181 protein-coding genes, 5 tRNA genes, 1 other RNA gene and 1 pseudogene (2 of these 188 only partly in view) are annotated in these 230686 nt (G+C 60.5%); 80 read left to right on the top strand and 108 right to left on the bottom strand.

Annotated elements, in window-relative coordinates; translation table 11 throughout:
• The 7 genes from KSS91_RS09675 to leuC all read right to left on the bottom strand — a co-directional run.
• Positions 1-2291, bottom strand: the 5' portion of a protein-coding gene (locus KSS91_RS09675) for a FimV/HubP family polar landmark protein (RefSeq protein WP_217837746.1). 313 nt of this gene lie to the left of the window's left edge; only the first 2291 of its 2604 coding nucleotides appear in the window; it begins with the start codon at positions 2289-2291; its stop codon lies beyond the left edge, outside the window.
• Between the two features lie 205 nt (positions 2292-2496).
• Positions 2497-3507: an aspartate-semialdehyde dehydrogenase gene (locus tag KSS91_RS09670; protein WP_217837745.1), complete on the bottom strand. Its 1011-nt coding sequence runs from the start codon at positions 3505-3507 to the stop codon at positions 2497-2499.
• 255 nt (positions 3508-3762) lie between these two features.
• Positions 3763-4875, bottom strand: a complete 1113-nt coding sequence (asd, locus tag KSS91_RS09665; RefSeq protein ID WP_007975660.1) for an aspartate-semialdehyde dehydrogenase — start codon at positions 4873-4875, stop codon at positions 3763-3765.
• A 66-nt stretch (positions 4876-4941) separates the two neighbouring features.
• Entirely contained in the window at positions 4942-6024 is a 1083-nt protein-coding gene (gene leuB, locus KSS91_RS09660; RefSeq protein ID WP_007975659.1) for a 3-isopropylmalate dehydrogenase, read from the bottom strand.
• A gap of 66 nt (positions 6025-6090) precedes the next feature.
• Complete coding sequence (locus tag KSS91_RS09655) at positions 6091-6858, bottom strand: class I SAM-dependent methyltransferase (RefSeq protein ID WP_217837744.1); 768 nt, start codon at positions 6856-6858, stop codon at positions 6091-6093.
• Positions 6859-7002: 144 nt separating this feature from the next.
• Complete coding sequence (gene leuD / locus KSS91_RS09650; protein ID WP_217837743.1) at positions 7003-7647, bottom strand: 3-isopropylmalate dehydratase small subunit; 645 nt, start codon at positions 7645-7647, stop codon at positions 7003-7005.
• 10 nt (positions 7648-7657) lie between these two features.
• Positions 7658-9076 (bottom strand): 3-isopropylmalate dehydratase large subunit, encoded by a 1419-nt coding sequence (gene leuC / locus KSS91_RS09645; RefSeq protein ID WP_007975655.1) that lies wholly within the window; start codon positions 9074-9076, stop codon positions 7658-7660.
• A gap of 148 nt (positions 9077-9224) precedes the next feature.
• Between leuC and KSS91_RS09640 the strand changes: the two genes are divergently transcribed.
• Together KSS91_RS09640 and KSS91_RS09635 are read left to right on the top strand one after the other, a co-directional pair.
• Positions 9225-10115, top strand: coding sequence for a LysR family transcriptional regulator (locus KSS91_RS09640; RefSeq protein ID WP_217837742.1), 891 nt, complete (start codon positions 9225-9227; stop codon positions 10113-10115).
• 67 nt (positions 10116-10182) lie between these two features.
• Complete coding sequence (locus KSS91_RS09635; RefSeq protein WP_217837741.1) at positions 10183-13461, top strand: PAS domain S-box protein; 3279 nt, start codon at positions 10183-10185, stop codon at positions 13459-13461.
• Between the two features lie 141 nt (positions 13462-13602).
• Here KSS91_RS09635 and KSS91_RS09630 read toward each other — a convergent pair whose 3' ends face one another.
• The 10 genes from KSS91_RS09630 to gltX all read right to left on the bottom strand — a co-directional run bounded on the left by KSS91_RS09630 (position 13603) and on the right by gltX (position 19597).
• Complete coding sequence (locus tag KSS91_RS09630; RefSeq protein WP_095965286.1) at positions 13603-14049, bottom strand: Hsp20 family protein; 447 nt, start codon at positions 14047-14049, stop codon at positions 13603-13605.
• Between the two features lie 131 nt (positions 14050-14180).
• Positions 14181-15140, bottom strand: a complete 960-nt coding sequence (locus KSS91_RS09625) for a tRNA dihydrouridine synthase (RefSeq protein WP_217837740.1) — start codon at positions 15138-15140, stop codon at positions 14181-14183.
• Between the two features lie 170 nt (positions 15141-15310).
• A complete protein-coding gene (locus KSS91_RS09620) occupies positions 15311-15760 on the bottom strand; it encodes an acyl-CoA thioesterase (RefSeq protein ID WP_217837739.1) in 450 nt (149 codons plus the stop codon).
• Positions 15761-15808: 48 nt separating this feature from the next.
• Entirely contained in the window at positions 15809-16642 is an 834-nt protein-coding gene (locus KSS91_RS09615) for an alpha/beta fold hydrolase (RefSeq protein ID WP_217837738.1), read from the bottom strand.
• A 30-nt stretch (positions 16643-16672) separates the two neighbouring features.
• Complete coding sequence (locus tag KSS91_RS09610; protein ID WP_102701165.1) at positions 16673-17212, bottom strand: TetR/AcrR family transcriptional regulator; 540 nt, start codon at positions 17210-17212, stop codon at positions 16673-16675.
• Between the two features lie 185 nt (positions 17213-17397).
• Positions 17398-17473: transfer RNA gene (locus KSS91_RS09605), tRNA-Glu, on the bottom strand.
• Between the two features lie 80 nt (positions 17474-17553).
• Positions 17554-17629: transfer RNA gene (locus tag KSS91_RS09600), tRNA-Ala, on the bottom strand.
• 53 nt (positions 17630-17682) lie between these two features.
• A tRNA-Glu gene (locus tag KSS91_RS09595) sits at positions 17683-17758 on the bottom strand.
• Between the two features lie 79 nt (positions 17759-17837).
• Positions 17838-17913: transfer RNA gene (locus KSS91_RS09590), tRNA-Ala, on the bottom strand.
• Between the two features lie 202 nt (positions 17914-18115).
• A complete protein-coding gene (gene gltX, locus KSS91_RS09585; RefSeq protein ID WP_015095906.1) occupies positions 18116-19597 on the bottom strand; it encodes a glutamate--tRNA ligase in 1482 nt (493 codons plus the stop codon).
• Positions 19598-19827: 230 nt separating this feature from the next.
• On the opposite strand from gltX, the gene KSS91_RS09580 reads away from it, so the two are divergent.
• Complete coding sequence (locus KSS91_RS09580) at positions 19828-20916, top strand: HlyD family secretion protein (RefSeq protein ID WP_217837737.1); 1089 nt, start codon at positions 19828-19830, stop codon at positions 20914-20916.
• Positions 20906-22456 (top strand): MDR family MFS transporter, encoded by a 1551-nt coding sequence (locus KSS91_RS09575; RefSeq protein WP_007978668.1) that lies wholly within the window; start codon positions 20906-20908, stop codon positions 22454-22456. Before KSS91_RS09580 ends, KSS91_RS09575 begins: the two co-directional genes overlap by 11 nt.
• 117 nt (positions 22457-22573) lie before the next feature.
• Here KSS91_RS09575 and uvrB read toward each other — a convergent pair whose 3' ends face one another.
• Entirely contained in the window at positions 22574-24589 is a 2016-nt protein-coding gene (gene uvrB, locus KSS91_RS09570) for an excinuclease ABC subunit UvrB (RefSeq protein ID WP_217837736.1), read from the bottom strand.
• A gap of 335 nt (positions 24590-24924) precedes the next feature.
• Here uvrB and KSS91_RS09565 point away from each other — a divergent pair, with 335 nt between their 5' ends.
• Together KSS91_RS09565 and KSS91_RS09560 are read left to right on the top strand one after the other, a co-directional pair.
• Complete coding sequence (locus KSS91_RS09565; RefSeq protein ID WP_015095910.1) at positions 24925-26121, top strand: amino acid aminotransferase; 1197 nt, start codon at positions 24925-24927, stop codon at positions 26119-26121.
• A gap of 212 nt (positions 26122-26333) precedes the next feature.
• Positions 26334-26543, top strand: coding sequence for a hypothetical protein (locus KSS91_RS09560; RefSeq protein ID WP_007986927.1), 210 nt, complete (start codon positions 26334-26336; stop codon positions 26541-26543).
• On the opposite strand, the gene KSS91_RS09555 is transcribed toward KSS91_RS09560, so the two are convergent.
• Complete coding sequence (locus tag KSS91_RS09555; RefSeq protein WP_217837735.1) at positions 26540-26770, bottom strand: hypothetical protein; 231 nt, start codon at positions 26768-26770, stop codon at positions 26540-26542. The genes KSS91_RS09560 and KSS91_RS09555 overlap by 4 nt on opposite strands.
• 227 nt (positions 26771-26997) lie before the next feature.
• On the opposite strand from KSS91_RS09555, the gene KSS91_RS09550 reads away from it, so the two are divergent.
• Positions 26998-27073, top strand: a tRNA-Asn gene (locus KSS91_RS09550).
• 135 nt (positions 27074-27208) lie between these two features.
• Here KSS91_RS09550 and KSS91_RS09545 read toward each other — a convergent pair.
• Positions 27209-28726, bottom strand: a complete 1518-nt coding sequence (locus KSS91_RS09545; protein WP_217837734.1) for a nucleobase:cation symporter-2 family protein — start codon at positions 28724-28726, stop codon at positions 27209-27211.
• A gap of 256 nt (positions 28727-28982) precedes the next feature.
• Here KSS91_RS09545 and KSS91_RS09540 point away from each other — a divergent pair, with 256 nt between their 5' ends.
• Positions 28983-29264 carry a BrnT family toxin gene (locus KSS91_RS09540; protein WP_015095914.1) on the top strand — a complete coding sequence of 94 codons (282 nt, stop codon included), beginning with the start codon at positions 28983-28985 and terminating at the stop codon, positions 29262-29264.
• Between the two features lie 3 nt (positions 29265-29267).
• Positions 29268-29573, top strand: coding sequence for a BrnA antitoxin family protein (locus tag KSS91_RS09535; protein ID WP_217837733.1), 306 nt, complete (start codon positions 29268-29270; stop codon positions 29571-29573).
• Between the two features lie 55 nt (positions 29574-29628).
• On the opposite strand, the gene KSS91_RS09530 is transcribed toward KSS91_RS09535, so the two are convergent.
• Entirely contained in the window at positions 29629-30459 is an 831-nt protein-coding gene (locus KSS91_RS09530) for an arylamine N-acetyltransferase family protein (RefSeq protein WP_217837732.1), read from the bottom strand.
• A gap of 113 nt (positions 30460-30572) precedes the next feature.
• The gene (locus KSS91_RS09525) at positions 30573-31367 is read right to left on the bottom strand and encodes an exodeoxyribonuclease III (protein ID WP_217837731.1); all 795 of its coding nucleotides are present in this window, start codon (positions 31365-31367) and stop codon (positions 30573-30575) included.
• 360 nt (positions 31368-31727) lie between these two features.
• On the opposite strand from KSS91_RS09525, the gene KSS91_RS28735 reads away from it, so the two are divergent.
• Complete coding sequence (locus KSS91_RS28735; protein WP_437179733.1) at positions 31728-32054, top strand: hypothetical protein; 327 nt, start codon at positions 31728-31730, stop codon at positions 32052-32054.
• Positions 32055-32088: 34 nt separating this feature from the next.
• Here the strand turns inward: KSS91_RS28735 and KSS91_RS09515 are convergent, their stop codons facing one another.
• Together KSS91_RS09515 and KSS91_RS09510 are read right to left on the bottom strand one after the other, a co-directional pair.
• Complete coding sequence (locus KSS91_RS09515) at positions 32089-33495, bottom strand: DUF1254 domain-containing protein (RefSeq protein WP_217837729.1); 1407 nt, start codon at positions 33493-33495, stop codon at positions 32089-32091.
• Between the two features lie 112 nt (positions 33496-33607).
• Positions 33608-35176: a sensor domain-containing diguanylate cyclase gene (locus tag KSS91_RS09510; RefSeq protein ID WP_217837728.1), complete on the bottom strand. Its 1569-nt coding sequence runs from the start codon at positions 35174-35176 to the stop codon at positions 33608-33610.
• 191 nt (positions 35177-35367) lie between these two features.
• On the opposite strand from KSS91_RS09510, the gene KSS91_RS09505 reads away from it, so the two are divergent.
• Complete coding sequence (locus KSS91_RS09505; RefSeq protein ID WP_217837727.1) at positions 35368-35835, top strand: hypothetical protein; 468 nt, start codon at positions 35368-35370, stop codon at positions 35833-35835.
• Positions 35836-36454: 619 nt separating this feature from the next.
• Positions 36455-37540, top strand: a complete 1086-nt coding sequence (locus KSS91_RS09500; protein WP_083884580.1) for an IS110 family RNA-guided transposase — start codon at positions 36455-36457, stop codon at positions 37538-37540.
• A 423-nt stretch (positions 37541-37963) separates the two neighbouring features.
• Here KSS91_RS09500 and KSS91_RS09495 read toward each other — a convergent pair whose 3' ends face one another.
• Positions 37964-39718, bottom strand: a complete 1755-nt coding sequence (locus KSS91_RS09495) for a L,D-transpeptidase family protein (protein WP_217837726.1) — start codon at positions 39716-39718, stop codon at positions 37964-37966.
• Positions 39719-39800: 82 nt separating this feature from the next.
• Between KSS91_RS09495 and KSS91_RS09490 the strand changes: the two genes are divergently transcribed.
• The 6 genes from KSS91_RS09490 (at position 39801) to KSS91_RS09465 (ending at position 45452) form a co-directional block, all read left to right on the top strand.
• Entirely contained in the window at positions 39801-40526 is a 726-nt protein-coding gene (locus KSS91_RS09490) for a murein L,D-transpeptidase catalytic domain family protein (RefSeq protein ID WP_217837725.1), read from the top strand.
• Between the two features lie 80 nt (positions 40527-40606).
• Entirely contained in the window at positions 40607-42298 is a 1692-nt protein-coding gene (locus KSS91_RS09485) for a copper resistance system multicopper oxidase (RefSeq protein ID WP_217837724.1), read from the top strand.
• 10 nt (positions 42299-42308) lie between these two features.
• Positions 42309-43211: a copper resistance protein B gene (locus KSS91_RS09480; RefSeq protein WP_217837723.1), complete on the top strand. Its 903-nt coding sequence runs from the start codon at positions 42309-42311 to the stop codon at positions 43209-43211.
• A 52-nt stretch (positions 43212-43263) separates the two neighbouring features.
• The gene (gene copC, locus KSS91_RS09475; RefSeq protein ID WP_015095927.1) at positions 43264-43647 is read left to right on the top strand and encodes a copper homeostasis periplasmic binding protein CopC; all 384 of its coding nucleotides are present in this window, start codon (positions 43264-43266) and stop codon (positions 43645-43647) included.
• Positions 43648-43650: 3 nt separating this feature from the next.
• On the top strand, positions 43651-44574 hold the full coding sequence (gene copD, locus KSS91_RS09470; RefSeq protein ID WP_217837722.1) for a copper homeostasis membrane protein CopD: 924 nt from the start codon (positions 43651-43653) through the stop codon (positions 44572-44574).
• A gap of 92 nt (positions 44575-44666) precedes the next feature.
• Entirely contained in the window at positions 44667-45452 is a 786-nt protein-coding gene (locus tag KSS91_RS09465; RefSeq protein WP_217837721.1) for a transporter substrate-binding domain-containing protein, read from the top strand.
• A 153-nt stretch (positions 45453-45605) separates the two neighbouring features.
• Here the strand turns inward: KSS91_RS09465 and KSS91_RS09460 are convergent, their stop codons facing one another.
• The 4 genes and pseudogenes from KSS91_RS09460 to KSS91_RS09450 all read right to left on the bottom strand — a co-directional run bounded on the left by KSS91_RS09460 (position 45606) and on the right by KSS91_RS09450 (position 50450).
• On the bottom strand, positions 45606-45827 hold the full coding sequence (locus KSS91_RS09460; RefSeq protein ID WP_217837720.1) for a hypothetical protein: 222 nt from the start codon (positions 45825-45827) through the stop codon (positions 45606-45608).
• Between the two features lie 172 nt (positions 45828-45999).
• The gene (locus KSS91_RS28570) at positions 46000-49617 is read right to left on the bottom strand and encodes a beta strand repeat-containing protein (protein ID WP_217837719.1); all 3618 of its coding nucleotides are present in this window, start codon (positions 49615-49617) and stop codon (positions 46000-46002) included.
• Positions 49618-49887: 270 nt separating this feature from the next.
• Positions 49888-49995 (bottom strand): annotated as a pseudogene (locus KSS91_RS28730) (lysis protein); the annotation flags it as partial.
• A 104-nt stretch (positions 49996-50099) separates the two neighbouring features.
• Positions 50100-50450: a DUF6124 family protein gene (locus tag KSS91_RS09450; RefSeq protein WP_217837718.1), complete on the bottom strand. Its 351-nt coding sequence runs from the start codon at positions 50448-50450 to the stop codon at positions 50100-50102.
• A gap of 430 nt (positions 50451-50880) precedes the next feature.
• Between KSS91_RS09450 and dusA the strand changes: the two genes are divergently transcribed.
• Positions 50881-51876: a tRNA dihydrouridine(20/20a) synthase DusA gene (gene dusA, locus KSS91_RS09445; protein WP_217837717.1), complete on the top strand. Its 996-nt coding sequence runs from the start codon at positions 50881-50883 to the stop codon at positions 51874-51876.
• 54 nt (positions 51877-51930) lie between these two features.
• On the opposite strand, the gene KSS91_RS09440 is transcribed toward dusA, so the two are convergent.
• Positions 51931-52764, bottom strand: a complete 834-nt coding sequence (locus tag KSS91_RS09440; RefSeq protein WP_217837716.1) for an undecaprenyl-diphosphate phosphatase — start codon at positions 52762-52764, stop codon at positions 51931-51933.
• Between the two features lie 555 nt (positions 52765-53319).
• Between KSS91_RS09440 and KSS91_RS09435 the strand changes: the two genes are divergently transcribed.
• The 3 genes from KSS91_RS09435 to KSS91_RS09425 all read left to right on the top strand — a co-directional run bounded on the left by KSS91_RS09435 (position 53320) and on the right by KSS91_RS09425 (position 56802).
• Positions 53320-54060 (top strand): winged helix-turn-helix domain-containing protein, encoded by a 741-nt coding sequence (locus KSS91_RS09435; protein ID WP_217837715.1) that lies wholly within the window; start codon positions 53320-53322, stop codon positions 54058-54060.
• A gap of 296 nt (positions 54061-54356) precedes the next feature.
• Positions 54357-55016 carry a winged helix-turn-helix domain-containing protein gene (locus KSS91_RS09430; protein ID WP_217837714.1) on the top strand — a complete coding sequence of 220 codons (660 nt, stop codon included), beginning with the start codon at positions 54357-54359 and terminating at the stop codon, positions 55014-55016.
• Between the two features lie 391 nt (positions 55017-55407).
• A complete protein-coding gene (locus tag KSS91_RS09425) occupies positions 55408-56802 on the top strand; it encodes an undecaprenyl-phosphate glucose phosphotransferase (protein WP_217837713.1) in 1395 nt (464 codons plus the stop codon).
• Positions 56803-57006: 204 nt separating this feature from the next.
• Here the strand turns inward: KSS91_RS09425 and KSS91_RS09420 are convergent, their stop codons facing one another.
• The 6 genes from KSS91_RS09420 to galE all read right to left on the bottom strand — a co-directional run bounded on the left by KSS91_RS09420 (position 57007) and on the right by galE (position 63211).
• Positions 57007-59085, bottom strand: a complete 2079-nt coding sequence (locus KSS91_RS09420) for a YjbH domain-containing protein (RefSeq protein WP_217837712.1) — start codon at positions 59083-59085, stop codon at positions 57007-57009.
• Entirely contained in the window at positions 59082-59843 is a 762-nt protein-coding gene (locus tag KSS91_RS09415; RefSeq protein ID WP_217837711.1) for a capsule biosynthesis GfcC family protein, read from the bottom strand. The genes KSS91_RS09420 and KSS91_RS09415 overlap by 4 nt, the downstream gene beginning before the upstream one ends.
• Positions 59840-60505: a YjbF family lipoprotein gene (locus tag KSS91_RS09410; protein ID WP_217837710.1), complete on the bottom strand. Its 666-nt coding sequence runs from the start codon at positions 60503-60505 to the stop codon at positions 59840-59842. Before KSS91_RS09410 ends, KSS91_RS09415 begins: the two co-directional genes overlap by 4 nt.
• A 14-nt stretch (positions 60506-60519) precedes the next feature.
• Entirely contained in the window at positions 60520-61635 is a 1116-nt protein-coding gene (locus KSS91_RS09405) for a polysaccharide biosynthesis/export family protein (RefSeq protein WP_302470001.1), read from the bottom strand.
• Positions 61636-61725: 90 nt separating this feature from the next.
• A complete protein-coding gene (locus KSS91_RS09400; RefSeq protein WP_102698709.1) occupies positions 61726-61962 on the bottom strand; it encodes a hypothetical protein in 237 nt (78 codons plus the stop codon).
• 232 nt (positions 61963-62194) lie between these two features.
• Complete coding sequence (galE, locus tag KSS91_RS09395; protein ID WP_217837708.1) at positions 62195-63211, bottom strand: UDP-glucose 4-epimerase GalE; 1017 nt, start codon at positions 63209-63211, stop codon at positions 62195-62197.
• 390 nt (positions 63212-63601) lie between these two features.
• Here galE and galU point away from each other — a divergent pair, with 390 nt between their 5' ends.
• Entirely contained in the window at positions 63602-64435 is an 834-nt protein-coding gene (gene galU / locus KSS91_RS09390) for a UTP--glucose-1-phosphate uridylyltransferase GalU (RefSeq protein WP_217837707.1), read from the top strand.
• A gap of 47 nt (positions 64436-64482) precedes the next feature.
• Positions 64483-64893 (top strand): mannose-1-phosphate guanylyltransferase, encoded by a 411-nt coding sequence (locus KSS91_RS09385; RefSeq protein ID WP_217837706.1) that lies wholly within the window; start codon positions 64483-64485, stop codon positions 64891-64893.
• A gap of 150 nt (positions 64894-65043) precedes the next feature.
• On the opposite strand, the gene KSS91_RS09380 is transcribed toward KSS91_RS09385, so the two are convergent.
• Genes KSS91_RS09380 through KSS91_RS09345 form a run of 8 tightly spaced genes read right to left on the bottom strand, consistent with a single transcriptional unit; the run spans position 65044 to position 74531 of the window.
• The gene (locus KSS91_RS09380; protein WP_217837705.1) at positions 65044-66174 is read right to left on the bottom strand and encodes an SGNH/GDSL hydrolase family protein; all 1131 of its coding nucleotides are present in this window, start codon (positions 66172-66174) and stop codon (positions 65044-65046) included.
• A 27-nt stretch (positions 66175-66201) separates the two neighbouring features.
• Positions 66202-67239 (bottom strand): acyltransferase family protein, encoded by a 1038-nt coding sequence (locus KSS91_RS09375; protein WP_217837704.1) that lies wholly within the window; start codon positions 67237-67239, stop codon positions 66202-66204.
• Between the two features lie 12 nt (positions 67240-67251).
• A complete protein-coding gene (locus KSS91_RS09370) occupies positions 67252-68355 on the bottom strand; it encodes a hypothetical protein (RefSeq protein ID WP_217837703.1) in 1104 nt (367 codons plus the stop codon).
• Complete coding sequence (locus tag KSS91_RS09365; RefSeq protein ID WP_217837702.1) at positions 68346-69575, bottom strand: MATE family efflux transporter; 1230 nt, start codon at positions 69573-69575, stop codon at positions 68346-68348. Before KSS91_RS09365 ends, KSS91_RS09370 begins: the two co-directional genes overlap by 10 nt.
• Positions 69572-70684 (bottom strand): polysaccharide pyruvyl transferase family protein, encoded by a 1113-nt coding sequence (locus tag KSS91_RS09360; RefSeq protein ID WP_217837701.1) that lies wholly within the window; start codon positions 70682-70684, stop codon positions 69572-69574. The genes KSS91_RS09365 and KSS91_RS09360 overlap by 4 nt, the downstream gene beginning before the upstream one ends.
• A gap of 15 nt (positions 70685-70699) precedes the next feature.
• Positions 70700-71782 (bottom strand): glycosyltransferase, encoded by a 1083-nt coding sequence (locus KSS91_RS09355; protein ID WP_217837700.1) that lies wholly within the window; start codon positions 71780-71782, stop codon positions 70700-70702.
• A gap of 40 nt (positions 71783-71822) precedes the next feature.
• Positions 71823-74051 (bottom strand): polysaccharide biosynthesis tyrosine autokinase, encoded by a 2229-nt coding sequence (locus KSS91_RS09350; protein ID WP_217837699.1) that lies wholly within the window; start codon positions 74049-74051, stop codon positions 71823-71825.
• Positions 74052-74090: 39 nt separating this feature from the next.
• A complete protein-coding gene (locus KSS91_RS09345) occupies positions 74091-74531 on the bottom strand; it encodes a low molecular weight protein-tyrosine-phosphatase (protein ID WP_102698720.1) in 441 nt (146 codons plus the stop codon).
• 291 nt (positions 74532-74822) lie between these two features.
• On the opposite strand from KSS91_RS09345, the gene KSS91_RS09340 reads away from it, so the two are divergent.
• Complete coding sequence (locus tag KSS91_RS09340; RefSeq protein WP_217837698.1) at positions 74823-75788, top strand: glycosyl hydrolase family 5; 966 nt, start codon at positions 74823-74825, stop codon at positions 75786-75788.
• A gap of 201 nt (positions 75789-75989) precedes the next feature.
• Positions 75990-76916 (top strand): transaldolase, encoded by a 927-nt coding sequence (tal, locus tag KSS91_RS09335; RefSeq protein WP_217837697.1) that lies wholly within the window; start codon positions 75990-75992, stop codon positions 76914-76916.
• 216 nt (positions 76917-77132) lie between these two features.
• Here tal and rssC read toward each other — a convergent pair whose 3' ends face one another.
• The 3 genes from rssC to KSS91_RS09320 form a co-directional block, all read right to left on the bottom strand.
• A complete protein-coding gene (gene rssC / locus KSS91_RS09330) occupies positions 77133-77615 on the bottom strand; it encodes an anti-sigma factor antagonist RssC (protein ID WP_007978612.1) in 483 nt (160 codons plus the stop codon).
• Positions 77615-78796, bottom strand: a complete 1182-nt coding sequence (gene rssB / locus KSS91_RS09325) for a two-component system response regulator RssB (protein WP_032829882.1) — start codon at positions 78794-78796, stop codon at positions 77615-77617. Before rssB ends, rssC begins: the two co-directional genes overlap by 1 nt.
• A 394-nt stretch (positions 78797-79190) precedes the next feature.
• The gene (locus KSS91_RS09320; RefSeq protein ID WP_217837696.1) at positions 79191-79880 is read right to left on the bottom strand and encodes an MlaA family lipoprotein; all 690 of its coding nucleotides are present in this window, start codon (positions 79878-79880) and stop codon (positions 79191-79193) included.
• Positions 79881-80080: 200 nt separating this feature from the next.
• Here KSS91_RS09320 and pcrP point away from each other — a divergent pair, with 200 nt between their 5' ends.
• Positions 80081-80701: an HAD superfamily inactivated hydrolase PcrP gene (gene pcrP / locus KSS91_RS09315; RefSeq protein WP_217837695.1), complete on the top strand. Its 621-nt coding sequence runs from the start codon at positions 80081-80083 to the stop codon at positions 80699-80701.
• A 109-nt stretch (positions 80702-80810) separates the two neighbouring features.
• Positions 80811-81074: a DUF4404 family protein gene (locus tag KSS91_RS09310; RefSeq protein WP_217837694.1), complete on the top strand. Its 264-nt coding sequence runs from the start codon at positions 80811-80813 to the stop codon at positions 81072-81074.
• A gap of 169 nt (positions 81075-81243) precedes the next feature.
• Here KSS91_RS09310 and queF read toward each other — a convergent pair whose 3' ends face one another.
• Positions 81244-82074 carry an NADPH-dependent 7-cyano-7-deazaguanine reductase QueF gene (gene queF, locus KSS91_RS09305; protein WP_217837693.1) on the bottom strand — a complete coding sequence of 277 codons (831 nt, stop codon included), beginning with the start codon at positions 82072-82074 and terminating at the stop codon, positions 81244-81246.
• Between the two features lie 61 nt (positions 82075-82135).
• Positions 82136-82654 carry a copper-resistant cuproprotein CopI gene (copI, locus tag KSS91_RS09300; RefSeq protein WP_217837692.1) on the bottom strand — a complete coding sequence of 173 codons (519 nt, stop codon included), beginning with the start codon at positions 82652-82654 and terminating at the stop codon, positions 82136-82138.
• A 155-nt stretch (positions 82655-82809) separates the two neighbouring features.
• Between copI and KSS91_RS09295 the strand changes: the two genes are divergently transcribed.
• Both KSS91_RS09295 and KSS91_RS09290 read left to right on the top strand, forming a co-directional pair.
• Entirely contained in the window at positions 82810-83490 is a 681-nt protein-coding gene (locus KSS91_RS09295) for a heavy metal response regulator transcription factor (RefSeq protein WP_015095939.1), read from the top strand.
• On the top strand, positions 83490-84839 hold the full coding sequence (locus tag KSS91_RS09290) for a heavy metal sensor histidine kinase (protein ID WP_217837691.1): 1350 nt from the start codon (positions 83490-83492) through the stop codon (positions 84837-84839). The genes KSS91_RS09295 and KSS91_RS09290 overlap by 1 nt, the downstream gene beginning before the upstream one ends.
• Positions 84840-84936: 97 nt before the next feature.
• Here KSS91_RS09290 and KSS91_RS09285 read toward each other — a convergent pair whose 3' ends face one another.
• From KSS91_RS09285 to KSS91_RS09275, 3 genes are all read right to left on the bottom strand, one after another.
• Positions 84937-86181 (bottom strand): lipoprotein-releasing ABC transporter permease subunit, encoded by a 1245-nt coding sequence (locus KSS91_RS09285; protein ID WP_102675103.1) that lies wholly within the window; start codon positions 86179-86181, stop codon positions 84937-84939.
• Between the two features lie 63 nt (positions 86182-86244).
• On the bottom strand, positions 86245-86928 hold the full coding sequence (lolD, locus tag KSS91_RS09280; RefSeq protein WP_217837690.1) for a lipoprotein-releasing ABC transporter ATP-binding protein LolD: 684 nt from the start codon (positions 86926-86928) through the stop codon (positions 86245-86247).
• A 7-nt stretch (positions 86929-86935) separates the two neighbouring features.
• On the bottom strand, positions 86936-88186 hold the full coding sequence (locus KSS91_RS09275; RefSeq protein WP_217837689.1) for a lipoprotein-releasing ABC transporter permease subunit: 1251 nt from the start codon (positions 88184-88186) through the stop codon (positions 86936-86938).
• Positions 88187-88280: 94 nt separating this feature from the next.
• Here KSS91_RS09275 and KSS91_RS09270 point away from each other — a divergent pair, with 94 nt between their 5' ends.
• Positions 88281-88862, top strand: a complete 582-nt coding sequence (locus KSS91_RS09270) for a PilZ domain-containing protein (RefSeq protein WP_015095943.1) — start codon at positions 88281-88283, stop codon at positions 88860-88862.
• 14 nt (positions 88863-88876) lie between these two features.
• Complete coding sequence (locus tag KSS91_RS09265) at positions 88877-89599, top strand: glycerophosphodiester phosphodiesterase (protein WP_007972110.1); 723 nt, start codon at positions 88877-88879, stop codon at positions 89597-89599.
• 42 nt (positions 89600-89641) lie between these two features.
• Here the strand turns inward: KSS91_RS09265 and sthA are convergent, their stop codons facing one another.
• The 3 genes from sthA to KSS91_RS09250 all read right to left on the bottom strand — a co-directional run bounded on the left by sthA (position 89642) and on the right by KSS91_RS09250 (position 94042).
• Positions 89642-91036 carry a Si-specific NAD(P)(+) transhydrogenase gene (gene sthA / locus KSS91_RS09260; RefSeq protein WP_007972111.1) on the bottom strand — a complete coding sequence of 465 codons (1395 nt, stop codon included), beginning with the start codon at positions 91034-91036 and terminating at the stop codon, positions 89642-89644.
• A gap of 207 nt (positions 91037-91243) precedes the next feature.
• Positions 91244-92281 (bottom strand): FAD:protein FMN transferase, encoded by a 1038-nt coding sequence (locus KSS91_RS09255; protein ID WP_217837688.1) that lies wholly within the window; start codon positions 92279-92281, stop codon positions 91244-91246.
• Between the two features lie 297 nt (positions 92282-92578).
• The gene (locus KSS91_RS09250; RefSeq protein WP_015095946.1) at positions 92579-94042 is read right to left on the bottom strand and encodes a glyceraldehyde-3-phosphate dehydrogenase; all 1464 of its coding nucleotides are present in this window, start codon (positions 94040-94042) and stop codon (positions 92579-92581) included.
• Between the two features lie 363 nt (positions 94043-94405).
• On the opposite strand from KSS91_RS09250, the gene mfd reads away from it, so the two are divergent.
• From mfd to KSS91_RS09235, 3 genes are read left to right on the top strand one after another with little or no spacing between them, the layout of a single operon-like run.
• Positions 94406-97855: a transcription-repair coupling factor gene (gene mfd / locus KSS91_RS09245; protein ID WP_217837687.1), complete on the top strand. Its 3450-nt coding sequence runs from the start codon at positions 94406-94408 to the stop codon at positions 97853-97855.
• 10 nt (positions 97856-97865) lie between these two features.
• A complete protein-coding gene (locus tag KSS91_RS09240; RefSeq protein WP_015095948.1) occupies positions 97866-98444 on the top strand; it encodes a CsiV family protein in 579 nt (192 codons plus the stop codon).
• Between the two features lie 6 nt (positions 98445-98450).
• On the top strand, positions 98451-101144 hold the full coding sequence (locus KSS91_RS09235; protein ID WP_217837686.1) for a DEAD/DEAH box helicase: 2694 nt from the start codon (positions 98451-98453) through the stop codon (positions 101142-101144).
• Positions 101145-101284: 140 nt separating this feature from the next.
• On the opposite strand, the gene KSS91_RS09230 is transcribed toward KSS91_RS09235, so the two are convergent.
• The 3 genes from KSS91_RS09230 to KSS91_RS09220 form a co-directional block, all read right to left on the bottom strand.
• Positions 101285-102022 (bottom strand): S-methyl-5'-thioinosine phosphorylase, encoded by a 738-nt coding sequence (locus tag KSS91_RS09230; protein WP_217837685.1) that lies wholly within the window; start codon positions 102020-102022, stop codon positions 101285-101287.
• A gap of 12 nt (positions 102023-102034) precedes the next feature.
• Positions 102035-103045, bottom strand: coding sequence for a beta-N-acetylhexosaminidase (nagZ, locus tag KSS91_RS09225; RefSeq protein WP_217837684.1), 1011 nt, complete (start codon positions 103043-103045; stop codon positions 102035-102037).
• A gap of 158 nt (positions 103046-103203) precedes the next feature.
• Complete coding sequence (locus KSS91_RS09220; RefSeq protein ID WP_217837683.1) at positions 103204-103911, bottom strand: TetR/AcrR family transcriptional regulator; 708 nt, start codon at positions 103909-103911, stop codon at positions 103204-103206.
• A 229-nt stretch (positions 103912-104140) separates the two neighbouring features.
• Between KSS91_RS09220 and lexA the strand changes: the two genes are divergently transcribed.
• Both lexA and sulA read left to right on the top strand, forming a co-directional pair.
• Positions 104141-104749: a transcriptional repressor LexA gene (gene lexA, locus KSS91_RS09215; RefSeq protein ID WP_007974043.1), complete on the top strand. Its 609-nt coding sequence runs from the start codon at positions 104141-104143 to the stop codon at positions 104747-104749.
• 10 nt (positions 104750-104759) lie between these two features.
• Positions 104760-105236, top strand: coding sequence for an SOS-induced cell division inhibitor SulA (gene sulA, locus KSS91_RS09210; RefSeq protein ID WP_095965240.1), 477 nt, complete (start codon positions 104760-104762; stop codon positions 105234-105236).
• Between the two features lie 93 nt (positions 105237-105329).
• Here sulA and KSS91_RS09205 read toward each other — a convergent pair whose 3' ends face one another.
• The 7 genes from KSS91_RS09205 to KSS91_RS09175 form a co-directional block, all read right to left on the bottom strand.
• Positions 105330-105563, bottom strand: coding sequence for a hypothetical protein (locus tag KSS91_RS09205; protein ID WP_007991404.1), 234 nt, complete (start codon positions 105561-105563; stop codon positions 105330-105332).
• Positions 105564-105657: 94 nt separating this feature from the next.
• Positions 105658-106182 (bottom strand): DUF6586 family protein, encoded by a 525-nt coding sequence (locus tag KSS91_RS09200; protein WP_217837682.1) that lies wholly within the window; start codon positions 106180-106182, stop codon positions 105658-105660.
• Between the two features lie 302 nt (positions 106183-106484).
• Positions 106485-109118, bottom strand: a complete 2634-nt coding sequence (gene topA / locus KSS91_RS09195) for a type I DNA topoisomerase (protein WP_217837681.1) — start codon at positions 109116-109118, stop codon at positions 106485-106487.
• A 114-nt stretch (positions 109119-109232) separates the two neighbouring features.
• Positions 109233-109469 carry a DUF1653 domain-containing protein gene (locus KSS91_RS09190; RefSeq protein WP_007986363.1) on the bottom strand — a complete coding sequence of 79 codons (237 nt, stop codon included), beginning with the start codon at positions 109467-109469 and terminating at the stop codon, positions 109233-109235.
• A 99-nt stretch (positions 109470-109568) separates the two neighbouring features.
• Positions 109569-110744 (bottom strand): acetyl-CoA C-acyltransferase FadA, encoded by a 1176-nt coding sequence (gene fadA / locus KSS91_RS09185; protein ID WP_007986361.1) that lies wholly within the window; start codon positions 110742-110744, stop codon positions 109569-109571.
• 29 nt (positions 110745-110773) lie between these two features.
• On the bottom strand, positions 110774-112921 hold the full coding sequence (gene fadB, locus KSS91_RS09180) for a fatty acid oxidation complex subunit alpha FadB (RefSeq protein WP_217837680.1): 2148 nt from the start codon (positions 112919-112921) through the stop codon (positions 110774-110776).
• A gap of 614 nt (positions 112922-113535) precedes the next feature.
• Positions 113536-113973 carry a hypothetical protein gene (locus KSS91_RS09175; RefSeq protein ID WP_217837679.1) on the bottom strand — a complete coding sequence of 146 codons (438 nt, stop codon included), beginning with the start codon at positions 113971-113973 and terminating at the stop codon, positions 113536-113538.
• A gap of 104 nt (positions 113974-114077) precedes the next feature.
• On the opposite strand from KSS91_RS09175, the gene KSS91_RS09170 reads away from it, so the two are divergent.
• Entirely contained in the window at positions 114078-114518 is a 441-nt protein-coding gene (locus KSS91_RS09170; protein ID WP_007974054.1) for a universal stress protein, read from the top strand.
• Positions 114519-114701: 183 nt separating this feature from the next.
• On the opposite strand, the gene KSS91_RS09165 is transcribed toward KSS91_RS09170, so the two are convergent.
• Complete coding sequence (locus KSS91_RS09165; protein WP_007974055.1) at positions 114702-116621, bottom strand: ATP-binding cassette domain-containing protein; 1920 nt, start codon at positions 116619-116621, stop codon at positions 114702-114704.
• A gap of 213 nt (positions 116622-116834) precedes the next feature.
• On the opposite strand from KSS91_RS09165, the gene KSS91_RS09160 reads away from it, so the two are divergent.
• On the top strand, positions 116835-118763 hold the full coding sequence (locus KSS91_RS09160; RefSeq protein WP_217837678.1) for a transglycosylase SLT domain-containing protein: 1929 nt from the start codon (positions 116835-116837) through the stop codon (positions 118761-118763).
• Between the two features lie 138 nt (positions 118764-118901).
• Here KSS91_RS09160 and KSS91_RS09155 read toward each other — a convergent pair whose 3' ends face one another.
• Complete coding sequence (locus tag KSS91_RS09155; RefSeq protein WP_217838380.1) at positions 118902-120683, bottom strand: ABC transporter transmembrane domain-containing protein; 1782 nt, start codon at positions 120681-120683, stop codon at positions 118902-118904.
• Between the two features lie 251 nt (positions 120684-120934).
• Here KSS91_RS09155 and KSS91_RS09150 point away from each other — a divergent pair, with 251 nt between their 5' ends.
• Entirely contained in the window at positions 120935-121114 is a 180-nt protein-coding gene (locus KSS91_RS09150) for a PA1571 family protein (RefSeq protein ID WP_007974065.1), read from the top strand.
• Between the two features lie 171 nt (positions 121115-121285).
• Here the strand turns inward: KSS91_RS09150 and pdxB are convergent, their stop codons facing one another.
• Entirely contained in the window at positions 121286-122428 is a 1143-nt protein-coding gene (gene pdxB, locus KSS91_RS09145; RefSeq protein WP_217837677.1) for a 4-phosphoerythronate dehydrogenase PdxB, read from the bottom strand.
• Between the two features lie 318 nt (positions 122429-122746).
• On the opposite strand from pdxB, the gene KSS91_RS09140 reads away from it, so the two are divergent.
• Complete coding sequence (locus KSS91_RS09140; RefSeq protein ID WP_217837676.1) at positions 122747-124156, top strand: MATE family efflux transporter; 1410 nt, start codon at positions 122747-122749, stop codon at positions 124154-124156.
• 143 nt (positions 124157-124299) lie between these two features.
• Here KSS91_RS09140 and tusA read toward each other — a convergent pair whose 3' ends face one another.
• Both tusA and rlmM read right to left on the bottom strand, forming a co-directional pair.
• Positions 124300-124551: a sulfurtransferase TusA gene (tusA, locus tag KSS91_RS09135; protein ID WP_015095965.1), complete on the bottom strand. Its 252-nt coding sequence runs from the start codon at positions 124549-124551 to the stop codon at positions 124300-124302.
• 196 nt (positions 124552-124747) lie between these two features.
• On the bottom strand, positions 124748-125821 hold the full coding sequence (rlmM, locus tag KSS91_RS09130) for a 23S rRNA (cytidine(2498)-2'-O)-methyltransferase RlmM (RefSeq protein WP_104449731.1): 1074 nt from the start codon (positions 125819-125821) through the stop codon (positions 124748-124750).
• Between the two features lie 225 nt (positions 125822-126046).
• Here rlmM and acnA point away from each other — a divergent pair, with 225 nt between their 5' ends.
• The 3 genes from acnA (at position 126047) to KSS91_RS09115 (ending at position 131498) form a co-directional block, all read left to right on the top strand.
• Positions 126047-128788: an aconitate hydratase AcnA gene (gene acnA / locus KSS91_RS09125; protein WP_217837675.1), complete on the top strand. Its 2742-nt coding sequence runs from the start codon at positions 126047-126049 to the stop codon at positions 128786-128788.
• Positions 128789-129035: 247 nt separating this feature from the next.
• A complete protein-coding gene (locus KSS91_RS09120; protein WP_217837674.1) occupies positions 129036-129827 on the top strand; it encodes a CPBP family intramembrane glutamic endopeptidase in 792 nt (263 codons plus the stop codon).
• 105 nt (positions 129828-129932) lie between these two features.
• Positions 129933-131498 (top strand): methyl-accepting chemotaxis protein, encoded by a 1566-nt coding sequence (locus tag KSS91_RS09115; RefSeq protein ID WP_217837673.1) that lies wholly within the window; start codon positions 129933-129935, stop codon positions 131496-131498.
• A 204-nt stretch (positions 131499-131702) separates the two neighbouring features.
• Here KSS91_RS09115 and KSS91_RS09110 read toward each other — a convergent pair whose 3' ends face one another.
• The gene (locus KSS91_RS09110; protein WP_225923729.1) at positions 131703-132380 is read right to left on the bottom strand and encodes an alpha/beta family hydrolase; all 678 of its coding nucleotides are present in this window, start codon (positions 132378-132380) and stop codon (positions 131703-131705) included.
• A gap of 95 nt (positions 132381-132475) precedes the next feature.
• Between KSS91_RS09110 and ccoN (KSS91_RS09105) the strand changes: the two genes are divergently transcribed.
• The 16 genes from ccoN (KSS91_RS09105) to KSS91_RS09030 all read left to right on the top strand — a co-directional run bounded on the left by ccoN (KSS91_RS09105) (position 132476) and on the right by KSS91_RS09030 (position 148277).
• On the top strand, positions 132476-133900 hold the full coding sequence (gene ccoN, locus KSS91_RS09105; protein ID WP_104449736.1) for a cytochrome-c oxidase, cbb3-type subunit I: 1425 nt from the start codon (positions 132476-132478) through the stop codon (positions 133898-133900).
• A gap of 12 nt (positions 133901-133912) precedes the next feature.
• Complete coding sequence (gene ccoO, locus KSS91_RS09100; RefSeq protein ID WP_007974128.1) at positions 133913-134521, top strand: cytochrome-c oxidase, cbb3-type subunit II; 609 nt, start codon at positions 133913-133915, stop codon at positions 134519-134521.
• A gap of 3 nt (positions 134522-134524) precedes the next feature.
• Entirely contained in the window at positions 134525-134719 is a 195-nt protein-coding gene (locus KSS91_RS09095; protein ID WP_095965202.1) for a cbb3-type cytochrome oxidase subunit 3, read from the top strand.
• On the top strand, positions 134716-135669 hold the full coding sequence (gene ccoP / locus KSS91_RS09090; protein ID WP_217837672.1) for a cytochrome-c oxidase, cbb3-type subunit III: 954 nt from the start codon (positions 134716-134718) through the stop codon (positions 135667-135669). Before KSS91_RS09095 ends, ccoP (KSS91_RS09090) begins: the two co-directional genes overlap by 4 nt.
• A gap of 482 nt (positions 135670-136151) precedes the next feature.
• Complete coding sequence (gene ccoN / locus KSS91_RS09085) at positions 136152-137594, top strand: cytochrome-c oxidase, cbb3-type subunit I (protein WP_008050393.1); 1443 nt, start codon at positions 136152-136154, stop codon at positions 137592-137594.
• On the top strand, positions 137594-138202 hold the full coding sequence (gene ccoO, locus KSS91_RS09080) for a cytochrome-c oxidase, cbb3-type subunit II (RefSeq protein ID WP_007905434.1): 609 nt from the start codon (positions 137594-137596) through the stop codon (positions 138200-138202). The genes ccoN (KSS91_RS09085) and ccoO (KSS91_RS09080) overlap by 1 nt, the downstream gene beginning before the upstream one ends.
• A gap of 5 nt (positions 138203-138207) precedes the next feature.
• On the top strand, positions 138208-138393 hold the full coding sequence (locus tag KSS91_RS09075) for a CcoQ/FixQ family Cbb3-type cytochrome c oxidase assembly chaperone (RefSeq protein WP_003175465.1): 186 nt from the start codon (positions 138208-138210) through the stop codon (positions 138391-138393).
• Positions 138390-139367, top strand: coding sequence for a cytochrome-c oxidase, cbb3-type subunit III (gene ccoP, locus KSS91_RS09070; RefSeq protein WP_015095991.1), 978 nt, complete (start codon positions 138390-138392; stop codon positions 139365-139367). Before KSS91_RS09075 ends, ccoP (KSS91_RS09070) begins: the two co-directional genes overlap by 4 nt.
• 414 nt (positions 139368-139781) lie before the next feature.
• Positions 139782-141197, top strand: a complete 1416-nt coding sequence (gene ccoG, locus KSS91_RS09065; RefSeq protein ID WP_217837671.1) for a cytochrome c oxidase accessory protein CcoG — start codon at positions 139782-139784, stop codon at positions 141195-141197.
• A gap of 11 nt (positions 141198-141208) precedes the next feature.
• Positions 141209-141742, top strand: coding sequence for a FixH family protein (locus KSS91_RS09060; protein WP_217837670.1), 534 nt, complete (start codon positions 141209-141211; stop codon positions 141740-141742).
• A 130-nt stretch (positions 141743-141872) separates the two neighbouring features.
• Complete coding sequence (locus KSS91_RS09055; protein WP_217837669.1) at positions 141873-144323, top strand: heavy metal translocating P-type ATPase; 2451 nt, start codon at positions 141873-141875, stop codon at positions 144321-144323.
• A gap of 22 nt (positions 144324-144345) precedes the next feature.
• Positions 144346-144564: a cbb3-type cytochrome oxidase assembly protein CcoS gene (gene ccoS, locus KSS91_RS09050; protein ID WP_007971444.1), complete on the top strand. Its 219-nt coding sequence runs from the start codon at positions 144346-144348 to the stop codon at positions 144562-144564.
• Complete coding sequence (locus KSS91_RS09045; protein WP_217837668.1) at positions 144557-145240, top strand: sulfite exporter TauE/SafE family protein; 684 nt, start codon at positions 144557-144559, stop codon at positions 145238-145240. The genes ccoS and KSS91_RS09045 overlap by 8 nt, the downstream gene beginning before the upstream one ends.
• Positions 145241-145440: 200 nt before the next feature.
• Positions 145441-146823 carry an oxygen-independent coproporphyrinogen III oxidase gene (gene hemN / locus KSS91_RS09040; RefSeq protein WP_217838378.1) on the top strand — a complete coding sequence of 461 codons (1383 nt, stop codon included), beginning with the start codon at positions 145441-145443 and terminating at the stop codon, positions 146821-146823.
• Between the two features lie 90 nt (positions 146824-146913).
• Positions 146914-147648 (top strand): fumarate/nitrate reduction transcriptional regulator Fnr, encoded by a 735-nt coding sequence (gene fnr / locus KSS91_RS09035; protein ID WP_015095997.1) that lies wholly within the window; start codon positions 146914-146916, stop codon positions 147646-147648.
• Between the two features lie 80 nt (positions 147649-147728).
• Complete coding sequence (locus tag KSS91_RS09030) at positions 147729-148277, top strand: adenine phosphoribosyltransferase (RefSeq protein WP_096512696.1); 549 nt, start codon at positions 147729-147731, stop codon at positions 148275-148277.
• Positions 148278-148425: 148 nt separating this feature from the next.
• Here the strand turns inward: KSS91_RS09030 and KSS91_RS09025 are convergent, their stop codons facing one another.
• From KSS91_RS09025 to dnaX, 5 genes are all read right to left on the bottom strand, one after another.
• Complete coding sequence (locus KSS91_RS09025) at positions 148426-149574, bottom strand: acyl-CoA dehydrogenase family protein (protein ID WP_217837667.1); 1149 nt, start codon at positions 149572-149574, stop codon at positions 148426-148428.
• Positions 149575-149757: 183 nt separating this feature from the next.
• Positions 149758-150360: a recombination mediator RecR gene (gene recR / locus KSS91_RS09020; RefSeq protein WP_008050204.1), complete on the bottom strand. Its 603-nt coding sequence runs from the start codon at positions 150358-150360 to the stop codon at positions 149758-149760.
• A gap of 79 nt (positions 150361-150439) precedes the next feature.
• A complete protein-coding gene (gene curA, locus KSS91_RS09015) occupies positions 150440-151474 on the bottom strand; it encodes an NADPH-dependent curcumin/dihydrocurcumin reductase (RefSeq protein ID WP_217837666.1) in 1035 nt (344 codons plus the stop codon).
• Between the two features lie 267 nt (positions 151475-151741).
• Complete coding sequence (locus KSS91_RS09010; protein ID WP_007971455.1) at positions 151742-152080, bottom strand: YbaB/EbfC family nucleoid-associated protein; 339 nt, start codon at positions 152078-152080, stop codon at positions 151742-151744.
• A 65-nt stretch (positions 152081-152145) separates the two neighbouring features.
• On the bottom strand, positions 152146-154230 hold the full coding sequence (gene dnaX / locus KSS91_RS09005) for a DNA polymerase III subunit gamma/tau (RefSeq protein ID WP_217837665.1): 2085 nt from the start codon (positions 154228-154230) through the stop codon (positions 152146-152148).
• 123 nt (positions 154231-154353) lie between these two features.
• On the opposite strand from dnaX, the gene KSS91_RS09000 reads away from it, so the two are divergent.
• Complete coding sequence (locus KSS91_RS09000; RefSeq protein WP_217837664.1) at positions 154354-155151, top strand: substrate-binding periplasmic protein; 798 nt, start codon at positions 154354-154356, stop codon at positions 155149-155151.
• Between the two features lie 60 nt (positions 155152-155211).
• On the opposite strand, the gene ffs is transcribed toward KSS91_RS09000, so the two are convergent.
• The 6 genes from ffs to KSS91_RS08970 form a co-directional block, all read right to left on the bottom strand.
• An RNA gene (ffs, locus tag KSS91_RS08995) (signal recognition particle sRNA small type) lies at positions 155212-155308 on the bottom strand.
• Between the two features lie 111 nt (positions 155309-155419).
• Positions 155420-156586 (bottom strand): zinc-binding metallopeptidase family protein, encoded by a 1167-nt coding sequence (locus tag KSS91_RS08990; RefSeq protein WP_217837663.1) that lies wholly within the window; start codon positions 156584-156586, stop codon positions 155420-155422.
• A gap of 173 nt (positions 156587-156759) precedes the next feature.
• Positions 156760-159117 carry an NAD-dependent DNA ligase LigA gene (gene ligA, locus KSS91_RS08985; protein ID WP_217837662.1) on the bottom strand — a complete coding sequence of 786 codons (2358 nt, stop codon included), beginning with the start codon at positions 159115-159117 and terminating at the stop codon, positions 156760-156762.
• Positions 159118-159359: 242 nt separating this feature from the next.
• A complete protein-coding gene (gene zipA / locus KSS91_RS08980; RefSeq protein ID WP_007971469.1) occupies positions 159360-160214 on the bottom strand; it encodes a cell division protein ZipA in 855 nt (284 codons plus the stop codon).
• A 258-nt stretch (positions 160215-160472) separates the two neighbouring features.
• The gene (smc, locus tag KSS91_RS08975; RefSeq protein WP_217837661.1) at positions 160473-163961 is read right to left on the bottom strand and encodes a chromosome segregation protein SMC; all 3489 of its coding nucleotides are present in this window, start codon (positions 163959-163961) and stop codon (positions 160473-160475) included.
• A gap of 2 nt (positions 163962-163963) precedes the next feature.
• Positions 163964-164623 (bottom strand): GntR family transcriptional regulator, encoded by a 660-nt coding sequence (locus KSS91_RS08970; RefSeq protein ID WP_217837660.1) that lies wholly within the window; start codon positions 164621-164623, stop codon positions 163964-163966.
• Positions 164624-164890: 267 nt separating this feature from the next.
• Here KSS91_RS08970 and xdhA point away from each other — a divergent pair, with 267 nt between their 5' ends.
• The 4 genes from xdhA (at position 164891) to guaD (ending at position 171024) form a co-directional block, all read left to right on the top strand.
• The gene (gene xdhA / locus KSS91_RS08965; RefSeq protein ID WP_217837659.1) at positions 164891-166345 is read left to right on the top strand and encodes a xanthine dehydrogenase small subunit; all 1455 of its coding nucleotides are present in this window, start codon (positions 164891-164893) and stop codon (positions 166343-166345) included.
• Positions 166338-168737, top strand: a complete 2400-nt coding sequence (gene xdhB / locus KSS91_RS08960; RefSeq protein ID WP_217837658.1) for a xanthine dehydrogenase molybdopterin binding subunit — start codon at positions 166338-166340, stop codon at positions 168735-168737. The genes xdhA and xdhB overlap by 8 nt, the downstream gene beginning before the upstream one ends.
• Before the next feature lie 117 nt (positions 168738-168854).
• The gene (gene xdhC, locus KSS91_RS08955) at positions 168855-169712 is read left to right on the top strand and encodes a xanthine dehydrogenase accessory protein XdhC (RefSeq protein ID WP_217837657.1); all 858 of its coding nucleotides are present in this window, start codon (positions 168855-168857) and stop codon (positions 169710-169712) included.
• Positions 169713-169719: 7 nt separating this feature from the next.
• Complete coding sequence (gene guaD / locus KSS91_RS08950) at positions 169720-171024, top strand: guanine deaminase (RefSeq protein ID WP_217837656.1); 1305 nt, start codon at positions 169720-169722, stop codon at positions 171022-171024.
• Between the two features lie 162 nt (positions 171025-171186).
• On the opposite strand, the gene KSS91_RS08945 is transcribed toward guaD, so the two are convergent.
• Complete coding sequence (locus KSS91_RS08945; protein WP_007971481.1) at positions 171187-171951, bottom strand: GntR family transcriptional regulator; 765 nt, start codon at positions 171949-171951, stop codon at positions 171187-171189.
• 355 nt (positions 171952-172306) lie between these two features.
• Here KSS91_RS08945 and KSS91_RS08940 point away from each other — a divergent pair, with 355 nt between their 5' ends.
• Positions 172307-173497: a benzoate/H(+) symporter BenE family transporter gene (locus tag KSS91_RS08940; RefSeq protein WP_116582862.1), complete on the top strand. Its 1191-nt coding sequence runs from the start codon at positions 172307-172309 to the stop codon at positions 173495-173497.
• A gap of 141 nt (positions 173498-173638) precedes the next feature.
• Here the strand turns inward: KSS91_RS08940 and KSS91_RS08935 are convergent, their stop codons facing one another.
• On the bottom strand, positions 173639-173983 hold the full coding sequence (locus KSS91_RS08935; protein ID WP_007971486.1) for a YggL family protein: 345 nt from the start codon (positions 173981-173983) through the stop codon (positions 173639-173641).
• A gap of 235 nt (positions 173984-174218) precedes the next feature.
• Between KSS91_RS08935 and dacB the strand changes: the two genes are divergently transcribed.
• Positions 174219-175679 (top strand): D-alanyl-D-alanine carboxypeptidase/D-alanyl-D-alanine endopeptidase, encoded by a 1461-nt coding sequence (dacB, locus tag KSS91_RS08930; protein ID WP_217837655.1) that lies wholly within the window; start codon positions 174219-174221, stop codon positions 175677-175679.
• Positions 175680-175816: 137 nt separating this feature from the next.
• Here dacB and KSS91_RS08925 read toward each other — a convergent pair whose 3' ends face one another.
• Together KSS91_RS08925 and rlmKL are read right to left on the bottom strand one after the other, a co-directional pair.
• Positions 175817-178216, bottom strand: coding sequence for a sensor domain-containing diguanylate cyclase (locus KSS91_RS08925; RefSeq protein WP_217837654.1), 2400 nt, complete (start codon positions 178214-178216; stop codon positions 175817-175819).
• Positions 178217-178412: 196 nt separating this feature from the next.
• A complete protein-coding gene (gene rlmKL / locus KSS91_RS08920; protein WP_217837653.1) occupies positions 178413-180683 on the bottom strand; it encodes a bifunctional 23S rRNA (guanine(2069)-N(7))-methyltransferase RlmK/23S rRNA (guanine(2445)-N(2))-methyltransferase RlmL in 2271 nt (756 codons plus the stop codon).
• A 530-nt stretch (positions 180684-181213) separates the two neighbouring features.
• Here rlmKL and rmf point away from each other — a divergent pair.
• Positions 181214-181429, top strand: coding sequence for a ribosome modulation factor (gene rmf, locus KSS91_RS08915; RefSeq protein WP_003223300.1), 216 nt, complete (start codon positions 181214-181216; stop codon positions 181427-181429).
• Positions 181430-181673: 244 nt separating this feature from the next.
• On the opposite strand, the gene KSS91_RS08910 is transcribed toward rmf, so the two are convergent.
• From KSS91_RS08910 to KSS91_RS08875, 7 genes are all read right to left on the bottom strand, one after another.
• A complete protein-coding gene (locus tag KSS91_RS08910) occupies positions 181674-182693 on the bottom strand; it encodes a quinone-dependent dihydroorotate dehydrogenase (RefSeq protein WP_095965179.1) in 1020 nt (339 codons plus the stop codon).
• A 121-nt stretch (positions 182694-182814) separates the two neighbouring features.
• Positions 182815-183339, bottom strand: coding sequence for a hypothetical protein (locus KSS91_RS08905; RefSeq protein ID WP_217837652.1), 525 nt, complete (start codon positions 183337-183339; stop codon positions 182815-182817).
• 20 nt (positions 183340-183359) lie between these two features.
• On the bottom strand, positions 183360-183893 hold the full coding sequence (locus tag KSS91_RS08900) for a hypothetical protein (protein WP_225923728.1): 534 nt from the start codon (positions 183891-183893) through the stop codon (positions 183360-183362).
• A 14-nt stretch (positions 183894-183907) separates the two neighbouring features.
• Positions 183908-185008, bottom strand: coding sequence for an IpaC/SipC family type III secretion system effector (locus KSS91_RS08895; protein ID WP_217837651.1), 1101 nt, complete (start codon positions 185006-185008; stop codon positions 183908-183910).
• A 26-nt stretch (positions 185009-185034) separates the two neighbouring features.
• Complete coding sequence (sctE, locus tag KSS91_RS08890; RefSeq protein ID WP_217837650.1) at positions 185035-186801, bottom strand: type III secretion system translocon subunit SseC family protein; 1767 nt, start codon at positions 186799-186801, stop codon at positions 185035-185037.
• 33 nt (positions 186802-186834) lie between these two features.
• Positions 186835-188400, bottom strand: a complete 1566-nt coding sequence (locus tag KSS91_RS28565) for an EscU/YscU/HrcU family type III secretion system export apparatus switch protein (protein WP_225923727.1) — start codon at positions 188398-188400, stop codon at positions 186835-186837.
• A 4-nt stretch (positions 188401-188404) separates the two neighbouring features.
• Positions 188405-189187: a helix-turn-helix domain-containing protein gene (locus tag KSS91_RS08875; protein WP_217837649.1), complete on the bottom strand. Its 783-nt coding sequence runs from the start codon at positions 189185-189187 to the stop codon at positions 188405-188407.
• Positions 189188-189360: 173 nt separating this feature from the next.
• On the opposite strand from KSS91_RS08875, the gene KSS91_RS08870 reads away from it, so the two are divergent.
• The 8 genes from KSS91_RS08870 (at position 189361) to cobA (ending at position 200903) form a co-directional block, all read left to right on the top strand.
• Positions 189361-190572 (top strand): CmpA/NrtA family ABC transporter substrate-binding protein, encoded by a 1212-nt coding sequence (locus KSS91_RS08870; protein WP_217837648.1) that lies wholly within the window; start codon positions 189361-189363, stop codon positions 190570-190572.
• Between the two features lie 15 nt (positions 190573-190587).
• Positions 190588-191163 (top strand): ANTAR domain-containing response regulator, encoded by a 576-nt coding sequence (locus tag KSS91_RS08865; RefSeq protein WP_217837647.1) that lies wholly within the window; start codon positions 190588-190590, stop codon positions 191161-191163.
• Positions 191164-191463: 300 nt separating this feature from the next.
• Complete coding sequence (locus KSS91_RS08860; protein WP_015096058.1) at positions 191464-192675, top strand: nitrate/nitrite transporter; 1212 nt, start codon at positions 191464-191466, stop codon at positions 192673-192675.
• A gap of 7 nt (positions 192676-192682) precedes the next feature.
• Positions 192683-194350 carry a bifunctional protein-serine/threonine kinase/phosphatase gene (locus KSS91_RS08855; protein WP_217837646.1) on the top strand — a complete coding sequence of 556 codons (1668 nt, stop codon included), beginning with the start codon at positions 192683-192685 and terminating at the stop codon, positions 194348-194350.
• Between the two features lie 290 nt (positions 194351-194640).
• Complete coding sequence (gene nirB, locus KSS91_RS08850; RefSeq protein WP_015096060.1) at positions 194641-197094, top strand: nitrite reductase large subunit NirB; 2454 nt, start codon at positions 194641-194643, stop codon at positions 197092-197094.
• The gene (gene nirD, locus KSS91_RS08845) at positions 197091-197408 is read left to right on the top strand and encodes a nitrite reductase small subunit NirD (protein ID WP_007971500.1); all 318 of its coding nucleotides are present in this window, start codon (positions 197091-197093) and stop codon (positions 197406-197408) included. Before nirB ends, nirD begins: the two co-directional genes overlap by 4 nt.
• A complete protein-coding gene (locus KSS91_RS08840; protein ID WP_217837645.1) occupies positions 197408-200125 on the top strand; it encodes a nitrate reductase in 2718 nt (905 codons plus the stop codon). Before nirD ends, KSS91_RS08840 begins: the two co-directional genes overlap by 1 nt.
• Positions 200126-200135: 10 nt before the next feature.
• Positions 200136-200903 carry a uroporphyrinogen-III C-methyltransferase gene (gene cobA / locus KSS91_RS08835; protein ID WP_217837644.1) on the top strand — a complete coding sequence of 256 codons (768 nt, stop codon included), beginning with the start codon at positions 200136-200138 and terminating at the stop codon, positions 200901-200903.
• 114 nt (positions 200904-201017) lie between these two features.
• Here the strand turns inward: cobA and KSS91_RS08830 are convergent, their stop codons facing one another.
• The 8 genes from KSS91_RS08830 to ppsA all read right to left on the bottom strand — a co-directional run bounded on the left by KSS91_RS08830 (position 201018) and on the right by ppsA (position 209211).
• The gene (locus KSS91_RS08830; protein WP_126046536.1) at positions 201018-202049 is read right to left on the bottom strand and encodes an OmpA family protein; all 1032 of its coding nucleotides are present in this window, start codon (positions 202047-202049) and stop codon (positions 201018-201020) included.
• Between the two features lie 107 nt (positions 202050-202156).
• A complete protein-coding gene (gene sigX, locus KSS91_RS08825; RefSeq protein WP_015096065.1) occupies positions 202157-202747 on the bottom strand; it encodes an RNA polymerase sigma factor SigX in 591 nt (196 codons plus the stop codon).
• Positions 202748-202837: 90 nt separating this feature from the next.
• Positions 202838-203662 (bottom strand): mechanosensitive ion channel family protein, encoded by an 825-nt coding sequence (locus KSS91_RS08820; protein ID WP_007916401.1) that lies wholly within the window; start codon positions 203660-203662, stop codon positions 202838-202840.
• Positions 203663-203664: 2 nt separating this feature from the next.
• Positions 203665-203913 (bottom strand): hypothetical protein, encoded by a 249-nt coding sequence (locus KSS91_RS08815; RefSeq protein WP_007971509.1) that lies wholly within the window; start codon positions 203911-203913, stop codon positions 203665-203667.
• A 62-nt stretch (positions 203914-203975) separates the two neighbouring features.
• Positions 203976-204971: a divalent cation transporter CmaX gene (cmaX, locus tag KSS91_RS08810; protein ID WP_126046538.1), complete on the bottom strand. Its 996-nt coding sequence runs from the start codon at positions 204969-204971 to the stop codon at positions 203976-203978.
• Between the two features lie 27 nt (positions 204972-204998).
• Positions 204999-205490, bottom strand: coding sequence for a ribonuclease E activity regulator RraA (gene rraA / locus KSS91_RS08805; protein ID WP_027922555.1), 492 nt, complete (start codon positions 205488-205490; stop codon positions 204999-205001).
• Positions 205491-205628: 138 nt separating this feature from the next.
• Complete coding sequence (locus tag KSS91_RS08800) at positions 205629-206618, bottom strand: alpha/beta fold hydrolase (RefSeq protein ID WP_217837643.1); 990 nt, start codon at positions 206616-206618, stop codon at positions 205629-205631.
• Positions 206619-206835: 217 nt separating this feature from the next.
• Complete coding sequence (gene ppsA, locus KSS91_RS08795) at positions 206836-209211, bottom strand: phosphoenolpyruvate synthase (protein ID WP_095965145.1); 2376 nt, start codon at positions 209209-209211, stop codon at positions 206836-206838.
• Positions 209212-209385: 174 nt separating this feature from the next.
• On the opposite strand from ppsA, the gene ppsR reads away from it, so the two are divergent.
• A complete protein-coding gene (gene ppsR / locus KSS91_RS08790) occupies positions 209386-210204 on the top strand; it encodes a posphoenolpyruvate synthetase regulatory kinase/phosphorylase PpsR (protein WP_007971527.1) in 819 nt (272 codons plus the stop codon).
• Between the two features lie 180 nt (positions 210205-210384).
• On the opposite strand, the gene prpF is transcribed toward ppsR, so the two are convergent.
• The 5 genes from prpF to KSS91_RS08765 all read right to left on the bottom strand — a co-directional run bounded on the left by prpF (position 210385) and on the right by KSS91_RS08765 (position 217353).
• Complete coding sequence (gene prpF, locus KSS91_RS08785) at positions 210385-211587, bottom strand: 2-methylaconitate cis-trans isomerase PrpF (RefSeq protein ID WP_015096070.1); 1203 nt, start codon at positions 211585-211587, stop codon at positions 210385-210387.
• A gap of 66 nt (positions 211588-211653) precedes the next feature.
• The gene (gene acnD / locus KSS91_RS08780; protein ID WP_102698814.1) at positions 211654-214248 is read right to left on the bottom strand and encodes a Fe/S-dependent 2-methylisocitrate dehydratase AcnD; all 2595 of its coding nucleotides are present in this window, start codon (positions 214246-214248) and stop codon (positions 211654-211656) included.
• A gap of 206 nt (positions 214249-214454) precedes the next feature.
• On the bottom strand, positions 214455-215582 hold the full coding sequence (prpC, locus tag KSS91_RS08775; RefSeq protein ID WP_007971533.1) for a bifunctional 2-methylcitrate synthase/citrate synthase: 1128 nt from the start codon (positions 215580-215582) through the stop codon (positions 214455-214457).
• Positions 215583-215746: 164 nt separating this feature from the next.
• The gene (prpB, locus tag KSS91_RS08770) at positions 215747-216637 is read right to left on the bottom strand and encodes a methylisocitrate lyase (protein WP_015096071.1); all 891 of its coding nucleotides are present in this window, start codon (positions 216635-216637) and stop codon (positions 215747-215749) included.
• Positions 216634-217353 (bottom strand): GntR family transcriptional regulator, encoded by a 720-nt coding sequence (locus KSS91_RS08765; protein ID WP_007971537.1) that lies wholly within the window; start codon positions 217351-217353, stop codon positions 216634-216636. Before KSS91_RS08765 ends, prpB begins: the two co-directional genes overlap by 4 nt.
• Positions 217354-217649: 296 nt before the next feature.
• Here KSS91_RS08765 and rloA point away from each other — a divergent pair, with 296 nt between their 5' ends.
• From rloA to KSS91_RS08750, 3 genes are read left to right on the top strand one after another with little or no spacing between them, the layout of a single operon-like run.
• A complete protein-coding gene (rloA, locus tag KSS91_RS08760) occupies positions 217650-218186 on the top strand; it encodes a retropepsin-like aspartic peptidase RloA (protein WP_217837642.1) in 537 nt (178 codons plus the stop codon).
• Positions 218187-218191: 5 nt separating this feature from the next.
• Positions 218192-219727, top strand: a complete 1536-nt coding sequence (gene rloB / locus KSS91_RS08755; RefSeq protein WP_015096073.1) for an osmotic stress tolerance membrane protein RloB — start codon at positions 218192-218194, stop codon at positions 219725-219727.
• Positions 219727-220713 (top strand): alpha-L-glutamate ligase-like protein, encoded by a 987-nt coding sequence (locus KSS91_RS08750; protein ID WP_015096074.1) that lies wholly within the window; start codon positions 219727-219729, stop codon positions 220711-220713. Before rloB ends, KSS91_RS08750 begins: the two co-directional genes overlap by 1 nt.
• Positions 220714-220899: 186 nt before the next feature.
• On the opposite strand, the gene KSS91_RS08745 is transcribed toward KSS91_RS08750, so the two are convergent.
• On the bottom strand, positions 220900-221865 hold the full coding sequence (locus KSS91_RS08745) for an alpha/beta hydrolase (protein WP_217837641.1): 966 nt from the start codon (positions 221863-221865) through the stop codon (positions 220900-220902).
• Positions 221866-222182: 317 nt separating this feature from the next.
• Positions 222183-230686, bottom strand: partial view of a non-ribosomal peptide synthetase gene (locus tag KSS91_RS08740; RefSeq protein ID WP_217837640.1) — the 3' portion only. The gene runs 3304 nt beyond the window's last position; the window shows 8504 of its 11808 coding nt (coding positions 3305-11808); its start codon lies beyond the right edge, outside the window; its stop codon occupies positions 222183-222185.

The raw sequence follows: 230686 nt of genomic DNA, 5'->3' as shown, positions 1-230686 counted from the left end.
AGGTCGAAGTCGGCAGGCAAGTCCAGATCATCCAGCGCAACTTCAGGAACAGCCGGGGTTTCGGCGGCTGGAAAATCCTTCACGCCTTCATCCAGATCCAGCAGGAAGTCATCTTCAGCCAGCATCGCCGGCGACGGTTGCGCACCGAGATCCAGGTCAAGGTCGAAGTCCGACAGATCGTCGAGGTTTTCCTTGATTTCGGTCTGTTGCTGCAACACCGACTCAAAACTCAGATCGTCATCCAGCGGGAATTCGTCCAGATCCGCCAAAGCCGCCACTTCAGGCTCCGGTACAGGTGCCGGTGCAGGCGCCACTGGCTGGATCGTGTCCAGATCATCCAGGCTCAGGTCGAAGGCGCTGTCGAGGTCATCCTCGAACGGCGTCGGTTCCGGCGCGGGTGCTTGCGGCTCATCGAGCAACAGGTCCTTGACGTACTGCGCGTCCAGCTCGGCAGCAACGGCGGCTGCGGCGATGCCACCGGCAGCCACCAGCGCCATGGCCGGGAAGCGGCTTTTGAGCTTTTCAACCTGGGCGAAGTTGTCGCCATTGGCCACCAGCTTGCGCTCCTGGCTGACGAACGCATCGCGGTCGCCTTGCTGGCCATAGACTTCCATCAGCTTCAAGCGCAAATCGCTGCGCTGAGGCTCTCGCTTGACGCCGTCCTCCAGTAACGCGGCAGCCTGGTTCAGGCGACCGGCACTGATGTGCGACTGAGCCTGGCCCAGTACATCGTCGGAACGCTCGGCAGCCGGCGACACCAATGGCGCGGCGATCGGCGTGGTCATCACAACCGGGGCAATGACCGGCGCAGGCGCGGGAGCTGGCGTCGGTGCAGTCGCCAGCTTCACGCTTGGCGACGGAACTTCCAGGCCTTCGAAGCTGCTTTCCGGCAGGTCGAGATCGGCCGAGAACGGCTGCTCTTCGGCCAGGGCACGCGCCATGCGCTGATGCTTCTCGGCTGCTTGCTGGGCTTTGCGACGGCGCGCCAGCAACAGCAGCAAGAGCAGCAGAACGACAGCACCGCCACCCACCAGGCCCAGCAGCACCGGATTGCTCAGCAACTCATTGAATTTCTGATCGTCGGATGCGGCCGGCGTCGGAGCTGCCTCGGGTGCCGTGACCACTGGCGCAGGTGCAACCGGTGCAGTGTCTGCCGGAGCAGGTGCAGTCGGATTGGGCGCCAGCTCGGCCGACATTGCCGGAGCCGTTGCGGTGCCTGGTGCGCCAGTCGCGCCCTCGGCCTGCAACTTGGCCAGTTGATTATTCTTCAACTCAATCAGGCGCTGCAGCTTGTCCACCTGGCTTTGCAGGTCGGCCATGCGGCTTTTCAGTTCGGCGTTATCACGACGACTGCTGTCGAGGCTCTCCTGAGTCACCGCCAGCTTGTTGCTAAGGGCCGCAGCATCGCCGGCAGGTCCTTTGCCACGATTCTTGCCGGACTCGGCAGACACCAGGCTCAGTTTGTCGCCGGCCGCTTGAGTCGGAGCAACATCGGTGCGAGCGCGATTGGTGGCGTCCAGTTGCTGCTGCCCTGCCCCGGGCTTGGCGACATAACGGCGACCCTGACGCCAGGCCTTGTTCTGCGCGGCCACTTCGGCGATGGCCTTGGGTTGCGGCAGGTTCGTACTCTGCGCCTGATCCGGCATACGCAGCACCTGGCCGGTTTTCAGGCGGTTGATGTTGCCGTCAATGAAGGCGTCCGGGTTCAGCGCCTGAATGGCCAGCATGGTTTGCTGGATCGAACCGCCATTACGCGCCTTCGCGGCGATTTCCCACAGGGTATCGCGCGGCGTGGTGGTGTATTGCGACGGTTTGGTCGCACCGGTGACCGGCGCAGCGACGGTTGAAGTCGGTGCGGGCTGCGCAGCCGCCTCGGCGGCTTGCGGCGAGAATTTCGATGGATCGAGCAGCACACTGTAGTCGCGCAGCAAACGGCCATTCGGCCACATCACCTGAACCAGGAACTTCACCATCGGCTCGGAGAGAGGCTTGCTGGAGGTCACGCGCAGGATGCTTTTGCCGCTGGCGTTAAGCACCGGGGTGAAGGTCAAGTCATTCAGAAACGCCTGGCGGTCAACACCGGCCTTGGCGAAATCTTCCGGCGAAGCCAGGCTCGGCACCAATTCGGCAGCGGTGAGGTCCTTGACATCGAGCAGCTCGATTTCCGCCACCAGCGGCTGGTTGAGCGTTGATTTCAGGGTCAGTTCCCCGAGCCCGAGGGCATGCGCCATACCGGAGGACAGCGCCGAGGCGGCCGCTATTGCTAACACCAGTTTGCGAACTTGAACCATTAGCTCATCCTTAGTTTGAACATTCCTCGGCCAGCGAGAAGATATTGATAGCCGCAGCCGCAAGGCATTGCGTGCAACGACGAAGGTCGTCGCGCGCGATCATTTGATTGATGCCCCGCCAAGCCCCGCAGAGTGGCTCGCCTTCAGCACTCCGGCAAGCATAGGCTCGTGCGGAATCAATCGACAAATTGTTGCAAAGTATCTTTTACAGCAGGTCTTTAATCAACAACTCAGCCAGCTGCACTGCGTTGAGCGCGGCGCCTTTGCGTACGTTATCTGACGTCAGCCACAAATTAAGTTCCGACAGGTCGTCGATACCCTGGCGAACCCGCCCCACGTAGACCACATCCTGGCCTACCGCGTCACCTACCGGCGTCGGGTAATCGCCCGCCTCGACCAGCTCGATACCGGGCGCGTCTTCCAACGCAGCATTGACTTTGGCCAAATCAATGTCGTTTGCGCACTGCAGGGTCACGCTATAGCTATCGCCAAAAAACACCGGGGCTTGAATGCAAGTGACGGAAATCTTCAATGAAGGCAGCGCCATGACCTGACGCAGCTCACGCACCAGGCGTTTTTCCAGCAGCGTATGACCTTGTTCATCCGGCTTGCCGACCTGAGCCAACAGGTTGAAGGCCATTTGCCGGTCAAAGAATTTCGGCTCGAGCGGCCGCACATTCAGCAGTTCGGCGGTTTGCCGGGCGAGCTCACTCACGGCTTCACGGCCCTGGGCCGATACCGCCAGGCTGGCGGTCAGGCTGACGCGCTGCAAATCGAGTACATCCATCAGCGGCGCGAGCACCACCGCCAGCGTGGTAGCCGAAGGACTTGGACTGCTGACCAGAAATGGCTTTTTCAAGCCCGCCAGCACCTGAGCGTTGGCCTCAGGCACGACCTGCGGCGCCTTATCCGCCGACAAGGCACCGGACAGATCGATCACCGAGCAACCGGCATCGTTCGCACGGGAAGCAAAACTCAAGGAAACCGCCGGGCCGGCGGCAAAAAATGCCAACTGCACCTTGCTGAAGTCGAACTCATCGACTTCCCGCACCCGCACGTTCTTGCCGCGAAAGGGTACGGAACTGCCGGCCGACTCGCTGCTGGCCAACAGGTGAAGGGTGCCGATCGGGAAATCGCGCTCCTCGAGAATCTGCACCAGTGTTTCGCCGACAGTACCGGTGGCGCCGATCACGGCAATATCAATGGTCTGGCTCATGGTTCTACCTCTGGCGAAACGGGGGGAGCGGCACTTTACCGGGTGACTGGCATGCAGGCAATTCTGCCGGGCCTTGTGGTGCCTGTGATGGCCCCTTCGCGAGCAGGCTCGCTCCCACAAGGATCGCGCTAAACCCTGTGGGAGCGGGCTTGCCCGCGAAGAGGCCGGTACGGGCCACCCATAAACGTCAGACAGTCAGGGATAAAAAAACCCGCACCTCTTTCAAGGCGCGGGTTCTTTCATTGCATCAGTCGATCAACGCTCGAGCAGGATCCGCAGCATGCGACGCAGCGGTTCGGCCGCACCCCACAGCAACTGGTCGCCGACGGTGAACGCGCCGACGAACTGCGAACCCATGTTCAGCTTGCGCAGACGACCAACCGGGATGTTCAGGGTGCCGGTGACCTTGTTCGGGCTCAGCTCCTGAATGCTGGTCTCACGGCTGTTCGGCACCAGCTTGACCCAAGGGTTGTGCTGGCTGATCAACCCCTCGATATCGGCGATCGGCACGTCTTTGTTCAGTTTGATGGTCAGCGCCTGGCTGTGGCAGCGCATGGCGCCGATGCGCACGCAGATGCCATCGACCGGGATCGGGCTCTTGAAGCGACCGAGGATCTTGTTGGTCTCGGCCTGGGCCTTCCACTCTTCACGGCTTTGACCGTTCGGCAGTTCCTTGTCGATCCACGGGATCAGGCTGCCGGCCAGCGGTACGCCGAAGTTTTCGGTCGGGTACGCGTCGCTGCGCATGGCTTCGGCCACGCGACGGTCGATGTCGAGGATCGCGCTGGCCGGATCGGCCAGTTGATCGGCGACAGCGGCGTGGGTCGCGCCCATCTGCTTGATCAGTTCACGCATGTTCTGCGCGCCGGCACCGGAGGCCGCCTGATAGGTCATGGCGCTCATCCACTCGACCAAACCGGCTTCGAACAGGCCACCGAGACCCATCAGCATCAGGCTGACGGTGCAGTTGCCGCCGATGTAGTTCTTGGTGCCAGCATCGAGCTGCTGGTCGATGACCTTGCGGTTCACCGGGTCCAGCACGATCACCGCGTCATCCTGCATGCGCAGGCTGGAGGCGGCGTCGATCCAGTAACCCTGCCAGCCGGCTTCGCGCAGCTTGGGGAAGACTTCGCTGGTGTAGTCGCCACCCTGGCAGGTCAGAATCACGTCGAGGGTTTTCAGCTCTTCAATGCTGTAAGCGTCCTTGAGCGGAGCAATGTCCTTGCCCACGGACGGGCCTTGGCCACCGACATTGGAAGTGGTGAAAAACACCGGCTCGATAAGATCGAAATCCTGCTCTTCCAGCATCCGCTGCATGAGCACGGAACCGACCATACCGCGCCAACCGATCAGACCTACACGTTTCATCGCAACTACACCTTCTTGAAATGTGGGCCGCTGCCTTGTCTTGAATTTGGCAGCGGGCCCGAGAGATTACAGATTCCGCAGCGCGGCGACTACTGCGTCACCCATTTCCTGCGTACCGACTTTAGTGCAACCGGCCGACCAGATGTCACCCGTGCGCAAGCCCTGATCGAGCACCAGGCTCACGGCTTTCTCGATGGCGTCGGCGGCAGCCTGCTGATTGAAGCTGTAACGCAGCATCATCGACACCGACAAAATGGTCGCCAGCGGGTTGGCAATGCCCTTGCCCGCAATGTCCGGCGCCGAACCGTGGCACGGCTCGTACATGCCCTTGTTGTTGGTGTCCAGGGACGCCGACGGCAGCATGCCGATGGAACCGGTGAGCATCGAGGCCTGGTCGGACAGGATGTCGCCGAACATGTTGTCGGTAACGATCACGTCGAACTGCTTCGGTGCACGCACCAGTTGCATGGCGGCGTTGTCGACGTACATGTGGCTCAGTTCGACTTCAGGATAATCCTTGGCCACCTGCTCAACCACTTCACGCCACAACTGGCTGGACGCCAGTACGTTGGCCTTGTCCACCGAGCACAGCTTCTTGCCGCGCACCATGGCCATGTCGAAGCCGACACGGGCGATGCGGCGGATTTCGCTTTCGCTGTACGGCAGGGTGTCGTAGGACTGACGCTCGCCGTTTTCCAGGGTACGGGTACCACGCGGTGCACCGAAGTAGATGCCGCCGGTCAGTTCGCGAACGATCAGGATGTCCAGCCCGGAGACGATTTCCGGCTTCAGGCTGGAAGCCTCGGCCAGTTGCGGGTACAGGATCGCCGGACGCAGGTTGCCGAACAGGCCCAGTTGTGCGCGGATTTTCAACAGGCCGCGCTCAGGGCGGATGTCACGCTCGATGGTGTCCCATTTCGGGCCGCCGACCGCACCCAGCAATACGGCATCGGCCGCGCGGGCACGCTCCAGGGTTTCATCGGCCAAAGGCACGCCGTGTTTGTCGATGGCCGCGCCACCGATCACGTCGTGGCTCAGCTCGAAGCCCAGAGAGAACTTGTCACTGGCCAGTTCCAGCACCTTGACCGCTTCGGCCATGATTTCCGGACCAATACCGTCACCTGGGAGAATCAGAATCTGCTTGCTCATGCTTTCCTCATGTCATCAGTCGGTGCACCCACGGGGCGCTCCCGGAAAAACTCTATCGATCGCTACCTATCTTTCTACAAACAGTACCAGCACATCGGTACTGAACGAACCATCGGCCTCAATCTCAAAATATTCGCGTACTTCATGACCTATCGACTGCTGCAACTGGCGGATCGCCGCGCGCATCACTTCAGGGGTGCGCATGCGCTCGACCCAGCTGTTGTACTCCAGGCGCAAGCGCTGACGGGTGGTACTGCGGGTGTGCAACCCCGCCTCACTGACCTGGCGCAGCCACTCACCGGCGGAATAATCGCGCACATGGCTGGTGTCACGCAGCACTTCGACGCTTTGCAGGTAAGTGTCGAACAACGGACTGCCCGGTGACAACACGTCGACAAATGCCGCCACGCCACCGGGCTTCAACACCCGGCGCACTTCCCGCAGAGCCACGCCCAGATCGCTCCAATGGTGCGCCGAATAGCGGCTGAAGACGAAATCGAATTCGCCATCGGCGAACGGCAGGCGCTCGGCGGCACCGTTGACCGTGGACACATTGCCCAAACCCCGGTCAGCAGCGGCAGCCGTCACCACATCGAGCATCTGTTGCGACAGGTCGTAGGCCACGACCTCCCTGACCAGCGGCGCTACGTGGAAACTCACGTGACCGGCGCCGCAACCCAGGTCCAGGACCCGGGCATCGCCCTGCCCCGCCAGTTCAGCCTGTAGCAGCGCGAATTCGGTGCCTTGAGCGTGGACGGCGCTGCTCAGGTAGGCGGCTGCCTGTTCACCGAATTGCTTTTGGACTACCTGGCTGTGCTGGGCGGTGCTGGTCATGGGGACTTCCTTTTTGGGGTGAGTCTTGGGGTGTCTGTTCTGGCCTCATCGCGAGCAAGCTCGCTCCCACAGGTTTTGTGAACGCCGCAAATCCAATGTGGGAGCGAGCTTGCTCGCGATGGCGTCATTACGCCTTACGCAAAATCACGCGTCGCGAAACAACCAGGGCTGGCTCGCACGGTGCTTGGCCTCAAACGCTGCAATCGCATCACCGTCCTGCAAGGTCAGGCCGATATCGTCCAGGCCGTTGAGCAGGCAATGCTTGCGGAACGCGTCGATTTCAAAGCTCAACACCTTGCCGTCAGGGCGGGTCACGGTCTGGGCTTGCAGATCGACCTGCAACTGATAACCCGGATTGGCCTCGACCTGCTGGAACAGTTCGTCGACTTCCGCATCGCTCAGGATGATCGGCAGCAAGCCATTCTTGAAGCTGTTGTTGAAGAAGATGTCGGCATAGCTCGGCGCGATGATGCTGCGGAAACCGTACTCTTCCAGCGCCCACGGCGCGTGTTCACGACTGGAGCCGCAACCGAAGTTCTCACGGGCCAGCAACACGCTGGCGCCCTTGTAACGCTCGGCATTGAGGACGAAGTCCTTGTTCAGCGGACGCTTGGAGTTGTCCTGGTACGGCTGCCCCACATCCAGGTAGCGCCATTCATCGAACAGGTTCGGGCCAAAACCGGTGCGTTTGATCGACTTCAAGAACTGCTTCGGAATGATCTGGTCGGTGTCGACGTTGGCACGATCCAAAGGCGCGACAAGTCCAGTGTGCTGGGTAAAAGCTTTCATGCTGCGCTCCTTAAATCAATTCACGGACGTCGACGAAACGACCGTTTACGGCAGCGGCCGCGGCCATGGCCGGGCTGACGAGGTGGGTACGGCCACCGGCGCCCTGACGGCCTTCGAAGTTACGGTTGGAGGTCGAGGCGCAATGCTCGCCACTTTCCAAACGGTCCGGGTTCATCGCCAGGCACATCGAGCAACCCGGCTCACGCCATTCGAAACCGGCTTCGAGGAAAATCTTGTCCAGGCCTTCCGATTCAGCCTGAGCCTTCACCAGGCCCGAACCTGGAACGACGATGGCCTGCTTGATGGTCGAGGCCACTTTGCGGCCCTTGGCGATCACCGCTGCGGCGCGCAGGTCTTCGATCCGCGAGTTGGTGCAGGAACCGATGAACACGCGGTCGAGCTGGATGTCGGTGATCGCCTGATTGGCGGTCAAACCCATGTACTTCAAGGCACGGACGATGGAATCACGCTTGACCAGGTCCATTTCCTTCGCAGGATCCGGCACGTTCTGGTCGACCGCCAATACCATTTCCGGCGAGGTGCCCCAACTGACCTGCGGCTTGATTTGCGTTGCGTCGAGCTCGACCACGGTGTCGAATCTGGCGTCGGCGTCGGACACCAGGTCTTTCCAGGCTTCGACGGCCAGGTCCCACTCCGCGCCTTTCGGAGCGAACGGACGACCCTTGACGTATTCCACAGTCTTTTCGTCTGCAGCCACCAGGCCCACGCGAGCGCCGGCTTCGATGGCCATGTTGCAGATGGTCATGCGGCCTTCCACGGACAGGTCGCGAATCGCGCTGCCGGCGAATTCGATGGCGTGGCCGTTACCGCCGGCGGTGCCGATCTTGCCGATCACGGCGAGCACGATGTCCTTGGCGGTCACGCCGAACGGCAATTGGCCTTCGACGCGCACCAGCATGTTCTTCATTTTCTTGGCGACCAGGCACTGGGTGGCGAGCACATGCTCGACCTCGGAAGTGCCGATACCGTGCGCCAATGCGCCGAATGCGCCGTGGGTCGAGGTGTGGGAGTCGCCGCAGACCACGGTCATGCCCGGCAAGGTGGCGCCCTGCTCCGGGCCGATGACGTGGACGATGCCCTGGCGAACGTCGTTCATCTTGAATTCGACAATGCCGTATTCATCGCAGTTGTCATCGAGGGTCTGGACTTGCAGGCGCGAGACCTGGTCAACGATGGCGTCGATGCCACCCTTGCGCTCCGGGGTGGTCGGTACGTTGTGGTCCGGGGTCGCGATGTTGGCATCGATGCGCCATGGCTTGCGCCCGGCCAGACGCAGGCCTTCAAAGGCTTGCGGCGAAGTCACTTCGTGGATGATGTGACGGTCGATGTAGATCAGCGCAGAGCCATCGTCGCGCTGCTTGACCAAATGCGAATCCCAGAGCTTGTCGTAGAGCGTTTTGCCGGCCATCAGACGGTTTCCTCATCAGCTTGTTTCTATGCCCCGGGCCCTGAAGTGCTCAATAACCCTTTGGCTTGTGAGGCTGATCCTATGGGGTTACATTAAATAACTCAAATTCATATTTTTTATACTTTGGATAACCAACTGGAATACGAACATGGACCTGGCCAACCTCAATGCTTTTATTGCCATTGCCGAGACCGGAAGTTTCTCCGGTGCAGGTGAACGGCTGCACCTGACCCAGCCGGCCGTCAGCAAGCGCATCGCCGGACTGGAGCAGCAATTGAAGGTGCGGCTGTTCGATCGCCTGGGCCGTGAAGTGGGTTTGACCGAGGCCGGGCGCGCCCTGCTGCCACGGGCCTATCAGATTCTCAATGTGCTGGATGATACGCGCCGCGCCCTGACCAACCTCACCGGCGAAGTGACCGGCCGCCTGACCCTGGCCACCAGTCACCACATCGGCCTGCACCGCCTGCCACCCTTATTAAGGGAATTCACCCGACGCTACCCGCAAGTGGCGCTGGATATTCAGTTCCTCGATTCGGAAGTGGCCTACGAGGAAATTCTCCATGGCCGCGCCGAACTGGCAGTCATCACCCTCGCACCGGAGCCCCACACACTGGTCAAGGCCACGCCTGTGTGGGACGACCCGCTGGATTTCGTGGTCGCCCCGGAGCATTCACTGCTCGACAACGGCAAGGTCAGCCTGGCAGACATCGCCCGACACCCGGCGGTATTCCCCGGCGGCAACACCTTTACCCACCACATCGTGCAACGGCTGTTTGAAGCCCAGGGCCTGACGCCAAACATCGCCATGAGTACCAACTACCTGGAAACCATCAAGATGATGGTCTCGATCGGCCTGGCCTGGAGTGTCTTGCCGCGCACCATGCTCGATGACCAGGTGGCACGCATACCTTTGCCGGGCATACAGCTCACTCGCCAGCTAGGCTATATCCTGCACACGGAAAGGACGCTGTCGAATGCTGCGCGGGCCTTCATGGCCTTACTGGACGCTCAACTCGATCTGCCAGGGACTCAAGGCTAAGTTGTGCTACTCCTATAGAGCCGCGAATGCCTGCAACAAACGCCCAACACCAGCCCAAGGCTTGCCAATGCCGAAATCTGTAGACCGTATTCCGCCGATGCCGCGTATCCAGGCAATTGATCCGAAAAGCTCCGAACAGAGCTGGGAAAGCGCCTCGCAATTGCTGGCCGCGCTCAACGGTGCGCGCCTGGGCGCCTGGTATTGGGACATCGAACGCGGGAAGATCAGTTGGTCCCGGGGCACGCAGGCGCTGTTCGGCTTCGATCCACGGCAACCGCTGCCCCATGACCTGGAATACCTCGACCTTCTACCCCCAGAGGATCGCGCCAAAACCGTTCGTGCCTTTCATGCGGTCATTGGCGGCGCGCCACTGGAGCAGGCCATGCACCACCGCATCCGCTGGCCCGACGGCAGCCTGCACTGGCTGGAAATCAGCGGCAGCCTGTTGCCGGACAAGCATGGCCGGCCGCGGATGATTGGCGTGATCCGCGAGATCACTCACCAGCGCCAGCGTGAGCAGGCCTTGAGCAGCTCGGAAAAACGCTTCGCCACCCTGTTTCACCTGTGCCCGAACATGGTTCTGCTGACCCGCCAGGAAGACGGCCTGATTACCGAAGCCAACCAGTATTTCGAAAGCCTGTTCGGTTGGCCTGTGCAAAACGCGATCGGCCGCACCACCCTGGAACTGGGGCTGTGGGTGCACCCCGAGCAACGGGCCGAACTGGTCAAGGCCACTAAAGCCAAGGGCGACGTGGTGAGCATGGAAGTGCAGTTTCGCGCCAGCAACGGCCAGATCCATGACGGCATCCTCAGTGCGCAAAAAGTCGAGCTCGAAGGCCAGCCCTATCTACTGAGCACCTTCCTCGACACCACCGAACGCAAAGTCGCCGAACATGCCCTCAAAGACAGCCAGGAACGCCTCGACCTGGCCCTGGATTCGGCGCAACTCGGGACCTGGGACTGGCACATTCCCAGCGGCATGCTCTACGGATCGGCACGGGCCGCCCAACTGCACGGTCTGGAAGCCAAACCCTTTCACGAATCCTTCGACGCGTTTTTCGAAGGCGTACCCGGCGAAGAGCGCGACACCATGCGCGACGCCTACCGCAGCCTGCGCGAAGGCCCGGCCGGCAACTATCAATTGACCTACCGCGTGCAATTGCCCGACGGCAGCTCACGCTACCTGGAAAGCCGCGCCCGCCTCTACCGCGATGACAACGGCGTGCCGGTGCGCATGGCCGGCACCTTGCTCGACATCACTGACCAGGTGGAGCGCGAACAACGGCTGGTGGCCTCCGAAGAAAAATTCGCCACGCTGTTCCAGGTCAGCCCCGATCCGATCTGCGTCACCCACCAGGACAGCGGCCAGTTCATAGAAATCAACTCCAGCTTCACCCAGACCTTCGGCTGGAGCGCCGCCGATGTGATCGGCCGCAGCGCCGACGAAATCGGTCTGTGGGACGCGTCAGCGAAAAGCCTGCGACGGATCGAACAAGTGATCCGCGAACAAGGCCTGAACAACGTCGCCATCCTCGTCCAGCACAAGGACGGACAGGCCCTGACCTGCGTGATTTCCAGCCGCCAGATCAGCGTCGGCGACCAGGCCTGCATCGTCACCACGCTGCGAGATATCACCCAGCAACAACGCTCGGAAGCGGCGCTCAAGGCCAGCGAAGAGAAATTCGCCAAGGCCTTCCACTCCAGCCCCGACGCCATCACCATCACCGAGCGCGACACCGGCCGCTATCTGGAGGTCAACGACGGTTTCTGCCGCCTGACCGGCTACCGCGCCGAAGAAGTGGTGGGGCGCACGGTGTACCAGGTCGGGATATGGGCGGAAGAAAAACAACGCTCGGCGCTGCTGGCCGAATTGCAGATCAAGGGCCGGGTTCATCACCAGGAAATGCTCGGGCGCAACAAGCGCGGCGAACTGCTCACCGTCGAAGTCTCGGTGGAACCGATCACCCTCAACGAAACTGCCTGCCTGCTGTTGACCGCGCGGGACGTGAGCCTGCTGAAAAACGCCGAAGCGCAGATTCGCCATCTGGCCTACCACGACCCACTGACCAACCTGCCCAACCGTGCCTTGCTGATGGACCGCCTGAGCCAGCAGATCGCCCTGCTCAAACGGCATAACCTGCGCGGCGCGCTGATGTTCCTCGACCTCGACCATTTCAAGCACATCAACGACTCCCTCGGGCACCCGGTGGGCGATACCGTGCTGAAAATCATCACCGCGCGCCTGGAGGCCAGCGTGCGCATGGAGGACACCGTTGCACGCCTGGGTGGCGACGAATTCGTGGTGCTGCTCAGCGGTCTCGAAGGCTCGCGCAGCGAAGTCAGCGATCAGGTTCGGGAACTGGCCGACACCATCCGCGAACTGCTGTCCGAACCGATGTTCCTCGACGGCCAGCGCCTGCAAGTGACGCCCAGTATCGGCATTGCGCTGATCCCCGATCACGGCTCGACCCCGACCGACCTGCTCAAGCGCGCCGACATCGCGCTCTATCGCGCCAAGGACTCGGGGCGCAATACTGCGCAGATGTACCACAACACCATGCAGAAGGCCGCGAGCGAACGCCTGCGCATGGAAACCGACCTGCGCCTGGCTCTGTCCCGGGGCGAGTTTCGCGTGCATTACCAACCCCAGGTCGACGCCCGGGGCGACCGCATCGTCGGCGCCGAGGCTCTGGTACGCTGGAATCACCCGGAACTCGGCGCGCAGTCACCCACCGAGTTCATCAAGGTGCTGGAAGACAGCGGACTGATCCTGGAGGTCGGCACCTGGATCCTCGACGAAGCCTGCCAGGCCTTCAAGAAACTGATCGACCGAGGCTTGGTGAACCCGTACAAATTCAGCCTGTGCGTGAATATCAGCCCGCGCCAGTTCCGCCAGAACGATTTCGTCGAACGCGTTGAAAACAGCCTCGCCACCTATGGGCTGCCCTGCACGTTGCTGAAGCTGGAAATCACCGAAGGCATCGTGATCCAGAACCTGGAAGACACCATCAGCAAAATGCGCCGCCTGAAAAAACTCGGCGTGAGCTTCGCCATGGACGACTTCGGCACCGGCTATTCCTCGCTGACCTACCTCAAGCGCCTGCCGGTCGACACCCTGAAAATCGACAAGTCATTCATCCGCGACGCCACCAGCGACCCGAACGACGCCGAGATCATCCGCGCCATCGTCGCCATGGCCCGCAGCCTGGATTTGAAAGTGATTGCCGAAGGGGTGGAAACAGCGGAGCAGCTTGAGTTCCTGCAGGGGCTGGAGTGTCACTTCTACCAAGGGTATTTGCACAGCCCGCCGTTGCCGGTGGAAGAGTTCCAAAAACTCCTGAAGTGACGCGAACCCTGTAGGAGCTGCCGAAGGCTGCGATCTTTTGATCTTAAAATTCAAAATCAAAAGATCGCAGCCTGCGGCAGCTCCTACAAATGGCACAGGCACAAAAAAGGGCGCCAAAGGCGCCCTTCTTCCTGCCCGGACTCAGTGTTGCAGAGCCGGTTTTTGCGCCCCGTTGATCGGGATGCGCTTGGCTTTCGCCTCTTCCGGAATCACCCGCAGCAGGTCGATGCTCAACAGACCGTTGCTCAGGCCGGCCGCCTTGATCTCGATGTGATCCGCCAGACGGAAGGACAGCTTGAACGCACGCTGGGCAATACCCTGATACAGATAAGTGACGTCTTCGTTTGCGTCGCGTTTACCGCCACTGATGGTCAGCACACCCTTCTCGACTTCGAGCTCCAGGTCTTCTTCCTGGAAACCAGCCGCTGCGATGACAATACGGTACTGGTCGTCGCCATGTTTTTCCACGTTATAGGGTGGATAGCTGCTGCCTGGTTCGTTGCGCAGGGCGGTCTCGAACAAGTCGTTGAAACGGTCGAAACCTACCGAGGACCGAAACAGTGGGGCCAGGGAAAATGTAGTAGCCATGATTCAAATCTCCTGAAAACAATCAGCAAGGTTTTTTGTCTCCGCGACCCGAATTCGGCATCGCGTAACCCTTAGATAGGGACCGCTGATTGCATTTCAAGAGCTTATTTTCTACTTTTTTTAAAACAGCCTCAGGCGGCTTCAGCCACCGGCAGCCCCAACAAACGCGAGACATTATCCAGTTCGATCTCACGACGCAGGACGGTGAACAGCTCTACCGCCTCGGGATAATTGCGGGTCAGCATCGCCAGCCATTGCTTCAGGCGACCCGGCGATTGGCGTGGCGTCATCTGCGCCTTGGCTTGCAGCCAGAAGTCCTGGATCAGCGGCAGCAGCTCGTTCCAGGTCATCTCCACGACCTCTTCACCGGCCCGGGCAGCGGCGATCTGCCTGGCCAGATCGGGGCGCGAAACCAGGCCGCGACCGAGCATGATGTCTTCCACGCCACTGATCTCGCGGCAACGGCGCCAGTCTTCGACGCTCCAGATATCACCATTGGCGAACACCGGCACCTTGACCACGTCCTGCACCCGCGGGATCCACTCCCAGTGAGCCGGCGGCTTGTAGCCATCGACCTTGGTCCGCGCGTGCACCACGATGTGTTCCGCACCGCCTTCGGCCAGGGCCGTGGCACACACCAGCGAACCGTCCGGGCTGTCGAAGCCCAGGCGCATCTTGGCGGTGACCGGAATGTGCGCGGGGACGGCACGACGGACGTGCTCGACGATCTGGTTGAGCAGCTCGGGCTCCTTGAGCAGGACCGCACCACCACGGGATTTGTTGACGGTCTTGGCCGGGCAGCCGAAGTTCAGGTCGATCACTTCGGAACCCAGCTCGCAAGCCAGCGCGGCATTTTCCGCCAGGCACACCGGATCGGAACCGAGCAGTTGCACACGCAGCGGCACGCCGGAGGCGGTCCGGGCACCGTTGAGCAGCTCCGGGCCGAACTTGTGGAAATAGGCAGGCGTCAGCAACTGGTCGTTGACCCGAATGAACTCGGTCACGCACCAGTCAATACCACCCACGCGGGTCAGCACATCGCGCAGGATGTCGTCGACCAACCCCTCCATGGGCGCCAAAGCAATTTGCATGAAAAACACACTCGAGGAAAAACGTGCGGCAGTTTACTGGGTTTCAGAGAAAATCTGCAGAACATCGCAAATCCAATGTGGGAGCGGGCTTGCTCGCGAAAGCGTCGTGTCAGCCAACATTTAATTTGCTGACACACTGCATTCGCGAGCAAGCCCGCTCCCACAGGAAATCAGGGTTGTACCAACTCCTGCGCTTTAATCGCCGGGCCATAGCCTTCGATGAACTCCGTCGGCATGCGCTTGGGTTTGCCGGTGGACAGCTCGATGCAGACGAACGTGGTTTGCGCGCGCAGCAACGTTGCATTGTCGCTGGGGCGGATCAGCTGGAAGTGTCGGGTCATTTTCAGGCGCTGATCCCAATCGACGATCCAGGTCGCCAATTGCAACTCATCGCCTTCGTAGGCCGCTGCCAGGTAATCGATCTCGTGGCGCACCACCGCCATCGCCCGGTCCAGCCGCCGGTATTCGACCAGATCCAGGCCAAGGCGTTGGGAGTGGCGCCAGGCGCAGCGCTCGAGCCAGGTCACGTAGACTGCGTTGTTCGCGTGTCCCAACCCGTCGATGTCCTCGGCGTCCACTTGCAGATCAATGATAAATGGCGTTTCCCGATCCCAGCCCATGCCCCACTCCCGGTCAGATGATTTCGACCGGCGCAGTGTAACGGAAGCTCAAGCGGATTGGCGTGATTGCAGACTGCGACCGGCCAGCAGTGATAACACGCCATCAATCACTCGGGGGTCGGCCAATACGCGCTGATGACCACCCTCTTTCAAACGCAGCAAGCGACTGTCGAACCACGCTTCGTGGATCAATTGCGACTCGCTGACCGGGACGAAGGTGTCATCTTCGGCGTGAACGATCAGGCCGGGCATATCGAGTTGATAGTGCGCGACATCCAGCATCGCGGCGCGCATGCCGACATCATTCTCCACCTGGCGAATGAACGCCGAGCGAGCCTTCGGCGGCAGCCCCACATAACGGGCGAAACCACGCAGCACGCCGAGAATCCGAGCCGGGGCGGCAATACTCACCAGGGTTTCGGTACGCAGGCCCAACTGGATCGCAAGCATGGCACTGGCGCCGCCCATGGAGTGGCCGATGACCGCTTGCAACGGAGGCAGTTCGGAAGCGGCTTCAAGCATGGCGCGAGCGAACAGCACCACATTCGCTTCTCTGCCCGGTGAGCGACCGTGGGCCGGACCATCCAGGGCGACGACCGAGTAACCGGCATCGACCAGCGCGGTGATGAGGCTGGCAAACTGCGTCGGCCGACCTTCCCAGCCGTGCATCAGCAGCACGGCCGGCCCCTGCCCCCAACGCAGCGCCGAAAGACCAAACCGCAGGGTAATGCGCTCGGATCGCGCCAACAGCGGCAGTTCCCAGTCACGGGGCGGCAGGTCCCGCGGTGTCATGAAGGCCAATCGCATTTTGCTAGCGACCAGTTTCGGGGCAAACCAGCCCAAGGTGCCATTAACGCCACGAACCCACTTTAACGCGCTCATCGCATTCTCCTCAGGCCGCAGCCTTCAGGGTCAACGCACTGCCGATTTGGCGGCGCGCAGTAATCGATCTGACAACTCTCCCGGCCCCAGCGCCCGCGCCAGAGCCAGCCCACCCACCATCAAGGCCATATCGGCCAGGGCTTTTTCGGTTTCTTCAGGACTGGCCGCCAACTGCGCGACCATCAATTCCACATGTTCATTCAGGGCGACACGAAACGCTTCCGGCAGCCGCCCCAACTCGCCGACCGATGCCGGGATCGGACAGGCCGATTCGGAGGAGTCACGGTGCTTGCGCGACAGATAGAACGCAGCCACCAGCGCGCGACGCTCTTCACCGGTCAACTCCGCGTCCATGTCGGCAATCAGGTCGCGGCGGTGACCGAGCAATTGCTTGAACGCCTCGAGCATCATCGCGTCCTTGCTTTCGAAGTGTGCGTAGAAGCCGCCGACCGTCAGGCCCGCCGCCCCCATCACTTCGCCCACGCTTGGCTCGGCCGGGCCGCGCTGAATCAGCGCTGCGCTGGCAGCCTTGAGGATGCGTTCGCGGGTCTGAGCTTTTTTATCGTTCATCGTTGCCTCCGAATATTACGATTGAAATATTATTCTCATAATAAATTTTAGCAAGTCATGGGTGTGACCGCTGGTCTGAAGAACAGTTTTTTTGGAAATGGAGGAATTTGGCCAAACGCCAGACAAACAAAAGGGCCATTCAATAATTGAATGACCCTTATAAAATCCCGCAGAGCGGGTAATCGTGGCGTCCCCTAGGGGACTCGAACCCCTGTTACCGCCGTGAAAGGGCGGTGTCCTAGGCCACTAGACGAAGGGGACACAAACCCTTCTATACAATTGATCAGTGCTGAGAGCTGATCGATTCAAGGCCGGTGTGGCCAGACCTTGAACTGTAAAATTGGTGGAGCTAAGCGGGATCGAACCGCTGACCTCCTGCATGCCATGCAGGCGCTCTCCCAGCTGAGCTATAGCCCCGGATTTTTCGCCTCGCGGCGGAGCGACATCTTGCAACATCGCTTCTGTAAAACTGGCGTCCCCTAGGGGACTCGAACCCCTGTTACCGCCGTGAAAGGGCGGTGTCCTAGGCCACTAGACGAAGGGGACGCAAACCCTTCTATACAACTGATCAACGCTGAGTGTTGATCGCTTCAAGGCCGGTGTGGCCAGACCTTGAAGTGTAAATTGGTGGAGCTAGACGGGATCGAACCGTCGACCTCTTGCATGCCATGCAAGCGCTCTCCCAGCTGAGCTATAGCCCCTCATCGTTGATGTCATCGCTGAGGACGGGGCGAATCTTAAGGGCGTATCGAAAGCCTGTCAAACTTATTTTTCAAAAAATTTAAAATTTTTTGTCGGCATAACAACCACTTACCGCCCTCCCCCCGGAAATTCGGGAGGTTTACACGCAACGCAGACCTGCAGGAGCTGCCGACGGCTGCTCCTGCAGGGAATCAGGAGCGCTTAGGCGATAGCGCCCAACAGCTTTTCCCACTCTTTGTTTTCTTTCTTCGACACACCGCCCAGCAGGTCGATGGCCTGGCGCAGACGGAATCGGGTCAGGTCCGGCCCGAGGATTTCCATCGCATCGAGCACCGACACCGAACTGGCCTGGCCGGTGATCGCGGCAAACATCAGCGGCATGGCATCTCGCAGCTTCAGCTCCAGGGATTCGACTACGGCCTGAATGGTCGCGGTGATGCTGTCCTTCTCCCACTGACGCAGGCTTTCGAGCTTCCACAGGATCAACTGCATCAACTGACGGACCTGATCACCCGACAGTTTCTTGGATTCGAACAGCTTGGCATCCGGATTCACGCCACCGGCAAAGAAGAACCCGGCCAGTGGTGCCACCTGGCTGAAGGTTTCGACCCGGCCCTGTACGTGCGGCGCGATCTTCATCATGTATTCGGCGTTGAACGCCCACTTCTGCACGCGCGCGGCGAACTCTTCCACCGGCAGGTCACGCAGCCATTGGCCGTTGAGCCAGGACAGCTTCTCGATGTCGAAGATCGGACCGCCGAGGGACACGCGCTTGAGATCGAAGTGGTCGACCATTTCCTGCAACGAGAACTTCTCGCGCTCGTCCGGCATCGACCAGCCCATGCGCCCCAGGTAGTTGAGCATCGCTTCCGGCATGAAGCCCATGCGCTCGTAGAACGTCACCGAGGTCGGGTTCTTGCGCTTGGACAGCTTGCTCTTGTCCGGGTTACGCAGCAGCGGCATGTAGCACAGCTCCGGTTGTTCCCAGCCGAAGTACTCGTAAAGCAGGATCAGCTTCGGTGCCGATGGCAGCCACTCTTCGCCACGCAATACATGGGTGATGCCCATCAGGTGATCGTCGACCACGTTGGCCAGGAAGTACGTCGGCAGGCCGTCGGTCTTCATCAGGACTTGCATGTCCATGCGGTCCCACGGGATTTCAACGTCGCCACGCAGCATGTCCGGCACCACGCAGACGCCTTCGCTCGGCACCTTCATGCGGATCACATGGGGTTCGCCAGCGGCCAGGCGGCGGGCGACTTCTTCCTTGGACAGCAGCAGCGCGCGGCCGTCGTAACGCGGGGTTTCACCGCGAGCCATTTGCTCGGCGCGCATCTGGTCCAGCTCTTCGGCGGTGCAGAAGCACGGGAAGGCATGCCCCATGTCGACCAGTTGCTGGCAATACTTCTGATAGATATCGCCACGCTCGCTCTGCCGATACGGACCGTGCGGGCCGCCGACGTCCGGGCCTTCGCTCCAGTCGATCCCCAGCCAGCGCAAGGCGTCGAAAATCTGCTGCTCGGACTCACGGGTCGAACGCAATTGGTCGGTGTCTTCGATCCGCAGGATGAACTCACCGCCGTGCTGCTTGGCAAAGCAGTAGTTGAACAAGGCGATGTAGGCGGTACCTACGTGGGGATCCCCGGTAGGCGATGGCGCGATGCGAGTGCGGACGGTGGTCATGGCATGTCTCGAAAAGAAAAAAAGCGAAGTTCAAACTAGGCGCGAATGGTAACAGGCGACACCCGCCCGGCTCCAGCGAACAGGGCATTTAAGCCAAGGTTGCGTCTGTAACCCCCCTATGACGCGGTGAATGGCCGAATATCCACCGACGGCATTTACCACTTATCGGCTGTATGCCAGATTTGCCTGCTGATAACTTCCCTTACAATTTCTCGACTACAGTTTGCCTCATGCCTGCCCAACTCAAGCGTCGCCTCTTTATATTCCTGCTGATGGTCTTGTTGACTGCCGGGGGCCTGTTTGCCCAGTGGTTCTTCAAGGGGCGCTTTTATGAAAGCACCGACAACGCTTATGTCCAGGGCGAGATCACCCGTGTGTCGAGCCAGTTGGGCGCGCGCATCGACCAGGTGCTGGTGCAGGACAACCAGCATGTCGAGAAAGGCCAGTTGCTGATCAAACTCGAAGGCGACGACTTCCGCCTCGCTGTCGACCGCGCCAATGCCGTCCTGGCCACCCGCCAGGCCGAGCGCCTGCAAGCCCAGAGCAAGCTGACCCAGCAGGCCAGCCTGATTGCCGCCAGCGAAGCGCAAGTCGCGTCCAGCCAAGCCAGCCTGGGCCGCTCGCAGATCGACCTGACCCGCGCCGAGACCTTGCGCAAACCCGGTTATGTCTCCGAAGAGCGGGTGACCACCCTCTCTGCCGAATCCCACATTGCCCGCTCGCAAGTGGCCAAGGCCCAGGCCGATGCGCAAAGTCAGCGCCAGCAGGTCAACGCGCTGACCGCCGAGATCAAACGCCTCGATGCGCAGATCGCCAACGCAAAAACCGACCTGGCCCAGGCCGAACTGAACCTGACCCGCAGCGAAATCCACGCCCCCATCAGCGGCCTGATCGGCCAGCGTGCCGCCCGCGAAGGCCAATACGTGCAGGCCGGCGCTTACTTGCTGTCGATCGTGCCTGACGAAGACATCTGGATTCAGGCCAACTTCAAGGAAACCCAGATCGGCCACATGCAACCCGGCCAGGAAGCCGAACTGACCTTCGACGCCTACAGCGACACGCCGATCAAAGCCCGTGTCGACAGCCTGTTCGCCGCCTCGGGCGCGCAGTTCAGCCTGCTGCCGCCGGACAATGCCACGGGCAACTTCACCAAAGTCGTGCAACGGATTCCGGTAAAACTGACCTTCGCCGCCGACAACCCGCTGCGCGGCAAGATCCGTCCGGGCATGTCGGTGACCGCCAAGGTGAACATCAAGGACGCCCCTGAAGATGTCACCCCCAAAGTGAGCCACAAAGCCGCCGCCGACGATGGCCGGTGATCAACTGATCCGCCCGGTCGGCGAACCGACCCGGCGGGACTGGATCGCGGTGATGAGCGTGATGCTCGGCGCCTTCATGGCGGTGCTGGACATTCAGATCACCAACTCCTCGCTCAAGGATATCCAGGGCGCGCTGTCGGCGACCCTGGAGGAAGGCTCGTGGATTTCCACCTCCTACCTGGTGGCGGAGATCATCATGATCCCGCTCACCGCCTGGCTCGTGCAGTTGCTGTCGGCGCGACGCCTGGCGGTGTGGGTGTCCCTCGGATTTCTCGCGGCCTCCCTGCTCTGCTCCATGGCCTGGAGCCTGGAGAGCATGATCGTGTTCCGCGCCCTACAAGGGTTTACCGGCGGTGCGCTGATTCCACTGGCGTTCACCCTGACCCTGATCAAGCTCCCGGAACACCACCGCGCCAAAGGCATGGCCATGTTCGCCATGACCGCCACGTTCGCGCCCTCCATCGGCCCGACCCTCGGCGGCTGGCTGACGGAGAACTGGGGCTGGGAGTACATCTTCTACATCAACATCCCGCCCGGCCTGATCATGATCGCCGGCCTGATGTACGGCCTGGAGAAGAAAGAAGCGCACTGGGAATTGCTGAAAAGCACCGACTACGCCGGCATTCTCACCCTCGGCGTCGGGCTCGGTTGCCTGCAGGTATTCCTGGAGGAAGGCCATCGCAAGGACTGGCTGGAATCCAGCCTGATCGTCACCCTGGGCAGCATCGCGCTGGTCAGCCTGATCACCTTTGTGATCGTGCAGTTTTCCAAACCCAATCCGCTGATCAACCTCGGTATCCTCGGCAACCGCAACTTCGGCTTGTCCAGCATTTCCAGCGTCGGCATGGGGGTCGGGTTGTACGGCTCGATCTACCTGCTGCCGCTGTACCTGGCGCAAATCCAGAACTACAACGCCCTGCAGATTGGCGAAGTGATCATGTGGATGGGGGTGCCGCAGCTGTTTCTGATCCCGCTGGTGCCCAAGCTGATGAAGTTCGTCTCGCCAAAATGGCTGTGCACATTGGGCTTCGGGCTGTTCGGGTTGGCGAGCTTCTCTTCAGGCGTGCTCAACCCGGACTTTGCCGGGCCGCAGTTCAATCAGATCCAGATCATCCGCGCCCTGGGCCAGCCGCTGATCATGGTCACCATCTCGCTGATCGCGACGTCCTACATCCTGCCCCAGGATGCAGGATCGGCATCGAGCCTGTTCAACATCCTGCGCAACCTCGGCGGAGCCATCGGCATCGCCCTGCTCGCCACGCTGCTGGATGCGCGGACCAAGGTTTATTTCGATTACCTGCGTGAATCCATCGTACCGAGCAATCCGCAGGTGGCCGAGCGCATTGCCTCACTGACCGACCGGCTGGGCAGTGAAACGGCGGCATTGGGCAAACTCAGCGAGATCGCGCATCAGCAGGCATCGATCATGGCCTACAACGATGCGTTTCATTTTGTCGGGATTGCGCTGGGGATCAGCATGCTGGCGGTGTTGCTGACCCGGAAATTGCCGGCGGGGTTGAAGGCTGGGGAAGCGCACTAATTGATATTTGCAGTACCCTGACCGGCCTCATCGCGAGCAAGCTCGCTCCCACAGGGATCACCTTGAACCTTGTGGGAGCGAGCTTGCTCGCGATGAGGCCAGTTCAGGCACTAAAGATCAAACAGTGATCAACCGCTCGCGCAACTTGCCAATCTCGTCGCGCATCTGCGCCGCTGCTTCAAACTCTAGATCACGCGCCAATGCATACATCTTCTCTTCCAGGGCCTTGATACGCTTGGCGATCTCGCCCGGCGAACGCAATTCGGCTTCGTACCTGGCGTTTTCTTCGGCGGCCTTGGCCATGCCCTTGCGCTTCTTGCTGCGCGAGCCGGGCACTGTGGCGCCTTCCATGATGTCGGCGACATCCTTGAACACGCCTTTGGGCGTGATGCCATTGGCCAGGTTAAAAGCAATCTGCTTGTCTCGACGACGCTCGGTTTCGCCGATCGCCCGCTCCATGGAGCCCGTGATCCGGTCGGCATACAGAATCGCCCGGCCATTGAGGTTACGCGCCGCCCGCCCGATGGTCTGGATCAGCGAGCGCTCGGAACGCAGGAAGCCTTCCTTGTCGGCATCGAGGATCGCCACCAGCGACACTTCCGGCATGTCCAGGCCTTCGCGCAACAAGTTGATGCCCACCAGCACATCGAAGGTGCCAAGACGCAAGTCGCGGATGATTTCGACCCGCTCCACGGTGTCGATGTCCGAGTGCAGGTAGCGCACGCGCACGCCGTGGTCGGCCAGATAGTCGGTCAAGTCTTCGGCCATGCGCTTGGTCAGCGTCGTGACCAGCACCCGCTCTTCCAGAGCGACACGCTTGGTGATTTCCGACAGCAAGTCGTCGACCTGGGTCAGTGCCGGGCGGATCTCGATTTGCGGGTCCACCAGCCCGGTCGGGCGCACCACCATGTCAATCACGCGCCCGGCGTGCTCGGCTTCATAATTGCCCGGCGTCGCCGAAACGAAAATCGTCTGCGGGCTGATGCTTTCCCATTCATCGAAACGCATCGGCCGGTTGTCCAGGGCCGAGGGCAGGCGGAAACCGTATTCGACCAGGGTTTCCTTGCGCGAGCGGTCGCCCTTGTACATGGCGCCCACCTGCGGAACGCTGACGTGGGATTCGTCGATCACCAGCAAGGCGTCGGCCGGCAGGTAATCGTAAAGGGTTGGTGGCGGCGCGCCGGCTTCGCGACCAGACAGGTAACGGGAGTAGTTTTCGATGCCGTTGCAGTAACCCAGTTCGAGGATCATCTCCAGATCGAAACGAGTGCGCTGCTCCAGGCGCTGAGCTTCCACCAGCTTGTTGTTGGAGCGCAGGTATTCCAGACGCTCCTGCAACTCGACCTTGATGCCTTCGACCGCGCCCAACAGGGTTTCCCGGGGCGTGACGTAGTGGCTTTTCGGGTAGAAGGTGAAGCGCGGCAGCTTGCGGATCACTTCGCCGGTCAATGGATCGAAGGCCGACAGGCTTTCCACTTCATCGTCGAAGAGTTCGATGCGGATTGCTTCGAAATCCGATTCCGCCGGGTGGATATCGATCACATCGCCGCGCACGCGGAAGGTCGCCCGGGCGAATTCCATGTCGTTGCGGGTGTATTGCAGGTCAGCCAGGCGGCGCAGCAACTCACGCTGGTCGAGCTTGTCGCCGCGATCCACGTGCAACACCATCTTCAGATAGGTTTCCGGGCTGCCCAGGCCGTAGATGCACGACACCGTGGTAACGATGATCGCGTCCTTGCGCTCGAGCAATGCCTTGGTCGCCGACAGCCGCATCTGCTCGATGTGGTCGTTGATCGAGGCATCTTTCTCGATGAAGGTGTCCGAGGACGGCACGTAGGCTTCGGGTTGGTAGTAGTCGTAGTAGGAAACGAAATACTCCACCGCGTTGTTCGGGAAAAACGCCTTGAACTCGCCGTACAACTGCGCCGCCAGGGTCTTGTTGGGCGCCAGCACCAGCGTCGGGCGCTGCACCTGGGCGATCACATTGGCGATGCTGAAGGTCTTGCCCGAGCCGGTCACACCGAGCAGCGTCTGGTGCGCCAGCCCGGCCTCGATGCCCTCGACCATCAGGCGGATGGCTTCCGGCTGATCGCCGGCGGGCTCGAAACGGGTGACTAGCTGGAATTCAGACATGAAATACCTCTGGATCACTCTTGCCGGTCAAACCGGCACGAACGAGAAAGACCGCAAACGACCGATGTCGCCCGAGGAAAAAACTGGATTGTGCTCAATGTGGAGCCGATTGCCAGCGCTTTCAAGGCAAACGTCCTGCATCACGCAAAACCTTTGCCGACACCATTCGACTGACGGTCGATAAATAATCGGAAAAACTTGCCTTAAAAGGTAAATCGCCTGTCGCCAGCAATCGCCGATGGCCTCTATACTAGCTCCCCGTTTGTGCACCGCTCTAGTGCATTCGGCTGGAGCGCGACACGTCCCTCCACTCTCCATTCAGAGCCGCCGCAATAATGAGCCTGTTCTCCGCTGTCGAAATGGCACCACGCGATCCAATCCTGGGCCTCAACGAAGCATTCAACGCCGATACCCGCACCAGCAAGGTCAACCTGGGGGTCGGTGTTTACTGCAACGAGGAGGGGCGAATTCCACTCCTGCGCGCCGTTGTCGAAGCCGAAACGATTCGCGCCGCTCAACACGTTTCCCGTGGCTACCTGCCAATCGACGGCATCGCCGCCTACGACCAGGCTGTGCAAAAGCTGCTGTTCGGCAATGATTCGCCACTGCTCGCTGCTGGCCGCGTCATCACCACCCAGGCCGTTGGCGGTACTGGCGCTCTGAAAATCGGTGCCGACTTCCTCAAGCAACTGCTGCCGAACGCCGTCGTGGCGATCAGCGACCCGAGCTGGGAAAACCACCGCGCGCTGTTCGAAACCGCCGGTTTCCCGGTGCAGAACTACCGCTACTACGATGCCGCGACCCACGACGTGAACCGTACCGGCATGCTGGAAGACCTGAACGCGCTGCCAAACGGCTCGATCATTGTGCTGCACGCCTGCTGCCACAACCCGACCGGCGTGGACCTGAGCCCGGCCGACTGGAAAAACGTCCTGGAAGTCGTCAAAGCCAAAGGCCACGTGCCGTTCCTCGACATGGCATATCAAGGTTTCGGCGATGGCATCGACGAAGACGCCGCTGCCGTGCGCCTGTTTGCCGAGTCGGGCCTGACTTTCTTCGCTTCCAGCTCGTTCTCCAAGTCGTTCTCGCTGTACGGCGAGCGCGTAGGTGCCCTGTCGATCGTCAGCGAATCGAAAGAAGAAAGCGCGCGCGTACTGTCGCAAGTCAAACGCGTGATCCGTACCAACTACTCCAACCCGCCGACTCACGGTGCCAGCGTTGTCGCTGCAGTGCTGAACAGCCCGGAACTGCGCGCCCAGTGGGAAGCCGAACTGGCCGAAATGCGCCTGCGCATTCGTGGCATGCGCACCCAGATGGTCGACCTGCTGGCAAAAAAAGCGCCTCAGCGCGATTTCAGCTTCGTCGGTCGTCAGTGCGGCATGTTCTCCTACTCCGGCTTGAGCGTTGAGCAGGTTCATCGCCTGCGCAACGAGTTCGGCATCTACGCCCTGGACACCGGCCGCATCTGCGTGGCTGCGCTGAACCAGAGCAACATCGAGGTGGTGACGGACGCGATTGTACAGGTCATCTGATTCAGCCTTGAAATGAAAAACGGGAAGCCTGTGGCTTCCCGTTTTTTATGGACCATCGATATTCCCCTAGACTGAGTCAGATCAAGGTGTGGGAGCGGGCTTGCTCGCGAAAGGGCCAGCAGCTCCAACACCGATGTCTCAGTCAGATCGCATTCGCGAGCAAGCCCGCTCCCACAGGTTTGCGTACACCTGAATGACCTATGAGATCCCACATGAAAAACGATGACCTGCGCGCCGACCGCGATGACCTGGATGATCTGGATCACTTCATCCCCCGCGCCCCGGCCAAACGCGGCAACAACCTGGTAATGCAAGTCGCTGCGGGTGTATTCCTCGGCGGCCTGGCCCTGTGGCTGGTGCAATTGGGTGCCACAGCGCTCTACGCCAAACTGATGGTTGCCACCATTACCTTCGGCGGTTAAGCCAGTTCGGTCGCACGCTGGCTGGCAGCGTCGTCGTAGGCGACATACAGCGATTCGGCGATCTGGCTCTTGATCGCCTTGGCGCTTTCCAGCCCCAGGACGAAACCTTCGGCCTTGCCACCCGCGCGGTTCAATGCTTCAGCGGTGCCAGCCTGAGTGATGGCGTCGAACAACTTTTCGGCATGGGGGCCGACACCCTTGGGCAGGCTGATCTGAGAGATGCTCATGGGTGCACCCCGTGGTGTCGAGGTGTGAGGGTCAAATGATTCATGGCGCGTACCTTTTCGGCGAATGGCCGGCAGCGCGTGTCACCACTTCCGGGCGACCATGGTAGACCTCCGTGGCGATCCTGGTAACCGCCAATCGCCGCCAAACCACCGCCCGTCCCGATAATTTGCTCCCGTTGTTATTCGATGCTTGACTTCTCTTTTTGAATCAGTAAGATACGCGCCATTCCGCGATAGCTCAGTTGGTAGAGCAAGTGACTGTTAATCACTGGGTCCCTGGTTCGAGTCCAGGTCGTGGAGCCAGACAGCAACATTGAAAAGCCCCTGAATCGAAAGATCCAGGGGCTTTTTTGTGGCCGATGAAAAGCCATCTCTTGAAAAGAAAAAAGGGCCGATCTGTCTATTCGACAGATCGGCCCTTTTCAGTCGCCGTGAACGTCAGACATGTTCACTGCTTTTCGCGTGCACCGCCCGTGGTTCTGCCCCACCGTGTTCCGATTCCAGCACCGGAATCTCCTTGCCATCGCAATCGTGCAGCTTACCGTCGCTGAAGTAGTCCCCTTCGCGCAACGCCGCAAGATCCTGATAACGCAGCACCCGCTCGGTACCGGCCGCAAACACCGATTGCTGATCGGAGTTACCGGCGGTGAGGTGGTTGAAGGTCAGGTTCAGCACGATGGCCATGATCGCCGACGAGCTGATGCCCGAATGGAAAATGGTCGCGAACCAGCTCGGGAATTGATCGTAGAAGCTCGGTGCCGCGATCGGGATCATGCCGAAGCCGATGGAGGTGGCGACGATGATCAGGTTGACGTTGTTGCGGTAGTCGACCTTGGACAAGGTCCGAATGCCGCTGGCCGCGACGGTGCCGAACAGCACGATGCCGGCGCCGCCCAATACCGAGGTCGGCACGGCGGCGATGACCCGGCCCATGAAGGGCAGCAGGCCGAGGAGCACCAGGAACAAACCGCCAGTGGCCACCACGTAGCGGCTCTTGATGCCGGTGACCGCCACCAGCCCGACGTTCTGGGCAAAGGCGCTCTGGGTGAAGGACCCGAAGATCGGCGCGAACATGCTCGACAGCATGTCGGCGCGCAGGCCGTTGCCCAGGCGCTTGGAGTCAACCTTGGTGTCGATGATCTCACCGACCGCCAGAATGTCGGCCGAGGTTTCCACCAGCGTCACCATCACCACGATGCACATCGACAGGATCGCCGCGAAGTGGAAGGTCGGCATGCCGAAGTGGAAGGGTGTCGGGAAGCCGAACATCGGCCCCTGGGTCACGGACGAGAAATCCGCCATGCCAAGGAACACCGCGATCACCGTACCGACGACCATGGCCAGCAGGATCGACAGGCGGGAGATGGTCGCACTGCCGATTTTGCTCAGCAGCAGCACCAGCACCAGCGTCACCGCCGCCAGACCGATATTCGCCATGCTGCCGAAATCCGGTGCGTGACTGTTGCCGCCCATGGCCCAGCGCGCGGCTACCGGCATCAGCGTCAGGCCGATGGTGGTAATCACGATGCCGGTCACCAGCGGCGGGAAGAACTTGGTGATACGCGAGAACACCGGGGTAATCAGCAATCCGATCAGGGACGCCGCGATCACCGCCCCCAACACCGACTGGAACCCGCCCTCCCCGCCACTGCTGACAATCGCCACCATGGTCGCGACGCCAGAGAAGGATACGCCCTGCACCAGCGGCAACTGACAACCAAAAAACGGTAGACCCAGGGTTTGCAGCAGCGTTGCCAGCCCCCCCGCAAACAATGAAGCAGCAATCAACAAACCGATGTCCGCTGGCGAGAGCCCGGCCGCCTGGCCGATGATCAATGGCACCGCAACGATACCGCCATACATGGTCAGAACATGTTGCAGGCCATAAGCCATATTCGCGCCGATCCCTAGGTTTTCGTCCTCGGGCCGTTGGTGTGAAACATGGGGCGTTTTCATGGAGGGGGTTCCCTGGTTTTTGTTATGCGCACACTGTATGCAAGACACAGGACAAATGTCTATAGAGTTGTATACAACTTGTCGATCACAAAATGGATACTTGTCCATTTCCGCCTGATAGCCCCCCTCCTGATCCCGCCAAAAACCTTGAAATACTTCCCTCGCTGCCCCCCCCCCTGGGTGCTGACTAGTCTTTTGAATTCCTGGCGACCATCGGTATGACTCGCCTCTTTTTTATACATATAAAGTATGCATAATGAAGCCATTCGACATTCAGTTCCACAGGGCAAAGAACGCAGCCAACAAACTCAAGCACCAAGGCATCAGCCTCGCAGAGACTGAACCGGTATTCCATGACGAACGAGCGCTGACCATCGAGGACAACCACCACGACGAACAACGCTGGATCACCCTGGGGCTGGATGCCAAAGGCCGTTTGCTGGTCGTCGTGTACACCTACCGCGATCCGAATTTCGTTCGAATCATTTCCGCGCGCATCGCCACCAAAAGCGAGCGCCGTCAGTACCTGGAGACATGACCGATGAAAGACGAATACGACTTCAGTGACGCCAGGCGCGGGGCCGTGGCGCCCGCCAAAGGCAAGACCCGCATTACCATCATGCTCGATGACGCCGTCATCGAAGCCGCCCGGGCCCTGGCAGAACACGAGGGGTACGGCTACCAGACGGCAATCAACAATACGTTGCGCCGGGCCCTGCTCAACGAAGGCAAAAGCGCAAAACTGAAACCAACCCTCACCCCTGCCGAACTCAAGGGCCTGGAGCAGAAACTGGCAGAGGCCTTGCGCGAAATTCAACGGGTGATGGCGTCGGGTGTTCGGCCCTGAAACGCAAAGGGCCGATCAATCTGACCAGCCCTTTGTGATGCCTGCGATCAGCCCGCTATTGCGGCGGTGCGATCAATCGCTCCAGCGTCCGCGCCAATTGCGCCTGTTCCGGTACGCGGATGCCGAACTCGCTGCCCAGCAGGCCAATCAGTTCCCGCACATCCGTCACCTCCCGCCGCTCGCTGTCATGGCCGATCCGGTGAATGGCGAAACTGCCGTTGTTGAGCGTACGGCGCCAGCCCTCCCCGGTGCGCGCCACCATCAACTGCCTGACGAAAGTCGACTCGGGGTGGGTCGAGACGTACCAGTTGCCCACAGCAAAATCGATATCTTCCTGGCGTTGCAGGTCGAAGATGTACATCGATCGCCATTCACCGGCTACGTTGGCGCGCAGGGTAAAGCCGTCGACGTGCAGGTCGATGCGATACGATTCGTGCGGGGTGAGTTGTTCGGCGCGGGAATCGAGCAACAGTGGCGCGGTCGGTACCATGCCGCCGAAGCCGACGTCGGTGATGTAGCGTACGTCATCAATGATGACCAGGCTCAGGCGATGGGTCCGGGCCGTCCAGGCGCCCTCCGGCTGCCCCATCACTACCCGACCGCTGATGGCGCGGGCGTCGAAACCCAATTCCTGAAGCAAGGCCAGAAACAGCTTGTTGAGTTCGTAGCAATAACCGCCACGGCCCGCGTGCAAGACCTTCCGCTCGATGGACGGCAGGTCGATCAGCACCGGTTCGCCGGATAACGTGGTGAGGTTTTCAAACGGGAAAACCCCGGTATGGCGCCCTTGCAGTTGGCGCAAGGTTTCCAGGGTCGGTGCCGGGGGTGCATCGAAGCCCAGGCGTTGCAGATACAGAGCACGGTCAGTCAGGCGTGGATCGCTCATCGTTCAATCCTTTTGCACGCAAGCGGCGGATTGCTCCGCCAGTGGTCGCTATGTATACGGGATCAGGCACGGCCACCGACAATTGATTTAGCCAATCATTCGTCATGAAAAACTCAACGCTGCTTGCGCGAACCCAATTGAATCCAGGTCGGTGCATGGTCGCTGGCATGGGGTTCATTGCGCACCCAGGCATCCACCCCGGCGTCTTGCAGATACGGGCTCAGGGCAGGGTTGAGCAGCAAATGATCAATGCGCAGACCTGAGTTTTTCTGCCAGTGCTGACGGAAGTAATCCCAGAATGTGTAGAGCCGATCCTGCGGATGCAGGTGCCGCAATGAATCGGTCCAGCCCTGGTCCAGCAACCGCTGGTAGCACTCGCGACTCTCCGGTTGCAGCAAGGCGTCCTTGAGCCATGAGCGCGGGTTATAGATGTCCAGGTCGGTGGGTACCACGTTGTAGTCACCCGCCAGCACCACCGGATGTTCACTGCCTTGAAGCGCCTGCGCATGACGGATCAGTCGTTCGAACCATGCCAGCTTGTACTCGAATTTCGGCCCCGGCTGCGGGTTGCCGTTAGGTAAATACAGGCAACCCACCAGAACCCCGTGGACCGCGGCTTCCAGATAACGACTGTGGTTGTCGCTGTCATCGCCGGGCAACCCGCGTCGGCTCTCCAGCGGCTGCGCATCCCGCGCCAGGATTGCCACGCCGTTCCATGACGCCTGCCCCTGCCAGATGGCGCCGTAGCCGAGCGCTTCAAGCTCCGCAGCCGGGAATGCACTGTCCACTGCCTTCAACTCCTGCAAGCAGGCGATGTCCGGTTTTTCCCGTTCAAGCCAGGCCAGCAGGTTGGGCAGCCGGGCGCGCAGGCCATTGACGTTGAACGTGGCAATCCGCAGTTTCTTCATGATCGGACACTCCTGAGGACGAGGTGCCTGAACTGTGACACCTACCCTTTTCGGTGGTTGCATCCGTGGTCCCGGGGGCGGCAGCACCTTGAGCGCAAGCTGGTCGATTCGAGGGTGTCCGCAAATTTCCCGTCCGACATATCTCAAGTGTGGGAGCGGGCTTGCTCGCGAATGCGCTGTGTCAGCCAACATCAATGCTGATTGGGCCGACGTCTTCGCGAGCAAGCCCGCTCCCACAGGGTTCTCGCTGGCCATGGATCGGCGGCCCACCAGTCCCCCGCGCCACTCGTCAAGCAGATCGGCACCTACCACGCGCCCTGTCACACTAACCTCAGGTAACGACTCATCCTGGAGACGACCATGATGAACATAAAAATGGCTTCGCTGCTCATGGCCACATGGATGTCGGCTACGTCCCTGGCCACCTTTGCGGCGTCCGGCGAGAGTCCTGGTACGACCGGTACGGCACCCGGCGCAACCCGCAGTTCAACCATGCTGCCAGACAGCAACAGGTCCAGCGACCCCTCGGGTAACAACGGGCGCGCAAAGAGCCCCGGCTCGTCAATGGGCAGCACCGGCGTCAATGGTCCGGGCAGTGGCGCGGGCGGCGGCACCGGCGCCCCCGGAGGTGGAACAGGCGGCGCTGGCGGCGGGACGGGCAGTTGGACAAACAAAAGCAGCCAATGACATGACGTCGTTGGCTGCTTTTTTCGTCCTGGGCTTACAGCTGCTTGATCGCCGGCGGGTTCCACTTGCCGTTCAACGCCTCGGCCTTCGGGCCATACAAACGCATGGTCAGATTGAATGAGCCTTTGGGCGCCGGCAGCCAGTTGGCCTCCAGATCCTTGCCGGGGCTTTCGTTCTGGAAATAGAGGTCCAGCGAGCCATCGGCGTTGTGCTTGAACGGCATCCAGCTACTGACTGCAAAACGGTTGAGTGAGTTGCCGACCTGGAAACCTTGCGGGTCATACAGGGTGATCGACCAGAAGGCGTTAACCGGCGGTGTCTCGCCCTTGCTGAAATGCAACACGTATTTATTCGCGCCATCGAGTGGCTTGCCGTTGCTGTCGCCGATATTCAACGGATAAATCGCGTCCTCGGGCAGGTTAGCGCCGAGCCCCACCTGCGTAACGATGGCACGCTTGAGGTAGTAGTTGCCGTAGACGCCCATGGTGTCGGTGTTCATCGACCAGCCATTGACCTCCCGCGCCAGGGTCGGCACTTTCCAGGTCATCAAGGCCTGCGCATCCTTAGGCACCTTTTGCAGTGCGGCCTGGATTTGCGGGTCCAGCGCGTCCATGTTGAACGACTTGCCGACTTCGATTCCAAGACGCTTGATCTGCGCCAGCATTGGCTGGTCGGTGCTGTGCGGCGGGTTCACCTTCAGCAACTCGGCAGCGTAAGTGAAGTAATCGGCAGCCGACATGGAGTCGACCTGAATCTTCGGTGGCGTTTTCATGTCCACCGCTGGGTCGACTTTCACGGTGACGGCTTCAGGCTCCTTACCTAAACGCGACAACGGCGTCACCGTGTAGCCGGCCTGGATCTTGTGCACCGCCGCGTAATCCTCTGCGCCGTCAGTCTTGGTCCTGCCGATGACCCAGACAAAGGGCGTTGGCGCCGGCAGATGGCTCATCCCGGCAGGCACCGCGCCCGTCCAGCCCGGTGGCGTCACGAGGAATTGTCCGGCCTCGGTGCCCGTGGTGCGCCAGCCCGGCGACGCAAACACGTCGGTCCACATATCGAGCATTGGCAGCAGGTAGAAGCGTCCATCGGTATTCGGCGCGGCGATCACCAGCGGCTCCTTGCTCAAGTCCAGCCAGGCAATCGAATACAAAGTGTCGAAGTTGGAGCGCACCACCCCTTTGAAATCGGCTGGTGGGTACTGCGGCACACTGACAAACATGTTCATCGGGCCCTTGCCGAATTCCTTGCCTGGCTCGATGTTGGTGAATTGCTTGCGGGTGATGTCCATGCTCAGCAGCGGGTAAAAATAGATGTAGGCATCCACGCCGATGGCATGCGCTTCTTCGGCGGTGATTTTCGGTTGCGCCTGGCTGACCAGCGGAAAAATGGCAGCGGCTGCGACGGTCAGAGCAACGGCTGTCAACGTTTGAGGTAGCAACATGTTGGCGATCGTCCTTACGTGGGGGAGCCTGCCGGGTTCGACAGCGCTAACGGAACTCTAGACGATCAATTCTGACTGGCCAGCAAGACGGTCCACCGGCAACAAAAGCACTTCAACGATCGGAGCGCATCAATGCCTCGCCACCGGCCATCGACAATGTGGCCACGCGGTTGCGACCCGAATGCTTGGCTTGATACAACGCCGCATCGGCCCGCTGGACAAACACGTCCATGCTGTCACGCCCCGAGGGCACGAACGAATAGCAGCCCAGGCTGACCGTCACGTAGCCATTGGGTGAGCCGGTGTGAGTGATGTTCTTGTCGATGACACTGCGACGGATCTGCTCGGCAATCGTCATGGCGCCGTGAATGTCGGTGTCGGGCAGCAGCACCGCAAACTCTTCACCGCCGTAACGCACCGCCAGATCGGCCTTGCGCTGGCAGCAACTCTTCAGCGCACGCGCCACTTCGGCCAGGCAGTGATCCCCCACCACGTGGCCGTAGGTGTCGTTGTAGCGCTTGAAGTAATCGATATCGAGCATGATCAGGCTCAAGGAGCTTGCCTGCCGGGCACCGCGCCCGAACTCGATGTCCATCGCCCGCTCGAACAACCGGCGGTTGGCCAGGCCGGTCAGGCTGTCATGCGTGGCGATCAGCTCCAGTGCTTGCTGGGCCCTGCGCAAATCCTTCTCGACCCGCTCGCCCACGCGCACCTGACGAATGAACACCCAACCGAACAACCCCACGCCCAGCAGCACCAGGGCAACGATGAGGCTGGAGCGGAACGCCGTGTCGTACCAGTCCGCGAGAATGGTCTGCGTGGACGACGCAGCGGCGACCACCAGCGGATACGCCTCCAGCTGGCGGTAACCGTACAGGCGTGTCACGCCATCGATGATGGACGTGAACATCACATTGCCAGAGTTGGCCTGTGGCAGGAACTTCTGGAAGATCTCGCCCTGGGCCAGCGACACGCCGATCTGCGCTTCTACAAAGGGTCGACGCGCCAACAAAGTGCCATCGGTCAGGCCGAGAAACATCGAGCCGTTGTCGTCGAGGCTGAAGCTTTTGAAGAACTGGTCGAAGTACGACATCTTGATGCCGGCCAGCAATACGCCCTGGAAATGGCCGTTCCTGTCGTTGACCCGCTTGGAAACAGGGATGATCCACTCGCCGTTTTCCCGGCTGCGGATGGCCGGGCCGATATGCGCCACCGACGATACGTTCTGCTGGTGATACTTGAAGTACTCGCGATCCGCGACCCCGGCACCCCGGGGCAGGTTTTCAAACGAGGTCACCACCCACTGGCCCTTCTGGTCGAACAACAGGATGCCGTGCAATTGATCCAGTGCCAGCACCCGCCGGGCAAAGGTCTGCTGCAAGCGAGGTCGCATGTCCTGGTCGAAACCGTCGACCTGAATCCAGTCCACCAGGCTGGTCAGCACCAGGTCAGCCTTCATGAAGGTGTCTTCGGCTTGCTGCGCCATGGCCCGCGTCAGGTTCGAAGACGCCACTTGCGCCAGGCTCAGATCATGGCGACGGGATTGCTCCAGTTGCAGGTAGAGCAAACCGCACAGGCACAGACACACCGTGGCAATGAACAACACCGCGGCCTTGCGCAGCGGTATGCGTTTCAATGCAACGTCAGGGGCGTGGTCCGGGTTGTTAAAGCGCGTGGGCAAAAGTTCATCCTGTCAGGGACAAGGCATGGGCAACGGCCCAAAGCCCTCAGTTTTTGTGGGCCGTAGTTTACGGGGTTATCCACGACAAAGGGGCAACCACTTGCCCGGTGGCGCTGCAAACATGACCCAGGGCAGTACTGTCTGCGCGTCAACGAGCTACGATTAGACTGACCTCCATACAGGGAATCGACATGAGCAAGGCAGACGAGCTCGCTGCAAAAATGAAACGGACAGGGCTGACCAGCGCAGATCAGGCAATTGATGGCTGGCCGGGCCAGGTCTACGAACTGTATCAACGGATAGAGCACTGGCTGCTGCCCTTGACCGAAGCGGGCCTGGCCCTGCGGCGCAACGCCACCCATGTGTTCGAAAGTCATCCCGAGGATGGCTCCTACGATTACGCCATTGACCAGTTGGTGATCACCGGCAACAAGCACAGCATTACCTTTGACCCGGTTGCACGCTTCACCGCCGATGGCGAGGGGCGCGTCGAGATTCACTCCCCGGGCAACGAGTTCGCCCTGTTGCGCACCGTGGACGAACACGGCGAAACACACTGGTGGCTACAAACGATCGAGCAAGCCACGGCACAACAGGATGCGGTGGCGCTGACAGAAAGCGATCTGCTTGTAGTGGTGCAACAAGGGTTGGCGCTTTAGGAAGGTTGCTAAAGGGCATGGGAAACTGTAGGAGCCAGCCTGCTGGCGATGGACTCAAATGCGCCGCGTTCATCCGGCTCACACGCGTTATCGTTAACGACCATCGCAGGCAAGCCAGCTCCCACAAGGGACCGCGCCCACGCTGAAACTGTAGGAGCCAGCTTGCTGGCGATGGACTCGAATGCGCCGCGTTCATCCAGATCAAACGCGTTATCGTTAACGACCATCGCAGGCAAGCCAGCTCCCACAAAAGACCCTGCCCACGCTGATACTGTAGGAGCCAGCCTGCTGGCGATGTACTCAAATGCGCCGCGTTCATCCGGCTCACACGCGTTATCGTTAACGACCATCGCTGGCAAGCCGGCTCCCACAAAAGACCCTGCCCACGCTGATACTGTAGGAGCCAGCCTGCTGGCGATGGACTCGAATGCGCCGCGTTCATCCAGATCAAACGCGTTATCGTTAACGACCATCGCAGGCAAGCCAGCTCCCACAAGGGGTCATGCCCACGCTGAAACTGTAATTAAATGGACTCGCCCAAGCCGAGGCGTCTGTGCGCCGCGGTGGCATTCTTATAGAAGCCAACGACAGCGAGGGCGAGGCCATGAAAAAGCATACGATGTTCAATCAGTCTTTGTCAGCCGACGAGTCGGCGTGCACGACCGTTGCGGTAGATCTTGCAAAAAAGGTCTTTCAGGTCGCCGGGGAGGATGCTCTCGGCCAGGTAAAATTCGAGGATCGAATCAAGTCCCGCGAGGCCTTCCAGGTATTTCTGCACAAGCTTCCCGAGAGTGTGACGGTCTTGGTGGAAACCGGGCCAGGCGCTCAGGCGTGGGCGCGGTTACTGCAAATACAGGGCAATCCGGTCCGCATCCTGCCGGCCCAGCTTGTTGCCAAACATCGCTGTGGCCCGAAAAATGATCACAACGATGCGTTCGCTATCCTACGTGCAGGCCGCGATAGCACGATTTCAGCCGTTCCGGTCAAGAGCCCGGCGGCGCTCGCGATGCAGGCACTGCACCGAGCTCGACAGGGATATATACGGCGACGCACGGCGGTGGGCAATCAGATGCGCGGTTTGCTGCTGGAACATGGCGTGGCTCTGGCGCAGGGCGAAATGGCGATCAGCCAGCTCGTGCCTCGGATATTGGAAGATGTTACCCAGCCATTGCCCGATCTACTGCGCGAGCTGATCGCCGAACTGCTGGGTGAATGGAGTCAACTGGGTGAACGCGTCAACGTACTGACCGGCCGACTGGAAACGGCGGCGAAAGAGAGTGAGATAGCGAGGCGGCTGATGACTGTGCGCGGTGTTGGTCCAATCATCGCCACGGCGCTGCTGGCCAAGCAGACCGAGCCTGAACGCTTCGCCAACGCCCGGCAGTTTGCCGCGTACTTCGGGTTGGTGCCCAACCAGCACAGCAGCGGCGATAAAATCCGACTGGGCAAGATGTGCAAACATGGCGATGCCTACTTGCGCAGTCTGACGATCCAAGGAGCCCATGCTGTTTTAAGGCAGATACGATCTGACTCACAGCAGCCGGACGACCAACGTCTACAGCGTTGGATCTCCCGCCTGGGGCGCAAGGAGGCGGCAGTGCGATTGGCCAACCGCAACCTGCGCATTCTCTGGGTACTACTACAAAACGATCAGACTTATCATCGCCGGCCGGGAAATGGCCCCGAGGTGGCGATGAGTCACTGATCAATAGCGTTCTGCCACCGGGGCGTTAAGCCGCTCCAACCCATGCTAAAAAACATTGACCCCAGGTCAGACCGTCGCGGATTGATGCCTGGGCTCCTACCGGCCCTTGAGGCCTCACTGTAATCGGCATACCGCGCGCTTATCCAATGTTGGCCAGAAGCCGTTCAAGGCTTCCTCAAACAGGCCTGATACATAGATGCAACCGGGCAGCAGTGTTTAGAAGCAGGTTGAAAGTGGGGGCGAGTCCATACATAGGAGCCAGCCTGCTGGCGATGGACTCAAGTGCGCCGCGTTCATCCAGTCCACACGCGTTATCGTTAACGACCATCGCTGGCAAGCCGGCTCCTACAGGGGACCGTGCCCACGCTCCAAACCAGTACCCCCCCAAAAATGGCGCTCCCGAGGCGTCTTTTCAGTCTTTGGTTACTGTTGGCCCTGCCCCGTCACCACCAGTGGGATCTCTGCCTGACGCAAGTCCAGGGGAGGCAATTTCGTTGGCTGACTCAAGCCCTGCAACACCCGGGCATCGTAATCATAAATGTCCGGTTTGAACGTCACCCGCCCGTCATTGCTCAGGTCCACGGTCCAATAGGCCAGCAGCACCGGCACCTTCACCGGCAGCTGGATATTCTCGGTCCTGCCATTGGCCAACTGTTTTTGAATCCCGGCACTGTTCCAGCGCACCGGGTCGTTGAACAACAACTCGACCAGTTGCAGCGGGTTTTCCACGCGGATGCAGCCCGAGCTGGTGGCCCGGACCGTCTTGGCAAACAGCTCGCGGTGCGGCGTGTCATGCAGGTAAATCGCATAGTCGTTGGGGAAGCGGATCACCACCTGCCCCAACGAACTGTCGGGGCCGGCATCCTGACGCAGGCGGATGCCTCGCGGGTTGCTCCAGTCAACGTCCGAGGGGTCGAGCACATTGCCTTCGCGATCAAGCACGCGAATCCGGTTGGCCGCCAGATAGCCAGGATCGTTCTGGATTTTTGGAATCACGTCCTGCTTGAGGATGGTCGGTGGCACGGTCCAGGTCGGATTGAACGTAATGTAGGTGATTTCGGCCTGGAACACCGGCGTACTGCGCACCGGCTTGCCGACCTGCACCCGCGAACGCCAGATCGGCAGACCGTCGCGGTACATCGCCACCTTGTAGCCGGCGATATCGACGATCACGAACGTGCCCTGAAGTTTGTACAACAGCCAGCGGGCGCGCTCCATGTTGACCCGCACCTGATCGATCCGCGCCTCGACCGGCACGTTCAGCGCCGCCAGCGTCGCCGCCCCCGCCACGCCGTCGGCCCCCAGGTATTGCTCGGTCTGATACTTCTTCACCGCGGCGATGACCTTGTCGTCGTAACCGGCTTTTTTCGCCAGGTGCGGCTCCAGGTACCCGCCCGCCACCAGGCGCGCACGCAATTGTCCGACCGCCACCCCGTCCATGCCGGGCTTGAGCGATTGGCCTTCGGTGACTTTCGGCCAGCCGCCCGCATCACGCACCTGGCGCAACCGGGCCAGGCCTTCACGCAAATTGCGGTAAATCTCTTCCTGAGGAGGCGCATCGGCGAATGCACGTGCCACGTCATGAGCATCGAGGGCGCTGAACAGGTTGTTCATGTCCTCGCGGGCATTGCCGCCGGCAGGATCGAAATTCCAGTGAATGTCCAGCCGCGACGGATCGACCTTGCCCCGGCGCAGTTGCAGCAACGCGGTGATGAAGGTGCGGGTGGCCGCCATGTCGAACATCGCCCGCTGCGCCGTGGAAGGCATGGCGGCCATCAGCGATTCATGGGCCCGGGCCAGTTCGGTGATACGAAAATCCGCCGGGGTCAGGCCGTCGACCCGGGTGTCTTCGAGGCTCTTGAGTAACTGCACCACATCACGATCATCCGTCCACGCGGCGCGATAGTTGCGATGCATATAGAAATCCAGCACCACCCGACTGACGTCCACACGCTGATTGCGCCTTGATGTGAGCAACGGCGGAAAGGCCGAGCGCAGCGGTTCCAGCGTTGCCTGAATCGCCTGGCCGACCGCATCGTCAGGCGCCGCGGCATCGCTTGTGCTGCTCGCTGCAGATACCGTCTCAATCGGCGAAGATTGCGCAAAGGCCGCACCGCTGATCAGAAAGCCCATAAAAAACATGCGGCTTATGACGAATGACCTTGTTAATTGCACCATGGATAATCCTTAATCCCCTGATTCAACGGCGCCAGCTTTGCGCTCGCTGCTAGACTCGAAATTATCATGATGAGACCCGACTATGGCGCTAAACCGCTTTGGCCTTTTATTTGCCATTTTACTGACGTGCCTTTCAGTAACGTCAGCCTACGCCGAATCGCTTGAAAACGCGCTGGTCAAAGCAGCACCAGGCGCCGACGCCAAAGTGATTGCCCTGGCCGTTCGCGCCACCCAATGCAGCCGTGCCCAAGGCGTCGCCCCAGCCCAAAGACTGGCGGTGATCGATTACTCCCTGCCTTCGACCGAACAACGCCTGTGGGTCTTCGACCTTAAACGGCGCAAGTTGCTGTTTCACGAACTGGTCGCCCATGGCCGCAACAGCGGCGAAAACATGGCCACGCTGTTCTCCAACCGCAACGAAAGCCACGCCACCAGCCTCGGCCTGTTCCGTACCCAGCAAAGCTATCTCGGCCAGAACGGATACTCGCTGCGCATGGAAGGCCTGGAGCCCGGTTTCAACGACAACGCCTTTGACCGGGCCATCGTCATTCACGGCGCGCCCTACGTCAGCCCGGTGCTGGCCCGCGCCAATGGCCGCATCGGCCGCAGCCTGGGTTGCCCGGCCGTCAGACCGGCAATTGCCCATCGGCTGATTGATTCGATGAAGGACGGCCAGTTGTTGTTTTCCTACTACCCGGACCAGCGTTGGCTGAAGTCGTCCTCCTACATCAACTGCGGCGACACCGTGGCCTCAAGGGAAAAGTCCACTTCAAGCCAGAAAGCGACGTCCAACCTGTCAAAACTGTAATCTTCGCCTCAGCCTGCTGAAAGGCACCGCCTGCTAGCCTTATCGACAAGTTCAACAGGCTGACGGGCGGAACACACGGCATGCACTCCCACACTTCAAGACGCACCTTCGTCAAAGGGCTGGCCATCGGCGGGCTCTTCGGCGGCCTCGGGTTATGGCGCACGCCGGTCTGGGCGATCAGCAGCCCCGGCGAACCTCAGGTGTTGGCCGGTAATGATTTCGACCTGTTCATCGGCGAATCCCCGGTCAACTTCACCGGTAGCCCGCGCACAGCACAGACCATCAACGGTGGCATTCCCGGCCCGCTGCTGCGCTGGCGTGAAGGCGATACGGTAACGCTGCGGGTGCGCAACCGGCTCAAGGACAGCACTTCCATTCACTGGCACGGCATCTTGCTGCCGGCCAACATGGACGGCGTGCCAGGCCTGAGTTTCAAGGGCATCGAGCCGGGCGGTGTGTACGTCTACCAATTCACCGTGCGGCAGAACGGCACCTACTGGTATCACAGCCATTCGGGGTTGCAGGAACAATCCGGCGTCTACGGCCCGCTGGTGATCGACGCCAAGGACCCGGAACCGTTCCAGTACGACCGCGACTACGTGGTGATGCTCAGCGACTGGACCGACGAAGACCCGGTCGACCTGATGAAGACGCTGAAAAAACAGTCCGATTACTACAACTTCAACAAGCGCACCGTGGGCGACTTCATCCACGACGTCAGCGAAAAAGGCTGGGGGCCGACCGCCGCCGATCGCAAGATGTGGGCCGAGATGAAGATGAACCCCACTGACCTCGCGGACGTCGGAGGCGCCACTTACACCTACCTGTTGAACGGCCAGGCGCCTGACATGAACTGGACCGGGGTGTTCCGCCCGGGGGAAAAGCTGCGGCTGCGCTTCATCAACGGCTCGGCCATGAGTTACTTCGACGTGCGCATCCCAGGCCTGAAAATGACCGTGGTCGCTGCCGATGGCCTCCATGTCAAACCGGTGAGCGTCGACGAGTTTCGCATTGCCGTGGCGGAAACCTTCGACGTTATCGTCGAACCGACCGAAGCGGCCTACACCCTGTTCGCCCAGGCGATGGATCGCACCGGCTACGCACGCGGCACCCTGGCGGTGCAGGCGGGACGGGTAGCGCCACTGCCGGCACTGGACCCACGCCCTCTGGTGACCATGGATGACATGGGCATGGCCGGCATGGACCACGGCAGCATGGCGGGCATGGATCACAGCAACATGCCCGGCATGCAGTCCCACCCCGCCTCGGAAACCGACAACCCGCTGGTGGACATGCAAGCCATGTCCACCTCAGCGAAACTCGACGACCCCGGCATGGGCCTGCGCAACAACGGGCGCCGCGTGCTCACCTACTCCGACCTGCGCAGCACCTTCGAAGACCCGGACGGCCGCGAGCCTGGCCGCACCCTTGAGCTGCACCTGACCGGGCACATGGAAAAATTCGCCTGGTCGTTCAATGGCGTGAAGTTTTCTGATGCAGAACCGCTGCACCTCAAGTACGGCGAACGGCTGCGGATCGTACTGGTCAACGACACGATGATGATGCACCCCATCCACCTGCACGGCATGTGGAGCGACCTCGAAGACGAGAACGGCGAGTTCATGGTGCGCAAGCACACCATCGACATGCCACCGGGCTCCCGGCGCAGCTATCGGGTCACTGCCGACGCACTCGGCCGCTGGGCCTATCACTGCCATCTCCTGTACCACATGGAAATGGGCATGTTCCGTGAAGTTCGCGTGGAAGAATGAGGTGCACCCCATGATTCGATTCACCCCGGTTTTTCTCGCACTCGTGACCTCGACGGCGATGGCCGCCAGCGACGGCATGCAAGGCATGGATCACAGCCAGATGGACCACAGCCAGATGCAAGGCATGGATCATAGCCAGATGGACCACAGTCAGATGCAAAGCATGGACGAGGGCCAGATGCAGCCCGCCGCCCCCAGCGAAAGCCGTACGCCGATCCCGGTGCTGACCGATGCCGATCGCGCGGCGGTGTATGTCGATCCCGCCGGCCACCATGTGCACGACAACACACTCAATTCGTTTTTCCTCGCCGACAAACTGGAATGGCAGGACGCCGATGACGGCAGCACCCTGGCCTGGGATTTGTCCGGCTGGGTCGGCGGCGACATCGATCGCCTGTGGCTGCGCTCCGAAGGCGAGCGCACCAACGGCGTGACCGAGGACGCGGAAATCCAGGCCCTGTGGGGCCACGCCATTTCCCCGTGGTGGGACGTCGTCAGCGGCGTGCGCCAGGACTTCAAACCCGGCGCCCCGCAAACCTGGGCCGCCTTCGGCGTGCAAGGCATGGCGCTGTACAACTTCGAGGCCCAAGCCACGGCCTTCATCGGCGAAGGCGGCCAGAGCGCCGTGCGGCTGGAAGGCGACTACGACATTCTGCTGACCAACCGGCTGATCCTGCAGCCGACCGTCGAACTCAACGCCTACGGCAAAAACGATCCGCAACGGGGCATCGGCGCGGGGCTGTCCAACACCGAAGCCGGCCTGCGCCTGCGCTACGAAATCCGCCGGGAATTCGCGCCTTACCTCGGCGTGACCTGGAACCGCACCTACGGCAACACCGCCGACTACGCCAACGACGAAGGCGAGGATCGCAGCGAAGCCCGCCTCGTGCTCGGTGTTCGGATGTGGTTCTGAACAGACTCACCCAAAACCAACAACAACCGCTTCGAGCGGTAAAGGACCTTGCATGCGCCTCATCAAACCCACCGCCGTCGTTATCGCGTTACTCAGCGGTCTGCTCATGAGCACCCTCGCTCAAGCGCACCCCAAACTGCTCGCCTCCACCCCTGTGGAAGGTGCAGAAGGTGCGCCGCCCGACAAGATCGAACTGCACTTCTCCGAAAACCTTGTCACCCAGTTTTCCGGCGCAAAACTGCTGATGACCGAAATGGCCGGCATGGCCCACGCCCCGATGCCGGTCAAGGCCAAGGTCAGCGGCGGCAGTGATCCGAAAACCATGCTCATTACCCCGACAGCCCCTCTGGTTGCCGGCACCTACAAGGTCGAATGGCGCGCGGTGTCGTCGGATACCCACCCGATCACCGGCAGCGTCACGTTCAAAGTGAAATGATCGATGAGCGACTCGGCCAACGTCGTTCTGCGGTTTGTGTTGTATGTGGATTTGATGCTGTTGTTTGGCGTGGCGCTGTTCGGGCTCTACAGCTTCAAAGGACAGGAACGGCGATCCGGGACGGTGCTGCCCTTTCGCCGATTGCTGACGGGAACTGCCGGGCTCGGTGCGCTGCTGTCCATCGTCGGCATGGTGCTGATGGTCCGCGCCATGAGCGGCGAGTCAGACGTTGCCGAGCTACGCCCTCACCTCGAGATGATGCTGTTCGAGACAGACGTCGGGATGGCCTGGGCCGTGCGGATGATTGCGTTGGCGGTCGCAGGCCTGGCGGTGATGCTCAACCCACGCGCCCCCGGTCTCAGCCTGGTGATCGCCAGCACTGCCGGCGGCATCGCCCTCGCCAGCCTTGCCTGGAGCGGGCATGGCGCCATGGACGAAGGCAGCCGTCGTTACTGGCACTTCACCACAGACATCCTGCACCTGCTGGTAGCGGGCGCGTGGCTCGGCGCGTTGCTCGCGTTTGCGTTGATGGCGCAACCCCGGATCCTGCAAACCGAAGCACGCATTCGTTTGCTGGCTCACGCCGTCAGCCGATTCGAGCTTGTCGGTGCGCTGATCGTCGTGATCATCACCGTGACGGGCGTGGTGAACTACCTGTTCATCGTCGGGCCGAGACTCGATGAGGTTTTACTCAGCCATTACGGAATTCTGCTGGCGATCAAAGTGCTGCTGTTTGCCGGGATGCTGGCTTTGGCGGCGCTGAACCGTTTTCATCTTGGCCCCTTGCTGCAGCGGTCATTGCGGGAGGGCCAGTATCGCGTGGCAGCCCATGTACTTCGGCGCAGTGTGGCAGCGGAAATGGCCGCGGCGGTTTTGATCGTGGGCTTGGTGGCGTGGTTGGGGACGTTGAGCCCGGAAATGGAATGAGCCATCTACAGGGGGGCGTTGATTTTTCACACCGGTGAAAGTTTCACTACACTCCCCTTTCAAAACCACTCCAGCACAAAAGCCCGATAACAATGACGAAAATCAAAAGAGCAATGATGCTCGGCGGCTTGCTCGCATTCACCCTTGGCGTCCAGGCAGAACCTTCGCATCTGGACAGCGTCATGCAACGGGGACAACTGCGCGTTTGCACCACCGGCGACTACAAGCCCTACACCCTTAAAGCCGAGGACGGCGCGTATTCCGGCATCGACATCGCCATGGCCCACGCCCTGGCCGACAGCCTGGGCGTCAAGGTCGAGTGGGTGCCCACCACCTGGAAAACCTTGATGCCCGACATGCTCGCCAGCAAGTGCGACATCGCCATGGGCGGCATTTCGGTCACCCTGGAACGGCAGAAAAAAGCCTACTTCAGCAACATCCTGGACGTCGACGGCAAAATCCCGCTGGTGCGTTGCGAAGACCAGGCGCTGTACCAGACTGTCGAACAGATCAACCGGCCCTCGGTTCGCCTGGTCGAACCCGCCGGCGGCACCAACGAAGCGTTCGTCCACGCCTACCTGCCCCAGGCGCAATTGCAGCTGCGCGATAACCTGAGCATCTTCCAGGAACTGCTGGATAAAAAGGCTGACGTGATGATCACCGATGCGTCGGAGGCGCTGTATCAGCAGAAGCTCAAACCGGGCCTGTGCGCCGTCAACCCGACGCACTACATGCAATACGGCGAAAAAGCCTACCTGCTGCCCCGTGACGACATTACCTGGAAGCTGTACGTCGATCAGTGGCTGCACCTGGCCAAGGCAACGGGCATCTATCAGAAGATTCGACGGCAGTGGCTGGCGGTGCCTGAGGGCAAATAACGGCATGGACAATGAGCAGCACGGATGAATTGCAAACCTACAATGCCAGCCCGAAATGGCAGGAACGTTTCGCTTTTTTTGATCAGTACGGCGGCTCCAAAAGCCCCCGGATAGCAAAACGGTGGAAATCACTCCACCGTTTTGCGTCATCGGTCAATCGCGGTGCAACAACCCCGCACCATACTCGCCGAAGCTATTGCCCAGCGCACTGCCATGGAAATTCATCTGGTTGGCGTTACTGTGGGTGGGTCCCGGACCAAAGCCGGCTGGCTGCACCGAGTCGGCCGAATAATCACGATGAGTACTCACACCCGAACAGGCGCTCAATAGCACGGCACCTGCGATTAGCGAGACCTTGACCAGGTTTGCGATCATTTTTTTATTCCTGTGGGTTGAGGCGTGGGGACATGACCTTTGGCGGTCATCCTATGCCTCGTCTGTGCCGGGCATCATGAAACAATGCGCAGCGACAGCGTCGGTTCAGGAACCCTGTGCACCGGGCGATATCTTGCCAGGCACACAGGCATAGAGCCCCAGCGACACACCATCAGGCAATGATGTCTGCGCTAGCGAGTGTCGCAACACCAATCAGGGAAATCTCGAACTCCGCAGCCGTGTCGGCATCGGTGCTGCCGGACAGGATGCCGCCAGCGAAGCGCAGCTGCCCCGTCGCGTTACTGCTGAAGGCGTTCGCCCCGATAAAACTGAAAGCATCATTGACCGCGGTGGCCACGTTGGCGTCCAGGGTCGACAGGTCGATTTTGTCGCCTTCACTGGTTTTGAAATCCCCAATCACATCCCGCAAGGTGCCCAGGCCCATTTCGCTCAAGGCATCGAAGTCGAAGCGATCGGCTCCGAGATTGCCATTGAGCCGGTCAACACCCGCCCCGCCTGTCAGCAGGTCGTTACCCGCGCCGCCATTGAGCACATCATTGCCCGCGCCCCCGTTGAGGGTATTGGCAGCCGTATTGCCGGTCAGGGTGTCGTTGAAGTTACTGCCGCTCAGGTTTTCGAAAGCCAGCAGCGTATCGCTGCCTGAACCACCGGTTGACTGAACGGTCGTCAGGGCCAGATTGACAGTCACCGCACTGGCAGCAAAGGCAAAGGACGCGGTATCGACACCATTGCCGCCATTGAGAATGTTGTTGCCGGCCCCGGCAAACAGCGTGTTGTTCAATGCATTGCCGGTACCGTTGGCGGCCGTGGTTGCCAACAGGCGCAGGTTTTCCACGTTGGCGCCCAGGGTATAACCCGCCAGGGAGCTGTAGACAGAATCCGTGCCACCGGTGGCGGCGACCGCATTGGTTTCACTGACCACGTCACCCACGTTATCGACAATGTAAATGTCCGAACCGTCGCCACCCACCAGTGTGTCGACGCCGGCACCCCCATCGAGGGTGTCATTGCCGGCGCCGCCATTGAGCCCATCATTGCCCGCGCCGCCACTGAGGGTGTTGGCACCGGCATTGCCGGTCAGGGTGTCGTTGAAATTACTGCCCGCCAGGTTTTCGAAGGCCAGCAGCGTATCGCTGCCCGAGCCGCCCGTGGCCTGGGCGGTGGTGACAGCCAGACTGGCGACCACCGCACTGGCGGCAAAGGCATAGGACGCGGTATCGACCCCGTCGCCGCCATTGAGGATGTTGTTACCGGCACCGGCAAACAGCGTGTTGTTCAATGCATTGCCGGTACCGTTGGCGGCCGTGGTTGCCAACAAGCGCAGATTTTCCACGTTGGCGCCCAGGGCATAACCCGCCAGGGAGCTGTAGACAGAGTCCGTGCCGCCAGTGGCGGCGACCGCATTGGTTTCACTGACCACATCACCGACGTTATCGACAACATAAGAGTCCGAACCGTCGCCACCCACCAGTGTGTCGACGCCGGCACCCCCATCGAGGGTGTCATTGCCGGCGCCGCCATTGAGCCCATCATTGCCCGCGCCGCCACTGAGGGTGTTGGCACCGGCATTGCCGGTCAGGGTGTCGTTGAAATTACTGCCCGCCAGGTTTTCGAAGGCCAGCAGCGTATCGCTGCCCGAGCCGCCCGTGGCCTGGGCGGTGGTGACAGCCAGACTGGCAATCACCGCACTGGCGGCAAAGGCATAGGAAGCGGTATCGACCCCATCGCCGCCATTGAGAATGTTGTTACCGGCCCCGGCAAACAGCGTGTTGTTCAATGCATTGCCGGTACCGTTGGCAGCCGTGGTTGCCAGCAGGCGCAGGTTTTCCACGTTGGCGCCCAGGGTATAGCCGGCCAGGGTGCTACTGACCGTATCCGTGCCACCGGTAGCCGCGACGGCATTGGTTTCACTGACCACATCACCGACGTTATCGACAACGTAAGAGTCCGAACCGTCGCCCCCAACCAGAGTGTCTGCACCGGCACCGCCATTGAGGGTGTCATTGCCCGCGCCGCCACTGAGGGTGTTGGCACCGGCATTGCCGGTCAGGGTGTCGTTGAAGTTACTGCCGGTCAGGTTTTCGAAGGCCAGCAGCGTATCGCTGCCCGAGCCACCGGTGGCCTGCGCGGTCGTCAGGGCCAGGCTGACCGTCACCGCACTGGTGGCAAAGGCGTAGGACGCGGTATCGACCCCGTCGCCGCCATTGAGAATGTTGTTGCCGGCACCGGCAAACAGCGTGTTGTTCAATGCATTGCCGGTACCGTTGGCGGCCGTGGTTGCCAGCAGGCGCAGGTTTTCCACGTTGGCGCCGAGGACGTGGTTCGCCAGGGTACTGTTGACCGTATCGATGCCACCGGTAGCCGCAACGGCATTGGTTTCGCTGACGACATCGAACAGGTTATCAACGAAGTAGATGTCGGAGCCGTCGCCGCCAGTCATCCTGTCTATGCCGGCACCACCGTTGAGCGTGTCGTTGCCGGCATCGCCGTTGAGATGGTCGTTTGCACTGCCGCCCGTGAGGGTGTCGTTACCCGCCCCGGCATCGATGACTACGCTGCCGACACCCGCCCAGGTCAGCACGTTGGCCGCAGCATCGCCCGCCAGGCCGGTCAGCTTGTTGCCGCTGGCATCGAAACGCTGGAAGTAAGTGCCTGAACCTGCGCCATCCTGGCCGATGGACTCCCACACCACCACATAACCGCCATCAGTCAGCGTAGTCACCCGCGTGATGATCTGATCGCCCGCTACCGTCGTGTTGACACGGGTCTCCGCACCGATCAGAGCGCCACTGGCATTAATACGCTGGGTGAAAACGCCATCGACATCACCCGGGCCATTGCCCACCCAAGTGACCAGGTAACCACCATCGAACATTACCGAGACGTGAGCCTCTCCCTGAGCACCAGTGGTCGTGGTGTTGACCCGGGTCTGCGGGCCAATCTTGCCACCGGCGGAGTTATAGAGCTGGGAAAATACGTCTCTTTGTTCCACTCCGGTAACAGTATCAGGGTAAGACTCCCAGACGAGCAGGTAATTGCCGTTGGCCTGCACAGCGACCATATGCTCGGACTGGATATCCACAGAGGGTGTGTTGACCAGGGTTTCCACACCGACCTTGGCGCCAGCCGAGTTAAAGCGCTGGGTGAAGATGCCGTAGTCATCTCCCGGGCCACTCCCCTCCCACACCGCCAGGTAACCACCGTCGGGAACACCAAAAATCTGTGGAAAATCCTGAGGCCCCGCAGTGGTAGTGTTGATGTGAACTTCCCCACCGACCTTGACCCCGCTGGCATTGAAGCGCTGCAGAAAAGACCCGAAGTCGCCAGCGGTCTCCTCTGCCCCCCATGTCACCACATAACCACCGTCGGCCAGGGCGGTAATTTCAGGGGAATCGCGCAAACCTGCCGTGGTTGTATTGACCACAGTTTCGCCACCGACCTTTGCCCCGCTGGCACTGTACTGTTGGGTAAAGAGGCACTGTAGCCCCCCGGTATTGAGGCCGGACCAGGTCACAACGTAACCGCCGTTAAGCAACCCGACCACCGAAGGCTGACTCTGCTCGCCCGCCAGCGTGGTATTGACCAGCGTCTCGCCCCCCACCTTGGCACCGCTGGCGTTATAGCGCTGGGTAAAGAGGCCGGTGGCGTCACCCACACCATTGCCTTGCCAGGCAATGACAAAACCACCATCGATCAACCCGTAGATATTGGGATCTCCCTGGTCCCCTGCAGTCGTGGTGTTGATCAGAGTTTCACCAAAATTTGGCATGGCATACACCTTCTGCGGGATGACGAGTCGGGGAGATTTGAGAGTTTGAGGATAGATGGGTGCCATCAAAACGCTAGCTCGTCTGTCGGGTATGGATCCGATTTATGGGGGGTTGGGGGAAGGGGTCGTTGAAAGGAGTGTTTGAGCCAACTGGTGATTTGATTGGTTCGATGTTTAAAACTGTATGGAAACGAACACCGGTGAGGCGGTCGCGCAAGTTGCAAGGTAACGTCGTTTCCGTTTGCGACGCATCCAGACCGGTCGCTCTTTTCACTTCGGTGTTAAGACTTCTTTGGCGTAGGCCTGACAGGCCACCAAGGCGATCAGTCCATGGTGGCCTGCATCAGAGATGCCGATAATTCGCCGAGCATGCGCCGGTCAAATTGGGCACTTGTGACATGAACTACGGCGCCAGCCTCGATAGCGCTAGCTAACACCGTAAAATCCAGGCTCCTCTACCAACGCTCTTGCTCGACTGGTCTTCACACCCCACCAACCGGATCAACATTATCCAACGCCCGATTCACCAACAACTCCCCCACCACCGCCAACTGCTGAATCGACAGCGCCAGACTGCGTGGCGAGCCTTCGAGCTTGCAGGCCAGATCGGTTGTCAGGACGTTCAGCGACGCGAGGGTTTCGCAGGCGTGGCACAGCAAGGTTTCGGTGTCGACGTCGGGAAGGATGGTAAAGACGTGGCAGACGGGGTCGGCGTGATTGGGGTTGCGCAGGCGTTTACTGACGATGCGATGGCTGGCTTCGGATAGCTGGTCGAGATCAAGTGAGTCGCAAGCTGCTGAAGCAACAGGAGGATCAGGCGTGATTTTTTTCATTGTTGTCGTTCCTAGAATTGAATGAAGGAACTGCCAGCATCACTTCCACATGATGGGTGGCAGCTGTGCGCAGGTGTGGAAGACCGGGGATCTAGGAACCCGGCGCACCCGAAGATGCCCCGCGCACAGCCGCCATAATTTAACAGCAGACATGAAAAAAGCGCCTGCCTAAATTCAGGTGGCGCCTGTGCGCCTAGATCTTCTGAAGGGCTTCCACACCCTTGTCGCTGAATTTGCAGCGACTCAAAAAGGCTATCCGGGTGGCTGAGGCAGTGCAATGTGGGCGATGGGGACGTGTGTTGCGGGAAATCTCCGACATTTTCGCGCTGAATTAAACAGACCTGATTGCCGGTATTCGGACTCCTGAGCCCCGTCATCCCATTCCTGATAAACTCCCCCTCCTCCCAGCCTCACCGATTCCAGATTGCCAATGTCCGCAGCCAACGCTTCACCCGCCCCGCTCTCCCGCCGTTTCTCCGTCGCACCTATGATGGACTGGACCGACCGCCACTGCCGCTTCTTCCTGCGCCTGCTGTCGAAAAACGCCCTGCTCTACACCGAAATGGTCACCACCGGTGCCTTGCTCAATGGCGATCACGAGCGTTTCCTGCGTCACAACGAGGCCGAGCATCCGTTGGCCCTGCAGCTTGGCGGCAGTGTGCCGCTGGACCTGGCGGCGTGTGCGCGCATGGCGCAGGAGCATGGTTACGACGAGGTGAACCTGAATGTCGGCTGCCCGAGTGATCGGGTGCAGAACAATATGATCGGCGCGTGCCTGATGGGGCATCCGCAGTTGGTGGCCGATTGTGTGAAGGCGATGCGGGATGCGGTGTCGATTCCGGTGACGGTCAAGCACCGTATCGGGATCAATGGCCGGGACAGTTACGAGGAGTTGTGTGATTTCGTCGGCACGGTGCGGGATGCCGGGTGCACCAGTTTTACCGTGCATGCGCGGATTGCGATTCTGGAGGGGTTGTCGCCGAAGGAGAACCGTGACGTTCCGCCCCTGCGTTATGACGTGGCGGCGCGGTTGAAGGCGGATTTTCCTGAACTTGAGATCATTCTCAACGGTGGCATCAAGTCGCTGGAGGCCTGCCACGAGCACTTGCAGACGTTCGACGGCGTGATGCTGGGCCGCGAGGCGTATCACAACCCTTATTTGATGGCCGAGGTGGATCAGCAGCTGTTCGGCAGTACGGCGCCGGTGATCACGCGTGCCGAAGCGCTGGCGCAGTTGCGGCCGTATATCGCGGCACACATCGATGCCGGCGGTTCGATGCACCACATCACGCGGCATGTGTTGGGGCTGGGCACCGGGTTCCCGGGGGCGCGCAAGTTTCGGCAATTGTTGTCGGTGGATATCCACAAGGCCAAGGAGCCCCTGGCCTTGCTGGATCAAGCGGCCGGGTTGCTTGAAGGGCGTTGATGCGCGGTTGTTCTCGCCATTAAGCCAGGCGGTTTGATCCGCCTGGTTCGCCTGTCAGCTGGCGGCCGCTGCCGTCCAGTTCACCCAACCGAATACCCAGGTCGCCAGGATCAACAATCCGAAAACAATCCGGTACCACGCGAAGGCGGCATAGCTGTGGTTCGCAATGAACTTGAGCAAGCCGCGTACGGCGATCATGGCGAAAAAGAACGCTGTGACGAAGCCCAGGGCGAAAACCGCCAGGTCGCCGGCCTGGAACAGCTCCCGGTACTTGTAGCCTGAATACACCGCCGCACCGACCATGGTGGGCATCGCCAGGAAGAACGAGTACTCGGTGGCTGCCTTGCGCGACAGGCCAAACAGCAACCCGCCGATAATGGTCGATCCGGAACGGGAAGTGCCCGGTATCATCGCCAGGCATTGCGCGAAGCCTACCTTCAGCGCATCCGGCCAGCGCATGTCGTCGACATGGTCGACGTGCACCACGTGGTCCCTCTGCTCCGCCCACAACATGACAATGCCGCCCACGACCAATGCAACTGCCACGGTAATCGGGTTGAACAGGTAGTGATGAATCTGGTCGGCGAACAAGACACCCAGAACGACGGCCGGAAGAAAGCCGATCAGCAAGTTCAGCGTGAAGCGCTGTGCATTGCGTTGGGTCGGCAGTCCTTTGACGATCTCTGAAATCTTGCGGCGAAACTCCCAGACAACGGCAAGAATGGCGCCCAGCTGAATAATGATATTGAACGCCATGGCGCGTTCACCGCCAAACTCCAGTAAGTCCGCAACAATAATCTGGTGGCCCGTACTGGAGATGGGCAAGAACTCGGTCAGGCCCTCTACCGCGCCCAGTACCACCACTTTGAAAAGGGTCCAGAAATCCATCAATCCTCCGTCAGACCGTTCTTTGGGAACGATCCGTCAACTGTACTCAGATATTGAGTAGCTCAAGCAAAACAATCGAGACATCCACACCCATTACCTGATGTAGCGAGGGAGAATATGTCTTATCAAAAGACACACTCAAGCCATGTTAATAATCGTCCGGGTACGAACAGCCCGGAAAATATTTAGGTAATTAGTAGAAAAAAGTCTCGCCACTCAATAAAGTGTGATCGCTCTCACAGTATTTGGGTTCTTACTGGATTCATCACCTTGGCCTGAATAGTGGCACGTAGTGGGCCAAACAGTGGCAAAAGGACATAAAAACAAATCGCCATCGTTTCAAAATAGTGGCACAATTCCATATTGCCACCATCTAAGGACGATATTTCACTAGTTCAGCCTGCCGAGAAAATCAACTAAAAGCTTGAAAAGCTTAACTATTGTTAGAAAACTCGAGAGCCACGTCTAAAATTGGCGTAAATGTTACCAATTGTCAGTCACAGATGAGAACCGGTGCTTTAACATCCCGATGTCAGCACCTATTCGAGTCAATGCATGATGCTTACAGGGAACTTAGCGACTAGAAGCCAGCGCCCGACTAACGATGAACCCGGAGTTCTCACTCTGGGTCGTACCCGTGGCGTGGCTGAACATTTTAGAGCGCTAGTCGCAAGGCATGTGCGGACCGATATGGCACTAGATGCCAATTCCTACACTAGTTCATTCAAGAAGAATGAACGCTCTGGTTCGTACCGCGCCATCTTCATCATCATCGACAGCCCCCAGGCCCTCGAGGAAAGCCTCGCGCTAGTGGAAAACCTGCGCACCAGCAACTTGAAACCCATCATTTGCGCGGTGATCACGGGCCGAGGCAGCTACAACAAGATCAAGTATTATCTTGCGGGGGCCGACTACTGCATCAAGTTCAATACCCTTTCCGATGAAAGCTCCGAGTTGCTCGCCGAGTTCTTCAACAGTGAAGAATGGCAAAGAGATATCAATTTGATATTGGACCCCACCCGTATCTGTCTACTGGGCACCAGCAAGAAGCTGGACATTTCCTTTGCAGAAATGAAGATTCTGGAAGCCTTTGCGCAAACCAGTAACCACATACTAAGCCACGATGAAATCGCCAACATCATGGGGCTCAACACCAACTTTTATGACCCCAGGGCGCTGGAAAAATCAATCAGTCGCCTTCGTGGAAAAATCAAGGACATGTATGGCACAAACGCCATCCAGAGCATCCGGGGGCATGGGTACCGGTTGATGAGGGGGCTGATCTCGACTCCCTGACACACAGCGTGGCTGGCGTTTTAATATCAATTCAACAGGCGATTTTCCTCAACGATACAAAGGTCTCGACTTCATCGTTTTTTTTGTATTTCATACTGACGGCACCTATCGATTCCATCACCGAGGCAACATCGGACCATAACAATAAGAGTTTATTCTGTAGCTGTAGATCGAGTGGAACCTATCGAGGGCCAAATTTGGGCCCAGACCCTGCCTTTCGATTACTTCCGAGGGAGTCTTTACTCCCCTGCCGATCATCTTTTCGCCAAATTTGGTGTGTACTTCAGGAGAGAGACATGGAAACTAGTACAACCCTCCCAAGGAAATACTTTGTCGTCGTGACCCACAGCACTACGTCGCAGCGTGAACTTGAGACCATCCTGTCCAGTGAGCGCTTCAACTCGTTTGGCACCTCCCAGGCACAAATGTTTGTTGAAGGTGTTGCTTCGCCCTCTTCCGCTCCCGTGCTGATGGAGTTCAGCTACCCCAACGTTTCAAGGAAAAACGTTGCGCGCAGTATCGAACACGACACACAGCGACTATTGGCCACCCTGGAATCCGAATGGCTGGCAGCGCAATCGACGAATCCATTCCACAGCATGCCGGCAACTGCCGGGGCAGCCAACGATATCTCGCGAACAATCGAGGGCGACACTCCTTACAGCGAAGCCTGGCAACTCGACAAGGATCAAAGCGTATTGGCAAAAGAGGGCGTCGAAATCAGCCTGACCGGATTGGAAGCCGCGCTGGTAAAGAAAATGTTGCACCATGAAGAGCGTGTCGTCAGTCGCGACGAACTGATCCTCAGCATCGGCAGGGAGCCGGAGCAATATCGCGGCCTGGAAATGTGCCTGAGTCGGCTGCAAGACAAATTCAAATTGGCCAGTAACGGTGAGCGCCTGTTTCGCGCAGTCAGAAATCGCGGCTATTGCCTGATCCAGGAAGTCGTGGCGTAAACACCCCAACCTTTAGCAATTAAAACAAACAGAAACAGTGCGATTACAACAATAAAAAAAGCACTCTGTTTGGTTTCAACCTCCGCGCTGGCACAACCCTCTTATCCCCACCCCTCCTACAATACCAAAGACCACTCTAATTATTCACCCACTTCCCTTCGACCTTTTCTAACGCTCGACTTTTTCTAAAATCCTGATAGTTGGCACTTTGCCATCTTGTTAGAACTCGTCAGACAGTATCTTCGCCAATAACTTAGTCTATTGACTGACGACAGTTCGGCATATCGACGTTGTTACCTCAGGACACTCGCTCCAACAACAATAACAAGTCTGCTTAACAACTCGGATTTCAACTGTCGAAACCTGAATGGACGTCTTTTGGGGATATTGTATGGATCTTACTCTTAGTATCAATCGAAACACTGGCCTCAAGGGACTTACCTTTTGGGGACAATGGGCACTGGCACAGGGCTTTGTAGTTTCTCTGTTGTTCATACTTGCTGAACGGCACACCGGATCGGTCGAGTTCTATTACCGAATGTGCGCAACGCTCGCCGTCCTGGCCTCGGTTCCGGCTTATACGTTCAGCGGTGTGTACCGCAAAAGAGACAATTATCTGTCAGGGCTGGGACGCCTGTTCATGGGCTGGTCCATGACGATGGCGGCGCTGGCCTGCATCGCGTTTATCTGCAAGGCCGATGAGCTGTTTTCCCGCCAAGTCATCCTGGGTTGGGCGGTGTACGGTTTCCTTGGACAGGCATTGCTGTATGCGCCGCTGCATGCGTTCTCGAAGTTCTACCAGCGGTCACGTAAAAGCGAGCATAAAACCCTGATCGTCGGCACCGGTGAACTGGCACTGGGATTGGCGAACAAGCTGAGCGACCTCGAGAACCTGCCATTGGTGGGCCTGGTCAGCAACGGCGCCCTTGCGTCCCTGGAACCCGGCGCACCCCGCATCGTCGGCGCCCAGGAAGACCTGCTGGATCTGATCAAGACCCATGACATCCGTCGTTTGTACATCACGCTGCCCCTCTCGGAAGCGGCACAAATCGAAGCCATGTACGTCGATTTGCTGGATGCCAACGTTGACGTGGTCTGGGTGCCGGACTTGAATAGCCTGACGCTGCTCAATCACTCGGTGAAAGTCGTGGACGGCTTGCCGGCGATCTACCTGAACGAAAGTCCGCTGACCAGTCGGCCCACTGCGGCGCTGAGTAAAAGCCTGGCGGAAAAAAGCGTGGCCCTGCTGGCCATTATCCTGCTGAGCCCGGTGTTGCTGCTCATTGCACTGGCCGTAAAACTCAATTCGCCCGGCCCGGTGTTCTTCAAGCAGGACCGGCATGGCTGGAATGGCAAAGTGATCCAGGTGTGGAAGTTCCGCTCCATGCGGGTGCACGACGATCATGAGGTCAAGCAGGCCAGCCGTAACGACTCGCGCATCACCGCCGTCGGACGCTTTATCCGTCGCACGTCGCTGGACGAGTTACCGCAACTGTTCAACGTGCTGCAAGGACACATGGCACTGGTCGGCCCGCGCCCTCACGCCATCGCGCACAACAACTACTACTCCGGGAAAATTCTCGCCTACATGGCCCGCCATCGAATCAAACCGGGCATTACGGGCCTGGCGCAAATCAATGGTTGCCGCGGCGAGACGGACACCATCGACAAGATGCAGAAGCGTGTCGAGATCGACCTCAAGTACATCAACAACTGGTCGTTGTGGCTGGACCTGAAGATTCTGGTGAAGACGCCGTTCACCTTGTTGTCGAAAGACATCTACTGATGTTCTAGGGCTGCACCAGGCAACATCGCAAGGGGACGCAAGTCCCCTTTTTTGTGGCTGTGATTCGGGAGTTGGGCGGCTACCCGAATCTCCGGTCCACCAATATCTCCCTGTGGGAGCGTGGCTTGCCCGCGAAAGCGTCGGGTCAGCCAACATCAATGCTGGATATGCCGACGCCTTCGCGAGCAAGCTCGCTCCCACAGGTTACTCGGTGATCTTCTCGAAGTTGCGGTAGAACATGTCGTCGTCACGACTGTCGGTCATGGAGTGCAACTGGTAGCTGCGATTGAGCCGTGCACCGCCGTCCCGGGTCAGTGGCGACCAGACGAGGTTGGCGCGGCGCATGGTCGACATACTCATCAGTTCGTCGAACGGAATGGACAGGTAGATGCCTTTGTCGAAACTACCTTCGCCGTATTCAGCGCCGGTGGCGGTGGTGATCGTTGCCCAGGCGCCAAACCGTACGCCGTTGGAAAACTCCCGCGAGATATCCAGGGTGCCGCCCCAGTCACCCGCCAGGTAGCGCCCGACGCTAACGGCTGCCAGCGTATCGTAGGGCAAGTCGGTGTAGCCGGTGATGTGGCCGGTCACCACGGAATAATCACGCAAGCCAAACCCTTGGTCGAACTCCCGCTGGCGGACGTAGTTCAGGTCCGCGCCCACCGACCAGCGCTCGCCGGTCGGACGGAACAGCACCTCGCCCCCGACGCCGGCAAACATCGACTCCAGGTAGCCACCGTACACCATGCCATACAGGTCCTTGTCCAATTGCTCGGCATGGCTGAACTGGAACAACGGCATGGTGACATCGGACGTGGTCATGTACTGGCGCAAGTCCGTGCGCACGCGGGGCAAGCCGCTGGGTGCGTCATAGGTGAACTTGTCGAAGTTGTTGATCAGGTTGGCACTGAGCAAGCCACTCCACCAGGTGTTTCGGTTGAAGCGGTACTCGGCGTCCGCGTCGGCGCTGAACTGATAGAGCAAGCCATCAGGGCCACCCACGTTCTGCTTGAAGCCCAGCCCGACGCCATAGGAGAACGGCTGCATCGCTTCGGTGTAGAGGGTTTTCTCGTTGTGCGGCATCGCCGGATTGACCTCGGTGGTGCGGTGCAGCGATTGCAGAGGCTCCTCGTTGTTGATCACCTCGCGGAAGGTTTGCCGAGGCACGCTGGTTTCTTCAAGCGGCAGGCCGTAGCGCTTGTTCACCACGGTGAACCAGTCGATATCGTCGTTGACGCTGTTGTCCAGAATCCGGCTCGCGCGGCCTACGGCCTTGGCCGAATGGAAGTAACGCTGCTGCTCGCCATACACGATCAATTCGGAATCGCGCTGACTGATGCGCTCGACCTTGTACCCGGCATTTTGCTGCAGGCGCCGGGACACATCGGCCCAGTTGACCTGATCCATCCCGGTGCTCGGCGCCTTCGCCGGCAAGGGTTCAGCCGGCGGGTCGAATGTCTTGGCCGGTGCCTTGCGGCTGGCGAAGTTGGTGTGAAAGGTGACGCCGAACATCGCCGTGTTGCCGCGCTCCCAGGCCGCGCTGACGTCGATCGAGTCAGTCAGCTTGAACACCGCGCCAAGGTTGATCGGCGAATCCTGCTTGATCTGGTTGTCCTTCGGCTCGTGCTTGTAATCGTTGCCTTCGTATTCGAGTTTCAGGCTGAGTCGATCCCAGGGCGTCTGGTAGCTCACGCCGCCGAACAATGAAGGCTTGCCGCGAAAATAGGCACCGGTGTTGACATCACCGGTGCCTTCGCTGTCGGGCCGGGTCTTGAAGCGATCGTCGATATAGCCCAGCGGGTTTTCGAAGTCGCCGCGGTTGCCCAGGTAGCCCCAGGCAATGCCGGCGCTGAAATCAAAATTATCGTAGCGCTTGTTGGCCACCACGAACTCACTGGAGAACAGGCCTGTACCACCGATGTCCCGGAAACCCAAGGCCACCTCGGGCGCCCAATGGGTTTCTTCCCACAGGCGGGCCTTGAGGTCGACCGCCTTGTCCTTATAGCTCTGGTTGCCGCTCAACGATTCGGGGCCATAGGGACGGTTGGTGATCGCGGTGTAGCGAAACGAACCTTCCAGCCACTCAAGCGGCTGAAGTGAAACGCTGTAGCGACTGTAGGGGTCGGTGCGGTTGGCATTCAGGCTCAACTCACCGGCCGGCGCCATCCGCGCCGTCGGCGTTTGCAACAAGCCCGCGCCACCGAAATCATTCTGGGTAATGCGTGGTTCTGCATAAGCCAGACCACACGGCAATAACAATACGGCTGCAAAACGTAAATTCAACGAACCACCTCAGCCAGCTGCGTGGCAATAAATTCGGCCAACTGCTGATTCAGTTCAGTGACAGGCGGATCAAGGTCATCGGTTTTGACCGGGACCAGAATCCTGCTGCCGGCGACAGGTATCTGCCCGCTCTCGCGATTCCAGTGCGCAATGCCGACGCGCCGGGTGACGCCGTTGGGCTGGATCAACCACAGGTAATCGGCGTCCGCATCGACCAGCGGCGTGCAACCCTGCAGGTAATCGCGGGCCTCCTGCAGTGGTTGATAGGTCAACCTGCACGACTCGGCGACAGCGCCGAGCACCTCGACTTCGTCGACCCGCAACGGGTAGATGAGGCGATCGCCGTCGTCCAGGCGGATGTTGCGGGCAAACCCGACTTCCACGGCGACCGGGTCCAGAACGGCCACCTGGCGCCCGGTGACCGGCATGCGCCGGACTTGCCCGGCCAATCGCACCGCCAGGGCAGCCCGGCTCGGCCTGTCGAAAAGCACGGCCATGCGCTGCAACACGTCCAGATCGAACAGCACCCCGGCCTTGAGCCGGGTCTGTTGCTCGAGCAGGGACTGACGAAGCAATACGCCCGCCAACCAGTAACTTTCGGCATTGGGCTGGGCCACGTTGATCACATCCAGCAACCGCCCGCCCGCCGGCAGGTCGACCGGCCCCGGGTTGGCCACGTCACCGGTGACAGTGACCGCTGCATGGCTGACGCTGGCGATCAACAGCAGGCACGCCGATAGAGCCCTGACCCGCTTCACCGGGCATGCCTGCGGTCAGGGGTCAGTTGCACGATCTTGACCCGCAGTTGCGAGGTCAGTTGCTGCTCACTCTGCACAATGAAACCGTCAACGGGATCGACCCAGTAACGATTGGTCGCACGCAGGCCGATGGCCGGCGCGTCAATCTGCTCATCGACCCGTAGCACGGCGTATTCCTTGTTGAGGATTTCCAGGGTTTCCATGGATTTGCGCGAGAAACGACTGTTCAAGGTCACCCCGACTTCCTGGCCCTGGTAGAGATCGATCCAGCGCTGGCTGGTGTAGCCATCGGGCACTTGATGAAGGCCTTGCTTGAAGGGCGAGACGTCGGCAAGGCGCGTCCCGTCCAGATCGCCGCCCAGGCCCAGGCCGATGCTGCGCACCGCCAGGCCATCGCGCATGAGCAGAACCTGTTTGCCGGACGCGACCCAGAACTGCAGGTCGTCGCGCTCACGCACCAGTGCCAGCACGCCGGAACCGGACGGTGTGGTCAGCTTGAGCTGGGGATAGCGGACATCCGCCACCTGGGCCGCTGTCACGTCCAGCTCATCCGGCCCTGACACCGCCGATTTGAGGTTGGTCAACGAAGCGACCATCAGCGGGTTACAGCCACACAACATCAAGGCCGCTATCAAGCAGACGCCAACTTTCAACGTTCTCACGATCGGACCCGGCCTTAATTGCTGTTGTTGCTGACTTCACTCATGTTCTTCGCCGCGGAAGCGCCCGTACCGACAATCGATGCCGACGGCACCAACTGGCTGATGAAGCGATTCCAGCGAGTCACGTTGGCAGGACCTACATAGACGACGTCCTGGGGACGTACTTCAAAGTGCGTGGCCAGCGCCATGGCGGTGGGTGATTCGGCTTGCAACTGGTAGACCTTCGCCGGCTCCAGATCGAGGTTTTCAACCCCCCTGATCACGTACACGGCATTACCGTTGGAGGTGGTCTGACTCAATCCGCCGACCGAGCCCAGCACATCGGACAGGTTCATGGTGGCGGTCTTGAAGCTCAGTGCACGCGGCTGGTTGACCTCACCCATGACGTAGATGCGCTTTTTGTCGTTGTATGGCAGGTACAACTGGTCTCCACCCTTGAGGTAGACGTTCTGCAACTCGGAATCCGACTGATTGAGCGTGTCGAGATTGAGCGTATAGACCCGCCCGTTTCGCGTCAGCAACAGACCGGACAAGTCGGCGCTCGCCGTATCGATACCGGCCGAACCGAGGGCCTCGACCACACTGAGCGGGTTGGTGGAAATCGGTTGTGGACCGGCCTTCGAAACGGCGCCCGTCACCACGACTTTCTGGCTGGAAAAGCGCAACACGGCGACATCCACTTGCGGCTCCGCGATGAAGGCCGACAGCCTGGCTTCGATGTCCGCCCGCAGTTGCTGGACGGTTTTACCGGCCGCCTGGACCTCTTTGATAAACGGGTAGTAGAGCGTGCCATCGGCCCGCACCAGGCGACCGTTGGCGTCAATCTGCTGTTGCGCGCCGGAGGGCGCCGTCAACTCCGGGTGATCCCAGACCGTGATGTACAGGACATCGTTGCTGCCGATGCGGTACTCGGCCGGCGCCGCCAGCAACTCCGCCGGCACGGACTCACGCTTTTGCGTGGCCCTGTTCATGGAGATGAGCTTGGGTGTGATCGGAATGAGCTCGACCCGGCTGCTCTCACTGGCGCCCTGACGCGTGATATCACTGGTGCTCAGGTATTGGCCGGGGGAAAACATGCAACCTTGTAAAGCGATGCTTGCCAACATTAAAAGAGAAAAACTACGAGTCATAATGGCACTACGCTATTCAAGGGCGAATCTAAAAACAAAGTCACCCGATTTGCATCGGGCGACCTTGTACTGCACCAACAGGTGTTTCAGTTAGTTGTGCGTGCCGGTTGTACCCGTGGTACCTGTCGTACCCGTCGTACCGCCGTTTGCACTTCCACCACTGTTGGACGCCGCTACAGCACTGGCGACCATTGCAGTACTGGCTGCAGTGGCTTGAGTCGCCGCCACGTTACCCAATACATTGGTCGCAGTTGTAAGCGGCGCTTCTACCGCGGACGCCCAGTTGCTCAACATCGTCAACAGGGCAATTGCCATCGCTTTCTTCATATCAACTCCTTTCTAACATTCAACCTGATAGAAATCGGGCATTACGTTAGAGGTGGTAGAGTTCAAGTCCGCGAAAAGTGCGAACAAGATCCGTTGTTCTTTCACAGTCTTACCCAACTGATAAAAGTCGAACGGCAGGTTTATATCTACGGGCTTGCAAAAGGCATGGCCAGTGTATTTTCCCGACGTTATCTAACAACCTGACCGGAAATAACATTGGGCTAAAACGCCATCATCCCAGGTAGCCTTTGGGGTGATTCGATTGCCAGCGCCAGGTATCAACGACCATGTCCTGCAAGTTGCGCGTAGCCTTCCAGCCCAGCTCTTTCTGCGCCTTGGAAGGGTCGGCCCAACTCTCGGCGATATCACCCGAGCGACGCGGCATCATCCGATAGGGCACCGGCTGGCCGCACGCCTGCTCGAATGCCCGCAGGACTTGCAACACGCTGTAGCCATCGCCCGTACCCAGGTTCCAGGTATGGATGCCGGTGCGTCCGGCGATGGACTGCAAGGCCTTGAGATGCCCGTCCGCCAAGTCCACGACGTGGATGTAGTCGCGTACGCCGGTACCGTCGACCGTGGGGTAATCGTTGCCGAAGATCGACAACTCCTGCAGGCTGCCCACCGCCACCTGGCTGATGTAGGGCACCAGGTTATTCGGAATGCCGCTCGGGTCCTCGCCCAGATGACCGCTGTCATGCGCGCCGATCGGGTTGAAGTAACGCAACAGCGCGATGCTCCAGCGCGGTTCGGCCAGGCTCAGGTCGCGCAGCACATTTTCGACGATCAGCTTGGATTGACCGTAGGGATTGGTCGGGTTGCCCGTGGGGAAATCCTCGCGGATCGGCATCTGCTCCGGCTCGCCGTATACCGTGGCCGATGAACTGAACACCAGGCGAAACACCCCGGCAGCGGCCATCGCCTGACACAGCGTGATGCTGCCGCTGACATTGGTCTCGTAATACTCAAGCGGCTTGCGCACGCTCTCGCCCACGGCTTTGAGACCGGCAAAATGCAGGACGGCATCGATGGCGTGCTGCTGGAAAATCCGGTCCAGCAAAGCCCGGTCGCACACATCACCGCGAATCATCAGCGCGCTCTTGCCGCAAATGGCTTCCACCGCGTGCAATGCCGCGTCGCTGCTGTTGCAAAGATTATCCAGCACAACGACTTCATAGCCTGCCTCAAGCAGCGCGAGCGTAGTGTGCGAACCGATATATCCAGCTCCACCCGTTACCAGAATTTTCATAGCGCGGTCCATAGTGGGAAAAGTGCGAAGTTGCGTGTCAAGCCCCTCTTGTTAAAGCTGTGTGCTGAACCACACAAATAAGAGCGACAACAACCCAAAACAAAATTAGTTCAACGACTGGCAATAAATATTTTTTCAGGCCAAACTGTATTGCGGAATACTTATTAGCATTCCGACGCACTCACCACTATCAACAGATACCGACTAAAAATAACTAACAACTATCAACCCGACATCTCATAACATTGTCGCGTTATCCGCACATTGCTATTTGCCACTAGTGGCCAGACTCAGGTATTAAAGTAAGCCTTCAATAATCATTGAAACTTGCAATCACCCGTTATTGCGCGCACCCGTTGGCTGTGTTCCATGACTGTCCAGGATACTTTTATGATTCGTAAATGTTTGTTCCCCGCTGCCGGCTATGGCACTCGTTTCTTGCCGGCGACCAAAGCCATGCCCAAGGAAATGCTGCCGATCGTCAACAAGCCATTGATCGAGTACGCCGTCGAAGAAGCACGGGACGCCGGCCTGCAACACATGGCGATCGTCACCGGGCGGGGCAAGCGCGCGCTGGAAGACCACTTCGACATCAGCTATGAGCTGGAGCACCAGATTCGCGGCACCGAGAAAGAGAAGTTCCTGGCCGGGACCCGCGAGCTCATCGACACCTGCACCTTCTCCTACACCCGCCAGGTGGAAATGAAGGGCCTGGGCCACGCGATTCTCAGTGGCCGTCCGTTGATCGGCGACGAACCTTTCGCCGTGGTACTGGCCGATGACCTGTGCCTGAACCTGGACGGTGATGGCGTCCTCACGCAAATGATCGAGCTCTACAAGAAATTCCGCTGCTCGATCGTGGCGATCCAGGAAGTCCCCCGCGACCAGACCCACAAGTACGGCGTGATTGCCGGCGAGCCGATCTCCGACGGGATCTACCGGGTCAACAACATGGTGGAAAAACCGGCCCCGCAGGACGCCCCCTCGAACCTGGCGATCATCGGCCGCTACATTCTGACGCCGGATATCTTCGACCTGATCGCCGACACCGAACCGGGTAAAGGCGGGGAAATCCAGATCACCGACGCGCTGATGAAACAGGCGCAGAACGGCTGTGTGCTGGCCTACAAGTTCAAGGGTTTGCGCTTCGATTGCGGCGACGCCGAGGGTTACCTGCAGGCGACCAACTTCTGCTACGAAAACGTTTACTTGAAGGGCCGCTAAGACGGCTCCATCCCCCGACGCCCACTTTTCATTCAGGCAGGCCAACCATGAACATTGCACAACTCTCGGCATACATTGAAATGGAGGTGGGCAACCTCGGGGTGATGTCCTCGTTATCGCGCCATCAGCGGTTGCCGAGCGCCAACGAATCCTGGCTCGGCCCAACCCTGCTGGTGGAACGAATCGGTATGTTTCCCTCTTCCGGAGACATCCGCCGGCCGATGCTCGACCCCTATCCCCTCCTCGCTCACCTGAAAAGGCTTTACCGCGGGCAGGCGCTGGAAATCGATGACCGCGATGGACTGAAAGTGATTTTCAGCGACTGGCGGTTCAGGGTACGCATTTGCTGCAACGACCCGGCCATCATCATCAACGTGGAGACCCGTTGTGCTACGCAACTGATGCCGCTTAAAACCGCAGAGTTGCTGAGCCACCTGGAGCCCTTCGAGAAAGGTTGAACGGCTACTCGAAAATTGTCGCTACTTCCGTAGGAGCTGCCGCAGGCTGCGATCTTTTGATCTTGATCTTAAAAATCAAAAGATCGCAGCCTTCGGCAGCTCCTACATCAAGCCGCAGACATTCGAAAAATCCGAAAACAGTCGCAGCTCCTACATCACGCCGGCATCGCAGCTGTCCTGTCCGCCAGCAATCCAGCGATAAAAGAAATCGGCAATCACTCGCCCACCCGTGGCCGGAACCGGATGAATCTTGTCCGGGCCGATCATGGTGGCAGCATAGCGCTTGAAGTCGGTACCGAACGCGCACTGCAGATTGGCGTAACCGAGGTGTTCCTTGCGTGCCCAGGGTTCCAGGACTTGTGCATAGGCCGACATCGGGTAAGCGCTGGAACGTGTGGTGTCCTGACGCAGGATCAGGTTGATGCTCGCCGCCGGTTGAATCTCGCGGACCATCCCCACCAGCCCCTGAATGTTCTTCAGGTACTGCTCGGGTTTCACGCCAAAACCCTGGTCGTTACCACCCAGCATGATCAGGTAGATGTCGGCGGGAATCTTCGACACCACCGTCTTCCATTGCGCCTGCCAACGGCCATCGCTGTGGTAGAAGTCAGCGGACGCCGCACCGGACGCCGCCAGCTTGGACACCCTGACGCCGTCCTGTTGGTTGCTCATCCATAGCCCGAAGAGTGTTGGCGCGCCTTTCACCACTTCCAGCCGAAACGCCCAGTCTTTCGCTACCGATGTGCCTGGCAGTGACACTTCCTGAACCCCTGAGCCTGCGAGCGTCAATGGCTGCCAGGATTGCGACGGTGCCCAGCGGTAGCGAACCTCATTGGGTTCGCCATTGCCGAGGTAGAGCAATTTCGCCTGGGTGACAGCCGTGTCGATGGCCGGTGTCGGATCGGCATCGATCTCCAGCCAGGCGCCGGTCCGACCGGTAAGGGTACGACTGTCGGGGCTGGCCTGGCCGAGGGCGGACACCTGCCAGTCACCGCCGAAGTATTTTTCGCTGCTGCGGGTGTATTTGAAGTGCGTGCCGCCAAGTGCCGCGCCGTGGTTGAAGCCGACATAGCCGGGACCGGCGAAACCCGCCTCCCCGGCCAGCCGCTGCACCAGTTTGTTCAGATAGAAATCCTGCCCGGCACTGTAGCTGTCGCCGATCACCGAGATGGACAGGACCTTCCCACCCTTCCCTTCGCGCCACTGGCCGAACCGTTCGCGTGCGTCGCCGACCTCGACCACTGACGCCGCAACAGGCTGGACGTCATCAACTGCCAACATGCATCGCTTCCTTCACTCGGACACTCATCAGGTCTGGGGCACCGGGGCGACGTTTGCCGGCGGTTTTTTCGCCGTCGCACGCTCACCCAGGAACAGTACGGAAGTGAAGTTGAATCGACTGAAAACCATCGACAGCACCACCGGCCCCAGCAAGCCACTCGCCAGGCCACCGAGCACCAGAAGGCTTTCGTCCTTCACGCCCAAACGCCCCAGGACAAACCGCGAAGTGGCGGCAAACAACACATGGAACAGGAAAATCCCATAGGAGTACCCGCCGAGCCAGGTCAGCCATTTCGAGCGCATGTCACTCGACAGCAACGCAATGCAGGACACGCAACCCACGGTCAAACCGATCAGGCTGCGGCGGTCGACGATCAACTCGCGATCCACCGCCGCCACGTACAGCAGCGTCAGCGAGATCAACACAAACACCAACGGCCCGATCACCTTGAACCGGTGCTTCAACCCATCGACATTTTCCTGACCAATCATCCCCGCCACAAAAAACGGTAGCAGGTAGATCGCGCCGTTGATGCCGAACGCATCGAACTTGAACGGCGGTAGCAAAAACAGCACCGCCGCAAAGGCAAACAGCAGATACAAGCGCGTCGCCGAACGCAGCAAACCACGCCACTCCAACAGGCCGACGAACATGAAAATGATGAACACCGCCTGCAAGAACCAGAAGTGGTTGATCGGCACCCAGAACGACAACAACGCGTCGATCACGCTGACGTCCTTGTTCACGCCCGGGCCAACCGCCTGCAATACGGAGAACGGCACGCCCACGCAGAACAGCGGCACGATCAGACGCCGGACCTTGCCGCTGAAAAACGCCGAAAAGTCATTCCCACGGATTTTGTAGATGGAATAGATGTAGCCGGAAATGAAGGTGAACAGCGGCATGCGCACATACACCATCGAGTCGGCAATCACCCGGAACGGCGAGCCCAGGTCTATTTTCAAGCCACCGCCCAACGGGCCGATGACGTGATAGAGCACCAGCAGCAGGCACGCCAGGCCGCGCAGGGTTTCGATCTCCAGGGACTTTTTCTTGCTCGACATAAAGCACCTGCCTCAATTCAGAATTCTTGATTCAACTTGCACCGGCTTGTTCGCCCGCAACATCAACCCCAGGCCCACGAACAACACCGGTACCACCATCGAGAAGTGCCGGGCAAAGGAGCCGAAGTCCGGTTCGAACAGGCCTTGAACCAGCAAAAATGCCAGCGGAATCGCGATCAGTTCCTTGGGTTTGGTCTGGATCGGCGCGCCTTTGTAATCGGTCGAGGTGATGACTTTGAACAGCAGCAGCGCGGTCATGATCATCAACGCCACGAAGATCACCTGGCCTGGCCCCGACAGCAGAATCAACTCCACCGGGAACGACAACCGGAAGAAGATGATCATCGAGTCCAGTGCCTGCGAGACAAAGTCGCTGCCGCTGAGCCACGAGACGATCAACGACTTGGAACCCTCCTCGCCCGCCGTGCGCAGTTCGTTGTTACTGGCGCGAATCGACGACACCGGAAACCCGAGCGCTACCTGGATCGCCATGGCGACCGCCAGGTAGAACAGGAACAGCATCAGGAAGAAGGTGAAGCGCGAGACATACTTCTTCATCACGCAGACGCCGACCCAGGACAGTGAAAACAGAATCCAGTAGGGCCGGATCAGCACGCCGTAGATCACCGCCGAGAGAAAGAATCCGCCGCGATATTTGCGCGTCAAGGCGCTGAGCAAAATGCTCAACACTGCCACCGACACAATGATTTCCTTGGTCAGGTTTTCCAGGAAAAACGAGCGAACGATGCCCCACAGACACAGCGTGCCGAAAATCGTCAGGGGCATGCGCCGGAAGACCACCACCGGAATCGCCGTGAGGAAAAAATTGCAGAACATGCCGTAGGCCCAGGCATTGGTCAGATTGATCCCGGTGGGCCGCAGCAGAAACGCCGAACACTCATAGGAAGAGCGATCCGGCGAGAACGGGTTCCAGAAATTGCAGTTGTCGGCACGGGCGTAGGACGACCACAGGGTCATGGCATCCGGGCCAGGATCGCGGGGGACCAACAGCGGCATGGCCACCGACAGAAACAACCCGGTGAAGAGGATCAGGAACGAAATCGAGGAATCGAGTCTCTTGCCGCGAAACTCGATGCACGGCAGCTTCAACCCCATGCCAAAGCCCCTTTCGGCCGTGTCACACGGGTTAACACGGCAATCACGCCAAGCTGCACGATGATCGCAAAGACATTGCCCCAGGCAGCGCCGTAGATCGAGTAGTGCTTGATCAGCACGTAGCTGACCGGCACCGAAACCGACAAGCAGATCGCCGCACTGGCCAGTGACACCCGGCTGTTCTTCGAGGCAATCAAACCGCCCCAGACGATGTCGCCAATCGCGCGCAAGGCAAAGGAAAAAATCAGCACGCCAAGAATCGCATTGTCCGGACGCGGAACACTCGTGGCGACGTAATCGAGCACAACGTTGAAGAACAGATAAATCAGCACCGCCACCGCAGCGGACACCAGCAACGAGCGCATGACCCATTTGTTCACGAACAGTTGCCGGACCGTGAACGACTGTTGATCCGCCTGAAAACGCTTGGCGAGCACTGGAATGCCGACCACCGCCACCACCGCATAGGACAGCGCCTGCAAGGTATTGGCCGCCGACCAGGCGTACACGTATTTACCCAGGCTGGCGTAGGGCTCCAGATCGACGATCAGAAAGCGTTCGGCGTACTGACTCAACGCGATCAAGCCTGTGCCGAGATAGAACGGCAGCCCGGCCTTCCACACGGTTGCCGTGGCCAGCGTCCCGCTCACCCGGCCTTTGTGCACCTTCACCACGATCAGGTAGCCGGCCACGATCACCAGCACGTTGGCCGCCACCCACAACCACAGCACACTGGCGATCCCGGACACCCAGCCGAGCATCATCCCGCCAACGGCCAACAGCGCCCAAAGGCCGGTCTTGATGAAAAACAGCAGCGCGCCGGCCGTGGCTTTCTGCGCCGAAAACACGAAGGAGTTGATTTCGAACGACAGGTGTTCGGTGAGCAAAACCAGGGTCACGCAGAGGATCAGCGCCGTCGCCGCCTCGACTGCCTGGAACAGCGAATACACCATCACCGTCGCCACCGACAACAGCAGCCCCACGGCCAGGTACAGCAGCAGGACCTTGTCGACGACCCGTCGCGAACTGCCGCCGACGCTGATCAGCCGATTGATTTCGGAACTGAAACCGACGCTGTAGAACTTCGACGCAATCAACGAGGCGGCGACCACCACGCCGTAAAAACCCAGTGCCTCATAACCGAGGAAATGGGTGATCGCCAGCACCAGCAAAAACTTCGCGCCCAATGCCCCGCCGCGAAGCAGTAGCCGAAATATCATCGAACGATACCTTTGATGATGTCGTCCATGGCCACGGTTTTCGCCTCGATCTCGCGGCAGGTATCGGTCAGGCGCTGGCCAAAATTCGACAGCGCATTCGGTGCGTAGACCGTGTCGATGATGGTGTCGACATTGATGTCGCCGCCGTTGATCACCCAGTCCTCCACACCCATGTCCTGATAGGCGCCGAAACCTTTGCGCTCATAGCTGATGTGGTACGCCGGGACGCCGGACAGCAGCGATTCGATGGCGCCGTGCAAGCGCACCGAAATCACCAGGTCCGGCTGATATTTGGCCAAGGTCGCTTTCAATGGCAGCAGGTCTTCGGTAATGCCCAGTTCGCGATAGAACGCACCGTCATCGTTGCCGCGAACGGCGCTCTGCACCGCGCAAACCACTTTGCTCTTGTTCTTCAAGCGCTGCAGCAGCACCTTCAGATTGGCCACGTAGGCGACCTTCTTCTCCTTGCTCCACTGCGGCGGCTTGCGCAGCACGACGCACACCGTTGCCGGCGATGAGGCGCAACGGGTGAACTTGGGCTGCATGAGGATTTTGCTGGCCAATGACTGGACCGCCAGATCCGGCGCGCGGTAGACATTTTCACAGGCATCGAAAATCGCCGATGAGCGATTGTCGCGCACGAACACCGCATCGGCGCTGGCGTAATGCTCGACGATCTTGCTGCTCTCGCCGTGGAACGGCCCGATGCTTTGCGGCAGGTACACCGACGGCACTTTGCTGAGAATCGCCGTTTCCAGTTGCTTGGCGTGGCCCAGTTTCAACTTGATGTGTTCGAAGGCACTTTTGGAACGCATGTAGCCGCCACCGACGCCGACGATCAAATCGGTTTTCTTCAACAGATCCGCGAGACCGGCGTAGGACTGGTTGAGGAACACTGCTTGCTTGACCCGCCCCAGCCCCTTGGCCGCCATGACCGGCGCGTCAAAGCGCGGATGCGGCAAGTAACTGAAGGACTCTGGATCGGAAGCCACGACACTGATCGAGGTGTCCTCACCAAAGTTTCTCTGCACCAGGGCGATGGCCAGATCGACGAGCAGACCGTCACCGGAGTTGGACGCACTGTAGCCATGCAAAATCGTTACGTTCATATGCTTGAGTTCTACTTAAAAAGTGGGGGCGCGATACAGGTCATAGGTCTGGCGGATCATCAACGCGGCGCTGAAGCGCTCGCGGACGATGCTGCGCCCTTCGCTGCCAAGGTCGAGCAACCGCGGCTTCTGGATTTTCGTCAGCACATCGGCCAGCGCCTGGTGGTCGCCGCTGGGGAAGACGTAGCCGGACACCTCGTTGGTGACCAGTTCGGGCAGCGACGTGCAGTTGCTGGCAATCACCGGCAAACCCATGGCCATGCCTTCGAGCGGCACCATGGCAAAGCCTTCCCAGCGACTCGGGACGATCAACGCGTCGGCTTTGCGGTACAGCGCCTGGACTTCGCTCGGCGTCACCCAGGGCAGGTATTCAACCCCGTCCATCGGCGGGCACTCGACCGAATCCTCGTTCACGGCACTGCCGACCACCGTCAGTTTCAGGTCGCTGCGTTGGACGTTGGCGAAAGCCTTGAGCAACACGTCGAAGCCTTTCTGATAGTCGAGACGACCGACGAAGAGCAGATGAATCGGCTCGGGGCTGCTGGCTTTCGGCGCGTCATCCTTGTGATGAATGCCGTTGTAGATCAGCTTCATGCGCTTGCGCTCAATGCCGAACCGCGCGGCTTTGTCGAGCTCGTACTGGCTGACGCAGATGATCACGTCGGTGACCTTCTGCAATACCCGCTCGATCCACGCGTAGGCTTTCTGCTTGGTCGGCGAGCTTTCCATCAGGAACGAAAAGGCATGGGGGCAGTAGACGACTTTCGGCTTGCGCCAAGGTCGCAACATCACGCACACGCAACGCCCGATAACCCCGGAAAAGGTGCTGTGCAAATGCACGACATCGGGTTTTTCCTTGAGCATCACCTGGGTCAGTCGCCAGGCGAAGCGCAGCAACGACGGCACATTGCGTCCGGTCCGGGCGAAGGTGCGGATCTGTTGTCCGGCAATCCCGTGCAGTTCCTTTTCCTGATCCTGCGGGACCAGATAGACCAGTTCATAGCTTGCCGCGTCGCCTTCGGGCGAATCCGAAATCGTGCGGATCACCGTCGCGACGCCACCTTTGATCGTCTCTGCCACGTGCAGTATTTTTTTCACAACTCACCCACTTCAAACATGAAAGGACAACCGCTGACACTCAGGATTTGTCGGACGCGTATTCGTAGTTGTAATAGCCGTAGCCGCCGTTGCCGTAGTAGCTGGCCGCGCGTTTCTCAACGCCGTTGAACACCGCGCCCTTCAACTCGATGCCGTTCTGCGCGAAGCGCCGAATCGTCAGTTCGATCTCTTTGGCCGGGTTCACCCCGAAGCGCGTGACAATCAGGCTGATCCCCGCTTCGCGACCGACAATCGCCGCATCCGTCACCGCCAGCAGCGGTGGTGTGTCGATGATCACCACGTCATACAGCTCGCTGAGTTGCGCCAGCAGCTCACGAAAGTTGGCGTGCATCAGCAGCTCGGAAGGGTTGGGCGGGACCTGCCCGCGGCTGATGAAATGCAGGTTGTCGACTTCGACTTTATTGATCGCCTGCTCAAGGCTGCAGCGCTTGACCAACAGGTCCGACAAGCCATTGGCAATCGGTGTGTTCAGGGTCTTGTGCAGATGGCCTTTGCGCATGTCGGCATCGATCAGCACCACTCGCTGCCCGCTCTGCGCCATGACTGCCGCCAGGTTGGAGGAGACGAAGGTCTTGCCGACCTGGGGGCTCGGGCCGGAAATCATGATCCGGTTGCTGGTCGAATCCAGCCCGGCAAAGTGCAGGCAGGTGCGCAAACTGCGGATCGACTCGATGGACAGGTCCGTCGGGTTACGCAGGGCCAACAAGTACGCCGACTTGTCCGCCCCGTCCTTGGCGCGAACTTTTTTACTGTCTTCTTCCTGTTGCAGTGCGCTGTATGGAATGGACGCGTACACCGGCAAGCCGAGTTGCTCGATGGCCTCCGGACCTTCCAGGCCCCGGCTCAGGGACTTGCGCAGCAATACCAGCGCTACCCCGAAAAAGGCACCGAGGAAGGTTGCAATCAGAACGATCAAGGCTTTTTTCGGTTTGATCGGGCTGGTCAGGTCGACATCCGCGGAGTCGACCAAGCGCACATTGCCCACCGCCCCTGCCCGGACGATGTCCAGCTCCTGGGATTTGTTCAGCAGTTGCGTGTAGATCTGCGACGCCACTTCCACATCGCGAGTCAGGTTCAGCAGTTCCTGTTGCGTCGCAGGCAGGTCCTGGGCCTTGCTCTCCAGCGACTTCTGCTGCTGGGTCAATTCGCCGATCTGGGTCATCAGCGCGCGATACGCCGGATGCTGCCTGGTGAACTTGCGATCCATCTCCGCCTGTTGCATTTTCAGCTCGGAGATACGGGTGTCCAGACTGACGACCTGTTCCAGCACCGATTGGGTTTCGAGGGATATGTTGACCGTTTTGCCGCGGGTCTGATAACCGTTGAGCGCTTCGCTGGCCTTGGCCAGGTCGCGTTTGACCTGCGGTAACTGGCCTTGCAGGAACGCCAGGCTCTGCGCCGCTTCCGCCGACGTGCGTTGCACGTTCTGCTGCACATACAACGAAGCGATTTTATTGAGGATTTTCACCGCCTCGGCGGCGTCGGTGCTGGCCAGGGCCAAACGAATAATCCCCGACTCCTTGCCTTGCTCGGCAATATCCAGCGCATCCTGGTAGCTCTGGATGGTGACGATCCGTGGATTGCGCACCACTTCGAAGCGGGTGCCAGGGTTCGCCGACAACTGAGCGATCTGCCCCTCTATACCGTCTTTCGCGAACGCCTCGCCAGCGACTCCTTCGACCAGCAAGTTGTCGTTTTCATCGAACAGCTGGAATCGATGCTGCTCACCGGCAATCAGCGTGAGTTTCTTGCCCAGCCGTTCTTTCGGCAGATTGAGCCGGTTGATCTCCAGGCGCTCACCGCCCCAGGCGTAGCTGTTCAGGCCGAAACGCGGCGCCGCGACACTGAACTCGGTCTCGCCGCGATAACGTCGGGCGAGAAAGCCGCCGATGACCGGGAAGGTGTTGGGGGTGACGTCAATATCAAGGCGCAGATCATCGACCGTTTTGCCGATCACCGCGCGGGACTTGATGATGCCGATTTCGGTCACCGACGGCGATTGCCCGCCGAGCATGCTGTTGAGATCGGAGAACCCGAGCATGTCGTTCTTCTTCGGTTCGACCTGCACCAACGCGTTCGCCAGGTACACGGGAGTTGCCAAAACCGCATAGGCAACGCCGGTCGCCATGAAGGCACCGGTGAGCGCGCCGATCAACCATTTCTGGTCGATCAAACTGCCGAATATGCCGAGAAGATCAATGCTGTCTTGATCGTTGTCACGGGTGCCGATTACTGACGGTAACTGCATAAGTCTGTTCTTACCATTCACTGATCTGAAGAATATTCATCAATGTCCGAGGCGCTGCGCCCATGAGCTAACAGCATCTTCAATCAATGCATGGGCATGAATAAAAGCGGCCTTTCCTTGACGATACGGATCCTGTATTTCTCGTTCGCTCTGCCACTTTCCGAGCAGAAACACTTTGCCCCTGGCATGAGAGGCAATCTTCAGTACTTGTTTTACATGCTCTTTTTCCATGACCAGAATCAGGTCTGATTCATTAACGATATCCGGTGTAATTTGCCGCGCCTTAAAACCCTGGGCACTGTGCCCATGGTCTTCCAGAACCTGGAGGGCCGACGGCTCCATGGCCTCGCCAACCCGTGCGGCAAGGCCCGCCGAGGTGACAGTGATCGTTGAAGGGGCCAGCGCGTTACGCAGCAAAGTTTCTGCTGTCGGACTTCGGCAGATGTTGCCCACGCAAACGACAAGGATCTTTCTGAACAAGGTTACTTTCCCGTGTAATATCAATAGGCCAACATACCAGTGGGCTTTAGTGAACCCACAAGACCTCGCGGAACTGAGAAATAGATTCGCCCTGTTAATACAAGTGCATTAAGTACCACAGCCCCCAAAAGCCACCCAACCAGAATTACCGGACCAAAAATAACTGTGATTTTCCGGAACTGACTACCTGACAAAAAATAACATTCGCGCACTTCGCACCCTCGCGAGTATCGAAATGAAAGTAACGCGTCAACCATTGGAAAATCGTTATTACCCGCCAGGAGTGCAGGCATGAAAGCAGCACGTTTCAAACGGCTCACCGCCTCAACCCTGTTAATGCTGGGTGCAGCCAGTCAGGTTTATGCCAGTGACTTGTTCCCCTTGCTTGCCGCCAACAAGACCATCGGTGTCCAGGTGAAGATCCAGACCTTCTCCCCCACCGACGCCGAGCAGATCAAAGCCGCCGGCTTCGGATTCGTGCGCTTTGGCGTGTGGACCAACAGCCTGGGCGGCCCGGCCTATCAAAAGCAGATCAGCGACGCCTTTGCCGCAGCCAGGTCCGCCGATCTGCCGGTACTGATGACCGTACGCTCGACCAAGGCGCTGACCTCCGCGCCCGACAACACCAGCGAACTCGTTGCGGCGGGCGAATCGTTCGCCAGTTCGGTGAAGGGGCTGGAAAAATCATACGGCGCGCAGCTCGTCGCAATTGAAATATGGAACGAACCGGACCTGGCGAAGTACTGGCCAACCCGAAATCTCGACACGACCTTTGTGCCGTTCATGAGTGCCCTGTGCAAGTCGATGCAGGACCAACCGCCATCGACGCCGCTTATCGGCTTTGGCTTCGCCCGGCCACCGAGTGCCGGCACGACATCAGCCTTGGCGCTGAAAAAAATCGTCGGTGAATACCCCCGATGCCTGAGTGCGATCTCCTATCACCCCTATGGCATGTCCGGCGAGCAGATCAGCAAGGCCCAGGCGTTCATTCAGCAGAACTACCGTCTGCCGGGCGTCATCAGTGAATGGGGCGTGCCCTCCCTCAGCTCAAACGGCGGAATTGAAGCCCAGGCCAGCAAAATCAGCACCTTCATCGCCGACGTCAAGAAGCTCGACATCCCGCTGACATCGATTTACGAGTGGAAAAACAGTGAAACGGGCAGCAACGACCGGGAGCGGAATTTCGGTTTCCTGACCTCCGACGGCCAAGCGAAACCGGCGAAAATGGCCGTCTCTACCCAGTTGAATCCGCAGTAGGACGTACGTCGACGGGGCGCTGACGGTCAGTTGCTTTGAACCTGTGCCGCGTTTGGGCATCGTATTAATCGATACCACGCCCCGCCTTTCAAACAATTGTTTTCAGGTTGTTGCCGCAGGGGCCGTCTATACACGTACACGCCCTTGAGTGGCTGTCAGCGCTCGGGTAATGTCATCAGACCCATAGGACAGAGCACGCCCATGACTTCCAAGCTGGAACAACTCAAACAAATGACCACCGTGGTTGCCGACACCGGCGACTTCGAAGCGATCGCTCGCGTTAAACCGGTGGACGCCACCACCAATCCTTCCCTGCTGCTCAAGGCCGCGGCCATTCCTGCGTACGCCGAGCTGCTGAACGCCAGCGTCAACGACTGCAAGGGCGATGTGGGCTTGGCCAGCGACCGTTTTGGCGTGGCCGTGGGCCTGGAAATCCTGAAAGTGATCCCGGGCCGCATTTCCACCGAAGTGGATGCGCGCCTGTCGTTCGATTCCGATGCCATGCTCAAGCGCGCCCATCGCCTGATCGAGCTGTACGACAAGGCCGGCATTGGCCGCGACCGCGTACTGATCAAGATCGCCTCCACCTGGGAAGGCATCCGCGCCGCCGAGATCCTGGAAAAGGAAGGCATCCAGACCAACCTGACCCTGCTGTTCTCCTTCGCCCAGGCCGCCGCCTGCGCCGATGCCGGGGTGTTCCTGATTTCGCCGTTCGTGGGCCGTATCTACGACTGGTACAAGAAAGCCAACGGCAACGATTACACCGGTGCGGATGATCCGGGCGTGCAGTCGGTCACGCGCATCTACAACTACTACAAGGCCAATGACTACAAGACAGTGGTCATGGGGGCGAGCTTCCGCAATCTGGGCCAGATCGAACAACTGGCCGGCTGCGACCGCCTGACCATCAGCCCGGACCTGATCGACAAGCTGGCAGCGGATACCGGCAAGCTGGAACGCAAACTGGCGCCAGGCCATGCCGGTGAAGCGCGCCTGAGCCTCAACGAATCGCAGTTCCGCTGGTTGTCCAACGAAGATGCGATGGCGACCGAGAAGCTGGCCGAAGGTATTCGTCAGTTCGCGCGGGATCAGGAGAAGCTTGAGGCGCTGTTGCAGGCCAAGCTGTGATCTGAGCGGGTGTCATGCAAAAAGGGCGAACCCTCACGGGTTCGCCCTTTTTTGTCAGCAAGCTCGCACTCACAGGGATTGTGGATTGAAATCGAATCGTGCGCCAAGTGCAAAACCAATGTGGGAGCGGGCAAGTCGGATCGCCGCACCGCCGCTCCCACAGTGGATTGTGGTGAATCTGTGTTTAGCCAGACCAGACAGCATCACCTCAAGGGATCAATGCCGCTCCAGCGCATTCACCAGGTCATGGAAGGCTTCACGATTGGTGTCGTTCAGGCCCATGAGGATCTTGTGCGCTTCGAGCACCTTGATCCGCACCACTTCTTCGGACTGATCCTGATCTGGCAGGTCATCCAGGCATTCCGGGCAGGGCACCGGCTTGTCGACGATGTTGAAGACCTGCTCGAAGCCCATGGACTGCAACAGTCGCGTGATGTCTTCGTGGGTGGTGACGACGGTCGGCAGCAGGCCGACTTTCTGCCGCGACAGGATCGACAGCTTGGCCAGCAGGCCAAGCGTGGTGCTGTCGATGCTGCGGGTTTCGGTCAGATCGATCACGATCGCGTTGAAATTCAATGCGCTGAAGATCCGCTCAATAGTCGCATCCAACGCCGAACACAGGGTCAGGCGAACTTCACCGACGAACTTCAGGACGAAGGTGCCGTCCTGCTCGGCGAACTGGATTCTACCGGTACTCATCAAAGATTCCTGCTCAACACCAACAGGGCGATATCATCCGGCATCTCCCCTAGCGTGGCCAATCCAAAAACCTGCCGCAGCCCATCCAGGGTGCCGCCCGCAGCCTTGACCCTTTGGGGCAATGCCGCTTCTTTTTCTTTGAGTGTGGGTTCTGGCAAAAGGTCCAGAATGCCATCAGACATCAGCGTCAGGCTGAACGTCGGTGGCAATTCCAGCACGTGGTCTTCATAGGTGGCTTCGTTGAAGAGGCCCACCGGCAGGCCACGCCCTTCCAGATAACGAACACTGTCTGGCGTGTACAACACTGGCAACGGCAAATGACCGCCGATGCTATAGGTCAACAAACCGGTCTCCTCGTCGATGACTCCACCGACCATTGTGACGTGTTTACCCAGCTTACAACTGATCAGGCCCCGGTTGATATGACCAAGCACCTCTGAAGGCTTGAATTCCGGCAAGGTGCCGCTGCGCTTGGACTCGAACAGCAGGCGCGTGGTCATGAACTTCAACAGCACGGTGACGAAGGCTGAAGAGGCGCCATGCCCGGAAACGTCCGCCAGGTAAAACGCTACCCGACGCTCGTCGACGCGAAAGTAGTCGACGAAATCACCCGACAGGTACAGCGACGGGATGATCTGGTGAGCAAATTTGAACTCGTCGATGGTCCATGGGCTGACCGGCAGCATGTTCATCTGCACCTGTCGACCGGCGTTCTGGTCTTCCTGGAGCAGGTTCAGGCTGGCTTCGAGCTCGCGGTTGGCCTTCTCCAGCTTCTCGCGGTAGCGCTGGTTTTCCAGCAGCAGGCGCGCGCGATCCAGGGCCCGGCGCACAGAGTGCTCGAGCACCGCCAGATCTTCGAGAGGCTTGATCAGGTAGTCCGCCGCGCCCAGGCGCAGGGCCTCGACCGCGTCGTTCATCACGCCGGCACCCGACACCACGATCACCGGTGTTTGCGGCGACAGCTCGGTGACCTGGCGGATGAGTTCGAGTCCGCCCATCTGCGGCATGCGCAGATCGCAGATGACCAAGTCGGGCTTGTCTTGCTCGAATACCTGAAGACCCTGCTGGCCATTGCTGGCCTGCAAGACGCTGAAACCACTGTCTTCCAAATAGGCGGCGAGGCTCGCGCGCACTACTTCGTCATCATCGATTATCAGCAGCGTGGCACTGGTTTTTGGCATGTGGGCAAACGGCGCCAGAATTAGGTTGGCGTAGCAGGCGGGGAATTTGACCCGGCACTCACTACTGGATTCGCTTTCTAGCCTCTCTGTCGCACCGCTTTCGGGCATTTGCCCTACACACGTGTACACCAGAGGTGCCCTTCTAAGGCGCAGACGGTACTCCCATCCGCGGGGCGTTTCAAGCTCACGCCGATGGTCGCTTGACGTCTTTGTTTGTCAAATCACCGAGAGTTATAAGAACAGTCAAATCCGTAACCCAATGGAAGGTTCGAACCCGCGAGTCAAACCGGTCGGCACTACAGTAAAAAGCCCGATTTCACCCGCTGGCGGGTCTTCGCAAACAAAAAAGGCGACCTTGATTAACGGCCGCCTTTTTTCAGTTTACCGGTCGAGATCAGAAATCGTCTTCGACCTGACCGTCTTTTACCTTGAATTCCCGGTTCTGCAGGTACGCATTGCGGATGAAGGTGTACTTGTCGCCAGTGATCAGCTTCTCGCTCGACAGCAGGTTGGCACGCGTATCGATGATGTCCAGGGCGAAGAACGAGTTACGCACAGGAACGTCGTTCACGTAGCGATAGGCGCCCGTGTAGCTGTCGACGTACTTGGACGGTGCATCGCGCAAGGTGCTTGGGCCCAGCAGTGGCAGCATCACGTAAGGGCCGCTGCCGACACCCCAGTAACCCAGCGTCTGGCCGAAATCTTCGTCATTGCGTTGCAGGCCCATTTTGGTGCCGACATCAATCACGCCCAGCAAGCCGAAGGTGGTGTTGAAAATGATGCGTGCGGTATCAACGCCCGCGGCATGAGGCTTGGCCTGCAGGATATCGTTGGCGAGGTTGCGCACATCGCCGATGTTGCGGAAGAAGTTGTGAACGCCGTCCTCGACAAACTGCGGTGTTATGTACTGGTAGCCCTGGGCCAAGGGCTTCAGCGCATAGGTGTCGACCACGTCGTTGAACTGGTAGATCGGGCGGTTGACGCTTTCCCAAGGATCATCTTCCGAGGCTGCCTGGGCAACGAACGGAACCAGCATCACGCTGGCGCATACACAAATCCTGGCTAGATGATTGCTCCAGCGCATAGAAAAAAAACTCCTTGGTTTGTACCGGCTCGGGCGCCTGGCCCGGGCAATAAGTGGGCAAGTATAAGACGTAAACGCCGTTTAAGGCACTTTGCACGCATCTTGCCGTAGGAATCGTGCGAACTGTGAGCGATTCACATCCATGTCACTCAACTGTCACCGTCGCCCGCTAGCCTTCAGGCTATTTCAGGGACGTCCATATGCCGCTCGCCGAAGCCTTGCCCCAAACCGCACCCCGTCTGACCGCCGTACTGTTCGGCCTCAGTGGCTGCCTTGTGGATTTCGGCGCGCACACCCATCGCCACGCCAGCCACTCGGCCGAGCACGCAGAGTCCACACCCGGCGCACTGGACAGCCTGCTCAGTTTGCAGCGCCAGCAAATTCCCTGTGCCTGGCTTGATGAACTGCCCCCGGACCTGAGCCAGTCCCTGGCGGCTGCGCTGCCGGAATGGATCAAACCATCGCAACATCCAGCAACAATTAGCCCATGGCCTGCCCCGGATGCCTGCTGGCAAGCCTTGATGAGCCTGAACGTCGACCGACTCGACGGCTGTGTACTGGTGAGCGGTGAACCCCGCCTGCTGCAAGCGGGCCTTAATGCCGGGCTGTGGACCATCGGCCTGGCGTCCTGCGGTTCGCTGTGCGGGTTGGCGCCCCGGCAATGGCAAGCGTTGACCCAGCAGGAGCGCGACATCAAACGCGGCAAGGCCACGATGCAACTGTTCGGCCTGGGTGTGCATTCGGTGATCGATCACCTCGGTGAACTCGACACCTGCCTGGCAGACATCCAGTTGCGCCGGTTCAAAGGCGAAAAGCCCTGATCGAGATCATGCAGGTTAGACAGGAGTGGATTAATCTAAAGGTCAGCCATAGACCTTTGGCGGACCGCTGCGGTCTATGCCAGTGCCAATCGAGAGAAGGAAGAACGCCATGCCTGCCCGCGAACTGCAAGAACAGCTCAATACCCTGCGCGAGCAATTGGAACAGAATCCTCCACTGTCCGATATTGAACGGGAAGATCTGCGCGCACTGATGCAACAGATCGAACTTGAGCTTGAGCTCGAAACCAAGACCCAGGATTCCAGTATCGCCGACAACGTCAACCTCGCCGTCGAACGCTTCGAACTCGAACACCCTACCCTTGCCGGCACCCTGCGCAACATCGGGCAGGCCTTGGCCAACATGGGGATCTGAACCCTCCTGATGCAAAAACCCCGCTGGCGATGGCGGGGTTTTTTAATTTCCATGATCTGAACGCAATCCCCTGAGGGAGCAGGCTTGCTCGCGAAAGCGGTGGGTCAGTCAACATCATCGTTGAATGTGAAGCAGCCTTCGCGAGCAAGCCCGCTCCCACATTAAAGCGTTACTGGCGGACCAGGCGATGGTTCGGCAACTGCACCTCTTCAGTGCTGCGATACGGGTTGATATCCAGCCCGCCACGACGCACATAACGCGCGTACACCGTCAGTTTCTCCGGTTTCAACAACCGCTGCAGGTCGAGGAAGATCCGCTCCACGCACTGCTCATGGAAGTCCGAATGCTGACGGAAGCTGACGATGTACTCGAGCAGACTCGCGTGATCCAGCGCCGCACCCCGGTACTCCACTGCCACGCTGCCCCAGTCCGGCTGGCTGGTGACCGGGCAGTTGGACTTGAGCAAATGGCTGTGCACGCTCTCCTCGACGATGCGCGAATCATCGCAACGCAGCAGTTCCGGCCGTGGATGCTCGTAGTTGCTGACGCTGATATCCAGTTCGTCGATGCACACGCCCGGCAAGGCCACGACGCCTTCGCGCTCGACATCCTTGAGACTGCGAATGCGCACCCCCACCGGCTTGCCGGCAGCCGCCGACAAGTCCTTGGTCAGCGTCGCCTCGAGGCTCGCGGTGTCGGTAAACGGCGTCTGGTTCAGGGAGTTGAGGTAGAGCTTGAACGATTTCGACTCGATGATGTTCGGCGAATCCGCCGGAATGCTGAATTCGCCGATCGCCACCACCGGCTTGCCCGAAGGCAGCAGCCAGGACAGTTCGAAGCAGTTCCAGAAGTCCACGCCTTTATACGGCAGGGTTTCAGCCGTCAGGCCCAGCTCCGCCCACTTCGCGGTGCGCGGGATCGGGAACAGCAGGGACGGCGTGTAGGTGGCGATGTATTCGCTGGACTTGCCCAGCGGCGAGTGTTCGGCTGCGGGATGCATGGCGGAAACCTGACTGAAGAATCAGCGGATTCTATCAGCCTTTGCTCCCGCCTTTGAGTGCTTACTGACTGACAGTCAGTTTGCCGACCATGCCGGCCTGGTAATGACCGGGGATGTTGCAGGCAAACTCAAGGTTGGTGGCCTTGTTGAAGGCCCAGGTCAGCTCGGCGGTCTTGCCCGGCTCCACCAGCACGCTGTTGGGGTCGTCATGCTTCATGCCGTGATCCATTTTGCCGTGATCCATGCCGGCCATTTTGCCGTGGTCCATGGCCTTCATGCCGCTCTGTTGCATCTGCAACATTTCCTGCTGGTGCCTGGCGTGCATCGCCGCATCCCCCAGGTTGAACTCATGCAGCAACCGGCCTGTATTGAGCAGCACGAAGCGCACGGTTTCCCCGGCCTTGATGTCGATGGCCTTCGGCGCGAAGGACATGTCCCCCATGACCACTTCGACACTGCGGGTCGCCTTGGCCGCCGGGGCCGGCTGGCCGAAATCGTAGGCATGCCCGCCGTCCGCCCACACCGGTGAGCTCAGCGCCAGCAAACACAGGATTTGCGCCAGGGATTTGCGTAAAAACATCGTCATACTCCAACAAGATAAGGCTCAGCATGAGGAAAACTCTAAACTGCTGCCACTGCCCACAACCTGACAGCCAGATTACAACTTTGTCAGGTTGACCTGTATGAACGCTGCCCACGGTATAAAGCGTTCGTTCCACTTGCCATGAGTCGCCCATGAAACTGCTGATTGTCGAAGACCAACCGAAGACCGGCCACTACCTGCGTCAGGGTCTGGCCGAGGCCGGGTTCAACACGGAACTGGTGGCCGACGGCAGCACCGGCCAGCAACTGGCCCTCAGCGGCGAGTATGCCCTGCTGATTCTCGATGTGATGCTGCCCGGTCGCGATGGCTGGCAGATTCTGCAAGCCGTGCGCGGCGCCGGCCTGGACACGCCGGTACTTTTTCTGACAGCGCGCGACGCCGTGGAGGACAGGGTTCACGGCCTCGAACTGGGCGCCGACGACTATCTGGTCAAGCCGTTTGCGTTCTCCGAACTGCTGGCCCGGGTCCGCAGTCTGTTGCGTCGCGGTAGCGCCACGCCTCAGGAGACCAGCCTGCAACTGGCCGATTTGCGCCTGGACCTGATCCGTCGCCGGGTCGAACGCAGCGGCCAGCGGATCGACCTGACCGCCAAGGAGTTCGCCCTGCTGGAAATGCTCCTGCGCCGTCAGGGCGAAGTCCTGCCCAAGTCGCTGATTGCGTCCCAGGTCTGGGACATGAATTTCGACAGCGACACCAATGTCATCGAGGTGGCGATCCGCCGACTGCGCCTGAAGATCGATGATGAGTTCCCCAACAAGCTGATCCACACCGTGCGCGGCATGGGTTACGTGCTTGAAGAGCGCCCTGCCTGATGCGCCGTCTCTCCTTGAGCAGCCGCCTGGCGCTGTTGTTTGCCGCCTGCACCGCCGTGGTATCGCTGTTCGCCGGGGTGCTGTTCAGCCGCGCCAGTGAGGCGCACTTTGTTGAGCTCGACCAGCAATTGCTGGGCGCCAAGCTGACGGGCCTGCGTCGGGCCCTGCACGACTTTCAATCGAGTAACAGCGAAGTGAAGCTGACGGAGGAACTGAGCCGACAGGCTGATCTGTCACTGCGTATCACCGGCAGCGACGGTCAGCGCTGGTATGACAGCTCGACAAACCTTCCGCTGCTGTTGCCGCGCCAGCCCGGATTGTCGACGGTGAGCCATGAAGGCATGGATTACCGCGTGCTGAATGCGCCGCTTGATGCGAACAAACCCGATTCACCGCAACTGACCCTGATGCTGGACATCACCCACCACCAGCACTTTCTGCAACGCATGCAGCATCTGATCTGGCTGACCGTCGGCCTGTCAGCCCTGGCCACCGCACTGCTGGGGGCATGGGCGGCGCGCAGCGGCTTGCGCCCGTTGCGGCGCATCAGTGCGGTCGCCAGCGGTGTTTCCGCGCAATCGCTGAACATGCGGTTGCCTGAAGAAAACATGCCACCGGAACTGGCGGAAATGGCCCACAACTTCAATGCCATGCTCGGACGCCTCGACGACTCTTTTCAGCGCCTGTCCGCGTTCTCTGCCGACATTGCCCATGAACTGCGCACCCCATTGTCGAACCTGCTGACCCACACCCAGGTCACCCTCACCCGCCCCCGCCCCATCGAGGACTACCGCGAAGCCCTGCACAGCAACCTCGAAGAACTGCAGTGGATGGCGCAACTGGTCAACGACATGCTGTATCTGGCCAAGGCTGACCATGGCCTGTTGATGCCCAAACGCGAGCCCTTGGAGCTGGGACACGAAGCGGATCTGCTGCTGGAGTTTTTTGCGCCGCTGGCAGAGGACGCTCAGGTGAAGTTGAGCCGTGACGGTAATGCGCGCATGGAAGGTGATCGCAGCATGTTGCGTCGGGCGCTTTCCAATTTGCTGGACAATGCGTTGCGGTTTACACCGATTGAGGGCGAGGTTCGGGTGCGGATTGTCGAGCAGCCGAAAGAATTGTGCCTGACCGTTGAAAATACGGGCCAACAGATTTCCGAAGATCTATTGCCACGCCTGTTTGACCGGTTTTATCGGGCCGATCCTGCACGTCGCGAAGGCAGCAGTGAACATGCGGGGTTGGGGTTGGCGATTACGCAGTCAATCATTCGCGCCCACGGCGGGCAGATTCGTTGCGAATCGGAGAATGGATGGACGCGGTTTGTGATCGAGTTGCCAAGGGGGGATTGAGGCCGGCAGTTCCGACCTCTTCGCGAGCAAGCCCGCTCCCACAGGGGGACGCATTCCAATGTGGGAGCGGGCTTGCTCGCGAAAGCGGTGTAACGGCTTACGAATAGCGCAATGCGTGAGCCGGTTCGATCTTCGCCGCACGCCACGCCGGGTAAACGGTGGCGAGGAAGCTCAAGACAAACCCTGCCGAGCAGATCAGCACCACATCGCCGCCTTGCAGCTCGGACGGCAGGTTGCTGACGAAATACACGTCGGAACTGAAGATGTGCTGCCCGCTGACCCGCTCGATCCAGCCCACGATCTGGCTGACGTTCAGCGCGGCAATCACGCCCAACACACCGCCAATCAGGGTGCCGACAATACCGATCACCGTGCCCTGCACCATGAAGATCGCCATGATCTGTCGCGGCGTGGCACCGATGGTGCGCAGGATCGCGATGTCCGCGCCCTTGTCGTTCACCACCATGATCAGGGTCGCGATGATGTTGAACGCCGCCACCGCGACGATCATCAGCAAGAGCAGGCCGATCATGGTTTTTTCCATCTTCATCGCACTGAACAGGCTGCCCTGGGTGTGGGTCCAGTCGTCAGCCTTGTAGGCGGCACCCAGCCCCGTGGCGATGTCGCTCGACACTTGCGGTGCGGCGTACAGGTCCTTCACCGCCAGGCGCACGCTCTGCACCTGATCCGGCTCCCAGTGCTGCATCTGCGCGGCATCGGCCATGTGGATCAGGGCCATGGTGCCATCGAGCTCGGCACCGACCTTGAACACGCCGACCACATTCAGCCGTTGCATGCGCGGGGTAATGCCGCCCGGCGCATTGCTGACTTCCGGCACGATGAGGGTGATCCTGTCGCCGACGTTCAAGCGGAAGCGCCGGGCCGTGATCTCGCCGATCACCACGCCGAATTCGCCCGGCTTCAGGGCTTCGAGACTGCCCTGGACGATGTGCTTGGCGACGATCGACACCTGGCCTTCCAGCGCCGGGTCGACACCGCTGACCTGGATGGGCTGCATCGTGCCCTTGTAGGACAGCATGCCTTCCATCTCGGTGAACGGCACCGCCGCCGTCACTTCCGGGTTTTTCATGGCGGCCGCTGCCACGGGCCTCCAGTCGTCAATCGGGTTGACACCGACGATGGTGGCATGCGGCACCATGCCGAGGATGCGCGAGCTCATTTCGCGCTGGAAGCCGTTCATCACCGACAACACCACGATCATGGCGAGCACGCCCAGGGCGAGGCCGATCATCGAGGTCATCGAGATGAAGGAAACAAAGCGATTACGACGCTTGGCGCGGGTATAGCGCGTGCCGATAAAGATCGATAACGGTCTGAACATTCGCTGGGGCACCGTATAAATATTAAAGACCCGATGCCTTTCCGGGCATCGGGTTGCAGCCAATCAGATGGGCGTGAGGCAACCTTCCTGCAGGTGCAGGACGCGGTCCATCTGGCGGGCCAGGTTCATGTCGTGGGTCACCACCAGGAACGCCGTGCGCATCGAGGTGCTGAGTTCCAGCATCAAGTCCTGAATGCCCTGGGCGGTGTGGGAGTCGAGGTTGCCGGTCGGCTCGTCGAGCATCACCAGGCCCGGTGTGTTGACCAGGGCGCGGGCGATGGCCACGCGCTGACGCTCACCACCAGACAATTCGGCCGGTTTGTGTTCCAGCCGGTGGCCCAGCCCTACCCGTTCCAGCAACGCCGTGGCACGCTGGCGCGCTTCGGGGATCGCGGTCTTGCCGATCAGCAGCGGCATGCAGACGTTTTCCAGCGCCGTGAATTCCGGCAGCAGGTGGTGGAACTGGTACACGAAGCCCAGGGCTCGGTTACGCAGCAGGCCGCGCTTCTTCTCGCTCAGCGCCGACAGTTCTTCGCCATCGAGCCACACGCTCCCCTTGGTCGGCGTATCGAGGCCGCCCAACAGGTTGAGCAAGGTGCTTTTGCCCGAGCCCGACTTGCCGACAATCGCCACACGCTCGCCCGGATGCATTTCCAGTTGCAGCCCGGCCAGAACCTCTACCGACTCCGGACCTTCCTCGTAGGATTTGCCCAGGTTGCGGCAGCTCAAGATTGCTTTATCACTCATGCCCGACTCACTCATAACGTAGCGCCTCCGCAGGCTGGGTGCGCGCGGCACGCCAGGCTGGATACAGGGTGGCGAGGAAACTCAGGATCAACGCGGCGGCGCAGACCATGACAACGTCCTGGCTCTGCACTTGCGACGGCAGGTAATCGATGAAGTACACGTCGGCGTTGAGGAATTTGTGGCCGATCAGGCCTTCGAGGGCCGAGATCGCGGCACTGACATTCAGCGCGGCGAAGATCCCGACCACGGCGCCGATCGCGGTACCGACCACGCCGATCACCGTGCCCTGCACCATGAAGGTGCGCATGATCGTGCCCGGCGTGGCGCCCAGTGTGCGCAGGATCGCGATGTCACCCTTCTTGTCGTTCACCACCATCACCAGTGTGGAAATGATGTTGAACGCCGCGACGGCAACGATCAGCAGCAGCAACAGGCCGATCATGGCTTTTTCCATGCGGATCGCCTGGTACAGGTTGCCGTGGGTGCGGGTCCAGTCGCGGGCGTAGAAGCGGTCTTCGCCGAGGTCGCGGGCGATGCTCCACGCGGTGCGCGGCGCCTGGAACAGGTCGTCGAACTTCAGGCGCAGGCCCTGGACCTGATCCGGTTTCCAGCGATGCAGCCGGGCCAGGTCCTGCAGGTTGGTGACGCCCAGGTAGCCATCGAGCTCACCGGCGCCGACATGGAAAATGCCGACCACGGTAAAGCGCTTCATGCGCGGGAACATCCCGGCCGGGGTCACGGTGACCTCCGGCGCGACGAAAGTCAGCTTGTCGCCGATTGCCGCACCGAGCTTGGCCGCGGCCTTGTCGCCGATAACGATGCCGAACTCGCCCGGCACCAGGTCGTCGAGTTTGCCCTGGGTCATGAAGTGATCGATGATCGACACCTGGCGCTCTTGCGCCGGGTCGATGGCATTGAGCAGGACCTTCGAGACCTTGCCGTTATTGGTCAGCAACCCCTGCATTTGCGTAAACGGCGCCACGGCCGTCACTTGCGGGTTCTGCCTGACTTTGGCGGCCAGGCTTTGCCAATCGCTGATCGCTTCGCCGGACTCGATGGTCGCGTGGGGCACCATGCCCAGCACGCGGGTGCGCATCTCATGATCGAAGCCGTTCATCACCGATAGCACCACGATCATCACGACCACGCCAAGGGCGAGCCCGATCATCGAAGTCAGGGAAATGAATGACACAAAATGATTGCGACGCTTTGCACGGGTGTAACGCGTGCCAATAAATACGAAGAGAGGTCTGAACATGTCGGGGCTTGTTCGGAGGGAAAAGGAACGTCCTTGTGGCGGGGGTCGATAACCAGCTTTACACTCAGACCACCGCCGCTACCATGGGTTCGCCATGTCGACATTAGATGAAGAAGATCGCCGCGAATACTACCGTATCGAGGATACGATCGCACTGGAAATTCGGCCCCTGTCCGCTTCTGAAGCCGCAGACCAGGAAGTGTTGCAGGATGCTTCCCCCCTCTTCAACCTGCTCAGCGAACTGCACCTCAGTGAATTCGAGTCGCAGCACCTGTTGCGCCAGATCAATGAGCGCGACCGCAACATTGCGGCATTCTTGAAATCACAGAACAAACGCATCGATCTGCTGAGCCAGGTGATCGCCATCACCGTGCTCGGGCAGATCGGCGAACCACAGCCGGTGATCATCTCCGAAGGCGGCATCGACTTTCAGCATCCATCGCCCATTGCCGCCGGCGCACACCTGTCGGTCAAGCTGGTGTTGATGCCTCAAGCCCTGGGCCTGCTGCTGCGCGCCCGCGTCACCCATTGCGACCGCAAGGGCGATGGCTATGACGTTGGCACCGAGTTCGAACACCTGACCGACGCCCAGCGCCAACTGTTAGCCCGCCACATCTTGCAGAAGCAGGCCCAGGTACGACGCCTGGCCCGCGAACAACTCGAATCAGGCAATTAATTTAAGGAAGAACCGTGACCCTCATCTACGGCCATCGCGGCGCCAAGGGCGAAGCACCGGAAAACACCCTGACCAGCTTTCAGGAATGTCTCAAGCACGGCGTGCGCCGCTGCGAACTGGACCTGCACCTGTCCAGGGACGGCGAGTTGATGGTCATCCACGACCCGACCCTCAAGCGCACCACGGACCGTCGCGGCAAGGTCGTCGAACACACGGCGGCAGAGCTTGTGACCTATGACGCGCGCAAGGGTGGCCCGGGCTGGATCAAGCCGTGCCCGATTCCGACGCTGGAAGAACTGTTCGAGAAGTGCGACTTCGATCACTGGCAGCTGGAAGTCAAAAGCGCATCACGGATGCGTGCCGCGACCACCGTGCTGGCGATTCGCGAAATGGTCCAGCGTCATGGCCTGATGGACAAGGTGACCATCACCTCGAGCTCCCGTGAAGTGCTCAAGGCTGCGCTGGAACTGGTGCCGGACGTGTCCCGCGGACTGGTGGCGGAATACGCCTGGCTCGACCCGCTGAAGGTCGCGGCCAGTTATGGCTGTGAGATTCTGGCGCTGAACTGGACCCTGTGTACGCCGGAACGCCTGCAAAAGGCGCAGCGTCAGGGGTTGCATGTGTCGGTGTGGACCGTCAACGAGCCAGCGCTGATGCGCAGACTCGCCGACTTCGGCGTTGACAGCCTGATTACAGACTTTCCCGGTTTGGCCACCGCCACGCTCGAGAATTGCTGAAATCGGTCTCCCCGGCCGGCTCAGGCCACCGGCCGGAGCCGCTCAAAAAAGCCGGTTGAGGCCGTCGTACGCCGCGACCCGATAGGCTTCGGCCATGGTCGGGTAGTTGAACGTGGTGTTGACGAAATACTTCAGCGTGTTCTGTTCGCCCGGCTGGTTCATGATCGCCTGACCGATGTGCACGATCTCCGATGCCTGATAACCGAAGCAGTGAACGCCCAGCACTTCCAGGGTTTCACGATGGAACAGAATCTTCAGCATGCCTTGCGGCTCGCCGGCAATCTGCGCCCGCGCCATGCTCTTGAAGAACGCCTTGCCGACTTCGTACGGCACCTTGGCCTGGGTCAGTTCCTGCTCGTTCTTGCCGATCGAACTGATCTCCGGAATGGTGTAGATGCCGGTCGGCACGTCATTCACGAAACGCCAGCTGCCGTTATCAACGATGCTGCCGGCGGCCGAGCGACCCTGGTCGTGGGCGGCACTGGCCAGGCTCGGCCAGCCGATCACGTCACCGGCGCCATAGATGTTCGGCACGCAGGTGCGATACGCCTCGTCGACTTCGATCTGGCCACGGCTGTTGACCTTCACGCCGATGTTTTCCAGACCCAACTGATCGGTGTTGCCGGTACGGCCGTTGCACCAGAGCAAGGCGTCGGCCTTGATCTTCTTTCCGGACTTGAGGTGCAGGATCACGCCATTGTCCACGCCTTCGACGCGGTCATACTCTTCGTTGTGGCGAACGGTGATGTTGTTGTTGCTGAAGTGATAGCTCAGGGCCTGGGAAATTTCCGAGTCCAGGAAGCTCAGCAACTGACCACGGTTGTCCACCAGTTCGACCAACACACCCAGCCCGCTGAAGATCGAGGCGTATTCGCAACCGATCACGCCTGCGCCGTAAACGATGAGTTTGCGCGGGGTGTGGCCGAGGCTCAGGATGGTGTCGCTATCGTAGATACGCGGGTGGTGGAAATCGATGTCCGCCGGGCGATACGGACGCGAACCGGTGGCGATGATGATGTGCTTGGCCACCAGTTTCTCGACCACGCCGTTGGCGCATACCACTTCGATGGTTTGCTCGTCGGCGAAACTGCCGGTGCCGAAGAACACGTCGACGCGGTTGCGGGCGTAGTAGCCGGTACGCGAAGCGACTTGCTTGGAGATGACTTTCTCGGCGCTTTTCAACACGTCCGGGAACGAGAACCAGCGCGGCTCACCAATGGCCCGGAACATCGGGTTGGTGTTGAACTGCATGATCTGCCGCACCGAGTGACGTAGTGCCTTGGAAGGGATGGTGCCCAAGTGAGTGCAGTTGCCGCCGACCTGGCGACGGCTATCGACCATCGCCACCTTGCGCCCTGCCTTGGCGGCGTTCATTGCCGCGCCTTCCCCCGCCGGGCCGGAACCCAACACCACCACGTCGTAGTTGTAGACAGCCATGCGTACTCCTCAGAACAGGCCGCGGCACCCTCGGCACCTGCGGCTAAATCACGCCAATCTGTGGCATGAAGGAACAATTTGGGGCCAGTGCAGAACCCGGACACAGTCTATAGAAGCGTCAACGCCGGGCACATTAACCCTTGGTCGCGTCGTAGGCTACTTTTGCCTGCACTACAACGCCAGTTTTCAATGCTCAAATCGCCACAATCACTCGGTTTTCTTGCCACTGAGGCGCTCAAAAGCGTGACTGCTGCGTGTGACGAAACCTGTATCGGCACGAATCACAAAAAATGCGCCGATATCGTGTTTTTCCGCGTAGTCCCAACCGCGTTCCGGGCCGAGAATCAGCAACAGCGTCGATAAGCCATCGGCCATCAACGCTGAAGGATGAATGACCGTGACGGACGCCAGAGCGTGTGAGACCGGCGCACCGGTGCGGGCATCGAAGGTGTGGGAAAAACGCTGGCCGCCCTGCGCGAAATAATTCCGGTAGTCGCCGGAAGTTGAAAGGCCATAACCGTCGACCACAATGACGCGCTCGGCCACCTGCCGATCATCCCGCGGCTCTTCCAGTGCAATGCGCCATGGCGAACCGTCGGGTTTCCTGCCGGCCGCCTTGAGCTCGCCTGTCGCCTCGGCGAGGTAGTCGTGGATGCCCAACGCCTCGAGTTTTGCGGCAATCGTGTCCACCGCATAACCGGCGGCGATGCTGTTGAAATCGACCTCGACGGCGGCGTCCTTGCACAAATTGTCGCCATCGATGCGCAAGTGCTGGTGGCCGACGCGCTGGCGGGCTTCAGCGAGCGCTTCGGCGACCGGGACCTTCTCCTCCCGTGCCTGCGGACCAAATCCCCAGAGGTTCAGCAACGGCTCCACCGTGAGGTCGTAGGAACCCTCGCTTTGCACGGACAGTTGCTCGCCCACGCGGACCAACTCGAGGATCGACGCCGGCATTGCCTGACAGCGGTTGGCCGGCAACGCGTTGAAGCGCTCGATGTCCGAGTCGCTGCGGTAGGTCGACATTTGCAGGTCCACGTCAGCGAGGATTTGCTCGACCTGGACACGGACTTCGCCAGGTGCCGGAAGGCCGGCATGGCGTACGTACTTGATCGAATAAGTGCTGCCCATGGTCGGGCCGCCGAAGCTTTCGAGGGCGTCGTTGTTGCCACAGCCTGATAGTGCGCCGAGTAGCAAACATGCCACCCCCTGCCACCTGATCAACAATTCCCGAGCTCCCCAATACATCCCCTGACACGCCGCCAAGGCCAGCCATTATGCGATAGAACTGTGGGAGCGGGCTTGCTCGCGAAGAGGCTGGCACACTCAACAGAGATGTCGACTGATCCACCGCTTTCGCGAGCAAGCCCGCTCCCACAATTTTGATCTTCAGTGACCGCCAATCCCACGGCCGGCCACAATCCCTGTGGGCGCGGGCTTGCCTGCGAAGTGGCCAGGCCGAACAACACACCCATCAACAGCCAAAAGCAGCACAAACAAAAACGCCCCGACCAAGGCCGGGGCGTTTTCATGTGCGGCTAAGGCTTAGCGCGGGAATGCTGGCGGGTTTACACCGGCCATGTCTTCCATCACGCGAACCACCTGGCAGCTATAACCGAACTCGTTGTCGTACCAAACGTACAGCACAACGCGGTTATCCTGGGTGATGGTCGCTTCAGCGTCCACTACGCCTGCGTGGCGCGAGCCAACGAAGTCGGTGGAAACCACTTCCTGGGAGCTCACGTAGTCGATCTGCTTGTGCAGATCCGAGTGCATGGCCATCTGGCGCAGGTACTCGTTGATCTCTTCGCGAGTGGTGGCCTTTTCCAGGTTCAGGTTCAGGATGGCCATCGACACGTTCGGCGTAGGAACGCGAATCGCGTTGCCGGTCAGCTTGCCCTTGAGCACTGGCAGCGCCTTGGCGGCCGCGGTGGCGGCACCGGTCTCGGTGATAACCATGTTCAGCGGCGCGGCGCGGCCACGACGGCTGCCCTTGTGGAAGTTGTCGATCAGGTTCTGGTCGTTGGTGAACGAGTGAACGGTTTCGACGTGGCCATTGACGATGCCGTACTTGTCGTTGACTGCCTTGAGCACCGGCACGATGGCGTTGGTGGTGCAGGAAGCCGCCGAGATGATCTTGTCGTCAGGGGTGATGTCGCCGTGGTTGATGCCGTGCACGATGTTCTTCAGCGCGCCCTTGCCAGGTGCGGTGAGGATCACACGGGCAGCGCCCGGGCAGGCCAGGTGCTGGCCCAGGCCGTCGGCGTCACGCCATACACCGGTGTTGTCGACGATCAGAGCGTTTTCGATGCCGTACTGGGTGTAGTCGACTTCGGTCGGGCTCTTGGCGTAGATAACCTGGATCAGGTTGCCGTTGGCGGTGATGGTGTTGTTGGCTTCATCGATGGTGATGGTGCCATCGAACGGACCATGCACCGAGTCACGACGCAGCAGGCTGGCGCGCTTGACCAGGTCGTTCTCGGCGCCCTTGCGGACAACGATGGCACGCAGGCGCAGGCCGTCGCCGCCACCGGTTTTCTCGATCAGGATGCGCGCCAGCAGACGGCCGATACGACCGAAGCCGTAGAGGACAACGTCGGTGCCTTTGCGGGCCGATGCGTTTTGCTGGCCAACCACGTCGGCCAGTTCTTCACGGACGAACTGCTCTGCAGTGCGGCCATTGCCTTCGGCCTTGAATTTGGCCGCCAGCTTGCCCAGGTCCACCGAGGCGGCGCCGAGCTTGAGTTCGCTCATTGCCTTGATCAGCGGGAATGTTTCGTGGACGGACAGCTCGCTTTCGTCGGACTGACGGTGACGAGCAAAGCGGTGAGCTTTGAGAATCGCAATGACTGAACGATTGATCAGGCTGCGGCCATAGATCGAGCTCACCACGTTGTTATTGCGGTAGAGCTGACCGATAAGCGGAATCATCGCTTCTGCGAGTGCTTCACGGTCGATCCATTCACCAAGACACTGGTCGGGCTTCTGAGTCACGGGAACCTTCCACATGTAGGGGCAGAAAAAAGGGGCTACATTATGCCGCCGAGTGACAGCGGTAGCAATGCGCGCCCGTCGTGCTTTACGTAACAATTCGTCGTTCAAAAAAATTGCGCCTCGCGCAAACCCAATAAAACCGGGGCTTTCAGCGCAGTCAATTTTTTGGAGGTCGCGCTACCTTATCCGTAACCCTCCGTAACACTCGTTGTATTTGCCACTACATATTCAATAATTTCGGGTAAAAAACCCGCGAATTTTGTCTTTACCACTACATTTCGCCAAACCCGTGCTTTAGACGCAGTCAGCAACTGACAGGCGGCATCCTGGACCGCTACAATTACCGACTTTGTCGCAACGCTTGGAGCTCAACCTTCCGTGCCCGTTCTGCGTCTACCGCTTCTCCCTGCCGCGGCAGGTAAACAGCACTGGGGCAACCTGCCCGGTGCCGCCCTGAGCCTGGCCATTGCCGAGGCCGCCAGCGCTGCCAAGCGCTTTACCCTGCTGCTGACCGCCGACAGCCAAAGTGCCGAACGGCTGGAACAGGAGCTGGGTTTCTTCGCCCCGGATTTGCCCGTACTGCACTTTCCCGACTGGGAAACCCTGCCCTACGACCTGTTCTCGCCGCACCAGGACATCATTTCCCAGCGCATCGCCAGCCTGTACCGGTTGCCGGAGCTGAGTCATGGCGTACTGGTGGTGCCGATCACGACCGCCCTGCATCGCCTGGCACCGACCAAATTCCTGCTCGGCAGCAGCCTGGTGCTGGACATCGGCCAGAAACTCGACGTCGAGCAAATGCGCGCCCGGCTTGAAGCCACGGGTTATCGCTACGTCGATACGGTGTATGAACACGGCGAGTTCACCGTTCGCGGCTCGCTGATCGATCTGTTCCCGATGGGCAGCAAGTTGCCGTATCGCATCGACCTGTTCGACGACGAAATCGAAACCCTGCGCACCTTCGACCCGGAGAACCAGCGTTCGATCGACAAAGTCGACTCGGTCAAGCTGTTGCCGGCCAGGGAGTTCCCGCTGCAGAAAGAAGCGGTCACCCGTTTCAAGGCGCGCTTCCGTGAGCGTTTTGACGTCGACTTCCGCCGTTGCCCGATTTTCCAGGATTTGAGCAGCGGGATTACCCCGGCCGGCATCGAGTACTACCTGCCGCTGTTCTTCGAGGAAACCTCGACGCTGTTCGATTACCTGCCCCAGGACACGCAAGTGTTTTCCCTGCCGGGCATCGAGCAAGCCGCGGAAAACTTCTGGAACGACGTGCGCAATCGCTATGAAGAACGCCGTGTCGACCCGTCCCGTCCTTTATTGCCGCCTGCCGAACTGTTCCTGCCGGTGGAAGACTGCTTCGCACGCCTGAAGAACTGGCCGCGCGTGGTGGCCAGTCAACAGGATGTGGAAAGTGGTGGCGGTCGCGAGCGCTTCCCGGCTCGCGAGTTGCCGAACCTGGCCATCGAAGCCAAGGCTACCCAGCCGTTGGCGGCATTGGCGGACTTCCTCGACCAGTTCCCCGGTCGCGTGCTGTTCACCGCAGAATCCGCAGGCCGCCGCGAGGTGCTGCTGGAGCTGCTGGAGCGTCTGAAGCTGCGACCGAAAACCGTCGACAGCTGGCCGGACTTCGTCGCTGGCAAAGACCGCCTGGCGATCACCATCGCGCCGCTGGATGAAGGCCTGGTGCTGGACGACCCAGCCCTGGCCCTGGTCGCCGAAAGCCCGTTGTTCGGCCAGCGCGTGATGCAGCGCCGTCGCCGCGAAAAGCGCGCCGATGCCAACAACGACGCCGTCATCAAGAACCTCACCGAGCTGCGCGAAGGGGCGCCGGTGGTGCACATCGACCATGGTGTCGGCCGTTACCTGGGCCTGGCAACCCTGGAAATCGACAACCAGACCGCCGAATTCCTTGCCCTGGAATATGCCGAAGGCGCCAAGCTCTACGTGCCGGTGGCCAACCTGCACCTGATCGCCCGCTACACCGGCAGCGATGACGCCCTGGCCCCGCTGCACCGCCTCGGTTCCGAGACCTGGCAGAAAGCCAAGCGCAAAGCCGCCGAACAGGTGCGCGACGTGGCCGCCGAGTTGCTCGACATCTATGCACGCCGCGCCGCCCGTGAAGGCTACGCCTTCGCCGACCCGAAAGCCGACTACGCCACCTTCAGCGCCGGTTTCCCGTTCGAAGAAACCCCGGACCAGCAAACCACCATCGAAGCGGTTCGCGAAGACATGCTCGCGCCCAAGCCAATGGATCGCCTGGTGTGCGGCGACGTCGGCTTCGGCAAGACTGAAGTGGCGATGCGCGCCGCGTTCATCGCGGTGCATGGCGGCAAGCAAGTGGCGATCCTGGTGCCGACTACCCTGCTCGCCCAGCAGCATTACAACAGTTTCCGCGACCGCTTCGCCGACTGGCCGGTGACCGTGGAAGTGATGAGCCGCTTCAAGTCGGCCAAGGAAGTGAATGCCGCCGTAGCCGATCTGGCCGAAGGCAAGATCGACATCGTCATCGGCACGCACAAGCTGCTGCAGGACGACGTGAAGATCAAAAACCTGGGCCTGGTGATCATCGACGAGGAACACCGTTTCGGCGTGCGCCAGAAAGAACAGCTCAAGGCCCTGCGCAGCGAAGTCGACATCCTCACCCTGACCGCCACGCCGATTCCGCGCACGCTGAACATGGCGGTGTCGGGCATGCGCGACCTGTCGATCATCGCCACCCCGCCGGCCCGCCGCCTGTCGGTACGCACCTTCGTCATGGAGCAGAACAAGAGCACGGTCAAAGAGGCCTTGCTGCGTGAGCTGCTGCGTGGCGGCCAGGTCTATTACCTGCACAACGACGTGAAGACCATCGAGAAATGCGCCGCCGACCTCGCCGAGCTGGTACCGGAAGCACGGATCGGCATCGGTCACGGGCAGATGCGCGAACGCGAACTCGAGCAGGTAATGAGCGACTTCTACCACAAGCGCTTCAACGTGCTGATCGCCTCGACCATCATCGAGACCGGCATCGACGTACCGAGCGCCAACACCATCATCATCGAGCGTGCCGACAAGTTCGGCCTGGCCCAGTTGCACCAGCTGCGCGGCCGGGTCGGACGCAGTCACCACCAGGCCTACGCCTACCTGCTGACGCCACCGCGCCAGCAAATCACGCCGGACGCGGAAAAGCGCCTGGAAGCGATCGCCAACACCCAGGACCTCGGCGCGGGCTTCGTGCTCGCCACCAACGACCTGGAAATCCGTGGTGCCGGCGAACTGCTCGGTGACGGTCAGAGCGGGCAGATCCAGGCGGTCGGCTTTACGCTGTACATGGAAATGCTCGAGCGCGCGGTGAAGTCGATCCGCAAGGGCGAGCAGCCGAACCTCGATCAACCGCTCGGCGGTGGGCCTGAAGTCAACCTGCGAGTGCCGGCACTGATTCCGGAAGACTACCTGCCGGATGTCCACGCCCGCCTGATTCTCTACAAGCGCATTGCCTCGGCCACCGATGAGGACGGCCTCAAGGATTTGCAGGTGGAGATGATCGATCGATTCGGCCTGTTGCCGGAACCGACCAAGAACCTGATCCGCATCACTGCATTGAAGTTGCAGGCCGAGCAACTGGGCATCAAGAAAGTCGACGGCGGCCCGCAAGGCGGACGCGTCGAGTTCGCTGCGCAGACGCCGGTCGACCCGCTGACCCTGATCAAGCTGATCCAGAGCCAGCCAAAACGCTATAAATTCGAAGGGGCCACGATGTTCAAGTTCATGGTTCCGATGGAGCGCCCGGAAGAGCGCTTTAATACTGTAGAGGCGCTGTTCGAGCGCCTCGTTCCGAAAACTGCTTGAAGGACGCCGCATGCGCCTGTTCCGCTCACTGACCCTGCTGACCCTTTTGATGCCAGCGCTGGCCGCCCCCACGGCATCTGCCGATGACCTGTATCAGGTCGAAATGATTCTGGTCCGGCAAAACGCCGTGCCGGCGATTGTCAGCCGCGCCGCACCGGAAGACTGGGCTGCTGGCGCCCAACCCGTCAGCCCCGACAGCCTGCGTACGCCAAGCCTCAATGGCGAGGTGGAAAAACTCACCAGCAGCGCCGACTACACGGTATTGCTGCACAAGGCCTGGCAACAGACGCTCGGCGAAAACGCCAGCAAAGTGGCGATCAGCGACGGCAAGGAACAATATGGTCAGTTCCCGATCGAGGGCACACTGAGCATGAAACTGGGACGTTTTACCGACGTCGACGCCGACTTCTGGGTCAATCAGATCGATGCCAATGGCATGGTGACTGCCAGCGAGCGCTTGAAACAGGAAAGCCACACCAAGAACGGCCAGTTGAACTTCCTCGACAACGGCCACCTCGGCCTGCTGATCAAGATCACTTCGCTGACCGCCCCCGCACCCCGAGCAGCTCCCGAAGAAATTCCGGACTGATTCCCTATGTCCGCGACCCTGAGCAAACCCCTGGCACCATCCTGGGTCAGCCGATTCAAGGAGCAGAGCCTGGAGCGTGGTCGCCGTTACGCGCTGGAGAATCGTGTCAGGATCGTCGAGGCCGGCGACGCAACCATCGTCGCCGCCTGCGAAGGCTCGGGCGGTAACGTTTACCGTCAGACCATTCGCCTGCGCGAGTCAGCCAAAGGCACGCTGCTGATGGTCGACGCCATCTGCTCCTGCCCGGTCCACAACAACTGCAAACATTGCGCAGCGGTGCTCCTGCAAGTGCAGGAAACCCTCGACTACCCCGCTGCCGCCAAAGACGCCGAACTCCTGGAAAAACTCCAGGCCGTCCTGGAAAACCGCAGCCCGAAAGCCCCGCCGCAAGTGCTGGTGGACAATGTGCAGCCGGTTCCGCGCCTGTGGCTGGCCAGCATCGAGTTCAGCGCCTTCGAACCGCGCAACGGCCGGATGCAGCGTTACATCCAGCATCGCGCGGCGCTGTCCTTCAGCTATCTGGACGAGTACGTCTCCGGACAGAAAAACACCGATATCCTGATTCGCCAGGAAACCCAGACGCTGCGGATAAAACGCCACCCGGAAGTGGAACAGTCCTACCGGGAACAGTTGCGAATCCTCGGCTTCAAAGTCGCTACCCGGCAAAGCAAGGCCTTGCCGGAAAGTGCCGGCGAGCTGTTCGAAATGGTCAATGACAGCGCCTGGCTGACCTTTACCCTCAATGAACTGCCGAAGTTGCGCACCCAGGGCTGGGAATTGCAGATCGACGAGGACTTCGGGTTCGACCTGACGGCGGTAGATGACTGGTACGCCACAGTCGAACAGGCTCCGGAGCGCGACTGGTTCGACCTGGAACTGGGGATCATCGTCAACGGCGAGCGCTTGAGCCTGCTGCCGATCCTGCTCAACCTGATGCGCTCCCACACCGAAATCCTCAACCCGGAGCGCCTTGCCCGACGCCGCGACGACGAGTTGATCCTGGTCAACATCCCCCATCGCCCGAACTCCGAGCACGGCCCGCTGCAAGTCGCCCTGCCCTTCGGCCGCCTGAAACCGGTGCTGGCCACCCTCGGCGAGTTCTACCTGCAGGAACCCGGCGACACCACGCTGCGCCTGAGCAAGGCCGATGCCACGCGCCTGAACCCACTGGAAGACATGCCACTGCTCTGGGAGGGCGGCGAACAGATCCGCACCTTTGCCCAGCGCCTGCGTGACATCAAGGACCACACGGCCGCCGCCCCGCAAGGCTTGAATGCGACCCTGCGCCCGTATCAGCTTGAGGGCTTGAGCTGGATGCAATCGCTGCGACAGCTGGAAGTGGGTGGCATTCTCGCCGACGACATGGGCCTGGGCAAAACCCTGCAGACACTGGCGCACGTGCTGAGCGAGAAAAACGCCGGCCGTCTCGATCGGCCGTGCATGGTGGTGATGCCGACCAGCCTGATTCCCAACTGGCTCGACGAAGCAGCGCACTTTACGCCGCAGCTCAAGGTACTGGCGCTGTACGGTGCCAGCCGCAAAAAACACTTCGACAAGCTGGCTGACTACGACCTGATCCTGACCACCTATGCGCTGCTGCCCAAGGATGTCGAGCGTCTGGCGGCGCAGCCCTTGCACATACTGGTGCTGGATGAAGCGCAGTACATCAAGAATCCGACCAGCAAGGCCGCCCAGGCTGCCCGCGAGCTCAATGCCCGGCAGCGCCTGTGCCTGAGCGGCACGCCACTGGAAAACCATCTCGGCGAACTCTGGTCACTGTTTCACTTCCTCTTGCCCGGCTGGCTCGGTGACGTCAAAAGCTTCAACCGCGATTACCGCGTACCGATTGAAAAACGCACCAGCGAGGTCCGGCTTCAGCACCTCAACGGCCGGATCAAGCCCTTCCTGCTGCGCCGCACCAAGGAACAGGTGGCCACCGAGTTGCCGCCGAAAACCGAGATCATCCACTGGGTCGAACTCAACGAGGCCCAGCGTGACGTTTACGAAACCATGCGCCTGGCCATGGACAAGAAAGTCCGCGACGAGATCACCCGCAAAGGCGTAGCCCGCAGCCAGATCATCATTCTCGAAGCGCTGCTGAAACTGCGTCAGGTGTGCTGCGATTTGCGCCTGGTCAACGAGGCGACCCTGCCAAGCCGTGGCAGCACCTCAGGCAAACTCGACAGCCTGATGGAAATGCTCGAGGAATTGTTCGAAGAAGGTCGGCGGATCCTGCTGTTCTCGCAGTTCACTTCAATGTTGTCGCTGATTGAGGATGAGCTGAACAAGCGTGGAATCGCCTACGCCCTGCTGACCGGCCAGACCCGCGACCGCCGCACTCCGGTGAAGGAATTCCAGAGTGGCAAGCGTCAGATATTTCTGATCAGCCTGAAGGCTGGTGGCGTTGGCCTGAACCTGACTGAAGCGGACACGGTGATTCATTACGACCCGTGGTGGAACCCGGCGACTGAAAACCAGGCGACCGACCGGGCGTATCGCATTGGCCAGGAGAAGCCCGTGTTCGTTTACAAACTGATTGCGCGCGGCACGGTGGAAGAGAAGATCCAGCACCTGCAGAAGGAAAAATCCGAACTCGCGGCCGGCGTGCTGGATGGGCGCAAGGCCGGAGACTGGAAACTGCAGAATGATGATATCGAGGCGCTGTTTGCGCCGTTGCCGGAAAATCTCGGAAAGCGCTGAGATTTGCGGCGCTTGAACCGGCCCCTTCGCTGGCAAGCCAGCTCCCACAGTGACCGCGTCGAACACAAACTCTACGAACGCCACTAAACCTGTGGGAGCGAGCTTGCTCGCGATGAAGTCAACTCGATATCAAGCGGAGCTCAGCCCTTGAGCACCCGCGCCAACGTCGATTTCACCTTGCCCATGCCGTCATGCAACGCCTGCTCGATCTCGGCCATGGTGATCACCGCCGTCGACTTGCCCGCCGCCGGGTTCACCACCAGCGCCAGACAGGCGTAATCCAGTTCCAGCTCGCGGGCCAGGGCCGCTTCCGGCATACCGGTCATGCCGACGATGTCGCAACCATCACGCTCCAGCCGGGCGATTTCAGCCACCGTCTCCAGGCGCGGCCCTTGAGTGCAGGCATACACGCCATGACTGCTGTAGCCCACACCTTCCGCCGCCAGCGCCGCGATCAATTGCTGGCGCAACGGCTCGCTATAGGGGTAGCTGAAGTCGATATGGGTGACGTGTTCCAGGTCATCGGCAAAGTAGGTGTGCTCGCGACCACTGGTGTAGTCGATCAACTGATGCGGCACGCAGAAATGCCCGGTGCCCATGGCCGCATGGATGCCGCCCACGGCATTGACCGCCAGAATGGATTCGGCACCTGCCTGCTTCAGCGCCCAGAGATTGGCGCGGTAATTGACCTGATGCGGCGGAAAACGATGGGGATGGCCGTGACGCGCGAGGAACAGCACTTCCTTGCCGGCATACTCGCCGATTTGCACGTCGGCCGAAGGTGCACCATAAGGCGTGTCCACTGCCAGTGACTGGCGAATGCTCAGGCCTTCGAGTTGAGTCAGGCCAGTGCCACCGATAATCGCGTAAACCGTCATAACGAACAGTCCTTAATCAATCAATTGAGCTTCTTTGAGCGCGCCGACAGCGGCCAGCCAGCGCGGGTCTTGACGGTATTCGGTGCTGGCAAACGACTGGCCGCGCATCCGCGCAATGCGCTCGGAAGGCTTGACCTTCAGGCGTTGCGCAGCGCTCAGGGCCAATTCGGCGGCAGCGCGATCGTTGCACACCAGGCCCATGTCGCAACCGGCCGTCAGCGCCGCTTCGATACGGCTGGCGGCATCGCCTACCACGTGGGCGCCAGCCATGGACAGGTCATCGCTGAAGATCACGCCATCGAACTGCAACTCGCCGCGCAGGATGTCCTGCAACCAGCGACGGGAGAAACCTGCGGGCTGGGAATCGACCTGTGGATAAATAACGTGGGCCGGCATCATCGCGGCCAGTTGCTTGCTCAATTTGGCAAACGGCACCAGGTCGTTGGCGCGGATCTCATCGAGACTGCGCTCATCATTCGGGATCGCGACGTGGGAATCAGCCTCGGCCCAGCCGTGACCCGGGAAATGCTTGCCGGTAGCGGCCATCCCGGCGCTGTTCATGCCACGGATGAATGCACCCGCGAGCAAGGCAGCGCGCTCGGGATCACCTTCGAACGAACGGGTGCCGACAACGGCGCTGCGCTGGTAATCGAGGTCGAGCACCGGGGCGAAGCTCAGGTCCAGGCCAACGGCCAGCACTTCGGTCGCCATGATCCAGCCGCACTGCTCGGCCAGGTATTCGGCGTTCGGGTTGTCGGCAATGGCGCGCATGGCGGGCAGGCGCACGAAACCCTGGCGCAGGCGCTGCACGCGGCCGCCCTCTTGATCCACCGCCAACAGCAGATCGGGGCGAATGGCGCGAATCGCTGCACTCAGCTCGCGCACTTGACGCGGATGCTCAATGTTACGGGCAAAAATGATCAGGCCGCCCACTTCGGGCTGGCGCAACAATTGGCGATCTTCAGCCGTCAGCCAGGTACCGGCGACGTCCACCATCAACGAGCCTTGCAAGCCAGCAGTCATAAAAATTCCTTGATAACAGAAAACCCTGCCCACACGAATTCGCCACCAGGGGCAAGGCCTGGCAGATTGGCGAGTTCGATGGAAAACGGGTTCAGAACGAGAGTCGGCATGGGCGGCTAGCTTAGCGGATGTCAGCTGCCGCGCCCACCCGTGCGCGGTTAAACCTTGGCGGCAACCGGTGTCGATTTGCTGCGCGGACGCAACTGGGCAGTGGCCATGGCCGTATCGGTCACACCGGATTCGGCACGCATGCCGGCGGCCAGGAATGGCACCATCAGGCGCATGACCTGCTCGATCGAGGTGTTCACACCGAAGTCGGTTTCGGCAATCGCGCGCAAGGCCTTGATACCGGACATGCTGAACGCTGCCGCACCCAGCATGAAGTGCACCCGCCAGAACAGTTCGATGGGCGGAATACGCGGCGCCGCTTCGTTGACCAGCGTCATGTAGCGGCGGAACACCTTGCCGTACATGTCTTCCAGATAACGACGCAAGTGCCCCTGGCTCTGACTGAACGCCAGCCCCAGCAAACGCATGAAGATGGACAGGTCGTTGCCGCTGCGCGGTTGCACCACCAGGGCCTGCTCGACGAGAATTTCCAGCAACTCTTCGAGGGTCGGCTTGATTTCAGGCTTGGCCTGACGCCGCTCCAGCTCTTTATCGAGGCTGATGCAGAACGGCCCGAGGAACCGCGAGAAAACCGCCTGGATCAACGCCTTCTTTGAACCGAAGTGATAGTTCACCGCCGCCAGGTTGACACCGGCCTTGCTGGTGATCAGGCGCAACGAGGTTTCAGCGAAACCTTTTTCCGCGAACAACTGCTCGGCTGCATCAAGAATGCGTTCAACGGTTTCCGACTGGGCCATGGCTACTCCGCCTGACAAACACTTGTTTGAAACATACGTTTCAGCCTGTGCCTTGTCAAGTCTGGCAGTTCGTTTCGGGAATGGTCGGTCAGATATTTAACCACACAACGGCGAAGCTTGAATCCACTGACTGATTGACCGTCTGGCGGCGACTGAAAAATGGAGCATTGCCAAGATCGCCTTACTGTATATAATCCCAGTCACTGTATAAAAAAACAGAGCGATCAATATGCTAAAGCTGACGCCACGACAAGCAGAGATTCTGGCTTTCATCAAACGCTGCCTGGAAGACAACGGATACCCCCCCACCCGTGCGGAAATCGCTCAGGAACTGGGTTTCAAGTCACCCAATGCGGCGGAAGAGCACCTCAAGGCGCTGGCCCGCAAGGGTGCCATCGAGATGACGCCTGGCGCCTCCCGTGGCATTCGCATCCCCGGCTTCGAAGCCAAGGCCGACGATTCCACCCTGCCGATCATTGGCCGGGTCGCAGCCGGTGCCCCGATTCTAGCGCAGCAACACATCGAAGAGTCCTGCAACATCAATCCTGCCTTCTTCCATCCGCGCGCCGACTACCTGCTGCGCGTCCACGGGATGAGCATGAAGGATGTCGGCATTTTCGACGGCGACCTGCTGGCCGTCCACACCACCCGCGAAGCCCGTAACGGCCAGATCGTGGTTGCACGAATCGGCGACGAAGTGACCGTCAAGCGCTTCAAGCGTGACGGCAGCAAAGTCTGGCTGATCGCCGAGAACCCCGAGTTCGCCCCTATCGAAGTGAACCTTCAAGATCAGGAACTGGTGATCGAAGGCTTGAGTGTCGGCGTGATTCGCCGCTAAAGGAGGCTCCATGCAGTTCCCACAGCCATCACCACAGCAAACCCAACTGCCGTTGTTCGAAGCGTTCATGGCACAGCCATTGGCGCCGATCCTGAAAGACGTAGTCGAGTCCCCCTGGAGCGCCGAACCTGACGTTTTCAGCGAGCTGTCACTGCGTGGTGCAGCCGGGAACTGCCTGAGCCTTCTGGCACCTATCCTCAGGGAGTTGAGCCAGGACCAGGACGCACGCTGGCTGACACTGATCGCGCCGCCCGCCAGCCTGACTCAAGCCTGGCTGCGAGATGCCGGCCTCAACCGCGAGCGCATTCTGTTGCTGCACCCCCGAGGCACCCAAAGTGCTCAGCAACTGACCTGCGAAGCCCTGCGTCTTGGGCGCAGCCATACGGTTGTCAGCTGGCTCAACCCGTTGAGCAGCCAATCCCGGCAACAGCTGATCAGCGCCGCCCGGACCGGGGACGCTCAGAGCCTGAATATTCGTTTGGGATAACTGACAGCCGGGGCGCGAACTTCACCGCGCGAGGCTTCTCCAGGGAGAGAGAAGCCGATGTGTAGCGACATCAAAAAAACCGACGGACGGGGATCAATGAAGAACCCGCGGCCCCTCGTCCTTGTCGAATTCGCCTTCAACCAGGCGACCTGCCATCTGGACTCCCACGCTCAACATCGCCTTGGCGACTTCCACGTGTTGCCCTTGCAGGAACGCTTTGGCGTCCTCGGAGAAATCCAAAGTAACCAGAGAACCCTCGTCCTCAGCCCTGCGCAGCTCGATACGGCCGTCTGGTAACTCGACAATTTCTAGAAAGGACGTTGGCATAAAGGACTGTTCTCCACGAAAGGCGGGGATTATATAGGCATCGGCCAGGCTTCGCTCGGGATCTTGACCAGATGCCATCCCAAAACTGTTTCTGTCAGCACTCGTTCAGGCCTTCGCGAAAGCGGATCGCCAATCCTTTCAGATTCTGGCGCCAGCTCTCCAGCTCTTCCCGACTCAGTTCCTCTGGCTCATCCACTTCATCCAGATTGACAGCCTGAATCAGTGGCTGGGTCACGTCCCCTTTTGGCTTGTGGGGCGCGCGCGGCGGCTGAAACAATGCAGCATGGGCAGCCAACAACTTGGCCAACCAGGTCTCCGGGTTACTGGCCAGCTCGACCAGCTCGGCCATTTCCGGAATGGCGATGGTTTCCAGCACTTCGCGGGTCAGCAACAGCTCCACACGGGGTGCATTGGCCTGAGGCAGGCGATAGAAGCCGGCGATTTCGTGGCACAGGCCCAACAGCGCGCCGTACAAGTGAAACAGCGCAGATTCGCGTCCGGCCTGGATCAGCGCCAGCGAATTCATCGCCCGACCCTCTTCAGTGCGCGCCAGTGCTTCCAGCGACAAGCCGGCGAAATAAATCTTCTGATTGGTGCGGGTATAAAGTTCGTGGGCCATGACGGCAGCCTCCACAACGAAATAATTGCTTCACGCAGGTCCTGTAGGAGCGAGCCTGCTCGCGATGGACTTGAGAGCAACGCGGGCATCCTGAAAGCCCGCGTTATCGTTGACGACCATCGCGAGCAGGCTCGCTCCTACAGGGGTCTTGCGATTCTACGCCTTCGCAGTTCCCATGCGCCTTTTGTAGGAGCGAGCTTGCTCCGGGCGGCGTTCCGACGATGGACCTGAGAGCAACGCGGGCATCCTGAAGGCCCGCGTCATCGTTGACGACCATCGCGAGCAAGCTCGCTCCTACAGTTTCAAGCCTTGGCGGTCTTCGCCGGGCGCTTGTCTTCAACCGTCCACTTGCCGCCGTCGTAGAACGCTTTCCAGCCAGTCGGCTTACCGTCAACTTCGGTCTGCACGTACTGCTCCTTGGTCTTGCGGCTGTAACGAATCACAGCCGGGAGGCCATCGGGATCTTTCTTCGGCGCTTCGCAGAGGAAGTGATACTTCGGATCGATCTCATCCTTGTGCGGGATGATTTCCATCACCAGCGGAGCACGAGTCTCACGGTTTTTCGGGAACTGGCTGGCCGCCAGGAACAGGCCGGATGCACCGTCGCGCAGGATATAGGTGTCGTTGACCTTTTCGCATTTCAGCTCAGGCATCTTCACCGGGTCCATCTTCGGCGGCGCCGCATCACCGCTCTTCAGCAGTTTGCGGGTGTTCTTGCAGGTCGCGTTGGTGCAGCCGAAGAACTTGCCGAAACGGCCGGTCTTGAGCTGCATCTCGCTGCCGCACTTGTCGCATTCCAGGCTCGGACCTTCATAGCCCTTGATGCGATAGGTGCCCTCTTCGATTTCGTAGCCATCGCAATCCGGGTTGTTACCGCAGATGTGCAGCTTGCGCTTCTCGTCCAGCAGGTAGGCATCCATCGCCGTGCTGCAGATCGGGCAGCGATGCTTGCCACGCAATACCAGCGACTCCGACTCACCCTCGTCGTCCGCGGCGATTTCGTCGCCCGGTACCAGGTTGACGGTGGCCTTGCAGCGCTCTTTCGGCGGCAGGCTGTAGCCCGAGCATCCGAGGAACACGCCGGTCGACGCGGTGCGGATCTGCATCGGACGACCGCAGGTGGTGCACGGAATGTCTGTCATCACCGGCTGGTTGGCACGCATGCCGTTTTCCGGGCTTTCGGCTACTTCGAGCTTTTTCTTGAAGTCGCCGTAGAACTCGTCGAGCACGTTTTTCCAGTCGCGTTCGCCCTGGGCCACGTCATCGAGATGCTCTTCCATGCCGGCGGTGAAACCGTAGTCCATCAGGTTCGAGAAGCTCTCGGCCAGGCGTTCGGTGACGATGTCGCCCATCTTTTCCGAGTAGAAGCGACGGTTGTGCAACGCCACGTAACCACGGTCCTGAATGGTCGAAATGATCGCTGCGTAGGTCGAAGGACGACCGATGCCGCGTTTTTCCATTTCTTTTACCAGGCTGGCTTCCGAGTAACGCGCCGGCGGCTTGGTGAAGTGCTGGGTCGGATCAAGCTTGATCAGCTTCATCGCGTCGCCCTGGGCCATGTCCGGCAGCACATCATCGTCGCCTGGCTTGGCGATTTGCGGCATGACACGGGTGTAACCGTCGAACTTCAGGATGCGGCCCTTGGCGCGCAGCTCGAAGTCGCCGGCGCCCACAGTGACGGTCGTCGACAGGTATTGCGCCGGCAGCATCTGGCAAGCCAGGAACTGGCGCCAGATCAGCTCGTAGAGGCGCTCAGCGTCACGCTCCATGCCCGACAGCTTGCTTGGCTCGGTGTTGGCGTCGGAGGGACGAATCGCTTCGTGAGCCTCTTGTGCGCCTTCCTTGCTGCTGTAGACGTTCGGGGTTTCCGGCAGGTACTTCTTGCCGAACTCGCCTTCAATATAAGTACGCGCCATCGCCACGGCATCAACCGAGAGGTTGGTCGAGTCGGTACGCATGTAAGTGATGTAGCCGGCTTCGTACAGACGCTGGGCCATCATCATGGTTTTCTTCACCCCGAAGCCCAGGCGGTTGCTCGCGGCCTGCTGCAGGGTGGAGGTGATGAACGGCGCCGAGGGCTTGCTGCTGGTCGGTTTGTCTTCGCGCTTGACGATGCTGTAGCTGGAAGCCTTGAGCTTCTCCAGCGCGGCCATGGCCTGGGCTTCGTTGAGCGGCTTGAAGGCTTCGCCTTTTTCGCGGGCCACATCGAAACGCACGGTCGCGCCTTTTGCGGTGCCGAGGTCGGCGTGCACTTCCCAGTACTCTTCCGGGATGAACGCACGGATTTCACGTTCGCGCTCAACCACCAGCTTCACGGCAACCGATTGCACGCGACCGGCGGACAGACCACGAGCGATCTTGGCCCACAGCAGTGGCGAAACCATGTAGCCCACGACGCGGTCGAGGAAACGACGGGCCTGCTGGGCGTTGACGCGGTCGATATCCAGCTCGCCCGGCTGGGAGAAGGCTTCCTGGATCGCCTTCTTGGTGATTTCGTTGAACACCACGCGCTTGTAGCGGCTGTCGTCACCACCGATGGCTTCGCGCAGGTGCCAGGCAATGGCTTCCCCCTCGCGGTCCAAGTCGGTTGCGAGATAGATGGTGTCAGCATCCTTGGCGAGCCGGCGCAGCTCTTCGATGACTTTTTCCTTGCCCGGGAGGATCTCGTACTTGGCTTTCCAGCCATGATCCGGATCGACCCCCATGCGCGCGACCAGCTGCTTGCGCGCTTTTTCTTTAGGCGACAGTGCCGGCGCTTCACCCGCAGCAGCCTTGCCGCGCTTGGCGGCCGGCTCTTTGCTGGCGCTAGCCGAACCGCTGGTGGGCAGGTCTCGGATATGGCCGATACTCGACTTCACCACGTATTCGTTGCCCAAATACTTGTTGATGGTCTTGGCCTTAGCCGGGGATTCCACAATGACCAGCGATTTGCCCATGGATCAGAAAATTCCTGAATTCGAGAAGTGAAAGGCGGTTGGCGCCTGACGCGGCACCGCTATATATAGTGGCTACAAGGTGAGGTCAAGCGCAGGGTATTGCGCGCACTCAGCTTATGGCTTGGTAAAAAGGCTTTCTTCGGCCTGCACCAAAGCAAAGCGTGGCACCTGTTCGCCGTCAACTTCGACCGACTCAAGGAACATGCTCAAGGGACGCACCCAAAAGCCGTAATCGCCATACAGGGCTTGATAGAAGACCACTTCTTCTTCGGTTTCCGAATGCCGCGCAACACTGAATACGCGGTACTGCGGACCTTTGTAATGTTGGTAGAGCCCAGGTTGTATCGGCATGCTTTGGCCCTCACTCAAATTTTTTCAAAATAAAAACAAAAATAAATCCGGAAAAACAAAAACCGGGGCACTTGGCCCCGGCTTCCTTCAACGAAACGCTTAAACGCGTTCGAAGACGGTGGAGATGCCTTGGCCGAGACCAATGCACATGGTGGCTACCCCGAAGGTACCGCCATTCTGCTTCATCACGTTGAGCAAAGTGCCGGAGATACGCGCACCGGAGCAACCGAACGGGTGGCCCAGGGCGATCGCGCCGCCGTGCAGGTTAACCTTCTCGTTCATCTTGTCGAGCACTTTCAGATCTTTCAGCACTGGCAGGGCCTGTGCGGCGAAAGCTTCGTTGAGCTCGAAGAAGTCGATGTCGGAGATGCCAAGACCCGCGCGCTTCAGTGCTTTTTGTGTGGCCGGTACTGGACCATAGCCCATGATTGCCGGATCCACACCTGCCACCGCCATCGAGCGAATCACCGCCATAGGCTGGATGCCCAGGTCCTGTGCGCGCTGCGCCGACATCACGATCATGCACGAAGCACCATCGGTGATCTGCGACGAAGTACCTGCTGTCACGGTGCCGCCCTTCGGATTGAACGCTGGCTTGAGAGCCGCCAGGCTTTCCAGGGTGGTTTCCGGACGAATGGTTTCGTCGTAGTCGAAGGTTTTCAGGAAACCGTTCTCGTCGTAGCCCTGCATCGGGATGATTTCGTCTTTGAACTTGCCTTCCACGGTCGCCTTGTGGGCGAGTTGGTGGGAGCGCACGCCGAAAGCATCTTGCTGCTCGCGGGTAATGCCGTGCATTTTGCCCAGCATTTCCGCGGTCAGGCCCATCATGCCCGAAGCTTTTGCCGCGTACAGCGACATGTGCGGGTTCGGATCGACACCGTGCATCATGCTCACGTGACCCATATGCTCGACGCCACCAACGACGAACACGTCACCATTGCCGGTCATGATCGCTTGCGCAGCAGTGTGCAAAGCGCTCATGGACGAGCCACACAGACGGCTGACGGTCTGGCCGGCCGAGGTGTGCGGGATCTGGGTCATCAGCGACGCCATGCGCGCAATGTTCCAGCCCTGCTCCAGGGTCTGGTTCACACAGCCCCAGATCACGTCTTCGACTTCGTTCGGGTCGACCTTGACGTTGCGTTCCAGCAATTTGCTGATCAGGTGCGCCGACATGTCTTCGGCGCGGGTGTTGCGGTGCATGCCGCCCTTGGAGCGGCCCATCGGAGTACGACCGAAGTCGACAATCACGACGTCTCTAGGATTCAAGCTCATAAGTTCACTCTCACTCTAGTTGGGGGCGCTTAACCGAAGAAGCTCTGGCCGTTCTTGGCCATTTCGCGCAGCTTCGCGGTCGGGTGGTACAGCGCGCCCAAATCAGCGTACTGGTCAGCCAGGGCAACGAACTCTGCCACACCGATCGAATCGATGTAACGCAGCGCACCGCCACGGAATGGAGGGAAACCAATGCCGTAGACCAGACCCATGTCGGCTTCGGCAGCGGTTTCGACGATGCCGTCTTCCAGGCAACGCACGGTTTCCAGGCACAGCGGGATCATCATCCAGTTGATGATGTCTTCGTCAGTGACTTCGCGCTGTTCAAAGACGATTGGCTTGAGCACTTCCAGTACCGACGGGTCGGCGACTTTCTTCTGCTTGCCGCGCTTGTCGGTCTCGTAGGCGTAGAAGCCCTTGCCGTTCTTCTGGCCCAGGCGTTTGGCTTCGTAGAGCACGTCGACAGCCGAGCGACGATCGTCCTTCATGCGGTCCGGGAAGCCTTCAGCCATCACGTCACGGCCGTGGTGGCCGGTGTCGATGCCGACCACGTCCATCAGGTAGGCCGGGCCCATAGGCCAGCCGAACTTTTCCATGATCTTGTCGATACGGACGAAGTCCACACCAGCGCTGACCAGCTTGGCGAAACCGCCGAAGTACGGGAACAGTACGCGGTTGACCAGGAAGCCCGGGCAGTCGTTGACGACGATCGGGTTCTTGCCCATTTTCTTGGCGTAGGCAACGGTGGTGGCAACGGCCAGCTCACTGGACTTCTCGCCACGAATCACTTCCACCAGCGGCATCATGTGCACCGGGTTGAAGAAGTGCATGCCGACGAAGTTTTCCGGACGCTTGAGGGCTTTGGCCAGCATGGTGATGGAAATGGTCGAGGTGTTGGACGCGAGGATGGTGTCCTCTTTGACCTGGTCTTCGACTTCAGCCAGAACGGCCTGCTTGACCTTCGGGTTCTCGACGACTGCTTCCACCACCAGGTCCACGTGACCGAAATCACCGTAGGACAAGGTCGGACGAATGCCGTTGAGCACTTCAGCCATTTTCGCGGCGGTCATGCGGCCTTTATCAACGCGGCCAACCAGCAGTTTGGCGGCTTCGGCCAGACCCTGCTCGATGCCGTGCTCGTTGATGTCCTTCATCAGGATCGGCGTACCTTTGGAAGCCGACTGATAGGCGATACCGCCACCCATGATGCCGGCGCCCAGTACGGCGGCCTGCTTCACGTCCTTGGCGATTTCGTCGTAGGCCTTGGCCTTTTTCTTCAGTTCCTGGTCATTCAGGAACAGACCGATCAGGCTCTGCGCGGCAGAGGTCTTGGCCAGCTTGACGAAACCTGCGGCTTCAATTTCCAGCGCCTTGTCGCGACCGAAGTTCGCGGCTTTCTGGATGGTCTTGATCGCTTCAACCGGCGCCGGGTAGTTCGGGCCAGCTTGACCGGCCACGAAACCCTTGGCGGTTTCGAAAGCCATCATTTGCTCGATAGCGTTCAGCTTCAGCTTTTCCAGCTTCGGCTGGCGCTTGGCCTTGTAGTCGAACTCGCCGCAGATGGCGCGCTTGATCAGTTCCAGCGCGGCCTCTTGCAGCTTCTCTGGAGCAACCACTGCGTCGACAGCGCCAACTTTGAGCGCGTCTTCAGGACGGTTTTCCTTGCCGGCGGCAATCCACTCGATGGCGTTGTCGGCACCGATCAGACGCGGCAGACGAACGGTACCGCCGAAGCCCGGGTAGATGCCCAGCTTGACTTCCGGCAGGCCGATCTTGGCCTTGGTGGACATGACGCGGTAGTCCGCCGCCAGGCACATTTCCAGACCGCCGCCCAGCGCGATGCCATTGATCGCGACAACGGTCGGAACGTTGAGGTCTTCGAAATCGCTGAAAATCTTGTTGGCTTCGAGGTTGCCAGCAACAAGCTCTGCATCCGGCAGCTTGAAGTTGTCGACAAATTCGGTGATGTCGGCGCCGACGATGAACACGTCCTTGCCACTGCTGACGATCACGCCCTTGATCGAAGCATCTGCCTTGATGGTGTCTACGGCCTGACGCAGTTCGTTCAGGGTTAGACGGTTGAACTTGTTGACGGACTCACCCTTGAGGTCGAACTTCAGTTCGACGATGCCACTTTCAAGAGCCTTAACCGTGATGGCTTTACCTTCGTAAATCATCAACTGATCTCCACGATATGGAAGCTGAACAGTACACGTCGGACGCAGGCGAATGGCTTGGCAGGGACGTCGATCGTCAATGCTACGCCCATTCCCCCGGCACACCCGCCAACGCGATAGTCGGGATTCTGTAGGAGCGGTCTGAAATACAAACGCTCAATTCATACGCCCGTTTGATTTGGGTACGTCACCTTCACGGAATTTCCGACAATTGTCAATCGCCCGAAACACGGGTTGAAACGCGACTTTCCGGTCATATCCGTACTGTGAAGACCTTAAACACGCCGAAGCATGCAGGGTCATTCATAGAATCAATTGTTAGAAAATGCGCCCTAATTCGCTGCAACCCGTGTTTAACAAGCTACGCTGGCGGAACCAGGGGGAAATTGTGAACGCTTTTGGCGAATGCCCAGCGTAAGATCAGCCAACACCGTTTTACCGGCCTGCCTGGCCAACTCCAGCCCGATGATGAATGTCGGGCTTTTTATTGCCTGATGATTCCTGTAGGAGCGAGCTTGCTCGCGATGGACGTCAACGATGGCGCGGGAAGCCTGGCACCCCGCGGCGCTATCAGGTTCATCGCGAGCAGGCTCGCTCCCACAGAGGGACGGGGTTCAGGCAAGGGCTTTCAGCGTGGCATCGATCTGTTGCAAAACGTCGGCCTCGCCCTTCTCGCCCCAATACAAGGCAATCATTTGCTTGTCGGCCTCGACCTTGTAGACATTACCCGGCAATTTTTCGAAATAATTGAGCAGCGCTCGATCTTCACAGGTTTCCTGCCACTGATTGACCCAGACACCCGGTGATTTTTGCCAGTAACTCCAGCACGCCGCCTGACTGCCACGTCGCGGACGATGGTACTGGGCGCACGGGCTCGGCGGCTCCTGGCTCAGCCAGTGTGGCCACTCCTGGGGCGCCAGCTGCATGGCCAGCCCAATGCGCCGGGCCTCCATGCGCAGGGCGATGCGCCCACTCTGGGCACGCGACGGGCGCAACCATGCCAGTGGGCTGAGTACCACCAACAGGATTGACACCACTATCCACACCGTCATATCTGTACTCCCGATTCTTGATGAGCCCATTGTGTCACTTTGGAACCAATGCGCTTGAAACCAGCCATACTTACCAATATTGCAATCCTCAGGAGGAGCACCTCATGCCCTACAACCATATTCTGGTCGCTGTAGATCTGACCGAAGAGTGCGACCCTGTGATCCACCGCGCTCGCGAGCTGTCGGTGAGCAACGGCGCGAAATTGTCACTGGTGCACATTGTCGAGCCGATGGCGATGGCCTTCGGCGGCGACGTGCCGATGGACCTGTCACAACTGCAACAGCAGCAGTTCGATCAGGCCAAGGAGCGCCTTGACCGCTTGATCCTCAAATATCCGGAGCTCTCCCGGGAATACAGCCACCTGACCTATGGCCAGCCACGCCAGGAAATCCACCACCTGGCCAAGGAGCAAACCTGCGACCTGATCGTGGTGGGCAGCCATGGCCGGCACGGCCTGGCACTGCTGCTCGGTTCCACCGCCAACGACGTGTTGCATGGCGCGCCTTGTGATGTGCTTGCGGTGCGCCTGCAAACCAAAAGCTGACAACACCCGTCCTGTAGGAGCGAGCTCGCTCGCGATGAACCTGAGAACGCCGCGGGGCATCAGGTTTCCAGCGTCATCGTTGACGACCATCGCGAGCGGGCTCGTTCCTACAGGGAACTGCAGTTCATATGAAAAGCCCGGCGTTCACGTGTGTGAAGCCGGGCTTTTTTATTGCAGGATCAATCAGGCATCCAGTTCGGCCCAGCGCTCGACCATCACGTCGAGTTCAGCCTGCAACTGCGCCAGCTGAGCGATCACTGCAGCCGTCTCGGCAGCCGGGCGCAGGTAGAAACCCGCGTCGGCCATCTGCGCTTCAACGGCAGCGATCTGCTGCTCCATGGCTTCGATCTCGCCGGGCAACGCTTCAAGCTCACGCTGCAATTTGTAGCTGAGCTTCTTCTTCGCCACTGGCGCTTCGACTGCCGCCGCAACCGGTGCCGGCTCGGCCTTCACCACTGCAGAGTTCAGGTCAGCCTTGCCGGACTTGCTTTCGGTTACGCCGAGCAGGCGCGGCGAGCCGCCCTGACGCAGCCAGTCCTGATAACCGCCAACGTATTCGCGCACCTTGCCCTCACCTTCGAAGACCAGGGTGCTGGTCACCACGTTGTCGAGAAATGCCCGGTCGTGACTGACCATCAGTACGGTGCCGTTGAAGGTCAGCAGGACCTCTTCGAGCAATTCGAGGGTTTCGACGTCGAGGTCGTTGGTCGGTTCGTCGAGTACCAGCAGGTTGGCCGGCTTGCTGAACAGCTTGGCCAGCAACAGACGGGCACGTTCACCGCCGGACAGCGCCTTGACCGGCGTGCGCGCACGCTGCGGGCTGAACAGGAAGTCGCCGAGGTAGCTCAGCACGTGGCGACTCTGGCCGTCGATATCGATGAAGTCGCGACCTTCGGCGACGTTGTCGATCACGGTTTTTTCCAGATCCAGCTGGTGGCGCAACTGGTCGAAGTAGGCAACATCGATCCTGGTGCCCTCCTCCACCTTGCCGCTGGTTGGCTGCAAGCCGCTGAGCATCAGCTTCAGCAGCGTGGTCTTGCCGGTACCGTTGGCGCCGAGCAGACCGATACGGTCGCCGCGCTGCAGCACCATGGAGAAGTCCTTGATCAGGAACGGACCGTCCGGGTGAGCAAAGCTCACGTTATCGAGGACCATGACCTGTTTGCCGGACTTGTCGGCGGTTTCCAGCTGAATGTTGGCCTTGCCGGTCCGCTCGCGACGTTCGCTGCGCTCGACGCGCAAGGCTTTGAGCGCGCGTACGCGGCCTTCGTTACGGGTGCGGCGGGCCTTGATGCCCTGGCGAATCCACACTTCTTCCTGGGCCAGGCGCTTGTCGAACAGCGCGTTGGCGGTTTCTTCGGCCGCCAGCGCGGCTTCCTTGTGTACGAGGAAACTGGCGTAGTCGCCATTCCAGTCGATCAGGCCACCACGATCCAGTTCGAGGATGCGGGTTGCCAGGTTCTGCAGGAAAGAACGGTCGTGCGTGATGAACAGCACGGCGCCCTGGAAATCCTTCAGCGCCTCTTCAAGCCAGGCGATGGCACCGATGTCCAGGTGGTTGGTCGGTTCGTCGAGCAGCAGCAGGTCCGGCTCGGACACCAGGGCCTGGGCCAGCAGGACGCGACGACGCCAGCCGCCGGACAACTCGGCGAGGGTCTTGTCGGCCGGCAGTTGCAGGCGACTCAGAGTGCTGTCGACCAGAGTCTGCAAGCGCCAGCCATCGCGGGCTTCGAGGTCGTGCTGGACGTGCATCAGCTTGTCCAGATCGGCATCGGTGACGATGTTCTGGCTCAGGTGGTGATATTCGGCGAGCAACGCACCGACGCCGTCCAGGCCTTCGGCCACCACGTCGAACACTGTCCGCTCGTCGGCCACCGGCAATTCTTGCGGCAATTCGCCGATCTTGAGACCGGGTGCGCGCCAAACGGAGCCGTCATCGGGCTTCTGGTCGCCCTTGACGAGCTTCATCATGCTGGACTTGCCAGTGCCGTTGCGGCCGATGATGCACACCCGCTCACCACGGGCGATCTGCCAGGACACCTTGTCCAACAACGGCATAGCGCCGAAAGCAAGGGACACATCGCTGAATTTGAGCAGGGTCATGAGCTTCTCCAAAAACCGGGCGCGCATTCTACCTGACTTGAGGCTTCAGAAGGCCGGCAATTTCACTCTCGTAGCACTCTGAACGACAAATGTTGCGAACTGATGCGGGAAGACCCGCAAAGCTTTCGCCGGCTGCTGGCAAAAGGCTAAGCTACAGACAATTCAGTACGGGCCTGACCCGCACTTGTCATGTTTTCTCTGCCTGGACGTCTCATGCGCAGTCGCCTTTTCAATCTTTTGTCGTGTTTTTTACTTTCAGCCGCAGCGCTTCAATCCGCCCAGGCGGTGGACCTGTCCACCCAACGCCAATATTACGATGAAGCCAAGCGCGCCCTGGCCAAGGGTGATACCGGCCCGTATTTCCGTTACAGCCAGGCCCTCGCCGATTATCCGCTGGAGCCGTATCTGGCCTATGACGAACTGACCGCGCGCCTGAAAACCGCGAGCAACGCCGAAATCGAGAAATTCCTCGCCGAACACGGCGACCTGCCCCAGGCCAACTGGATGAAACTGCGCTGGTTGCGCTGGCTGGCGGACCGGGGCGACTGGGCGACTTTCGTCAAGTATTACGACCCGAAAATGAACTTCACCGAACTGGACTGCCTGAATGCGCAGTACCAGATCAGCCACAACCTCAAGGCCGAAGGTTACGCCAACACCGAAAAGCTCTGGCTGACTGGCAAATCCCAGCCCGAAGCCTGCGATGCCCTGTTCGGCATGTGGGCCGCCGATGGCCAGCTGACCGAGCAAAAACGCTGGGAACGCGCCAAACTCGCCGCCCAGGCGCGCAACTACCCGCTGGCCAACAGCCTGGTCAACGGCTTGACCACCCTCGCCCCGCGCGGTCGCTTGCTGGTGGACGTCGCGCAGAAACCGGAACTGCTCAATCAGCCCTCACGCTTCACCCCGGCCGATGAAGCCATGTCCGACGTGGTCAGCCTCGGCCTGCGCCGCCTGGCTCGCCAGGACCCGGACAGGGCCATGAACCTGCTCGACGGCTACGCCAGCAGCATGCACTTCTCCCGGGATGAAAAAGTCGCAATCGCCCGGGAAATCGGCTTGACCCTCGCCAAACGTTTCGACGGCCGAGCCCTGGACGTCATGACCAAATACGATCCGGAACTGCGCGACAACACCGTTTCCGAATGGCGCCTGCGTCTGCTCCTGCGCCTGGCGCGCTGGGACGATGCCTACCAGTTGACCCGCCGCCTGCCCCAGGACCTGGCCACCACCAACCGCTGGCGCTACTGGCAGGCCCGCAGCCTGGAACTGGCGCAACCGCAGAATCCGGAAGTGCAGACGCTCTATAAAAACCTGGCCCGCGAACGCGACTTCTATGGTTTCCTCGCCGCCGATCGCTCGCAGTCACCCTACTCGCTGAACAACAAGCCGCTGGTGATGAGCCAGGCGCTGATCAACAAAGTGCGCAACACCCCCGGCATACGTCGCGCCCTGGAGTTCCACGCTCGCGGGCAAATCGTCGACGGTCGCCGCGAGTGGTACCACGTCAGCCGCCACTTCAGCCGTGACGAGATGGTTGCCCAGGCCAAACTGGCCTACGACCTGAAATGGTACTTCCCGGCCATTCGCACCATCAGCCAGGCGCAGTATTGGGACGATCTGGATATCCGCTTCCCGATGGCCCACCGCAACACGCTGGTGCGTGAAGCGAAGAATCGCGGCCTGCATCCGAGCTGGGCATTCGCCATCACTCGCCAGGAAAGCGCCTTCATGGAAGATGCCCGCTCCGGGGTCGGCGCCTCGGGCCTGATGCAACTGATGCCCGCCACCGCCAAGGAAACCGCACGCAAGTTCAGCATTCCCTATAGCTCGCCACAGCAACTGTTCAACCCGGACAAGAACATCCAGCTCGGCGCCGCTTACCTGAGCCAGGTGCACAGCCAGTTCAACGGCAACCGCGTCCTTGCCTCCGCCGCCTACAACGCCGGCCCGGGTCGCGTGCGCCAATGGCTGCGCGGTGCCGACCACCTGAGTTTCGATGTGTGGGTAGAAAGCATCCCGTTCGACGAAACCCGCCAGTACGTGCAAAACGTGTTGTCGTACTCGGTGATCTACGGCCAGAAGCTCAACTCGCCACAGCCGATCGTGGATTGGCATGAGCGGTTTTTCGACGATCAATGACCGGTAATGCCGGTTATGTAGGAGCTGCCGAAGGCTGCGATCTTTTGATCCTGCTCTAAAAAATGCCCGCATCAAACGATGCGGGCATTTTTTTGTCAGGGGTCTTTAAGATCAAAAGATCGCAGCCTGCGGCAGCTCCTACAGTTCGGCGGCAATCTTGCCGTCACTGAACTGCAACGCCGCCAGCCGTGCATACAAGGCATTGCTGGCAATCAGTTCCTGGTGCGTCCCTACCGCCACCAGCTTCCCCTGATCCATCACCGCGATCCGGTCGGCGTTTTTAACCGTGGCCAGGCGATGGGCGATCACCAGAGTGGTTCGGTTCTTCATCAGGCTCGGCAGCGCCTGCTGGATCAGGTGCTCACTCTGGGCATCGAGGGCGCTGGTGGCTTCGTCGAGGAGCAGGATCGGGGCGTCCACCAGCAACGCGCGGGCGATAGCCAGGCGTTGGCGCTGGCCGCCGGACAAGCCGAGACCGCCATCCCCCAGATGAGTCTGGTAACCGCTGGGCATGGCTTCGATAAAGTCATGGGCGTAAGCGATCTTTGCCGCTTCCTGTACCTCGGCCAGCGTCGCCTGCGGATTGCCGTAGCGAATGTTGTCTTCAATGCTGCCGAAAAACAGCGCCGGGGTCTGTGACACCAGGGCGAAGCAGCGGCGCAAATCCAGCGGATCGAGCTGAGTCAACGGCACGCCATCGAGCAGGATGCGCCCCTCGGCCGGGTCGTAGAAACGCAGCAGCAAGTCATACACCGTCGACTTGCCGGCCCCGGAGGGCCCAACCAGCGCCAGCGTCTCACCGGCATTGACTGTCAGGCTCAAGCCGTCGACAGCGTAACTTTCCGGCCGCGACGGGTAGGAAAAACGCACATTTTGCAGCTGCAGGTGGCCGTCGACCCGTTCCGGCAGCGTCACCGCGCCTGCGACCGGTGGCAGGATGATGTTTTCCGAACGCAGCAACTCGGCAATCCGTTCGGCTGCGCCGGCCGCCCGCTGCAATTCCCCGATCACCTCGCTCAAGGTGCCGAACGCACTGCCGACGATCAGGCTGTAGAACACGAACGCCGCCAGCTCGCCGGCGGAAATTCGCCCGGCGATGACGTCCATCCCGCCGACCCAGAGCATCACCCCGACCGCGCCCAGGACCAGCACGATCACCAGGGTAATCAGCCACGCCCGCTGGAAAATGCGCTTGCGTGCGGTGTTGAACGCCTCCTCCACGGTCAGGGCAAACCGTTGCTCGTCCTGGACCTGATGGTTGTAGGCTTGCACGGTCTTGATCTGCCCCAGGGTTTCGGAAACATAACTGCCGATATCGGCAATCCGGTCCTGACTAAGGCGCGAGAGGTTACGCACCCGGCGACCGAAAATCAGGATCGGCGCGATCACCAGGGGCAAGGCCACCACTACGATACTGGTGAGCTTGGGGTTGGTGATGAACAACAGGACGATCCCGCCGATCACCATCAACAGATTGCGCAGGAACAACGACAGCGAAGACCCGATGACCGATTGCAGCAACGTGGTGTCGGCGGTCAGGCGAGACTGGATTTCGGAGCTGCGATTGTCTTCGTAAAAACCCGGGTGCAGGTAAATCAGGTGATTGAACACGTCACGCCGAATATCGGCGACGCAGCGCTCGCCGATCCACGACACCAGGTAAAACCGTACAAAGGTGCCGATCGCCAGCCCCACGACCAGCAACATGAACAGGCCAATGGACTGATTGAGCAGGTGTGGCGACTGGGTCATGAACCCCTTGTCCACCAGCATGCGGATGCCCTGCCCCATGGACAAGGTGATGCCGGCAGTGACGATCAACGCCAGCAAGGCGCCGAAGGCCTGCCAGCGATACGGCGCAATGAAACGACAGGCCAGGCGAACAGCACGGCGGTGACGGGCAGAGAGCATCGCAAACATCCGGGACAAGACAATCATTAGGGTCAGCCTACACCGCTCAATGGGGTGGCTCGCTGCAAATCACAATGAGTCAGGTTAATTATGTCCACCAACACTAGAGGCTAGACGCTATTGGTCTAAAGTTCGGCTAGCCACGCGAAGGCATTTCTGCTGCACTGATTCTGTTCCCCCGGAAAGATCGCAGGGAGTTGTCATAGCCCGGTCACCTGGCGGTTCTACAGTAAGCGCACAACCTGATGAGGAGACAGGCCATGTCCTTGCAACACAGCAGCGATGACAAGATTCAAGTGATCCGCACGCAACCAGACCAGTCTCTGGGCTGCTCGATTATCGACGAGCAAGGCCGCGAAGTACCGATCACTGAAGAAATGATCCAGAAAGCTTGCAGCGAACTGGAAAAGCGATTGGTCAAGCCTGCCGAACAAGAGTGATATAGCCACCGTCTTCTTGACCCGGCCCATAGTTGGCCGGGTTTTTTATGGGCGCCTGTCCGGACATTGTGGGGTGCCCTTCGCGAGCAAGCCCGCTCCCACAGGGGATTTGTGGTGCATATAGATCCAGTGTGGGAGCGGGCTTGCTCGCGAAGGGGCCGCCATGGCCCATCAGATTGCCATCGCTCCCAACGCCGCCACAATCCTCTGCAACTCAGGCGCATCCCCCTCGATCCGCACCTGCAACCCGTCGATCTCACGGCGCGACGGGTATTGCTTGCGCAGCACATCGAACGCCGCGCGCTGCTCGCTGACACTGCCGACAAGGCTGCGACGGAAATCCGCATCGTCACGACGCGGGTCATACACGCCACGGCACAGCATCGCCAAAGCCCAGGCCGGGTCGCTTTGCACATTCAGTGTCACGTGCGACAACCAGGGTGCCGGCAGCAAATCGCTCAGACTGACGCGGGGCGGTTGCCCGAGGAAATCGCAATAGGCCTGATAGATCTGCGCGGTCCCCCGCTGCTTGCCGTCGAGGCTGTAACCGGCAATGTGCGGCGTGGCCAGCACGCACAGCTCGGCCAGCGCCACGTCGACTTCAGGCTCGCCTTCCCAGACATCGAGCACTGCTTGCAGGTCTTCACGCGCCAGCAGCACATCGCGCAGTGCCGCGTTGTTGACCACAGGTCCACGACTGGCATTGATCAGCCAGGTACCGGACCTGAGCTGGTTGAGGCGTTTTTCATCGAACAGATGCCAGGTCGATTGAGGCCCCTGCTTGGTCAGCGGCGTGTGCAGGCTGATGACGTCGCACTCGTCGATGATCTGCTCGAGGCTGACGTAGTCACCGCCTTCATTCGCCTGCCGTGGTGGATCGCACACCAGCACCTTCCAGCCCAGACCCTGCAGGACCTTGACCAGTCGGCCGCCCACCTCGCCGGCGCCGACCACGCCGTAGGTACGCCGGGTCAGGTCGGCCCCTTCGATTTCAGCCAGGGTCAACAAGCTGCCGAGCACATAGTCGACCACGCCGCGGGCATTGCAGCCCGGTGCACTGGACCAGGTGATGCCGGCCTGCTGAAAGTAATCCAGGTCCAGATGATCGGTGCCGATGGTGCACGTACCGACAAAGCGCACCTTGCTGCCTTCGAGCAGCGCGCGGTTGACGTTGGTCACCGAACGCACCAACAGCACATCGGCCTGCTCGACCGTGGCACGGTCGATGGCGCGACCCGGCACCCGGCGAATTTCACCGAAGCCTTCAAAGAAGGCCTCGAGCAGGGGGATATTTTCGTCGGCAACAATCAGCATGGCAGGCTCCTTTTGGCGGATCGGCAGTGTAGGCGTAGATGACCATTGTGAGCCAGTAAGCATTGCGCGCCCCTTGTGGCGAGGGGGCTTGCCCCCGTTCGGCTGCGAAGCAGTCGCGAATTCAGTCTGCATGGTGTACCTGAAAGAATACTGAAGATGATTTGGGGCCGCTTCGCAGCCCAACGGGGGCAAGCCCCCTCACCACAGAGATCGGGTTCCTGTTTTGATTACAAATCGGTAACACGAGCCTTTTCCTGACTGCCGCGTCAACGCGTAGAATGCGCGGCTGTGCATCAAAACCTCCTGGACGTTTCGCTATTGAATCCTGTTATTGAAAGTACCGTCGCCACGGCTCCCGCGCGAACGACCCCCGTTCGCCTGGAACTCAAGGGCCTGCTCGGCCTGGCCCTGCCCATCATGATCGCGCAACTGGCTACCACGGCCATGGGCTTCGTCGATGCGGTGATGGCCGGCCGTGTCAGCCCGAGGGACCTGGCCTCGGTGGCCCTGGGCAACTCGATCTGGATTCCGGTCTACCTGTTGATGTCCGGCGTTCTGCTGGCAACCACACCCAAGGTCGCGCAACGCTTTGGCGCCGCACAGTTCGACGAGATCGGCCCGCTGGTACGCCAGGCGCTGTGGCTGGCATTGTGTGTCGGCTTGATCGGCAGCGGCCTGCTGCTCAGCGCCGAGCCGATCCTGCACTGGATGAAAGTCGATCCGCAATTGATCGAGCCGAGCATGGGTTACCTGCACGGGATCGCCTTCGGGTTTCCCGGCATGGCGTTCTACTACGTATTGCGCTGCTACAGCGATGGCATGGGGCGTACCCGCCCGAGCATGGTCATCGGCTTGTGCGGCCTGCTGCTGAACATCCCGCTGAACTATGCGTTGATCTACGGCCATTTCGGCGCACCGGCCCTGGGCGGCGTCGGTTGCGGCTGGGCCAGCGGCATCGTGATGTGGTTCATGGCGTTGAGCATGGCCGGCTGGACCTTCTGGGCCCCCTTCTATGCCCGCACCCGGGTACTGGTGCGCTTCGACCGCCCGCAATGGGCCGTGATCAAGCGCCTGGTCGGCATTGGCCTGCCGATTGGCATCGCCGTGTTCGCCGAGTCCAGCATCTTCGCAGTTATCGCGCTATTGATCGGCAGTCTCGGCTCTACCGTGGTGGCCGGGCATCAGATCGCCCTCAATATCAGCTCGTTGCTGTTCATGATTCCTTATTCGCTGGGCATGGCGGTGACCGTGCGCGTCGGTCAGGCACTGGGGGCCGGCAATCCCTGGCAGGCGCGCTTCGCGGCGAAGGTCGGGCTCGGCGCGGCACTGGTGTTCGCGGCGTTCTCGGCGAGCCTGATCCTGCTCCTGCGCGAACCGATCGCCTCGATCTACACGCCTGACAAGGCCGTGATCCAGATTGCGTCGATGTTGATTGTCTATGCTGCGCTGTACCAGTTTTCCGATGCCATCCAGGTGATTTGCGCGGGCGCGTTGCGTGGCTACCAGGACACCCGGGTGACCATGATCCTGACCTTGTTCGCCTATTGGGGCATCGGCCTGCCAGTCGGCTACGTGCTGGGACTGACCGACTGGTTCGGTCCGGCCAGCGGCCCGAGCGGGCTGTGGGAAGGGTTGATTGCCGGCTTGAGTTGTGCGGCGCTGATGTTGTCGATCCGCCTGACGCTCAGTGCGCGCAAACGGATTCGTAACAGCCGCTCGGCCGGCTGATTGCACAAATTGCAGGAGCGAGCTTGTTCCGGGCGGCGTTCCGACGAAGGTCGTGAACGGTAACGCGTAAAACCAGATGCCCAACGGCGCCTTCGTTTTTTTCGCGAGCAAGCTCGCTCCTACAGTTGCGTCATGATGCGAACTTAAACGGACTTCTTGCGAATCCAGTAGAGGTAGGTGCCCTCCTCCTCGTGCTGCGCCACCAGTTCGTGGTCAAGAAACACACAGAACTTGGGAATGTCACGACGGGTCGACGGGTCGGTGGCGATGACCTTGAGCAGGCCGCCGGGCACCAGGTCGCGGATGTGCTGGTGCAGCATCATCACCGGCTCGGGGCAGTTGAGGCCGGTGGCATCGAGGGTGCCGTCTACCGGCGTATCAAGCATTTCACTCATGATTCACTCCTGAAACTGGCCGGCATTGTCGCGCATTGCCGGGTGTTCGGTCACCTGTGGCATTACGCCGCCCTTGTGGGATGACCACTGACCTGTGGGAGCGGGCTTGCTCGCGAAAGCGGTGTGTCAGCAGCATTGACGTCGACTGACACGACGCCTTCGCGAGCAAGCCCGCTCCCACATTGCTCCGTCGGTATCAGCGGGACTTGGGTTTCTTCACGTCCAGCCGGCGCAAATGGCAAGTCACCTCCTCGCGGTCGTGGTACAGCTGCTTGCAGCCGATCTCGACCTTGATACCCCGTGCCTTGAAACCATCGGCAATGCGCTCGAGCAGCCGCTTCACTTCGGCATAGCGCTGCTTCATCGGCAGCTTGAGGTTGACCACCGCCTCACGGCAATGGCCGTCACCGATCCACTCTTCCAGCATCGCCGCATTGCGCGCCGGCTTCTCGACGATGTCGCAGACCATCCAGTCCACCGGCTGCTTGGGTTTGAAGGTGAAACCGTCGGCCATCAGGTGTTGCACCAGCCCCGTGTCCATCAGGCTTTCGGCCATCGGGCCGTTGTCGATGGCGGTCACCAGCATGCCGCGGTTGACCAGTTGCCAGGTCCAGCCACCGGGAGCGGCCCCGAGGTCGACCCCGGTCATGTCACTGTGCAGGCGCTCGTCCCACTGGTCGCGCGGGATGAAGTGGTGCCAGGCCTCCTCCAGCTTCAGGGTCGAGCGGCTCGGCGCCTCCCGAGGAAACTTCAAGCGGGGAATGCCCATCGGCCACATCGCCGAGTTGTTCGACTCGGCCAGCCCCATGAACACCTCACGGCCGCTTTTGAAGGTCAGCAACAGCCGCGGCTTGTGAGCGTCTTCCACCAGTTTGCCGGCGGCCATCAGCGCCTTGCGCAGGTGCACTTCGAACTTTTTGCAGAAGTTCGACAGTTCCTTGCCATCATTGGTGTCGACCATTTCCAGCCACAGGCTGCCGCACAGCGGAAAGTCCGCCATATGGGCGAGGATCACGCTGATGCGGTCGGTTTCCGGCAGATCGATGAAAATCCCCCGGGCCCATTGGCGCGGGAAGATCAGCTCGGCGAAACGCTGCCCGCGCATCAGGCGCTCGGCGCCGTCTTCTTCGGTGCAGACGAATTCGGCGCAAGCGGTGGCGGCTTTGGCCTTGGCGTAGCCGGCCACGTTCAAGCGCGCGGCGAGGTCGGAAATCTCGGAACAGACTTCACCTTCGAAGCCCGGCCGGCAATGCATGAATAGGGTGTTCATTCTTACTCCTGGACCCTGTAGGAGCGAGCTTGCTCGCTCCTACAAAGAGAGACCGCTTGCGTTGAAGCAAAGCCTGTCACGAAAACCGGCGCATGATAGCCGAGATCGGAACCTGGGTCTGTCCATAGAGTCCAGTTATTAGCCAGCTACCGAAAACAGGGCTAGGTTTAAGGCTCTGTCCGTCCCCTCAGTCCGTAGCCGTGCGGACTTCAAGGAGTGATCGCAATGCCGTCCCTCGATAGCCTGAAAACGTTGAAAACCCTGCAGGTCGGCAACAAGACCTACCACTACTTCAGCCTGCCCGACGCCGCCAGGAGCCTGGGCGAGCTGGACAAGTTGCCGATGTCGTTGAAAGTCCTGCTGGAAAACCTGCTGCGCTGGGAGGACGAGAAAACCGTCACCGGCGCCGACCTCAAGGCACTGGCCGCGTGGCTCAAGGAGCGCCGCTCCGACCGCGAAATCCAGTACCGCCCGGCGCGGGTGCTGATGCAAGACTTCACCGGCGTTCCCGCCGTGGTCGACCTGGCCGCCATGCGCGCGGCGATGGCCAGGGTCGGCGGCGATCCACAGCGCATCAACCCGCTGTCGCCGGTGGACCTGGTGATCGACCACTCGGTGATGGTCGACAAGTTCGCCAGCAGCAGCGCCTTCGAGCAGAACGTCGACATTGAAATGCAGCGCAATGGCGAGCGTTATGCGTTTCTGCGCTGGGGCCAGAGTGCCTTCGACAACTTCAGTGTGGTGCCGCCGGGTACCGGGATCTGCCACCAGGTGAATCTTGAATACCTCGGTCGCACGGTCTGGACCAAGGACGAGGACGGCCGCACCTATGCCTTTCCCGACACCCTGGTCGGCACCGACTCCCACACCACCATGATCAACGGCCTCGGCGTGCTCGGCTGGGGTGTCGGTGGCATCGAGGCGGAAGCGGCGATGCTCGGGCAACCGGTGTCGATGCTGATTCCCGAAGTCATCGGTTTCAAACTCACCGGCAAGCTCAGGGAAGGCATCACCGCCACCGACCTGGTGCTGACCGTCACCCAGATGCTGCGCAAGAAAGGCGTGGTGGGCAAATTCGTCGAATTCTACGGCGACGGCCTTGCCGACCTGCCGCTGGCCGACCGGGCGACCATCGCCAACATGGCGCCGGAATACGGCGCCACCTGCGGTTTCTTCCCGGTGGACGACGTCACGCTGGAGTACCTGCGCCTGTCCGGCCGCCCACTTGAAACAGTGCAATTGGTCGAGGCCTACAGCAAGGCCCAGGGTCTGTGGCGCCTGCCCGGCCAGGAGCCGGTGTTCACCGACACCCTGGCGCTGGACATGGGCAGCGTCGAAGCCAGCCTCGCGGGACCAAAACGTCCGCAGGACCGGGTGTCGCTGCCGAATGTCGCGCAAGCCTTCAGCGACTTCGTCGACCTGCAATTCAAACCCACCAGCAAGGAAGAAGGTCGCCTCGAAAGTGAAGGTGGTGGTGGCGTCGCCGTCGGCAATGCCGATATGGCCGGTGAAGCGGACTACGATTACGAAGGCCAGACCTATCGCCTGAAAAACGGCGCCGTGGTCATTGCCGCCATCACCTCCTGCACCAACACCTCCAACCCGAGCGTGATGATGGCGGCCGGGCTGGTGGCGAAGAAGGCCGTGGAAAAAGGCCTGAAACGCAAACCCTGGGTGAAGAGCTCGCTGGCCCCCGGCTCGAAGGTGGTCACCGACTACTACAAGGCGGCCGGCCTGACCCGCTACCTCGATGAATTGGGCTTTGCCCTGGTCGGCTACGGCTGCACCACCTGCATCGGCAACTCCGGACCGCTGCCGGAACCCATCGAGAAAGCCATCCAGCAAGCCGACCTCACCGTGGCATCGGTACTCTCGGGCAATCGCAACTTCGAAGGCCGGGTGCATCCCCTGGTGAAAACCAACTGGCTGGCTTCCCCGCCACTGGTGGTCGCCTATGCGTTGGCAGGTACGGTACGCACCGACCTCAGCCGCGAACCGCTGGGCGAAGACAAGGACGGTAAACCGGTATACCTGCGGGACATCTGGCCCAGCAGCAAAGAAATCGCCGATGCGGTGAGCCAGGTCAACACCGCCATGTTCCACAAGGAATACGCCGAAGTGTTTGCCGGAGACGAACAATGGCAGGCGATCGAAGTGCCGCAAGCGGCGACCTATGTCTGGCAGGACGACTCGACCTACATCCAGCACCCGCCCTTCTTCGACGACATCGGCGGCCCGCCGCCCGTGGTCAAGGATGTCAGCGCAGCGAACATTCTCGCCCTGCTCGGCGACTCGGTGACCACTGATCACATCTCCCCCGCCGGCAACATCAAGGCGGACAGCCCGGCAGGGCAATACCTGCGCGACAAAGGCGTGGAACCGCGGGACTTCAACTCCTACGGTTCGAGGCGTGGCAACCATGAGGTGATGATGCGCGGTACCTTCGCCAACATCCGCATACGCAACGAAATGCTCTGCGGCGAGGAAGGCGGCAACACCCGCTACATTCCCACCGGGGAAAAAATGCCGATCTACGACGCCGCCATGCGCTATCAGGCGTCGGGCACCCCGCTGGTGGTGATTGCCGGCCAGGAATACGGCACCGGATCGAGCCGCGACTGGGCGGCCAAAGGCACCAATCTGCTAGGCGTCAAAGCGGTCATAGCCGAAAGCTTCGAACGCATCCACCGCTCCAACCTGGTGGGCATGGGCGTATTGCCGTTGCAGTTCAAGCTGGATCAGAACCGCAAGAGCCTGAACCTCAACGGCAGTGAAACCCTGGACATCCTCGGCTTGACGGGTGTCGAGTTGACACCACGGATGAACCTGACACTGGTCATCACCCGCGAAGACGGCAGCCGCGAGAAAATCGAGGTGCTGTGCCGCATCGATACGCTCAATGAGGTGGAGTACTTCAAGTCCGGAGGGATTCTGCATTACGTGTTGCGGCAGTTGATTGCGTCGTAACTGACGAGCAATACACAGACACACACCGCCTTCGGGCGGTGTTTTTTGTCTGGGAGCCCGCCAGTACAATCGCTCGCCTTATGCTCACCCTTTCATGCCTGACACATGAGCAAATGTGGGAGCGGGCTTGCTCGCGAATACGGTGTATCAGTCGACATAACTGTTGAATGTTATGGCCTCTTCGCGAGCAAGCCCGCTCCCACAGAACATCAGGGGCGTTCGCAAGACTTCGACACAAGGACTTTCAATGTTTGCTCTGCCAAGGACTTTTCTGGCCCTCCTCTCCCTCGGCTACTACTTAGCACTGGACTTCAGCAGTATGAGTTGGCCGGCGGCGACTTCTGTTGCTTTGCTGTTGGTTTCCGGTTTTGCCGCTAGCCAGCAAACACTTCAGTTCGGTCGGTACCTCGGCCATGGCCTGTTCATCATTCTCGCGCTGGCCCTTGCCACGCATTGGTGGCCCGGTTTCTACAACGGCCCAATCATCGCCACGCAGCGTTTCACCGACGACGCGGTGCCGTTTTCCATGTACGCGAACCTTGACAAGCCCCTGATCGGTTTTTGGCTGTTACTGGTCTGCCCATGGCTTGTCGGTCGGCGCTCGTTTCGATCGATCCTGTTTGCCACCGCACTGGCGTTGCCCCTGAGTGCCGTGCTGGCCTTGGGCGGCGCACTGTTGCTGGGTGTCGTCACTTGGGCACCGAAGTGGCCGGATTCTGCCTGGTTGTGGCTGCTCAACAATCTGCTGCTGGTGACGCTGGTCGAGGAAGCGCTGTTCCGCGGCTATATCCAGGGTGGCCTTAACCGATGCCTGAAAAACCTGCGCCATGGCGAAAACCTTGCCCTGCTCCTGGCTTCGTTGATCTTCGGCCTGGCCCATGCCGGGGCAGGCTGGCAATGGGTCCTGTTGGCCGGCCTGGCCGGGATCGGCTATGGCCTGGCCTACCGCTTCGGCGGGCTGGCGGCCGCCATCGCCACCCACTTCGGCTTGAACCTGCTGCACTTCGGCCTGTTCACGTATCCGATGCTCGCCGGCTGACGCAAGGGTCATTTTGCGACGCATCGCTAATTATCGAAAAATAATCTCAACAATCCGCCGGTATTGCCGATACAGCACTTGAAAGCCTTGCGGATTAAAAAAGCCATGCGTAACAACCAGCCAATTACACAACGCGAGCGGACCTTCCCGGCCCAGCAACGGTTGATTTCCACCACCGATGCCAAGGGCATGATCACCTACTGCAACGACGATTTCGTCGATATCAGCGGGTTCTCCCGGGAGGAGCTGATCCGTGCACCGCACAATCTGGTCCGTCACCCCGACGTCCCGGCCGCGGTGTTCGCCCACATGTGGGGCACGCTGAAACAAGGCTTGCCATGGATGGGCATTGTGAAGAATCGCTGCAAGAGCGGTGATCACTACTGGGTTAACGCCTATGTGACACCGATCTTCGAAGGCAATCAGGTGACCGGTTACGAGTCGGTGCGGGTCAAGCCCACCGCCGAACAGATCCGCCGTGCCGAAGCGCTCTACCAACGCATCAACCAGGGCAAGTCAGCCATTCCCTCTTCGGATAAATGGTTGCCGATCCTGCAGGACTGGCTGCCGTTCATCCTGGTCAGCCAGTTGAGCTTCATGATCGGTGCATCGCTTAACTCCCATTGGGGTTTTGCCCTGGCCGCCGGTCTTTCGGTGCCGCTGGGCCTGATGGGCCTGCAGTGGCAACAGCGCGGTCTCAAGCGTTTGCTGCGCCTGGCCGAGCAGACCACCTCCGATCCGTTGATCGCACAGATGTACACCGACAGTCGCGGCGCCCAGGCGCGGCTGGAGATGTCTATCCTCAGCCAGGAAGCACGCTTGAAAACCTGCCTGACGCGACTGCAGGATACGGCCGAGCACTTGACCGATCAGGCCAGGCAGTCCGATGCCCTGGCGCACAACAGCTCCAGCGGCCTGGAACGTCAACGGGTCGAGACCGAGCAAGTGGCCACGGCGGTCAACCAGATGGCCGCGACCACCCAGGAAGTCGCCAGCCACGTGCAACGCACGGCCGACGCCACCCAGGAAGCCAATCGGCTGACCGGTCGCGGTCGTGACATCGCCGGGGAAACCCGCGAAGCCATCCAGCGCCTGTCGGTGGTGGTGGGTGAAACCGGCGTCACCGTGACCCAACTGGCCAAGGACAGCAACGAAATCGGTGGCGTGGTCGACGTGATCAAAGGCATCGCCGACCAGACCAACCTGCTGGCCCTGAACGCCGCCATCGAAGCGGCCCGTGCCGGTGAGATGGGTCGTGGTTTTGCGGTGGTGGCCGACGAAGTCCGTCAGCTGGCGCAACGCACCAGCGAGTCCACCGGGCAGATTCATGCGCTGATCGCCAAGCTCCAGCAAACCGCCGGTACTGCGGTGCAAACCATGGAAGCCGGGCATCGTCAGGCGGAAGAAGGCGTGGCGCGGGTGCTGGAAGCGGACCAGGCACTGGTGGGGATCAGTGAAGCGGTGGCCAACATCACCGACATGACCACCCAGATCGCCGCCGCGACCGAAGAGCAAAGTGCCGTGGCCGAAGAAATCAGCCGCAACATCAGCAACATCTCGGAGCTGGCGGACCAGACCTCGGAACAGGCGCAGAACTCGGCGTTGTTGAGTGAAGAGCTGACCAAGACTGCGAACACCCAGTATTCGTTGGTGGAGCGGTTCAACCGCTGATTGCTGCTGGAATGACAAGAACCCGGACAGTGAGAGCTTCCGGGTTTTTTATTATCAATTTGAAAAGTATGTTGTCTGTGCGGCCGCCTTCGCGGGCAAGCCCGCTCCCACAGGGTTTTGCATTGATCACACGATCAAGCCACACCACAGATCACTGTGGGAGCGGGCTTGCCCGCGAAGAGGCCATTTGCAACACCACACCTTTCACTGAAGGAATGAAGCCACCCTCTCAGCCGCAGCCGCCAAATGCTGCTCATGGCTAAAGCCCGAAGCTTTCAACGGCTTCAAGTCATGATCCCCCGCCACCAGCCAGAACACCTCGATAACCGGCGATAGCGAATACCCTTCGACCGCCTCCCGGTTGCCCAACGCATCGCGCTCGCCTTGCACGATCAAGGTTCTAGTCTTCAGCCCCGCCAGATGCTCGACCCGTGGCTTCTCCGGTTTGCCCACCGCATAAAACGGGTAGCCCAGGCACACCAGCGCATCCGCCCCCAACTCATCGGCCAGCAAACTGGCCATGCGCCCACCCATGGACTTGCCGCCGATGGCCAGCGGCCCAGTGACATGGCGTCGCACCTGGGCATATACCTCGCGCCAGCATTCGAGCAGTTTCGGCGCCGGATTCGGTGGGCGCTTGCCGCCGTCGAGGCGCCGCTGCGCCATGTAGGGAAACTCGAAGCGCAACACGTTGACGCCTTGTGCTGCGAGGCGTGCAGCCATGTCGCTCATCCAGTCGCTGTCCATCGGTGCGCCGGCGCCGTGGGCGAGGATAAGCGTCGCCGCTGCCTTGCCGGCAGCGGCATTCCACAACCATCCATGATCCCGCACACACTGCGCCCATTGATCCCCGTCAATACCGGCCTTGTGCCCTTTGTCCATGCTTGCCTCGCTTTTAGTCTGCCTATAACTCCGGCCGAAGGGTGCGCTGCCTTGCGCGAGTGCGCTCACTTCGGCTGAACCGTGGATGGGGAACCATGAACACTTCTATCAGTACCGCCTACAACTACAAGGTGGTCCGCCAATTCGCCATTATGACGGTGGTGTGGGGCATCGTCGGCATGGGGCTCGGGGTTTTTCTCGCTGCCCAGTTGGTCTGGCCCGAACTCAACTTCAATTTGCCCTGGACCAGCTTCGGCCGCTTGCGCCCGCTGCACACCAACGCGGTGATCTTCGCCTTCGGCGGCTGCGCGCTGTTCGCCAGTTCCTTCTATTCGGTGCAACGCACCTGCCAGACGCAACTGTTTGCACCGAAAATCGCCGCGTTCTGCTTCTGGGGCTGGCAGCTTGTGATTCTCCTGGCGGCCATCAGCCTGCCGCTGGGCTACACCAGTTCCAAGGAATACGCCGAGCTGGAATGGCCGATCGACATCCTGATCACCATTGTCTGGGTCGCCTACGCCATCGTGTTCTTCGGCACGATCATGCAGCGCAAGACCAAACACATCTATGTCGGCAACTGGTTCTTCGGTGCGTTCATCATCACCGTGGCGATCCTGCACATCGTCAACAACATGGAGTTGCCGGTCAGTTTCACCAAGTCCTATTCGCTGTACTCCGGTGCCACCGACGCGATGGTGCAATGGTGGTACGGACACAACGCCGTGGGCTTTTTCCTCACCGCCGGTTTCCTCGGCATGATGTATTACTTCGTGCCGAAACAGGCCGAGCGCCCGGTGTATTCCTATCGCTTGTCGATCGTGCACTTCTGGGCGCTGATCACCCTGTACATCTGGGCAGGCCCCCACCACTTGCACTACACCGCGCTGCCGGACTGGGCGCAGTCGCTGGGCATGGTGATGTCGCTGATCCTGCTCGCGCCGAGCTGGGGCGGCATGATCAACGGCATGATGACCCTGTCGGGCGCCTGGCATAAGTTGCGCAGCGACCCGATCCTGCGCTTCCTCGTGGTGTCGCTGGCGTTCTACGGCATGTCGACCTTCGAAGGGCCGATGATGGCGATCAAGACGGTCAACGCCCTCTCCCACTACACCGACTGGACCATCGGCCATGTACACGCCGGCGCGCTCGGCTGGGTGGCGATGATTTCCATCGGCGCGCTGTACCACATGATCCCGAAAGTCTTCGGACGCGAGCAGATGCACAGCATCGGCCTGATCAACGCGCACTTCTGGCTCGCCACCATCGGCACCGTGCTGTACATCGCCTCGATGTGGGTCAACGGCATCGCCCAGGGCCTGATGTGGCGTGCGGTGAACGAGGACGGCACGCTGACCTACTCCTTCGTCGAGACCCTGGTGGCCAGCCACCCTGGCTTCGTCGTGCGGCTGGTGGGCGGCGCGATCTTCCTCAGCGGCATGTTCCTGATGGCCTACAACACCTGGCGCACCGTGCGGGCCTCGCAGCCTGCCGAAGTCGCCGCTGCCGCGCAGATGGCCTGAGAGGAGTCCGCCATGAAACACGAAACTATCGAGAAAAACGTCGGCCTGTTGCTGCTGTTGATGATCCTGGCCGTGAGCATCGGTGGCCTGACCCAGATTGTCCCGCTGTTCTTCCAGGACGTGACCAATAAGCCGGTCGAAGGCATGAAGCCCTACACCGCGCTGCAACTGGAAGGCCGCGACATCTACATCCGCGAAGGCTGTGTCGGCTGTCACTCACAGATGATCCGTCCGTTCCGCGCCGAGACCGAACGCTACGGGCACTACTCGGTGGCCGGCGAAAGCGTTTGGGACCACCCGTTCCTGTGGGGATCGAAACGTACCGGGCCGGACCTGGCACGGGTCGGTGCGCGCTACTCGGATGACTGGCACCGCGCGCACTTGTACAACCCGCGCAACGTCGTGCCTGAGTCGAAGATGCCCGCCTACCCGTGGCTGGTGGCCAATCAACTCGACAGCAGCCACACCGAAACCAAGATCAAGGCCATGCGCACCCTGGGCGTGCCGTACACCGACGAAGACATCAGCGGCGCCGTCGCTTCGCTCAAGGGCAAGAGCGAGATGGATGCGCTGGTCGCCTACCTGCAAGTGCTCGGCACTGCCATCAAGAGCAAGAGGTGAGCAATGTTTGAATTGAGCACTGGAATGATCCGCGGCCTGGGCACCGTCGTCGTGTTCGTGGCCTTCGTCGGCCTGACGCTGTGGGTATTCAACAGCAAGCGCGGCCCGGAATTCGCCGAAGCGCGCCTGCTGCCGTTCGCCGACGAACCACAACCCGACCTCACCGAAGATTCAGCAACAAGGAGTACCCGGCCATGACCACCTTCTGGAGTACGTGGATCTGCGTACTGACCATCGGCAGCCTGATCGGCCTGACCTGGCTGCTGATTGGCACCCGCAAGGGCGAGACCAAGGGCAGCGTCGACCAGACCATGGGCCACAGCTTCGATGGCATCGAGGAGTACGACAACCCGCTGCCGCAATGGTGGTTCATGCTGTTCGCCGGCACGCTGGTGTTCGCCGTCGGCTACCTGATCCTTTATCCCGGCCTGGGCAACTGGAAAGGCGTCCTCCCCGGCTATGAAAACGGCTGGACCGGGGCTCATGAGTGGGAAAAGGAAATGGCCAGGGCGGACGCGAAGTTCGGACCGATCTTCGCCAAATTTTCGGCGATGCCACTGGAAGAAGTCGCCAAAGACCCGCAAGCGCTGAAAATGGGCGGCCGCCTGTTTGCTTCCAACTGCTCGGTGTGCCACGGCTCGGATGCCAAGGGTGCATTCGGTTTCCCCAACCTGACCGACAGCGACTGGCGCTGGGGTGCCAGCGCAGAAACCATCAAGACCACCATCATGGGTGGCCGGATGGCGATGATGCCGGCCTGGGGTGAAGTGCTGGGGGAGGAAGGAGTGAAAAACGTCGCCGCTTATGTGCGCCATGATCTGGCCGGCCTGCCGTTGCCGGAAGGCAGCAAGGCGGACCTGCAAGCCGGACAGCAAGCCTTCAGCACCACCTGCGTCGCCTGCCATGGAGCAAATGGCCAGGGCACCGAAGCCATGGGCGCGCCGAACCTGACGCACCCGGCCGGCTTCATTTACGGCACCAGCCTGACGCAGCTTGAACAGACGATTCGGCATGGCCGCCAGGGCCATATGCCGGCGCAGAACGAACTGCTCGGCAATGACAAGGTGCAATTGCTGGCCGCGTATGTGTACAGCCTGTCCCACGGTTTGAATACCGAGCGCCTGCAGGCTGAAGACAACCGCGAATAAATCCCGACCGCTCTGCTGCCGCATTCTCCCGGATGCGGCAGTTCCCTGCCCCTTTGCGACGCATTGTCGCACCCTCTCTGACTCTTCCTTTCGGTTCCCCGGATTCAGGTCTAAGCTTCCCCCGATGCGGACTGGCCGGTGCCGGTTCCAGGTCGACCCTGAACGATGTGTTCGACGAATCTGCCCGATGACAGGCCGCAAAGGCTGGTAGATACCGGCTGTCGCGCCAATCTCCTTCGGTCAGCCAAACGTTGCGTTTGAACACACCCCGTTACATCCGACCTGACCCCCTCGCCTGATCATTCCGCCAGGACGTTTTGCCCGCGGGCAATTTTGTCCCTACGCGGCGCATGGAAAGGCCGCAGAATCAGCATTTGAAAGCATTGACCCAGGTCATGGCGCGTTGCAATGACCCCCTGCTTTCTCCATACTTGCGGCCGATTTTTAATCCTAATAAAACACCCAAACCGTGGAACCTTAGAATGAGCACAGCAATCAGTCCGACTGCTTATAACTATAAGGTAGTCCGCCAGTTCGCCATCATGACGGTGGTCTGGGGGATCCTTGGCATGGGGCTCGGTGTCTTCATCGCCTCGCAACTGGTCTGGCCGGAGTTGAACTTCGGTCTGGCATGGACGAGCTTTGGACGCCTGCGCCCGCTGCACACCAACCTGGTGATTTTCGCCTTCGGTGGATGTGCACTGTTTGCCACTTCCTATTACGTCGTGCAGCGAACCTGCCAAACGCGACTGATTTCCGACAGCCTCGCCGCCTTCACCTTCTGGGGATGGCAAGCGGTGATCGTCGGCGCGATCATTACCTTGCCGATGGGTTTCACCACCACCAAGGAATACGCGGAACTGGAATGGCCCCTGGCTATTCTGCTGGCCATTGTCTGGGTCACCTACGGTCTGGTGTTCTTCGGCACCATCGTCAAGCGCAAGACCAAGCACATCTATGTGGGTAACTGGTTCTACGGCGCCTTCATTGTCGTGACCGCGATGCTGCACATCGTCAACCACATGTCGCTGCCGGTCAGCCTGTTCAAGTCCTACTCGGCCTACTCGGGTGCGACGGACGCAATGATCCAGTGGTGGTACGGCCACAACGCCGTGGGCTTCTTCCTGACCACCGGCTTCCTGGGCATGATGTACTACTTCGTGCCGAAACAGGCCGAGCGCCCGATCTACTCCTATCGCCTGTCGATCGTGCACTTCTGGGCGCTGATCACCCTGTACATCTGGGCAGGTCCCCACCACCTGCACTACACCGCACTGCCGGACTGGGCGCAGTCGCTGGGCATGGCAATGTCGATCATCCTGCTGGCACCGAGCTGGGGCGGCATGATCAACGGCATGATGACCCTGTCGGGCGCCTGGCATAAGCTGCGCACCGACCCGATCCTGCGTTTCCTGGTGGTGTCGCTGGCGTTCTACGGCATGTCGACCTTCGAAGGCCCGATGATGGCCATCAAGACCGTCAACTCGCTGTCGCACTACACCGACTGGACCATCGGCCACGTACACGCCGGCGCTCTGGGCTGGGTAGCGATGATCTCGATCGGCGCCATCTACCACATGATTCCGAAACTGTTCGGTCGTGCGCAGATGCACAGCACCGGCCTGATCAACACGCACTTCTGGCTCGCGACCATCGGTACCGTGCTCTACATCGCTTCGATGTGGGTCAACGGCATCACCCAGGGCCTGATGTGGCGTGCAATCAACGACGACGGCACCCTCACCTACTCGTTCGTCGAAGCGCTGCAAGCCAGCCACCCGGGTTTCATCGTTCGCGCCCTGGGCGGTGCGTTCTTCGCCACCGGCATGCTGTTCATGGCCTACAACGTATTCCGTACCGTACGCGCCTCGAACCCGGCTGAAGCCAAAGCCGCCGAACAGATTGCCGTAGTTGGAGCTCACTGATGAAGCATGAAGCAGTCGAGAAGAACATTGGCCTGCTGGCCTTCTTCATGGTCATCGCCGTCAGCGTCGGCGGCCTGACCCAGATCGTTCCGCTGTTTTTCCAGGACGTCACCAACAAGCCGGTCGAGGGCATGAAGCCCCGCACCGCCCTTGAACTGGAAGGCCGGGACGTTTATATCGCCAACGGTTGTGTCGGCTGCCACTCGCAGATGATCCGTCCGTTCCGTGCTGAAACCGAACGTTATGGCCACTACTCGGTCGCCGGTGAAAGCGTCTGGGACCACCCGTTCCTGTGGGGTTCCAAGCGTACCGGTCCGGACCTGGCCCGTGTCGGCGGTCGTTACTCCGATGACTGGCAGCGTGCGCACTTGTACAACCCGCGCAACGTCGTGCCCGAATCGAAAATGCCGGCCTACCCGTTCCTCGTGGAAAACAAGCTCGACGGCAAAGACACCGCCAAGAAAATGGAAGTGTTGCGCACGCTCGGCGTCCCTTACACCGACGAAGACATCGCCGGTGCCAAGGATGCCGTGAAGGGCAAAACCGAAATGGACGCGCTGGTGGCCTATCTGCAAGGCCTGGGCACCATCATCAAAAGCAAACGGTGAATTAGATGGATATCGGGATGATTCGTGGCCTGGGCACCGTTGTCGTGATGGTGGCCTTCATCGGACTGGCACTGTGGGTGTTCAGTCCCAAGCGCAAGTCGGAGTTTGAAGACGCGACCTTGCTGCCTTTCGCGGATGATCCCGAAGCCATCAAGCACGTCGAGCAAGCTTCTAGGAGTAACAAAGAATGACTACATTCTGGAGTCTGTACGTCACAGTCCTCAGTCTCGGTACGATCTTTTCCCTGACCTGGCTGCTGCTGTCGACCCGCAAGGGCCAGCGCACCGAGCAGACAGACGAGACGGTCGGGCACTCCTTCGACGGGATCGAGGAGTACGACAACCCGCTGCCGAAATGGTGGTTCATGCTGTTCGTGGGCACCATCATCTTCGCACTGGGCTACCTGGCGCTGTATCCGGGCCTGGGTAACTGGAAAGGCCTGCTGCCGGGTTACGGCTACCTCGACAACGAGAAGCAGACCCCCTTCGCCAACGGCCAGACCGGCTGGACCGGCGTCCACGAGTGGGAAAAGGAAATGGCCAAGTCGGACGCCAAGTTCGGTCCGATCTTCGCCAAATTCGCGGCCATGCCAATCGAAGAAGTGGCCAAGGACCCGCAAGCCCTGAAGATGGGTGGCCGACTGTTCGCCTCCAACTGCTCGGTCTGCCACGGTTCCGACGCCAAGGGCGCCTATGGCTTCCCTAACCTGACCGACGCCGACTGGCGCTGGGGCGGCGAGCCGCAAACCATCAAGACCAGCATCATGGGCGGCCGTCATGCGGTGATGCCGGCGTGGGCTGAAGTGATCGGCGAGCAAGGCGTGGCCGACGTGGCAGCGTTTGTCCTGACCAACCTCGATGGTCGCAAGCTGCCGGAAGGCGCCAAGGCCGACCCGGTTGCCGGACAGAAGCTGTTCGCCGCCAACTGCGTGGCGTGCCACGGTCCGGAAGGCAAAGGTACGCCAGCGATGGGCGCACCCGACCTGACTCACCCGGCAGCGTTCATCTACGGTTCGAGCTTCGCTCAACTGCAGCAGACCATCCGTTACGGCCGCCAGGGCCAGATGCCTGCGCAAGAGCAACTGCAAGGTAACGACAAGGTTCACCTGCTGGCCGCTTACGTCTACAGCCTGTCTCACGGTGAGAAGGCAGCGGACGCCGAGTAAGGCAAACGCTTGATGCAATAAAAAACGGCCCCGCCAATGAGAATTGGCGGGGCCTTTTTTATGGTTCTTTACGCATTCCCGGGAAACTGTAGGAGCCAGCCTGCTGGCGATGGTCGTTTACGACAACGCGTGCTCCCTGGTTCAACGCGGCGCCCTTGACTCCATCGCCAGCAGGCTGGCTCCTACAGGTTGTTGCGTTGAGAAATGACTCCGCCCACACCCAAAAACCGTCCATAATTCCCAAGTCAATTGATTCAAGTCATTACACCATCAATTGATTTTGCCAAACGTGACCAAAGGTCGCACCCTTGAGCTAGAGCGACAGGCGTATCATTGCGCCACTGCAACACTCCTTTTTGACCGCGGTCGGCACGTACTGACCGAGGCACTTTTCCACTGCCGTGGGATGCAATGATGAGCAACCAGATTCCGGTACACGACGTCACTCCACCCACCAAGAACGCGAACAACAGCGTCGACCTCTACGCCGCCAGGGAAAAAATCTACACCCGCGCCTTCACCGGCCTGTTCCGCAATCTGCGGATGACCGGCGGTGCCGTGTTGTTCCTGCTGTATTTCGGTACGGTGTGGCTGGACTGGGGCGGTCATCAGGCGGTCTGGTGGAACCTGCCGGAGCGCAAGTTTTTCATTTTCGGCGCCACCTTCTGGCCCCAGGACTTCATCCTGCTGTCCGGCATGCTGATCATCGCCGCGTTCGGCCTGTTCTTCATCACGGTGTACGCCGGCCGGGTCTGGTGCGGTTATACCTGCCCGCAAAGCGTCTGGACCTGGATCTTCATGTGGTGCGAAAAAGTCACTGAAGGTGATCGCAACCAGCGCATCAAGCTCGACAAGGCGCCGATGAGCGCCAACAAGTTCTTGCGCAAGTTCAGCAAGCACAGCCTGTGGCTATTGATCGGTTTCGTCACCGGCATGACCTTCGTCGGTTACTTCTCGCCAATCCGCGAACTGGTGTTCGACTTCTTCACAGGTCACGCCGATGGCTGGTCTTACTTCTGGGTCGGTTTCTTCACCCTCGCCACTTACGGCAACGCTGGCTGGTTGCGCGAACAGGTGTGCATCTACATGTGCCCGTACGCGCGCTTCCAGAGCGTGATGTTCGACAAGGACACCCTGATCGTTTCCTACGACCCGCGCCGCGGCGAAGGCCGTGGCCCGCGCAAGAAAGGCATCGATTACAAGGCCCAGGGCCTGGGTGACTGCATCGACTGCACCATGTGCGTCCAGGTCTGCCCGACCGGTATCGACATCCGCGACGGCCTGCAAATCGAATGCATCGGCTGCGCCGCCTGCATCGACGCCTGCGACGCCATCATGGACAAGATGGATTACCCGCGCGGGCTGATCAGCTACACCACCGAGCACAACTTGTCCGGGCAGAAAACCCATAAACTGCGTCCACGCCTGATCGGCTATGCCGTGGTACTGCTGGCGATGATCAGCTTGCTGGTGACCGCGTTTTTCATGCGTGCGCTGGTGGGTTTCGATGTCAGCAAGGACCGCGTGCTGTACCGCGAGAACGCCGAAGGCCGGATCGAAAACGTCTACAGCCTGAAAATCATGAACAAGGACCAGCGCGACCATACCTACCTGCTCGAAGCCTCCGGCCTGCCGGATCTCAAATTGCAGGGCCGGCGCGAGATCAAGGTCGCGGCCGGCGAGATCGTCAGCCAGCCTGCCGAACTGTCGGTCGCGCCGGAAAAACTGCCGTCGAGCACCAACGAGGTGAAATTCATCCTCAAGGATGCCGATGACGACAGCGTCCACATTGAAGCCAAGAGCCGGTTCATCGGCCCACAAATTCGTTGAGAGAACTGAACATGCCCGCAGCAACTGCCGCAAGCCCCTGGTACAAGCACCTCTGGCCGTGGATCATCATCGGGATCCTGGCCTGCTCGGTTGCCCTGACCTTGTCCATGGTGACCATCGCGGTGAAGAACCCGGACAACCTGGTCAACGACAACTACTACGAGGCCGGCAAAGGCATCAACCGCTCCCTCGACCGTGAGCTGCTGGCCCAGAACCTGAAAATGCGCGCCAGTATTCATCTCGATGACGTGACCGGCGAAGTTGACCTGCGCCTGAGCGGCGACAGCCATCCGAAAACCCTGGAGCTGAACCTGATCTCGCCGACCCAGCCCGAGAAGGATCGCAAGATCACCCTGACCCGCAGCGAAACCGAACAGGGTCGCTACATTGGCCAACTGAGCGACAAGATCGAAGGCCGGCGTTTTGTCGAATTGCTTGGCACCCAGGACGAGCACATCTGGCGCATGTTCGAAGAAGAACTGGTCAACCATGACAAGGATCTGCAGCTCGGTGATGAACCTCTGCAAGGCGCCGAAGACCTGTAGGAGCTGCCGCAGGCTGCGATCTTTTGATCTTGCTTTTGCAAAAAGATCGCAGCCTCGTTTCACTCGTCAGCTCCTACAGTGGTCAGGCCCTCCCTGACGACAGAGATCCCGCAGCATTAGTGAAAAACCCATGACCACCCCACTCCCCTGCTACCACTGCGCCCTGCCCGTCCCGGCCGGCAGTCGCTTCACCGCCGTCGTACTCGGGGAGTCCCGCGAGTTCTGCTGCCCGGGATGCCAGGCCGTGGCCGAGGCCATCGTCGCCGGCGGCCTGGATAGCTATTACCGGCACCGCAGCGAAGCCTCGGCCAACCCCGAGGCGCTACCGGTACAACTGGCCGACGAACTGGCGCTGTACGACCGCGCCGATGTGCAGCAGCCCTTTGTCCGCCACGAAGGCGAAATGGCCGAAACCACGCTGCTGATGGAGGGCATCAGTTGCGCCGCCTGTGGCTGGCTGATCGAAAAACACCTGCGCACCTTGCCGGCGGTGGCCGAAGCGCGCCTGAACCTGTCCAACCACCGCCTGCACGTGCGCTGGAGCGACGCGCAATTACCCCTGAGCCAGGTCCTCAGCGAACTGCGCCACATCGGGTACGCCGCACACCCCTATCAGGCCGATCGCGCCAGCGAGCAACTGGCCAGCGAAAACCGCCTGGCCCTGCGCCAGCTTGGCGTGGCCGGATTGCTGTGGTTCCAGGCAATGATGGCAACCATGGCCACCTGGCCTGAATTCAACATCGACCTCAGTCCCGAACTGCATACCATCCTGCGCTGGGTCGCGCTGTTCCTCACCACCCCGATCGTGTTCTACAGCTGCGCGCCGTTTTTCAAAGGTGCCATGCGCGATCTGCGCACCCGCCACCTGACCATGGACGTTTCCGTGTCGCTGGCCATCGGCAGCGCCTACGTTGCCGGGATCTGGACCTCGATCACCGGGGTGGGCGAGCTGTATTTCGACGCCGTCGGCATGTTTGCCCTGTTCCTGCTGGCCGGGCGCTATCTGGAGCGGCGCGCCCGCGAGCGCACGGCCGCCGCCACCGCGCAGCTGGTGAATCTGTTGCCCGCCTCGTGCCTGCGCTTGACGCCTGAAGGCCAGAGCGAACGCATTCTGCTCAGCGAACTGCGAATCGGTGATCAGGTACTGGTTCATCCAGGCGCCATTCTCCCGGCTGACGGCAAGATCCTCGACGGCCAATCGAGTATCGACGAATCGCTGCTGACCGGCGAATACCTGCCGCACCCTCGCACCCTCGGCGATGCGGTCACCGCTGGCACCCTGAACGTCGAAGGCGCACTGACCGTCGAGGTCCAGGCCCTGGGCCAGGACACGCGCCTCTCGGCCATCGTTCGCCTGCTCGATCGTGCCCAGGCCGAAAAACCGCGCCTGGCGGAAATCGCCGACCGCGCCGCACAATGGTTCCTGCTGTTGTCGCTGATCGCGGCTGCGGCCATTGGCCTGTTGTGGTGGGAACTGGACTCATCGCGAGCCTTCTGGATCGTGCTGGCGATGCTCGTGGCGACCTGCCCGTGCGCCTTGTCGCTGGCGACGCCGACCGCCCTCACCGCGGCCACCGGCACCTTGCACAAACTCGGCCTGCTGCTGACCCGCGGTCATGTGCTGGAAGGCCTGAACCAGATCGATACGGTGATTTTCGACAAGACCGGCACCCTCACCGAAGGCCGGCTGGCGTTGCGCTCGATCCGCCCCCTCGGCGCCCTCGATAGCGACCAATGCCTAGGCCTGGCCGCCGCCCTGGAAAACCGCTCCGAACACCCCATCGCCCGTGCTTTCGGTCGTGCGCCGATGGCGGCCGAAGAGGTCCACAGCACACCGGGTCTTGGCCTGGAGGGGCTGGTTGAAGGGCGGCGCCTGCGCATCGGTCAACCGGGATTCGTCTGCGAACTCAGTGGCGCCCTGGTGCCGTCGATGCCCGAAGAAGCCGGCCAATGGCTGCTGCTCGGCGACAGCGAAGGGCCGCTGGCCTGGCTCGTCCTCGATGATCGCTTGCGCGCCGATGCGCCGGCCTTGCTGGCCGCGTGCAAGGCGCGGGGCTGGCGCACGCTGTTGTTGTCCGGCGACAGCTCGCCGATGGTCGCCAGCGTGGCAGCGGAACTGGGCATCGATGAAGCGCGCGGCGGCTTGCGCCCGGACGACAAACTGCAAGTCCTGCAACAACTGCACAAGGAAGGTCGCAAGGTGTTGATGCTGGGGGACGGCGTCAATGACGTGCCGGTGCTGGCGGCTGCGGATATCAGCGTCGCCATGGGCTCGGCCACTGACCTGGCGAAAACCAGTGCCGATGCGGTGCTGCTGTCCAACCGCCTCGACGCGCTGGTGCAAGCCTTCAGCCTGGCGCGGCGCACCCGTCGAGTCATTATCGAGAACCTGTTGTGGGCCGGGTTGTACAATGGCCTCATGTTGCCCTTCGCTGCCCTCGGCTGGATCACTCCAGTCTGGGCGGCGGTAGGCATGTCGATCAGTTCGTTGACCGTGGTGCTGAACGCGCTGCGCCTGACTCGAATGCCGAGCGAGCGCGCCCTCGACACCCCGCCAGAAACCCGCCCGCTGCCGGCCTGAGCCGCGCGGGCATGGAGTCCAGATGCCAGCTCTCTACGTGATGATTCCCGCTGCGCTGCTGATCGTGGCCATCGCCGTCTATATCTTCTTCTGGGCGGTCGACAGCGGGCAGTACGACGACCTCGACGGCCCGGCCCACAGCATCCTGTTCGACGACCAGGACCCGAACCACACCGCCGCCGTCGACGAAGCCAGCGGCCAACCGGCCAAACCGCAAGACAAGGCCCCGCCCCATGCTTGAACTGGCGCCACTGCTGGTATCGGCGGTGATCCTCGGCTTGCTCGGCGGCGGTCATTGCCTGGGCATGTGCGGCGGCTTGATGGGCGCGCTGACCCTGGCGATTCCCAAGGAGCAACGCAGCCGCCGCTTTCGCCTGCTGCTGGCCTACAACCTGGGGCGGATTCTGAGCTACGCCTGCGCCGGACTGTTGATCGGCCTAGCCGGATGGGCCGTGGCCAGCAGCCCGGCGGCGATGTTCCTGCGAGTCCTCGCCGGCTTGCTGTTGATTGCCATGGGCCTGTACCTGGCCGGCTGGTGGAGCGGCCTGACCCGTATCGAAAGCCTCGGCCGAGGCTTGTGGCGGCACATCCAGCCAGTCGCCAACCGGTTGCTGCCAGTATCGAACGTTCCGCGTGCGCTGCTGCTGGGCGCGCTCTGGGGCTGGCTGCCGTGCGGCCTGGTTTACAGCACCTTGCTGTGGTCGGCCAGCCAGGGCAACGCGCTGGACAGTGCATTGTTGATGCTCGCGTTCGGGCTTGGCACTTGGCCGGTGCTGCTTGCGACCGGCCTGGCCGCCGAGCGCGTCACCGCAGTGTTGCGCAAGCGCAGCGTGCGGATGGCGGGTGGGGTGCTGGTGATGTTGTTCGGCATCTGGACCTTGCCGGGACCGCATCAGCATTGGCTCATGGGTCATTAAACCGGCGGCGCGCCCATCGCGAGCAAGCTCGCTCCCACAGGTTTTGTGTACACAGCGACACCCCCTGTGGGAGCGAGCTTGCTCGCGATGAGGCCCTCACAAACGACAAAGATTCTGACCTTGATGCAAATCAAGATGCCCAATCCCGCCCTCGCATAAAGTGGCCGACACTGCCAGCCTATCCGGGGAATGCCCGCATGATGCTCGACGCCATTCGTTGGGACACTGATCTGATCCGCCGTTATGACCTGGCGGGACCCCGCTACACCTCGTACCCGACCGCCGTGCAATTCAACAGCCAGGTCGGCACCTTCGACCTGTTTCATGCCCTGCGCGACAGCCGCAAGGCCCAACGCCCACTGTCCCTGTACGTGCACGTGCCGTTCTGCGCGAACATTTGCTACTACTGCGCCTGCAACAAGGTCATCACCAAGGATCGCGGCCGGGCGCAGCCGTATTTGCAGCGCCTGGAACAGGAAATCCAGCTGATCGCCTGCCACCTCGACCCCACGCAGAAAGTCGAGCAACTGCACTTCGGTGGCGGCACGCCGACCTTTCTCAGTCACGTCGAACTGCGCCAGTTGATGGCGCACTTGCGCAAACACTTCAATTTGCTGAACGACGATTCCGGCGACTACGGCATCGAGATCGACCCCCGCGAGGCCGATTGGTCGACCATGGGGCTGTTGCGCGAACTGGGCTTCAATCGGGTCAGCATCGGCCTGCAAGACCTCGACCCGGCGGTGCAGCGAGCGGTCAATCGCCTGCAAAGCCTGGAAGAAACCCGCGCGGTGATCGACGCTGCCCGCACCTTGCAGTTTCGCTCGATCAATATCGACCTGATCTACGGCCTGCCGAGGCAGACGCCGGAGAACTTCGCCCGCACCGTCGAAGAGGTCATCAACCTGCAACCAGACAGGTTATCGGTATTCAACTACGCCCACCTGCCGGAACGCTTCATGCCCCAGCGGCGCATCAACAGCAATGAGCTGCCGACACCCGCGCAGAAACTGGAAATGCTGCAGCGCACCATTGAGCAACTGATCAGCGCCGGTTACCGCTACATCGGCATGGACCACTTCGCCCTGCCTGACGACGAGCTGGCGATCGCCCAGGAAGAATCGACCCTGCAACGCAACTTCCAGGGCTACACCACCCACGGTCATTGCGATCTGATCGGCCTCGGCGTCTCGGCAATCAGCCAGATCGGCGACCTCTACTGCCAGAACAGCAGCGACCTGAACCACTATCAGAACACCCTGGCTTCTATGCAACTGGCCACCAGCCGCGGCCTGCTGTGCAATGCCGATGACCGGCTGCGGCGCGCGGTCATTCAGCAATTGATCTGCAACTTCAGCCTGGAATTCTGCGACATCGAACAGGCCTTCAACATCGACTTCCAGGGCTACTTCGGCGAACTCTGGCCCCAACTGCAAGACATGGCCAAAGACGGGCTGATCGAACTCGACCGCGACAGGATCACCATCCTGCCCGCCGGGCGATTGTTGGTGCGTTCGGTGTGCATGGTGTTCGACGCGTACCTGGAACAACACAGTCGCCAGCGATTTTCGCGGGTGATCTAATTCTGCAAGCTAGCGCCCCAGACTGGCCTCGATCTCCTATGGTGAGTTACCCTTACGTCTTATGTGTGATTTCCCACAAGGATTGCAGAAATGTCCGAGCCAGTAAAACAGCGCGCTCATAATCAAGCCCATTGCAAGGATTGCAGCCTGGCTCCTCTTTGCCTGCCTCTTTCGCTGAATCTGGAAGACATGGATGCGCTGGACGAAATCGTCAAGCGCGGCCGGCCGCTGAAAAAAGGCGAGTTTCTGTTTCGCCAGGGCGATACCTTCGATTCTGTCTACGCCGTCCGTTCCGGCGCCCTCAAGACCTTCAGCCTGAGCGACAGCGGTGAAGAACAGCTCACCGGCTTCCACCTGCCCAGCGAACTGGTCGGCCTGTCGGGCATGGACACCGAAAAGCACCCGGTGTCGGCGCAAGCCCTGGAAACCACCTCGGTGTGTGAAATTCCTTTCGAACGCCTCGACGAACTGGCCCTGCAACTGCCGCAGTTGCGCCGTCAGTTGATGCGGGTGATGAGCCGCGAAATCCGTGACGACCAACAGATGATGCTGCTGTTGTCGAAAAAGACCGCCGACGAACGCATCGCCACCTTCCTGGTCAACCTTTCGGCACGTTTCCGCGCCCGGGGTTTTTCCGCCAATCAGTTCCGCCTGAGCATGTCGCGCAACGAAATCGGCAACTACCTGGGCCTGGCGGTGGAAACCGTGTCCCGGGTCTTTACCCGCTTCCAGCAAAACGAGCTGATTGCGGCAGAAGGCAAGGAAATCCGGATTATCGACCCGATCCAGCTGTGCGCCCTGGCCGGTGGCTCACTGGAAGGCTGAAACAAAACGTTACGGCTGAGCGCAACGGTTCAGCCGCCGTTATACTGCGTCGTTTGCAGCCCTGCCAGGACACCTAGACGATGGTCTTCGACTCCTTCGACATCAAATCCCTCATCCGCCCTGTCATCGACTTCCCGAAACCGGGTGTGATCTTTCGCGACATCACCCCGCTCTTCCAGTCGCCCACGGCCCTGCGCCTGGTGATGGACAGCTTTGCCCACCGTTACGTCGAGGCTGACTTCACCCACATCGGCGCGATGGACGCCCGTGGCTTCCTGATTGGTTCGGTACTGGCCTATCAGTTGAACAAGCCGCTGGTGCTGTTCCGCAAGCAAGGCAAGCTGCCGGCTGACGTGTTGGCCGAGGGCTATGCGACCGAATACGGCGAAGCCTTCCTGGAAGTGCACGCCGACAGCCTGTGCGAAGGTGACTCGGTGGTGATGTTCGATGACCTGATCGCGACCGGCGGTACCCTGATTGCCGCCGCCAACCTGATCCGCCGCATGGGCGCGCGAGTGCATGAAGCGGCGGCGATCATCGACCTGCCGGAGCTGGGTGGCTCGCAGCGCCTGGAAGACATGGGCATTCCTACGTTTTGCCTGACGCAGTTTGCGTTGACTGACATGTAAGCGGCGCCTGTCCCGGCGCCATCGCGGGCAAGCCCGCTCCCACAGTGATCTCTGTAGCAAACACAATTTGTGTCTACCCATGATCCCCTGTGGGAGCGGGCTTGCCCGCGATGGCGTCAGCGGCAACACCACTGAATTCAAGCTCGGCTCAGAGCCCCATCTGCTTGCTGATGATCTCGTTCATCACTTCCCGCGTCCCGCCGCCAATCGACAAAATCCGGTTGTCGCGGTACAGCCGCTCCACCAGGCTCTCGCGCATGTATCCCAGCCCACCGAGTATCTGCACCGCATCGGTCACGATCCGGTCTGCGGTATCCGTCGCAAAATTCTTGGCCATGGAAATTTCCTTGATCACGCTCTGCCCCGCCGCCATCTTTGCGGCCTGGCGGTAAGTGAACTCCCGGGACACTTCCAGCCCGGTCGCCATCTCGGCGAGGCGATGCTTGATCACCTGAAACTTGCCGATCGGTTTGCCAAAGGCTTCACGCTGGCGCGCCCACTTCAGGCTTTCCTCCAGCGCCAGCTGTGCGGTCATGTTGGCCATCAGTGCCAGGGCCAGGCGTTCGCTCTGGAAATTGCCCATGATGCAGGCAAAGCCCATGTTCTCGGCGCCGATCAGGTTTCCCACGGGCACCGGGCAATCATCGAAGAACAGTTCGGCCGTGTCTGACGCCCACCAGCCCATTTTCTTCAGTTGCCGTCCTACGGTGAAACCGGGCGTACCCTTTTCGATCAGCAACAGGCTGATGCCGGAGAACCCCGGCTCACCCGTACGCACCGCGACGGTATAAAAGTCCGCACGCACACCACTGGTGATAAAGGTTTTGCTGCCATTGACCCGGTAAAAATCGCCGTCGCGCACAGCGCGGGTTTGCAGGTTGGCGACGTCGGAGCCGCCGCCGGGCTCGGTGACGGCCAGGGCGCTGATTTTTTCGCCGGTCAGTACTTGCGGAACCACACGATCACGGACTTCAGGCCGGGCCCATTTGAGAATGGGCGGCAAGCCGATATCCAGCGACCCCAGGCCGGCAACCAGCCCGCCTGAGCCGCAGCGCATCAACTCCTCACTGGCGGCAACCTTGGCGAACAGATCCCCTTCATGGCTGCCTCCGTAAGATTCCGGATAACCGATGCCGAGAATCCCCGCTGCGCCGGCCTTGAGGTAGAGCTCGCGAGGGAAGCTTTCGGCTTCTTCCCACTGCTCGATATCAGGAAGTATCTCGCGTTCGACGAATCGTCTGACGCTGTCACGGACCAATTGGTGGCTGGGGTCGAAGTATTCCTGAAAGGCAGACATCGGCGAGCTCCACTGAAGGGGTCAGTGAAGTTAACCGAGCGCTTGCTTGGTTTTCAACAGGATTGTGTGAATCAGCGACACCGAGGTGCGCCCTTCGCGAGCAAGCCCGCTCCCACATTTGGAATGCAATCCCCTGTGGGAGCGGGCTTGCTCGCGAAGGCGTCAGTAAAGACACCGCACAACTCAGAGCGAAATCGGCTTACGCCCGGCAAACGAATGCGCCAGCGTGCCGCCATCCACCAGCTCCAGCTCACCACCGAGCGGCACGCCATGGGCGATACGCGAGGCGATCAGGCCTTTGCTGCTGAGCAACTGGGCGATGTAATGCGCTGTGGCTTCACCTTCCACGGTCGGGTTGGTCGCCAGGATGACTTCGGCGAACGTGCCGGCCTCTTCGATCCGCGCCATCAATTGCGGAATGCCGATGGCTTCCGGCCCCAGACCGTCGAGCGGCGACAGATGCCCCTTGAGCACGAAGTAGCGCCCGCGGAAACCGGTCTGCTCCACCGCGTAGACATCCATCGGACCTTCCACCACGCAGAGCAAGGTGTCGTCGCGACGGGTATCGGCGCATTGCGGGCAGAGATCATCTTCGGTCAGCGTACGGCACAAGCGACAGTGACCGACCCCTTCCATGGCCTGGCTCAAGGCCAGCGCCAGGCGCGAGCCGCCGCTGCGGTCACGCTCGAGCAACTGCAACGCCATGCGCTGGGCGGTTTTCTGACCCACGCCAGGCAAAATTCGCAGGGCGTCGATCAGTTGGCGAATCAAAGGGCTGAAGCTCATGGTGGAAAAGTCCGACAAAACAACGAGACGCGGTTTATACCCGCGCCTCGGTTAAGCGTCAAATTGCAGCGTCGATTACTCAGTCCCGGGAAACCCGAACCACCAGTTTGCCGAAGTTGCGCCCTTCCAGCATGCCGATGAACGCGTCGGGAGCCTGTTCCAGGCCATCGACCACGTCTTCGAGGAATTTCACCTTGCCATCACGTACCCAGGGCGCCATGGCACTGAGGAATTCCGGCTGGCGATCACCATAGTCATCGAACACGATGAAGCCCTGGATGCGCACCCGCTTGGTCAACAGGGTGCGTTGCAACAGGGGCAGGCGATCCGGCCCGCTCGGCGCTTCATGGGCGTTATAGGAGGCAATCAGGCCGCACAGTGGAATCCGCGCCTTGGGATTGAGCAATGGCACCACGGCGTCGAAGACCTTGCCGCCGACGTTTTCGTAGTAGATGTCGATGCCCTTGCCGCAGGCCTTGGCCAGTTCATCGGCAAAATCCGGGCTCTTGTGGTCGATGCAGGCGTCGAAACCCAGCTCGTCGACCACATAACGGCACTTGTCCGCCCCGCCAGCCACGCCGACCACGCGCAGCCCCTTGATCTTCGCCACCTGACCGACCACCGAACCCACAGCGCCTGAGGCCGCTGCAACCACCAGGGTTTCGCCGGCCTGGGGCTGGCCGATGTCCATCAGGCCCATGTACGCGGTCATGCCCGGCATTCCCAGCACCCCAAGGGCCATCGATGCACTGGGCAATCCCGACGGCACCGGGATGATGCTGCGCCCGTCATTGATGCTGTGGCTTTGCCGACCGGTGGCACCGACCACCAGGTCTCCTTCCTGAAACTTCGGATTGAGCGAGCGTTCGACCCGACTGACCGCACCGCCGGTCATCACTTCGCCGATTTCCACCGGTGCGGCGTAGGACGGCGCGTCGCTCATGCGTCCGCGCATGTAGGGATCCAGCGACAGGAAAACGGTCTTGAGCAGCACCTGACCGTCGGCGAGCTCCGGCAACGCCACCCGCTCCATGCGGAAGTTTTCCGGCGTTGGCGCGCCGACCGGGCGTGAAGCCAGGACAATGCGTTGATTGAGGGTCATGGGGTCGGACATGGCAGCGTCTCCTGTGATCGATGGGGGTCGGTGATATAGGGAGCAGACCTTTTTGGCGGTATGGCGTTCGATGTTTATTAAGTTACACCGGGGTGAATTTTTCGCGAGCAAGCCCGCTCCCACACTGGATGTGTGTACACCCCCCTGTGGGAGCGGGCTTGCTCGCGAAGGCGCCATCACGGACGACACATACCCAACAGACAGAAACAAAAATGCCAGGCGCAATACCTGGCATTTTTTGTAGCTCATCTGCCGCCTGAAGGCGAATCAGAATGGCAGTTTCATGCCCGGCGGCAGTTGCATGCCGGCAGTCATGCTGCCCATCTTGTCCTGGCTGTTGGCTTCGATCTTGCGCACGGCATCGTTGACCGCGGATGCGATAACCGCCTCCAGCATTTCCTTGTCGTCTTCGCTCATGCCTTCGACCAGGCTCGGGTCGATGGTCACGCTCTTGACGTCATGGCGACCGGTCATCACCACGGTGACCATATCGCCACCGGCCTTACCGGTGACTTCGGCGTTGGCCAGTTCTTCCTGCATCTTGGCCATTTTTTCCTGCATCTGCTGCGCCTGCTTCATCAGGCCGGCCATGCCACCTTTCATCATGGTAATCACCTCAAAAGTACTTGGATCAAAACAGCGCCCGGCGGAGTGTAGCCGAGCGCCTTCAGTTATGAGCCCTGAGTGACCAGGGCGTCGACAGGTTCAATAGTATCGTTACGGACCACCGCACCGAACTGCTGCATCATTTGCTGGATGAACGGATCGCCGTGGATCGATTCCTCCGCCTCGCGCTGACGGTTGGCGCGGCGGCGCGAAGCCGCTTGTGCCGGGGTTTCCTGCTCGGGCTTGATCAGCTCGATGCTCAGGGTCAGCGTGCGCTGGTGATACTGGTTCAGCGCATCGTTGAGGCGACGCTGCTGAGTGGCGTTGAACAAGGCACTGTGGGCCGGGTCCAGGTGCATCAGCCAATTGTCGCCATCCACCGCGATCAGCGTGCAGTTGGCGGCGATGCTGCCGGTCATGCCGGAAATCGGCAATTTCGGGAACAGCTCCAGCCATTGCAGGGCCAGACCGGTGGCCGGCATTGCCGCGGGCTCAGGCTCGGGCTCCGGAGCCGGGTCGGCGGCATGCTCGCTGGCCAGTTCGTCGAGGTAACTGTAGGCCGAATCCATGTCCGGTTCGATGTAATCCTCGTCCAGCGGCGGCTCGTCATCCAGGTCCATGCCCGGCGTTGCGGCATCGACGTCGGCCACCGAAGGCTCCGGAATTGGCGCGGCGGCCCACTCCGGGGCGTCCGGCACCACGCTGTCCGGCGTCGGCAACGGCATCGGCGGTAATTCGGGTTGTTCGCTGGCGGTTTCCAGCACCGGCTCCACCGCCGGTTGCTGAACAGGGGCAGGCTCGACCGGGTCATTCCACGGCAGGTCGACCACCTCTTCGACCACGGCCGCTTCAACCACAGGCACAGGCGCAGGTTCTGGCACAACGACCGGCGCCACCGGTTCCGGTGCTGGCGCAGGAGCTGCCACTGGCGCAGCCGCAATCGGTGCAACGGCCGCAGCGGCTACCGGCGCAACAACCTGCGCGGCAGCCACTGAGTTTGCGGAATCAACTGTGGCCTGGCTGATCCCCACTGGCTTTAGCGGTTGCCTCGGGGCATCCGCGGTGTCTGCGGGCCGGAACGCCAGCATCCGCAGCAACACCATTTCAAAACCGCCCCGGGGATCCGGCGCCAGCGGCAAGTCGCGGCGGCCGATCAGGCCCATCTGGTAGTAGAACTGCACGTCTTCGGCCGGCAAGGCCTGGGCCAGTGCCAGCACGCGATCGCGGTCGCCGTGACCGTTATCGACACCTTCCGGCAAGGCCTGGGCGATGGCAACGCGGTGCAGCACATTGAGAATTTCCGAGAGCACGCCATTCCAGTCCGGGCCTTGTTCGGCCAGGTGGCGGACGGCTTCGAGCAACGCCCTGGCATCGCCTTCGATCAGCGCATGCAGGACGTCGTAGACCTGCCCGTGATCGAGGGTTCCGAGCATCGCCCGCACATCGGCGGCCAGCACCTTGCCTTCACCGAAGGCAATCGCCTGGTCGGTCAGGCTCATGGCATCACGCATCGAACCGTCGGCAGCACGGCCCAGCAACCACAGTGCATCGTCTTCGAACGGCACGTTCTCGACACCCAGCACGTGGGTCAAGTGCTCGACAACCCGTTCCGGCGTCATGTTCTTCAGGGAGAACTGCAGGCACCGCGACAGAATCGTTGCCGGAAGTTTCTGCGGATCGGTGGTCGCCAGGATGAACTTGACGTAGGGTGGCGGCTCCTCGAGGGTTTTGAGCAGCGCGTTGAAGGAATGGCTGGAGAGCATGTGCACTTCGTCGATCAGGTAGACCTTGAAGCGCCCACGGCTCGGGGCGTACTGCACGTTGTCGAGCAATTCACGGGTATCTTCGACCTTGGTGCGGCTCGCGGCGTCGATCTCGATCAGGTCGACAAAGCGGCCTTCGTCGATTTCGCGACACACCGAACACTCGCCACAGGGGGTCGACGTGATACCTGTCTCACAGTTAAGGCATTTGGCAATGATCCGCGCGATGGTGGTCTTGCCGACCCCACGGGTACCGGTGAAGAGGTAGGCGTGGTGCAGCCGCTGGCTGTCCAAGGCATTGATCAGAGCCTTGAGCACATGGGTCTGGCCGACCATTTCGCGGAACGAGCGCGGACGCCATTTACGTGCAAGAACCTGATAACTCATCGAAAACCGTCGCAGCGAAGGAAGCAGAAGCGGCTAATGCTAGCGGAGCAAGGCACAAATTGCATCCGGTGCGCTCGTGTATTGTGGCTAAGCTGCACATCACAGGCATTTAACGGAGTGTTTATGCGGCTGGCCTTGGGGGCATTGCTGTTGATCAGCCTGGACGTCGCGGCGGCGCCAGCACCGCTGCGCTTCGTGATAACCGACAGCTGGAGCATGCCCATGGTGCAGCTTGAGCGGGGCAAACCGACCCAGGGCATCCTCTATGACATGATGCTCAGCCTCGCGACCCAGGTCGGCGTACCGGCCGAATTCCACGTATTGCCTCGCAGGCGCATACAAGGCGCCATGGAGCAAGGCGAGGTCGATGTCCGCTGTTATGCCGCGCAATCGTGGCTGCCCGAGCAGCCTGGCGATTATCTCTGGAGCATCCCGCTCTTCACTCAACCTGACGTGTTGATCACCCGGGATGCAACGCCCGACGCAGTCAAACCCGCCGACTTGCCGCAACAGCCCATAGGCACCGTGCTGGGCTACAGCTACCCGACCCTGCAACCGCTGTTCGAAAGCGGCCAACTGCAGCGCGACGATGCGCGCAATCAGGAACAAGTGCTGGAAAAACTCCTGGCCGGCCGCAATCGCTATGCCGTCAGCAATCAATGGAGCCTGGACTGGTTCAATCACCGCCTGCTGCCGCAGCAGCAACTGCAAAGCGTGGCAGTGCTGCAGGAAAACCGTCTCGGTTGCTACGTTCGCAACGACCCACAGGTCCCGGTGCAGAGCATTCTGCGCACCCTGGCGCGGATGAAGATGTCCGGGGAGATCGATGAAATTGTTCGGTTGTATATCGGTGGCGAGCCTGCGGCTGTGGATAAACCGCAAACGACGAAAAACCGCCCCGGAGAAGATCCTGGCAGCTAGCGAAAGTCTGTATTCAAGAAGATGACGCGAGAGAACACTCGCGTGGCGTTAAGGTGGTAACCCTACCAGCCACACCCCGGCACACAATGTCACCGCTGCGGCTGCTCCCTTCCAGGCCTGACCGGGTTCACGGCTGATCGTTGCGGGGGGACCGATAGGGTCACCATAACGACGCTCACCTGTCGGCGAGCCGCGCCATTGTACCTATCTGAGGCGAAGTTACAACCGTTGGTTTCGGATTAAAAACATGAGGGGCTTCAAGCACTTGCTATTGCGCCTCAAGCACCGCGTCCGCCCTGCCGCCCGCCTGTTGAATCACCAGGTGAATGAAATGCAGCTTGGCAACGACAGCAGGTGGCAGGACGAAGGGGTAGAAATCCGGCTGCCCCATGCTGCGTGACAGCTCGTTGAGCATGCCGGCCAGTTCGATCCAGGCGTTGACGAACGACAAAAAAGCCGCGCCGCCGGGATGCTGCGGATCGTAGAGGGTTTGGGGTGGAAACGGCTGATAGTCGAAGTCCATTTCCCGGGCGCTCATGCCAAAACCCAGCGCGGTGTCCACGGCGTCCATCATGTGCAGGTAATGCGCCCAGGTTTCCGCCCAGTCTTCCCACGGGTGCATAGTCGCGTAGGCGCTGACGCAGCGCTGCGGCCAGTCGAGCGGCGCGCCCTGCTGATAATGCCGTTCGAGGGCATCGGCGTAGCTCGCGCGCTCATCGCCAAACAAGCCGCGAAAAGGCTCAAGCCAATGGCTGTGGGCGATCAATCGGTCCCAGTAGTAATGCCCGACTTCGTGACGAAAATGCCCGAGCAACGTGCGATAGGGTTCGTGCATTTGCACCCGCACCTGCTCGCGGTGCGCGTCGTCGGCCTCCTTGATATCGAGAGTGATCAGGCCGTTGGCGTGACCCGTGGTCGGCGGCTTGCCTTCAAGGTCGACACCGATGAAATCGAAGGCAAGGCCAGTCTCTTCATCGACTGTCCTGGGAATCACCTGCAACCCCAGACTGACCAGTTGCGCGACCAGACGCCGCTTGGCGGTTTCCACCTTGCGCCAGCGCTCGTGATTTTCGGTGATCGACAGGTCGGGAATCGTGCGATTCAAGCTACAGGCCATGCACAAGGTTTCGTGGTGATTGGCCGCAAGCAGCCAGTTGCACGCAGCCGGTGAATCGAGGTTGGCGCAGCGGCGGAACGCGCCCGCCTGCGGATCGGCGTCGAGCCACCAGGTGTCGGGGCGCTCGCCCGGTTGCAGGGAAGATAAACGACTTTGCTCAGGCTGATACCCAAGGGCTGCTGAACACGCCAGGCACTGGCTGTTGCGGAAAAACAGCGATTGCCCGCAACGACAGGACCAGACCTTGCTGTTGCGCGAGCTTTCGGCCACGAACGGTGCGGCGATGCGCGAGCTGAGCTGCTCGAAGAACGGGTGCATGGCGATCTCTCCCTGGGGCTTGCCAAGACTAGATCATTTCCGAGAGTTGATTGTTCCGGCTTTCTGCCAAGGTGCTGAAATCGCCTTCGCGAGCAAGCCCGCTCCCACATTCGATCGGATTCTTTCAGGAAGAACTCGGCTAAATGTGGGAGCGGGCTTGCTCGCGAATGGCTTCACACCGAAATATCGTGCTCGCGCAGAAACTCGACAAACGCCTCTTCATCCAGCACCTTCAACCCCAGCTCATTGGCCTTGGTCAACTTCGAACCGGCGCCCGGTCCTGCGACCACGCAATGGGTCTTGGCCGACACGGAGCCGGCGACCTTGGCCCCCAGGCTTTCGAGTTTGTCCTTGGCCACATCGCGGCTCATCAGCTCCAGCGAGCCGGTCAGCACCCAGGTCTGCCCGGCCAGCGGTAAGCCTTCGACGACCTTTTTCTCGCTCTGCCAGTGCATGCCGAATTCGGCCAGTTGCTTCTCGGCCGCTTCGGCCAATTGGCGATTCTCTTCGAGCGCAAAAAATTCACGCACCGAATTGGCCTGTTTCTCCGGCAGCGCCTGACGCATATCCAGCCAGTCAGCACCGATCACCGCCTGCAGCGAACCGAATTTGTCCGCCAGTTTCTGCGCCCCGCCCGGACCGACCGATGGAATATGCAGTTTGTCGAGAAAACCGCCCAGCGTGGTGCTCGCCGAAAACTCGGCACCCAACTCGCCCTGGTCCTGAATCTGCAAGCCATGCTTGAGCAGTTCAGCGATCACCTGCTGGTTATGTGCGTCTTCAAAGAAGCTGTGGATCTCGTGCGCGACTTCCAGCCCGACATCCGGCAAGTACGTCAGCACCTGCGGCAAGGCCTGCTGCACCCGCTCCAGCGAACCCAGGGAGCGGGCCAGCACCTTGGCCGTCTCTTCGCCGACATCGGGAATCCCGAGGGCGTAGATGAACCGCGCCAGGCCCGGCTTCTTGCTGTCTTCAATGGCGCCGAGCAGGTTCTTGCTCGACAGCTCGGCAAAGCCTTCCAGATCGACGATCTGTTCGAACGTCAGGGCGTACAGATCGGCCGGCGAGCTCACCAGGCCTTCGTCGACCAGTTGCTCGACGCTTTTCTCGCCCAGGCCTTCGATGTCCATGGCTCGACGGGAAACAAAGTGAATGATGGCCTGCTTGAGTTGCGCGCCACAGGCCAGGCGACCGACGCAGCGGTACACCGCGCCTTCGCTGACCGTCTCGCGCCCCTTGCTGCGCTTGATCAATTGCGTGCGCTCGACATGGGAGCCACACACCGGGCACTGCTCCGGGATCTGCACCGGCCGGGCGTTTTCCGGACGACGCTCCAGGACCACCTGCACCACTTGCGGAATCACGTCACCGGCACGGCGAATGATCACCGTATCGCCGATCATCAGGCCCAGGCGCGCCACTTCGTCCATGTTATGCAGCGTGGCATTGGCCACCGTGACGCCCGCGACCTTGACCGGCTTCAGACGCGCCACCGGCGTCACCGCCCCGGTGCGGCCGACCTGGAATTCCACATCGAGCAGTTCGGTGAGCTCTTCCATCGCCGGGAATTTGTGGGCGATGGCCCAGCGCGGCTCACGGGCGCGAAAACCCAGTTCGCGCTGCGAAGCGATGCTGTTGACCTTGAACACCACGCCGTCGATTTCATAGGGCAGCGCATTGCGCCGCTCACCGATGTCGCGATAGTAATCCAGGCACTCGGCGATACCCTGCGCCAGCTTCAACTCATGGCTGATCGGCATGCCCCAAGCCTTGAGTTGCTGCAAATTGCCGATGTGCGTATCGGCAATGTCCGCCGACACCTGGCCGATGCCGTAGCAGCAGAATTCCAGTGGACGGTTGGCGGTGATCTTCGAATCCAGCTGGCGCAAGCTGCCCGCTGCTGCGTTGCGCGGGTTGGCGAAAGTCTTGCCGCCGACTTCCATTTGCGTGGCGTTGAGCCGTTCGAAACCGGCCTTGGACATGAACACTTCGCCGCGCACTTCCAGGGTCGCCGGCCAGCCAGTACCGTGCAGCTTGAGCGGAATGTTGCGTACGGTGCGCACGTTGACGCTGATGTCTTCGCCTGTTGTACCGTCGCCACGGGTCGCGCCGCGCACCAGGAGGCCATCCTGGTACAACAGGCTGACGGCCAGACCATCGAGCTTGGGCTCGCAGCTGTATTCGACTGTTGCGCCGCCACCGAACAGGTCGCCCGCCGGCAAGTCCAGGCCTTCGGTCACCCGGCGGTCGAACTCACGCATGTCGGCTTCTTCGAAGGCGTTGCCGAGGCTGAGCATCGGCACTTCGTGACGCACCTGGGTAAACGCCGACAGCGCCGCGCTGCCCACTCGCTGGGTGGGCGAGTCGCTGGTGATCAGCTCGGGATGGGCCGCTTCCAGCGCCTTGAGCTCGTTGAACAAGCGGTCGTATTCGACGTCCGGAATGCTCGGCTCGTCGAGCACGTGATAGCGATAGTTGTGCTGATCCAGCTCAGCGCGCAGCTCTAAAATGCGGTTCTTGGCGGCGGTCATGGGTGTTCTCTCGTAAAGCAAAAGAGCAGCCGAGGCTGCTCAATTTTCATATTTCGGCCCGGCAAGGGGCTGCATTTGTGGCGAGGGGGCTTGCCCCCGTTCGGCTGCGAAGCAGTCGTAGATCCAGTGATCGTATTTTATCTGACACAACGGGTTGGCTGGTTTTGGGGCCGCTTCGCAGCCCAACGGGGGTTTACCCCTTCGCCACAAAAGCTCTCCTGACATAGAGAGCTCCGTTTGATTTAGCGCTTCTGGGTCAGGGCGCGGCGTTCGAATTCGACGATGCGCTGACGGTAGTGCTCAATCGTCTGGGCAGTCAGTACGCTGCGCTGGTCGTCCTTCAGTTCGCCGTTGAGCTCCTGGGACAATTTACGCGCCGCGGCCACCATCACGTCGAAGGCTTGCTTCGGATGGCGAGGGCCTGGCAGACCCAGGAAGAAACTTACCGCCGGGGTGCTGAAGTGGTCGATGTCGTCCAGGTCGAATACGCCCGGCTTGACGGCGTTGGCCATGGAGAACAGCACCTCGCCGTTGCCCGCCATGCTTTCGTGACGGTGGAAAATATCCATCTCGCCGAAACGCAGGCCGCTTTCCAGAATGTTCTGCAACAGCGCCGGGCCCTTGAAGCCGGCAGCGTCGCGGCAGATCACGCTGATCACCAGCACTTCTTCAGCTTGCGGCTGATCTTTTTCGCTGTGCGCAGGCGAAGACTTGGTGTCATCCGGGAAATCGTCGTCGCGGCTGCTGAAGCTCGGGCCGCCATCCAGATCCAGGCTGAGGTTCATGTCGCCCTGGGACGGTTCGCTGTGGCCACGCTTGCCGCGCTTGGAGCCCGATTCACGAGGCTCGCGGGCCGGCATGCTCACCGACGGCAGGTCCTGCTCGTCCAGTTGCGGCTCTTTATGCGTATCCAGCACGCGCGGCGGGCCCAGCAGCTCGGCGCTGCTGTCCTCGTCCGGCAGGTTGGACAGACTTCGGTCAAGGCGGAATTTCAGTTTTCCCTTGCCGCCGCGCATACGGCGCCAGCCATCAAAAAGAATACCGGCAATGACAATAATGCCGATGACGATCAGCCACTCGCGCAGACCGATTTCCATGTAATCCCGTGCCTCTATAAAAAATGCTGAAAAATAAGGGGTTTACAACCTGTAAACCGCTTTAAAACGTGGCGCCAACTCTATGTTCTGACAGGCGTTTTGCCCACGTATACGAAAAATTGACATTAAACTAGCACGACCAAAGGCAACTTTACACCGTCTACCACCTTGGCTAGCGCGAATATGTCGATTGGCCAGCAAGTCGAAGCGAGGAAAAGAGTCCTACAACCCATAAACACGCCTTCCTGCAACCACGACTCAGGCATCCACCATCGCCATCGCCTCCTCGACATCCACCGCCACCAGACGTGAACAACCGGGTTCGTGCATCGTCACACCCATCAGTTGATCGGCCATTTCCATGGCGATCTTGTTGTGGGTGATATAGATGAACTGCACTGACTGCGACATCTCTTTAACCAATTTTGCGTAGCGTCCAACGTTAGCGTCATCCAGTGGCGCGTCAACTTCATCGAGCATGCAGAACGGCGCCGGATTCAACTTGAAGATCGCAAAAACCAGGGCCAATGCAGTCAGGGCTTTTTCGCCACCGGAGAGCAAATGGATGGTGCTGTTCTTCTTTCCGGGCGGCTGCGCCATGATTGTCACCCCTGTATCGAGTAGATCTTCGCCCGTCAGTTCCAAATACGCGCGGCCTCCACCGAAAACTTTTGGGAAAAGCGCCTGTAAACCGCCATTGATCTGATCAAAGGTATCCTTGAAGCGGTTGCGGGTTTCCTTGTCGATCTTGCGAATCACGTTCTCAAGGGTTTCAAGCGCTTCCACCAGATCGGCGTCCTGGGCATCCAGATAACGTTTACGCTCCGATTGTTGCTGGTACTCATCGATGGCCGCCAGGTTGATCGCGCCCAGACGCTGAATTCGCGCAGCGATGCGCTCGAGTTCTTCCTCGGCTTCCTTCTCGCTGGCCTCGGCGGTCAATGTCGCGAGTACGCCGTGGAGATCGTAGCCGTCTTCCAGCAACTGGTCCTGCAAAGTCTTGCGGCGCACGGTCAAGGCTTGCCATTCCATGCGCTGGGTTTCGAGCTGGCTGCGAATCAACTGGGATTGCTGTTCGGCCTGGCTGCGGCGCTTCTCGGCGTCGCGCAATTCGCGGTCGGCGTCTTCGAGGGCGATCTGCGCGGTCTTGAGTTCCTCGTCAACGGTCATGCGCTTGTCGAGCAACTCCTCGAGTTTCAGGCGCAGCTCTTCCAGGGGGGCTTCGCCCTCCTCCAGATTGAGGCTCAGTTGTTCGCGCTTTTCGGTCAGGCGCTCGGACTGCATCTCCAGACGCTCCAGCGCCTGGCGAGTCGAATCGTGCTGCGCCTTGAGCGAACCCAGACGCACCGCCAACTGATGGGCATGGTCCTTGTGTTGCCGCGCCTCCTGGCGCACCCGATCCAGGCGCTCGCGCAAACTGTCGCGCTGGGCCAGCAGCAACTCGCGCTGCTCGGTGTCCAGCGCCATGCTGTCGAGGGCTACCTGCAGTTGCAGGCGCGCCTCACCGATGTTTTCGTGCTCCAGCGCGCGCTGCTCGTCCAGCTCGGTGAGCTCTTCGTCGAGGCGAGTGCGGCGCAGGGTCAATTGCTCGGCCTTGGCTTTTCCGGCCGACAGCTGGGCTTTCAATTCACCTTGCTGGCGGGCTTCGTCTTGCAGCAAGCGGCGCAAATGTTCGCGGCCGTTTTCCTGCTGACGCTGCTGCGCCCTGAGATTCTGCAGTTGGGTTTCCAGGGTTTCGACGGCGGCTTCGCGCTCTTCGCGCTCAAGGCCCAGTTGCTGGATTTCCTGACCACGGGCGAGCACGCCGCTTTCCGCTTCACTGGCCCGACGCACGCGCAAAAAATGCCGACCGACCCAGTAACCGTCACGGCTGATCAGGCTCTGCCCGGCAGCCAATTGCCCGCGCAAGGCCAAGGCCTGCTCAAGGCTGTCGACCGGCTTGACCTGCCCCAGCCATGGCGACAGATCGATCTGCGCCTCGACCTTGTCCAGCAGGCTGCCCGGCACCCGTACGCCATCGCCGGCCGGGCTGAGCAAGCGCAAGTCGCCCTGGGCAAAGCCCGACAAATCGAAATCGTTGAAGTCGTCCACCAGCACCGCTTGCAGGTCGGCACCGAGCACGGTTTCCACCGCCAGCTCCCAACCGGCCTCGACCTTCAGGCCTTCGGCCAGACGCGGGCGATTCGCCAGGTTCTGTTCGCGCAGCCATTGGGCGGTGCCGGTGCCCGGATCAAGCGCGGCTTGCTGCAAGGCTTCGAGCGAAGCCAGTCGACCATTGAGCCGCTGCAAATCGCCCTGGGCCTGTTGTTGCGCCGTCAGCGTTTGCTGTAATTGCTGGCGCAGTTGCTCGAGCTTTTCGACCTGAGCCTCTTCACTGGTCTGCAAATCCTCGAGGGTCGCCTCGGACTCGGCGAGTTGCTCGCTGAGCTCCATGATCGCCGCGTCTTCCGGGTCCGCCGAGAGCAAGGCGCGCTCTTCGCCCAGGCGCTTCTGACGATCGGCCAGGCGCTCCAGGCTGGTTTCCAGCTGCTGGATCCGCGATTGCTGGACTTCGGCCTGACGGCGCGGTTCGGCGGCGGTGAGGTTGAACGTATCCCACTGCTCCTGCCAGCCATGCATGGTGGTTTCGGATTCTTCCAGCGCGGCGGCGGCCTCTTCGGCGGCGGCGCTGGTGACTTCCTGTTCCGGGGTCAGCATGTCCAGCTCTTCGCCCAGGGTCAGCAGCAGCGTGCGGTCATGACCGAGGTGGGATTCGGTTTCCAGGCGTGCGCGCTCGGCTTCCTTGAGGTCGTCCTGCAATTGCCGCAAGCGTTGCTGGCCGTGCTGGATGCTCTGCTCGACCCGGGCAATGTCACCGCCGACCGAGTAGAAACGCCCTTGCACCAGATTGAAGCGTTCCGACAGGTCGTGGTGCCCGTCACGCAGGCGCTCGATGCTCGCGTCGGCATTGCGCTGTTCGGCCACCAGGGCTTCGAAGGAAACCTCCTGGTTGCCGATGATCGCTTCACGCTGGCCGACCTGATCGTTCAACGCCTGCCAGCGCAGGGCCGACAGTTGCGCCTTGAGCTGGCGCTCCTCGCCCTTGTATTCCTGGTATTTCTTGGCGGCCTCGGCCTGGCGATGCAAGCGCTCGAGCTGACGCGTCAACTCTTCGCGCAAGTCGGTCAGGCGCTCCAGGTTCTCGTGGGTACGACGGATGCGGTTTTCGGTCTCGCGCCGGCGCTCCTTGTACTTGGAGATGCCCGCCGCTTCTTCGATGAAGTTGCGCAGGTCTTCGGGCTTGGACTCGATCAGTTTGGAGATCATCCCCTGCTCGATGATCGAGTAGCTGCGCGGGCCAAGGCCGGTGCCGAGGAAGATGTCGGTGATGTCACGACGCCGGCACTTGGTGCCGTTGAGGTAATAGGTGGTCTGGCTGTCGCGCGTCACTTTGCGGCGAATGGAAATTTCCGCGTAGGCGGCGTATTCGCCAAGCAAGGTGCCGTCGGAGTTATCGAACACCAGTTCGATGCTCGCCTGGCTCACCGGCTTGCGGCTGGTGGAGCCGTTGAAGATGACGTCGGTCATCGACTCGCCACGGAGATTCTTCGCCGAACTCTCACCCATTACCCAGCGAACGGCGTCGATGATGTTCGATTTGCCGCAGCCATTGGGCCCGACCACCGCCGCCATGTTGCTCGGGAAGTTCACCGTGGTCGGATCGACGAAGGACTTGAACCCCGCCAGCTTGATGCATTTGAGCCGCACGCTCAGGCGTCCGTCAGGGCGGAGATCACCAGATCGCAACTGCGCTGGCCGTAGGCGGTCAGCACTGTGCGGATCTGTGCAAAGTCACGGGCGATCACGGCCGCGAGCAGGCGCTCGAACAGCTCCAGGTATTCGCTCATCGACGCCTTGCGCTGCTCCAGGGCAAGGAAATAGGCACGGCTCATGGCCGGCTGCAGATTCTCGACGGTTTCCTGCAGGTACGGGTTGTTGGCAAACCCGTACGTGGCGCGCATCACGTTGAAACTGTCGTCGACGAAGGTGTGGATGTCCTGGCGCTCGTAGCTGGCGGTCAGGCGCTGCTGGATCTGCACGAACGGCGCCAGGTCGGCCTGGACTTTCCAGCCGCTGGCCACGGCGTTGGCCAGCAGGATGTACATCTCGCTCATCAGCGTGCACAGGCTCTGCACCTTGTGCGGTGTGAGCTCGGTGACGTGGGCGCCACGTCGCGGCAGGATCGCGATCAGGTGCCGACGCTCGAGGATCAGCAAGGCCTCGCGGACCGAACCGCGGCTGACATTGAGGGCCAGCGTTACCTTCTGTTCCTGGATGCGCTCCCCGGGCTTCATTTCGCCGCGAATGATGCGTTCGGCGAGGTGGTGAGCGATTTGCTCGGCGAGGCTGTCCGGCGCCTTGAACGTCATGGTTGTCCTTCAAACTCTTTGATCCGTACAAGCGGCGCAGTGTAGCGCAATTGCTGCGTCAGGGCGCAGTGCCCGCCCGGAGGTTTTTGGCACGATTCAAGCAAAAAAGCAGGCTATCGAACCAACGACAATAATTAAGGAACAAGGGGTTGATCGACAAAATGCAATTTCCTGACCTTTAAGTCAGAAAATCATTGACCGAAAAGTCAGACCTGCTAAATTCGGTTCCTATCGGTTAACAACAATAATGAGTCTGCGAGGCCTTCCGTGATCCAGTTTTTACTAAACCAGGAACTCCGTAGCGAGCACGCCCTGGACCCGAACCTGACCGTGCTCAATTATCTGCGCGACCATGTAAGCAAACCCGGCACCAAAGAAGGCTGCGCCAGCGGTGACTGCGGCGCCTGCACCGTGGTCGTCGGCGAATTGCAGACCGATGACGAAGGCCGCGAACACATTCGCTATCGCAGCCTCAACTCATGCTTGACATTCGTATCGTCCCTGCACGGCAAACAACTGATCAGCGTTGAAGACCTCAAGCACAAAGGTGAACTGCACAGCGTGCAGAAAGCCATGGTCGAGTGCCACGGCTCGCAATGCGGCTTCTGCACCCCCGGCTTCGTGATGTCGCTGTTTGCCCTGCAAAAGAACAGCGATGCACCGGATCATGCCAAGGCCCACGAAGCACTGGCCGGCAATCTTTGCCGCTGCACCGGTTACCGTCCGATCCTGGAAGCCGCCGAGCAGTCCTGCTGTGGCAAGCAGCCGGACCAGTTCGACGCCCTCGAGGCCGACACCATCGCGCGCCTCAAAGCCATTGCCCCAACCGATATCGGCGAACTCAACAGCGGCGACAAACGCTGCCTGGTGCCGCTGACCGTGGCCGACCTGGCCGACCTCTACGACGCTTATCCACAGGCCCGCCTGCTGGCTGGCGGTACCGACCTGGCGCTGGAAGTCACGCAGTTCCACCGCACACTTCCGGTGATGATCTACGTCGGCAACGTCGCCGAGATGAAACGCATCGAGCGCTTTGACGATCGCCTGGAAATCGGCGCCGCCACCGCCCTTTCCGATTGCTACGAAGCCCTGAACGCCGAGTACCCGGACTTCGGTGAATTGCTGCACCGCTTTGCGTCCCTGCAGATCCGCAACCAGGGCACCCTGGGCGGCAACATCGGCAACGCCTCGCCGATTGGTGACTCGCCGCCCCTGCTGATCGCCCTCGGCGCGCAAATCGTGCTGTGCAAAGGCGAAACCCGCCGCACCCTGGCGCTGGAAGATTACTTCATCGATTACCGCGTCACGGCGCGCCAGGAAAGCGAGTTCATCGAAAAGATCATCGTGCCCCGCGCCAGCGTCGAAAAACTGTTCCGCGCCTACAAGGTTTCCAAGCGCCTGGACGATGACATTTCCGCCGTGTGTGCTGCCTTCAACATTCGCCTGGAAAACGGCGTGGTCGCCGAGGCCCGCGTCGCTTTCGGCGGCATGGCGGCCATCCCGAAACGTGCTGCAGCCTGCGAAGCCGCGTTGCTTGGCTCGCCATTCAATAACGCCACCGTCGAACGCGCCTGCGCTGCCCTGGGCGAAGACTTCACGCCGCTCTCGGACTTCCGCGCCAGCAAGGAATATCGCCTGCTCAGCGCGCAGAACCTGCTGCGCAAATACTTCATCGAACTGCAAACACCGCACATCGAGACTCGGGTGACCGCTTATGTCTAATCATCACGCCGTAGAGAAGACCCAAGCCGAATTGGCTGAACTGTTCGCCAAGGACCTGACCACCGGTGTCGGCCGCGCCGTCAAGCACGACAGCGCCGCCAAGCATGTCGCCGGTGAAGCGCAGTACATCGACGATCGCCTGGAATTCCCGAACCAGTTGCACGTATATGCGCGCATGTCGGACCGCGCCCATGCCCGCATCATCAGCATCGACACCTCGCCCTGCTACGCCTTCGAAGGCGTGCGCATCGCCATCACCCACGAAGACGTGCCGGGCCTGAAGGACATCGGTCCGTTGCTGCCGGGCGATCCGCTGTTGGCGATCGACACCGTGCAGTTCGTTGGCCAGCCGGTGGTCGCCGTTGCCGCGAAAGACCTGGAAACCGCACGCAAGGCGGCCATGGCCGCGATCATCGAATATGAAGATCTGGAACCTGTGCTGGACGTGGTCGAAGCCCTGCGCAAGCGCCACTTCGTACTCGACAGCCACACCCACAAGCGCGGCGATTCGGCCACGGCGCTGGCCACTGCCGAGCACCGCATCCAGGGCACCCTGCACATCGGCGGCCAGGAGCACTTCTACCTGGAAACCCAGATCTCTTCGGTGATGCCGACCGAAGACGGCGGCATGATCGTCTACTGCTCCACGCAGAACCCCACCGAAGTACAGAAGCTGGTGGCCGAAGTACTGGACGTGTCGATGAACAAGATCGTCGTCGACATGCGCCGCATGGGCGGTGGTTTCGGCGGCAAGGAAACCCAGGCGGCGAGCCCCGCGTGCCTGTGCGCGGTGATCGCGCACCTCACCGGCCAGCCGACCAAGATGCGCCTGCCGCGGGTCGAAGACATGCTGATGACCGGCAAGCGTCACCCCTTCTATGTCGAGTACGACGTCGGCTTCGACAGCACCGGCCGCCTGCACGGCATTAACCTGGAACTGGCCGGCAACTGCGGTTGCTCCCCTGACCTGTCGGCGTCGATCGTCGACCGCGCAATGTTCCACTCGGACAATTCGTATTACCTGGGCGACGCGACCATCAACGGTCACCGCTGCAAGACCAACACCGCGTCGAACACCGCCTACCGTGGTTTCGGCGGACCGCAAGGCATGGTCGCCATCGAAGAAGTGATGGACGCTATTTCCCGCCATCTGGCCCTGGATCCTTTGGCCGTGCGCAAGGCCAACTACTACGGCAAGACCGAGCGCAACGTCACCCACTACTACCAGACCGTCGAGCACAACATGCTCGAGGAGATGACCGCCGAACTGGAAGAAAGCAGCCAGTACGCCGAGCGTCGCGAAGCGATCCGTCGCTACAACGCCAACAGCCCGATCCTGAAAAAAGGCCTGGCGCTGACCCCGGTGAAGTTCGGCATTTCCTTCACCGCCAGCTTCCTCAACCAGGCCGGTGCCCTGATGCACGTCTACACCGACGGCAGCATCCACCTGAACCACGGCGGCACCGAAATGGGCCAGGGCCTGAACACCAAGGTCGCGCAGGTGGTGGCCGAAGTGTTCCAGGTGGAAATGGACCGCGTACAGATCACCGCGACCAACACCGACAAGGTGCCGAACACCTCGCCGACTGCCGCGTCCAGCGGTGCCGACCTGAACGGCAAGGCTGCGCAGAACGCCGCCGAAACCATCAAGCAGCGCCTGGTGGAATTCGCCGCGCGCCAGTACAAGGTCAGCGAAGAAGACGTGGAGTTCCATAACGGCCACGTGCGGGTCCGCGATCACATCCTGACGTTCGAAGCGTTGATCCAGCAGGCGTATTTCGCCCAGGTCTCGCTGTCGAGCACTGGCTTCTACAAGACCCCGAAAATCTACTACGACCGCAGCCAGGCCCGTGGCCGGCCGTTCTACTACTTCGCCTTTGGCGCGGCGTGCTGCGAAGTGCTGGTTGACACCCTGACCGGCGAATACAAGATGCTGCGCACCGACATCCTCCACGACGTCGGCGCCTCGTTGAACCCGGCCATCGACATCGGTCAGGTCGAGGGCGGTTTCATCCAGGGCATGGGCTGGCTGACCATGGAAGAGCTGGTGTGGAACAACAAGGGCAAGCTGATGACCAACGGCCCGGCCAGCTACAAGATCCCGGCCGTGGCGGACATGCCGCTGGACCTGCGGGTGAAGCTGGTGGAAAACCGCAAGAACCCGGAAGACACGGTGTTCCATTCCAAGGCCGTGGGCGAGCCGCCGTTCATGCTCGGCATCGCTTCGTGGTGTGCGATCAAGGACGCCGTGGCGAGCCTGGGTGATTATAGGCATCAACCGAAAATCGACGCACCGGCGACTCCGGAGCGGGTGTTGTGGGGCTGTGAGCAGATGCGCCGGTTGAAGGCGGCCAAGGCTGTCGAGGCTGAAACCGAGTTGGCTTCGCTTTAAGACCGAGGTGCGGCCTTCGCGAGCAAGCCCGCTCCCACATTGAAATGCATTCCAAATGTGGGAGCGGGCTTGCTCGCGAAGAGGCCCGAACTGACAACAGAGATGTTGAGGTGAAACATGTACAACTGGATCGACGCCCTCGCCGACCTGCAAAACCGGGGTGAACCCTGCGTGCTGGTGACCATCATCGAAGAGCTCGGCTCCACGCCGCGCAACGCTGGCTCGAAAATGGTCATCAGCGCGAACCAGGCCTTCGACACCATCGGTGGCGGGCACCTGGAATACAAGGCCATGAAGATCGCCCGCGAGATGCTGGCCAGCGGCAAGCAGGACACCCATCTGGAGCGTTTCAGCCTCGGCGCCAGCCTCGGCCAGTGCTGCGGCGGTGCCACCGTTCTGCTGTTCGAACCGATGGGCCAGGTGCAGGCGCAGATCGCCGTGTTCGGTGCCGGCCACGTCGGTCGCGCCCTGGTGCCGCTGCTGGCCAGCCTGCCTTGCCGGGTACGCTGGATTGATTCGCGGGAAGAGGAATTCCCCGAGCAGCTCCCCCACGGCGTGCGCAAGATCGTCAGCGAAGAACCGGTGGATGAAATCGATGACCTGCCCGCCGGCAGCTATTGCATCGTGATGACCCACAACCACCAGCTCGACCTCGAACTGACCGCGGCGATCCTCAAGCGCAATGACTTCGCCTACTTCGGCCTGATCGGCTCGAAGACCAAACGCGTGAAGTTCGAACATCGCCTGCGCGACCGCGGTTTCGACAACAGCGTCGTGCAACGCATGCGCTGCCCGATGGGCATCGGCGAAGTCAAAGGCAAGTTGCCTGTGGAAATCGCCATCTCCATCGCCGGCGAAATCATCGCCACCTATAACGCGAACTTCGGCCAGCAGACCTCCAGCGCCGAACCGATTGCCAAACTGCTGCCCGCGTCACGCCGCAGCCAAACCGCAAACTTGAAAGCCTCGAACTGAGAATCTCATGCCTTTGACTCGCAAAGCTTACCGCGCCGCCATCCTGCACAGCATTGCCGACCCAGCCGAAGTCGGTATCGAAGCCTCCTACGAGTATTTCGAAGACGGCTTGCTGGTTGTGGATAACGGCCAGATCAGCGCCCTGGGCCACGCCAGCGAATTGCTGCCGACCCTGCCGGCGGATATCGAGATCACCCACTATCAGGATGCGCTGATCACCCCCGGCTTCATCGACACCCACATCCACCTGCCGCAAACCGGCATGGTCGGCGCCTACGGCGAACAATTGCTGGACTGGCTCAACACCTACACCTTCCCGTGCGAAAGCCAGTTCGCCGACAAGGCCCACGCTGACCAGGTCGCTGACATTTTCATCAAGGAACTGCTGCGCAACGGCACCACCACCGCGCTGGTGTTCGGCAGCGTGCACCCGCAATCGGTGAACTCGTTCTTCGAAGCGGCCGAGCAGCTCGACCTGCGGATGATCGCCGGCAAGGTGATGATGGACCGCAACGCCCCGGACTACCTGACCGATACCGCCGAATCCAGCTACGTCGACAGCAAGGCGCTGATCGAGCGCTGGCACGGCAAGGGTCGCCTGCACTACGCCGTCACCCCACGCTTCGCACCGACCAGCACCCCGGAACAGCTGACCCTGGCCGGCCAGTTGCTGACCGAATACCCGGATCTGTACATGCAGACCCACATCAGCGAAAACCTCAAGGAAATCGAGTGGGTCAAGGAGCTGTTCCCCGAGCGCAAGGGCTACCTGGACGTCTACGACCACTATCAGTTGCTCGGCGAGCGCTCGGTGTTCGCCCACGGTGTGCACCTGTGCGATGACGAGTGCGCGCGACTGGCAGAAACCGGTTCGGCCATCTCGTTCTGCCCGACCTCGAACTTCTTCCTCGGCAGCGGCCTGTTCAACCTGCCGATGGCCGAGAAGCACAAACTCAATGTCGGCATCGGCACCGATGTCGGCGGCGGCACCAGTTTCTCGCTGCTGCAAACGCTCAACGAGGCGTACAAGGTGATGCAGCTGCAAGGTGCGCGCCTGAGTCCGTTCAAGTCGCTGTACCTGGCCACCCTCGGCGGCGCCCGTGCGCTGCGTCTGGAAGACAAGATCGGCACCCTGCAACCGGGCACCGACGCCGACTTCCTGGTGCTGGACTACAACGCCACGCCGCTGCTGGGCTATCGCCTGAAGCAGGCCAATAACATCGCCGAGACGTTGTTTGTGTTGATGACGCTGGGGGATGACCGGACTGTGCTGCAGACTTATGCGGCGGGGAATCTGGTGCATCAGCGGTAAATTTCTTCGGACATAAAAAATCCCCCGCAGCTTTACACCCCGGGGGATTTTTTGTGTCTTTAAGGCCGCCTTCGCGAGCAAGCCCGCTCCCACAGGGGATTTGTGAACGGCACAGATCAAATGTGGGAGCGGGCTTGCTCGCGAATCAGGCGACGCGGTCTATCAGATTTTCGCCGGCGAACGACCCGGCTTCTTGGTCTGCAGCAAATGCGAGAACACCGCATGCAGGTCATCCGAAGCACTTTCCTCGTCGAGGTTGAGCTTGCTGTCGATGTGATCCATGTGATGCATCATCAGGTTCACCGCCAGTTCAGCGTCGCGCTTCTCGATGGCGTCGATCAACTGGGTGTGCTCGTCGTAGGAACAGTGGGAGCGGTTGCCGCTTTCGTACTGGGCGATGATCAGCGACGTCTGGGACACCAGGCTGCGCTGGAAGCTGATCAACGGGGCGTTTTTCGCCGCTTCAGCCAGTTTCAGGTGGAATTCGCCCGACAGGCGGATGCCGGCACCACGGTCGCCACGGGAGAAACTGTCGCGTTCGTCGTTGACCATCTGGCGCAATTCGGCGATCTGTTCGGCGGTGGCGTGCTGCACCGCCAGCTCGGTGATCGCGCGCTCGACCAGACGCCGGGCCATGAACACCTGGCGCGCCTCTTCGACACTCGGGCTGGCAACCACGGCGCCGCGATTGGGACGCAACAGCACCACGCCTTCATGGGCCAGGCGCGACAGGGCGCGGCGAATGATGGTGCGGCTGACCCCGAAAATTTCCCCCAGCGCTTCTTCGCTCAACTTGGTGCCGGGCGCCAGACGCTGCTCGAGGATGGCCTCGAAGATATGCGCGTAGACAATATCGTCCTGGGTACCGCTGCGGCCGGCTTTGCCTGCTCGCGGTTGTTTCTTTAGGGGTTGCAACTGTTCGTTCATGGGCACTCGAGTCGGAAGAACTGCGGCGAATTGACCGTGACTGTAATACGGCACAGTGGGTCGCTGGCAAGTATCGCGTAAAAAACACTGCGATTGTACACAATGGATGGTGGCAACACGACTGTACGGCTGAATGTTGCCTCGGCTGTATCGCAACACCTGATTACTTTTGAGTTTAGGCTTGTTCGCAGAATCCGCCTTTTTGGCACGATCCCTGTGGGAGCGGGCTTGCTCGCGAATGCGGTCTGTTTGCCATATCAATGTCGACTGACACGCCCCCTTCGCGAGCAAGCCCGCTCCCACAAGGTTCAGCGTTGCTGCGGACATCTTCATTTGTATAAGGAACACCACCGTCATGAACGACGCCACCCACACGCAAATCCGCCCGCTGGCCGACACCTCGCCCTCGGCCATCGTCGCCGGGTTCATCGCCATGATGACCGGCTACACCAGCTCCCTGGTGCTGATGTTCCAGGCCGGGCAAGCGGCGGGCCTGAGCAGCGGGCAGATTTCTTCGTGGATCTGGGCGATCTCCATCGGCATGGCGGTGTGCTCCATCGGCCTGTCCCTGCGCTATCGCACGCCGATCACCATTGCCTGGTCGACCCCCGGTGCCGCGCTGCTGATCACCAGCCTGGGCGGCGTTAGCTACGGCGAAGCCATTGGTGCCTATATGACCTGCGCGGTGCTGGTGACGATTTGCGGGCTGACCGGCAGCTTCGAACGGCTGGTGAAAAAAATCCCGGCATCCCTGGCCGCCGCCCTGCTGGCAGGGATCCTGTTCAAGATCGGCAGCGAGATTTTCGTCGCCGCGCAACACCGCACGGCCCTGGTGCTGGGGATGTTCGTCACTTATCTGCTGGTCAAGCGCCTGTCGCCGCGCTATGCGGTGCTGGCAGCCCTGCTGATCGGCACGGCATTGTCAGGCTTCATGGGTCTGCTGGACTTCAGCGGGTTTCACCTGGAGGTCGCCACGCCGGTCTGGACCACACCGCAGTTCTCCCTGGCCGCGACCATCAGCATCGGCATCCCGCTGTTTGTCGTCGCCATGACCTCACAGAACATGCCCGGCATCGCCGTATTGCGCGCCGATGGCTACACCGTGCCAGCCTCGCCGCTGATCACCACCACCGGCATCGCCAGTTTGCTGCTGGCACCGTTCGGTTCTCACGGGATCAACCTGGCGGCAATCAGCGCGGCGATCTGCACCGGTCCGCACGCCCATGAAGATCGCAACAAACGCTACACCGCAGCTGTCTGGTGCGGGATTTTCTACGGGATCGCCGGCGTCTTCGGCGCAACGCTCGCGGCATTGTTTGCCGCGCTGCCCAAGGAACTGGTGCTGTCGATTGCCGCACTGGCGCTGTTCGGCTCGATCATCAACGGCTTGAGCATCGCCATGAGCGAAGTGAAGGAGCGTGAAGCGGCGCTCATCACCTTCATGGTCACGGCATCGGGGCTGACGCTGTTTTCCATCGGTTCGGCGTTCTGGGGGATTGTCGCGGGGGTGGTGACGCTGCTGATTCTGAACTGGCGCAAGGCCTGAAAAAGCAAAAGATCGCAGCCTTCGGCAGCTCCTACATTGAGCGCGATGCCCTGTAGGAGCTGTCGAGTGAAACGAGGCTGCGATCTTTTGATCTTCGCAAAAAAAACGGCGACCCTTGGGTCGCCGTTCTTTTTCAGAACATCAAGCTACCGGATTGATCGGCTTTTCCGGGTACCAGACGTCCAGCAGCGGGCTGACTTCAACGCTGGTCAGCTCGGTGCGGCCTTTGAGCCAGGCTTCAACGGCAGCGCGCTGTTCGGCGCTGACCGAGCCACGCTTCTGCAGGCAAACCAGACCGTAGTCGTCGCCGCCAACATAACCCAGGCCGTTGGCTTCCATGGCTTCTTTGAGGAACGCGTCGAGGAAAGCATCAATGGCTTCATCAGCCAAATCTTCTTTGAAATCCAGGTTCAGTTCGAAACCCAGCTCTTGAAATTCATCGACGCACAGTTTTTTGCGCAGACGCTGGGAACGGTTAGTCGCCATTGGAACAATCCTCTTAAGTAATAACGGGCGGCACTTTAGCAGTTTAAGCCGCCGATTGCCTGACTCTCTGGGCCACCTCGCCTACCGTCGGTAAAAAAATAGCCGATCGGACAGCCCACGCACGGCACAAGTCGTGACACCTTGGGGCATAATGCCGACACTTTCATGACCATTGAGGGAATTTATCTTCATGCCCTCATCTTATTTCCCCCTCGGCTGTAGGGTTTTATTTCAGATGATCAAGTCTTTGCGTCCATTGCTGTTGGCCGGTTTTCTTCTCCCCCTGGCCCTCCCCGTTTGCGCTGCTCCAATCAATACCGCGTTGTCGCCCAACGTTGAAAAAGCCCTGAAAGCCAGCAAGTTGCAGGACAACGCCCTGTCGCTGGTGATGATCCCGCTCACCGGCCCCGGCACTCCTACGGTGTTCAACGCCGACGTGTCGGTCAACCCGGCGTCGACCATGAAACTGGTCACCACCTACGCAGCCCTGGAAATGCTCGGCCCGAACCACCAGTGGAGAACCGAGTTCTACACCGACGGTACCCTCAGTGGCGGCATCCTCAATGGCAACCTCTACCTCAAGGGTGGCGGCGATCCGAAGCTGAACATGGAAAAACTCTGGCTGCTGATGCGCGACCTGCGTGCCAACGGTGTCACCCACGTCACCGGTGACCTGGTGCTGGATAAAACCTTCTTCGTGCAACCGCAACTGCCGGAGTTCAATGACGACGGCAACGATGACAACAAGCCGTTCCTGGTCAAACCCGACTCGCTGCTGGTCAACCTCAAGGCGCTGCGCTTCGTTGCGCGCAATGACTCGGGCAAGGTACTGGTCTCGGTGGAACCGCCGATTGCGAGCATCCGCATCGACAACCAGGTCAAGACCCTCAACTCCAAACAATGCACCGGTGGCGTGCGTTACAACCCGGTGGCGCAAGCCGATGGAACCGTGACCGTTACCGTCGGCGGTCAACTGGGTGAAGGCTGCAGCTCGCAGACTTACCTGTCGCTGCTCGACCACGCGACCTACACCGCTGGCGCCGTGCGCGCGATCTGGAAGGAACTGGGTGGCAGCATCCAGGGCAGGGATGTGCTGGCGCCAACCCCTAAAGACGCCAAGGTGCTGGCCCGGGCGTTCTCGCCGGACCTGGCGGAAATCATCCGCGACATCAACAAGTACAGTAACAACACCATGGCCCAGCAGTTGTTCCTGAGCCTGGGCCAACGTTTCCGCACCGATGCCGATGGTGATGACGCCAAGGCTGCCCAGCGTGTCGTGCGTCAGTGGCTGGCGAAAAAGGGCATCACCGCACCGCATCTGGTGATGGAGAACGGTTCCGGCCTGTCCCGCTCCGAGCGCGTCAGCGCCCGGGAATTGGCCTCGATGCTCGAAGCGGCGTGGCGCAGCCCGTATGCCGCCGAGTACATCAGTTCGATGCCGATTGCCGGCACCGACGGCACCATGCGCAAGCGCCTGAAGACCACGGCGATGCGCGGTGAAGCCCACGTCAAGACCGGCACGCTGAACACCGTACGGGCGATTGCCGGCTTCAGTCGCGACGTCAACGGCAACACCTGGGCAGTGGTGGCGATCCTCAACGACAAGGCCCCGTTCGGCGCCTCGTCGGTGCTCGATCAGGTGCTGCTCGACCTGTACCGCCAACCGAAAGCGCCGCAGACGGCTTCGGTGTTGTAACCGGATCTTAAGAACACCGTAGATCTCTTGTGGGAGCGGGCTTGCTCGCGAAGACGGCGGCACATCCAACATCGATGTGACTGACAAACCGCTTTCGCGAGCAAGCCCGCTCCCACATTAATTGCGTACAACCCGGGTTAATTCATCTCCTCTTCTACCCGGTCTCGCCCTGCCTGTTTCGCCGCATAAACCCCCGAATCAGCGCGCAACAGCAAGGCATCGGCGCCCTCCCCGGCGCGCCAACTGGCAATCCCGAAACTGGCGGTGACCGTACCGACGCCTTCAATGGGTGAACTGCGCAGGCTGTGCCACAATTGCTGGGCCAGCACATAGGCATGTTCGCCGCCGATGTCCGGGCACAACACCATGAACTCCTCACCGCCCAGGCGGCAGAACACATCGGTGCGACGCAGCCGGTGGCCGATCCGCTCGCACACTGCCTGCAACACCCGATCACCGATGGCGTGGCCATGCAGGTCATTGATGCGCTTGAAATGGTCGATATCGAGCATGATCACCGACAAATCCCCACCGCCACGCTCCACCCGGACCATTTCGGTGCTCAGGCGCTCCTGGAAATAACGTCGGTTATGGATACCGGTCAGAGAATCGGTGACTGACAACGCACGCAACTCTTCTTCCACCCGTTTCATATCGGAAATGTCCGAGATGTAGCCGTGCCAGAGCACACCGCCACCGGGCAGCTCCTCCGGAGTGGCTTCGCCGCGAACCCAACGCACCCCGCGTTGCGGCAGTTGCACGCGGTACTCCTCGCGCCAGGGGCTGAGGGTTTCGGCCGAAGCGCGGATCGATTCGCGGACACGTGTAGTGTCCTGGGGGTGAATGCGGGTGAAGATTGCTTCGGCATTGAGCAGCAGTACGTCGGGTTCCAGCTCGTAGATATCGCGAATGCCGTCGCTGGCATAGATCACGCTGAAGCGCCCGTCGAATTCCATCTTGAACTGGTAGATGCCACCGGGCACGTGGGCGCTGAGTTTTTTCAACAGCAGGTCCCGCGCCGCGAGCGCTTCATGGACCCGCTTGCGTTCGGTGATGTCGATGCACACCGCCAGGTGCCCGACCCACAGGCCTTGCTCGTCGAGCACCGGCGTGGCGAGCATGTTGACCATCAGATGGCTACCATCGCCGCGCACCAGGGTCCACTCCCGCGCCTCGTGACCGCCCTCCACGTCGCCTTCGACCAGCATCGCCTGGCAGCTCGGCACCGGCTTGCCATAGCGCGCGCTCAACTCGGCCGAACGAGCAGCCAGCTCCCGGGGCAGGTGCAGGTTCTCCAGAGTCATATGGCCTACCACTTCGGCACTGCTATAGCCGAGCATCTGCTCGGCCCCTGCGTTAAACGTGCTGATGACGCCGCGCAGGTCGGTGGCGATGATCGCAACCTGGGTGGCGGCATTGAGCACGCCACGCAACTGACCATGGGTGCCACGCAGCTCCTGTTCCCGATCGCGCAGCTCCTGGGTACGCTGTTCGACCAGTCTCAACGCCCGCTGCCGCTGACTGACCAGCACATAGAGCAAGGCACTGAGCAACAGGCTGAGCAATCCGCCCAACACGAGCAGACTGGTCACGGAGGAATGGTTGGCCTGCACGAACGCGTCGCTGGGCCGGATATCGACTTGATAGTGATGGTCGGCCATGCGCAACAGGCGCGTGGCCGACAGCTCGCTGACGGCTGGCGGGTTGGGCGACTCGAACAGCACTTCGTGCCGGTCGTCGGTGGACAAATCGAGGATGCGTACCGAGAGATAGTCGCGACTCGCTTCCGGCAGTCCGTCCGCCAGCAATTGGCGCATGCTGATCACGGCCATCACATACCCGTAGGGCTTCGTGGCATTGTGGGCCTGTCCGGTGCGCTGCGTGACCGGCGCGACCAGCAGCACGCCGCGCGCATAGGCCGGTTCGATACTCACCAGATGCATCGGTTGCGACACCGCCATGCCGCCACGCTGATCAGCCCGAGCGAGCGTGGCACGCCGCAGCGGCTGGGCCAGCAAGTCGTAACCGAGGGGAGCGCCGAGTTTGCTTTGCGTCTGGCTATACAGCACCGCCACGTACTCATCGCGCTCGCCGGCCAGTTGCAATTGGCCGTCGGCGTTGAGCTCTCTCAGGGTGAAGCTGTTCACGCCCTCGTCTCGCACCCGTCGCTCGAACGCCGCCCGCTCGTCACGAGTGACCCGCTGGGCATAGGAATACGCCTGGGTTCGCAGCAACAAAGGTTGGGTGTAGCCGTCGAATTCCGCTCGGGACACCGAACCGGAATTGGCGAAAAACCGGCGCAGGCCGTCGAGGCGCTGCTCCTGATCTTCGAAACGTTCTTCGATACGGCTGTAACGCTCACTGGCCAGCAGTTGGAAGCGTTGCCGCAATTGATGGTGAAACAGATTAAGTGTCGACCACGCCAGTAACCCGGTGAGCACCCCGCCGATCAACAAAACCAGCAACGCGACCAGCCAGGCCGAGGCATCTTCGCTGATAAAACCCAGGATCCTGGGGCGCACGGCGTGCAACGACATAAAACGCAACTCAAAACGCCAAGTGCAGGAAAGCCCTTTGGCCCTGAGTGGAGTTATAGCTATTAGCCACTAATTTGACCAGCACTGTAGGAGCGAGCCTGCTCGCGATGGACTCAAGAACACCGCGTGCTTTCAGAAAGCTCGCGTTATCGTTGTCGACCATCGCGAGCAGGCTCGCTCCTACAGGGGGGCACCATCAACGTGCCATGATTTTCCAGGCGCGATGGATCTTGGCGTTACGGGCAAAATCCGGATCGAGGGTCTGGGCAGTGATGTCCTCGACCGCATAGCGCTCGCCGAGATTGGCCTCCAGTTCGAACTTGCGGAAGTTGTTGGAGAAGTACAACACGCCACCGGGTGCCAGACGCGCCATGGCCAGGTCGATCAGTTGCACCTGATCGCGCTGCACGTCGAACACGCCTTCCATGCGCTTGGAGTTGGAGAACGTCGGCGGGTCGATGAAGATCAAGTCGTACTCGTCACGACTGGCTTCGAGCCACGCCATCACATCGCCCTGCTCCAGGCGGTTCTTGTCGGAAAAGCCATTCAGAGACAGGTTGCGACGCGCCCAGTCCAGATAGGTTTTCGACAGATCGACACTAGTGGTGCTGCGCGCGCCGCCCTTGGCCGCATGCACGCTGGCCGTTGCGGTGTAGCAGAACAGATTGAGGAAGCGTTTGCCGGCCGCCTCTTTCTGGATACGCATGCGCATCGGCCGATGGTCGAGGAACAGACCGGTGTCGAGGTAGTCGGTGAGGTTCACCAGCAGCTTCACACCACCTTCATTGACTTCGACAAATTTGCCCTGCGCCGCCTGGCGCTCGTACTGTTTGGTGCCGCTCTGACGCTCGCGGCGCTTGACCACCACACGGTTCTTGTCGATGTTCAGCGCCTGCGGGATGGCGGCCAGGGCATCGAACATGCGGGCCGACGCTTTTTCCGGATCGATGGATTTCGGCGCGGCGTACTCCTGAACATGGACCCAGTCGTGATACAGGTCGATGGCCATGGAATATTCCGGCATGTCGGCATCGTACACGCGGTAGCAGTCGATACCTTCACGCTTGACCCACTTGCCCAGGGCCTTGAGGTTCTTTTGCAGGCGGTTGGCGAACATCTGCCCGCCTTCGCTCAGGCGCGGCTGCTCGACCACCGGAGCCGGTGCCGGCGTCGGTTTGATCGGGTTGCCGTTTTTGTTGAACTTGCGTTCCTGCGGTTCGTTAGGCGTCTGATCGTAGGCGGCTTGCTCACGCTCGACCTGGCGCTGTTCCGGCGTACGACGCTCGCCGGTGACGAACTGATCGGGCAGCACCTTGATCAGCAGCAGCTTGCACGGCAAGGCGCCGTTCCAGAACGAATACTGCTTGTGGCTGCGGATGCCCATGCGCTTGCCCAGGTCCGGCGCGCCGGTGAACACCGCCGCTTCCCAGTTCAGACAGGCCTGACGCAGGCGTTCGCCGAGGTTCTGGTAGAGGTAGAGCAGGCTCGCCTCGTCGCCCAGACGCTCGCCGTACGGAGGGTTGCAGATCACCAGGCCTTTCTGGTTCTGGTCCGGGCGCGGCTCGAAGGTTGCGACTTCACCCTGGTAGATCTTGATCCACTCGCTCAGGCCGGCCCGCTCGACGTTGTTGCGCCCCGGTTGAATCAGGCGCGGATCGGCTTCGTAGCCACGGATCCACAGCGGTGTCTTGGCCAGACCGGCCGCGGCGCGCTCGGACGCTTCTTCGTGGAGTTTTTTCCACAACGCCGGAACGTGACCGAGCCAGGCAGTGAAGCCCCACTGCTCGCGGCGCAGGTTCGGCGCGATGTCGGCGGCGATCATCGCCGCTTCCACCAGGAACGTACCGACACCGCACATAGGGTCGGCCAGCGCGCCGCCTTCGGCCGCGATACGTGGCCAACCGGAACGGATCAGGATGGCGGCCGCGAGGTTTTCCTTGAGCGGTGCCGCACCTTGCTGCAGGCGATAGCCGCGCTGGTGCAGGCTGTGGCCGGACAGGTCGAGGGACAGAATGGCTTCGCCACGGTCCAGGCGCAGGTGAATGCGCAGGTCCGGATTGAGCTTGTCGATGGACGGACGGTCGCCTTGCGGGGTGCGCAGTTTGTCGACTATTGCGTCCTTGACCTTCAGCGCGCCGAAGTGGGTGTTGTCGATACCCGAGCCATGGCCACTGAATTCGACGGCCAGGGTGCCGTCGTTGAGCATGTGGTCTTGCCACTCGATGTCCAGCACGCCGTGGTACAGGTCTTCGGCGTCCTTCATCGGGAAACGCTTGAGCACCAGCAGCACGCGGTTGGCCAAGCGTGACCACAGGCACAGGCGATAAGCGGTTTCCATGGTGGCCATGCCGCGCACGGCAGAGGTGTGCTCCCGCGCTTCCTCAAGGCCAAGCCCGACGGCTTCCTCGATGAGCAGGCCTTCAAGGCCTTTTGGGCAAGTGAGGAAGAGTTCGAAACGATCGGACATGGGAATTCCAGAACCTTTAGCTGAGTGACCGGGCAACGCATTGCCGGTCCGGTTTTCAATCAGGCGCTTTTCTCGAAGAGCGCCCGCGTGGCACGAAGGTGTGCCGTTCCACCCCTGCTGCTCGGGTTAAGTGAGCTTAGATGCAAGGACAGATAAAAAAGTTGATGCAATGAAATGTCATAAGTCGACCCTTCGTCGAATAGTGCCTCCCGGCAACAGGAGCCATTCTCACTAAAGGATTAAGCCCATCATGCAGCGCAGAGCCGATCATACCGGGGTTTGGCTAATAAATACGCTACAAACACTCTGTTACTTATGGCCTTAACACATGAATGGTTACGTCCTTATGACAAAACGATCATTCCCTCGATGTGACGCATTGGTTAGAACTCAACTCAGGTTGGCGCCGCAATGACGCCAACACCTTGGCTCGTCACGCCGGCAACGAGCCCCCAACGGCAGAGTTTTTCTGCCAGACCTCAATAGAGGTCGACGCGATAAATACAGTCAACAAGTGAGGGCAACACCCTATGAGAAGACTTAAGCGTGATCCGTTGGAAAGAGCATTTTTGCGCGGATATCAATATGGCGTTGGTGGCAAATCCCGTGAGCTTTGCCCATTTACTCTACCGTCGGTACGCCAAGCCTGGATCAATGGCTGGCGAGAAGGACGCGGCGACAACTGGGACGGTATGACCGGCACTGCGGGAATCCACAGACTCAACGAACTTCACGCCGTCGGCTAATTACAGGGCACAACACTGCGACACGACAATCTGATTTTGTACTGAATTAACCACGCACGTCCCATCCGGACGGCGGGCTGCGGCCCAGGGGCTCCTTTAAAGGGGCCCTTTTTTATGCCTCCCGGAAACGCAATTTCCCTGTAGGAGCGAGCTTGCTCGCGATGGACTCGAAAACATCGCGTGTATCCAGAAAGCACGCGTTATCGTTATCGACCATCGCGAGCAGGCTCGCTCCTACAGAGGATCAGCGCAAGGCTGCGATTGCGTCTACGGACTCGCGAATCAGCGCCGGGCCCTTGTAGATGAAGCCCGAATAAATCTGCACCAGGCTCGCGCCCGCGGTGATTTTCTCGGCGGCGTGCTTGCCTTCGGTAATGCCGCCGGCAGCGATGATCGGCAGGCGACCACCCAGCTCCGATGCCAGCACCTTCACGGTGTGGGTGCTCTTGTCGCGAACCGGTGCGCCGGACAGACCACCGGCCTCGTCGCCATGTTCCATGCCTTCGACGCCTACGCGGCTCAGGGTGGTGTTGGTGGCGATGACCGCATCCATTCCGGTTTCGATCAGCGCTTGTGCAACCTGTGCGGTTTCTTCGTCGCTCATGTCCGGCGCGATCTTGATCGCCAGCGGTACATGCTTGCCATGACGCAAGGCCAGTTCCGCGCGGCGCTCGGCCAGATCGGCCAGCAACTGCTTGAGCGAGTCGCCGAATTGCAGGCTGCGCAGGCCCGGCGTATTCGGCGAACTGACGTTGACCGTCACATAGCTGGCATGGGCGTACACCTTGTCCAGGCAGATCAGGTAGTCGTCCACGGCACGCTCGACCGGCGTATCGAAGTTCTTGCCGATGTTGATGCCCAGCACGCCCTTGTATTTGGCCGCCGCCACGCGGGCCAGCAGGTGATCGACGCCAAGGTTGTTGAAGCCCATGCGATTGATGATCGCCTCGGCTTCCGGCAAACGGAACAGGCGAGGCTTGGGGTTGCCCGGCTGCGGACGCGGGGTGATGGTGCCGATTTCGACAAAACCGAAACCCAGTTGGGCAAAACCGTCGATGGCCGCGCCGTTCTTGTCCAGACCGGCGGCCAGGCCCACCGGGTTGGGGAACTCCAGGCCCATGACGTTCACCGGCATTTTTGCCGGGGCCTTGCACAGCAAGCCGTTGAGCCCAAGACGCCCGCCCGCACCGATCAGGTCCAGGGACAGATCGTGGGAGGTTTCCGGGGAAAGTTTGAACAACAGCTGACGGGCCAGGGTGTACATGGGCGGGTTTGACTCAAGGCTACGAAAAGTGGGGCGATTATAGCCATGTGGAGGGTGGCGGGCGAGAGCGCGATTGAAACCAGCCCCACTCCACATTCACGATGACTCTGCGGAAAAACACCTACGGCGCAGGATTCTCGCGCAATTGCTCGGGCGACCATTGATTGTCAGTACGCTGGGAACAACTCCAGATGAACGGAAAGTAGATGAGCATCAGCATCAGCATTACACAGACATTCACAACATGACCTTGAGTATCCTCACCCAAATCAGTCAAGGCCAACTCGGCGGCCGCCGCGGCCACTGCAAGATTGAGGGCCTGAAACGCCGAGGTTCGGGACGCGTTGACATTGAGAAATGCACTGGCCAGCTCCTCTCTTGACGGCAGGCGTGCCCCGGCACGTACTTGCAGCACACTTTGCTGCAGTGACTCCGAGTCGGACAGCACTGAGTCCAGCCCAGCCGAAGGAGACAGCACGGTCCAGCTTCTGCACAGGATAAAGATGAAATCGTCAATGACCGCGCCTGTGGCATTCAGTACACCCTGGATGACATCCGCGCCCAGGCTGTAGCCAAGTTCGGCCGCGTATCGACCCGGACCGCTCAGCGGCATCAAGGCTCCCAACTCCGCCAGCAGAAATTGCACTGCGCCAAAAGCTACCGTGGTTAACCGCCCAGATAACCGTTTTTGATCAGGTCAATGAGGTCGATCAACTTGTCGAAAAATTCGACTGAAGAGTTCACCCGCACGTCGAACTCGTCAGCGATCTCATCCGGCACCGACATTCGTCTGTGCTCATCGAGAATACGATCTTGCTCATCGTAGAGTGGCTGACGTTGCTCCATTGGCAGCGTATCGAGGCAAAGATTGAACACCATTCCAGTCTGACGCATCTGGTGTGTCCACATCAGCGATCGAATACGTTTAGCGTGAGTCTGCTCGGCAAACTCGGTAGACGAAAAATACTGCGCAAGAATCTCTGCAGGCGAACCTTGAAGTTCCCTTGGAGCGCCCGCTTGACACTTGAGCGTGTTTTCCAGGTTACGATTGAGCACCTTCCCCGAACGCTCGAGCAACTGCGCAAGGGAAAATCCAGCGTGGACTTCGGCAGGCATTTCGGGAAGCAGCGGCGCATCAACGTTGGCATTGAAGTCAGCAGGCAAACTGCTTGACGGATGTGAGGGCTCTGCAATTCTCATATTGGTTTCCTCACTCAAACCCTTCCAAGGACTTCAATGCGCGACCGGCTTATCTGCACTATCTCATCCATCATCTTTTGCACCAGTGCCCTGTCGGCGGAGTCTTTCTGAGCGACCTCGTCACTCAGGCTTTTCTGAGTGTTCTGTGCACTTTGCTGCAGGACTTCTTTCTCCCGCGCAGCGTACTCGCTCATGCGCACCATGCTGGACACGACCTGACTCAGGCTCATCGACATCGCACTGAGCGCACGGCCGATTTCGAGCTTTTTCTCAATGCCTTTGATGCCCGTCAGACTCAACCAGTCGGAGTTTTTCCCAACCTCCTTCGCCTTGTAGATTTCCCCGTCGAACCACGCCTGCTCCTGAGGCGTCAGCGTGGTCCCCTCGGGTTTGAAGTCGACGAATTTCGACCGGCCGAAATCGTCGAAAGTCTCTATTTTGTAGGTGGTTTGCGGATCCCAGTCATCGCGGGAACGATGTAGCTTCAGGTCATGCTCAATTTTGTTGGCGTCCAGAGCGTTGCGCTTGTGCAGGTTGATATCGTCATGCTTGAGCCCCAGGCCTTTCAACGTCGTGATCATAGCGAAACCGGCAACTACGCCGGACACTACGGCGGCAGTGACGGCGCTGTAGAAGGCTGCCTCACCGGATTCGACGATGGCCGCGCCCTGGGCCTTGGCGGCCTCCGCCGCCATGACACTGAAATGCCCGCGCAAATGCGCGTTGGCGACCCGTGCGACGTTGAGTGCAATGATCGCGGCGACCAATACGTTGGCATGTTTCTCCCACGCGCCCGGATCAAACACCAGATCGTTGCGCACTTCATCGTTGAGCATCGTCAAAGCTGCAGCGAAGTCTTGCCAGTCCGACTCACTGGGCTGGTAGGCATTGATTGCACTTTCGAGCGCCGCAGCCGTAGGCGCTATGAAGCTACCGTTCTGGAGCACTTGCCTGGTGGTGACCTGGTTGAGAAACGTCGTATCCGAGAGGCGCTTGCCTTTGAGATCTTTCGAGAATTGCTCCTGGGCAATCAACTCGCTCAACCCTGCGTCGCTCACCGGATCGTGAGTCAATACCGCTGGAGCAGGCCTGGTCGTGGTGTGAATGGTGGTCATGAAAAATTACCTTTTTATCAGTGACTTCAAACGTGCCGGGCCATTTGCAGGCTCACGTCATGACTGCGATGCATGTCGGCAATTAAATTCCCGATCTCATCGGTGCGGACCTTCATCGCCTGGCCGTAGTCCTCGACCAGCCGGGTGAGGTAGTCAGTGATCTCTTCGCTGATCGCCATGCGCACCCGCACGTCCGCCAGGTGCTTCGCTGCCTGGGCCAGATGTTCGCCGCTACCGATCTGCAAACCACCCTGCACTGCCACATTGCCGAACTCGGTGACGGCCTGAGCCGTCTGCAGATTGGCGGCGTAGCGGGCCAGGGACACGGCATCGGCGCCTCTGGTGACGAAGCTGCGCAACTGGGTCAGCATCTGCGTCAGTGAATTGCTGACTGATGAAGCCACCTGCTTGAGCGCCTGCATGGCTGCAGGCATAGCGTTGGCGATCATCGAGGCCAGTCTCGAGGCAATGGCGCCGACCATTGGCCCGACTACCTGTGCCCCGACCACGACCACCAATGCAACGGCAGCCAACGTGGCCGCGACCCCCTGGATCATGCCTGCGATTTTCGCAATGTCTTTTGCGGTCTCCTCGTCGACAAACGTCACCAGCAATTTTGTATAGATTTCGGTGAACAGCTTGATGGCTTCCTGCATGACTGTGGTGAGCGGCTTCATGGCTTCGGCCATGAACGACTTGCCCGTCACTTCCTCGACCACCGCATCGGAAATCATCACTGCCGCGCCAATCACCCCCACCGCGATCAGCGCCGGGTTGGCGGTCAAAACACCGGCAGCGATTGTCGCAATGGTCAATATCGCGCCGACGATCTTGCCAATGCAGCCCATGGTGCTCTGCAGCGCCTCGGCCTTGCGCACTTCTTCCAGGTACTTTTCCGACTCGAGCTTCATGTGTTCCTGAAGCTTGGCTTGCATCTCCTGGAACAACTCCTGGTTGAGCTCCTCCTTGTTCTGCGCCGCCTCGCCAAGCAACTCGATAATCTTCAAGCGGTTCAGGAGCGCCAGTGCGCTGCTGTTCAGCGCTTTTTCGTTGGACTCCTTCACCAAGGGTCCGGCGAGTCCGGCTTCTTGCACCTTCACGGCCACCATGGCCAGCGTTTTGGCGCAGGCGTTGGCGATCTCGATCAGTTTCAGGTGAGCATCGGTCGCCTTTTGCAGTGTTTGGGTATGGCCCGCCAGTTCACCTTTCAGCTTGTCGCGCAGTGCCAGTTCGCGAGCGTATTCCGGTGATTCAGAATCCAGTTCCGCCAACCGTGCCTCACTCTCATTCAGCAGTCCCTGGACCTGCCGAACCCGCTCCTGCAACTGATCGAGGTGCTCCTGGCTGCTACCGATATTGCCTTCGGCGACTTCCAGCGCCTCGACGGCTGCGGCGTAGTCAGCCGCCAGCTTTTCGTACCCCTGCTGCTTGGCACCGGCCATGCTTTGCAGCATCGCCAGGCGGTTTTTCAGTTTTTTGACGTCGACTTCGCCGATCAACTCGCTGATCATCGCCATCAACAGCGTGAACAGATCACCGTTGGTTTCCTGTTTGTTGCCGTCAGCGCGCAGCGCTGGCACGTGCAGCAAGGGTCTGCCCGCACTGGCGACGGATGGGCCAGGCAGACCTTCGTAGCTCACCGACATCAGGCGAGCCAATGCCTCTTGGCCGGCCTTCTGATAATCCACCGTCCTGGCCGCTTGACTGGCAGCTTGGCCATATTTTTCAACGGCCACGTCTCGACCGGTCAAGCCCAAAGAAGCCGGGTTGAAGGTGCTTCTGATTTCACTCATGTTCTGTCTCCGAACAATCTTTTTCAATGTGACTCAAGGTGTCGAGATACACCTGAGCCTGTTTGCGCAAATCGTCTTCGGTCGCTTGCTCAGACGCAGGACTTCTTCGATTTCCTGTACTTGAAGAAAGCTGTAGCGCTGGTGGGTTTTGAATATCCGCCGGGCCAATGCGATGTCATTGATCACCGGCACACCGACCTCTTTGGCATAGGCGCGAACGGCCAGGGCACGCTGGTTGGTTTCCATCAATGAGATGAAGGGCAACACGGTGATTTCCGGGCGGAAATACACACCGATGGCAATGTGCGTCGGGTTGGCGATGATCATTCGCGAGTTGCGCACATCGGATTTGATTTGCTCCGACAGCAACTCACGATGCAGGTCACGACGGCGTCCCTTGATCTCGGGATTGCCATCCTGTTCCTTGTGTTCGCGCTTGACCGAATCCTTGTCCATCATCTGATCCTTCATGAACAGCCAGTATTCGCTCAACGCATCGAGCGCGACGATCAGCAGCACGCATCCGAGGAACGCCAGCACCAGCACCAGCAACAAGTGGCCCCAGATTGCGAACAGGTCAGATGCCTGGGCGAACAGTTGGGCAAACAGCAATTGCCGCTGGGTGATCCAGACAATCCACAGGGCCAGGGCAAAGCTGCCCAGGTACAGCAGCGCTTTGACCGTGTCCTTGACGGTGCGCATGCTGAACAGTTTTTTGAAGCCATTGATCGGGTTCAACGCTCCCAGGTTGAGCTTCAAGGCTTCGCTGGCCAGCGCAAAACCGCTTTGCAACACCCGTATATTTCCGGCAGCCACCTCTCGCGCAATGATTCGCGGCGCGGTCGGGTCTTGCTCCGAGGGGGCGCTCGCCAGGCCTTCCAGGGGAAACGCCGGCATCAATCCCTGTGGACGCTGCGCAGGGGCTTGTGCCACCGACGGCTCGACCTCGCGCTTTTCGCCACGCAACAAGTCCTCGATCACGGTGGCCAGCCCGGGAATGGTCACCTTGTCATCACGCAGCTCATACTTGCGGTCGCTGACAAAGGTATTGCGCACCTGGATCACGCCGATCTGCTGCTTGCCCAGCAACAGTTCCGAGCGCTGGTTATCCATCAGTCCGGCGGCTTGCACCACCAGATCGACATACATCGGCGGGCCCGACACATGAAAAGTGCGCAAGCCGTCGTGGCGTAATGGATAACGTGCATCGTGCAACCCGGAACGCTCAAGGAACGCCTGAAGTCTGGTGACAGTCAGGGTCTGCAGCGACATCATCGAGCTTTTGACTTCCGACGCGTCATACAGATAAATCGCCTGGCCATCGCTATACCAGATAAGCCCCATCTGCGCGCTGACCCGCTCAAAGGTCCGCTGCGGCGAACGCAGATCGAAGGCACCGGAAATCCGTTTGGCGGCGGCAGTCTTGCTGACGATGACAGGTTTGCCCAACGGCCCGGACAACTCGCTGAAGAATGTGCGCACGCTCTGTTCGCGAGCCACATAGCCGTCGGCATTGGCGCGCGCGGCAAGCGGCACCAGCGACAACAGGGCGCCTAACCAGAACGGCAAAACAAATAACGAAAGCAATCGGCGGTTCATTGGCTCACTTGCCTGGGAGGTAGGTTATGTCGGCCAGGCTACTGGGCGTGAAGCCAACCAGATCACGGATTTCCTTGGAGAAATGCGAAGAAGAGGCAAAACCCAACTCCAGCGCGATATCCGTCAGGGAGTCGTCCTGCAGGCTCATGTTCAACAGCGCCCTGGCCGCACGCCAGCCGCGCAATGCAGGCTTGGCCGCCGTGCCCAGGGCCTGCCGGCACAGTCGACGGAAGTGCGACACGGAAACGCCATAACGCTGAGCCAGGGTGGTCAACTTTTCGCTGTGGGTGCCCTGCTCCAGCAGGAAGCGCACAAGTCCGTAACTTTCGGTATGACGCAGCACGCCGGCGAAGGTCTGGTAAGCCATCCCCCCGACCATGGCCTGTTCGATGTACCAGCGCTCAAGCGCCCGCCCGGACCACACGGCGGGGTACGCCACCGGCAATGCCGCCCAGGATGTCGGGCTGGGTCGTTGATCAACCAGCGTGTTTCCCAGATCGATGAACACTTGCAATTTAACCAGCGCCGCTTCTGCAACCGGCCGGCTCTGCACGCCGCCGCCCAGCTCGAATGTATCGCTCGTTGCAATCAGCCCTTCCCAACCGACCGGCAGACAGACCCGCGGGCGCTGCGCCGAAGCCAGATACACAGGGGATTCGCTGACCCGCACATGCAGCACCCGCTCGCTGCAACGAGCATCAGGCAGACCGGTGGCGTGTAGTAATTGGATTTGCACGCCAACCTCCTTTGCGGCCTGACGATCAACGGCCGGCAGGATGAAAGACATGGCGCGATGAATCCTGATGTAAAGCTGATGAACCGGTGATGGCATATGCCTTGCACCCTTCCGTGTACCAGCACCCATGCCAGCGTCGGAACGGGTGCAAAGACAATGGCGTCGTCCCCGGCCTGCCCATGCACGGACCCGGGACGACGTTTTTTTTGCAAGGTGAACGCGCGATGAACGAACCGTCAGTCGGCCCTCTGGCCTGGGTCAATGGCAGCGATGCCCCGGAAAAAACCGAAATCAATCTCGGCTTCATGGCCCTGAGCGACTGCGCCTCGGTGGTGGTCGCCGCCACCCAGGGCTTCGCCCAACCCTATGGCTTGACCCTGAACCTCAAGCGCCAATCGTCCTGGGCCAGCCTGCGGGACAAGCTGGTCAGCGGCGAACTCGATGCAGCCCACAGTCTCTACGGTCTGATTTACGCCGTTCACCTGGGCATCGGTGGCGTGGCCGCGACCGACATGGCGGTGTTGATGGGCCTGAATCAAAACGGCCAGAGCATCAATCTGTCCCGCGGCTTGCAGGCGCTTGGGGTGACCAGTCCTGAGGCATTGGATCGGCACGTGCACCAAACTCGCGCAAAACTCACCTTCGCTCAGACGTTTCCTACCGGTACCCACGCCATGTGGTTGTATTACTGGCTGGCCAGCCAGGGCATTCACCCGCTGCTGGATGTCGACAGCGTCGTAGTGCCGCCGCCGCAAATGGTTGCCCACCTGCGGGCCGGGCGTATCGACGGGTTCTGTGTCGGCGAACCCTGGTCCGCCAGCGCCGTGCAGCAGGACCTCGGTTTCACCCTGGCCACGACCCAGGCCCTCTGGCCCGATCACCCGGAAAAGGTCCTCGGCTGCACCCGTGCGTTCGTCGAGCAATATCCCAATACCGCGCGGGTGTTGGTGATGGCGATTCTGGAAGCCAGCCGCTTCATCGAACAAAGCAGCGAAAATCGTCGCAGCACCGCGCAATTGCTCAGTGCAGCGCAATACCTCGATACGCCGCTGGAATGCATCGAGCCGCGCCTGCTGGGCGACTATGTCGATGGCCTGGGCAATCGCTGGCAAGACCCGCACGCCCTGCGCTTCCATAGTGAAGGCGAGGTCAATCTGCCGTACCTGTCCGACGGTATGTGGTTCATGACCCAGTTCCGTCGCTGGGGCTTGTTGCGCGATGACCCGGATTACCTCGCCGTGGCCCGCCAAGTCCATCAACTAGACTTGTATCGTGAAGCGGCCAGCGCTGTCGGTGTCGCGGCATTGGGCAAGGAGATGCGTAGCAGTCAATTGATCGACGGCAAGATCTGGGACGGTTCGGACCCGGCCGGTTATGCCCGCAGCTTCAAACTGCACGCCATGAGCGACGGCTCACACCGATCCGCCAGCCGCTGACAGGAGACGACAAACATGCTGCGTATCCTGCTGATCAACGACACCGCGAAAAAAGTCGGACGCCTGAAGGCCGCCCTGACCGAGGCCGGGTTCGAAGTGATCGATGAGTCCGGCCTGACCATCGACTTGCCCGAACGCGTCGAAACGGTGCGTCCGGACGTGATTCTGATCGATACCGAGTCACCAGGCCGCGATGTCATGGAACAAGTGGTGCTGGTCACTCGCGACCAGCCACGACCGATTGTGATGTTCACCGACGAACATGACCCCGATGTGATGCGCCAGGCGATCAAGTCCGGGGTCAGTGCCTACATCGTCGAAGGCATTCACGCACAACGCCTGCAGCCGATTCTCGATGTGGCCATGGCACGCTTCGAAAGCGATCAGGCTTTGCGTGCCCAGTTGCTGGCCCGCGACCAGCAACTGGCCGAACGCAAGCGCATCGAGCTGGCCAAAGGGCTGCTGATGAAAATGAAGGACTGTAACGAAGAAGAGGCCTACACACTGATGCGCCGCCAGGCAATGAGCCGTCAGCAGAAGCTGATTCAAGTGGCGGAGCAGATTATTGCCATGAGTGAACTGTTGGGTTGAACAACAAAAGATCGCAGCCTTCGGCAGCTCCTACAGGGGCACACATTCCCTGTAGGAGCTGCCGAAGGCTGCGATCTTTTCCAATGTGGCACAGATCTGGCTAAGTAATCCCCACAGGTAACCAACGGCGGTTGCCCCACCTACGACAAAGACGTCGCTCACCTCATTTGCCCTTGGCGGATCGGGTGGCGGCGTTTTTTCGTTTTGGCCCCACAGCACGGGGCCGGTGGAGCGGCCGTAGCGGCGCCCCACCTGCAAGCTCATGACTCCTTTCGAGACTCTTCACAGCTGAGGTGCGCAATGAATTCAAGCTTCTGGAAATCCGGCCATACCCCCACATTGTTCGCAGCCTTCCTCTATTTCGACCTGAGCTTCATGGTCTGGTACCTGCTCGGCCCTCTGGCGGTACAGATCGCCGCCGACCTGCACCTGACGACACAGCAACGCGGGCTGGTGGTCGCCACGCCGATTCTGGCCGGGGCGGTCTTGCGTTTTGTCATGGGGATGCTGGCTGATCGCCTGTCGCCGAAAACCGCCGGTCTGATCGGCCAGGTCATCGTGATCTGCGCGCTGTTCGGCGCCTGGAAGCTCGGCATCCACAGCTACGAGCAAGCACTGCTGCTCGGTCTGTTTCTCGGTATGGCCGGCGCGTCCTTTGCCGTTGCCCTGCCCCTGGCCTCGCAGTGGTATCCGCCGCAGCATCAAGGCAAGGCCATGGGCATCGCAGGCGCCGGGAACTCGGGGACGGTGTTCGCCGCCTTGATCGCTCCGGTACTGGCGGCGGCGTTTGGTTGGAGCAACGTATTCGGCTTCGCCCTGATTCCGCTGATCCTGACCCTGATCGTCTTTGCCTGGATGGCGAAAAACGCCCCCGAGCGACCAAAAGCCAAATCCATGGCCGACTACTTCAAGGCCCTGGGCGACCGTGACAGCTGGTGGTTCATGTTTTTCTACAGCGTGACGTTCGGCGGCTTCATCGGCCTGGCCAGCGCCCTGCCCGGCTATTTCAACGACCAGTACGGCCTGAGCCCGGTGACGGCCGGGTACTACACGGCGGCCTGTGTGTTCGGCGGTAGCCTCATGCGCCCCTTGGGCGGCGCTCTGGCTGACCGGTTCGGTGGCATTCGGACCTTGTTGGCTATGTACACCGTCGCAGCGATCTGCATCACCGCGGTGGGTTTCAACCTGCCGAATTCCTACGCCGCACTGGCACTTTTCGTCTGCACCATGCTCGGCCTGGGTGCCGGCAATGGCGCGGTATTCCAGTTGGTGCCGCAGCGTTTTCGTCGGGAGATCGGTGTGATGACCGGCCTGATCGGCATGGCCGGCGGCATCGGTGGCTTTGCCCTCGCGGCCGGCATGGGCGCGATCAAACAAAGCACTGGCAGCTATCAACTGGCACTGTGGTTGTTCGCCAGCCTCGGCATTCTCGCCTGGTTCGGTCTGCACGGCGTGAAACGGCGCTGGAGAACCACCTGGGGTTCGGCGGCCGTGACGGCTGCGCGGGTCTGACGCCTCGATGAGCCTGCAACTGAGTTTCGCCGAAGCCAGCGCCATCGGTCCGCGCGAGGAGAACCAGGATGCCCTGCGCCTCGTCACGCCGGCCCCGGCGCTGGCGGCGAGCAAAGGCTACCTGTTCGCCATCGCCGACGGTGTCAGCCAGTGCGCCGATGGCGGCCTGGCGGCCCGTTCGACGCTGCAGGCCCTGGCGCTGGATTACTACGCCACGCCGGAAACCTGGAGCGTGGCGCAGGCACTTGATCGCCTGTTGCTGGCGCAAAACCGCTGGTTGCAGGCCAACGGCGGCGGACAACCGCTGCTGACCACCCTCAGTGCGCTGGTCCTGCGTGGCCGGCGTTTTACCCTGGCGCATGTCGGCGATTGCCGGGTGTACCGCTGGCACGCCGACCGATTGCAGCGAATCAGCGAGGATCACGTCTGGGACCAGCCGGGCATGCAGCATGTGCTGAAACGGGCGCTGGGCCTCGATCAACATCTGGTGCTGGACTTTCTCGACGGTGAATTGCGCCCCGATGAAAGTTTCGTCCTGCTCAGCGACGGCATCTGGGCCGTCCTGGGCGATACCGCCATTGCGGCGATCCTGCGTGATCAACCTGACTTGCACAGCGCTGCGCAAACCCTGGTCAATGCCGCACACCTGGCTGGCAGCCAGGATAACGCCAGCGCCTTGCTGGTGCGGGTCGACGCCCTCGGCGAAGCGAGCATTGGCGATGCATTGATGCACTTGCAGCAATGGCCGCTGCCGCCGGCCCTGAAACCGGGCCAGGTGTTCGAGGGCTGGCAGGTCGAAGGGATCGTCGCACAGAGCCAGCAATCGCTGCTTTATCGCGTGCGCGACACTCAGCAACAACCCTGGCTGCTGAAAACCCTGCCGGGGCGCCTGCACGACGATCACCAGGCCGGGCAAGCGTTGCTGTCGGAAGAGTGGTTTCTCAAACGCGTGGCCGGCCGGCATTTTCCCGAAGTGCATGCCGCCAGTCAGCGTCAGCATTTGTACTACGTGATGCGCGAATATTCGGGCGCTACCCTGGCGCAACGGCATGAGCAAAGCGGACCGTTGCCGCTGCCCCAGTGGCAAGACATCGCCGAACGCTTGCTGCGAGCGGTCGGCCTGTTGCATCGACGGCAGATTCTGCATCGCGATATCAAACCGGAAAACCTGTTGCTGGGGGACGACGGTGAACTGCGCCTGCTGGATTTCGGCCTCGCCTACTGCCCCGGTCTCTCGCAAGACCTGCCCTGGGCTTTGCCGGGTACACCCAGTTACATCGCGCCGGAAGCCTTTCGAGGCGAAGTGCCGACGCCACAGCAGGACCTGTATGCCGTTGGTGTGACCTTGTATTTCCTGCTCACCGGACACTATCCCTATGGCGAAATCGAAGCGTTCCAGCGCCCCAGGTTTGGTCTCCCGGTCAACGCCAGCCGCTACCGGCCCGACCTGCCGGACTGGATCGCCCAGCACCTGGAACGCGCCGTGGCGGCGGCCCCCGAACAGCGTTTCGAAACGGCGGAAGAATGGTTGCTGCTGATCGAGCAAGGTGAGCGCCGCAGTTTGAGCGTACGCCCAAAACCCTTGCTGGAACGCGAGCCGCTGAAAGTCTGGCGGACGTTGGCGCTGGTATCGCTGCTGCTCAACCTGGTGCTGCTGGTGGCGGCGCTCCATTAGCGGGCAACGCGCCTTTAATCGGTGCATTCCCTCACAAACCTGCCCTTGCGAACGGGAAGAACGCCAACAAACACGGGGCCCGAGCAACTTGGCACAACCACTGCATTACCCTTTTCAACAGACATAAAGCGCAGGCTTCAACGACGAAGGCTGCACTTCCCGAGAGAACGGGACCAGGACAAAGGCGTCCTCGCTAGGCAACTAGCGGGACGCCTTTTTTTGTTTGCGCAAAATTTGTCGAGCATGGCCTGAACCCTGATGAGGCAGGCCTGAGCTCCCCGGAGAACCTGATGAAAAAACTAAAACTGGTGATGATCGGCAACGGCATGGCCGGGGTCCGGACCCTGGAAGAACTGCTCAAGCTGAGCACAGAGCTGTACGACATCACGGTCTTCGGCGCCGAACCGCACACCAACTACAACCGCATCCTGTTGTCGCCGGTGCTGGCGGGCGAACAGACCTTCGAGGAGATCGTGCTCAACGATCTGGACTGGTACCTGGACAACAACATCAAACTGCTGCTCAACCGCAAAGTGGTGGAGATCGACCGGGTCAAGCGCCGGGTCATTGCCGAAGACGGCAGTGAAGCCGAATACGATCGCCTGCTGATCGCCACTGGCTCGACGCCTTTCATCCTGCCCATTCCCGGCAACACCCTCGAGGGCGTGATCGGCTACCGCGACATCGCCGATACCCAGGCCATGATCGACACCGCGAAAACCTACCGCCACGCCGTGGTGATCGGCGGCGGCCTGCTCGGCCTGGAAGCCGCCAACGGCCTCATGCTGCGGGGCATGCACGTCACCGTGGTGCATCTCGGCGAGTGGCTGCTGGAGCGGCAACTGGACAAAACCAGCGGCCAGTTGCTGCAAACCGCCCTGGAGTCTCGCGGCCTGCATTTCCGTCTGTGCGAGCAGACCCAGGCCTTGCACGACGCGGGCAATGGCCGGGTCGGTTCGGTGCAATTCAAGAATGGCGACATCATCCCCGCTGACCTGGTGGTGATGGCCGCCGGCATTCGCCCCAATACCGAACTGGCGGAGAAATCCGGCATTCCGTGCAACCGCGGGATTGTGGTCAACGACACCCTGCAAACCTATGACCCGCGGATCTACGCCATCGGCGAGTGCGCCAGCCACCGCGGCATCGCCTATGGTCTGGTGGCGCCGCTGTTCGAACAAGCCAAAGTCTGCGCCAACCACCTCGCCCAACTGGGGTTTGCCACCTACAAGGGCTCGGTGACCTCGACCAAGCTGAAAGTCACCGGCATCGATCTGTTTTCCGCCGGCGACTTCATGGGCGGTGAAGGCACCGAGACCATCACCCTCTCCGACCCGATTGGCGGGGTCTACAAGAAACTGGTGATCAAGGACGACGTGCTGGTCGGCGCCTGCCTGTACGGCGATACGGCCGATGGCGGCTGGTATTTCCGGCAGATCCGTGAAAACCACGCCATCGGCGAGATCCGCGATCACTTGATGTTCGGTGAAAATGCGCTTGGCGACGTCGGGCATCAGGGCCAGGACAAAGCCATGAGCATGGCCGACACGGCCGAAGTCTGCGGCTGCAACGGCGTGTGCAAAGGCACCATCGTCAAGGCCATTCAGGAACACGGACTGTTCAGTGTCGACGAAGTGAAGAAACACACCAAGGCTGCCAGCTCCTGCGGTTCGTGCGCGGGTTTGGTGGAGCAGATCCTGATCAACACCGTGGGCGGTGCCGCCGACGTCAAGCCGAAAAGCGAAAAGGCCATCTGCGGCTGCAGCGACCTCAACCACGGGCAAATCCGCCAGGCCATCCGCGAGCAACACCTGCTGACCATCGCCGGCACACTGAGCTACCTGAACTGGCGCACACCCAACGGCTGCGCCACTTGCCGGCCAGCGCTCAACTACTACCTGATTTCCACCTGGCCGGGGGAAGCCAAGGATGATCCGCAATCGCGCCTGATCAACGAACGCGCCCACGCCAACATTCAGAAAGACGGCACCTACTCGGTAGTCCCGCGGATGTGGGGCGGTGTGACCAATCCTTCGGAACTGCGACGCATTGCCGACGTTGCCGACAAGTACAACGTACCGATGGTCAAGGTCACCGGCGGCCAGCGCATCGACTTGCTGGGGATCAAGAAGCAGGACTTGCCAGGCGTCTGGAAAGACCTCGACATGCCGTCCGGCCATGCCTATGGCAAATCCATCCGCACCGTGAAGACCTGCGTCGGCAGCGAGTTCTGCCGCTTTGGCACCCAGAACTCCACACAACTTGGCATTGAACTGGAACATGACCTGTTCAACATGTGGTCGCCGCACAAAGTGAAACTGGCTGTCTCCGGTTGCCCGCGCAACTGCTCGGAAGCGGGCATCAAGGACGTAGGCATCATCGGCGTCGACTCCGGCTGGGAGATGTACATCGGCGGCAACGGCGGGATCAAGACCGAAGTCGCGGAATTCTTCGTCAAACTGAAAACCGCCGAAGAAGTCCGCGAATACAACGGCGCATTCCTGCAGCTCTATCGCGAAGAAGCCTTTTACCTCGAACGCACCGTGCACTACCTGCAACGGGTCGGCATGGACCACATCAAGAAAGCCGTGCTGGAAGATCCGGAGCGACGCAAGGCGCTCAACGATCGCCTGCAATTCTCCCTATCGTTCGAACAGGACCCGTGGAAGGAACGCCTGGAACAGCCGCAACTGAAAAAAGAATTCGACGTCATCCCCGTGAAAAACCTGGAGGTGCTGGCATGAACTGGCTGGATATCTGCGCACTGGATGAAATCAATGCCCTGGGCTCGCGGATCGTTGCCGGCCCTAAAGGCGACATCGCGATTTTTCGTACCAGCGACGATGAAGTGTTCGCCCTCGACGACCGTTGCCCGCACAAGGGCGGACCGCTGTCCCAGGGTTTGATCTACGGCAAACGCGTGGCCTGCCCGCTGCACAACTGGCAAATCGACCTGGAAAGCGGCGAAGCCCTGGCCCCGGACGTCGGCTGCGCCCACCACCATCCGGCGCGGGTCGAAAATGGCCGAGTGATGCTGGCCTTGCGGGACGCAGGCTGATGGACCGCCAGATCACCGCGTCCACCTGCTGCTATTGCGGGGTCGGCTGCGGCGTGCTGATCGAGCATGACGGCGAGCGCATCCTCGGCGTCAGCGGCGATCCGGCACACCCGGCCAACTTCGGCAAGTTGTGCAGCAAGGGATCAACCCTGCATTTGACCGGCGACTTGACGGCAAGGGCGCTGTACCCGGAACTGCGCCTGGGCAAAGGCCTGGCGCGCAGCCGCACCGACTGGGACAGCGCGCTTGATCACGCCGCCAGCGTTTTCGCCCAAACCATTGCCGAGCATGGCCCGGACAGCGTGGCGTTCTACATTTCCGGGCAGTTGCTGACCGAGGACTACTACGCCTTCAACAAACTGGCTCGGGCGCTGGTGGGCACCAATAACATCGACAGCAATTCACGGCTGTGCATGTCGTCGGCGGTGGTCGGCTACAAGCGCAGCCTGGGAGCCGACGCCCCGCCATGCAGCTATGAAGACCTGGAATTGAGCGATTGCGTGATGATCGTCGGCAGTAACATGGCCTACGCCCACCCGGTACTGTTTCGCCGACTGGAAGAGGCCAAATCCCGCCGACCGCAGATGAAAGTCATCGTCATTGACCCACGCCGGACAGACACCTGCGATCTGGCTGACCTGCACCTGGCGATTTTGCCTGGCACCGATGTCGCCCTGTTCCATGGGGTTTTGCATCTGCTGCTATGGGAAGACTGGATCGACCGTGACTTCATCAAGGACCATACCGAAGGCTTGCCCGAGCTGAAGAAACTGGTGCGCGATTACACGCCGCAGATGGTCTCGCAGCTCTGCGGAATCAGCGTCGGGCAATTGCAGCAATGTGCCGAGTGGATCGGCACATCACCGTCTTTCCTGTCGCTGTGGTGCATGGGGTTGAACCAGTCCACCGCCGGCAGCGCGAAAAACAGTGCACTGATCAATCTGCACCTGGCCACCGGGCAGATTGGCCGTCCGGGTGCAGGTCCTTTCTCATTGACCGGCCAGCCGAATGCCATGGGCGGGCGGGAAACCGGTAGCCTGTCCAACCTGCTGCCGGGTCATCGTGACGCCGCCAACCCTGAGCACCGTGCCGACGTGGCCGCTTATTGGGGTGTTGATCAACTGCCTGAAAACCCGGGGCTGACTGCCATCGAGTTGTTTGAGCAGGTGGGCAGCGGCAAGATCAAAGCCTTGTGGATCGCCTGCACCAACCCCGCGCAGTCTCTTCCCGATCAGGCTGCCGTGCGCACGGCACTGGAGGCCTGCCCGTTCGTGGTCTTGCAGGAGGCCTTTCGCACCACCGAAACCGCCAGGTTTGCCGACCTGTTGTTGCCCGCCGCCAGTTGGGGCGAAAAGGACGGCACGGTGACCAACTCCGAACGGCGTATTTCCCACGTCCGCCGCGCTATCGTCGCACCGGGTGAAGCGCGTCCAGACTGGACGATCACGGTGGATTTCGCACAGCGCCTGGAGAAACATCTGCGTCCGCAAGCCACCAGCCTGTTTGCCTTTGACACCCCGGCGCAGGTCTTCGACGAATACAAACAGCTGACACGGGGCCGGGATCTGGATTTGTCCGGGATCAGCCACGGGTTGATCGACACCATCGGCCCGCAACAATGGCCCTTTCCTGCGGGGTCCAGCGCAGGCACCGCCCGCCTCTATCTCGACGGCATTTTCCCGACCGCCAGCGGACGCGCGCAGTTCGTGGCCGACCCGTATCGCGCCGCCAAGGAACAACGGGATGCGCGTTTCCCGCTGACGCTGATCACCGGTCGTCTGCGCGATCAGTGGCACGGCATGAGCCGCACCGGCACTGCCGCGCAGTTGTTCGGCCATGTCAGTGAAGCCGTGTTGAGCCTGCACCCGGATGAGTTGCGCAGGCATCGCCTGCAAGCGGGTGATTTGATCAGCCTGAAAAGCCGCCGCGGCGCGGTGATCGTGCCGGTCGCCAGTGACGACAGCGTGCGTCCGGGCCAAGCCTTCTTGCCGATGCATTTTGGTGACCGTTTTCTCAAGGGGGGCGTGAACAGCCTCACCCTGCCCGCCTTCGACCCGTTGTCGAAACAACCGGAGCTCAAACACAGCGGCGTGCGCCTGGAACCGGTGCAATTGCCTTGGCACCTTTTCGCGCTGATAGAAGGCGATGTCCAACAACACTTTGAGACTCTACGCCCCCTCTGCGAGGCGTTTTCCTACGTCAGCCTCAGTCTGACCGGTCGTGAGCGCCCTGCGCTGCTGATACGTGCTGCCAGCGCCACGGCGCCAGATCCGCAACTGCTGCGCGATATCGATCAATGCCTGGGGCTAAACGACGGACCGGTGCTGGCCTACGACGATCCACGACGCTCCATCGGTAAGCGGGTGCGGATCGAGAACGGCCGGATCACCGCGATCCGCCTGGCGGGTGAAACCCTCGCCCGGCACTGGCTGCAAAACCTCTGGCTCGAAGGTCGCGCCGATGAACAGCTACGGCGCTGGCTGCTCGCGCCACTGAGTGCCCCACCGGGCCAGGTTGACGCCGAAGCGATCGGTAACAAAACCCTGTGCAACTGCAAAAACGTCAGCCAAAACGCGGTCTGCGCCGGCATCCGCCGCGGCCTGGACTTGCCGGGGTTGAAACAAGAATTGGGTTGCGGCACGCAATGCGGCTCCTGCGTCCCGGAAATCAAGCGTTTGTTGGCCGCCACCGCGCAGCCGCAAGCCGCCATCTCGTGAGGAAAACACTATGAGCGCAAAAGTCTGGCTGGTGGGTGCAGGTCCCGGTGATCCTGAATTACTGACCCTCAAAGCCGTTCGGGCGTTGAGAGAGGCGGATGTCGTGCTGATCGACGATCTGGTCAACGACGCGGTGCTGGAGCACTGCCCCGGCGCGCGGATAATTCCTGTGGGTAAGCGCGGTGGCTGTCGTTCAACGCCGCAAGCCTTTATCCATCGCCTGATGTTGCGTTATGCCCGCCAGGGCAAATGCGTGGTGCGCCTCAAGGGTGGCGACCCGTGCATCTTCGGGCGTGGCGGCGAAGAAGCGCAGTGGTTGCGCGAGCGTGGTATCGAGGTTGAGCTGGTCAATGGCATTACCGCCGGCCTGGCGGGCGCGACGCAATGCGATATTCCATTGACCCTGCGCGGCGTGGCACGAGGGGTAACGCTGGTGACCGCCCACACTCAGGATGACAGCAGCCTGAACTGGCAAGCGCTGGCCCAAGGTGGCACGACACTGGTGATCTACATGGGGGTGGCAAAGCTCAGCGAGATCCGTGAGCAACTGCTGGCAGGCGCAATGGCGGCCGATACGCCGGTGGCAATGATTGAAAATGCCTCGTTGCCGCATCAACGGGAATGTCGAAGCAACCTGATGGCAATGGAGGAAGATGCCTGTGCCTTCGAGTTGAAAAGCCCGGCAATCCTGGTGATCGGTGCTGTGGCCGCCAGTGATGAGATCAAAAGATCGCAGCCTTCGGCAGCTCCTACACTGGTTCGGCATTTATCCCTGTAGGAGCTGCCGCAGGCTGCGATCCTTTAGAAGCAACGCAAAACCAATGCTGAAACCCAAATCGCAGACAAAGAAAAGCCCGGCCTGAGCCGGGCTTTTCTCAGAGCTGCGGGCTAATTACTTAGCTTGAGCTTCAACCTGCGCTTCTACGCGACGGTTAACAGCGCGACCAGCTTCAGTTTTGTTGTCAGCAACTGGGCGGGATTCGCCGTAGCCAACGGACTGAACGCGGGACGATTCAACACCGTACTGGTTGGTCAGAACTTGTTTAACGGCGTTTGCACGACGCTCGGACAGTTTCTGGTTGTAAGCGTCAGGACCGACGGAGTCAGTGTGACCTTCAACAGTAGTGCTGGTGGATGGGTACTGCTTCATGAAGTCAGCCAGGTTCTTGATGTCGCCGTAGCTGTTTGGCTTGACTACCGACTTGTCGAAGTCGAACTTCACGTCCAGCTCAACACGAACAACTTCAGCAACTGCCGGGCAGCCGTCAGCGTCAACAGTTACGTTAGCTGGGGTGTCTGGGCACTTGTCAACGTTGTCGCAAACGCCATCGTTGTCGCTGTCAGAGCAAACTTCCGGAGCTGGAACTGGAGCAGCAGCTGGCTTGCTGCCGCCACCGAAGTTCACACCAAGACCGATGCTAGGAGCCCACTCGGTGTTGCCCTGGTCGATGTTGTATTGAGCTTCAACGCCAGCACGGGCGTAGAAGTTGTCGGTGAAGTACAGCTTGGCACCGCCGCCAACGTTGGCGAAGGTGGAACGGTTACGACCGTTCGAGCCGTTCTGGTCGATGCTCTGGTCGGAGAAACCGCCCGAGACGTAAGGACGCAGCATGTCGCCTGGGTTGTTGAAGTGGTACAGAGCGTCCAGAGCGGTGTTCGCGCCCTTAACGTTCTTGCCATCGTTTGCACGGGCATTGTGCACTTCGTCGTAGGCCAGACGCAGTTCAACGTCGTCTGTCAGGAAGTAACCGATCGAACCACCCGGCAGGATGCCGTCGTTCTTGAAGTTACGGTCGCTATCGAAATATTGCTTCTTTGCGTAGCCTTCGATTTCAACTGCGCCTTGGCCCTGTGCCAGAGCGCCGATGGAAGTGGCGGCAATAAGAGAACCAATGGCCAAGCCCAAGGTGTTTTTCAGTTTCATCCGTTAAATCCCCATCTGGTGATTGTGAAGCAGTCCCGCAAACCGGGGGACAACTCGGCGGCAAGTCTAACAGAACTTGCCTACACGTAAGAGATATTTGCGCTGAACTAAGTTTCAGCAATGCCTGCAAATTTCTCACGCAATTTATCTAGAGCGCGTTTGTACCGCATTTTTGTTGCGCTCAAACCCATATGCATGATGTCTGCGATTTCCTGAAACTCCAGCTCTGCGACAAATCGTAGCACCAGAATTTCACGATCAATCGGGTTCACATACACCAACCAGCGATCAAGTCCGCCTTTTTCCTCAGGTTTCGGCGTCTTTTCTTCGGACGCTTCCTCGAGGGGGTCAAGACTCAATGCGTCCATCAAGCGACGCTTTCGCCGTTCCTTGCGATACTGTGTGATGCACTCGTTGTACGTGATGCTATATAGCCACGTCTTGAACTTCGATTTACCCTCGAAGTTCTTCAGGCCATACAGCACCTTCAACATGACCTCCTGACAGACATCGTCTGCATCGCGATCGTTCCCGAGATATCTTGCGCACACATTAAATAATGTTCGCTGGTAACGCCGCATCAGTTCCTCGTAGGCGCGTGTTACGTGAAACAGCTCGGTATGCGAGCGCGCGACCAACTCCTCATCAGAGAGCTCGCGGGGGTCGTAGCGCATGGAGAGCGATTGAGCTTTATTCAAAACAAGTCGGGCCGACAGTCAGGTCAATATCCTCCGCAGCCAGCGTCAGCTGGCATTTTGCGGCGGCATACATTAGCAGGGTTTGCCGGGTTAGCGGCTACTCACATGCTGCTCAAGGAGGATCCGATTGGAAAGAGAGACTAGCTCACCCTCATCGGTCAGCAATGTGGTTTTAACCGTGCCGATCTCTTCGATCTGGCCTTCGACCTCGCCAACACGCACTTGTTGCCCAACCTGGTACAGCTCACGCACGTAGATTCCCGCAAGAATCTGGCCGGCAATTTCCCGGCTTCCCAACCCCATGGCCAGCGCTACCGCCAGACCAACGGTAATCAGCACAATCACGATCACGTGGTTCAGCAGGTCGGTCTTGACCTCCAACTGGCTGATCGCCACCGAAATACTGATGATGATCACCAGGCCCTGAGCAATTCGTCCAAGCCCTGAAGCATAGTCCAGACCCACACCTTCTGCCGCTCCGCGCACCAGCCCGTTGGCCAGTTGCGCCAGCAAGACACCTACCAGCAACACCAGCGCCGCGCCGAATACCTTCGGCAAATACAGCGCAAGCATATCCAGCGTAGCTGATACTCGCTCAAGTCCAAGGGATTCTGCGGCAGAAACCAGAAAAATAAGCAGAACGAACCAATAGACGATCTTGCCGATCAGGGTCGAAATGGGAACCTGCAGGCCGGCGCGGGACATCAGCTTGGTCAGGCCAGTGCCGCCCATCAAGCGGTCCAGGCCCAGTTTGGCGAGCAATTTGGAAAGCAAGGTGTCCAGCAGTTTGGCCACGACAAAACCCAACAGCAGCACAACCAGTGCGCCGAACAGGTTTGGAATGAAGTTCGCAACCTTGGTCCACAACGCAGTCATTGCAGTGACGAGGCTCTGTGTCCAGAGATCAAGTTCCATATTCAATCAGCCTTATCAGCAGTGCGGGCAGCAGGTTTACGGAGACGGGAAACCGGCGAGACATGGGCCGATCCGTTATTCAGGGCAATCATCAGTGCGGGCAACCAGCGCCCCAGCAAGCTGAACAAATCACCGGCGCCGACCTGGCGGTTGGCGGTTTTCAGCACACGCCCCAGACACGCATCGTCGTCCCGGGTGGACGGTGAGGCGTTGAGCATGTCGCGCAAAGACTGTTCAAACGGATCGTGCATACGCACCTCTCGTGATGTCTGTGGGAGACGAGGTCAGTTTTGGTCGGGTCACATGCTTTCCCTCAGACCCAGCGCAAACGTCGGAATAACCACCATTGCCCCAGCGCCACCGAGGCCATCATCAGGCAGGCGATCAGAAAGCCGTAAGGGCTGGCAGAGAATGGAATGCCACCGACGTTGATCCCCAAAAGCCCGGCCAGAAAACTCATCGGCAAAAAGATCCCGGTGATGATCCCGAAGCGATACATCGTGCGGTTCATGCGCACGCTCAAGCGACGGTCTTCAGCCTCCAGGACCAGCCCCACCCGCTCCCGGGTCAGTTCCAGCTCCTCGAGGTAGCGGGTCAGGCTGTTGTTCAATTCGTTCCAGTAATCAGCGTCGTCCTCGACGAACCAGGGCAACTTGATTCGCGTCAATTGCCCGAAAATATCCCGCTGCGGAGCAAGAAAGCGCTTCAACGCTGCCGCCCGCCGACGAATCTGCAAAACCGCCCCGTGTTCAGGCGTATACCGTTCGTCGGCATCCAGCTTTTCCTCTTCCTCATCGACCACTTCCGAGAGACAGCTGACCAGATCCTGCACCTTGTTGGTGAGGTACTGCGCCATGCACAGGATGAGTTCGGACGCGGTTTTCGGCCCCTTGCCCTCGGACAGTTGCACCAGCAACTCGTCAGTGGCACGCAACGGACGCAAACGCAGGGAAATGACACGCTGGGCAGAACCGAAGATCCGCACCGACACCATGTCTTCCGGTTCGGCACCGGGGTTCAGATTGACCCCGCGCAGAAACAGCAGCAGTTCGCTGTCCGAAAGCTGTAAAAGTCGCGGACGGGTGTTTTCTTCGAGTAACAGGTCACAGCTGAATTCGCTCAGACCGCTGGATTTGCGTAGCCAGGTCCGGGTTTGCGGATGACTGCGATCCCAGTGCAACCACAGGCTTTCATGGGCCTGCAACTGCAAGTCGTCAAGTTCAGTCCGGGCAATCGAACGCGCACCGCCTCTACCGTCCAGCACCAGGGCATGCACCAGCCCCCATTGCGCGTTTTCTTCCTCGAACATCCGCACTCCTCTGGTCTGCAGCCGTTTTTATTCAGGCATTTTCAGCGGGCTGGGCGAGATGATCACGCCGTTGTTGTCCGCATAGATGTAATGGCCCGGATGGAAGGTCACGCCGGCGAAGGTCACGGCAACGTTGAGATCGCCGATACCGCGCTTGTCGGTTTTCATCGGGTGGCTGGCCAGCGCCTGAACCCCCAGATCGGTTTGCGCGATGACGTCGACGTCACGGATGCAACCATAGATCACCAGGCCTTCCCAGCCGTTTTTCGCGGCTTTCTCGGCGATCATATCGCCCAGCAACGCACGGCGCAGGGAACCGCCACCATCGACGACCAGGACCTTGCCATTACCCTTGAGCTCGGCTTGCTCCTTGACCAGCGAGTTGTCTTCGAAGCACTTGATGGTCACGATTTCGCCACCGAAGGAATCACGGCCGCCGAAATTGCTGAACATCGGTTCCAGCACCTGCACCAGCTCCGGATAGGCGTCGCACAGGTCAGGCGTGAGGTAATGGTTCATCGAGAAACTCCTGTTAAAGAGGAAGACAGCACGAACATCAGTGATGACTCAATCACGCAAAGTGACTGGAACAGCTCAATGCGTCATATCTTAGCCGCAAGCCGACCGGAGCGAAATGCCCTTGTTAGAGCATCAGGCTCAAACCGCCGCGGCCAAATCCCCCTGTTCACCCAACAAGGGTGTCTGCTGATCCGCCAGCCAGCGGGTCACCAATGGCCAGACTTCGGCCTGGGCAGGTTTGCTGACGAGCATTTCAATGTGACCGAAATTGTCGCTGAAACCCTGATCACGACCCAGATTGATAAATTGCTTGTGCTCGGAACCGAACTGTTCGAACAGTTTGCGGCACGCCCATGCAGGATCCTGATGATCACCCGCTGCACTCACGGCGAGCACCGGCAACCTGACCTCGGCCAAACCGGCCCACCAGTCTTTACCGGCATCGCCAAAGCGCCCGAACAGGCCGAACCAACGCATGCTTTCCAGGGCCAGGCCGATCGGCTCGTCCTCCGGGCCGCGTTTGAGCCTTGCTCCGGACAACTGGGCAAAACGCTTGAGAATGAAGCGACTGCTCCACTCCACCGGCGGAATCTTCAATGGCCAATAGGTGCGGCTGACTTGTGTACCGAAAAAAGCCGCCGAGGCCACCACCGGCTCACCGATGTACTCGCCACCCAGCGCTGCGGCCAGTGTAGTACCGCCCAGCGAGTGACCGATCCAGTGCGGCACCTGCCCGCTCTGTTCACGCACGAACGCGCCGATGGCCGGCAGGTCATAGCGTGCGTAGTCGGCGACCCGGTTCTTGCGGTAGTCGTGGTTGCGCTGGGACAGGCCATGGCCGCGCATTTCCGGAATCCAGACGTCGAACCCCAGGCGCGCCAGATAGGCGCCCAACCCCAGGCCCTTGGGAGAAAACCAGAACCGGCGATTGGAAAAGCTGCCGTGCAGCAGGATCACCGGCACACCACGGGATGAGGGCTCATCGGCCATGCCAAGGCGTGTCACAGCCAGTTCGACGGTAAAGTCGGGGCTGTTACCGGGTTTCAAACGATACACATCTTCGCTCAGATCGCCGCGCCGTTCGGCGCTGATCAGGGCGACAGGAAATAGGTTGCTGCTGCTTTGCATAATCTCTTGCACAAAAAAGGGCGGCATCCGGAGGAGCCCGCCCTGCTTGAATCTCTAAAAGACCGCTCCCTGACACTACGTCGCCCCTGTAGGAGCGAGCTTGCTCGCGAAAAACTTCAGGACACCTCGTTTATCCAGGATAAGCGCGTGATCGTTGACGTCCATCGCGAGCAAGCTCGCTCCTACAAAGGTATGTGAGCGGCCCGTATATATGGGATCAAGCCTGCGCCTGACCCTCTGCCAGGAAGAACCAGGTTTCCAGTACGGAGTCCGGGTTCAACGAAACGCTTTCAATGCCCTGCTCCATCAGCCACTTGGCCAGGTCCGGGTGGTCCGAAGGACCCTGACCGCAGATGCCGATGTACTTGCCGGCCTTGTTGCAGGCGGCAATGGCGTTGGCCAGCAGCTTCTTGACCGCCGGATTACGCTCGTCGAACAGGTGCGCGATGATACCGGAATCGCGGTCCAGGCCCAGGGTCAGCTGAGTAAGGTCGTTGGAACCGATGGAGAAACCGTCGAAGAACTCGAGGAATTCTTCGGCCAGGATGGCGTTGGACGGCAGTTCGCACATCATGATCACGCGCAGGCCGTTTTCGCCACGGGCCAGACCGTTTTCCGCCAGCAGATCCACCACCTGGCTCGCTTCACCCAGGGTACGAACGAACGGCACCATGATTTCGACGTTGGTCAGGCCCATCTCGTTGCGCACACGCTTGAGGGCGCGGCATTCGAGTTCGAAGCAGTCGCGGAACGACTCGCTGATGTAGCGCGAAGCACCGCGGAAGCCCAGCATCGGGTTCTCTTCTTCCGGCTCGTACAGCTTGCCGCCGATCAGGTTGGCGTATTCGTTGGACTTGAAGTCCGACAGACGCACGATGACCTTCTTCGGCCAGAACGCAGCCGCCAGGGTGCTGATGCCCTCGACCAGTTTCTCGACGTAGAAGCCGACCGGGTCGTTGTAACCGGCGATGCGTTTGTCGACGCTTTCCTTGATGTCCAGCGGCAGACCGTCGTAGTTCAGCAGTGCTTTAGGGTGCACGCCGATCATGCGGTTGATGATGAACTCCAGGCGGGCCAGGCCCACACCGGCGTTCGGCAGTTGCGCGAAGTCGAAGGCGCGGTCCGGGTTGCCGACGTTCATCATGATCTTGAACGGCAGCTCCGGCATGGCATCCACGGAGTTCTTCTTGATGTCGAAGCCCAGTTCGCCTTCGAAGATGAAACCGGTGTCGCCTTCAGCGCAGGAAACGGTCACGCCCTGGCCGTCTTTCAACAGCTGGGTGGCGTTGCCGCAACCGACTACCGCTGGAATACCCAGCTCACGGGCGATGATCGCCGCGTGGCAAGTACGGCCGCCACGGTTGGTGACGATGGCACTGGCGCGCTTCATGACCGGTTCCCAGTCCGGGTCGGTCATGTCGGACACCAGTACGTCGCCTGGCTGGACCTTGTCCATCTCGGACACGTCCTTGATGATGCGGACCTTGCCGGCGCCGATACGCTGGCCGATGGCGCGACCTTCAACCAGCACGGTACCGGTTTCTTTCAACAGGTAACGTTCCATGACGTTGGCCTGGGTGCGGCTCTTCACGGTTTCCGGACGGGCCTGCACGATGTACAGCTTGCCGTCGTCACCGTCCTTGGCCCACTCGATGTCCATCGGGCACTGGTAGTGCTTCTCGATGATCATCGCCTGCTTGGCCAGCTCGCTGACTTCAGCGTCGGTCAGGCAGAAACGTGCGCGCTCGGCCTTGTCCACGTCGACGGTCTTGACCGAACGACCGGCCTTGGCCTCGTCGCCGTAGATCATCTTGATGGCCTTGCTGCCCAGGTTGCGGCGCAGGATGGCCGGACGACCAGCCGCCAGCGTGCCCTTGTGGACGTAGAATTCATCCGGGTTCACCGCGCCTTGAACGACGGTTTCACCCAGGCCGTAGGCGCCGGTGATGAACACCACGTCACGGAAGCCCGATTCGGTATCGAGGGTGAACATCACGCCGGCGGTGCCGGTTTCGGAACGGACCATGCGCTGCACGCCGGCCGACAGGGCAACCAGCTTGTGGTCGAAGCCCTGGTGCACGCGGTAGGAAATGGCACGGTCATTGAACAGCGAGGCGAACACCTCTTTGGCGGCGCGAATGACGTTTTCGACACCACGGATGTTCAGGAAGGTTTCCTGCTGACCGGCGAAGGAAGCGTCCGGCAGGTCTTCGGCGGTAGCGGAAGAGCGCACGGCCACGGCCATGTCAGGGTTGCCGGCGGACAGCGTGGCGAACGCGGTGCGAATTTCGGCATTCAGTTTTTCAGGGAATTCGGCTTCCATGATCCATTGACGAATCTGGGCACCGGTCTTGGCCAGGGCATTCACGTCATCGACGTCCAGGGCATCGAGCGCGTCGTGAATCTGCTTATTCAGGCCGCTCAGCTCCAGGAAATCACGATAAGCCTGAGCGGTCGTGGCGAAGCCGCCGGGCACCGATACACCGGCACCTGCAAGGTTGCTGATCATCTCGCCCAGGGATGCGTTCTTGCCCCCCACATGCTCAACATCGTGTTTGCCGAGCTTATCGAGGGAAACTACGTACTCTACCAAGGTGATCTCTCCACTAACTGTGTTGGAAAAGCTCAGAAACCGGCTGCTTAAGTGAGCATTTGCCGGCTATATGGCCTGGACCTGGAAAATAAGTGAGAATGCAGGCCATTGGCGGCCGGCAAATCGCGCCTATCATATCCAAGATTCGTCACTAGCTTAAGGCCCAAGGTGCAAATGAAACGATCTGCTTTCTTTATCTCCGATGGTACCGGCATTACCGCCGAAACCCTGGGTCAAAGCCTTCTGGCGCAGTTCGAAAACATTACCTTCAGCAAAGTCACGCGGCCGTACATCGACAACGTGGACAAAGCGCGGGCCATGGTACAACAAATCAACAAAGCCGCCGAAACCGACGGCTTCCGTCCAATTATCTTCGACACCATCGTCAATCAGGACATTCGTGAGATTCTCGCAACCTCGAATGGTTTCATGATCGACATTTTCTCGACGTTCCTGGCACCGCTTGAGCAGGAGCTGACCGAGCATTCTTCCTACACCGTCGGCAAGTCCCACTCCATCGGCGCCAACACCAATTACATGGAGCGTATCGAGGCCGTCAACTTCGCCCTCGACAACGACGACGGCGCCCGCACGCACTATTACGACAAGGCCGACCTGATACTAGTGGGCGTGTCGCGATGTGGTAAGACGCCGACGTGCCTGTATATGGCGATGCAATTCGGTATCCGCGCAGCCAACTACCCGCTGACCGAAGACGACATGGAACGCCTGCAACTGCCAAACGCCCTGCGCGCCCACCAGCACAAGCTGTTCGGCCTGACCATCGACCCGGACCGCCTCACCGCGATTCGCAACGAGCGCAAGCCCAACAGCCGCTATTCGAGCTACGCCCAGTGCGAATTCGAGGTGCGCGAGGTCGAGAACCTGTTCCGTCGCGAAAACATTCCGCACATCAACTCCACGCATTTCTCCGTGGAAGAAATCTCCGCGAAGATTCTCGTGGAGAAAGGTGTGGAGCGGCGTTTCAAGTAAATCTCCCGGGTAAGCTCCGGCCCTATCGCGAGCAAGCTCGCTCCCACATTTGATCTTTGTACACCGTCGATCCAGTGTGGGAGCGGGCTTGCTCGCGAAGGCGGAGTGTCAGTCGACATCTACGTTGCCTGACACTCCGCTTTCGCGAGCAAGCCCGCTCCCACAGGGTTTTGGGTGATCTTAGAAAGAATCCCCCGGCACCCGCACAAAACCTTCCATCAATACCCGCGCACTGCGGCTCATGATCGCCTTGTTCACGGTCCATTCACCATTGACCAGGCTGGCCTCGGCGCCGACTCGCAGGGTACCGGACGGGTGTCCGAAGCGCACCGCGTTGCGTTCGATACCGCCTGCCGCAAGGTTCACCAAAGTGCCGGAAATCGCTGCAGCCGTACCGATCGCCACGGCCGCGGTACCCATCATCGCGTGGTGCAACTTGCCCATGGACAACGCACGTACCAGCAGGTCGACATCGCCTGCGGCAATCGCCTTGCCGCTGGACGCCACGTAGTCCGCCGGCTTGGCCACGAAGGCGACTTTCGGCGTGTGCTGACGCTTGGCCGCTTCGTCGATGTTGGAAATCAGGCCCATGCGCAATGCCCCGTAGGCGCGGATGGTTTCGAACATCAGCAAGGCTTTCGGGTCGCCATTGATCGCGCCCTGCAACTCGGTGCCCTTGTAGCCGATGTCTTCGGCATTGACGAAAATCGTCGGGATGCCGGCATTGATCATGGTCGCCTTGAAGGTGCCGACACCGGGCACTTCCAGGTCATCGACCAGGTTGCCGGTGGGGAACATCGAACCGCCGCCGCCCTCTTCTTCCGCTGCCGGATCGAGGAACTCGATCTGCACTTCGGCCGCCGGGAAGGTCACGCCGTCGAGTTCGAAATCGCCGGTCTCCTGCACTTCACCATTGGTGATCGGCACGTGGGCGATGATGGTCTTGCCAATGTTGGCCTGCCACACACGAACCACGGCTACGCCGTTATGCGGGATACGGCTGGCGTCCACCAGGCCGTTGCTGACCGCGAACGAACCGACCGCCGCCGACAGGTTGCCGCAGTTGCCGCTCCAGTCCACGAACGGCTTGTCGATGGACACCTGACCGAACAGGTAATCGACGTCGTGATCGGCCTTGGTGCTTTTCGACAGGATCACGGTTTTGCTGGTGCTGGAGGTCGCGCCGCCCATGCCGTCGATTTGTTTGTCGTACGGGTCGGGGCTGCCGATCACGCGCAGCAGCAACGCGTCGCGGGCCGGGCCTGGGACCTGTGCGGCTTCAGGCAGGTCCTTGAGACTGAAGAACACGCCTTTGCTGGTGCCGCCGCGCATGTAAGTGGCGGGTATCCTTATTTGCTTTGGAAACGTAGCTGCGTGAGCCATGGTGCTCGTTACTCCTGATCTGAAAGCAGACACGGGACTTGAAGTCCCGTGTCTGTATTGCGTGCGTTAAACGGCAACCGCCGACTCTTCGAGGAAGTCCTGGGCGAAGCGTTGCAGCACGCCGCCGGCCTCGTAGATCGACACTTCTTCGGCGGTGTCGAGGCGGCAGGTCACCGGCACATCGACGCGCTCGCCGTTCTTGCGATGGATCACCAGCGTCAGCTCGGCGCGCGGAGTGCGATCGCCGATCACATCGTAGGTTTCGCTGCCGTCGATGGCCAGGGTGTGACGATTGGTGCCCGGCTTGAACTCCAGCGGCAACACGCCCATGCCCACCAGGTTGGTGCGGTGAATGCGCTCGAAACCTTCGGCGGCAATCGCCTCCACCCCCGCCAGACGCACGCCCTTCGCCGCCCAGTCGCGGGACGAACCCTGACCGTAGTCGGCACCGGCAATGATGATCAGCGGCTGCTTGCGATCCATGTAGGTTTCGATGGCTTCCCACATGCGCATCACTTTGCCCTCAGGCTCGACACGGGCCAGCGAACCCTGCTTGACCTTGCCGTTTTCCAGAACCATTTCGTTGAACAGTTTCGGGTTGGCGAAGGTGGCGCGCTGCGCCGTCAGGTGGTCACCGCGGTGAGTCGCGTATGAGTTGAAGTCCTCTTCCGGCAGGCCCATTTTCGCCAGGTATTCGCCGGCGGCGCTGTCCATCATGATCGCGTTGGACGGCGACAGGTGATCGGTGGTGATGTTGTCCGGCAGCACCGCCAGCGGGCGCATGCCCTTGAGCGGACGAGCTCCGGCCAACGCGCCTTCCCAGTACGGAGGACGACGGATGTAGGTACTCATTTCGCGCCACTCGTACAGCGGCGCGACTTTCGGGCCGGTGTCTTCGTGGATGGCGAACATCGGGATGTACACCTGGCGGAACTGCTCCGGTTTCACCGACGCCTTGACCACCGCGTCGATCTCTTCGTCGCTCGGCCAGATGTCTTTCAGGCGGATTTCCTTGCCATCGACCACACCCAGCACGTCTTTTTCGATGTCGAAACGGATGGTGCCGGCAATCGCATATGCAACCACCAAGGGCGGCGATGCGAGGAACGCTTGCTTGGCGTACGGGTGAATCCGGCCGTCGAAGTTACGGTTGCCGGACAACACCGCAGTGGCGTACAGGTCGCGGTCGATGATCTCTTGCTGGATCACCGGGTCCAGTGCGCCGGACATGCCGTTGCACGTGGTGCAGGCGAAGGCCACGACGCCGAAGCCGAGCTTGTCCAGCTCTTCGGTCAGGCCGGCTTCATCGAGGTACAGCGCCACGGTCTTCGAACCCGGTGCCAGGGACGACTTGACCCAAGGCTTGCGGGTCAGGCCGAGCTTGTTGGCGTTGCGCGCCAGCAGGCCGGCGGCGATCACGTTGCGCGGGTTGCTGGTGTTGGTGCAGCTGGTGATGGCGGCGATGATCACCGCGCCGTCCGGCATTTGCCCCGGCACATCGTCCCACTGACCGGAGATGCCTTTGGCCGCCAGATCCGAAACCGCCACACGGGCGTGGGGGTTGCTCGGGCCGGCCATGTTGCGCACAACCGAAGACAGATCGAAAGTCAGGCCGCGCTCGTACTGCGCGCCTTTGAGGCTGTCAGCCCACAGGCCGACCTGCTTGGCGTAGTTCTCGACCAACTGCACCTGCTCGTCTTCACGGCCGGTGAGCTTGAGGTAGTCGATGGTCTGCTGGTCGATGTAGAACATCGCCGCGGTGGCGCCGTATTCCGGAGCCATGTTGGAAATGGTTGCGCGGTCGCCGAGGGTCAGCGCGGAGGCGCCTTCGCCGAAGAACTCCAGCCACGCGCCAACGACTTTTTGCTTGCGCAGAAACTCGGTCAGCGCCAGCACCATGTCGGTGGCGGTGATGCCCGGTTGCAGCTTGCCAGTCAGTTCGACGCCAACGCTTTCCGGCAGACGCATCCAGGATGCGCGGCCGAGCATCACGCTTTCGGCTTCGAGACCACCGACACCGATGGCGATCACGCCCAACGCATCGACGTGCGGGGTGTGGCTGTCGGTACCGACGCAGGTATCAGGGAAGGCCACGCCGTCGCGCACCTGGATCACCGGAGACATTTTCTCCAGGTTGATCTGGTGCATGATGCCGTTGCCCGGCGGGATCACGTCGACGTTCTTGAACGCCTTCTTGGTCCAGTTGATGAAGTGGAAACGGTCTTCGTTGCGACGGTCTTCGATGGCGCGGTTCTTCTCGAACGCGTCCGGATCGAAGCCACCGCGTTCGACGGCCAGGGAGTGGTCGACGATCAGTTGGGTCGGCACCACCGGGTTGACTTGCGCCGGGTCACCGCCTTGCAGGGCGATGGCGTCACGCAGGCCGGCGAGGTCGACCAGCGCGGTCTGGCCGAGAATGTCGTGGCACACCACGCGGGCCGGGAACCACGGGAAATCGAGGTCGCGCTTGCGCTCGATGAATTGCTTCAGGGATTCGGTGAGCGTGGCCGGGTCGCAGCGACGCACAAGGTTTTCCGCCAGCACACGGGAGGTGTACGGCAGGGTGTCGTAGGCGCCAGGCTGGATCGCCTCGACCGCTGCGCGGACATCGAAGTAATCCAGGTGGCTGCCAGGCAGCGGTTTACGGAATTGTGTGTTCATCGTCAGGACTCGGTCACGGTAGTTACAAAAGGTGGGGCCTGGCACTGGTACTGATCTGGACTCGGTCAAATGTGGGAGCGGGCTTGCTCGCAAAAGCGGTGTATCAGTCAACATCAATGTTGGATGTCAGTCCGTCTTCGCGAGCAAGCCCGCTCCCACAGTGGTTCCCGATTCATTCAGTAACCAGCGCGGCAGCCCTCCACCATTCAGCGCTGTTCGATTGGCACGAACTTGCGCTGTTCAACGCCGGTGTATTCGGCGCTTGGACGGATGATGCGGTTGTTGGCGCGTTGTTCGTACACGTGTGCAGCCCAGCCGGTCAGGCGCGAGCAGACGAAAATCGGCGTGAACAACTTGGTCGGGATGCCCATGAAGTGGTACGCCGAGGCATGGTAGAAGTCGGCGTTCGGGAACAGCTTCTTCTGCTCCCACATGGTCTTGTCGATGGCTTCGGAGACCGGGAACAACACCTTGTCCCCCACTTCGTCGGCGAGTTTTTTCGACCAGCCCTTGATCACCTCGTTGCGCGGATCGTTGTCCTTATAGATCGCGTGGCCGAAGCCCATGATCTTGTCCTTGCGCTCGAGCATGCCGAGGGTGCCCTTGATCGCGTCTTCCGGCGACGAGAAACGCTCGATCATTTCCATCGCCGCTTCGTTGGCGCCGCCGTGCAGCGGGCCGCGCAGCGAGCCGATGGCCGCAGTGATGCACGAATAGAGGTCGGACAGGGTCGATGCGCAAACACGGGCGGTGAAGGTCGACGCGTTGAACTCGTGTTCCGCGTAGAGGATCAGCGAAACGTTCATCACCTTGACGTGCAGCTCGCTTGGTTTCTTGCCGTGCAGCAGGTGCAGGAAGTGGCCGCCGATGGACTGCTCGTCGCTCACGCAATCGATGCGCTTGCCTTCGTGGCTGAAGCGATACCAGTAAGTCATGATCGCCGGGAATGCAGCCAGCAGGCGGTCGGTCTTGTCGTGTTGCTCGGAGAAATTGTTCTCCGGCTCCAGGTTGCCCAGGAACGAGCAGCCCGTGCGCATCACGTCCATCGGGTGGGCGTCGGCGGGGATGCGCTCGAGCACTTCCTTGAGCGCTTGCGGCAGGTCACGCAGCTTGCTCAGCTTGGCGATGTAGGCATTCAGTTGCGCCTTGCTCGGCAGTTCGCCGTACAGCAGCAGGTAGGCAACTTCTTCGAACTGTGCGTCAGCCGCCAGTTCACGTACGTCATAACCACGATAGGTCAGACCGGCACCCGACTGGCCCACGGTGGACAGTGCGGTTTGCCCGGCTACCTGGCCACGGAGCCCGGCGCCACTGAGTACTTTTGCTTCGGCCATTGCTGTCTCCAGTTTTCTTGAATTTTTTAGGGGAAACTCATTGCTCTTCTGTGGGAGCGAGCCTGCTCGCGATGGTGGACGGCACACCGCGGGGTATCAGGCTTCCCGCGTCATCGTTGACGTCTATCGCGAGCAGGCTCGCTCCCACAGGTACAAGTTGTTCGTTACTTCTTCGCGGCAAACAACGCATCGAGCTTCTGCTCGAAGGTGTGGTAGTCGATGCGATCGTAAAGCTCCATGCGAGTCTGCATGGTGTCGATGACATTCGCCTGCGTGCCATCGCGGCGCAGTGCGGTGTAGACGTTTTCCGCGGCCTTGTTCATGGCGCGGAAGGCCGACAGCGGGTACAGCACCAGCGACACGTCGACAGCGGCGAGTTGCTCGGTGGTGTACAGCGGGGTCGCGCCGAATTCGGTGATATTGGCCAGGATCGGCGCTTTCACGCGGCTGGCGAACAGCTTGTACATCTCAAGTTCGGTGATGGCTTCCGGGAAAATCATGTCGGCGCCGGCTTCGATGCAGGCAGCGGCGCGATCCAGGGCAGACTCCAGGCCTTCCACCGCCAGGGCGTCGGTACGGGCCATGATCACGAAGCTGTCATCGGTACGGGCATCGACGGCAGCCTTGATGCGGTCGACCATTTCCTGCTGGGTCACGATCTCTTTATTAGGACGGTGGCCGCAGCGTTTGGCGCCGACCTGGTCTTCGATATGAATCGCCGCCGCGCCAAACTTGATCATCGACTTGACGGTACGAGCGACGTTGAACGCCGAGGAACCGAAACCGGTGTCCACGTCCACCAGCAATGGCAGATCGCAGACGTCGGTGATACGGCGCACGTCGGTCAGCACGTCATCCAGGCCGGTGATGCCCAGGTCAGGCAAGCCGAGGGAGCCGGCAGCCACCCCGCCACCCGACAGGTAGATCGCCTTGAAACCGGCGCGCTTGGCCAGCAGCGCGTGATTGGCGTTGATTGCGCCGACCACTTGCAGTGGATGTTCGCTGGCGACCGCATCGCGGAAACGCTGACCTGGTGTGCTCTTGTTCGAACTCATGACTCACCTCGTTTGGCTGTCGGGTTGACGCCGTCCTGGTAATGACGGGCGATATTGCGTTTGGAGGCGCCGATGTGACGGCGCATCAACAACTCGGCCAGCTCACCGTCACGGTCGGCGATGGCATCGAGAATGCGGTGGTGCTCGGCGAACGCCTGGTGCGGGCGATTGGGCGTGGTGGAAAACTGGATACGGTACATGCGCACCAATTGATAGAGCTCGCCGCAGAGCATTTGGGTCAGCGTGCGGTTGCCGCTGCCCTGGATGATTCGGTAATGAAAGTCGAAATCGCCTTCCTGCTGGTAGTAGCCCCGACCTGCCTGGAATGCCTCATCACGCTCATGGGTTTCCAGCACCCGACGCAATTCGTCGATTTCTTCGAGACTCATGCGCTCGGCGGCCAGGCGACAGGCCATGCCTTCCAGGGATTCGCGGATTTCGTACAGTTCAAGCAGCTCGGCGTGATTGAGCGACACCACCCGCGCGCCGACATGCGGCACGCGCACCAGCAGACGCTGGCCTTCCAGGCGATGGATGGCCTCGCGCAAGGGGCCACGGCTGATGCCGTAGGTACGCGCCAGCTCTGGTTCGGAGATTTTGCTGCCCGGCGCGATCTCGCCTTTGACGATAGCCGCCTGAATGCGGCGGAAGACGTTCTCGGAAAGTGTCTCCGTATCGTCTTGCGTAGAAACCGGGGGATCGAGTTGATCCAGCATATTGTCGACACCTTGTGAGCCAATGCCGCAAAAACTAACGAATACCGGGAGCGCAGTCAAAGGATAAATCGATATTGTCGACAATCTTCTGATAACCGGTTGCACCATAACGAAGCGACCGGCTGGTTTATAGCCACCGGCCAGCGCTGGCGCCGTCAAACCACCGTGCTAGAATGCCGCCGCATTTGTTTGTCACATCTGCACTGCCTGTCATAAAACCGTGCCAGGCATACGAGGGAGCTTGCGCAGCGATGCCAGGGCCTTGAATCAAGTCGGACCGCTGCGCACCAGGATTTATGAGACTCAAGCCCTTCCCTGCTTTTCTTTACTTTCTTTGCCTGCCCGGGTTCGCAATGGCCGGGGAAAAGACCGTGTATGGCCTCAATGAGTACGCATCGCTCAATGGCATCGACCTGGAAGTGGCGGCTAAACTCGACACCGGGGCGAAAACCGCTTCCCTGAGTGCACGGGACATCAAACGCTTCAAACGCAACGGCGAATCCTGGGTGCGGTTTTACCTGGCCATCGACGCCGCCCATTCGCATCCGATCGAACGCCCGCTGGCCCGTGTCAGCAAGATCAAGCGCCGGGCCGGCGACTACGACCCCGAGGAAGGCAAGAAGTACACCGCCCGCCCCGTGATCGAACTGGACATCTGCATGGGCTCGGCCCTGCGCAGCATCGAAGTGAACCTGACCGACCGCAGCGCGTTCCAATATCCGCTCCTGATTGGCTCCGAAGCGCTCAAGCGTTTCGATGCACTGGTTGACCCCAGCCTTAAATATGCTGCCGGCAAACCCGCCTGCACCACCGACGCTCATACCGCCGAGTAATTCAAATGCGCTCTCTTACCCTTCATCTGAAACTGCTGATCGCCATCCTGGTGGTGCTGGGCATTTCAGTTACGGCCTATCAGATCTTCGTGCTGGGCATCCCGGTGACCGAAGACGCCACTGACGACCTGTGGAACATCGACGCCAAGGTCGAGTTCGTCGCCAGCGCCAAGGATCCGGTCAAGATCCAGATGTTCGTGCCACCGCTGAGCCGCGACTTCGTCAGCCTCAACGAGAGTTTCATCTCCAATAATTACGGCGTGGCCGTGAACCGGGTCGACGGCAACCGCAAGGTCACCTGGTCGGCACGCCGAGCCAAAGGCAATCAGACGCTGTATTACCGCCTGGTGCTGACCAAGCGCTATTCCGGCGAGAAGGCCAAGATCAAAGGCCCGACCTTTCGCGACAGCATCACCATCGAAGGCCCGGAAAAAATCGCCGCCGAAGCCCTGCTCGCACCGATTCGCCAGCACTCGGCCGACGTCGAAACCTTCGTCGGCGAAGCTATCAAGCGGGTCAACAACCTCAACGACGACAACGTGAAACTGTTGCTGGCCGGAGATCCATCCACCGCGCACAAGGCGAAAATCGTCGAGCTGCTGCTGTCCATCGCCCATGTGCCGATCGAGAAGGTCCACACCATCCGCCTGGTGGCCGACCAGCCGCAGATACCGGAACTGTGGCTGCGCAGTTTCAATGGCACCGACTGGCTGTACTTCAACCCGGAAACCGGCGAGCAAGGGTTGCCGACCGACCGCCTGCTGTGGTGGACCGGCGACGAGAACCTGATCACCGTCGACGGCGGCAAGAAGGCCAATGTGACCTTCAGCCTCAACAACAGCGAAATGAACGCCATTCGCCTGGCCAAGCTGACCGACGAAAACACCGACGCCAACTTCCTCGAGTACTCGTTGTATGGCCTGCCGCTGCAAACCCAGCAGACCTTCATGATCATGGTGATGATCCCGATCGGCGTGCTGGTGATCCTGATCCTGCGCAACCTGATCGGCATCCAGACCCTGGGCACCTTCACCCCGGTGCTGATCGCCCTGGCCTTCCGCGAAACCCAGCTCGGCTTCGGTATCGTGCTGTTTACCATCATCACGGCGCTGGGGCTGTCGCTGCGCTCCTATCTCGAACACCTGAAACTGCAGATGCTGCCGCGGCTGTCGGTGGTGCTGACCTTCGTGGTGGTGCTGATCGCGGCCATCAGCCTGTTCAGCCACAAACTCGGCCTGGAGCGCGGCTTGTCGGTGGCGCTGTTCCCGATGGTGATCCTGACCATGACCATTGAACGCCTGTCGATCACCTGGGAAGAGCGCGGCGGTGGCCATGCCATGAAAGTGGCCATCGGCACGCTGTTCGCCGCGTCCCTGGCGCACCTGATCATGAGCGTGCCGGAACTGGTGTACTTCGTGTTCACTTTCCCGGCGATTCTGCTGATCCTGGTGGCCTTCATGCTGGCCATGGGTCGTTATCGCGGCTATCGCCTGACCGAACTGGTGCGTTTCAAGGCCTTCCTGAAAAAGGCTGACGCCTGATGTTCGGCTTCTGGAAGACCTGGAAAGCCCTGGAAGCCCGGGGCATCATGGGGATCAATCGGCGCAACGCAGACTACGTGCTCAAGTACAACAAGCGCAGCCTGTACCCGATCGTCGATGACAAGATCATCACCAAGGAACGCGCCATCGCCGCCGGCATCCATGTGCCCGAGCTCTATGGCGTGATTTCCACCGAGAAGGAAATCGACAATCTCGAAGCGATCATCGGCGCACGCAATGACTTCGTGATCAAACCGGCCCAGGGCGCTGGCGGCGATGGCATTCTGGTCATCGCCGACCGCTTCGAAGGGCGCTATCGCACGGTGTCCGGCCGGATCATCAGCCATGAAGAAATCGAGCACCAGGTTTCCAGCATCCTGACCGGCCTGTACTCCCTGGGCGGTCACCGCGACCGGGCGCTGATCGAGTACCGCGTGATTCCGGACCAGATCTTCAAGAGCATCAGCTACGAAGGCGTGCCGGACATCCGCATCATTGTCTTGATGGGTTACCCGGTGATGGCCATGCTGCGCCTGCCGACACGCCAGTCCAACGGCAAGGCCAACCTGCACCAGGGCGCCATCGGCGTCGGCGTGGACCTGGCCACCGGCCTGACCCTGCGCGGTACCTGGCTTAACAACATCATCAACAAACACCCGGACACCACCAACGCGGTGGATGGCGTGCAACTGCCCTACTGGGACGGTTTCATGAAACTCGCCGCTGGCTGTTATGAGTTGTGCGGGCTGGGCTACATCGGTGTCGACATGGTCCTGGACCAGGAAAAAGGCCCGCTGATCCTTGAACTCAACGCCCGGCCGGGGCTGAATATCCAGATTGCCAATGACTGCGGGCTGACATTGCGTACTCATGCGGTGGAAGCACGACTGGAAGACCTGAAGGCTCGTGGCGTGACCGAAACGGTCGAAGAGCGCGTGGCGTTTGTGCAGGAGATGTTTGGGCATATTCCTGCAGTCGAGGGCTGACCCCTGTGGCGAGGGGGCTTGCCCCCGTTCGGCTGCGCAGCAGTCGTAAATCTGCACAACGCGGTATGCCTGAATAACCGCATAGGCTGGTTTTGGGGCCGCTTCGCGACCCAACCGGGGCAAGCCCTCTCGCCACAAAAAACCTCTCGCCATAGCTTTCATCAGGGTAAGCCCCGTCGTCGCAACTCAGGCCAGGCTCTCGCTGATCTGCGCCGCCAGTTGCACCAGCATCCCCGGCACTTCCTGGACAATCTCGCCCATGCGCGCAAAGTCGTGGGTCATGCCGGCCTTCACGTCCAGCACCAGGGATTGCCCCGCAGCCCGCAGTTTTTCGGCCCAGGCCAGGCCTTCATCGAGCAATGGATCGTACTCGGCCAACCACAGCACAGTCGGCGTCAGGCGTTGCAGGCCCTCGACGTACAGCGGTGAAAAACGCCAGTCGGCACGATCCGCTTCGCTGCGTTGGTATTGCTGGTAGAACCATTCCAGCGTGGTGGCTTCAAGCAGATAGCCTTCGGCGAATCGCTCCAGGGACGGGCGCTTTTTTACCGCGTCGATCACCGGGTAGAGCAACACTTGCAGGCGCGGCACCAGCGGCCATCCCAGCGGGTCCTGGGCCATGGCGATGCACAGCGATGCCACCAGGCTGCCGCCGACGCTGTCCCCTGCCAGCGCAATGCGCCTCGCGTCCAGTCCCAAGGCTTGGGCACCGGTAATAGCCAGCCAGCGCGTCACGTCTTCGGCATCGTTGTAAGCGGTGGGAAAACGGTGTTCCGGCGCCAATCGATAATCCGCCGACAACACGGCAAATTCCCCTGCCAGCGCAAGACGCCGGCACAGGGTGTCGTGGGAGTCGAGGCTGCCCACCACGTAGCCGCCGCCATGGAAGTACAACAACACCGGGCGTGGCTCGTTGTCCGGTTGCGCTTTGGCGTACAGCCGCGCGTTGAGCACATGCCCGTCCCGCGCAGGCAGGCTGACCGCCGTCACCGTCAACGCGCCTGTCGGGGTGGCATCGAGCAACTGCGACGTCTGTTCGAATTGCTGCCGCGCTTCGCCAGGCGTCAGCTCATGCATGGGTTGGCTTTTGCCGCTGAGGCGGCCGAACTCGGCCAGCTCCAGAAAACCTTCGATGTCCGGGTGCAGAGCCATGGGCGGTAGTCTCCAAAAAATAAACAGGCTTGCCCTGGTAAACGAACCGGGAGGGTTGTTCATTAGGGCGAGCTCAAGAACTGCTCAAACCGAGTGACAATCTGTGGCCAGAACCACTTTCCTGTGGTGAGGGGGCTTGCCTGTGGCGAGGGGGCTTGCCCCCGTTGGGTCGCGTAGCGGCCCCAAAACCAGCGATCGAGGTTCTTCAGGCATATCGCGTTGTTCGGGTTTACGGCTGCTGCGCAACCGAACGGGGGCAAGCCCCCTCGCCACAGGCACGCCCCACATCACAGGCAAGCCCGCCACAAGTGATCGGCTTAGATCTGCGGCACCACCTCCCGGCCAAGCAGCGCCACCACGGCATCCAGGCACTCATCCTGCTGCAGGATATCGAAGTGCCCGGCCGTCACCGTTTGCACCTGGCGCAGCCGCGGTTGCTGGCGTTCGAGCGTGGCGCGTTCGGCCGTCGGGTTGCCATCGGCCCACCAGCAATGCAGCCCGGCTTGCGGAATCGGCAGGGTTTCGACTTGCCGCGACAGGGCCTTCAAGCGCGCACTGACCATGAACGTCTGGGCCAGCTCATCGGCACCGAGCAGTGCATAACCGCTAGCCTGATCGCTTTGGCTGTCGATCACCGCGCGAATGATCCGCGCCACGGCATCGTGGTCCCCCGCCGACTCGGTACTCAACGTCCGGGCGATCACCTCGCCATCCATGCCCAAGGTCGCGCCGAGGAACCCGGCCAGATCCACACGCCACTCATCCGCACTGGCAACGGCATTGGCCTGGGTCGGTACAAAGCTGTCCACCAGACCGACGAATGCCATGCGCTGGCCCTGCTGTTCGAACAGCTCACTCACCAGCAACGCCAACGCCCCGCCCAGCGACCAGCCCAGCACGTAGTACGGCCCCTGGGGTTGTCTGGCGCGGATCGCCTCGACGTAGTCGGCGGCCATCTGCGAAAGCGAGGTGTCGTGCCACTGCCGGTCGAGCAGCATCCGGCATTGCACGCCGTACACCGTGCGCTCACCGTCCAGGCGCCGGGCCAACGGTTCGTAGTCGAACACCGTGCCGAAACCGGCGTGCAGGCAGAACAATGCCGGCTGATCCGTCACCTGCTGATTGAGCAGCAACAGCGGTTGCGGGCTCTGGCGCACCGGCTGCTCGTCGACACCGGACAACCCGGCAATCGTCGGCTTGGCCATCATGTCGCGCAGCTTGATCTGGAAATCCGGCTCGTTCAGCGCACGCACTTTCGAGATCACCTTGAGGGTGCGCAGCGAATCACCGCCCAGTTCGAAGAAATTGTCGGTGATGCTGACCTTCTCGATGCCCAGCACCTGTTGCCAGATGTCCGCCAGCGCCCATTCCAGCGGCGTGCGCGGGGCCACGTAGTCGCGGCCGCTGAAGGCCGGATCCGGCAGGGCCTTGCGGTCGAGTTTGCCGTTGGGCGTCAGCGGGAAGCGCGGCAGCACCACGACCTGCGTCGGCACCATGTAGTCGGGCAGGCTTTCGCGCAATGCTGCCTGGCAACGCGGGCCGAGACCATCGTCTTGTGCCGCCACCACATAGCCCACCAGTTGCGGCCCCTGGCCGTTGTCCCGCAAGACCACCAGCGCATCGTTGACTCCGGCCTGCTCGCGCAAGCGGGCTTCGATTTCGCCCAGTTCGATGCGGAAGCCGCGCACCTTGACCTGATGGTCGATGCGCCCGACGTAGTCGAACACGCCATCTTCGCGACGGCGCACCAGGTCACCGGTGCGGTACAGGCGCCCGCCTTCAGGGCTGAACGGATCGGCGACGAAGCGCTCGGCGCTCTGCCACGGATGACGATGGTAACCGCGCGCGACACCCCGTCCGCCGATGTAAAGCTCACCGACCATGCCCACCGGCAGCGGGTTGAGGTCCATGTCCAGCACGTGCAGGCTGCGGCTGCCGACGCGCTGACCAATCGGCGCGTACATCGCCTGGCAATGGCCGTCGGCAGCGATCTTCCACAGCAGCGGCGTGACCACGGTTTCCGTCGGGCCGTAGCCGTTGACCAGGTATTGCGGCTTGAGTGTGTGCTTGACCCGCTCGAACGTGGCGTCCGGCACCGCATCGCCACCGAAGCAATAGATGCGCACCGGCGGCGGATCACCGCCCTGCAGTTCGGCGTGCTCGGCCAGTTGCAGCAGGTACGCCGGGGGGAAGCAGGCGACGCTGATACGCTGGCGGTGCAGTACGGCCAGGGTCTGTTCGGCGGTCCACAGATTGTTGTCACGAATGACCAGGGTCGAGCCGCTGATCAGCGCGGTGATCCAGCGTTCATGGGCGCCATCGAAGGCGAACGACATGAAGTGCAGTTCGCGATTGCCCGGGTCCATTTCGTACAGCTCGGCGATGGCCTGTACGTGCATGCTCAGGGATCCGTGGGCGACGGCGACGCTCTTCGGTTTGCCGGTCGAACCGGAGGTGTAGATCAGGTAGGCCAATTGCTCGGCGTGTACGGCGCACGATGGCGCCACCACCTCGATGTCGAGGTTCAATCGGTCCACCGCGACCATCGCCGTGCCCGGATTCAACTGCGCTGTGTCGCGCAGCCGTTCCTGGGTCAGCAGCAGGCGCATGTCGCTGTCGGCCATCATGTAGCGCAGGCGTTCCTGCGGGTATTGCGGGTCCAGCGGCACGTAGGCGGCGCCACACTTCATCACCGCCAGCAGCGACACAACCAGCTCCAGCGAACGCTCCATGAACACACCGATCACGTCTTCGGCCTGCACGCCTTGTTCCAGCAGATGCACCGCCAACGCATCGGAGCGCCGGTCCAGCTCCGCGTAGCTCAGGTGCTCGGCGTCACGGTCGGCATAGCTGAGCACCAGCGCCGTGTGATCCGGTTGCAGTCGCGCACGCTGACGGATCAGCTCGTGCACCGGTGTCTCGTCACCGTCCGCCAATACCGGCAGTTCGCCGTCCAGCGCCCGGCCTTCGTCCAAGGTCAGCAGGCCCAGTTCGCCGACGGCACGCCCGGCGTCTTCGCACAGGCGCTGCATCAGGCTTTCCATGTGGCTGCGCAGGCTTTCGACGGTCGCCAGATCGAACTGGTCGCGCTGGTGCATGTACTCGATGCGCAGCCCCTCGTCGAGGCTGACCATCAGGTCCATGGCGAAGCTGGTCAGGCCGAAGTCGGACACGTCTTCGAAGCGCAGCGAGTCGCCGTTCCATTCGCGCAGGGTGCGGTCCACCGGCTGGTTTTCGAAGACGATGATGCTGTCGAACAACGACTGACCGCCCTGCCCGGCCCAGCGCTGGATATCGCTCAGCGGGGTTTGCTGGAAGTCGCGGATGTCGAGGTTGTAGGCCTGGATCTCGCGCAGCCAGTCACCGACGCGGGCCTCGGTCGGCACGCTGTTGACCACCGGCAAGGTGTTGATGAACAGCCCGAGCATGTTCTCGGAGCCGTTGAGGGTTTCCGGGCGCCCGGACACGGTGGCGCCGAATGTCACCGTGCGCTGGCCGGTGTAGCGCTGCAACAGCAGCAACCATGCGGCTTGCACCAGGGTGTTGAGCGTCACCTGCTGTTGCTGGGCAAACGCCTGCAAACGCGCAGTCTGCCCGGCACTCAGGTGCGTGTAGATCGCGTGGTAACCCGCTTGCGGCGCCTTGACCGGCAAGGCGCGGGCCAGGTGCGTGGCGCCTTCGAGGTTGGCGAGTTTGCCTTTCCAGAACGCCTCGCTGGCCTCGGCGACTTGCTGGCCGAGCCAGTCGATGTAGTCGCGGTAGGCGGCCACCGGCTCGTGCTCATCGCCGCTGTAATGGCGCAGCACTTCACCGATCAGGCGCGACACGCTCCAGCCGTCCATGAGGATGTGGTGGTAAGTCCAGATCAGGCGATAGCGGTCGTCTTCCAGACGCACCAGCAACAGGCGCAACAAGGGCGCGCGATTGAGCGAGAATCCGCGTTCGCGCTCCTCCAGGGCCAGTTGGCGGACGCGTTCAGGCTGATCATCCAGCCCGCGCCAGTCCAGTTCGGTCAGCAGCGCAGGCGCATCGCGCCGCACCACTTGCAGCGGTTCCTTGTCGCCTTCCCAAAGGAATGCGGTGCGCAGAATCCCGTGACGCCGGGCAGCATCGGCCCAGGCTTCACGGAAACGCGCGCCATCCACGCCGCGCACGCCCACTTCGATCTGGTTGACGTACAGCCCCGAATCGCCATCCTGCACCGAGTGGAAGAGCATGCCTTGCTGCATTGGCGACAGCGGATAAACGTCTTCGACTTCGTCCGCCGTTAATGCCAGCGCCTGATATTGCGCTTCACTCAGTTCGATGTTTGCTATCGGTGCAACCACAGTCGGCACGGTTTGATCCGCCTCGACCGGTTGGGCGACCGTCGCCAGTTCAGCGAGGGTCGGATGGCTGAACACATGCTTGGGCGAAATGCTCAAGCCGGCCTTGCGCGCCCGGCTGACGGCCTGGATCGAGACGATGGAATCGCCGCCCAGTTCGAAGAAGTTGTCGTGCATGCCAATCTGCGGCACTTCGAACAACGCCTGCCACACCGCTTGCAGCGTCGCTTCCACGGCAGTGCGCGGCGCCACGTACTCGCGAACCTGCTGGTCCGGCTGCGGCAATGCGCGGCGATCGAGCTTGCCGTTGGGTGTCACCGGCAACTGATCGAGCAACAGTATGTGGCTTGGCTGCATATGCTCGGGCAGCGCCTTGCGCAGGTGTTGCTTGAGTGGCTCAAGGTCGGCATGACCGACAACGTAGGCCACCAATTGCCTGGACTTGCCGACATCCAGGGCAATCACCACGGCTTCGCGCACCTGTGGATGCTCCAGCAGGCAGGCTTCGATTTCCCCCAGTTCGATGCGCAAGCCGCGGATCTTCACTTGATGGTCGATGCGGCCGACGTATTCGATCACGCCGCCTTCGCGGTAGCGTGCCAGATCGCCGGTGCGGTACAGGCGTTCGCCCTGCTCACCGAACGGGCTGGCGACGAAGCGCTCGGCGGTCAGGTCCGCACGGTTGTGATAACCCCGGGCCAGGCCGATGCCGCCCAGGTACAGCTCGCCGACACAACCCTGCACCTGCGGTTGCAGGCTGTCGTCGAGGATGTAGGTCACCAGGTTGGCAATCGGATAACCGATCGGCACGCTGAACCCGCCGTCATCGACACAGGTCCAGTGGGTTACGTCGATCGCCGCTTCAGTCGGACCGTACAGGTTGTACAGGCCGACGTCCGGCAGGACGCGGAACAGGCTGTGCTGCAAGTCTGCCGACAAGGCTTCGCCGCTGCACATGATCTGCCGCAGGCTGGCGCAACGCTCGAAACCTTCGCCCTGGACAAACGCCTGCAACATCGACGGTACGAAATGCAGGGTGCTGACCCGGTACTGCTCGATCAGGCTGACCAGTTGCGCCGGATCGCGATGGGCACCCGGTTCGGCCACGGCCAGCCGTGCGCCGGTCATCAGCGGCCAGAAGAACTCCCAGACCGACACGTCGAAACTGAACGGGGTTTTCTGCAATACGGTGTCGCGCCCGTCCAGCGGATAGGCGCCCTGCATCCACGCCAGGCGGTTGTACAAGGCATCGTGACGGTTGGCCGCGCCCTTGGGTTTGCCGGTGGAGCCGGAGGTGTAGATCATGTAGGCCAGCGATTGCAGCTCGACCACGCAGGGCAGGTTTTCGTCGCTCAGCCCTTCGAGCAGCGGCGCCATGTCGTCGAGGCAGATCGCCGTGGTGGCGGCCGGAATCGGCAACTGCTCAAGCAGATGCCGCTGGGTCAGCAGCAGGTGCACGCCACTGTCGTCGAACATGTGCTCCAGGCGTTCGCGCGGGTAGTCCGGGTCGAGCGGCACGTAGGCGCCACCGGCCTTCATGATCGCCAGCAAGCCGATCACCAGTTCCAGCGAGCGCTCGGCAGCGATGCCCACCAACACTTCGGCGCCCACACCCTGACGGCGCAACAGGTGCGCCAGGCGGTTGGCCTGTTGGTTGAGCTGGCGATAACTCAGGGTCCGGCCGGCAAACACCAGGGCCGGGGCCTCCGGGGTTTGCAGCACCTGGGCTTCGAAGCACTGGTAGACCGGGCGCACATCCGCCCAGTCCTGCACCGTGCGGTTGAAGCCTTCGACCTGCTGCGCCGTTTGCACGGCATCAAGCAGGCTCAAGCGCCCCAATGGCTGTTGCGGCGCGCAGACCATGGCATCGAGCAATGCCACCAGCCGAGTGCTCAAACCCTCAATCGCTTCGGCGCTGAACAGAGTCGTGTCGTAGTTGAAACGCAGGTCCAGGCATTCGCCCAGCTCGGCGGCAATGGCCAGCGGGAAACTGGTCTGGTCGTGGTTGCTGATGCCGGAGAATTTCAGCGCGCTGCTGTTGCCCTCCTCCAACGCTTGCGCCACCGGGTAGTTTTCGAACACCAGCAAGGTGTCGAACAGCGCCTCGCCGGAATGACCGGCCCAGCGCTGCACGTCCGCCAGCGGCGTGTACTCGACTTCGCGCAACCGGAGGTTGAGCGCCTGGACCTCATCGATCCATTGGCTGACCGTGCGCTCGGGGTGCGGCGTGGCGATCACCGGCAAGGTGTTGATGAACAACCCGATCTGCTGCTCGATGCCTTGCAGTTCACTCGGACGCCCCGACACCGTGGCGCCGAACGCCACCGTCGACTGGCCGGTGTAGCGCTGCAATATCAACAGCCAGGCGGCTTGCAGCAGGGTGTTGGGTGTGACACGGGCCTGACGGGCGAACACGCTCAGGCGCTCGGTGGCCGCGCGGTCCAGACTGAGGTTCAGCGTGCGATGACCGCTGCCCTGCCCTGCAACCGGCCCCGGCAAGGCACCGGCCAGTCGCGTCGGCTCGGTGAACGCCTGCAATTGCTCCAGCCAGAACGCCTCGCACGCGGCACGGTCACGGGTACCCAGCCAGCTCATGTAATCACGATAACGACCGACACCCGGCGCCGGCATGACGCCGCAGTAGCGTTGCAGCACTTCGCCGAACAACTGCGAGGTGCTCCAGCCGTCCAGCAGGATGTGGTGGTTGGTGAAGATCAGGTGATGGCTGTCATCGGCGGTCTGCACCAGGGTCAGGCGCAGCAGCGGTGCCGCCGTCAGGTCGAAACCGCGCAGGCGATCGTCCTCGGCCAGTCGCTCCAGCGCGTGCGGCAGATCAGGCCGGTCGCGCCAGTCGAGCAGGCTCATTGGCAGCGTGGCTTCGGCCAGGATCACTTGCAGCGGTCGCGAGCCATTGCTTTCGCTGAAGAACGCCGCGCGCAGCACTTCATGGCGCGCCAGCGTCTGCTGCCAGGCATCGCGGAACGCCTCGACGTCGAGCCCCTGCACATCCACGCGCATCTGCGGCACGTAGGCACCGGCATCCGGGGCGAACAGGCTATGGAACAACATGCCTTGCTGCATCGGCGACAGCGGCAGGATGTCTTCGATGCGGCTGGCCGCCAGCGGCAAGGCATCGAGCTGCACCTGATCGACACGCACCAGCGGTACATCGCTCGGGGTCAGGCCGCCGGCACCGCTCAGGCAATGTTCGATCAGCCGTTGCAACTCCATGGCATAGGCATCGGCCAGGTGCTGTACGGTTTGCGCTTTGAACAGGTCGCTACTGAAGGTCCAGCTCAGGCGCAGTTGGCCAGCGTAGACCTGGCCGTTGATGCTCAGGCCCCGGTCCAGCTCGGCCGAGGCGCCCTGTTCGGCACCGCCGCTTTCCTTCGCCGGGCGCCACGGCGCCTGCTCGTCAAAGCTGGCGTCGAACTGGCCCATGTAGTTGAAGGTGACCTGGGGTGATGGCAGAGCCTCAAGGCCAACGTCGGCCAGATAGCGCAGGATGCCGAAGCCGATGCCTTTGTCGGGCGCGGCGCGCAGCTGTTCCTTGACCGCCTTGATGCTCGCGGCCAGGTCGTCGGCCGGGGTGAGCTTGACCGGGAAAATCGAGGTGAACCAGCCCAGGGTGCGGGTCAGGTCGATGTCGTCGAACAGGTCTTCGCGGCCGTGGCCTTCCAGTTGGACCAGGGTCGAGGATTGACCGGTCCATTGGCCCAGTACCCGCGCCAGTGCCGTCAGCAACAGGTCGTTGACCTGGGTGCGGTAAGCCGCCGGGGCCTCTTGCAGCAGTTGGCGGGTCAAGGTGATGTCGAGCACGGTTTCCACGCTGATGGCGTGCCGGCTGGCCAGACTGCCTTGCGGGTTGTCCGCCGGCAGTTGCACCACGACGTCGTGGTATTGGGTTTGCCAGTAAGCGGCTTGCTCCACCAGCGCCGGGCTTTGCGCAAGACGTTGCAAACGTGCGGCCCAGGCCTGATAGGCGCTGGTCTTGGCCGGCAGGCGCAGCGGCTCGGCCCGACGTGCCTGAGCGTAAGCGGCTTGCAGGTCTTCGAGCAGCAGACGCCAGGAAACGCCGTCCACCGCCAGGTGATGCACCACCAGCAACAGGCGCTGGCCTGCCGCGCCCATGTCCACCAGCAAGGCACGCAGCAACGGGCCGTCCTGCAAGTTCAGGCTCGCCTGTGCGGCGTTGCACAGTTCAAGCAGTTCATCGGCATCGGCGGCTTGGCGCTGCCACAGTACATCGGCGCTGTTCCATTGCTCGGCTTGTGCCTGTTGCCAGACACCCTCCACCTGACGCAAACGCAGGCGCAATGCGTCGTGATGTTCCAGCAACGCCGCCAGCGCCTGTTGCAGGCAGCCGCTGTCCAGTGGCTCGCGCAGTTCCAGCAATACCGACTGGTTCCAGTGATGACGGGCCTCGATGCCTTGTTCGAAGAACCAGTGCTGGATCGGCGTCAGCAACACGTCACCGCGCACCGGCCCCTGATCGA

This window comes from Pseudomonas azerbaijanorientalis, from assembly GCF_019139795.1.
Classification (GTDB): Bacteria; Pseudomonadota; Gammaproteobacteria; order Pseudomonadales; family Pseudomonadaceae; genus Aquipseudomonas; species Aquipseudomonas laurylsulfatiphila.
This window is presented reverse-complemented; position numbering and strand designations above follow the sequence as displayed.

Bases quoted from the DNA above. Each gene is read 5' to 3' on its own strand.
- KSS91_RS09670 (WP_217837745.1), bottom strand. From the start codon at position 3,507: ATGAGCCAGACCATTGATATTGCCGTGATCGGCGCCACCGGTACTGTC.
- asd (WP_007975660.1), bottom strand. From the start codon at position 4,875: ATGAAACGTGTAGGTCTGATCGGTTGGCGCGGTATGGTCGGTTCCGTG.
- leuB (WP_007975659.1), bottom strand. From the start codon at position 6,024: ATGAGCAAGCAGATTCTGATTCTCCCAGGTGACGGTATTGGTCCGGAA.
- KSS91_RS09655 (WP_217837744.1), bottom strand. From the start codon at position 6,858: ATGACCAGCACCGCCCAGCACAGCCAGGTAGTCCAAAAGCAATTCGGT.
- leuD (WP_217837743.1), bottom strand. From the start codon at position 7,647: ATGAAAGCTTTTACCCAGCACACTGGACTTGTCGCGCCTTTGGATCGT.
- leuC (WP_007975655.1), bottom strand. From the start codon at position 9,076: ATGGCCGGCAAAACGCTCTACGACAAGCTCTGGGATTCGCATTTGGTC.
- KSS91_RS09640 (WP_217837742.1), top strand. From the start codon at position 9,225: ATGGACCTGGCCAACCTCAATGCTTTTATTGCCATTGCCGAGACCGGA.
- KSS91_RS09635 (WP_217837741.1), top strand. From the start codon at position 10,183: ATGCCGAAATCTGTAGACCGTATTCCGCCGATGCCGCGTATCCAGGCA.
- KSS91_RS09630 (WP_095965286.1), bottom strand. From the start codon at position 14,049: ATGGCTACTACATTTTCCCTGGCCCCACTGTTTCGGTCCTCGGTAGGT.
- KSS91_RS09625 (WP_217837740.1), bottom strand. From the start codon at position 15,140: ATGCAAATTGCTTTGGCGCCCATGGAGGGGTTGGTCGACGACATCCTG.
- KSS91_RS09620 (WP_217837739.1), bottom strand. From the start codon at position 15,760: ATGGGCTGGGATCGGGAAACGCCATTTATCATTGATCTGCAAGTGGAC.
- KSS91_RS09615 (WP_217837738.1), bottom strand. From the start codon at position 16,642: ATGAGCGCGTTAAAGTGGGTTCGTGGCGTTAATGGCACCTTGGGCTGG.
- KSS91_RS09610 (WP_102701165.1), bottom strand. From the start codon at position 17,212: ATGAACGATAAAAAAGCTCAGACCCGCGAACGCATCCTCAAGGCTGCC.
- gltX (WP_015095906.1), bottom strand. From the start codon at position 19,597: ATGACCACCGTCCGCACTCGCATCGCGCCATCGCCTACCGGGGATCCC.
- KSS91_RS09580 (WP_217837737.1), top strand. From the start codon at position 19,828: ATGCCTGCCCAACTCAAGCGTCGCCTCTTTATATTCCTGCTGATGGTC.
- KSS91_RS09575 (WP_007978668.1), top strand. From the start codon at position 20,906: ATGGCCGGTGATCAACTGATCCGCCCGGTCGGCGAACCGACCCGGCGG.
- uvrB (WP_217837736.1), bottom strand. From the start codon at position 24,589: ATGTCTGAATTCCAGCTAGTCACCCGTTTCGAGCCCGCCGGCGATCAG.
- KSS91_RS09565 (WP_015095910.1), top strand. From the start codon at position 24,925: ATGAGCCTGTTCTCCGCTGTCGAAATGGCACCACGCGATCCAATCCTG.
- KSS91_RS09560 (WP_007986927.1), top strand. From the start codon at position 26,334: ATGAAAAACGATGACCTGCGCGCCGACCGCGATGACCTGGATGATCTG.
- KSS91_RS09555 (WP_217837735.1), bottom strand. From the start codon at position 26,770: ATGAGCATCTCTCAGATCAGCCTGCCCAAGGGTGTCGGCCCCCATGCC.
- KSS91_RS09545 (WP_217837734.1), bottom strand. From the start codon at position 28,726: ATGAAAACGCCCCATGTTTCACACCAACGGCCCGAGGACGAAAACCTA.
- KSS91_RS09540 (WP_015095914.1), top strand. From the start codon at position 28,983: ATGAAGCCATTCGACATTCAGTTCCACAGGGCAAAGAACGCAGCCAAC.
- KSS91_RS09535 (WP_217837733.1), top strand. From the start codon at position 29,268: ATGAAAGACGAATACGACTTCAGTGACGCCAGGCGCGGGGCCGTGGCG.
- KSS91_RS09530 (WP_217837732.1), bottom strand. From the start codon at position 30,459: ATGAGCGATCCACGCCTGACTGACCGTGCTCTGTATCTGCAACGCCTG.
- KSS91_RS09525 (WP_217837731.1), bottom strand. From the start codon at position 31,367: ATGAAGAAACTGCGGATTGCCACGTTCAACGTCAATGGCCTGCGCGCC.
- KSS91_RS28735 (WP_437179733.1), top strand. From the start codon at position 31,728: ATGATGAACATAAAAATGGCTTCGCTGCTCATGGCCACATGGATGTCG.
- KSS91_RS09515 (WP_217837729.1), bottom strand. From the start codon at position 33,495: ATGTTGCTACCTCAAACGTTGACAGCCGTTGCTCTGACCGTCGCAGCC.
- KSS91_RS09505 (WP_217837727.1), top strand. From the start codon at position 35,368: ATGAGCAAGGCAGACGAGCTCGCTGCAAAAATGAAACGGACAGGGCTG.
- KSS91_RS09500 (WP_083884580.1), top strand. From the start codon at position 36,455: ATGTTCAATCAGTCTTTGTCAGCCGACGAGTCGGCGTGCACGACCGTT.
- KSS91_RS09495 (WP_217837726.1), bottom strand. From the start codon at position 39,718: ATGGTGCAATTAACAAGGTCATTCGTCATAAGCCGCATGTTTTTTATG.
- KSS91_RS09490 (WP_217837725.1), top strand. From the start codon at position 39,801: ATGGCGCTAAACCGCTTTGGCCTTTTATTTGCCATTTTACTGACGTGC.
- KSS91_RS09485 (WP_217837724.1), top strand. From the start codon at position 40,607: ATGCACTCCCACACTTCAAGACGCACCTTCGTCAAAGGGCTGGCCATC.
- KSS91_RS09480 (WP_217837723.1), top strand. From the start codon at position 42,309: ATGATTCGATTCACCCCGGTTTTTCTCGCACTCGTGACCTCGACGGCG.
- copC (WP_015095927.1), top strand. From the start codon at position 43,264: ATGCGCCTCATCAAACCCACCGCCGTCGTTATCGCGTTACTCAGCGGT.
- copD (WP_217837722.1), top strand. From the start codon at position 43,651: ATGAGCGACTCGGCCAACGTCGTTCTGCGGTTTGTGTTGTATGTGGAT.
- KSS91_RS09465 (WP_217837721.1), top strand. From the start codon at position 44,667: ATGACGAAAATCAAAAGAGCAATGATGCTCGGCGGCTTGCTCGCATTC.
- KSS91_RS09460 (WP_217837720.1), bottom strand. From the start codon at position 45,827: ATGATCGCAAACCTGGTCAAGGTCTCGCTAATCGCAGGTGCCGTGCTA.
- KSS91_RS28570 (WP_217837719.1), bottom strand. From the start codon at position 49,617: ATGCCAAATTTTGGTGAAACTCTGATCAACACCACGACTGCAGGGGAC.
- KSS91_RS09450 (WP_217837718.1), bottom strand. From the start codon at position 50,450: ATGAAAAAAATCACGCCTGATCCTCCTGTTGCTTCAGCAGCTTGCGAC.
- dusA (WP_217837717.1), top strand. From the start codon at position 50,881: ATGTCCGCAGCCAACGCTTCACCCGCCCCGCTCTCCCGCCGTTTCTCC.
- KSS91_RS09440 (WP_217837716.1), bottom strand. From the start codon at position 52,764: ATGGATTTCTGGACCCTTTTCAAAGTGGTGGTACTGGGCGCGGTAGAG.
- KSS91_RS09435 (WP_217837715.1), top strand. From the start codon at position 53,320: ATGATGCTTACAGGGAACTTAGCGACTAGAAGCCAGCGCCCGACTAAC.
- KSS91_RS09430 (WP_217837714.1), top strand. From the start codon at position 54,357: ATGGAAACTAGTACAACCCTCCCAAGGAAATACTTTGTCGTCGTGACC.
- KSS91_RS09425 (WP_217837713.1), top strand. From the start codon at position 55,408: ATGGATCTTACTCTTAGTATCAATCGAAACACTGGCCTCAAGGGACTT.
- KSS91_RS09405 (WP_302470001.1), bottom strand. From the start codon at position 61,635: ATGACTCGTAGTTTTTCTCTTTTAATGTTGGCAAGCATCGCTTTACAA.
- KSS91_RS09400 (WP_102698709.1), bottom strand. From the start codon at position 61,962: ATGAAGAAAGCGATGGCAATTGCCCTGTTGACGATGTTGAGCAACTGG.
- galE (WP_217837708.1), bottom strand. From the start codon at position 63,211: ATGAAAATTCTGGTAACGGGTGGAGCTGGATATATCGGTTCGCACACT.
- galU (WP_217837707.1), top strand. From the start codon at position 63,602: ATGATTCGTAAATGTTTGTTCCCCGCTGCCGGCTATGGCACTCGTTTC.
- KSS91_RS09385 (WP_217837706.1), top strand. From the start codon at position 64,483: ATGAACATTGCACAACTCTCGGCATACATTGAAATGGAGGTGGGCAAC.
- KSS91_RS09380 (WP_217837705.1), bottom strand. From the start codon at position 66,174: ATGTTGGCAGTTGATGACGTCCAGCCTGTTGCGGCGTCAGTGGTCGAG.
- KSS91_RS09375 (WP_217837704.1), bottom strand. From the start codon at position 67,239: ATGTCGAGCAAGAAAAAGTCCCTGGAGATCGAAACCCTGCGCGGCCTG.
- KSS91_RS09370 (WP_217837703.1), bottom strand. From the start codon at position 68,355: ATGGGGTTGAAGCTGCCGTGCATCGAGTTTCGCGGCAAGAGACTCGAT.
- KSS91_RS09365 (WP_217837702.1), bottom strand. From the start codon at position 69,575: ATGATATTTCGGCTACTGCTTCGCGGCGGGGCATTGGGCGCGAAGTTT.
- KSS91_RS09360 (WP_217837701.1), bottom strand. From the start codon at position 70,684: ATGAACGTAACGATTTTGCATGGCTACAGTGCGTCCAACTCCGGTGAC.
- KSS91_RS09350 (WP_217837699.1), bottom strand. From the start codon at position 74,051: ATGCAGTTACCGTCAGTAATCGGCACCCGTGACAACGATCAAGACAGC.
- KSS91_RS09340 (WP_217837698.1), top strand. From the start codon at position 74,823: ATGAAAGCAGCACGTTTCAAACGGCTCACCGCCTCAACCCTGTTAATG.
- tal (WP_217837697.1), top strand. From the start codon at position 75,990: ATGACTTCCAAGCTGGAACAACTCAAACAAATGACCACCGTGGTTGCC.
- rssC (WP_007978612.1), bottom strand. From the start codon at position 77,615: ATGAGTACCGGTAGAATCCAGTTCGCCGAGCAGGACGGCACCTTCGTC.
- rssB (WP_032829882.1), bottom strand. From the start codon at position 78,796: ATGCCAAAAACCAGTGCCACGCTGCTGATAATCGATGATGACGAAGTA.
- KSS91_RS09320 (WP_217837696.1), bottom strand. From the start codon at position 79,880: ATGCGCTGGAGCAATCATCTAGCCAGGATTTGTGTATGCGCCAGCGTG.
- pcrP (WP_217837695.1), top strand. From the start codon at position 80,081: ATGCCGCTCGCCGAAGCCTTGCCCCAAACCGCACCCCGTCTGACCGCC.
- KSS91_RS09310 (WP_217837694.1), top strand. From the start codon at position 80,811: ATGCCTGCCCGCGAACTGCAAGAACAGCTCAATACCCTGCGCGAGCAA.
- queF (WP_217837693.1), bottom strand. From the start codon at position 82,074: ATGCATCCCGCAGCCGAACACTCGCCGCTGGGCAAGTCCAGCGAATAC.
- copI (WP_217837692.1), bottom strand. From the start codon at position 82,654: ATGTTTTTACGCAAATCCCTGGCGCAAATCCTGTGTTTGCTGGCGCTG.
- KSS91_RS09295 (WP_015095939.1), top strand. From the start codon at position 82,810: ATGAAACTGCTGATTGTCGAAGACCAACCGAAGACCGGCCACTACCTG.
- KSS91_RS09290 (WP_217837691.1), top strand. From the start codon at position 83,490: ATGCGCCGTCTCTCCTTGAGCAGCCGCCTGGCGCTGTTGTTTGCCGCC.
- KSS91_RS09285 (WP_102675103.1), bottom strand. From the start codon at position 86,181: ATGTTCAGACCGTTATCGATCTTTATCGGCACGCGCTATACCCGCGCC.
- lolD (WP_217837690.1), bottom strand. From the start codon at position 86,928: ATGAGTGATAAAGCAATCTTGAGCTGCCGCAACCTGGGCAAATCCTAC.
- KSS91_RS09275 (WP_217837689.1), bottom strand. From the start codon at position 88,186: ATGTTCAGACCTCTCTTCGTATTTATTGGCACGCGTTACACCCGTGCA.
- KSS91_RS09270 (WP_015095943.1), top strand. From the start codon at position 88,281: ATGTCGACATTAGATGAAGAAGATCGCCGCGAATACTACCGTATCGAG.
- sthA (WP_007972111.1), bottom strand. From the start codon at position 91,036: ATGGCTGTCTACAACTACGACGTGGTGGTGTTGGGTTCCGGCCCGGCG.
- KSS91_RS09255 (WP_217837688.1), bottom strand. From the start codon at position 92,281: ATGTATTGGGGAGCTCGGGAATTGTTGATCAGGTGGCAGGGGGTGGCA.
- KSS91_RS09250 (WP_015095946.1), bottom strand. From the start codon at position 94,042: ATGTGGAAGGTTCCCGTGACTCAGAAGCCCGACCAGTGTCTTGGTGAA.
- KSS91_RS09240 (WP_015095948.1), top strand. From the start codon at position 97,866: ATGCGCCTGTTCCGCTCACTGACCCTGCTGACCCTTTTGATGCCAGCG.
- KSS91_RS09235 (WP_217837686.1), top strand. From the start codon at position 98,451: ATGTCCGCGACCCTGAGCAAACCCCTGGCACCATCCTGGGTCAGCCGA.
- KSS91_RS09230 (WP_217837685.1), bottom strand. From the start codon at position 102,022: ATGACGGTTTACGCGATTATCGGTGGCACTGGCCTGACTCAACTCGAA.
- nagZ (WP_217837684.1), bottom strand. From the start codon at position 103,045: ATGACTGCTGGCTTGCAAGGCTCGTTGATGGTGGACGTCGCCGGTACC.
- KSS91_RS09220 (WP_217837683.1), bottom strand. From the start codon at position 103,911: ATGGCCCAGTCGGAAACCGTTGAACGCATTCTTGATGCAGCCGAGCAG.
- lexA (WP_007974043.1), top strand. From the start codon at position 104,141: ATGCTAAAGCTGACGCCACGACAAGCAGAGATTCTGGCTTTCATCAAA.
- sulA (WP_095965240.1), top strand. From the start codon at position 104,760: ATGCAGTTCCCACAGCCATCACCACAGCAAACCCAACTGCCGTTGTTC.
- KSS91_RS09205 (WP_007991404.1), bottom strand. From the start codon at position 105,563: ATGCCAACGTCCTTTCTAGAAATTGTCGAGTTACCAGACGGCCGTATC.
- KSS91_RS09200 (WP_217837682.1), bottom strand. From the start codon at position 106,182: ATGGCCCACGAACTTTATACCCGCACCAATCAGAAGATTTATTTCGCC.
- topA (WP_217837681.1), bottom strand. From the start codon at position 109,118: ATGGGCAAATCGCTGGTCATTGTGGAATCCCCGGCTAAGGCCAAGACC.
- KSS91_RS09190 (WP_007986363.1), bottom strand. From the start codon at position 109,469: ATGCCGATACAACCTGGGCTCTACCAACATTACAAAGGTCCGCAGTAC.
- fadA (WP_007986361.1), bottom strand. From the start codon at position 110,744: ATGAGCTTGAATCCTAGAGACGTCGTGATTGTCGACTTCGGTCGTACT.
- fadB (WP_217837680.1), bottom strand. From the start codon at position 112,921: ATGATTTACGAAGGTAAAGCCATCACGGTTAAGGCTCTTGAAAGTGGC.
- KSS91_RS09175 (WP_217837679.1), bottom strand. From the start codon at position 113,973: ATGACGGTGTGGATAGTGGTGTCAATCCTGTTGGTGGTACTCAGCCCA.
- KSS91_RS09170 (WP_007974054.1), top strand. From the start codon at position 114,078: ATGCCCTACAACCATATTCTGGTCGCTGTAGATCTGACCGAAGAGTGC.
- KSS91_RS09165 (WP_007974055.1), bottom strand. From the start codon at position 116,621: ATGACCCTGCTCAAATTCAGCGATGTGTCCCTTGCTTTCGGCGCTATG.
- KSS91_RS09160 (WP_217837678.1), top strand. From the start codon at position 116,835: ATGCGCAGTCGCCTTTTCAATCTTTTGTCGTGTTTTTTACTTTCAGCC.
- KSS91_RS09155 (WP_217838380.1), bottom strand. From the start codon at position 120,683: ATGTTTGCGATGCTCTCTGCCCGTCACCGCCGTGCTGTTCGCCTGGCC.
- KSS91_RS09150 (WP_007974065.1), top strand. From the start codon at position 120,935: ATGTCCTTGCAACACAGCAGCGATGACAAGATTCAAGTGATCCGCACG.
- pdxB (WP_217837677.1), bottom strand. From the start codon at position 122,428: ATGCTGATTGTTGCCGACGAAAATATCCCCCTGCTCGAGGCCTTCTTT.
- tusA (WP_015095965.1), bottom strand. From the start codon at position 124,551: ATGAGTGAAATGCTTGATACGCCGGTAGACGGCACCCTCGATGCCACC.
- rlmM (WP_104449731.1), bottom strand. From the start codon at position 125,821: ATGAACACCCTATTCATGCATTGCCGGCCGGGCTTCGAAGGTGAAGTC.
- acnA (WP_217837675.1), top strand. From the start codon at position 126,047: ATGCCGTCCCTCGATAGCCTGAAAACGTTGAAAACCCTGCAGGTCGGC.
- KSS91_RS09120 (WP_217837674.1), top strand. From the start codon at position 129,036: ATGTTTGCTCTGCCAAGGACTTTTCTGGCCCTCCTCTCCCTCGGCTAC.
- KSS91_RS09115 (WP_217837673.1), top strand. From the start codon at position 129,933: ATGCGTAACAACCAGCCAATTACACAACGCGAGCGGACCTTCCCGGCC.
- KSS91_RS09110 (WP_225923729.1), bottom strand. From the start codon at position 132,380: ATGGACAAAGGGCACAAGGCCGGTATTGACGGGGATCAATGGGCGCAG.
- ccoN (WP_104449736.1), top strand. From the start codon at position 132,476: ATGAACACTTCTATCAGTACCGCCTACAACTACAAGGTGGTCCGCCAA.
- ccoO (WP_007974128.1), top strand. From the start codon at position 133,913: ATGAAACACGAAACTATCGAGAAAAACGTCGGCCTGTTGCTGCTGTTG.
- KSS91_RS09095 (WP_095965202.1), top strand. From the start codon at position 134,525: ATGTTTGAATTGAGCACTGGAATGATCCGCGGCCTGGGCACCGTCGTC.
- ccoP (WP_217837672.1), top strand. From the start codon at position 134,716: ATGACCACCTTCTGGAGTACGTGGATCTGCGTACTGACCATCGGCAGC.
- ccoN (WP_008050393.1), top strand. From the start codon at position 136,152: ATGAGCACAGCAATCAGTCCGACTGCTTATAACTATAAGGTAGTCCGC.
- ccoO (WP_007905434.1), top strand. From the start codon at position 137,594: ATGAAGCATGAAGCAGTCGAGAAGAACATTGGCCTGCTGGCCTTCTTC.
- KSS91_RS09075 (WP_003175465.1), top strand. From the start codon at position 138,208: ATGGATATCGGGATGATTCGTGGCCTGGGCACCGTTGTCGTGATGGTG.
- ccoP (WP_015095991.1), top strand. From the start codon at position 138,390: ATGACTACATTCTGGAGTCTGTACGTCACAGTCCTCAGTCTCGGTACG.
- ccoG (WP_217837671.1), top strand. From the start codon at position 139,782: ATGAGCAACCAGATTCCGGTACACGACGTCACTCCACCCACCAAGAAC.
- KSS91_RS09060 (WP_217837670.1), top strand. From the start codon at position 141,209: ATGCCCGCAGCAACTGCCGCAAGCCCCTGGTACAAGCACCTCTGGCCG.
- KSS91_RS09055 (WP_217837669.1), top strand. From the start codon at position 141,873: ATGACCACCCCACTCCCCTGCTACCACTGCGCCCTGCCCGTCCCGGCC.
- ccoS (WP_007971444.1), top strand. From the start codon at position 144,346: ATGCCAGCTCTCTACGTGATGATTCCCGCTGCGCTGCTGATCGTGGCC.
- KSS91_RS09045 (WP_217837668.1), top strand. From the start codon at position 144,557: ATGCTTGAACTGGCGCCACTGCTGGTATCGGCGGTGATCCTCGGCTTG.
- hemN (WP_217838378.1), top strand. From the start codon at position 145,441: ATGCTCGACGCCATTCGTTGGGACACTGATCTGATCCGCCGTTATGAC.
- fnr (WP_015095997.1), top strand. From the start codon at position 146,914: ATGTCCGAGCCAGTAAAACAGCGCGCTCATAATCAAGCCCATTGCAAG.
- KSS91_RS09030 (WP_096512696.1), top strand. From the start codon at position 147,729: ATGGTCTTCGACTCCTTCGACATCAAATCCCTCATCCGCCCTGTCATC.
- KSS91_RS09025 (WP_217837667.1), bottom strand. From the start codon at position 149,574: ATGTCTGCCTTTCAGGAATACTTCGACCCCAGCCACCAATTGGTCCGT.
- recR (WP_008050204.1), bottom strand. From the start codon at position 150,360: ATGAGCTTCAGCCCTTTGATTCGCCAACTGATCGACGCCCTGCGAATT.
- curA (WP_217837666.1), bottom strand. From the start codon at position 151,474: ATGTCCGACCCCATGACCCTCAATCAACGCATTGTCCTGGCTTCACGC.
- KSS91_RS09010 (WP_007971455.1), bottom strand. From the start codon at position 152,080: ATGATGAAAGGTGGCATGGCCGGCCTGATGAAGCAGGCGCAGCAGATG.
- dnaX (WP_217837665.1), bottom strand. From the start codon at position 154,230: ATGAGTTATCAGGTTCTTGCACGTAAATGGCGTCCGCGCTCGTTCCGC.
- KSS91_RS09000 (WP_217837664.1), top strand. From the start codon at position 154,354: ATGCGGCTGGCCTTGGGGGCATTGCTGTTGATCAGCCTGGACGTCGCG.
- KSS91_RS08990 (WP_217837663.1), bottom strand. From the start codon at position 156,586: ATGCACCCGTTCTTCGAGCAGCTCAGCTCGCGCATCGCCGCACCGTTC.
- ligA (WP_217837662.1), bottom strand. From the start codon at position 159,117: ATGACCGCCGCCAAGAACCGCATTTTAGAGCTGCGCGCTGAGCTGGAT.
- zipA (WP_007971469.1), bottom strand. From the start codon at position 160,214: ATGGAAATCGGTCTGCGCGAGTGGCTGATCGTCATCGGCATTATTGTC.
- KSS91_RS08970 (WP_217837660.1), bottom strand. From the start codon at position 164,623: ATGACGTTCAAGGCGCCGGACAGCCTCGCCGAGCAAATCGCTCACCAC.
- xdhB (WP_217837658.1), top strand. From the start codon at position 166,338: ATGTCTAATCATCACGCCGTAGAGAAGACCCAAGCCGAATTGGCTGAA.
- xdhC (WP_217837657.1), top strand. From the start codon at position 168,855: ATGTACAACTGGATCGACGCCCTCGCCGACCTGCAAAACCGGGGTGAA.
- guaD (WP_217837656.1), top strand. From the start codon at position 169,720: ATGCCTTTGACTCGCAAAGCTTACCGCGCCGCCATCCTGCACAGCATT.
- KSS91_RS08945 (WP_007971481.1), bottom strand. From the start codon at position 171,951: ATGAACGAACAGTTGCAACCCCTAAAGAAACAACCGCGAGCAGGCAAA.
- KSS91_RS08940 (WP_116582862.1), top strand. From the start codon at position 172,307: ATGAACGACGCCACCCACACGCAAATCCGCCCGCTGGCCGACACCTCG.
- KSS91_RS08935 (WP_007971486.1), bottom strand. From the start codon at position 173,983: ATGGCGACTAACCGTTCCCAGCGTCTGCGCAAAAAACTGTGCGTCGAT.
- dacB (WP_217837655.1), top strand. From the start codon at position 174,219: ATGATCAAGTCTTTGCGTCCATTGCTGTTGGCCGGTTTTCTTCTCCCC.
- KSS91_RS08925 (WP_217837654.1), bottom strand. From the start codon at position 178,216: ATGTCGTTGCACGCCGTGCGCCCCAGGATCCTGGGTTTTATCAGCGAA.
- rlmKL (WP_217837653.1), bottom strand. From the start codon at position 180,683: ATGTCCGATCGTTTCGAACTCTTCCTCACTTGCCCAAAAGGCCTTGAA.
- rmf (WP_003223300.1), top strand. From the start codon at position 181,214: ATGAGAAGACTTAAGCGTGATCCGTTGGAAAGAGCATTTTTGCGCGGA.
- KSS91_RS08910 (WP_095965179.1), bottom strand. From the start codon at position 182,693: ATGTACACCCTGGCCCGTCAGCTGTTGTTCAAACTTTCCCCGGAAACC.
- KSS91_RS08900 (WP_225923728.1), bottom strand. From the start codon at position 183,893: ATGAGAATTGCAGAGCCCTCACATCCGTCAAGCAGTTTGCCTGCTGAC.
- KSS91_RS08895 (WP_217837651.1), bottom strand. From the start codon at position 185,008: ATGACCACCATTCACACCACGACCAGGCCTGCTCCAGCGGTATTGACT.
- sctE (WP_217837650.1), bottom strand. From the start codon at position 186,801: ATGAGTGAAATCAGAAGCACCTTCAACCCGGCTTCTTTGGGCTTGACC.
- KSS91_RS28565 (WP_225923727.1), bottom strand. From the start codon at position 188,400: ATGAACCGCCGATTGCTTTCGTTATTTGTTTTGCCGTTCTGGTTAGGC.
- KSS91_RS08875 (WP_217837649.1), bottom strand. From the start codon at position 189,187: ATGTCTTTCATCCTGCCGGCCGTTGATCGTCAGGCCGCAAAGGAGGTT.
- KSS91_RS08870 (WP_217837648.1), top strand. From the start codon at position 189,361: ATGAACGAACCGTCAGTCGGCCCTCTGGCCTGGGTCAATGGCAGCGAT.
- KSS91_RS08865 (WP_217837647.1), top strand. From the start codon at position 190,588: ATGCTGCGTATCCTGCTGATCAACGACACCGCGAAAAAAGTCGGACGC.
- KSS91_RS08860 (WP_015096058.1), top strand. From the start codon at position 191,464: ATGAATTCAAGCTTCTGGAAATCCGGCCATACCCCCACATTGTTCGCA.
- KSS91_RS08855 (WP_217837646.1), top strand. From the start codon at position 192,683: ATGAGCCTGCAACTGAGTTTCGCCGAAGCCAGCGCCATCGGTCCGCGC.
- nirB (WP_015096060.1), top strand. From the start codon at position 194,641: ATGAAAAAACTAAAACTGGTGATGATCGGCAACGGCATGGCCGGGGTC.
- nirD (WP_007971500.1), top strand. From the start codon at position 197,091: ATGAACTGGCTGGATATCTGCGCACTGGATGAAATCAATGCCCTGGGC.
- KSS91_RS08840 (WP_217837645.1), top strand. From the start codon at position 197,408: ATGGACCGCCAGATCACCGCGTCCACCTGCTGCTATTGCGGGGTCGGC.
- cobA (WP_217837644.1), top strand. From the start codon at position 200,136: ATGAGCGCAAAAGTCTGGCTGGTGGGTGCAGGTCCCGGTGATCCTGAA.
- KSS91_RS08830 (WP_126046536.1), bottom strand. From the start codon at position 202,049: ATGAAACTGAAAAACACCTTGGGCTTGGCCATTGGTTCTCTTATTGCC.
- KSS91_RS08820 (WP_007916401.1), bottom strand. From the start codon at position 203,662: ATGGAACTTGATCTCTGGACACAGAGCCTCGTCACTGCAATGACTGCG.
- KSS91_RS08815 (WP_007971509.1), bottom strand. From the start codon at position 203,913: ATGCACGATCCGTTTGAACAGTCTTTGCGCGACATGCTCAACGCCTCA.
- cmaX (WP_126046538.1), bottom strand. From the start codon at position 204,971: ATGTTCGAGGAAGAAAACGCGCAATGGGGGCTGGTGCATGCCCTGGTG.
- rraA (WP_027922555.1), bottom strand. From the start codon at position 205,490: ATGAACCATTACCTCACGCCTGACCTGTGCGACGCCTATCCGGAGCTG.
- KSS91_RS08800 (WP_217837643.1), bottom strand. From the start codon at position 206,618: ATGCAAAGCAGCAGCAACCTATTTCCTGTCGCCCTGATCAGCGCCGAA.
- ppsR (WP_007971527.1), top strand. From the start codon at position 209,386: ATGAAACGATCTGCTTTCTTTATCTCCGATGGTACCGGCATTACCGCC.
- prpF (WP_015096070.1), bottom strand. From the start codon at position 211,587: ATGGCTCACGCAGCTACGTTTCCAAAGCAAATAAGGATACCCGCCACT.
- acnD (WP_102698814.1), bottom strand. From the start codon at position 214,248: ATGAACACACAATTCCGTAAACCGCTGCCTGGCAGCCACCTGGATTAC.
- prpC (WP_007971533.1), bottom strand. From the start codon at position 215,582: ATGGCCGAAGCAAAAGTACTCAGTGGCGCCGGGCTCCGTGGCCAGGTA.
- prpB (WP_015096071.1), bottom strand. From the start codon at position 216,637: ATGAGTTCGAACAAGAGCACACCAGGTCAGCGTTTCCGCGATGCGGTC.
- KSS91_RS08765 (WP_007971537.1), bottom strand. From the start codon at position 217,353: ATGCTGGATCAACTCGATCCCCCGGTTTCTACGCAAGACGATACGGAG.
- rloA (WP_217837642.1), top strand. From the start codon at position 217,650: ATGAGACTCAAGCCCTTCCCTGCTTTTCTTTACTTTCTTTGCCTGCCC.
- rloB (WP_015096073.1), top strand. From the start codon at position 218,192: ATGCGCTCTCTTACCCTTCATCTGAAACTGCTGATCGCCATCCTGGTG.
- KSS91_RS08750 (WP_015096074.1), top strand. From the start codon at position 219,727: ATGTTCGGCTTCTGGAAGACCTGGAAAGCCCTGGAAGCCCGGGGCATC.
- KSS91_RS08745 (WP_217837641.1), bottom strand. From the start codon at position 221,865: ATGGCTCTGCACCCGGACATCGAAGGTTTTCTGGAGCTGGCCGAGTTC.